Annotated in this window: 210 protein-coding genes, 9 tRNA genes, 3 rRNA genes and 2 pseudogenes (1 of these 224 cut by a window edge); 115 read left to right on the top strand and 109 right to left on the bottom strand. The window is 60.1% G+C overall.

Annotation, left to right across the window (positions count from 1 at the left end):
- Positions 1-62 precede the first annotated feature (62 nt).
- Complete coding sequence (locus CI807_RS09850; protein ID WP_371857992.1) at positions 63-926, top strand: alpha/beta hydrolase; 864 nt, start codon at positions 63-65, stop codon at positions 924-926.
- Here CI807_RS09850 and CI807_RS09855 read toward each other — a convergent pair.
- On the bottom strand, positions 871-2208 hold the full coding sequence (locus tag CI807_RS09855) for an MATE family efflux transporter (RefSeq protein WP_095014539.1): 1338 nt from the start codon (positions 2206-2208) through the stop codon (positions 871-873). The two genes, CI807_RS09850 and CI807_RS09855, sit on opposite strands and share 56 nt — an antisense overlap.
- A 179-nt stretch (positions 2209-2387) precedes the next feature.
- On the opposite strand from CI807_RS09855, the gene CI807_RS09860 reads away from it, so the two are divergent.
- Positions 2388-7286 carry an alpha-2-macroglobulin gene (locus tag CI807_RS09860; RefSeq protein ID WP_095014540.1) on the top strand — a complete coding sequence of 1633 codons (4899 nt, stop codon included), beginning with the start codon at positions 2388-2390 and terminating at the stop codon, positions 7284-7286.
- Between the two features lie 36 nt (positions 7287-7322).
- Here CI807_RS09860 and CI807_RS09865 read toward each other — a convergent pair whose 3' ends face one another.
- Positions 7323-7616, bottom strand: a complete 294-nt coding sequence (locus CI807_RS09865) for a hypothetical protein (RefSeq protein WP_016977007.1) — start codon at positions 7614-7616, stop codon at positions 7323-7325.
- Between the two features lie 90 nt (positions 7617-7706).
- Between CI807_RS09865 and pbpC the strand changes: the two genes are divergently transcribed.
- The 6 genes from pbpC to CI807_RS09895 all read left to right on the top strand — a co-directional run bounded on the left by pbpC (position 7707) and on the right by CI807_RS09895 (position 14420).
- Positions 7707-10037: a peptidoglycan glycosyltransferase PbpC gene (pbpC, locus tag CI807_RS09870; protein ID WP_095014541.1), complete on the top strand. Its 2331-nt coding sequence runs from the start codon at positions 7707-7709 to the stop codon at positions 10035-10037.
- 51 nt (positions 10038-10088) lie between these two features.
- Positions 10089-10397 (top strand): MazG-like family protein, encoded by a 309-nt coding sequence (locus CI807_RS09875; RefSeq protein WP_095014542.1) that lies wholly within the window; start codon positions 10089-10091, stop codon positions 10395-10397.
- Positions 10390-11139, top strand: a complete 750-nt coding sequence (locus CI807_RS09880; RefSeq protein WP_095014543.1) for a methyltransferase — start codon at positions 10390-10392, stop codon at positions 11137-11139. The genes CI807_RS09875 and CI807_RS09880 overlap by 8 nt, the downstream gene beginning before the upstream one ends.
- Before the next feature lie 24 nt (positions 11140-11163).
- On the top strand, positions 11164-11766 hold the full coding sequence (locus CI807_RS09885) for a DUF4136 domain-containing protein (RefSeq protein WP_095014544.1): 603 nt from the start codon (positions 11164-11166) through the stop codon (positions 11764-11766).
- 45 nt (positions 11767-11811) lie between these two features.
- On the top strand, positions 11812-12369 hold the full coding sequence (locus CI807_RS09890; RefSeq protein WP_095014545.1) for a DUF4136 domain-containing protein: 558 nt from the start codon (positions 11812-11814) through the stop codon (positions 12367-12369).
- Positions 12370-12473: 104 nt separating this feature from the next.
- Positions 12474-14420 carry a pilus assembly protein TadG-related protein gene (locus CI807_RS09895; RefSeq protein WP_095014546.1) on the top strand — a complete coding sequence of 649 codons (1947 nt, stop codon included), beginning with the start codon at positions 12474-12476 and terminating at the stop codon, positions 14418-14420.
- Here CI807_RS09895 and CI807_RS09900 read toward each other — a convergent pair.
- Both CI807_RS09900 and CI807_RS09905 read right to left on the bottom strand, forming a co-directional pair.
- Positions 14417-17134, bottom strand: coding sequence for an ATP-binding protein (locus CI807_RS09900; RefSeq protein WP_095014547.1), 2718 nt, complete (start codon positions 17132-17134; stop codon positions 14417-14419). The two genes, CI807_RS09895 and CI807_RS09900, sit on opposite strands and share 4 nt — an antisense overlap.
- The gene (locus CI807_RS09905) at positions 17131-17580 is read right to left on the bottom strand and encodes a TadE family protein (protein WP_095014548.1); all 450 of its coding nucleotides are present in this window, start codon (positions 17578-17580) and stop codon (positions 17131-17133) included. The genes CI807_RS09900 and CI807_RS09905 overlap by 4 nt, the downstream gene beginning before the upstream one ends.
- Before the next feature lie 72 nt (positions 17581-17652).
- Here CI807_RS09905 and CI807_RS09910 point away from each other — a divergent pair, with 72 nt between their 5' ends.
- The gene (locus CI807_RS09910) at positions 17653-18102 is read left to right on the top strand and encodes a prepilin peptidase (protein WP_095014549.1); all 450 of its coding nucleotides are present in this window, start codon (positions 17653-17655) and stop codon (positions 18100-18102) included.
- A gap of 126 nt (positions 18103-18228) precedes the next feature.
- Positions 18229-19017: a response regulator transcription factor gene (locus CI807_RS09915; protein ID WP_095014550.1), complete on the top strand. Its 789-nt coding sequence runs from the start codon at positions 18229-18231 to the stop codon at positions 19015-19017.
- A 12-nt stretch (positions 19018-19029) separates the two neighbouring features.
- Here the strand turns inward: CI807_RS09915 and CI807_RS09920 are convergent, their stop codons facing one another.
- The 8 genes from CI807_RS09920 to cpaB are packed head-to-tail and all read right to left on the bottom strand — an operon-like array spanning position 19030 to position 26448.
- A complete protein-coding gene (locus CI807_RS09920; protein ID WP_095014551.1) occupies positions 19030-19299 on the bottom strand; it encodes a DUF3613 domain-containing protein in 270 nt (89 codons plus the stop codon).
- A gap of 10 nt (positions 19300-19309) precedes the next feature.
- A complete protein-coding gene (locus CI807_RS09925; protein WP_095014552.1) occupies positions 19310-20017 on the bottom strand; it encodes a tetratricopeptide repeat protein in 708 nt (235 codons plus the stop codon).
- A 10-nt stretch (positions 20018-20027) separates the two neighbouring features.
- Positions 20028-20915: a type II secretion system F family protein gene (locus tag CI807_RS09930; RefSeq protein ID WP_095014553.1), complete on the bottom strand. Its 888-nt coding sequence runs from the start codon at positions 20913-20915 to the stop codon at positions 20028-20030.
- A 1-nt stretch (position 20916) separates the two neighbouring features.
- Entirely contained in the window at positions 20917-21798 is an 882-nt protein-coding gene (locus CI807_RS09935; protein ID WP_095014554.1) for a type II secretion system F family protein, read from the bottom strand.
- Between the two features lie 10 nt (positions 21799-21808).
- Positions 21809-23080 carry a CpaF family protein gene (locus tag CI807_RS09940; RefSeq protein ID WP_033897322.1) on the bottom strand — a complete coding sequence of 424 codons (1272 nt, stop codon included), beginning with the start codon at positions 23078-23080 and terminating at the stop codon, positions 21809-21811.
- Positions 23077-24270, bottom strand: coding sequence for a pilus assembly protein (locus CI807_RS09945; RefSeq protein ID WP_095014555.1), 1194 nt, complete (start codon positions 24268-24270; stop codon positions 23077-23079). The genes CI807_RS09940 and CI807_RS09945 overlap by 4 nt, the downstream gene beginning before the upstream one ends.
- Positions 24267-25484 carry a type II and III secretion system protein family protein gene (locus CI807_RS09950; protein ID WP_095014556.1) on the bottom strand — a complete coding sequence of 406 codons (1218 nt, stop codon included), beginning with the start codon at positions 25482-25484 and terminating at the stop codon, positions 24267-24269. The genes CI807_RS09945 and CI807_RS09950 overlap by 4 nt, the downstream gene beginning before the upstream one ends.
- Positions 25485-25503: 19 nt before the next feature.
- Positions 25504-26448, bottom strand: a complete 945-nt coding sequence (cpaB, locus tag CI807_RS09955; RefSeq protein ID WP_095014557.1) for a Flp pilus assembly protein CpaB — start codon at positions 26446-26448, stop codon at positions 25504-25506.
- A 331-nt stretch (positions 26449-26779) separates the two neighbouring features.
- Here cpaB and CI807_RS09960 point away from each other — a divergent pair, with 331 nt between their 5' ends.
- Positions 26780-26977, top strand: a complete 198-nt coding sequence (locus CI807_RS09960; protein ID WP_095014558.1) for a Flp family type IVb pilin — start codon at positions 26780-26782, stop codon at positions 26975-26977.
- A 47-nt stretch (positions 26978-27024) separates the two neighbouring features.
- Positions 27025-27423 carry a response regulator gene (locus tag CI807_RS09965; protein WP_016977027.1) on the top strand — a complete coding sequence of 133 codons (399 nt, stop codon included), beginning with the start codon at positions 27025-27027 and terminating at the stop codon, positions 27421-27423.
- 28 nt (positions 27424-27451) lie between these two features.
- Here the strand turns inward: CI807_RS09965 and CI807_RS09970 are convergent, their stop codons facing one another.
- The 4 genes from CI807_RS09970 to CI807_RS09985 all read right to left on the bottom strand — a co-directional run bounded on the left by CI807_RS09970 (position 27452) and on the right by CI807_RS09985 (position 33366).
- Complete coding sequence (locus CI807_RS09970) at positions 27452-29134, bottom strand: ShlB/FhaC/HecB family hemolysin secretion/activation protein (protein WP_095014559.1); 1683 nt, start codon at positions 29132-29134, stop codon at positions 27452-27454.
- Positions 29135-29307: 173 nt separating this feature from the next.
- Positions 29308-30870 carry a collagen-like triple helix repeat-containing protein gene (locus CI807_RS09975; protein ID WP_177409573.1) on the bottom strand — a complete coding sequence of 521 codons (1563 nt, stop codon included), beginning with the start codon at positions 30868-30870 and terminating at the stop codon, positions 29308-29310.
- Positions 30871-31171: 301 nt separating this feature from the next.
- The gene (locus CI807_RS09980) at positions 31172-32020 is read right to left on the bottom strand and encodes a MaoC/PaaZ C-terminal domain-containing protein (RefSeq protein ID WP_095014560.1); all 849 of its coding nucleotides are present in this window, start codon (positions 32018-32020) and stop codon (positions 31172-31174) included.
- 2 nt (positions 32021-32022) lie between these two features.
- Positions 32023-33366: a 3-oxoacyl-ACP reductase gene (locus tag CI807_RS09985; protein WP_095014561.1), complete on the bottom strand. Its 1344-nt coding sequence runs from the start codon at positions 33364-33366 to the stop codon at positions 32023-32025.
- A gap of 114 nt (positions 33367-33480) precedes the next feature.
- Between CI807_RS09985 and CI807_RS09990 the strand changes: the two genes are divergently transcribed.
- Positions 33481-34758 (top strand): acetyl-CoA C-acetyltransferase, encoded by a 1278-nt coding sequence (locus CI807_RS09990; RefSeq protein ID WP_095014562.1) that lies wholly within the window; start codon positions 33481-33483, stop codon positions 34756-34758.
- 124 nt (positions 34759-34882) lie between these two features.
- Complete coding sequence (locus tag CI807_RS09995; RefSeq protein WP_016977033.1) at positions 34883-35782, top strand: PA4780 family RIO1-like protein kinase; 900 nt, start codon at positions 34883-34885, stop codon at positions 35780-35782.
- A 146-nt stretch (positions 35783-35928) separates the two neighbouring features.
- Here the strand turns inward: CI807_RS09995 and cueR are convergent, their stop codons facing one another.
- The 3 genes from cueR to CI807_RS10010 all read right to left on the bottom strand — a co-directional run bounded on the left by cueR (position 35929) and on the right by CI807_RS10010 (position 38975).
- Positions 35929-36330, bottom strand: a complete 402-nt coding sequence (gene cueR, locus CI807_RS10000; protein WP_028615607.1) for a Cu(I)-responsive transcriptional regulator — start codon at positions 36328-36330, stop codon at positions 35929-35931.
- The gene (locus CI807_RS10005) at positions 36327-38528 is read right to left on the bottom strand and encodes a cation-translocating P-type ATPase (protein WP_095014563.1); all 2202 of its coding nucleotides are present in this window, start codon (positions 38526-38528) and stop codon (positions 36327-36329) included. Before CI807_RS10005 ends, cueR begins: the two co-directional genes overlap by 4 nt.
- A gap of 66 nt (positions 38529-38594) precedes the next feature.
- Positions 38595-38975, bottom strand: coding sequence for a hypothetical protein (locus CI807_RS10010; RefSeq protein WP_038845813.1), 381 nt, complete (start codon positions 38973-38975; stop codon positions 38595-38597).
- 147 nt (positions 38976-39122) lie between these two features.
- On the opposite strand from CI807_RS10010, the gene CI807_RS10015 reads away from it, so the two are divergent.
- Entirely contained in the window at positions 39123-39320 is a 198-nt protein-coding gene (locus tag CI807_RS10015) for a heavy-metal-associated domain-containing protein (RefSeq protein ID WP_016977037.1), read from the top strand.
- A gap of 85 nt (positions 39321-39405) precedes the next feature.
- Complete coding sequence (locus CI807_RS10020) at positions 39406-40599, top strand: multidrug effflux MFS transporter (RefSeq protein ID WP_016977038.1); 1194 nt, start codon at positions 39406-39408, stop codon at positions 40597-40599.
- An 8-nt stretch (positions 40600-40607) separates the two neighbouring features.
- On the opposite strand, the gene CI807_RS10025 is transcribed toward CI807_RS10020, so the two are convergent.
- From CI807_RS10025 to CI807_RS10035, 3 genes are all read right to left on the bottom strand, one after another.
- Entirely contained in the window at positions 40608-40790 is a 183-nt protein-coding gene (locus CI807_RS10025) for a hypothetical protein (RefSeq protein ID WP_016977039.1), read from the bottom strand.
- A 146-nt stretch (positions 40791-40936) separates the two neighbouring features.
- Positions 40937-41950, bottom strand: coding sequence for a zinc-binding alcohol dehydrogenase family protein (locus tag CI807_RS10030; RefSeq protein ID WP_095014564.1), 1014 nt, complete (start codon positions 41948-41950; stop codon positions 40937-40939).
- A 144-nt stretch (positions 41951-42094) separates the two neighbouring features.
- Positions 42095-42388, bottom strand: coding sequence for a putative quinol monooxygenase (locus CI807_RS10035; RefSeq protein ID WP_016977041.1), 294 nt, complete (start codon positions 42386-42388; stop codon positions 42095-42097).
- Positions 42389-42506: 118 nt separating this feature from the next.
- Between CI807_RS10035 and CI807_RS10040 the strand changes: the two genes are divergently transcribed.
- On the top strand, positions 42507-43433 hold the full coding sequence (locus CI807_RS10040) for a LysR family transcriptional regulator (protein ID WP_095014565.1): 927 nt from the start codon (positions 42507-42509) through the stop codon (positions 43431-43433).
- Between the two features lie 137 nt (positions 43434-43570).
- A complete protein-coding gene (locus CI807_RS10045; RefSeq protein ID WP_016977043.1) occupies positions 43571-44260 on the top strand; it encodes a helix-turn-helix transcriptional regulator in 690 nt (229 codons plus the stop codon).
- Between the two features lie 24 nt (positions 44261-44284).
- On the opposite strand, the gene CI807_RS10050 is transcribed toward CI807_RS10045, so the two are convergent.
- Complete coding sequence (locus CI807_RS10050) at positions 44285-45238, bottom strand: adenosine deaminase (RefSeq protein ID WP_012722045.1); 954 nt, start codon at positions 45236-45238, stop codon at positions 44285-44287.
- Between the two features lie 194 nt (positions 45239-45432).
- Between CI807_RS10050 and CI807_RS10055 the strand changes: the two genes are divergently transcribed.
- Entirely contained in the window at positions 45433-46524 is a 1092-nt protein-coding gene (locus tag CI807_RS10055; protein WP_071491557.1) for a calcium:proton antiporter, read from the top strand.
- On the opposite strand, the gene CI807_RS10060 is transcribed toward CI807_RS10055, so the two are convergent.
- From CI807_RS10060 to CI807_RS10085, 6 genes are all read right to left on the bottom strand, one after another.
- Positions 46525-47880 (bottom strand): 8-oxoguanine deaminase, encoded by a 1356-nt coding sequence (locus CI807_RS10060; protein WP_095014566.1) that lies wholly within the window; start codon positions 47878-47880, stop codon positions 46525-46527.
- Between the two features lie 210 nt (positions 47881-48090).
- Positions 48091-48777: an SDR family oxidoreductase gene (locus CI807_RS10065; RefSeq protein ID WP_016977047.1), complete on the bottom strand. Its 687-nt coding sequence runs from the start codon at positions 48775-48777 to the stop codon at positions 48091-48093.
- 35 nt (positions 48778-48812) lie between these two features.
- On the bottom strand, positions 48813-49394 hold the full coding sequence (locus tag CI807_RS10070) for a YigZ family protein (RefSeq protein ID WP_095014567.1): 582 nt from the start codon (positions 49392-49394) through the stop codon (positions 48813-48815).
- A 12-nt stretch (positions 49395-49406) separates the two neighbouring features.
- The gene (locus CI807_RS10075) at positions 49407-50066 is read right to left on the bottom strand and encodes a TetR/AcrR family transcriptional regulator (protein WP_016977049.1); all 660 of its coding nucleotides are present in this window, start codon (positions 50064-50066) and stop codon (positions 49407-49409) included.
- Positions 50067-50153: 87 nt separating this feature from the next.
- Positions 50154-51548: a uracil-xanthine permease family protein gene (locus CI807_RS10080; protein WP_095014568.1), complete on the bottom strand. Its 1395-nt coding sequence runs from the start codon at positions 51546-51548 to the stop codon at positions 50154-50156.
- Between the two features lie 80 nt (positions 51549-51628).
- A complete protein-coding gene (locus CI807_RS10085) occupies positions 51629-52549 on the bottom strand; it encodes a LysR family transcriptional regulator (RefSeq protein ID WP_016977051.1) in 921 nt (306 codons plus the stop codon).
- 125 nt (positions 52550-52674) lie between these two features.
- On the opposite strand from CI807_RS10085, the gene CI807_RS10090 reads away from it, so the two are divergent.
- The 10 genes from CI807_RS10090 to CI807_RS10140 all read left to right on the top strand — a co-directional run bounded on the left by CI807_RS10090 (position 52675) and on the right by CI807_RS10140 (position 65064).
- Positions 52675-54024: an aspartate aminotransferase family protein gene (locus tag CI807_RS10090; RefSeq protein ID WP_027607942.1), complete on the top strand. Its 1350-nt coding sequence runs from the start codon at positions 52675-52677 to the stop codon at positions 54022-54024.
- A gap of 39 nt (positions 54025-54063) precedes the next feature.
- Positions 54064-55560: a CoA-acylating methylmalonate-semialdehyde dehydrogenase gene (locus CI807_RS10095; protein ID WP_095014569.1), complete on the top strand. Its 1497-nt coding sequence runs from the start codon at positions 54064-54066 to the stop codon at positions 55558-55560.
- Between the two features lie 567 nt (positions 55561-56127).
- A 16S ribosomal RNA gene (locus CI807_RS10105) occupies positions 56128-57664 on the top strand.
- 83 nt (positions 57665-57747) lie between these two features.
- Positions 57748-57824, top strand: a tRNA-Ile gene (locus CI807_RS10110).
- Positions 57825-57854: 30 nt separating this feature from the next.
- Positions 57855-57930: transfer RNA gene (locus CI807_RS10115), tRNA-Ala, on the top strand.
- A 247-nt stretch (positions 57931-58177) separates the two neighbouring features.
- A 23S ribosomal RNA gene (locus CI807_RS10120) occupies positions 58178-61069 on the top strand.
- A 156-nt stretch (positions 61070-61225) separates the two neighbouring features.
- A 5S ribosomal RNA gene (rrf, locus tag CI807_RS10125) occupies positions 61226-61341 on the top strand.
- The 16S, 23S and 5S rRNA genes sit together here with 2 tRNA genes alongside, the layout of an rRNA operon.
- Before the next feature lie 157 nt (positions 61342-61498).
- Positions 61499-62158 (top strand): paraquat-inducible protein A, encoded by a 660-nt coding sequence (locus CI807_RS10130; RefSeq protein ID WP_095014570.1) that lies wholly within the window; start codon positions 61499-61501, stop codon positions 62156-62158.
- Positions 62145-62768 (top strand): paraquat-inducible protein A, encoded by a 624-nt coding sequence (locus tag CI807_RS10135; RefSeq protein ID WP_033898388.1) that lies wholly within the window; start codon positions 62145-62147, stop codon positions 62766-62768. Before CI807_RS10130 ends, CI807_RS10135 begins: the two co-directional genes overlap by 14 nt.
- Complete coding sequence (locus CI807_RS10140; protein WP_095014571.1) at positions 62761-65064, top strand: PqiB family protein; 2304 nt, start codon at positions 62761-62763, stop codon at positions 65062-65064. Before CI807_RS10135 ends, CI807_RS10140 begins: the two co-directional genes overlap by 8 nt.
- A 61-nt stretch (positions 65065-65125) precedes the next feature.
- Here the strand turns inward: CI807_RS10140 and mksF are convergent, their stop codons facing one another.
- From mksF to mksB, 3 genes are read right to left on the bottom strand one after another with little or no spacing between them, the layout of a single operon-like run.
- Complete coding sequence (gene mksF / locus CI807_RS10145) at positions 65126-67966, bottom strand: Mks condensin complex protein MksF (protein WP_095014572.1); 2841 nt, start codon at positions 67964-67966, stop codon at positions 65126-65128.
- Entirely contained in the window at positions 67963-68670 is a 708-nt protein-coding gene (gene mksE / locus CI807_RS10150) for an Mks condensin complex protein MksE (protein WP_095014573.1), read from the bottom strand. Before mksE ends, mksF begins: the two co-directional genes overlap by 4 nt.
- Positions 68660-69937, bottom strand: a complete 1278-nt coding sequence (gene mksB / locus CI807_RS10155; protein WP_095014574.1) for an Mks condensin complex protein MksB — start codon at positions 69935-69937, stop codon at positions 68660-68662. The genes mksE and mksB overlap by 11 nt, the downstream gene beginning before the upstream one ends.
- Before the next feature lie 187 nt (positions 69938-70124).
- Here mksB and CI807_RS10160 point away from each other — a divergent pair, with 187 nt between their 5' ends.
- Positions 70125-70871, top strand: coding sequence for an energy transducer TonB (locus tag CI807_RS10160; RefSeq protein ID WP_095014575.1), 747 nt, complete (start codon positions 70125-70127; stop codon positions 70869-70871).
- Positions 70864-71316, top strand: a complete 453-nt coding sequence (rimI, locus tag CI807_RS10165; RefSeq protein ID WP_095014576.1) for a ribosomal protein S18-alanine N-acetyltransferase — start codon at positions 70864-70866, stop codon at positions 71314-71316. Before CI807_RS10160 ends, rimI begins: the two co-directional genes overlap by 8 nt.
- A gap of 83 nt (positions 71317-71399) precedes the next feature.
- On the opposite strand, the gene CI807_RS10170 is transcribed toward rimI, so the two are convergent.
- A complete protein-coding gene (locus CI807_RS10170; RefSeq protein ID WP_095014577.1) occupies positions 71400-71702 on the bottom strand; it encodes a serine kinase/phosphatase in 303 nt (100 codons plus the stop codon).
- A 154-nt stretch (positions 71703-71856) separates the two neighbouring features.
- Here CI807_RS10170 and can point away from each other — a divergent pair, with 154 nt between their 5' ends.
- Positions 71857-72501, top strand: a complete 645-nt coding sequence (gene can / locus CI807_RS10175; protein WP_003188288.1) for a carbonate dehydratase — start codon at positions 71857-71859, stop codon at positions 72499-72501.
- Here can and CI807_RS10180 read toward each other — a convergent pair.
- The 4 genes from CI807_RS10180 to CI807_RS10195 form a co-directional block, all read right to left on the bottom strand.
- Positions 72498-73022, bottom strand: coding sequence for an SET domain-containing protein-lysine N-methyltransferase (locus CI807_RS10180; protein ID WP_095014578.1), 525 nt, complete (start codon positions 73020-73022; stop codon positions 72498-72500). The two genes, can and CI807_RS10180, sit on opposite strands and share 4 nt — an antisense overlap.
- 146 nt (positions 73023-73168) lie before the next feature.
- Complete coding sequence (locus tag CI807_RS10185; protein WP_095014579.1) at positions 73169-74338, bottom strand: hypothetical protein; 1170 nt, start codon at positions 74336-74338, stop codon at positions 73169-73171.
- A 122-nt stretch (positions 74339-74460) separates the two neighbouring features.
- Entirely contained in the window at positions 74461-76161 is a 1701-nt protein-coding gene (gene acpA, locus CI807_RS10190) for an acid phosphatase (protein ID WP_095014580.1), read from the bottom strand.
- An 82-nt stretch (positions 76162-76243) separates the two neighbouring features.
- Complete coding sequence (locus tag CI807_RS10195) at positions 76244-76564, bottom strand: hypothetical protein (RefSeq protein ID WP_028618690.1); 321 nt, start codon at positions 76562-76564, stop codon at positions 76244-76246.
- Between the two features lie 232 nt (positions 76565-76796).
- Here CI807_RS10195 and CI807_RS10200 point away from each other — a divergent pair, with 232 nt between their 5' ends.
- Entirely contained in the window at positions 76797-77087 is a 291-nt protein-coding gene (locus CI807_RS10200) for a nucleotidyltransferase family protein (protein ID WP_095014581.1), read from the top strand.
- 159 nt (positions 77088-77246) lie between these two features.
- Here the strand turns inward: CI807_RS10200 and CI807_RS10205 are convergent, their stop codons facing one another.
- On the bottom strand, positions 77247-78665 hold the full coding sequence (locus tag CI807_RS10205; RefSeq protein ID WP_095014582.1) for a short-chain fatty acid transporter: 1419 nt from the start codon (positions 78663-78665) through the stop codon (positions 77247-77249).
- Positions 78666-78850: 185 nt separating this feature from the next.
- Between CI807_RS10205 and CI807_RS10210 the strand changes: the two genes are divergently transcribed.
- The 3 genes from CI807_RS10210 (at position 78851) to CI807_RS10220 (ending at position 81857) form a co-directional block, all read left to right on the top strand.
- The gene (locus CI807_RS10210) at positions 78851-80155 is read left to right on the top strand and encodes an MFS transporter (protein WP_095014583.1); all 1305 of its coding nucleotides are present in this window, start codon (positions 78851-78853) and stop codon (positions 80153-80155) included.
- 71 nt (positions 80156-80226) lie between these two features.
- Complete coding sequence (locus tag CI807_RS10215; RefSeq protein ID WP_095014584.1) at positions 80227-81363, top strand: XRE family transcriptional regulator; 1137 nt, start codon at positions 80227-80229, stop codon at positions 81361-81363.
- The gene (locus CI807_RS10220) at positions 81360-81857 is read left to right on the top strand and encodes a DUF4411 family protein (RefSeq protein ID WP_095014585.1); all 498 of its coding nucleotides are present in this window, start codon (positions 81360-81362) and stop codon (positions 81855-81857) included. Before CI807_RS10215 ends, CI807_RS10220 begins: the two co-directional genes overlap by 4 nt.
- 40 nt (positions 81858-81897) lie before the next feature.
- Here the strand turns inward: CI807_RS10220 and CI807_RS10225 are convergent, their stop codons facing one another.
- On the bottom strand, positions 81898-83268 hold the full coding sequence (locus tag CI807_RS10225; protein ID WP_095014586.1) for a gluconate:H+ symporter: 1371 nt from the start codon (positions 83266-83268) through the stop codon (positions 81898-81900).
- Between the two features lie 293 nt (positions 83269-83561).
- On the opposite strand from CI807_RS10225, the gene CI807_RS10230 reads away from it, so the two are divergent.
- From CI807_RS10230 to CI807_RS10245, 4 genes are all read left to right on the top strand, one after another.
- On the top strand, positions 83562-84467 hold the full coding sequence (locus CI807_RS10230) for a cation diffusion facilitator family transporter (protein WP_095014587.1): 906 nt from the start codon (positions 83562-83564) through the stop codon (positions 84465-84467).
- 109 nt (positions 84468-84576) lie between these two features.
- The gene (locus CI807_RS10235) at positions 84577-85797 is read left to right on the top strand and encodes a TolC family protein (protein WP_095014588.1); all 1221 of its coding nucleotides are present in this window, start codon (positions 84577-84579) and stop codon (positions 85795-85797) included.
- A gap of 18 nt (positions 85798-85815) precedes the next feature.
- A complete protein-coding gene (locus CI807_RS10240; protein ID WP_095014589.1) occupies positions 85816-86919 on the top strand; it encodes an efflux RND transporter periplasmic adaptor subunit in 1104 nt (367 codons plus the stop codon).
- A gap of 18 nt (positions 86920-86937) precedes the next feature.
- Positions 86938-90075, top strand: coding sequence for a CusA/CzcA family heavy metal efflux RND transporter (locus tag CI807_RS10245; RefSeq protein ID WP_095014590.1), 3138 nt, complete (start codon positions 86938-86940; stop codon positions 90073-90075).
- Here the strand turns inward: CI807_RS10245 and CI807_RS10250 are convergent.
- From CI807_RS10250 to CI807_RS10260, 3 genes are all read right to left on the bottom strand, one after another.
- Positions 89999-91435 (bottom strand): heavy metal sensor histidine kinase, encoded by a 1437-nt coding sequence (locus CI807_RS10250; RefSeq protein ID WP_095014591.1) that lies wholly within the window; start codon positions 91433-91435, stop codon positions 89999-90001. The genes CI807_RS10245 and CI807_RS10250 overlap by 77 nt on opposite strands.
- Positions 91432-92106, bottom strand: a complete 675-nt coding sequence (locus tag CI807_RS10255; RefSeq protein WP_033898419.1) for a heavy metal response regulator transcription factor — start codon at positions 92104-92106, stop codon at positions 91432-91434. The genes CI807_RS10250 and CI807_RS10255 overlap by 4 nt, the downstream gene beginning before the upstream one ends.
- 345 nt (positions 92107-92451) lie before the next feature.
- Positions 92452-93771 carry an OprD family porin gene (locus CI807_RS10260; protein ID WP_095014592.1) on the bottom strand — a complete coding sequence of 440 codons (1320 nt, stop codon included), beginning with the start codon at positions 93769-93771 and terminating at the stop codon, positions 92452-92454.
- Positions 93772-93996: 225 nt separating this feature from the next.
- Between CI807_RS10260 and CI807_RS10265 the strand changes: the two genes are divergently transcribed.
- The 4 genes and pseudogenes from CI807_RS10265 to CI807_RS10275 all read left to right on the top strand — a co-directional run bounded on the left by CI807_RS10265 (position 93997) and on the right by CI807_RS10275 (position 96381).
- Positions 93997-94329 (top strand): DUF2790 domain-containing protein, encoded by a 333-nt coding sequence (locus CI807_RS10265; protein WP_095014593.1) that lies wholly within the window; start codon positions 93997-93999, stop codon positions 94327-94329.
- Positions 94330-94525: 196 nt separating this feature from the next.
- Positions 94526-95212, top strand: a pseudogene (locus CI807_RS32080) (PAS domain-containing protein); the annotation flags it as partial.
- Positions 95213-95320: 108 nt separating this feature from the next.
- Positions 95321-95752 (top strand): annotated as a pseudogene (locus CI807_RS32085) (methyl-accepting chemotaxis protein); the annotation flags it as partial.
- A gap of 53 nt (positions 95753-95805) precedes the next feature.
- Positions 95806-96381: a flavin reductase family protein gene (locus tag CI807_RS10275; protein ID WP_095014595.1), complete on the top strand. Its 576-nt coding sequence runs from the start codon at positions 95806-95808 to the stop codon at positions 96379-96381.
- Between the two features lie 3 nt (positions 96382-96384).
- Here the strand turns inward: CI807_RS10275 and CI807_RS10280 are convergent, their stop codons facing one another.
- Positions 96385-97269 (bottom strand): LysR family transcriptional regulator, encoded by an 885-nt coding sequence (locus CI807_RS10280; RefSeq protein WP_095014596.1) that lies wholly within the window; start codon positions 97267-97269, stop codon positions 96385-96387.
- Between the two features lie 122 nt (positions 97270-97391).
- Between CI807_RS10280 and CI807_RS10285 the strand changes: the two genes are divergently transcribed.
- On the top strand, positions 97392-98729 hold the full coding sequence (locus CI807_RS10285) for an MFS transporter (RefSeq protein WP_095014597.1): 1338 nt from the start codon (positions 97392-97394) through the stop codon (positions 98727-98729).
- Here the strand turns inward: CI807_RS10285 and CI807_RS10290 are convergent.
- Positions 98706-99527 (bottom strand): AraC family transcriptional regulator, encoded by an 822-nt coding sequence (locus tag CI807_RS10290; protein ID WP_095014598.1) that lies wholly within the window; start codon positions 99525-99527, stop codon positions 98706-98708. The two genes, CI807_RS10285 and CI807_RS10290, sit on opposite strands and share 24 nt — an antisense overlap.
- A 142-nt stretch (positions 99528-99669) precedes the next feature.
- On the opposite strand from CI807_RS10290, the gene CI807_RS10295 reads away from it, so the two are divergent.
- Positions 99670-100308: a LysE family transporter gene (locus CI807_RS10295; protein WP_095014599.1), complete on the top strand. Its 639-nt coding sequence runs from the start codon at positions 99670-99672 to the stop codon at positions 100306-100308.
- 44 nt (positions 100309-100352) lie between these two features.
- Positions 100353-101447 carry a D-alanine--D-alanine ligase gene (gene ddlA / locus CI807_RS10300; RefSeq protein ID WP_095014600.1) on the top strand — a complete coding sequence of 365 codons (1095 nt, stop codon included), beginning with the start codon at positions 100353-100355 and terminating at the stop codon, positions 101445-101447.
- Between the two features lie 26 nt (positions 101448-101473).
- Here ddlA and CI807_RS10305 read toward each other — a convergent pair whose 3' ends face one another.
- The 6 genes from CI807_RS10305 to CI807_RS10335 all read right to left on the bottom strand — a co-directional run bounded on the left by CI807_RS10305 (position 101474) and on the right by CI807_RS10335 (position 106674).
- Positions 101474-101788 carry a DNA-binding transcriptional regulator gene (locus tag CI807_RS10305; protein ID WP_095014601.1) on the bottom strand — a complete coding sequence of 105 codons (315 nt, stop codon included), beginning with the start codon at positions 101786-101788 and terminating at the stop codon, positions 101474-101476.
- Between the two features lie 471 nt (positions 101789-102259).
- Entirely contained in the window at positions 102260-102985 is a 726-nt protein-coding gene (gene pgeF, locus CI807_RS10315) for a peptidoglycan editing factor PgeF (RefSeq protein ID WP_095014603.1), read from the bottom strand.
- 26 nt (positions 102986-103011) lie between these two features.
- Positions 103012-104841, bottom strand: coding sequence for a gamma-glutamyltransferase (gene ggt, locus CI807_RS10320; RefSeq protein WP_095014604.1), 1830 nt, complete (start codon positions 104839-104841; stop codon positions 103012-103014).
- Between the two features lie 35 nt (positions 104842-104876).
- Positions 104877-105656, bottom strand: coding sequence for a PhzF family phenazine biosynthesis protein (locus CI807_RS10325; RefSeq protein WP_095014605.1), 780 nt, complete (start codon positions 105654-105656; stop codon positions 104877-104879).
- Positions 105657-105854: 198 nt separating this feature from the next.
- Positions 105855-105931: transfer RNA gene (locus tag CI807_RS10330), tRNA-Met, on the bottom strand.
- A 191-nt stretch (positions 105932-106122) separates the two neighbouring features.
- The gene (locus CI807_RS10335) at positions 106123-106674 is read right to left on the bottom strand and encodes an RNA polymerase sigma factor (RefSeq protein ID WP_095014606.1); all 552 of its coding nucleotides are present in this window, start codon (positions 106672-106674) and stop codon (positions 106123-106125) included.
- A gap of 260 nt (positions 106675-106934) precedes the next feature.
- On the opposite strand from CI807_RS10335, the gene sctW reads away from it, so the two are divergent.
- Genes sctW through sctU form a run of 11 tightly spaced genes read left to right on the top strand, consistent with a single transcriptional unit; the run spans position 106935 to position 117072 of the window.
- On the top strand, positions 106935-107999 hold the full coding sequence (gene sctW / locus CI807_RS10340) for a type III secretion system gatekeeper subunit SctW (RefSeq protein WP_095017530.1): 1065 nt from the start codon (positions 106935-106937) through the stop codon (positions 107997-107999).
- Entirely contained in the window at positions 107996-110089 is a 2094-nt protein-coding gene (gene sctV / locus CI807_RS10345) for a type III secretion system export apparatus subunit SctV (RefSeq protein WP_095014607.1), read from the top strand. The genes sctW and sctV overlap by 4 nt, the downstream gene beginning before the upstream one ends.
- Positions 110090-110123: 34 nt before the next feature.
- Positions 110124-111023: an FHA domain-containing protein gene (locus CI807_RS10350; RefSeq protein WP_095017531.1), complete on the top strand. Its 900-nt coding sequence runs from the start codon at positions 110124-110126 to the stop codon at positions 111021-111023.
- Positions 111020-112378, top strand: a complete 1359-nt coding sequence (locus CI807_RS10355; RefSeq protein ID WP_095014608.1) for a FliI/YscN family ATPase — start codon at positions 111020-111022, stop codon at positions 112376-112378. Before CI807_RS10350 ends, CI807_RS10355 begins: the two co-directional genes overlap by 4 nt.
- Positions 112365-112793: a YscO family type III secretion system apparatus protein gene (locus CI807_RS10360; protein WP_095014609.1), complete on the top strand. Its 429-nt coding sequence runs from the start codon at positions 112365-112367 to the stop codon at positions 112791-112793. Before CI807_RS10355 ends, CI807_RS10360 begins: the two co-directional genes overlap by 14 nt.
- Positions 112790-113248: a type III secretion system HrpP C-terminal domain-containing protein gene (locus tag CI807_RS10365; RefSeq protein ID WP_095014610.1), complete on the top strand. Its 459-nt coding sequence runs from the start codon at positions 112790-112792 to the stop codon at positions 113246-113248. The genes CI807_RS10360 and CI807_RS10365 overlap by 4 nt, the downstream gene beginning before the upstream one ends.
- The gene (locus CI807_RS10370; RefSeq protein ID WP_095014611.1) at positions 113245-114258 is read left to right on the top strand and encodes a FliM/FliN family flagellar motor switch protein; all 1014 of its coding nucleotides are present in this window, start codon (positions 113245-113247) and stop codon (positions 114256-114258) included. Before CI807_RS10365 ends, CI807_RS10370 begins: the two co-directional genes overlap by 4 nt.
- Positions 114255-114908: a type III secretion system export apparatus subunit SctR gene (gene sctR, locus CI807_RS10375; RefSeq protein WP_095014612.1), complete on the top strand. Its 654-nt coding sequence runs from the start codon at positions 114255-114257 to the stop codon at positions 114906-114908. The genes CI807_RS10370 and sctR overlap by 4 nt, the downstream gene beginning before the upstream one ends.
- A gap of 7 nt (positions 114909-114915) precedes the next feature.
- Positions 114916-115179, top strand: coding sequence for a type III secretion system export apparatus subunit SctS (gene sctS, locus CI807_RS10380; protein ID WP_016977094.1), 264 nt, complete (start codon positions 114916-114918; stop codon positions 115177-115179).
- Between the two features lie 10 nt (positions 115180-115189).
- Positions 115190-115978, top strand: coding sequence for a type III secretion system export apparatus subunit SctT (gene sctT / locus CI807_RS10385; RefSeq protein WP_016977093.1), 789 nt, complete (start codon positions 115190-115192; stop codon positions 115976-115978).
- On the top strand, positions 115975-117072 hold the full coding sequence (gene sctU, locus CI807_RS10390; protein ID WP_095014613.1) for a type III secretion system export apparatus subunit SctU: 1098 nt from the start codon (positions 115975-115977) through the stop codon (positions 117070-117072). The genes sctT and sctU overlap by 4 nt, the downstream gene beginning before the upstream one ends.
- Here sctU and CI807_RS10395 read toward each other — a convergent pair whose 3' ends face one another.
- From CI807_RS10395 to CI807_RS10485, 19 genes are all read right to left on the bottom strand, one after another.
- Entirely contained in the window at positions 117073-117438 is a 366-nt protein-coding gene (locus CI807_RS10395; protein WP_256578743.1) for a transcriptional regulator, read from the bottom strand.
- Entirely contained in the window at positions 117435-117638 is a 204-nt protein-coding gene (hrpT, locus tag CI807_RS10400) for an HrpT family type III secretion system protein (RefSeq protein WP_095014614.1), read from the bottom strand. Before hrpT ends, CI807_RS10395 begins: the two co-directional genes overlap by 4 nt.
- On the bottom strand, positions 117635-119773 hold the full coding sequence (gene sctC, locus CI807_RS10405) for a type III secretion system outer membrane ring subunit SctC (protein WP_095014615.1): 2139 nt from the start codon (positions 119771-119773) through the stop codon (positions 117635-117637). Before sctC ends, hrpT begins: the two co-directional genes overlap by 4 nt.
- 14 nt (positions 119774-119787) lie before the next feature.
- Positions 119788-120183, bottom strand: coding sequence for a type III secretion protein (locus CI807_RS10410; RefSeq protein WP_371857993.1), 396 nt, complete (start codon positions 120181-120183; stop codon positions 119788-119790).
- Positions 120183-120398, bottom strand: coding sequence for a hypothetical protein (locus tag CI807_RS10415; protein WP_016977087.1), 216 nt, complete (start codon positions 120396-120398; stop codon positions 120183-120185). Before CI807_RS10415 ends, CI807_RS10410 begins: the two co-directional genes overlap by 1 nt.
- Before the next feature lie 78 nt (positions 120399-120476).
- Positions 120477-121070, bottom strand: coding sequence for a type III secretion system stator protein SctL (gene sctL, locus CI807_RS10420; protein ID WP_095014616.1), 594 nt, complete (start codon positions 121068-121070; stop codon positions 120477-120479).
- 11 nt (positions 121071-121081) lie between these two features.
- Entirely contained in the window at positions 121082-121651 is a 570-nt protein-coding gene (locus tag CI807_RS31415; RefSeq protein ID WP_025999784.1) for a hypothetical protein, read from the bottom strand.
- Positions 121641-122441: a type III secretion system inner membrane ring lipoprotein SctJ gene (gene sctJ, locus CI807_RS10430; RefSeq protein ID WP_095014617.1), complete on the bottom strand. Its 801-nt coding sequence runs from the start codon at positions 122439-122441 to the stop codon at positions 121641-121643. Before sctJ ends, CI807_RS31415 begins: the two co-directional genes overlap by 11 nt.
- Before the next feature lie 5 nt (positions 122442-122446).
- Complete coding sequence (locus tag CI807_RS10435; protein ID WP_095014618.1) at positions 122447-122812, bottom strand: EscI/YscI/HrpB family type III secretion system inner rod protein; 366 nt, start codon at positions 122810-122812, stop codon at positions 122447-122449.
- A 114-nt stretch (positions 122813-122926) separates the two neighbouring features.
- Positions 122927-123127 carry a hypothetical protein gene (locus tag CI807_RS10440; protein WP_095014619.1) on the bottom strand — a complete coding sequence of 67 codons (201 nt, stop codon included), beginning with the start codon at positions 123125-123127 and terminating at the stop codon, positions 122927-122929.
- A gap of 262 nt (positions 123128-123389) precedes the next feature.
- Positions 123390-124313: a sigma 54-interacting transcriptional regulator gene (locus CI807_RS10445; protein ID WP_095014620.1), complete on the bottom strand. Its 924-nt coding sequence runs from the start codon at positions 124311-124313 to the stop codon at positions 123390-123392.
- A 311-nt stretch (positions 124314-124624) separates the two neighbouring features.
- Positions 124625-125725: a redox-regulated ATPase YchF gene (gene ychF, locus CI807_RS10450; RefSeq protein ID WP_095014621.1), complete on the bottom strand. Its 1101-nt coding sequence runs from the start codon at positions 125723-125725 to the stop codon at positions 124625-124627.
- Positions 125726-125746: 21 nt separating this feature from the next.
- Positions 125747-126331: an aminoacyl-tRNA hydrolase gene (gene pth, locus CI807_RS10455; protein WP_010213318.1), complete on the bottom strand. Its 585-nt coding sequence runs from the start codon at positions 126329-126331 to the stop codon at positions 125747-125749.
- 167 nt (positions 126332-126498) lie between these two features.
- A complete protein-coding gene (locus CI807_RS10460) occupies positions 126499-127095 on the bottom strand; it encodes a 50S ribosomal protein L25/general stress protein Ctc (protein ID WP_016977079.1) in 597 nt (198 codons plus the stop codon).
- A gap of 137 nt (positions 127096-127232) precedes the next feature.
- Positions 127233-128174 carry a ribose-phosphate pyrophosphokinase gene (locus CI807_RS10465; protein ID WP_003171603.1) on the bottom strand — a complete coding sequence of 314 codons (942 nt, stop codon included), beginning with the start codon at positions 128172-128174 and terminating at the stop codon, positions 127233-127235.
- A 45-nt stretch (positions 128175-128219) separates the two neighbouring features.
- Positions 128220-128294: transfer RNA gene (locus CI807_RS10470), tRNA-Gln, on the bottom strand.
- 36 nt (positions 128295-128330) lie between these two features.
- Complete coding sequence (gene ispE, locus CI807_RS10475; RefSeq protein ID WP_371858001.1) at positions 128331-129134, bottom strand: 4-(cytidine 5'-diphospho)-2-C-methyl-D-erythritol kinase; 804 nt, start codon at positions 129132-129134, stop codon at positions 128331-128333.
- Positions 129135-129183: 49 nt separating this feature from the next.
- The gene (lolB, locus tag CI807_RS10480) at positions 129184-129801 is read right to left on the bottom strand and encodes a lipoprotein insertase outer membrane protein LolB (protein ID WP_095014623.1); all 618 of its coding nucleotides are present in this window, start codon (positions 129799-129801) and stop codon (positions 129184-129186) included.
- A gap of 4 nt (positions 129802-129805) precedes the next feature.
- Positions 129806-131530, bottom strand: a complete 1725-nt coding sequence (locus CI807_RS10485; protein ID WP_095014624.1) for a tetratricopeptide repeat protein — start codon at positions 131528-131530, stop codon at positions 129806-129808.
- A 182-nt stretch (positions 131531-131712) separates the two neighbouring features.
- Here CI807_RS10485 and hemA point away from each other — a divergent pair, with 182 nt between their 5' ends.
- The 6 genes from hemA (at position 131713) to CI807_RS10515 (ending at position 137079) form a co-directional block, all read left to right on the top strand.
- Entirely contained in the window at positions 131713-133002 is a 1290-nt protein-coding gene (gene hemA / locus CI807_RS10490) for a glutamyl-tRNA reductase (protein ID WP_033896957.1), read from the top strand.
- Positions 132999-134081 carry a peptide chain release factor 1 gene (prfA, locus tag CI807_RS10495; protein WP_095014625.1) on the top strand — a complete coding sequence of 361 codons (1083 nt, stop codon included), beginning with the start codon at positions 132999-133001 and terminating at the stop codon, positions 134079-134081. The genes hemA and prfA overlap by 4 nt, the downstream gene beginning before the upstream one ends.
- Positions 134082-134912, top strand: a complete 831-nt coding sequence (prmC, locus tag CI807_RS10500) for a peptide chain release factor N(5)-glutamine methyltransferase (protein WP_095014626.1) — start codon at positions 134082-134084, stop codon at positions 134910-134912.
- A complete protein-coding gene (locus CI807_RS10505) occupies positions 134906-135661 on the top strand; it encodes a molybdopterin-synthase adenylyltransferase MoeB (protein ID WP_095014627.1) in 756 nt (251 codons plus the stop codon). The genes prmC and CI807_RS10505 overlap by 7 nt, the downstream gene beginning before the upstream one ends.
- On the top strand, positions 135654-136448 hold the full coding sequence (gene murI / locus CI807_RS10510; protein ID WP_095014628.1) for a glutamate racemase: 795 nt from the start codon (positions 135654-135656) through the stop codon (positions 136446-136448). The genes CI807_RS10505 and murI overlap by 8 nt, the downstream gene beginning before the upstream one ends.
- 112 nt (positions 136449-136560) lie before the next feature.
- Positions 136561-137079: an acyloxyacyl hydrolase gene (locus CI807_RS10515; protein WP_095014629.1), complete on the top strand. Its 519-nt coding sequence runs from the start codon at positions 136561-136563 to the stop codon at positions 137077-137079.
- A 110-nt stretch (positions 137080-137189) separates the two neighbouring features.
- Here CI807_RS10515 and CI807_RS10520 read toward each other — a convergent pair whose 3' ends face one another.
- The 12 genes from CI807_RS10520 to CI807_RS10575 all read right to left on the bottom strand — a co-directional run bounded on the left by CI807_RS10520 (position 137190) and on the right by CI807_RS10575 (position 147174).
- Positions 137190-137495 (bottom strand): YkgJ family cysteine cluster protein, encoded by a 306-nt coding sequence (locus tag CI807_RS10520; protein ID WP_095014630.1) that lies wholly within the window; start codon positions 137493-137495, stop codon positions 137190-137192.
- Positions 137496-137549: 54 nt separating this feature from the next.
- Entirely contained in the window at positions 137550-138029 is a 480-nt protein-coding gene (locus tag CI807_RS10525) for a DUF2878 domain-containing protein (RefSeq protein ID WP_095014631.1), read from the bottom strand.
- A complete protein-coding gene (locus tag CI807_RS10530; RefSeq protein ID WP_016977067.1) occupies positions 138022-139293 on the bottom strand; it encodes a cyclopropane-fatty-acyl-phospholipid synthase family protein in 1272 nt (423 codons plus the stop codon). Before CI807_RS10530 ends, CI807_RS10525 begins: the two co-directional genes overlap by 8 nt.
- Positions 139280-140089, bottom strand: coding sequence for a DUF1365 domain-containing protein (locus CI807_RS10535; protein ID WP_095014632.1), 810 nt, complete (start codon positions 140087-140089; stop codon positions 139280-139282). Before CI807_RS10535 ends, CI807_RS10530 begins: the two co-directional genes overlap by 14 nt.
- Positions 140086-141333, bottom strand: coding sequence for an NAD(P)/FAD-dependent oxidoreductase (locus CI807_RS10540; RefSeq protein ID WP_095014633.1), 1248 nt, complete (start codon positions 141331-141333; stop codon positions 140086-140088). Before CI807_RS10540 ends, CI807_RS10535 begins: the two co-directional genes overlap by 4 nt.
- Complete coding sequence (locus CI807_RS10545; RefSeq protein ID WP_095014634.1) at positions 141330-142112, bottom strand: SDR family oxidoreductase; 783 nt, start codon at positions 142110-142112, stop codon at positions 141330-141332. The genes CI807_RS10540 and CI807_RS10545 overlap by 4 nt, the downstream gene beginning before the upstream one ends.
- The gene (locus CI807_RS10550) at positions 142109-142531 is read right to left on the bottom strand and encodes a nuclear transport factor 2 family protein (RefSeq protein ID WP_095014635.1); all 423 of its coding nucleotides are present in this window, start codon (positions 142529-142531) and stop codon (positions 142109-142111) included. Before CI807_RS10550 ends, CI807_RS10545 begins: the two co-directional genes overlap by 4 nt.
- Positions 142524-143969 (bottom strand): deoxyribodipyrimidine photo-lyase, encoded by a 1446-nt coding sequence (gene phrB / locus CI807_RS10555; RefSeq protein WP_095014636.1) that lies wholly within the window; start codon positions 143967-143969, stop codon positions 142524-142526. The genes CI807_RS10550 and phrB overlap by 8 nt, the downstream gene beginning before the upstream one ends.
- Positions 143970-144899: a MerR family transcriptional regulator gene (locus CI807_RS10560; protein ID WP_095014637.1), complete on the bottom strand. Its 930-nt coding sequence runs from the start codon at positions 144897-144899 to the stop codon at positions 143970-143972.
- Between the two features lie 3 nt (positions 144900-144902).
- Positions 144903-145862, bottom strand: a complete 960-nt coding sequence (locus tag CI807_RS10565; protein WP_095014638.1) for a DUF523 and DUF1722 domain-containing protein — start codon at positions 145860-145862, stop codon at positions 144903-144905.
- 113 nt (positions 145863-145975) lie between these two features.
- On the bottom strand, positions 145976-146191 hold the full coding sequence (locus tag CI807_RS10570; protein ID WP_095014639.1) for a TIGR02450 family Trp-rich protein: 216 nt from the start codon (positions 146189-146191) through the stop codon (positions 145976-145978).
- Positions 146188-147174 carry an NAD(P)/FAD-dependent oxidoreductase gene (locus tag CI807_RS10575; RefSeq protein WP_095014640.1) on the bottom strand — a complete coding sequence of 329 codons (987 nt, stop codon included), beginning with the start codon at positions 147172-147174 and terminating at the stop codon, positions 146188-146190. Before CI807_RS10575 ends, CI807_RS10570 begins: the two co-directional genes overlap by 4 nt.
- Positions 147175-147371: 197 nt before the next feature.
- Between CI807_RS10575 and CI807_RS10580 the strand changes: the two genes are divergently transcribed.
- Positions 147372-148271 (top strand): TIGR01777 family oxidoreductase, encoded by a 900-nt coding sequence (locus tag CI807_RS10580; RefSeq protein WP_095014641.1) that lies wholly within the window; start codon positions 147372-147374, stop codon positions 148269-148271.
- Between the two features lie 14 nt (positions 148272-148285).
- Complete coding sequence (gene hemH / locus CI807_RS10585; RefSeq protein ID WP_095014642.1) at positions 148286-149308, top strand: ferrochelatase; 1023 nt, start codon at positions 148286-148288, stop codon at positions 149306-149308.
- Positions 149309-149411: 103 nt separating this feature from the next.
- On the opposite strand, the gene CI807_RS10590 is transcribed toward hemH, so the two are convergent.
- Positions 149412-151508, bottom strand: a complete 2097-nt coding sequence (locus CI807_RS10590; protein WP_095014643.1) for a TonB-dependent siderophore receptor — start codon at positions 151506-151508, stop codon at positions 149412-149414.
- Between the two features lie 112 nt (positions 151509-151620).
- The gene (algW, locus tag CI807_RS10595; protein ID WP_095014644.1) at positions 151621-152775 is read right to left on the bottom strand and encodes a Do family serine endopeptidase AlgW; all 1155 of its coding nucleotides are present in this window, start codon (positions 152773-152775) and stop codon (positions 151621-151623) included.
- 101 nt (positions 152776-152876) lie between these two features.
- Here algW and CI807_RS10600 point away from each other — a divergent pair, with 101 nt between their 5' ends.
- From CI807_RS10600 to cysN, 3 genes are all read left to right on the top strand, one after another.
- Complete coding sequence (locus tag CI807_RS10600; protein WP_095014645.1) at positions 152877-153635, top strand: Nif3-like dinuclear metal center hexameric protein; 759 nt, start codon at positions 152877-152879, stop codon at positions 153633-153635.
- Between the two features lie 136 nt (positions 153636-153771).
- A complete protein-coding gene (cysD, locus tag CI807_RS10605) occupies positions 153772-154689 on the top strand; it encodes a sulfate adenylyltransferase subunit CysD (RefSeq protein ID WP_005784641.1) in 918 nt (305 codons plus the stop codon).
- Between the two features lie 9 nt (positions 154690-154698).
- A complete protein-coding gene (gene cysN, locus CI807_RS10610) occupies positions 154699-156597 on the top strand; it encodes a sulfate adenylyltransferase subunit CysN (protein ID WP_078046804.1) in 1899 nt (632 codons plus the stop codon).
- Between the two features lie 171 nt (positions 156598-156768).
- Here cysN and CI807_RS10615 read toward each other — a convergent pair whose 3' ends face one another.
- From CI807_RS10615 to CI807_RS10625, 3 genes are all read right to left on the bottom strand, one after another.
- The gene (locus CI807_RS10615) at positions 156769-157662 is read right to left on the bottom strand and encodes an acyltransferase (RefSeq protein WP_095014646.1); all 894 of its coding nucleotides are present in this window, start codon (positions 157660-157662) and stop codon (positions 156769-156771) included.
- Positions 157663-159762 (bottom strand): phosphate acetyltransferase, encoded by a 2100-nt coding sequence (gene pta, locus CI807_RS10620; protein WP_033896986.1) that lies wholly within the window; start codon positions 159760-159762, stop codon positions 157663-157665.
- Between the two features lie 79 nt (positions 159763-159841).
- A complete protein-coding gene (locus CI807_RS10625) occupies positions 159842-160132 on the bottom strand; it encodes a DUF3565 domain-containing protein (protein ID WP_033896987.1) in 291 nt (96 codons plus the stop codon).
- Here CI807_RS10625 and CI807_RS10630 point away from each other — a divergent pair.
- Positions 160131-160616 carry a peptidylprolyl isomerase gene (locus tag CI807_RS10630; protein WP_016976314.1) on the top strand — a complete coding sequence of 162 codons (486 nt, stop codon included), beginning with the start codon at positions 160131-160133 and terminating at the stop codon, positions 160614-160616. The two genes, CI807_RS10625 and CI807_RS10630, sit on opposite strands and share 2 nt — an antisense overlap.
- Positions 160617-160881: 265 nt before the next feature.
- Here the strand turns inward: CI807_RS10630 and rpsT are convergent, their stop codons facing one another.
- Positions 160882-161160 (bottom strand): 30S ribosomal protein S20, encoded by a 279-nt coding sequence (gene rpsT / locus CI807_RS10640; protein ID WP_016976313.1) that lies wholly within the window; start codon positions 161158-161160, stop codon positions 160882-160884.
- Between the two features lie 253 nt (positions 161161-161413).
- Between rpsT and murJ the strand changes: the two genes are divergently transcribed.
- The 6 genes from murJ (at position 161414) to ispH (ending at position 168930) form a co-directional block, all read left to right on the top strand.
- On the top strand, positions 161414-162952 hold the full coding sequence (gene murJ, locus CI807_RS10650) for a murein biosynthesis integral membrane protein MurJ (protein WP_095014648.1): 1539 nt from the start codon (positions 161414-161416) through the stop codon (positions 162950-162952).
- 119 nt (positions 162953-163071) lie between these two features.
- Positions 163072-164010, top strand: coding sequence for a bifunctional riboflavin kinase/FAD synthetase (gene ribF, locus CI807_RS10655; RefSeq protein WP_010213269.1), 939 nt, complete (start codon positions 163072-163074; stop codon positions 164008-164010).
- Between the two features lie 14 nt (positions 164011-164024).
- Positions 164025-166856, top strand: coding sequence for an isoleucine--tRNA ligase (ileS, locus tag CI807_RS10660; protein WP_095014649.1), 2832 nt, complete (start codon positions 164025-164027; stop codon positions 166854-166856).
- Positions 166849-167358 carry a signal peptidase II gene (lspA, locus tag CI807_RS10665; protein ID WP_033896991.1) on the top strand — a complete coding sequence of 170 codons (510 nt, stop codon included), beginning with the start codon at positions 166849-166851 and terminating at the stop codon, positions 167356-167358. Before ileS ends, lspA begins: the two co-directional genes overlap by 8 nt.
- Positions 167359-167365: 7 nt before the next feature.
- Positions 167366-167803, top strand: coding sequence for an FKBP-type peptidyl-prolyl cis-trans isomerase (gene fkpB, locus CI807_RS10670; RefSeq protein ID WP_010213263.1), 438 nt, complete (start codon positions 167366-167368; stop codon positions 167801-167803).
- Between the two features lie 179 nt (positions 167804-167982).
- Positions 167983-168930, top strand: a complete 948-nt coding sequence (ispH, locus tag CI807_RS10675; RefSeq protein WP_095014650.1) for a 4-hydroxy-3-methylbut-2-enyl diphosphate reductase — start codon at positions 167983-167985, stop codon at positions 168928-168930.
- Here ispH and CI807_RS10680 read toward each other — a convergent pair.
- The gene (locus tag CI807_RS10680; protein WP_095014651.1) at positions 168884-169465 is read right to left on the bottom strand and encodes a GspH/FimT family pseudopilin; all 582 of its coding nucleotides are present in this window, start codon (positions 169463-169465) and stop codon (positions 168884-168886) included. The two genes, ispH and CI807_RS10680, sit on opposite strands and share 47 nt — an antisense overlap.
- A 192-nt stretch (positions 169466-169657) precedes the next feature.
- On the opposite strand from CI807_RS10680, the gene pilV reads away from it, so the two are divergent.
- The 5 genes from pilV to thiO all read left to right on the top strand — a co-directional run bounded on the left by pilV (position 169658) and on the right by thiO (position 172970).
- Positions 169658-170143: a type IV pilus modification protein PilV gene (pilV, locus tag CI807_RS10685; protein ID WP_095014652.1), complete on the top strand. Its 486-nt coding sequence runs from the start codon at positions 169658-169660 to the stop codon at positions 170141-170143.
- Complete coding sequence (locus CI807_RS10690) at positions 170140-170847, top strand: PilW family protein (RefSeq protein WP_095014653.1); 708 nt, start codon at positions 170140-170142, stop codon at positions 170845-170847. The genes pilV and CI807_RS10690 overlap by 4 nt, the downstream gene beginning before the upstream one ends.
- A 7-nt stretch (positions 170848-170854) precedes the next feature.
- A complete protein-coding gene (locus CI807_RS10695; protein WP_095014654.1) occupies positions 170855-171385 on the top strand; it encodes a PilX N-terminal domain-containing pilus assembly protein in 531 nt (176 codons plus the stop codon).
- Between the two features lie 11 nt (positions 171386-171396).
- A complete protein-coding gene (locus CI807_RS10700; RefSeq protein WP_095014655.1) occupies positions 171397-171798 on the top strand; it encodes a type IV pilin protein in 402 nt (133 codons plus the stop codon).
- Positions 171799-171860: 62 nt separating this feature from the next.
- Entirely contained in the window at positions 171861-172970 is a 1110-nt protein-coding gene (thiO, locus tag CI807_RS10705) for a glycine oxidase ThiO (protein WP_095014656.1), read from the top strand.
- Here the strand turns inward: thiO and CI807_RS10710 are convergent.
- Both CI807_RS10710 and CI807_RS10715 read right to left on the bottom strand, forming a co-directional pair.
- A complete protein-coding gene (locus tag CI807_RS10710; protein WP_033896999.1) occupies positions 172957-173190 on the bottom strand; it encodes a PP0621 family protein in 234 nt (77 codons plus the stop codon). The two genes, thiO and CI807_RS10710, sit on opposite strands and share 14 nt — an antisense overlap.
- Before the next feature lie 125 nt (positions 173191-173315).
- Positions 173316-174341: an outer membrane protein assembly factor BamD gene (locus CI807_RS10715; protein ID WP_061435280.1), complete on the bottom strand. Its 1026-nt coding sequence runs from the start codon at positions 174339-174341 to the stop codon at positions 173316-173318.
- Between the two features lie 149 nt (positions 174342-174490).
- On the opposite strand from CI807_RS10715, the gene rluD reads away from it, so the two are divergent.
- The 7 genes from rluD (at position 174491) to CI807_RS10750 (ending at position 179587) form a co-directional block, all read left to right on the top strand.
- Complete coding sequence (gene rluD, locus CI807_RS10720) at positions 174491-175453, top strand: 23S rRNA pseudouridine(1911/1915/1917) synthase RluD (RefSeq protein WP_016976299.1); 963 nt, start codon at positions 174491-174493, stop codon at positions 175451-175453.
- Positions 175450-176175: a peptidoglycan editing factor PgeF gene (gene pgeF / locus CI807_RS10725; protein WP_095014657.1), complete on the top strand. Its 726-nt coding sequence runs from the start codon at positions 175450-175452 to the stop codon at positions 176173-176175. Before rluD ends, pgeF (CI807_RS10725) begins: the two co-directional genes overlap by 4 nt.
- A gap of 131 nt (positions 176176-176306) precedes the next feature.
- Entirely contained in the window at positions 176307-178871 is a 2565-nt protein-coding gene (gene clpB, locus CI807_RS10730) for an ATP-dependent chaperone ClpB (protein WP_016976297.1), read from the top strand.
- Positions 178872-179172: 301 nt separating this feature from the next.
- Positions 179173-179248 (top strand) — tRNA-Asn (locus CI807_RS10735).
- A 10-nt stretch (positions 179249-179258) separates the two neighbouring features.
- A tRNA-Pro gene (locus CI807_RS10740) sits at positions 179259-179335 on the top strand.
- A gap of 5 nt (positions 179336-179340) precedes the next feature.
- Positions 179341-179416 (top strand) — tRNA-Lys (locus CI807_RS10745).
- Between the two features lie 94 nt (positions 179417-179510).
- Positions 179511-179587: transfer RNA gene (locus CI807_RS10750), tRNA-Pro, on the top strand.
- A gap of 167 nt (positions 179588-179754) precedes the next feature.
- On the opposite strand, the gene CI807_RS10755 is transcribed toward CI807_RS10750, so the two are convergent.
- The 4 genes from CI807_RS10755 to CI807_RS10770 form a co-directional block, all read right to left on the bottom strand.
- Positions 179755-181053 carry an NAD(P)/FAD-dependent oxidoreductase gene (locus tag CI807_RS10755; protein ID WP_016976296.1) on the bottom strand — a complete coding sequence of 433 codons (1299 nt, stop codon included), beginning with the start codon at positions 181051-181053 and terminating at the stop codon, positions 179755-179757.
- A gap of 60 nt (positions 181054-181113) precedes the next feature.
- Positions 181114-181287 carry a DUF3094 family protein gene (locus CI807_RS10760; RefSeq protein WP_016976295.1) on the bottom strand — a complete coding sequence of 58 codons (174 nt, stop codon included), beginning with the start codon at positions 181285-181287 and terminating at the stop codon, positions 181114-181116.
- Positions 181288-181341: 54 nt separating this feature from the next.
- Positions 181342-181971, bottom strand: a complete 630-nt coding sequence (locus CI807_RS10765; protein WP_010213242.1) for a DUF1780 domain-containing protein — start codon at positions 181969-181971, stop codon at positions 181342-181344.
- Between the two features lie 87 nt (positions 181972-182058).
- Positions 182059-182679, bottom strand: a complete 621-nt coding sequence (locus tag CI807_RS10770) for a DJ-1/PfpI family protein (RefSeq protein WP_095014658.1) — start codon at positions 182677-182679, stop codon at positions 182059-182061.
- A gap of 242 nt (positions 182680-182921) precedes the next feature.
- Between CI807_RS10770 and CI807_RS10775 the strand changes: the two genes are divergently transcribed.
- Positions 182922-184187: a hypothetical protein gene (locus CI807_RS10775; RefSeq protein ID WP_095014659.1), complete on the top strand. Its 1266-nt coding sequence runs from the start codon at positions 182922-182924 to the stop codon at positions 184185-184187.
- Positions 184188-184256: 69 nt separating this feature from the next.
- Here the strand turns inward: CI807_RS10775 and CI807_RS10780 are convergent, their stop codons facing one another.
- The gene (locus CI807_RS10780; protein ID WP_095014660.1) at positions 184257-185495 is read right to left on the bottom strand and encodes a RidA family protein; all 1239 of its coding nucleotides are present in this window, start codon (positions 185493-185495) and stop codon (positions 184257-184259) included.
- Between the two features lie 11 nt (positions 185496-185506).
- A complete protein-coding gene (locus CI807_RS10785; protein ID WP_095014661.1) occupies positions 185507-186832 on the bottom strand; it encodes an amidase in 1326 nt (441 codons plus the stop codon).
- A 111-nt stretch (positions 186833-186943) separates the two neighbouring features.
- Here CI807_RS10785 and CI807_RS10790 point away from each other — a divergent pair, with 111 nt between their 5' ends.
- The 5 genes from CI807_RS10790 (at position 186944) to CI807_RS10810 (ending at position 190764) form a co-directional block, all read left to right on the top strand.
- Positions 186944-187843: a LysR substrate-binding domain-containing protein gene (locus CI807_RS10790; protein ID WP_016976289.1), complete on the top strand. Its 900-nt coding sequence runs from the start codon at positions 186944-186946 to the stop codon at positions 187841-187843.
- A 123-nt stretch (positions 187844-187966) separates the two neighbouring features.
- Complete coding sequence (locus CI807_RS10795; protein ID WP_095014662.1) at positions 187967-188647, top strand: cyclase family protein; 681 nt, start codon at positions 187967-187969, stop codon at positions 188645-188647.
- 41 nt (positions 188648-188688) lie between these two features.
- Positions 188689-189597: a glutamate/aspartate ABC transporter substrate-binding protein gene (locus CI807_RS10800; RefSeq protein WP_095014663.1), complete on the top strand. Its 909-nt coding sequence runs from the start codon at positions 188689-188691 to the stop codon at positions 189595-189597.
- Between the two features lie 195 nt (positions 189598-189792).
- Positions 189793-190482: an energy-coupling factor ABC transporter permease gene (locus CI807_RS10805; RefSeq protein ID WP_016976286.1), complete on the top strand. Its 690-nt coding sequence runs from the start codon at positions 189793-189795 to the stop codon at positions 190480-190482.
- Between the two features lie 66 nt (positions 190483-190548).
- A complete protein-coding gene (locus CI807_RS10810) occupies positions 190549-190764 on the top strand; it encodes a hypothetical protein (RefSeq protein ID WP_003171680.1) in 216 nt (71 codons plus the stop codon).
- Here the strand turns inward: CI807_RS10810 and yacG are convergent.
- Genes yacG through CI807_RS10830 form a run of 4 tightly spaced genes read right to left on the bottom strand, consistent with a single transcriptional unit; the run spans position 190761 to position 193649 of the window.
- The gene (yacG, locus tag CI807_RS10815; RefSeq protein ID WP_003188437.1) at positions 190761-190961 is read right to left on the bottom strand and encodes a DNA gyrase inhibitor YacG; all 201 of its coding nucleotides are present in this window, start codon (positions 190959-190961) and stop codon (positions 190761-190763) included. The genes CI807_RS10810 and yacG overlap by 4 nt on opposite strands.
- Positions 190958-191581 (bottom strand): dephospho-CoA kinase, encoded by a 624-nt coding sequence (gene coaE / locus CI807_RS10820; protein WP_095014664.1) that lies wholly within the window; start codon positions 191579-191581, stop codon positions 190958-190960. Before coaE ends, yacG begins: the two co-directional genes overlap by 4 nt.
- Positions 191578-192444, bottom strand: a complete 867-nt coding sequence (locus CI807_RS10825; protein WP_095014665.1) for an A24 family peptidase — start codon at positions 192442-192444, stop codon at positions 191578-191580. The genes coaE and CI807_RS10825 overlap by 4 nt, the downstream gene beginning before the upstream one ends.
- The gene (locus tag CI807_RS10830) at positions 192441-193649 is read right to left on the bottom strand and encodes a type II secretion system F family protein (protein WP_095014666.1); all 1209 of its coding nucleotides are present in this window, start codon (positions 193647-193649) and stop codon (positions 192441-192443) included. The genes CI807_RS10825 and CI807_RS10830 overlap by 4 nt, the downstream gene beginning before the upstream one ends.
- Positions 193650-193851: 202 nt before the next feature.
- On the opposite strand from CI807_RS10830, the gene CI807_RS10835 reads away from it, so the two are divergent.
- From CI807_RS10835 to CI807_RS10850, 4 genes are all read left to right on the top strand, one after another.
- The gene (locus CI807_RS10835) at positions 193852-194265 is read left to right on the top strand and encodes a pilin (RefSeq protein WP_095017534.1); all 414 of its coding nucleotides are present in this window, start codon (positions 193852-193854) and stop codon (positions 194263-194265) included.
- Positions 194266-194300: 35 nt separating this feature from the next.
- A complete protein-coding gene (locus CI807_RS10840; protein WP_095014667.1) occupies positions 194301-195701 on the top strand; it encodes an O-antigen ligase in 1401 nt (466 codons plus the stop codon).
- Between the two features lie 48 nt (positions 195702-195749).
- Positions 195750-195822: transfer RNA gene (locus tag CI807_RS10845), tRNA-Thr, on the top strand.
- 145 nt (positions 195823-195967) lie between these two features.
- A complete protein-coding gene (locus tag CI807_RS10850; protein ID WP_095014668.1) occupies positions 195968-196273 on the top strand; it encodes a DUF6388 family protein in 306 nt (101 codons plus the stop codon).
- Between the two features lie 119 nt (positions 196274-196392).
- Here CI807_RS10850 and nadC read toward each other — a convergent pair whose 3' ends face one another.
- Complete coding sequence (gene nadC, locus CI807_RS10855) at positions 196393-197241, bottom strand: carboxylating nicotinate-nucleotide diphosphorylase (RefSeq protein ID WP_095014669.1); 849 nt, start codon at positions 197239-197241, stop codon at positions 196393-196395.
- A gap of 191 nt (positions 197242-197432) precedes the next feature.
- Here nadC and CI807_RS10860 point away from each other — a divergent pair, with 191 nt between their 5' ends.
- The 5 genes from CI807_RS10860 to CI807_RS10880 all read left to right on the top strand — a co-directional run bounded on the left by CI807_RS10860 (position 197433) and on the right by CI807_RS10880 (position 203716).
- Positions 197433-199556: a DUF1631 domain-containing protein gene (locus tag CI807_RS10860; protein ID WP_095014670.1), complete on the top strand. Its 2124-nt coding sequence runs from the start codon at positions 197433-197435 to the stop codon at positions 199554-199556.
- 61 nt (positions 199557-199617) lie between these two features.
- The gene (ampD, locus tag CI807_RS10865) at positions 199618-200181 is read left to right on the top strand and encodes a 1,6-anhydro-N-acetylmuramyl-L-alanine amidase AmpD (protein ID WP_095014671.1); all 564 of its coding nucleotides are present in this window, start codon (positions 199618-199620) and stop codon (positions 200179-200181) included.
- Positions 200178-201014, top strand: coding sequence for a regulatory signaling modulator protein AmpE (gene ampE, locus CI807_RS10870; RefSeq protein ID WP_095014672.1), 837 nt, complete (start codon positions 200178-200180; stop codon positions 201012-201014). The genes ampD and ampE overlap by 4 nt, the downstream gene beginning before the upstream one ends.
- A 1439-nt stretch (positions 201015-202453) precedes the next feature.
- Positions 202454-203158, top strand: coding sequence for a methyl-accepting chemotaxis protein (locus CI807_RS32090; RefSeq protein WP_371858002.1), 705 nt, complete (start codon positions 202454-202456; stop codon positions 203156-203158).
- Between the two features lie 126 nt (positions 203159-203284).
- On the top strand, positions 203285-203716 hold the full coding sequence (locus CI807_RS10880) for a hypothetical protein (protein WP_095014674.1): 432 nt from the start codon (positions 203285-203287) through the stop codon (positions 203714-203716).
- Here CI807_RS10880 and CI807_RS10885 read toward each other — a convergent pair.
- Positions 203663-204439 carry a TatD family hydrolase gene (locus CI807_RS10885; RefSeq protein WP_095014675.1) on the bottom strand — a complete coding sequence of 259 codons (777 nt, stop codon included), beginning with the start codon at positions 204437-204439 and terminating at the stop codon, positions 203663-203665. The two genes, CI807_RS10880 and CI807_RS10885, sit on opposite strands and share 54 nt — an antisense overlap.
- 2 nt (positions 204440-204441) lie before the next feature.
- Positions 204442-205437, bottom strand: a complete 996-nt coding sequence (gene cra, locus CI807_RS10890; RefSeq protein ID WP_095014676.1) for a catabolite repressor/activator — start codon at positions 205435-205437, stop codon at positions 204442-204444.
- A gap of 293 nt (positions 205438-205730) precedes the next feature.
- On the opposite strand from cra, the gene ptsP reads away from it, so the two are divergent.
- From ptsP to CI807_RS10905, 3 genes are read left to right on the top strand one after another with little or no spacing between them, the layout of a single operon-like run.
- Positions 205731-208589, top strand: coding sequence for a phosphoenolpyruvate--protein phosphotransferase (gene ptsP, locus CI807_RS10895; RefSeq protein ID WP_095014677.1), 2859 nt, complete (start codon positions 205731-205733; stop codon positions 208587-208589).
- A complete protein-coding gene (gene pfkB / locus CI807_RS10900; RefSeq protein WP_095014678.1) occupies positions 208590-209510 on the top strand; it encodes a 1-phosphofructokinase in 921 nt (306 codons plus the stop codon). It abuts the gene before it with no gap.
- An 11-nt stretch (positions 209511-209521) separates the two neighbouring features.
- A complete protein-coding gene (locus tag CI807_RS10905; protein WP_095014679.1) occupies positions 209522-211228 on the top strand; it encodes a PTS fructose-like transporter subunit IIB in 1707 nt (568 codons plus the stop codon).
- Positions 211229-211336: 108 nt separating this feature from the next.
- Here the strand turns inward: CI807_RS10905 and CI807_RS10910 are convergent, their stop codons facing one another.
- Entirely contained in the window at positions 211337-212278 is a 942-nt protein-coding gene (locus tag CI807_RS10910; RefSeq protein ID WP_016976268.1) for a LysR family transcriptional regulator, read from the bottom strand.
- A gap of 456 nt (positions 212279-212734) precedes the next feature.
- Between CI807_RS10910 and CI807_RS10915 the strand changes: the two genes are divergently transcribed.
- From CI807_RS10915 to CI807_RS10945, 7 genes are all read left to right on the top strand, one after another.
- A complete protein-coding gene (locus CI807_RS10915) occupies positions 212735-213697 on the top strand; it encodes a proline dehydrogenase family protein (RefSeq protein WP_095014680.1) in 963 nt (320 codons plus the stop codon).
- A 10-nt stretch (positions 213698-213707) separates the two neighbouring features.
- Complete coding sequence (locus tag CI807_RS10920) at positions 213708-214769, top strand: low specificity L-threonine aldolase (protein WP_095014681.1); 1062 nt, start codon at positions 213708-213710, stop codon at positions 214767-214769.
- Positions 214766-216070 (top strand): hypothetical protein, encoded by a 1305-nt coding sequence (locus CI807_RS10925; RefSeq protein WP_095014682.1) that lies wholly within the window; start codon positions 214766-214768, stop codon positions 216068-216070. The genes CI807_RS10920 and CI807_RS10925 overlap by 4 nt, the downstream gene beginning before the upstream one ends.
- Positions 216067-217284, top strand: coding sequence for an MFS transporter (locus CI807_RS10930; RefSeq protein WP_095014683.1), 1218 nt, complete (start codon positions 216067-216069; stop codon positions 217282-217284). The genes CI807_RS10925 and CI807_RS10930 overlap by 4 nt, the downstream gene beginning before the upstream one ends.
- Positions 217284-218399 carry an aminotransferase class V-fold PLP-dependent enzyme gene (locus CI807_RS10935; RefSeq protein WP_095014684.1) on the top strand — a complete coding sequence of 372 codons (1116 nt, stop codon included), beginning with the start codon at positions 217284-217286 and terminating at the stop codon, positions 218397-218399. Before CI807_RS10930 ends, CI807_RS10935 begins: the two co-directional genes overlap by 1 nt.
- 213 nt (positions 218400-218612) lie before the next feature.
- Entirely contained in the window at positions 218613-219599 is a 987-nt protein-coding gene (gntB, locus tag CI807_RS10940; protein WP_095014685.1) for a guanitoxin biosynthesis L-arginine gamma (S) hydroxylase, read from the top strand.
- Between the two features lie 90 nt (positions 219600-219689).
- A complete protein-coding gene (locus CI807_RS10945; protein ID WP_095014686.1) occupies positions 219690-221231 on the top strand; it encodes an alkaline phosphatase in 1542 nt (513 codons plus the stop codon).
- A gap of 52 nt (positions 221232-221283) precedes the next feature.
- Here CI807_RS10945 and CI807_RS10950 read toward each other — a convergent pair whose 3' ends face one another.
- Positions 221284-223809: a sulfite reductase flavoprotein subunit alpha gene (locus tag CI807_RS10950; protein ID WP_095014687.1), complete on the bottom strand. Its 2526-nt coding sequence runs from the start codon at positions 223807-223809 to the stop codon at positions 221284-221286.
- 136 nt (positions 223810-223945) lie between these two features.
- Positions 223946-226231 carry a TonB-dependent siderophore receptor gene (locus CI807_RS10955; protein ID WP_095014688.1) on the bottom strand — a complete coding sequence of 762 codons (2286 nt, stop codon included), beginning with the start codon at positions 226229-226231 and terminating at the stop codon, positions 223946-223948.
- 204 nt (positions 226232-226435) lie between these two features.
- Here CI807_RS10955 and CI807_RS10960 point away from each other — a divergent pair, with 204 nt between their 5' ends.
- Both CI807_RS10960 and CI807_RS10965 read left to right on the top strand, forming a co-directional pair.
- Entirely contained in the window at positions 226436-227116 is a 681-nt protein-coding gene (locus CI807_RS10960) for a Fe2+-dependent dioxygenase (RefSeq protein WP_010213205.1), read from the top strand.
- A 1-nt stretch (position 227117) separates the two neighbouring features.
- Entirely contained in the window at positions 227118-227867 is a 750-nt protein-coding gene (locus CI807_RS10965; RefSeq protein ID WP_095014689.1) for a tetratricopeptide repeat protein, read from the top strand.
- A 49-nt stretch (positions 227868-227916) separates the two neighbouring features.
- Here CI807_RS10965 and CI807_RS10970 read toward each other — a convergent pair whose 3' ends face one another.
- The 3 genes from CI807_RS10970 to CI807_RS10980 form a co-directional block, all read right to left on the bottom strand.
- Positions 227917-229080, bottom strand: a complete 1164-nt coding sequence (locus CI807_RS10970; protein WP_016976256.1) for a type III PLP-dependent enzyme — start codon at positions 229078-229080, stop codon at positions 227917-227919.
- Between the two features lie 445 nt (positions 229081-229525).
- Positions 229526-230683, bottom strand: coding sequence for a betaine/proline/choline family ABC transporter ATP-binding protein (locus tag CI807_RS10975; protein WP_003171711.1), 1158 nt, complete (start codon positions 230681-230683; stop codon positions 229526-229528).
- On the bottom strand, positions 230680-230686 hold the final stretch of the coding sequence (locus CI807_RS10980) for an ABC transporter permease (RefSeq protein ID WP_010213201.1). 647 nt of this gene lie beyond the right edge of the window; 7 of the gene's 654 nt are visible here — the last part of the coding sequence; the start codon falls outside the window, past its right edge; the stop codon is at positions 230680-230682. The genes CI807_RS10975 and CI807_RS10980 overlap by 4 nt, the downstream gene beginning before the upstream one ends.

A 230686-nucleotide genomic window follows, 5' to 3' on the forward strand; every position in this document is an offset into this window, starting at 1 on the left:
GTTTTTCGCGAGCAAGCTCGCTCCTACAGTGAGGTGCGTCAATGCTTAGGAAATGGTTTGTCATGGCATTCGCCGCATTGCTTGCGGCGTGCTCGCCCATCAAAGTGCTCAATGCACTCACTCCTTCCAACACCTTCACCAAAACTTCAGCCATCGCCTACGGCGATGATCCCCGGCAAAAGCTCGATATCTACCGACCTGTCCCTGCTATCTCCAACGCTCCAGTCGTGGTGTTTTTCTATGGCGGCAGCTGGAACAGCGGCTCCAGAGAGGACTACGGATTTGTCGGTGAAGCCCTCGCTTCACGCGGCATCGTCGTGGTGATCGCCGATTACCGCCTCTATCCTCAAGTGCGTTACCCCGCGTTTCTCCAGGACGGCGCCAACGCGGTGGCCTGGACCCATCAACACATCGCCGAATACGGCGCCGATCCACAACAGCTGTATCTGATGGGCCACAGCTCCGGCGCCTACAACGCCTCGATGCTGGCGCTGGATGCGCGGTGGCTTAACAACGTGGATTTGTCGCCGTCGATGCTCAAGGGCTGGATCGGTCTGGCCGGGCCCTATGATTTTCTGCCGATTGAAAATCCTGACGTGAAACCGGTGTTTTTCTTCCCCGACTCACCGCCGGACTCCCAGCCGATCAACCATGTCAGCCGTGGTGCACCGCCCAGTCTGCTGATTGCTTCGACGGACGACAAACTCGTCAACCCCAAGCGCAATACCGGCGGGCTGGCTGAGCAACTACGGGCGGCGGGTGTGCCCGTGGAGGAAGTCTATTTCGGTAAGACCAACCACCAAACACTGGTGGGGGCGATCGCCAAACCCTTGCGTTGGCTGGCACCGGTACTGGAGCGCGTCACAGCCTTTATCCAAGCCACTGGTCCTGCCGGTTCAAGCGCCAGGCAATCGCCCACAAAGTAAGGCTGCGCAGGGCCATGAACAGCAGGAAGGTTATCCACAGCCCGTGGTTACCCAAACCCTGCAACGCCCACGCGAAGGGCAGTGTCAGCAAGACCGTCAGCAGCATGCCATTGCGCATCTCCCGCGCGCGGGTGGCGCCGATGAACAAGCCGTCGAGCAAGTAACTCCACACCGCAATCAACGGCAGAACCGCCAGATAAGGCAGGTAGAGGTCGGCGGTTTCGCGCACGCTGGGGATGTCGGTCTGCATGGCGATAAACAGGTGGCCGGCGACGGTGAATAGCAGCGCAAAGCCAACGCTGGCGATCAATGACCAGCCGCCGGCCACCACCAATGAACGACGCAAGGCCTGGCGGTCATGGGCGCCGATGGCGTGGCCGCACAGGGCTTCGACGGCGTGAGCCAGTCCATCCAGCGCGTGGGCCGTCAGCAGCAGGCCGTTGAGCAGCAGTGCATTGGCCGCCACGGTGGCGTCGCCCAGTCGCGCGCCTTGCACCGTGATCATGAAAAACACCGATTGCAACGCGAGGCTGCGGATAAAAATGTCGCGGTTGACCGCCAGCAGCGGACGCCAGCTTTCCCACAGCTTCAGCGCCGCCCAGGCGATATGACCCGGGTAGGCGCGCAGGGCTTTTTGCGTCATGGCCAGGCCGAGCAAAGCGCCGGTCCATTCCGCCACGACGGACGCACGCGCCGAACCGACCACACCCCACTCCAGGCCGAGTACGAACCACAGGTTCAGGGCGATGTTGACCAGGTTGGTGGTCAGCAGGATCGCCAGCGGCGCCCGCGCATTTTGTGTGCCGAGAAACCAGCCGACCAATGCGTAGCTGGCCAATGCGGCGGGCAGGCCGAACAGGCGGGTATGGAAAAAATCCTGGGTCAGTTGATTGAGTTCGGGTGAAGGCTGCATCCACTCCAACGCCAGATGGCTCAGCGGAATGCCCACCGTGCCCAACAGCATCGCCAGGCCCAGTGCGAGCAACAGGCCTTGCAGCAGGATCTGCCGCAGCGCCGCCCCGTCATTGCGCCCGGCAGCCTGGGCGGCGAAACCGGTGGAGCCCATGCGCAGGAAACCCATGGCCCAGGCGAGGAAGGTGTACAGGCTGGCGCCGACCGCAACGGCACCCAGCTGGTGCGCGTGGGGCAGATGGCCGATGACCATGCTGTCCACCAGCGCCACCAACGGCACCGAGATATTCGACAGGATCATCGGCGCGGCCAGGGCCCAGACGCGGCGGTGGGTGGGGCGGTGGCGCCAGTCGGTGAGTAAGGTGGGCATGCAGGCTCCTTGGGGGAGCGGCATTGTAACTGGCTGCCCTTGGCTGTGGGATTTGGCTTGATCAAGGATGACCTCAGAACCAAACCACCCTCCGTCGGTCAATGTGACCAGCACCGCATCGGCCCCCTGCGGGCTGATATATAGTTCACCTCTCGGACCCCCTCACAAACGAGTGCCCCATGCTTAACAAAGGACTGTTCCTTGCTTGCGCGCTGGCCCTGCTGAGCGCCTGCGATTCCTCCGATAAACCGGCGGTACCGACCGCTCCCGCAGCAGCGACAGTGGCGCCCAAACCGGCCAAGGCCGCGGTGGATGTGGCGGCGATGAAACAGCGTTATGCCGGGCGTGAGTTAAGTGTGGTGGACGTGTCCGAAGTGCAGCTCGACGGCGCCAGCACGCTCTCTGTGAGCTTTTCCATTCCGTTGGATCCCGATCAAAAATTCGCCGACAAACTTCACCTGGTGGACAGCAAGTCCGGCAAGGTCGATGGCGCCTGGGAAATCTCCGACAACCTGATGGAGTTGCGCCTGCGCCACCTGGAGCCGCAGCGCAAACTGGTGCTGACAGTCGACGCCGGTGTGAAGGCGGTCAACGACAACACGCTCGCCGCCGAATACACAGCCCGTCTGGAAACTCGCGACCTGCAAGCCACCGTCGGCTTTGCCAGCCGTGGCACCTTGCTGCCGACACGCCTGGCCGAAGGCCTGCCGGTGATCGCGTTGAACGTCGACAAGATCGACGTCGAATTCTTCCGCATCAAACCCGAATCCCTGCCTACCTTCCTCGCGCAGTGGGGCCGCAACACCAGCCTGCAAAGCTATGAATCCCGCGAACTGCTGCCCTTGGCCGACTTGGTCTACGGCGGCCGCTTCGACCTGAACCCGGCGCGCAACACCCGCGAAACCCTGCTGCTGCCGATCGCCGGCCTCAAGCAACTGCAGCAGCCTGGCGTGTACCTGGCGGTGATGCGGGCTTCGGGTACCTACAACTATTCCCAGCCGGCCACGCTATTCACCCTGAGTGATATCGGCCTGTCGGTGCACCGTTACGCCAATCGCCTGGACGTGTTTACCCAGGCGCTGGAAGGCGGTAAGGCACTGGATGGTGTCGACCTTGAGGTGCTCGACGCCGAAGGCCGCGTGCTGGGCCAGGGCAAGACCGAGAAGGGTGGCCACGCCGAGTTGCCATTACCGAAAAAGGCCCAGGTGCTGCTCGCCAAGCAAGGTGAACAGACCAGTCTGCTGCGCCTCGACAGCGCCGCGTTGGACCTGGCCGAGTTCGACATCGGCGGCCAACCCTCCAACCCTTTGCAGTTCTTTGTGTTTGGCCCGCGCGACCTGTATCGCCCTGGCGAAACCGTGCTGCTCAACGCCCTGCTGCGGGACAAGGACGGCAATGCCGTCAAGCCGCAGCCGGTGAGCGTCGAAGTGCGTCGACCGGATGAGCAGGTCAGCCGCAAGTTCGTCTGGGACGCCGATGCCTCTGGCCTCTATCAATATCAACTGCAACTGGCCGGCGAAGCACCGACCGGGCGCTGGCAGTTGGTGTTCGACCTGGGCGATGGCAAGCCGCAGCTGTATGAATTCCTCGTCGAAGACTTCCTGCCCGAGCGCCTGGCGCTGGAACTCAAGGGCAGTGACACCCCGCTGAAGCCGGCGGATGACGCGGTGATTCAGGTCACCGGCCGTTACCTGTACGGCGCGCCCGCGTCGGGCAATCGCGTCAGCGGCCAAGTCTATGTGCGACCGTTGCGCGAAGCGGTCAAAGCGCTGCCGGGCTATCAGTTCGGCTCCGTCACCGAAGAAGAACTGAGCCAGGATTTCGAACTGGACGAAAGCGTACTCGACGCCAAGGGCCAGGAAGCACTGACCCTGGAAAGCAAATGGGCCGAGGCCAAGTCGCCGCTGCAACTGATCGTGCAGGCCAGCCTGCAAGAGTCGGGCGGACGGCCGATCACCCGGCGCCTGGTGCAGCCGATCTGGCCGGCCGAGCAATTGCCGGGCCTGCGCGGACTGTTTGACGGCAAGGAAACCAATGGCGACGGCCCGGCGGAATTCGAAGTGCTGCTGGCCAACCAGGACGGGCAGAAACTCGCCGCGCCCAACCTCAAGGTGCGCCTGGTGCGTGAGCGCCGCGACTACTACTGGAACTACTCCGAGAATGATGGCTGGAGCTATCACTTCAACGAGAAATTCCTCAACCTCGACGAACAGACCCTGAACATCAAGGCCGGCGATACCGCCAAGGTCAGCTTCCAGGTGGAGTGGGGCCCATACCGCGTCGAGGTCGAAGACCCGCAAACCGGCCTGGTCAGCAGCCTGCGTTTCTGGGCCGGCTATCAGGCTCAGGACAACACCGAAGGCGGCGCCGTACGGCCTGACCAGGTCAAGCTGGCGCTGGACAAGCCGGCCTATGGCGATGGCGATACGGCCAATGTGACCGTCACGCCGCCGGCGGCCGGTAAGGGCTACCTGTTGGTGGAGTCCGCGGATGGCCCGCTGTGGTGGCAGGAAATCGAGGTGCCGGCCGAAGGCAAAAGTTTTGCCGTGAAGCTCGACCCGAAATGGTCGCGCCATGACTTGTATGTCAGTGCCTTGGTGATCCGTCCCGGCGAGCGCAAAGCCAACATCACGCCTAAGCGTGCGGTGGGCCTGCTGCACCTGCCGCTGGATCGTACCCAGCGCAAACTCGGCGTGACCCTCAGCGCGCCGGAAAAAATGCGTCCCAAACAGCCGCTCACCGTAAAAATCGCCGCCAAGAATGCCGATGGCAGCGTGCCGAAACAGGTACATGTGCTGGTTGCAGCGGTAGACGTGGGCATCCTGAATATCACCGAATACCCGACGCCGGATCCGTATTCCAGCCTGTTCGGTCGCAAGGCCTACGGCGTGGACCAATTCGACATCTACGGCCAGTTGATCGAAGCCGGCCAGGGCCGATTGGCCAGCCTGGCATTTGGTGGTGATGCGGCGCTGGCCAAAGGCGGCAAGCGCCCGGACACCAGTGTGACCATCGTCGCCCTGCAAAGCGCGCCGGTGACGTTGAACGAGCAAGGCGAGGGCGAAGTCAGCGTCAATATTCCCGATTTCAATGGCGAACTGCGCCTGATGGCCCAAGCTTGGAGCGACGATCGCTACGGCATGGCCGAAGCCAAGACGGTGATTGCCGCGCCGCTGATTGCCGAGCTGTCGGCGCCGCGCTTCATGGCGGGTGGTGACCAGACCACGTTGGCGCTGGACCTGTCCAACCTGTCGGGCAAACCGCAGAAACTCGATGTGCAACTGGGTGCCGACGGGCAGTTGGAGCTGGTCAACAGCGGCGCGCAAACCGTCGAACTCAAGCAAGGCCAGCGCACCACCCTGCGTATCCCGGTGAAAGCCTGGGGCGGGTTGGGGCAGGGCAAGGTCAAGGTGACGGTGAATGGCCTGGATCTGCCGGGCGAGAACCTGCCGCCGTTCACGCGCGAGTGGACCCTGGGCGTGCGCCCGGCTTATCCGGCGCTGCTCAAGCACTATCGCGCGGTGCTGAAGGATCAACCGTGGAGCTTGCCGGCGGGGACGCTGGATCAGTTCGACGCCTCGGGGCGCCAGGCGCTGCTGAGCCTGTCGAGTCGACCGCCGCTGAACCTAGGCGCGCAGATCAGTGCCCTCAAGGCCTACCCTTACGGTTGTCTGGAACAAACCGCCAGCGGCCTGTATCCGTCGCTGTACGCCGATGATGCGCTGCTCAAGCGCCTGTCAATCAAAGGCGAGTCGGACAGCGAGCGCAAACGCAAGATCGAGTTGGGCATCGAGCGCCTGTTGGGCATGCAGCGCTACAACGGCAGCTTCGGGTTGTGGGGCGCGGATGGCGAAGAGGAATATTGGCTGACGGCTTACGTCACCGACTTCCTGCTGCGCGCTCGCGATCAGGGTTTCGCGGTGCCGCCTGAAGCCTTGAAAAAGGCCAGCGAGCGTCTGCTGCGCTACGTGCAGGAACGCAACCTGATCGACGTCGATTACAGCGACAATGCCGACCACACCCGCTTTGCCGTGCAGGCCTACGCGGGCATGGTTCTGGCGCGCAGTCAGCAGGCGCCGTTGGGCGCGTTGCGCAGCATCTTCGAACGCCGCAGCGATGCGCGCTCCGGTCTGCCGTTGGTTCAACTGGCTATCGCACTGCAGAAAATGGGCGACCAGCCGCGCGCGGACCAGGCGTTGCTCGCCGGGCTGGCGGCGCAGCGTAATGCCAATGAATGGCTGGCCGACTATGGCAGCCCGTTGCGCGACCAGGCGATGATCCTGGCGTTGCTGGAAGAGAACGACTTGGCCAAGGGCAAGCGTGAGGAGCGCTTGTTCACGCTGTCGGATCAATTGGCGGCCAGCCCGTACCTGTCGACCCAAGAGCGCAACTCGCTGTTCCTGGCCGGGCGCCTTGGGTTTGCCAAGCCTGATGCGAACTGGCAAGTGTCATTGACGGGCAGTGGCGGTGTGCAGGAACTGAACAATCAGCAGTCGACGCTGGAATTGGAGGGCAAGTGGCTGTCCAGTGATCTGACCTTGAGCAATCAGGGCGAGACGCCGGTGTACCAGCAACTGACGATTTCGGGTTATCCACAGGTGCCACCGGCACCGGGTGGCGACAACCTGAGCATCCGCCGCGAATACCTGGGCATGAACGGCCAGCCGTTGAACATGCGCAGCCTCAGCAGTGGCGATCTGGTGTTGGTGCATTTGGCGGTCAGCGCCAAGCAGCGGGTGCCGGATGCGTTGGTGGTGGACCTGCTGCCGGCCGGCCTGGAACTGGAGAACCAGAACCTGGCGCAAAGCGCCGCCAGCCTGGAAAACGCCAGCAGCCAAGTGAAGGAGTGGCGTGAGTCGATGCAGAACGCATCGCTCAAGCACCAGGAGTTCCGCGATGACCGCTACGTGGCGGCGATCAACCTGGAAGGCTCCGGCACCACGCACTTGCTGTACCTGGCGCGTGCCGTGACACCGGGCACTTACCGCGTGCCACCGCCGCAAGTGGAGTCGATGTACCGGCCGAACTGGCAGGCGGTGGGCGAGACGCCGGCGGATCTGGTGATCAAGGGGCGTTAATGTAAAACGGGGCCATGTTCGTCATGGCCCCGTTAGTTAATGCACAACCCAGCTCAGTAGCCACAGGCCCAACAGCAACCAGATAATCCCCATGATGATCGACGCCCGCATAAAGGCGCGCACCGCCGAGTACAACAGCATCAGGCCGATGATCAAGGTGATGATGCTGATGATCGAGGTGTCCATGCCCAAGGTGCGGGACAAGCCATCGATGAAGTTGCCGCCGGCATTGGTCAGTGCACCGAACAGGCCGCTGAGCCCGTCGACGATAAAACGGATGATGGAACCGAGCGCCTGGCCCAACCAACCGAAAAAGCTTTCTACCTGCATATGTGTGTCCTGATGAGAAGGTGGGCGTATCTGTGCCTTTGGTTGTTATTGCAACAGGCTAGTTCCCTACCAGCATAGAGGTTTGCCCGTTTGAGTTTGCGTTTAGTTGCCCGTTGTACTTTGGCCAGCCTGTTGTTGGTGGTGGCCTTGCTGTGGCTGGCCGACCGCATCTGGCCGCTCCCGTTGCCCAAGGATGACCTGGCGCGTGTGGTACTGGCCGAGGATGGCACGCCGTTGTGGCGGTTTGCCGATGCCAATGGCGTGTGGCGCTACCCGGTGAAAACCAGCGAAGTGTCGCCGTATTACCTGGACGCGCTGCTGACTTATGAGGACCGTTGGTTCTACCAGCATCCCGGCGTGAATCCGCTGGCGCTGGCGCGGGCGACCTGGCAGAACCTCACGGGCGCGCGGGTTGTGTCGGGCGGCAGCACCTTGTCGATGCAGGTGGCGCGGTTGCTCGATCCGCATTCACGCACCTTCCATGGCAAGTTGCGCCAGTTGTGGCGCACGGCGCAGTTGGAATGGCACCTGTCCAAGGCAGAAATCCTCAACCTCTACCTGAACCGCGCGCCGTTCGGGGGTACGTTGCAGGGCGTGGCGGCGGCCAGTTGGGCGTACCTGGGCAAATCCCCTGCGCAACTGACCCACGCCGAGGCCGCCTTGCTCGCCGTTCTGCCCCAGGCACCCAGCCGTTTGCGCCCGGATCGTCATCCTCAGCGCGCCCAGCAAGCCCGCGACAAAGTGCTGCGCCGTCTCGCTGAATTCCAGGTATGGCCACAATCGGCCGTCGATGAAGCCCTGGAAGAACCGTTGCTGCTCGCCCCACGCTTGGAGCCGAGCCTGGCGCCCTTACTCGCGCGTCGCCTGAACCGCCCCGACAGCCCGCCGCTGATCCGCACCACCCTGGACGCCTCGTTGCAACGTCGCCTTGAAGACCTGCTGCTGGGGTGGCGCGCGCGGCTGCCGGAACATACCTCCGCTGCCATCCTGGTGGTGGAAGAGGAGAGCATGGCGGTGCGCGCCTACCTCGGCTCGGTGGACATCAACGATGCCAAGCGCTTCGGCCATGTGGACATGATCAGCGCCTTGCGTTCGCCGGGCTCCACGTTGAAACCGTTTCTCTATGGCATGGCCCTGGATGACGGCCTGATCCACTCCGAATCCTTGTTGCAGGATGTGCCCCGGCGTTATGGCGATTACCGGCCGGGCAACTTCTCCATGGGCTTTACTGGCGCGGTACCGGCGAGTACGGCGTTGTCGAGTTCGCTCAACCTACCGGCGGTGCAATTGCTGGAAGCCTATGGGCCTAAACGCTTTGCCGCCGAAATGCGCATCGGCGGCGTGCCTTTGGCGCTGCCGGCGTTGGCCGAACCGAACCTGGCGCTGATCCTGGGCGGTGCAGGCAGTCGCCTCGAAGACCTGGTGAGTGGCTATAGCGCCTTCGCCCGGGACGGCAGGAGCGCCACTATTCGATTGCAGCCAGACGATACGCTCAGGGAACGGCCGTTACTGTCGCCAGGGGCCGCCTGGATTGTGCGGCGTATCCTCAGCGGCCAGGCGCGGCCCGACCGTGACCCGCGTGCCGAGTTGGTGCAACGCCCGGTGCTGGCCTGGAAGACTGGCACCAGCTACGGTTTTCGCGATGCCTGGGCCATTGGCGTGGGCCCGCGCTATCTGATCGGCGTGTGGATCGGCCGCCCGGACGGCACGCCGGTGCCGGGCCAGTTCGGGCTGGCCTCGGCAGCACCGTTGATGTTGCAGGTGCACGACGTGCTGACCAACCGCGACAGCCAGCGTGGTATCAGCGCCCCCGTTAAACCGGTACCGGCCAATGTCGGCGTGGCGGCGATCTGTTGGCCGCTGGGTCAGCCCATGAGCCGCAGTGACCCCAATTGCCGGCGCCAGCGTTTTGCCTGGACCCTGGATAACACCACGCCGCCAACCTTGCAGGCACTGGACCAGCCGTTGAGCGTGGGGTTGATGGAGAGCGTGTGGGTCAATGCCAAGGGCTTGCGGGTCGACGCCCATTGCCCCGGCGCCGAGCCGAAAAACATCGCTCTATGGCCCGCCCCCCTGGAACCCTGGCTGCCACGGGTCGAACGCCGCGAAGCACGCATCCCGGCGGCCGACCCCGATTGCCCGCCCCCGGCATTGGCCGCGTCGTCACCGTTGTCGATTGTTGGGGTACGCGAAGGCGACCAACTGCGCCTGCCCGCCGCCAGCCAACAGGCCCTGCGCCTGAAAATTTCCGCCTTGGGAGGGAGCGGGCGACGCTGGTGGTTCCTCAATGGTGCACCGCTGGGGGACAGCGCCAACCAGGACTTTATCAACGCCAGTTTCGAGCGCCTGGGCCGTTATCAGCTGAGTGTGCTGGATGAGGCGGGGCAGACGGCCAGGATCGAATTCAGTGTGGTGGATTAACTTGCCTTCCGGCGCTTTCGGCCCGAAGCTATCCACCTTCAGGAGTACCGCATGAACCTCGAACACCTCACCGAACGCCTGCACCGCATCCGCGATAACAACGACTGGAAGCAGTTCCACAGCCCGAAAAACCTGGCCATGGCCGCCAGCGTGGAAATGGCCGAGCTGGTGGAAATCTTCCAATGGCTGACCGAAGACCAGTCGCGCCAGCTGCCGGCCGACACACTCGCCCATGCCGGGCAGGAAGTCGGCGATATCGTGCTGTACCTGCTGTTGCTGTGCAGCGAGTTGGGCCTGGACATGAACGAGGTGGTGCGCGCCAAGTTGGCTGACAGCGAACGGCGGTTTGTCCATGAGTGATCGTCATTTCGACCAATTGGCCACGCGTTTCGCCGAGAAAATCTACGGCGGTGCCAAAGGCGCGATTCGCTTGGCGGTGCTCCAGGCCGACCTGGCCGAAGCCCTGCCGAAACGCCCGTTGCGCGTGCTGGATATCGGTGCGGGGCTGGGCCATATGTCGCTGTGGCTGGCCGAGCAGGGCCATGACGTCACCCTGGCCGAGCCCGCCGAGCCGATGCTGGAAGGCGCCCGTCAACGCTTTGCCGATGCCGGGCAGACCGCCACGTTTATCCATGCGCCCTGGCAAGACCTGCTCGGTCAACTTACCGAACCCTATGACCTGGTGTTGTGTCATGCCGTACTGGAATGGCTGGCCGAGCCCCATGCAATCTTGCCGGTTTTGCACCAACTCACGGTGCCTGGCGGCTGGTTGTCGTTGGCGTTCTACAACCGCGATGCGCTGATTTACCGCAACCTGCTCAAAGGCCACTTCCGCAAAATGCGCAAGAATGACATGGCCGGCGAAAAGCAGAGCCTGACGCCGCAACAACCCCTCGATCCCCGTGAGTTGGCGGCGCAACTCGAAGGCCTTTGGCAGGTCGAAAGCCAAAGCGGCGTGCGGGTGTTCCACGACTATATGCCGGTGGAATTCCAGGCCCGCGCCAATTTGCAGGACCTTTTGGAGATGGAACTCGCTCACCGTCGTCACCCAAGCTTTGCCGGACTTGGGCGTTATTTGCACTGGATCTGCCGTCCGGTTTAAGCGGCCCAGTCTGCGGAGGTCGAAATGCGTCGTCTCTGTTTGATCCTGTTGTCCCTGGGTTTGGGCGCGTGTTCCAGCCCGAACCCCTATGTGGCCGCTTCGGCGCCGATTCCTCCGGCGCCACCCCAGGCGGCCAATACCTTTGATGCCAGCGCCTACCCGGCGCCCGTGCGCGACTACGGCGCCTACCGCAATTGGGCCTGGCGCAACGGCCAGTTGCCGGCGGGCACGGCCTGGGCGGATTCGGCGCAGATTGCCGAAGCGGTCAGCGGCGCCCTCGACCAGCGCGGGCTGCGTCCATTGCATGACAATCGCCCGGCGGACCTGTTTGTCAGCGCCGATGTGCGCATGGAGAAGCGCCTCAAGCAGGTCCAGGATGACTACGGCTATGGTTATGGCGGCTACAACCGCTATGGCAATGGTTACGGCATGTACAACTCGGTGCCGATCGTGCGCACCTATGAGGTGCAGGTCGTGGTGGTTCGCGTCAATCTGTTCGATGCCCGCACCGGCCAGCCGGTGTGGAGTGCCAGTGCAGAAACCGGCAGCCAGGGAAGCCTCAGTGAGCGGGGAGATGCCTTGCGCCAGGCGGTGCAAAAGGCAATGACGGCGTATCCTCCCAGTTAACAGCTATTCTCATCTTTAGCGCGGGTCGCTCTTTGGAGATAAACCATGTTTCGTCGTATCGCTACGCTTGCTGTTGTAGTGCTGCTGGGCGGTTGCCAGACCAGCCAGGTCAACCACGATTTTGACGCCAGCCGGGACTTCGGTGCCTACCGCAGTTGGGCCTGGAAAGACCCGGCGCTGCAATATCGTCCGGATGATCCGCGCATCAAGAGCGACCTGACCGAGCAGCGCATCCGCCAGGCCGTGGGTGAACAACTCGACCAGCGCGGTCTGCGCCCAGCGGTGCCGGGCAGCAAGGCTGACCTGAACGTGCAGGCCTATCTCATCGTGGAGGACCGCCAGCAGCAAGTCACCACCAACTACGGAGGCGCCTGGGGCGGCCCATGGAACGGCTATTGGGGCGCGCCGATGTACAACGAAACGCGCAACATCACCTATAAAGTCGCCACCATCCAGATCGACCTGCTCGACGGCAAGGACGGCAAGTTGGTGTGGCGCGGCAGCGACGAACAGATGATGGCCACTTCGCCCAACCCCCAGGACCGTGACAAAGCCATCCGCACCACCGTCACCCGCGTCCTTTCCAGCTATCCACCGCACTAGAAATACCTTCCGCCAGTCGCCAATGTGGCGACTGGCCAGCGCGCACCTGAAGCCTTGTCTACACTCCAACCCAACAATGGAGAGTAAGCGCTAAGGAGTGCCTGATGTCTCCCCAACTTGGTTCACGGCAGCGTGGTGCGATTGGCTTGATGGCGGCAGGCACCTTGGCGGTGGCCATGGTGTTTATGCTGCTGGCGTTGGACAGCGGCCGTCTGTACTTGGAAAAACGCCGGTTGCAGTCCATCGCCGACACAGCGGCATTGGAAGCCGCTGGTCGTGGCGGCCTGTGCACGCCCACTAACACGGCCAATGATTACGCCAAGGAAAACGCCGCGCGCAACGGCTTCACCGTGGTCGCCGGCGACAACAGTCGGGGCCTGGCCGTGACCTGTGGCACCTTGCCCACCAATGCCAGCAATATCCGTGTGTTCGTCGCTGATGCGACCAAGAACGACGCCATACGCGTGGTCGCAACGCGCAGTGTCATGACCAGTCTCGCCAACGGCATCTGGAATATGTTCAGCGGCGCGCCGGTTGCCGCCCAGACGATATTGAGTGCCACCGCCGTGGCTGCGGCTGCGCCACCGGTGGCGCAACTGACCATTCGCAGCAGTCTGGCCTCCGTGAATTCGGCCAACTCCCCGTTGCTGAACCTGGTGATCGGCAATCTATTGGGCGGCAGCCTGTCCCTGACGGCCGCAGGCTGGAATGGCTTGCTGACGACGAACTTGAACCTGCTCAGCTATCTGGATCAGTTGGCGATTGATTTGACAATCAAGGCGGGCGACTACGACGCGCTGCTAAGCACCGCGGTCTCCGCCCGCCAGTTGCTCGACGCCGCCGTGACGATCCTGCAGAAAAACGGTGCGGTCGCCTCGGCGGTCATCAATGATTTGATTACAGTGAAAGCCATTGCTCCGAATACACAGCTTCTTAAGGTTGGCGATTTGCTGAAAGTCGCCACCGGGACGCCGGCGGCAGCTTTGAATACCAGTGTGCAGTTGTTTCAGTTACTGGAGACCGTGGCGCAGCTCTCCAGTAGCAAAAATGCGGTCAGTGCGGCAGCCCAAGTGAATATTCCGCTGGTAGGCACCGTCTCGATCCAGACCAAAGTCATCGAGCCACCGCAAATGTCGGCGATTGGCAATCCACTAAAGGCCAAGGCGGGGCTTTTGAATAACCCGCGAACGGATCAGATTTTTGTGCGGACGGCCCAGGTACGCACCTTGGTCACGATTGATGCGCCGATCATCAAGGTGGTGTCGGGGGTTACATCGATTCTGAGCGGGCTTGCGACGCCGGTATCCAAGGTGGTCGGTGGTTTGTTGAACTTGAATCTTCTGGATGTGGTGGCCGGTGTCGTGTGCTTAGTGGGGTGTAATGTCGCTGACGTGGATATCACCCAGACTTTGTCCATCTATATCGAGGCGGCCAGTGCGGAAAGCCACGTGACGGACTTCAGTTGCGCCACGCCGGCCACCAAGTCGTTGACGGTGCAGGCCACCACTTCACTCGCCACCCTGGGTGTGGGTTATGTTGATCCGGTGTCGGCATTTTCATCGTCTGCGGCAGTGAATGTGCAGCCGGTGAGGCTGATCGACTTTGGCCAACGCTTTTGCCTGCTGACGTTGGTGTGTGGTCCGCGCACCCCCGGTGTTGGCGGCGGTCTGAATCTGAGAGCGTTGTCCACCATAGCCGAGCAAACCAATACGTTGGTGTTTAATCCGGTGAATGACATCAACGCGGCAACGATCTACAAAAAACCACCCGGCACCGCCGATATCCTGTTTAGCCTGGGCAATACCCTGAACGGTCTGCAGGTCACCTACGTACCGCCCAGCGGCAGCACACCCAACCCGGCGAACGGCACCGTTACCAATGCGCTGGCGACCATCATCAGTTCGGTGGTCAGCCTTGTCCAAAACGTCCTGTCGCCGATACTCGACCCCATCGTCAACACGTTGCTCTCGGCGCTGGGCATCAGCTTGGGCAACGCCGAGGTCGGCGCCAACCTCAGTTGCCACATGGGGCGCGCCTACCTGGTGATCTAACTCACCGGCAATTCCACACAAAACCTCGCGCCGTGCTCGCCATTGGCGACGCGGAGGCGTCCGCCCATGTTTTCCACGATCCCGTAGCTCACCGACAAGCCCAACCCCGTGCCCACGCCGATGGGCTTGGTGGTGAAGAACGGCTCGAAAATCCGCTCCAGCAACCGTGGGTCAATGCCGCCACCGTTATCTTCAACCCAGATGCGCACATGCCGGCTGTCATGCTCGCAGTGCAGGGCGATCCACGGGCGGAGCCCGGGATCCTTTTCCCGCTTGCTCAACAGCGCATCACGGGCGTTGACCATCAGGTTGATCAGCACTTGCTCAAGCTGGTCGACATGCCCTTTGACCTGCACCGTGAAGTCCGCAGGTGTGATGCGCAGCTCCACGCCCTTGCCGCGCAGGCCTTCACCCAGCAGCGACAAGGTGCCTTCCACTGCCTGCGAAGGGTCGAAGGGCTGTTGTTCGATTTCCGAGCGGCGCCCGAACACGCGCATGTGGTCCACCACCCGCGCCGCGCGCTGTACCTGGGTGTCGATGCGCTGGAGTTTTTCGGTAAGGTAGTCGATCTGCGCGTCGCCGTTGCTCAGGCGCTTGAGCACATTGACGATGGCCATGCGCATCACGTTCAGCGGCTGGTTGATCTCATGGGCCAGGCCGGTGGCCATTTCGCCAAGGGTGGCCATCTTGGCACTTTGGGTCAGTTGCTGCTGGGAGCGGCGCACTTCGGTGTTGTCGCGGCCCACCGCTTGCACCTCCACCAGTGTGCCCTGTTCGTCGAACACGCCACGGTCCGACCACACCCACCAGGCATGTTCGCGGCCGGGCAATTCCAGGCTGATCTCGGCGGTGCTGACCGGGAATTCCGGGGTCAATTGTTCGATGCGTTGCACAAAGGCCTGGCGTTGTTCGTCCGACAGCCAGTGCCCCAGGTTCAGCCCGGGCAATTGCGCCGGCAGGCATTCCAGGTAGTTGGCCAGCGGTGTATTGCCAAAGGTCAGGGTCAGGTCAGGGCGATAACGACAGATCATCGCCGGAGAGTCTTCGACCAGGATGCGGTAGCGTTCTTCGCTCTGTTTGATCTGCTCGGCCGCCAGGGTCGCCTCGGTGACATCCAGCCATAAACCGACGGCTTCGACCGGCAGGCCGAGGTCGTCGCGCAACAGCTTGGCTTCGTCCAGCAGCCAATGGTAATGGCCCTGTTTATCCCGCAGACGGTAGCGGCTGCGTACGCTGCCTTCGCGCAGCAATTGGCGGCTGCGCTCGAAGTACAGCTCGCGGTCTTCGGGGTGGATCAGTGACGCCAGGTTGTCAGGGGTGCAGTCGGCCAGGGTCCAACCCAGCAGCGGCAGCAGGCTGTCGCTGAAGAACGCCGGGAGCAGGGCGCCGCTGACATAACGTTGCACATAGATCACCGCCGGTGAGCTGGCGATCAGGTTGTCCAGGCGCGCATGGGCGGCGGCGGCTTGCAGTTGCTGGTTCTTGATGTCGCTGATGTCGAGCATGAAGCCGATCCAGCGCCGGTTATCACCCACGCCCAACACCTGGCCCTGGACGCGATACCACAGCGGGTTGTGTTCGGCGTCGGTACGCTGCAGGCGCACGCTGGTCAGCAAGGGTTTGCCCAGGGCCTGCAGATCGTGCAGACGGCTGTTGAGCGCCTGGCGGTCGGCGGGATGGATCAGTTCAAGCCACTGGTCCAGCGGCTGGCGGGTCGGGCCGTCTTCCAGGCTGAGATTGTGCAGCAACTGCGGGGCCAACTGGATCTCCTGAGTGGCTGGCAGCAGTTCCCACCAGCCGGTGCCTAGCAGGCCTTGCAGGGCTTCCATGCGGTCAAGCTGTTGGTGGTTGCGTTGCTCGCGCAGGCGACTCAGCAGCGGGGCGGCGAGGGCGGCGGTGAGGTTCAACCAGTCCCGTTCGCTAGTGTGTTGCTGGCCGCTGTAGAACCCGCAGAGCAACCAAGCGGCGACGCCCTGGCTGTCACGATAAGGCACCAGGAATCCATCGGCACTCCCGAAAATGCTCTGCAGGCGCGGATTGTCACTGCGCTCCTGGGCCAGGCTCAACGGCGTATTGCCATTGGCACTGTCCAGGCTGATGCCCAAGGACTGGCCGGTCTGCCACAAGGCGGGCGCATCGTGGGCGGCGTAGTGGCTGTAGATCCGCCAACCCTGGTCTTCCTCATCGAGCAAGGCCATGGCCACGCAGGGGATTCGCCAGCGCTGGGCCAGGCTGCGCAGGTGCTCGTTGAACACCTCGGGCAGGCGGGTCAGGCTGCATACCCGCAGTTGTTCGCTCATCTGGCAGGCGAGTTGATGGTTCTGTTCGCGGTGCTGGGCCAGCTGCCTGTTGGCCAGCAAGTCGCTGACGTCCTGCAGGCGCAAGCTCCAGCCGTCGCCCTCGGGTTCGACCCAGCCACGGGTGTGCAGGATCTGGCCGCCGGCGCCTTGAAAGTCCAGATCCAGGCTCTGGCGTTGCCAGTCGGCGGGTTTGCCTTCGATGCTCAAGGCGCTGCTGGCGCATAACAGCTCGCGCAGCAACGGGCGCGGTTCATGTGGGGCGAGCAGTGAACGCAGGGTACCGTTGATGCCCAGCACGTGGCCATGAGCGTCCAGTTGCAGGTGCAGCCCTGGCGTGGGGGCGCCGGGCATGTCGAGTGTGAGCGCGCTGCTGCGGCCGAGCAGGCGCCCGAAGAGCTTGTCCCCCGAGGTCAAAGCTGCAGACTCGAACTGACCAACAGGTTGGCCGGCAGATTCGGCACGGTGCCGATGACCGGCAACACCAGTGCCGGGAACACCGAATAGAGGCGGCTGGTGGGGTATTTGATCGTGACTTTCAGCGTAGTGCCGGTTCCAGAGTAGGTGGCGGTGACCAGGTCATCGGTAAACTGGAAGCTGGGAGGGATCCATTGCAACTGTTTTAACGCGGTGGTTTTGGCGAGTGTGGTCACCTGGGTGGTATAAGTGGTGCCCGCGGCTATCGGGTCCACCGACATAGCCTGGCGCACGCCCTCCGCCGCCGCCTGGTTGAACGACTGCAACATCAGCAGCGGCAGGCTATAGCTGATCAACCCATAAAACACCGCAAAAAAGATCCCGAAGACCAGAGCGAACTCAATCGCGGCTGCACCTTTTTGCTTTCCAGGCAGGCCTGTTTTCATGACTGCGTCTACCCTGACGGCTACTACTTGATATCAGCATAGAATCATTCAGCGAAAAGGGATGTTTTTTACGTGATCCATAGCGTGGTGATACTGCTCTGGTTGGGGCTGTGTGCGTTGCAGGACATGCGTCAACGACAAATCGCCAACAGCTTGACCCTGGGGGCTGCGTTACTGGCGTTGATCTATCTGGTGTGGATGGGCACGACGTGGTTGGGGGCGCCCGCCAGCGACGGGGGGTGGGCCTTTGCCGTGGCACTGCTGCTGACCTTGCCGGGCTATGCTCTGGGCCGCTTTGGCGCGGGGGATGTGAAGCTGTTGGCCGCCCTGGCCCTGGCGAGCAATCTGGATGCCTTGTTGTGGTCGTTGATCGGTGCCGCCGTGTTCCAGGGCGCCTGGGTGCTTATCCATCAAAGGTTTAGCGCGTACCGAGAGGTACCTACACCGGGCGTGTCAACAAAGCAGCCTTTTGCCCCCTTTGTATTGACAGGATTTGTGTTGTACTGGTTTTGGATCCATTAGTCGCACAAGGCCTCTATCGCTATGTACATAGTCGGAAAGTAGGTCTACGTTTATTGAGTGGATGTATAGGATTCTTCGTCAAAAGGGATAGGTCAATCTTTTGGCTGGCCAGGCATGGAGTAACGCGTGAACAAGCTTACCTCGGCGGTAAAGGTGCTCGTGGTCGACGATCAATCGTTGATCGTGGAAGAGCTCTGCGAATTTCTTGAAAGCAGTGGTTATCGCTGCGTCCCTTGTGAGTCCAGCCGACACGCCTTGCAGCGCTTCAGCGAAGACGCCGAGATCGGCCTGGTGTTGTGCGACCTGCACATGCCGGACATGGACGGCATCGAGCTTGTAAAGGCCATGCAAAAGGTGGCGGGCAAGGCGCGGGCATTCGAGGCGATCATGCTCACTGGGCGCGCCGATAAACAGGACGTGATCAAGGCGCTGCGTGCAGGGATTTCGGACTACTACCAGAAGCCGATCAACCTCGACGAGTTGCTCGAAGGCCTGCAACGCCAGGAAGCGGCGCTGGAAGAGCGGCGCAAGGAGCTGCAACTGGGGCACCTGAACCAGAAGCTGCAATACCTTTCCGAATCCATCAATGACTTGTACCAGGACCTCGACAAAGTTCGCCGCAGCCCAGGTGCCGGCGTGGCGGATGAGGCCGACCTGGCCGCCGATGAAGCCGGGCCGGTGGAAATTCCGACCATCTTCAATCAGCTGTCACCGCGCCAGTTGGACGTTGCGCGCCTGGTGGGCAAGGGCCAGACCAACTACCAGATCGCCTGCGAATTGGGGATCACCGAGAACACGGTCAAGCTGTACGTGTCCCAAGTACTGCGCCTGACCCATATGCATAACCGTACCCAACTGGCACTGGCGTTGTCGCCGAGCAACTCGGCGATGCGCCAGCGGGTGACTGCCCATTGATACATCAGGGCATCACTGACTCTTGCCGCCTTTAGAGTCCCCGCTGGTGCCCGTTTCGAAGAAATCCGGAATCGCATGTTTGTAAGTCTCCAGCCAACGCTGCGAGGCCTGCTCTCGTTCCGCGGGCGTGGCCCTTTGTGGCGTCGGCGAAGCGGCTCGCCCGTTGATCTGCAAGGCCATCCAGTTTTCCGTTTCCGCCTGCTGCGGGGAGGATGGTCCCGGTTCGATGGCCATGGCGCCCAGCGGTAGCAGCGCCAGGCCGATCAGGTAATGTGCTTTCATCGATCACTCCTTACTTGAGGCTCACCGGCAGGGCATCGCGTGTAGCGACTTTGCGCGCGGCCGTCCGGGCACCCTTGAGTTTTTCCGCGCGGGCCTGGGCATCAGTGAACTGCTCACGGCTCAGGCCCAACTGGCTGACCACTTTGGCCGCTTGCCCCCAGTCGTCCTGATAGATCAACAGCGTTACCAGGTTGACGGCGGCCAACGGGTCGCCCTGCTTGAGTTCGATGGCGGTCATGAATTCAAAGCGGGCGTCTTCCACGCGCAATTGGTTGAGGTAGACCACGCCCAAGTCGTTGCGGATCTTTTCATCGGTGGGCGCCAGTTGCGCCGCCCGTTGCAGGTGGGCCATGGCCAGGGCGTTGTCGCCCTTGGCGACTGCCAATTGCCCTAGGCCGTGCTCGCCTTCGGCGGTCATGCAGGTGCCGAGCAGGCTGCGGTACAACGGTTCGGCTTCGCTGCGCCCGAGCAGGCGGTAAGTGCGGGCCTTGCGCTGACGCACCTGGGGCAAGGCGTCGGGCAGGCTCTGCAGGTTGGCCAGGCTGGCGTGCAGCTTGCCTTCATTGGCCAAATCATCGGACAGGTTGAGCGCCAGTTCCTGTTCCGAGCTTGGCTTGGTGCAACTGCCCGGTGAGGTCAACGCTGCCCAGGGTGATTGGCCATTGGTGGCGCACCCGCCGAGCATCAGCAGGGCCAAGCCGGCAATCAGTACTTTCATCCATGTCTCCTCAAAAGTTGGCCATCGCACGGGCGATGCCGATAAAGGCCGGGCCGCCGAGCACGATCAGCAACGCGGGGAACAGAAACACCATCATCACGACCGACATTTTTGCCGACATCTTCGAAATATATTCCTGCAGGCGGGTCAAGCGTCGGTCGTCGAGCAGTTGCTTGAGGGCCAGCAAGGACTTCATCGCGCCGCCGCCCTGCTGGATCAATTGTTGAAGGATGATGCAGGTGTCGGTGAACTCATCCACTTCCAATAACCGCGCGGTCTTGCCCAGTTCTTCGCCCAGCTCCAGACCGGAGTCGACCCGCGCCAGGATCAGGCGCAGTTCGTGCGTGAGGTGAGGGAGCAAGCGCTGCGCTTCGGTGCCCAGTACGCGCAATGACTGTTCAACCGCCATGCCCGACTCGAACAGGATGCGCAGCAGCGGAATGAAGGTCGAGACTTCCTTGGCGATGGTTTGCTGACGATGTTTGGCGACGGCGGCCAGCACGCGTTTGGGCAGCAGGTAGCCGATGCCCAGGCCAAACAGGGGCGCAATCCACGCGGGGTCCATTTCAGGGAAAAAAACCTGCTGGCCGATGACGGTCAGGCCCAGGAACACGATGGGCAAACCGATCTGAAAGGCCGCAAACAGCGAGCGTTGGCTGGCCTTGCGCCAACCGATACGGTTGAGCAGTATCTGGGTCTCGTTGTCCAGGCTGACCGAACGCTGGGCCAGGGTGCTGGCGCCGAGTTGACGCATGAGCGTGCCGAGCTTGGCATCGCCGCCCATGCGCCCTTGCAGGCGCTCAGCCACCCGGCGGCCACGTCGGCGATTCTCTAGCAATTGGCCCCCTAACAATACCAAGGCGGCGAGCAACAACAAGACACAGGCCAGTAGCGCCATCTCAGACACTCCTCAGCATGCGCCACATGAGCAAAGTGCCGCTGATGTCCATGGCCAGCGCGCTGAACAGCATGATGCGCCCCGTATCGTCGTTCCACATGGTCATCAGGTAATCGGGGTTGACCAGGATGAAATAACCCACGATCAGTATCGGCAGCCCGCCCAGCACATAGGCGGTCATGCGTGTTTCGCCCGTCATGGCCTTGAGTTGACGGGCGCCCTGTTCCCGTTCGCGGATCATTTTGATCAGGTTTTCCAGCAGCTCACTGGCGTTGCCGCCGTAGCGATGGTTGACCTTCAGGCCCAGGGCGAACAGGCGAAATTCGTCCTGTTCATAGAACTCGGCAAAGTCGCTGACGGAGTCTGGCAGGCTGACGCCCATGCGCACGTTACGTTGAACGCGGCCCATGGCTTCCTTGAGCGGATCCTCAGTGCTCTCGACACCGCCCAGTACTGCGTCGGCCAAGGTTCTGCCGGATTTGAGACTGCGCACGCTGTGGTCGAGCAATTGCGGCAGTTGCTCGACCATGCGTTGCACGCGACGTTGATAACACCAACTGATGTACACCCGCAGAAACAGCGGTGGTCCGATGATCATCGCGATCAAGCCCAACCCGTCGGCGAACAGCCAGCCCAGCAGTGCGCCGATCACCCAGCCGCTCAACCATAGGCCAAGGCGGTCCGTGGGTTTGCCCAGCCCGGCACGTTGAAACATCCGCTCAAGGCCCGTCCAACTGGTGTTGGTTTCCTGTACTTCGGGCTGACCGTCGCCGAGACGTTCCAGTACGCGGTCCGTCTGGGCCTTGCGCAGGCCGTGCTGAAATTGCCAGAACGACAGGCCGATCAGCAGCAGGCAGATAAGGAGCAACACAGGTCCGATCATCTGGCGCTCCCTAGGATTGCAAGGCCGATTCGCGGCGCAACTTGTCGCCGGCCGGGTTGATGGCTTCGCGCAGGAAACCAAAGCCGGTGCGCCGGTCCAGGCGGAACAGGGTGTTGGTGACATACACGTCTTCACGCACGCCGACCACTTCCACCACTTCGCTTACACAGCGGCGTCCATCGGGCATGCGTGTCAGTTGGATAATCACGTCCAGCGCGGCGCAGATCATCTGGCGCAGGGTTTTCTCCGCGACCACACGGCCGGTCAAGCCCACCAGGGTTTCCAGGCGCAGCAGCGCATCCTGGGCATTGTTGGCGTGCACGGTGCTCATGGAGCCGTCGTGGCCGGTGTTCATGGCGGTCATCACGTCGAGCACTTCCACGCCTCGGATCTCCCCGAGGATGATGCGGTCCGGGCGCATCCGCAGGGCGTTACGGATCAGGTCGCTGGAGCGCACTTCGCCATGGCCTTCGGCGTTGGGCGGGCGGGTTTCCAGGCGTACCACATGGGGGTGGCCCAGTTGCAGTTCGGCGACGTCTTCGATGGTCACCAGGCGTTCATGGGGGTTGATCAACTGGCTGAGAATGTTCAGCAGTGTGGTCTTGCCGGTGCCGGTGCCGCCACTGATCAGGATATTGCAGCGCTTGCCCACGGCTTCCTGGAAGAACTCGAAGATGCTTTGATCAATGGTTTGCATGGCGACCAGGTCGCTGCTCTTGAGCATGTCCTTGCGGAATTTTCGAATCGACAGGCACGGCCCGTCCAGGGCAATCGGCGGGATGATCGCGTTGACCCGGCTGCCGTCGGGCAGGCGCGCATCCACCATCGGCGAGGACTCATCCAGGCGTCGACCCAGCGGCGCAAGGATGCGTTGCATCACGCGCTCCACATGGTGGTCGTCGATGAAACGCAGGTCGCTCTGGTGCAACAAACCATCGCGTTCGATAAACACCCGGTGTGGCCCGTTGACCAGGATTTCCGTCACGGAGGGGTCACGCAGCAGCACTTCCAGCGGGCCGAAACCGGTGAGTTCGTCGACGATCTCTTCGGCCAGGCGCTCCATCTCATAACGCGAGATCGCCAGGCGCATGCGCGTGATGTATTCGGACACCTTGTCGATGACAAATTGCGCCAGGGACTGACGCGTGCCTTCGAGCAGGTTTTTGCCCGACTCCTCGATGGCGTCGATGATGTAGCGGTGCAGCACCAGCTTCAGGCCATCGTGATCGCTGTTGCCACCGGCAGTGCGGGCTGGGCCGCCAAACAGTTTTTCGCCGTTCATCGTCCCGACCCCAGGAAGCGTTCAAACCAGCGCATCGACGGCTTCGCCAGGCCCTCGGAGCGTTTTGCCAGGCGCTCGCCCAAGGTGCGCACGGCTTGGGTCAAAGATTCACGGGGGGCCAGGGCAAACAGGGTCTTGCCTTGGTTTTTCACATTCAGGCGCAGTTCGGCGCTCAGGGGCAGTACGGCGATGCACTCAAGGCCGAAGCTTTTTTCCAGGGCTTCGGTGTCAGGTGCGCAGGCTTTGATATAGCGGTCGACCACCAGCTTGGCGTGATCCAGTTTCATGCCTTTTTCGCGCCAACGATTGAGTATCGCCAGATTGCGGCGACAGTCCAGAACGCTCTGGTCGGTGCACCACAGTAGCTTGTCACAGTGGCTGACGAAGGTGCGCAGGGCTTCGCTGTCGGGTTGCCCGGTAATATTCACGACGATGTGCTGGAAATGTTGGCGCAGCGCGCTCAGCAACATGAACAGCTCGGCGGCACTGGTGAGTTTGAGCGGTTCGTCACCGGTGGCGTAGGCCAGGATGCGCAGCCCATCCAGGGCGGTGGTGAAGGCGCTGTTGATCAGGGTGGTATCGAGGCGGCGCAAATGTCGCAACGCATCACCGAAATTGAAGGTGCTTTCCAGGCCCAGCAAGGCCAGGCTGTCGCTGCGCGGCAGGCCCAGGTCGAGCAACAGGGTTTGTTGCCCGCTTTTCTGCACGACCAGCGCCAGATGGGTGGCCAGCATTGCCCCATCGGCATTGCTCTGGGTGCCAAACAGCACGGTCAGGCCTCCCAGTTGTGCATGGTTGGCGACGGTGGGCAGGCGTTTGCTCAGGCGCCGCACCAAGCCTGCCACTTCACTGGAGCGCGAGCCGTAGGCCACGAAATCGCGGGCCCCAGCGCGCATTGCATTGAGCACAAGCTGGTTGTCCATGCCATCGCCCAGGGCGACCACGGCGAGCATCGGCTTGGCTTCCAGGGCGCCTTCGATCAATGCGCTCTGGGCCACGACGTTTTCGCGGTCCAGGCCGACGAACACCAGGTTGGCGAAGGTCACATCCACCAGTGCCAACAGTTCATCCAGGCTGCCGGTGCCGGCGCTGACGACTTGGCCAAGCGGCGCCAGGGCGCCCTGTAGCCACTCCAGGTCAGTGGTGTTGCGGGTGATGGCGAGAAAGGTCTGGCTCAGGCTATCGCTCATTGTGAAAGTCCACTGCGACGGTCGAAGTTGCCGTTTTCCAGGAAGAACAGCCGGTACCAGTTCGGGTCGTAGCTGCGTAGTTTTTCGCCGGGCAAGGAGGGCAGTTGCGCGTTGGCCGCCAATGGCTGCACCAAGTGCGGTGTGACGATCATCAGCAGTTCTTTTTCTTCGCGGCTGATATTGGAGTCGCGGAAAAACGCCCCGAGGATCGGGATATCGCCCAGCCCTGGAAACTTGTTGATGGTGGAGCGGTTGTTGCTGCTGATCAGGCCGCTGATCACAAAGCTTTCACCATCGGCCAGGGACACGCTGGTGTCGGTACGGCGCACCGTCAGGGCCGGCACCTGGATGCCTTGTATCTGCACGGCGTTGCTGTAGTCCAGTTCGCTGACTTCCGGTGCAACCTTGAGGGAGATGCGGTTGCGGTCAATCACCGTCGGTGTCAGTGTCAGGCGAATGCCAAACTCCTTGTATTCGATGGAAATCGTGTCGCTGCCCGCACTGGGCACCGGGATCGGCACCTCGCCGCCAGCCAGGAACGATGCACTCTGGCCACTCATGGCCACCAGGCTGGGGCGTGCCAGGGTGTAGGCAAAACCACTGCGTTCCAGCGCGTTGATCATCGCTTTGACCCGCCCCCCACCGAAGCCGACGTTGAAGCTTTCAGCGTTTACCGGCAGCTTGAAAACACCTTCCGAAGGGGATAACAGGTTGGGGCTGCCGAAGAAAAAGTTAGCGCCTGTGCCCAACAGCCGGGTGCTGGCTTCCTTGAGCTTGGTACGGCTGACCTCGACAAAGCGAATATCGGTCTGCACCTGGCTGGGCAGCATGGGGTCTTCTGACGGCGACAGCGACTGGCTGGTCAGTGCCGACGTGGCCTTGCCCTTGACGAACACCATGCTCTGGCGCGGCGAACTCGCGCAGGCGGTCCACACCAACAGGCTGGTAGCGCCGGACGAGACGCCGGTCAGCAAAAAATTACGGTCGCCATTGACCCGTACATCGGCGATTTTCGGGTCGCCGATGGCCAGGCGCGTAATTGCCACTGGCGATTGCAGCTCTTGTTGCAGGCCTTCTCCCACCTCGACCACGGCGGGTAACTGACCCAGTGCACTGCAGTTACCCGGCGCTGCCAAGGCCAAGCCGACCGGCAGGCTCGACAGCATCAGGGCCCAGGTCAGTTGCGTGAACAGGGGTGCGTAGCGATGGCTCATTCAAGGCATCCTTGCTCGATCACGGAGTTTGTGGTGCCGCTTGGGCACCGCGAATCACTTCTATGCCACGGCGCACGCCAGGCCCAGCGGTGCTGGCTTGTACAACGCGTTTGGGCGGGCCGGTCAGGGCCAGTTGGGTGAATTGGTAAAGGTTGCGGTTGGCGCTTTCCAGTCTTTCTGATGCGTCGCTTTCGCCGGCCCAGTAGCGGCTGAGCAGTTGTTCGTCGGCGCTGCGTACGGCCAGGCGCAACACGCCGGCTTGCGTCGCGAGCATCAGGCGGCTTAACAGGGGTTCCGGCACGGCGAGTACCACTGTGCGCGCGCTCGCTCGGCGTTGGGCGGCTAGGGCGCGCTCTTCAGGCGTGGCTGGGGGCGGAACAGCGGGTTTGCCATCGTTGGCCAGGCCCAACTGATCTCCGACACTGAGCAGGCGCATGGCCGGAAGGACGATCTGCGCCGACTGCTCGACGTTGCCGGCATCCTGGCGCAGGAATAGCAGCACATCCACATAATCGCCGGGCGTCAATTGGCCTCCAGCGGCGTTCACCTCATCCACGGCCACGGCCATAGCGCGCTCGTTCGGGCGAATCATGCGCGCGAGCGGGCCGCCGCCACTGAAGCTTTCTTCGGTGAGCCAGGTGCCTGCGCCCAATGAACGCAGGGGGATGCGACCGATGGCTTGATCGAGCTGGGTCAGGCTCCCGGCGGGCGCGGTGCGCAGTTTTTCCAGGGTCAGGTCGGCGGCGGTCAGTGGTATGAACGCGGACACGTCATGCGTCAGCACCACCACCGGTTGGCGGGTCTGATCTTCCACGGCAGCGACGGTGTTATCAACGGAAACGACAGGTGCAGCAGGGGGGGCGACAGGCTCCGGTGCGCGGCTCAACACAAGCCCCCAGTACCCGGCGATCAAGGCCCCGATCAGCAACAAGCCGGCCAGGACCATGCTGATACGACTGTTCATGACGGCTCTCCCTTTCCCGTTGCACTGCACACCCGATTAATTCGAATGGGTTAATCCGCAACCTGGCTGTGATGAACATCTAACGATTTGGCTATTTGAAGGTAGCTCAGCTAGGACGAAATGCCATTACCCGTGGAAAAATTTATCTGAACTATAGATGCAGCCTTTTAGCGTACGGGTTTGTGGCGTCAACGTTACGACTAATACTTTATGATTAATCCGTTATTACAGTTGTGAGGCTGAGGTTTGTTGACAATGCTCTAGTGGCACGCCGCGATTATCTGGTACTAGAGCCGTTCCGGCTTCCAGTGGCGTTTTAGGGAGAAGTCTTATGTTCCTTGACCTGGTGTTGAAGCTTTATGTCCAAACCCAACTATTCTTCAGTCGCAAAGAAGGAGCCTCAGGCATTGAATACGCCATTGTCGTAGCGTTGGTAGCGCTCGTTATTGTGGGTGCCGGGACGGGGCTTGGAACTAAGGTAAAAACCATTTTCACCAACATGACCAGTAACATGCCGACCGGAACCTGATTTAATTGTGGTAGCCGTTATGATCATCCCTTCTTGAAGGTAATGCCATGAGCGCGTCTTCACGCCAGCAAATTCTATTGGTGGACGACGAAGAGGACGCCTTGATCGAACTCGCCGAATCCCTCGAAAACGAGGGATTTGTCTGTTTTACCGCCACCTCCGTCACCTTCGCCCTGCAAGAATTGACACTTCACCCCGACATCGCCTTGGTCATCACCGACCTGCGCATGCCCGAGGAAAGCGGTATCTCCTTGATCAAGCGCCTGCGCGAACACACCTCACGCTCACACCTGCCGGTGATTGTGATGTCCGGCCATGCCGAAATGGATGATGTGAGCGATATGCTGCGCCTGCAGGTACTGGACCTGTTTCGCAAGCCGATCTATCTGGTGCGGTTGATCGATACGTTGAACAATCTGTTTCCCCTTCCGAAAACCAGGCTTTAGGCGCCCCGGCAGCGCCTGCAGGCTAGGATCAGAGCTGATAACTGAAGCTCAACGTATACCGTGGCCGTCTATTGAAGCTGTCCAGCGCGATATCCGACATGGGCTTGGCCGCTTCCAGGGCGATGTTGTAGTACTTGTTGTCCCCGAAGCGCAGCCCGACTGCAGCCGATGACAGGTCGTTGCTTCTGACCGGCAGATCGTTGAACCAGGTCTTGGCGCGGTCGAACACGATGTAGGGCTGCAGAATCCTCACCCAGTCGCCGGCGCGGTTGTAGCTGTAGTTGACCTCATACGCCAGCCCCCAGCCCTTGTCACCGGAGCCCTGATCGTCAGGGTAGCCACGACCGAAGTTCTGCCCGCCGAACGTGGCGCGTTCGCTGTCCGGCAGGGTGTCATTGCTCCAGTAAAACGCTCCCGACAGGACGCCTTGCCAGTTATCGAAGAACTTGTCGCTTTGTACGCCGGACAGGCGCAGGCGGAAGAAATCCAGGTCGGGTTTGAGCCCTTCGAAGTCACTGTGGGTCCTGGCGCCCATGCCGTTGATGCCCTGATACAGGCCGGCGCTGAGGATACGTAGCTGGCGGGTGTCGGACTTGCGCCAGTCGCCCTCGAAGGCCAGGGCGCGCAGGTCGGTTTCAACGTCGAAACGCTGGGGGAAGCCCAACAGTTTGTAGCCTGTGGTCTGGTCCACTGCATAGAGGCGCGTGCCGAGGGTCAGCGACTCATTTGGTGAGGCAATCAGTGGGTGGCTAAGGCCGATGGAATAGCGATCGATGGATTGGTGCGGCTTGAGCTCGAAGCCACCGTCCAGTTGCAGGTTGGTTTTGGGATCGGCGCGGTAGCGTTCGGCGGCGAGCGCCAACTGGGTGCCTTCGGCATTGATGAACTGGCTGTAGCCCACGCGGTAGTAGTGCTCTTTATCCTCGCCAGGTGGGAACAGCCCGCTGATGTTGAGCTGCTCGCCCATTGAGGTCTGGGAGTTGCTGGTGCCGGTGAGCAAGGCCTGCAGTCCCCCGCGGCTGTCATCGGTCATGCTCATGCTGCTGGTGAAGGGCTTGCGGCTGGCGGTGATCTGCATGTGCGTGCCACCGTCGGTGGTGCTCGGCGGCGGTACTTGCGCTTGCAGTGTGACACCGGGGATACGGCCCATGAGCGTGGTGTAGCGCTCGAAGGTCTTGCGGGTCAGTGGGCGTTCGGCCTGGAGTTTATTGGCGAGCTTGTCGATGTAAGCCGAGACCGGGCCTATATCGCCACTTTGCTGGTAGTCCTTGATATAGCCTTCCACCAGAACCACGCGTACCAGGCCATTTTCGAAGCTCTGTGGGGGCAGGAATGCGTAGGACAACAGGTAGCCGTCCTGCTGGTAGCGACGGGTAACGCTACGGGTGGCTTCGATCAGTTGCGCCAGGTTGGTCTCATGACCAAACAACGGTTCGTAGGTCTTGGCGGTCTCGTCGAGCGGGTAGATCGTGCCGCCCTCGATCTGCAGCTTGCGAATCGTGACCTTGGTGTCCATCAGCAGCGGCTCGCCTTGAGTGGGCGGCGCCTCGGGCACCTGGGTTTGCGGCGTGACCGGTCGATAGGCGTCTGCGGGAAGGTTGGGCACTGGCAAGTTGCGGATGGTGTCGTTGCTGTTGAGGAAGCTGGGAAGGGTCTCGGCCTGGGCGTAGGCACTGAGGGTAAGCAATAACAATGGCGTCAACACGCGCATAGGACACTCCATGGTCAACTGCAGCAGCGTTTCGGGCCCGCCGGGTTCTGGGACTCGGTTCGGGTGGGGCATGTTCCAGGCCCCATAAAAAAGACGAGAGACTTATTGGGGTCTCTCGTCTCAACCAAGCGTAGGCGCTGTAGGGGAGGCCGTCTAATCGGCCAGGTGCATTTCTATTTGCCGGTCAGGCCGTTCAATAAACCGCCCAGGCCGCCGGCGGTATTTGCATTCGCGCTGCCACCCGCCGAGGCGTTGGCGCCTACGTTCAGTCCGCCAAGCAGACCGCCGCTGGTGCCGGTACCGCCTGTGACCAACCCACCGACCGAGCCTACGGTGTTGCCGACCGCACTGACGGTGCCGCCGAGGGCATTGGTGATCGGGTTGGCGTTGGCCGCCGTCAGGTTGGCACCGATACCGCTGACGGCGCCACCGACTTGAGTCACCAGGCCGTTGACCGGCGCGCCGATGCCCGTGGTGGTTCCGATGTTTTGCGTCAGGCTGGCGACACCGGAGGTCACTGGGTTAAGGGCCGCACCGACGTTGGTGGCCAAGCCGGCAACGGGCGATGTGGCGCCGGTATTGGCGATGCCATTGCCGCCAATGATCGTGCCGAGGGAGGCGACAGTGCCGCCCAGTGCGCCACCGGTCACACCGGCTGCGCTGACGGCGCCATTGGTGTTGCCAGCATTCAGGCCGTTACCGACGTTGGCGATCAGGCCACCCACCAACTCCGGCAGGCCGGATTTCGAGCCGCCGCCCGCTGGGGCGACATAGCCACCGGATTTATCGAGCACGCCACCGACGCCGGTCAATGCACCGCCCACGATGTTGGTGACCGGGTTGCCGCCCGCGCTGGCGACTTGGCCACCCAGGCCGGTCACTGTCGAGCCGACTTTGTCCAGCAGGCCATTGACCGGGTTGCCAAGGCCGGTGGCCTTGCCGAGGTTGCCCGTGGTGTTTTCCACCAGCGAGACCACCGGCACCAACACTTTACCGCCGACCGTGTTAGTGAGAGAACCCAGCGGCCCGGTGGTGCTGGCAGTGCTCAAGGTATCGCCAAGCATGGTGACGGCCTGGCCGACCTTATCGACCACGCCGCCGGCAGCACCGCCGACACCGCCGGTCAAGCCGCCCACCACCGGGATGCCGCCCAGTGTGGTCGACAGGGATTTACCGGTTGTCGAAAGGCCGTCGCCCAGGTCGGCAACGCCGTTACCGACCCCCGCCACGGTAATGCCGAGGGAGTTGCTGTTGGTGCCCAGAGAGCCCAGTCCGGCAGTGACGCCGGTACCAATGCTGGTGACGGCGTTGCCGGCAGCGGTGACGAGACCGCCAGCGGTAGTGCCAACGATGGGGATGGTGTTCAAGGTGTCGCCAAGGTCGCCGACCGCAGCGCCCACGTTACCGACAGTACCGCCCAGGGTGCCGGCAATCTGGCCAGTCACCAGGGGCGTGGTTGTCGAACCTGTGCCGCCACCGGTACCACCGCCTGTGCCACCGCCAGTTCCTCCGCCAGTTCCGCCACCTGTGCCACCACCGGTACCGCCGCCAGTACCACCACCGGTTCCACCATCACCACCACCAGTGCCACCGCCAGTTCCGGCACCCGCATCCGGTGAGGACGATGCCACGCTGGATTTATGCCCACCACCACCGCTGCTGCAGCCGCCGAGTGCCAGTGCTACGGCCAGGGCCAGCGCGGTACTTGCTTTCCAAAACACGACTTGAGTTTTCATGATTGAGTTCCTTGCACCTGTACAACCTTGGTTGTCTTCAAACACTCACTATTTCTAGGGATAGCGATATGTTTGTCCGTGTGGCTATAACAGCCCCGGCGGTGCGTTCGCTCAATGCTCTACTTGGTATTAACGATTTATATACGGCGCGGGTGTACCGTTTAAGTGACTAATACCAAGGATATAAGTCCAGGATGTATCAAGATATATATGTCTTTATAATCAATGGCTTGAATTAAAAAGCGGACGTGAAAAAGTCCGCTATTACTTAGGGTGTATATATACAATTAATCGGTTTATTTCAGGCGATCGGGTACCACTTGCCTACCATATGTTCAATATCGCCCGCGCCTTTCAACCACAACTCACCGCTGGAACCGGCGGCGCTGGCCAATAACGTCACTTCACCGGGCAGGCGCACGGGTTTTCTGAACTCGACGCTGATCTCGATATTGGCGGCGGGCAAGTGTTCGCCGAGGGCGGCGAGGGTGTGCGCCTTGTTCCACAGCCCGTGGGCGATGGCCTGGGGAAACCCGAACAGCTTGGCGGTGAGGGCGCTGAGGTGGATCGGGTTGTAGTCGCCGGAAACCCGCGCATAACGGCGGCCAATATCGGCGAGGGCTTTCCAGCGGGTCAGTTCGCTGACCTGGGTGGGGGAGGGCTGGGCGTCATCATCGGGTTCACCTTCCAGTTTCACGCCCCTGCACAGCATGCGGCTTTCGGCTTCCCACAGCAGGCCGAGGGAGTCCTCGGCGGTGGTGATCAGATCAAAGGTCGCGCCCTTGGGATGGGGCTTGAGGTTCTGCGTGTGGACAGCGATGGACAACTCACTCACACCCCCGAGCGGGCGATGAATGCGGATGCGGTTACTCAGGTGAATCAACCCCAGCAGCGGGAAGGGAAAACGATTGTCCGTGAGCAACTGCATCTGCAACCCGAACGCCAGGATATGCGGATAAGTCGCCGGCAGGATCGGGCTGTCGGCAAAACCGCAGACCTTGCGATACGCCGCTACCTGCTTGAGATCGATGCTTACCCGGCAGCGCAACCCCTGCTCGGGCAGCGTGTTACCGGTGATCTTGCGTTTGAGCGCCGCGCGCCAATACAACGGCGGCAGGAATGGCGTAGTGCCTAGCGTCTTCCATTGCATGCTTATGCTCCCAAGAGACTTTGCCCACACACCCGAAGTGTTTGCCCGCTGACCGCACCGGAACCTGATTGGCCGAGCCAGGCCACCGCCTCGGCGACATCCTGCGGCAGGCCGCCCTGGCCCAATGAACTCATGCGCCGTCCGGCTTCACGCAAGGCAAAAGGAATGTGTGCGGTCATCTGGGTTTCGATAAAACCGGGCGCCACGGCGTTGATACTGATGCCGCGCTCCTTGAGCAGCGGTGCCCACGCTTGTGCGAGGCCGATCAACCCGGCCTTGCTGGCGGCGTAGTTGGTCTGCCCACGGTTGCCGGCGATGCCGCTGATCGACGCCAGCAACACCACGCGGGCGTTGTCATGCAGGGTGCCGCTGTCAAGCAACGCCTTGGTCAACACTTGCGGCGCATTGAGGTTGACCGCCAGCACCGCGTCCCAGTATTCCGGGGTCATGTTGGCCAGGGTTTTGTCACGGGTGATCCCGGCGTTGTGCACCAGAATGTCGAGGCCATCGGGTAGCTGTTCGATCAATTGGCTGGCGGCATCTGCAGCGCAGATATCCAGCGCGACAGTGCGTGCCCCCAGGCGCGCGGCCAGGGCTTCGAGGTCGGCCTTGGCCTGGGGCACGTCGAGCAGGATCACCTCGGCGCCGTCGCGGGCCAGGGTCTCGGCGATGGAGGCACCGATGCCTCGGGCTGCGCCAGTGACCAGCGCTTTGCGCCCGGCCAGGGGCCGCGTCCAGTCCTCGACGGGTGTGGCGCAAGCTTCCAGGCGAATGACTTGCCCCGAGATATACGCGCTTTTGGGTGAGAGGAAGAAGCGCAGCACGCCTTCCAGTTGGTCTTCGGCACCGTCGCCCACATAAAGCAATTGCAGCACGCCGCCATTGCGCAGTTCCTTGGCCAGCGAGCGGCTGAAGCCTTCCAAGGCGCGCTGGGCGCTGGCGGCGAAGGGGTCGCTGAGGCTTTCCGGCGGGCGGCCGAGGATCACCAGGTGGGCGCTGTTATCCAGGTTTTTCAGCAGCGGCTGGAAAAATTCGCGCAGTTGCTTGAGTTGATCGGTGTGCTGCAAGTCGCTGGCGTCGAACACCACGGCCTTGAGCTTGGGACCGTGGCCGGGGATCCAGGTCGATGTCTCGGCACCGTAGGTATAAATCGCGTCGGTGAGCTTGTGGGCAAACGCCTGTACGTTGCTCGCCAGAGCGCCGCCGCCTAGCAACAACGCACCTTCCACCGGACGCAGACGCCCAGCTTGCCAGCGTTCCAGGCGTACCGGTGACGGCAGGCCAATGGCGGCGACCAGGCGATGGCCGAGGCTTGAGTTGGCGAAGTCGATATAACGGTCAGACATGGAACGCTCTCCGAAGGCTGGGGTTCAAAGGGTTGACCACCCCGGGGCGGCAGTCGTTCGATTGAGCCTAGGCTAGGCTGAATGATTCCACCCACAACCTTCAGGGAGCTTTCCATGACTCAATTGCGCCGTGTGGCGATCATCGGCGGTAACCGCATTCCTTTCGCTCGCTCCAATGGCCCTTACGCCACGGCGAGTAACCAGGCCATGCTGACCGCCGCCCTGGAAGGCCTGATCGAACGCTACAACCTGCACGGCCAACGCATGGGGGAGGTGGCCGCTGGCGCCGTGCTCAAACATTCCCGCGACTTCAACCTCACCCGTGAATGCGTGCTGGGCTCGCGCCTGTCGCCGCAAACCCCGGCCTATGACATCCAGCAGGCGTGCGGCACCGGTCTGGAAGCGGCGTTGCTGGTGGCCAACAAGATCGCCCTGGGTCAGATTGAATGCGGGATTGCTGGCGGGGTGGACACTACCTCCGATGCACCGATCGGGGTGAATGAGGGCCTGCGTAAGATCCTGTTGCAAGCCAACCGCAGCAAATCCGTGGCGGATAAATTAAAAGTCCTGTTACAACTTCGTCCCCATCACCTCAAGCCAGAGCTACCGCGCAACGGTGAACCCCGCACCGGTTTGTCCATGGGCCAGCACTGCGAATTGATGGCGCAGACCTGGCAAATTCCCCGCGCCGAGCAGGACCAGCTCGCCCTGGAAAGCCACCAGAAAATGGCCGCCGCCTACGCCGAAGGCTGGCATAACGATTTGCTCACCCCGTTTCTGGGCCTGACCCGCGACAACAACCTGCGGCCCGACCTGACGCTGGAAAAACTCGCGACCCTTAAGCCCGCCTTCGAACGCAGCGAAAAAGGCACGCTCACCGCCGGCAACTCCACGCCGCTCACCGATGGCGCCTCGCTGGTGCTATTGGGGAGTGAAGCCTGGGCTAAGGAGCGCGGCTTGCCGATCCTGGCGTATTTGCGCGATGGCGAGGCGGCGGCGGTGGATTTCGTCAACGGCGCCGAAGGCCTGCTGATGGCGCCGGTTTACGCGGTACCGCGCTTGCTGGCGAGGAATGGTCTGACGCTGCAGGACTTCGATTACTACGAGATCCACGAAGCCTTCGCTGCCCAAGTGTTGTGCACGCTCAAGGCCTGGGAAGATGCGGACTACTGCAAGACACGCCTGGGGCTCGACGCACCCTTGGGCGCCATCGACCGTAGCCGGCTCAATGTGAAAGGCAGCTCCCTGGCCGCTGGGCACCCGTTTGCCGCCACGGGAGGGCGTATCGTCGCCAATCTGGCCAAGTTGCTGGATGCGGCGGGCAAGGGCCGAGGGCTGATTTCCATCTGTGCGGCAGGTGGGCAGGGGGTTACGGCAATCATTGAGCGCTGAAACTGGCCTATTGGTTGCATTCTTAAGTGATCAACGGTCGGTAGCCCCTCCCACCGGCGAGCTGATTGCCGTATAACGAGTGCCATACGCGTATTTGGTAATAAAGGACCCACAATAAAAGCTGATGAAGACTCCTAAACGCATTGAACCCCTGATCGAAGACGGTCTGGTCGACGAAGTGCTGCGCCCACTCATGAGTGGTAAAGAAGCAGCTGTTTATGTGGTGCGCTGCGGCAATGAATTGCGTTGCGCCAAGGTTTACAAGGAGGCGAACAAACGAAGTTTTCGTCAAGCGTCCGAATACCAGGAGGGCCGTAAGGTCCGTAACAGCCGGCAGGCCCGGGCCATGGCCAAGGGCTCCAAGTTCGGCAAGAAAGAAACCGAAGACGCTTGGCAGAACGCCGAAGTGGCGGCGTTGTTCCGCCTGGCCGGTGCGGGCGTTCGCGTGCCCCAGCCGTTCGACTTCCTCGAAGGCGTACTGCTGATGGAACTGGTGGCCGACGAGTACGGCGATGCGGCACCGCGTCTGAACGACGTCACGCTGGAACCGGACCAGGCGCGCGAATACCACGCTTTCCTGATTTCCCAGATCGTGCTGATGCTGTGTACCGGCCTGGTGCACGGTGACCTGTCCGAGTTCAACGTGCTGCTTACGCCAACTGGCCCGGTCATCATCGACCTGCCCCAGGCGGTGGATGCGGCGGGCAACAACCACGCCTTCAGCATGCTGGAGCGGGACGTGGGCAACATGGCTTCCTACTTCGGGCGCTTTGCCCCGGAGTTGAAGAAGACCAAGTATGCCAAGGAAATGTGGGCGCTGTACGAAGCCGGCACCCTGCACCCGGCCAGTGTATTGACCGGCGAGTTCGACGAGCCGGAAGAGCTGGCGGATGTCGGCGGTGTGATCCGCGAGATCGAAGCGGCGCGGTTGGATGAAGAGCGTCGCCAGGCGATTCGCGCGGCGGATGATGCGCCACCAAGCAAGGTGCCGGACGAGCCACCGCCACCGCCTTGGATGCAATGATTCTTGGGTAGATGAAGATCAAAACTGTGGGAGCGGGCTTGCTCGCGAAAGCGGAGTGTCAGTCGGTGCATGAGCTGACTGATCCACCGCCTTCGCGAGCAAGCCCGCTCCCACATTTGGTTTTGCATGTATTCAGATAGATTCCATCAGGCACAGCAACTGCCCGACGCCAATTCCTTGAGGATTGGGCAATCCGGCCGATGATCGCCCTGGCAGTGTTCCACCAGGTCCTGCAAGGTATCGCGCAGCTGTCCCAGCTCAAGAATCTTCTGGTTCAGCTCATCGATATGCTGGCGTGCCAACGCCTTTACATCGGCGCTGGCCCGTTGCCGGTCCTGCCACAGGGTCAGCAGCTTGCCGACCTCTTCCAATGAAAATCCCAGATCCCGCGAACGTTTGATAAACGCCAGGGTGTGCAAGTCATCCTGGCCGTACACGCGATAGCCACTGTCGGTGCGATGCGCGGCTTTGAGCAGGCCGATGGATTCGTAGTAGCGAATCATCTTGGCACTTAACCCGCTCTGGCGTGCGGCTTGGCCGATGTTCATGGGCGCTGATCCTCCAAGTCCTTGGGCTTCCAAGTCTTCAACAGTAACGCATTACTCACCACGCTGACGCTGGACAAGGCCATCGCCGCGCCCGCCAGCACCGGGTTGAGCAGGCCGAACGCCGCCAGGGGAATGCCGATCAGGTTATACACAAAGGCCCAGAACAGGTTCTGACGGATTTTTGCGTAGGTCTTGCGGCTGATCTCCAGCGCCGCCGGTACCAGGCGCGGATCGCCGCGCATCAGGGTGATGCCGGCGGCGTGCATGGCCACGTCGGTGCCGCCGCCCATGGCGATGCCGATATCGGCGGCGGCCAGGGCCGGGGCGTCGTTGATGCCGTCGCCGACCATTGCGACAACCCCGGTTTTTTTCAGCTCGGCGACGGTGGCGGCTTTGTCGGCGGGCAGCACTTCGGCGTGCACGTCGTCGATGCCCAACGCCTCGGCCACCACGCGGGCACTGCCGCGATTATCGCCGGTGAGCAGGTGGCTGCTGATGTGCTGGGCCTTGAGTTGCTCCACGGCCTCCAGCGCACCGGGCTTGAGGGTGTCGCCAAACGCGAACAGCCCAAGCACGCGGGGTTGGGCGCCTTGCTCAATCAGCCAGGACAGGGTGCGGCCTTCTGCCTCCCAAGCCTTGGCGGAGTCGGCCAGATGGCCCGCGTTCAAGCCGCTTTCTTCCAGCAAGCGACGATTGCCCAGAGCCAGTGGCAGGCCGTCCAGCGTGCCGGCGATGCCGCGTCCGGTCAGGGATTGGCTGGCCGTTACGTCAGCCACCTTCAGCCCTTTTTCATCACAGGCATCCAGCACGGTTTTGGCCAACGGGTGTTCACTGCCACGTTGCAACGCTCCGGCTTGTTGCAGCAGCAGGGCTTCGTTGCCATCCACGGCTGCCAGGTGCGCAATCTTCGGCGCGCCGGAGGTGAGGGTGCCGGTCTTGTCGAAGACCACCGCGCTCACTTCATGAGCGCGTTCCAGGGCTTCGGCATCCTTGATCAAAATGCCGTGGCGCGCGGCGACGCCGGTGCCGGCCATGATCGCGGTCGGTGTGGCCAGGCCCAGGGCGCAAGGGCAGGCGATCACCAAGACCGCGACGGCATTGATGATTGCAGTTTCCAGGGGCGCGCCATACAGCCACCAGCCCACCAACGTCACCAACGCCAGCACCAGCACGGCCGGGACAAACACTTGGCTGACTTTATCCACCAGTTTCTGGATCGGTGCCTTGGCGGCCTGGGCGTCTTCCACCAGGCGGATGATCCGCGCCAACACGCTTTCAGCACCGAGGGCCAGGGTGCGCACCAGCAGCCGGCCTTCGCCGTTGATGGCGCCGCCGGTAACCTTATCGCCGGGTTGTTTTGGTACGGGCAGGCTTTCGCCACTGATCAGGGCTTCGTCGGCATGGCTCTGGCCTTCGACCACCTCACCGTCCACCGGGAAGCGTTCGCCGGGTTTTACCAGCACTAGATCATCGAGTTTCAGGGCATTGATGGCGACGTCTTCTTCACGACCCTCAATCACCCGGATCGCCCGCTCCGGACGCAAGGCTTCCAGGGCGCGGATAGCGCTGGCGGTCTGGCGCTTGGCGCGGCTCTCCAGGTATTTACCGAGCAGCACCAAGGCGATTACCACCGCCGAGGCTTCGAAGTACAGGTGCGGCGCCATGCCAGGGTGCGCGGTGAGCCATTCATAAATACTCAAGCCATAACCGGCGCTGGTGCCGATGGCGACCAGCAGGTCCATATTGCCAGCACCGGCCCGCACGGCTTTCCAGGCGGCGATATAAAAGCGTGCGCCAAAGATGAATTGCACGGGAGTGGCCAAGGCGAACTGTGCCCAGGCCGGCAGCATCCAGTGCAGGCCGAACGGTTCCACCAACATCGGCAGCACCAATGGCAATGCCAGCAGGACCGCCAGCACCAGCGACCAACGTTCGCGGTGCTGGCGCTGGGCTTGGTCCGCGTCGGTGGCCGTTTCGCTCTGGGGCAGGCTGGCGGTGTAGCCGGCTTTGTCGACGGCGGCGATCAACACGGCGGGGTCCATCTGGTCGAGTACTTCGATATGGGCGCGCTCATTGGCCAGGTTGACGCTGACGCGTTGCACCCCCGGCACCTTGCCCAGCGCGCGCTCGACCCGGCCGGCACAGCTGGCGCAGGTCATGCCGCTGATGGGCAGGTCAAAGGTGGTGGATCCATTCATGGGGCAGTCCTCCAAGAGAAGTTGCCCCTAGGATCAACCTTGACCTGCGGGGAAGGTCAAGCGCCTTTAATATTCCAATTTGGCAGCTTTCAGATACATCCCATCCGGGCCCTGGGCAATGCGCAGTTTGCGCACATCACCCGCCTTGAGCGTGATGTTCTGCGCTGGCGGCGCCAACATCCCCGGCAGGCAGCCAGGGGATTGGCCCGGCAGCAGCTTCAGGCGCAAAGACAGATTGCCCGCCGGCAAGTTGAACGACGTAGCCTGTTCCTGGAACAGCCTACCCGCGAGCTGGTCATTCAGGTACAGGCCGATTTCGCAGTTGGTCGGCACTTCCAGGCGTTCCCGGGAAATGATCAGCACCGCATAGTCTTCTGCGGCGAAGGCCTGAGGCACGGCGGCCGACAAGCTCATCAGGCCCGCAAGGGCAAAAAACGACCAGCGCATGGCGAATGCTCCGTGGTGTGAATCAAAGTTGGGTGAAGCTTGGCCTTTGAAGCGGCCAAATACCAGCCCGGCAGAAATTTCCGGAACTTGACCTTGCCATCGTGGCAAGGTCGAGACTGGGTCCAACCTCATCAAAGGAGTCATGTCATGCAAGTATTCAGCGTTGAAGGAATGACCTGCGGCCATTGCGTTCGAGCGGTGACCCAGGCCGTGCAGAGCCAGGATCCGGCGGCCAGTGTGAAAGTCGACTTGGCCGCGAAGGAAGTGGGCGTCGAAAGCCGCTTGTCTGCCGAGCAAGTGATCGAGGCGATCACCGAAGAGGGCTACAGCGCCAAGCTTGCCTGATACGGGTAAATAGTTAGCGAGCTATCGTGTTCAACGCACCCAAGCGCGGCTAGACTATCGGGCTGCCGTCTCACTTGGGTGCCCGATGAACCTCCGCATAATCCTGATTCTGGGTGCCTTGAGCGCCTTTGCGCCGCTGGCGATCGATTTTTACCTGCCCGGCTTCCCGGCCATGGCCAAGGCCTTCGCCACGGATGAAAAACACATCCAGCTGACCCTGGCGGTGTATTTCGGCGGCCTGGCCATCGGCCAACTGATCTATGGCCCACTGGCCGACCGCTTTGGTCGACGAGGCCCGCTGCTCAGTGGTGTCACCCTGTTTACCCTGGCGTCCTTTGCTTGTGCCTTTGCGCCGTCGCTGGAATGGCTGATCGGCGCGCGTTTTGTGCAGGCGCTGGGTGGCTGCGCCGGCATGGTGATTTCCCGCGCGGTGGTCAGTGACAAATGCGACGCGGTCGGCTCGGCCAAAGTGTTTTCCCAGTTGATGCTGGTCACCGGCCTGGCGCCGATCCTTGCACCGCTGGCCGGTGGACTGATGGTGGGAATATGGGGCTGGCAGTCGATTTTCCTCGCCCTGTCGATCTTCAGCGTGATGGCGGCCATCGCCGTGGCCGTTGGGCTGCCGGAAACCTTCCCGGCCCATCAGCCGCGCCAGCCGTTGTCCGGGTCGCTGCGCCGCTATGCGGCGTTGTTGTCGGACCGGGTTTACCTGGGCTATGCGCTCACCGGCGGCATCTCGATCGCCGGAATGTTTGCCTACATCGCCGGTTCACCTTTCGTCTTCATCCAGCTCTACGGCGTGCCCGCCGAGCATTACGGCTGGCTGTTCGGCTCCAACGCCGCGGGCTTTATCCTGGTGGCGCAGTTGAATGCACGATTGCTGTCCAAGCGTGGCCCGGCGTTCCTGTTGTCGCGCAGTGTGTGGGTTTATCTGCTGGCAGCGTTGAGCTTGCTCGGTATCGCGGCATTGCGCACCGATGCGCTGTGGCCATTACTGGTGCCGCTGTTTATCTGCATTGCCAGCTTGGGCTGCATTTTGCCGAATACCTCGGCCTGTGCCATGAGCGGGCAGGGTGCACGGGCCGGTAGCGCTTCGGCGTTGCTGGGGTGTATTCAGTTTGGCGTTGCGGCGGGGGCGGCGTCGTTGGTCGGGGTTTTGCACGATGGCACGGCGATGCCGATGGCGATGGTCATCAGCTTGTGCGGTGTGTTGGCGGTGACGATCGCAATGTCGACCCAGCGCCTGCAACGCAAACGGGCCTTGCAGGCGCAGGTCTGAACAGCGGATCAGCCAGCGGCGGAGCGTTGCTGGCTGCTTGGAAAACGGTGGGGCGCCTGGATACGGGCTTGCAGGGTATCGGCAAAGGCGCGGGCCTCGGCTTCGGTGCGGAATGTGAAGGCGTCCTGGTCGAGACGGACCTGCCATTTATTGCCTGCGGATTTTGCTAACGCTTTTATCAGGATTTTCATTGCTGACTTCCTCACGTAAAAGAATCGTGGCAAAGGCGGCCAATATAAACCCGAATACGCTCACAAATATGACAAAGGTCAACTGTCTGACTAGCGGTGTCGTCCATTACTCACATGAATAATGGACGACCCTGACAGCTATTTTTTCAGAAACCTTCCAGCACGATCTTGCCCTTGGCCTTTCCGCTTTCCAGCAGCGCATGGGCACGCCGCAGGTTCGCGGCATTGATCACACCGAAGTGTTCACCCACCGTGGTTTTCAAGGTGCCGGCATCGATCAGTTCGGCCACGCGATTGAGCAGGTTGTGCTGTTCGATCATGTCCGGCGTCTCGAACATCGAGCGGGTGTACATGAACTCCCAGTGCAGCGACAGGCTCTTGCGCTTGAGCTTGCTGACGTCCAGCGCCTTGGGGTCGTCAATCAGCGCCAGCTTGCCTTGCGGTTGCAGGGCTTCGACCAACTGGTCCAGATGGTGATCGGTCTGGGTCAGGCTGGCGACGTGGGTCACCTGCGGGTGGCCGGCAGCTTTCAGTGCTTCGCTGAGCGGTTGGCTGTGGTCGATCACCAGGTCGGCGCCGAGGGCTTTGGTCCACGCTTGGGTTTCCGGGCGTGAGGCGGTGCCGATTACTTTCAAGGCGGTAAGTTGGCTGGCCAGTTGAGTCAGGATCGACCCCACGCCACCGGCGGCACCGACGATCAACAGGCTCTGGCCTTCCTCCTGATGACCTTCGCGCACTTGCAGGCGTTCGAACAGCAATTCCCAGGCGGTGATGGCGGTCAGCGGCAACGCGGCGGCTTCGGCAAAACCCAGGCTCTTCGGCATATGCCCGACGATGCGCTCATCCACCGTGTGCAATTCGCTGTTGCCGCCCGGACGCACCAGGGAACCCGCGTAAAACACCTTGTCTCCGACCTTGAACAGTGTCACGTCGCTGCCGACGGCCTTGACCACACCGGCCACGTCCCAGCCCAGTACCTTGGCGGCGCCATTTTCCGGGGCGACGTTCTGGCGCACCTTGGTGTCTACCGGGTTGACCGAGATGGCTTTGACTTCCACCAACACGTCACGCGGGCCTGCGACAGGTGCGGGCAGTTCGATGTCTTGCAGGGCGTTTGGATCGTTGATCGGCAGTGAGGCGTAGTAGGCAATGGCTTTCATGATGGCTCCAGAAAACACGGGTAATCGACTGTAGGAGCGAGCTTGCTCGCGAAAGACTCAAGGGCGCCGCGTTAAACCAGGCATGCAGCGTTTTCGTTGACGATTTTCGCGAGCAATCTCGCTCCTACAGAAAAATGGTGGGGATCAGGCGAGAAATTTCAGGCGCTTGAGCTCGAAGTGTTCAAGCACATCCGCGGCCTTGGCGCGAAAGCTCTGGATATGCGCGCTCTGGTCGTGGTCGGCCAGCGCCGCGTCGTCGCTCCAGCGTTCGAGCATGTAGAAGGTTTCGGGGTGTTGCAGATCCTGGTGCAAATCGTACTGCTCGCAACCGGCTTCCAGGCGCGTGGGTTCCAACAGGCCGCGCAGCAAGGTTTCCAGGGTGGCCTGTTGGCCGGGTTTGGCGATCAGCGTGGCAATGACGTTAAAGGCGGTGGACATATTCAACTCCAGACACGTGATGAACGGGATGCACAGATGATTGGCTATTTCCCGCGCAGATAAAACCCGCTAAAACTGCAGTCTGTTTCAACAAAACTTTGATAATGAGCGGAAGGGCATGCTGCGTTTTGATGATTTGCAGTTGTTTGTGCGTGCGGCAGACCTGGGTAGCTTGTCCGCAGCAGCCAGGGTAATGGACCTGTCGCCTGCGGTGGCGAGTGCGGCGCTCAAGCGCATCGAACAGCAACTGGGCACACGCTTGCTGGCGCGTTCCACTCGCAGCCTGCGCCTGACCGCCGAAGGCGAGGGTTTCCTGGAATATGCCCGGGCGGCCTTAAGCTCGCTGGATGAAGGGCGACGCTTATTGGCCAGCGGCCAGGACCATGTCAGTGGTGTGCTGCAGTTGTCGGCCCCGTCGGATTTCGGGCGCAATCAGCTGTTGCCGTGGTTGGATGAATTCCAGCGTGACTACCCGCAACTCACCGTGCGGTTGTTGCTGGGCGATCGGATTGCCGATCTGTTCCGCCAGCCGGTGGATATAGCCCTGCGCTATGGTGAGCCTGAAGACTCCAGCCTGATTGCGCTGCCCATCGCCCCGGACAATGTGCGTGTGCTGTGTGCGTCTCCCAGCTATCTCGCACGGTATGGCGAGCCTCGGCACCTGGAGCAGTTGGCCCAGCACAATTGCCTGCTGTACATGCTCGGCAGCCGGGTCCACGACCACTGGAGCTTTCACGATGGTAAACGCGAAATCAGCCTGACCGTCACCGGCGACCGCTTCAGTGACGATGCCGATGTGGTCCGGCGCTGGGCGGTGGCGGGGGTGGGCATTGCCTACAAGTCCTGGCTGGATGTGAATACCGACGTACTGGCCGGGCGCTTGCGCCTTATCCTGCCGGAGCTGCGCGGTGAGCGTACACCGCTCAATCTGCTGTGCGCGCACCGCGCGCAATTGAGCAAACCCATCAACCTGTTGCGGGAAATGCTCGTGTCTCGCTGTGCGACATTGACCGCCCAATTGCCAGAGCGATCCGGCACAACATAACGGACTCCATCAAAGTCGGAAATTTCACTCAGATCCTGTCCCTCTCTACGCTGTCAGACGCCATGGAACCGGTGGTTTGCGCCCCTATACTTTGGTGCCTACCTCAGCAGAAAAATAAATCGACAGGGAGTGAAAAGATGGAAGCTGCACCTTGCATCAGTCAGATCGCCAGCTTGCTCGCCGAGCCCAAACGTACTGCCATGCTGTGGGCCTTGATGGATGGCTCGGCCAAGTCACCCGTCGAGTTGGCGGCGCTTGCCGGGTTGTCACCGACATCCGCCAACGCGCATCTGGCGCGACTGACGGCAAGTGGTGTGCTGCAAGTGGAAGCCAGGCGCGGCAAGCGTTTGTTCCGTGTCGCGGCGCCTGATGTCAGTGCCGCCATTGACGCCTTGGCCAGGACCACCATGGCGTGCGCCGCACGCCGGGCGCCGGAGTCTCTGCCGCCGGCGTTGGTCGCTCCAGCGCTGTTACGCCATGCGCGGTTGTGCCATGGCCACCTCGGTGGGGAATTGGGCGCTCAGTTGTACCAGCATCTGCTGGAGGCGGGTTGGATAGAACGCTATGAGCAGCGTGCCGATATCACGGTCAAGGGCGCACAGCGCCTGGCAAGCCTTGGGATTTTTACCCAAGCCCTGGCGTCGCCGCTGGTGTGTAATTGTTTCGACTGGAGCCAGCACCAACCTCATTTGGGGGGGGCGTTGGGTGCGGGGTTGTTGCAACTCTTTCTGCAGTCGAACTGGATCAGCGTGATCAATGAGTCCCAGGCGTTACGGGTCAACGCCGTAGGGCATAGGGAAATCACTCGATTGGCCAGGTCTGCCTGACCTGGCCAATTGTTCTTTACACCGTTATGGCTTTACAAGCCGCGCATCCAAGCTGTTCTGCGCCAGGCGTTTGGCCTGGTCCTGGGTCATGCCCAGCGAGGTGTACAGCGCGTGGAAGTTTTCGGTGACATAACCGCCGAAGTAGGCCGGGTCATCCGAGTTCACCGTCACCTTCACGCCACGCTCAAGCATGTCGAGGATGTTGTGCTGGGCCATGTCATCGAACACGCACAGCTTGGTGTTGGACAACGGGCACACGGTCAGAGGGATCTGCTCGTCGATGATGCGCTGCATCAGGCGCTCGTCTTCGATGGCGCGCACGCCATGGTCGATACGCTGGATCTTCAGCAGGTCAATGGCTTCCCAGATGTACTCGGGCGGGCCTTCTTCGCCGGCGTGGGCCACGGTGAGGAAACCTTCGTGGCGGGCACGGTCGAACACGCGCTGGAACTTGCTCGGTGGGTGACCCATTTCCGAGCTGTCCAGGCCCACGGCCACGAACGCGTCGCGGAATGGCAGAGCTTGGTCCAGGGTTTTCTCGGCTTCAGCTTCGCTCAGGTGGCGCAGGAAGCTGAGGATCAAGCCGCTGGTGATACCCAGTTGTTGCTCGCCATCTTTCAATGCGGCGGCGATGCCGTTGAGCACTACTTCGAACGGGATGCCACGGTCGGTGTGGGTCTGCGGATCGAAGAAGGGTTCGGTGTGAATCACGTTCTGCTCTTTGCAACGCAGCAGGTAGGCCCAGGTCAGGTCGTAGAAATCCTGGGAGGTGCGCAGCACATCGGCGCCTTTGTAATACAGGTCGAGAAACTCTTGCAGGTTGTTGAAGGCATAAGCCTTGCGCAGGGTTTCGACGTCGTTCCACGGCAGCGCAATCTTGTTGCGCTCGGCCAGGGCAAACAGCAGCTCAGGCTCCAGCGAGCCTTCCAGGTGCAGGTGCAGTTCAGCCTTGGGCAGGGCGTTGAGCCAATCGTACATTTTCTAAATTCTCATCAGGTGCAATGGCGGCATTCTACAGGCCATGGCCGAAATAATCGGCAAAACCTGACCAGCAGGATCGTTTTCGTTGCATTCGCGCAAGGGCCGCGTGAACTAAGGTGTAACGAAACGTTAGCGGCGTGACGCAGTCTGTACCCCATCAATGACTGATTTGCCGCACTAAAAGGCCCGGAATGCTCACATCCCTCAAGCAAGAAAAATTCATGCTGCTGGCGCTGATTGCTGCCATCGCCGCCTACCCGCTGGAGCACTGGATGCTGCACAGCGGGCAGATCACGGCGTTGCTCGCCGGTGTGGTGCTGATCGGCTTTATCGTGGTGGCGTCGATGCGCGTGGCCCACCATGCCGAGCAACTGGCGGAAAAGGTCGGCGACCCCTACGGCACCATGATCCTCACCCTCGCCGCCGTGCTGGTGGAAGTGGTGATCCTGGCGATCATGATGAGCAACGAGCCTTCGCCCACCCTGGTACGGGACACCATCTATTCGGCGGTGATGCTCGATATCAACGGCATCCTCGGCCTGGCTGCGTTGATGGGCGGCATCAAGCATGGCGAACAGTCCTACAACGATGATTCGGCCCGCACCTACAGCGTGATGATCCTCACCGCCATGGGCGTGTCGATGGTGGTGCCGGAATTCATCCCCGAAGCCGACTGGAAAATCTACTCGGCCTTCACCATTGGCGCGATGGTGGTGTTGTACACCCTGTTCCTGCGCATGCAGGTGGGGCCGCACAGCTATTTCTTCAGCTACAGCTACCCGGAAAAACGCCGCAAGAAACTGCCGGAAGAACAGGAGGCACCGCCGGTCAACCTGGCGTTTTCCATCGGCACCCTGGTATTTGGGGTGATTGTGATCGGCGCATTGGCCGAGGTGATGTCCAAGACGCTGGATCTAGGCTTGGAGGGTACGGGAGCGCCGCCGGTGATTACGGCGATTGTGGTCGCGGCGATTTCAGCGGCGCCGGAAATCCTGACGGCGTTGCGTGCCGCGTTGGCCAACCGCATGCAGTCGGTGGTCAACATTGCGTTGGGTGCTTCGCTGTCGACGGTGATCTTGACGGTGCCGGTGATGGAGGCGATGGCGCTCTATACCGGCCAACCGTTCCAGATGGCGATGACGCCGGTACAAACGGTGATGGTGTTTATCACGCTGATCGTCAGCGCGATCAACCTCAACGATGGCGAAACCAACGCCATCGAAGGGATGACCCATTTTGTGCTGTTTGCGACCTTTATCATGTTGTCGTTGCTGGGGTTGTAATCAGCCAGCGATCAACTGCCGCGCGGCCTGGCTGTGATCGGCGATCAAGCCTTTTAGGTCCAGGCCTTCGACCTGGCCGTCGATCACGCGCCATTTGCCTGCAATCATCACCCGGTCCGCACGGTCGGCGCCGCACAACAGCAGCGCCGAGATCGGATCGTGGCTGCCGGAGAAGCGCAGCTCATCGAGCTTGAACAGCGCCAGATCAGCCTGTTTTCCGACAGCCAATTCACCGATATCCGTACGGCCCAGCAACTGCGCCGAGCCTTTGGTTGCCCAGCCCAGCACGCCTTCCGGGGTGATCTTTTCCGCGCCGTAACGCAGGCGCTGGATGTACAAAGCCTGGCGCGCTTCAAGGATCATGTTCGACGCATCGTTGGACGCGGAACCGTCCACACCCAGTCCGATAGGCGCGCCGGCCGCGAGCAGGTCCAGGGTCGGGCAGATGCCGGACGCCAGGCGCATGTTCGAGCTTGGGCAATGGCAGATGCCGGTGCCTGCAGCGCCCAGGCGCGCAATTTCATCCGGGTTGAAGTGAATGCCATGCGCCAGCCAGGTACGTGGGCCGAGCCAGCCGACGCTGTCGAGGTAGTCCACGGTGCGCAGGCCGAAGCGCTGCAGGCAGAAGTCTTCTTCGTCGAGGGTTTCGGCCAGGTGGGTGTGCAGGCGCACATCGAGGCGGTTGGCCAGTTCGGCGCTGGCTTCCATGATTTCCGGGGTGACGGAAAACGGCGAGCAGGGTGCCAGGGCGATCTGGATTTGCGCGCCGTCACCACGCTCATGGTATTCGTGGATCAGACGCTGACTGTCTTCAAGGATGACTTGGCCCTGCTGCACTGTCTGCTGCGGTGGCAGGCCGCCGTCGGCCTCACCCAAACTCATGGAACCACGGGTGAGCATGGCGCGCATGCCCAACTCGCGGACGCTTTCCACTTGTACGTCGATGGCGTTTTCCAGGCCGTCGGGGAACAAGTAGTGGTGGTCCGCCGCTGTGGTGCAGCCCGAGAGCAGTAATTCGGCCAATGCGACTTTGCTGGCGAGGGCGAGTTTTTCCGGGGTGAGCCGCGCCCACACCGGATACAAGGTTTTCAACCAGGGAAACAACGGCTGATTGACCACCGGCGCCCAGGCGCGAGTCAGGGTTTGATAGAAATGATGGTGGGTATTGATCAGCCCCGGCAGGACTACATGCTCACGCGCATCGAACACTTCGGTGCAGGGCTGCGCAGGCGCTTGTCCGTGGGCCAGCACTTCGGTGATCACACCGTCTTGCAGCACCAGGCCGCCACGGGCGTCGAGGCCATTGGCGGTGAAAATCGCGAGGGGGTTTTTTAACCAGATACGGGTCGCAGGCATTGGCCGGCTCCTCTGAATGATGGGTTCAGGTTTGCCAGCTCAGTGTTGCCCTGTCTGCTGATCCAGGGTCGCCGGTGAGGGCGAGGTGATGAGTCTACCTCTGTAGGAGCGAGCTTGCTCGCGAAAAACGTCAACAATAACGCGAGCTTTCTGGATTAACGCGGTGCCTTGGCGTTTTTCGCGGGCAAGCCCGCTCCCACAGGGGCTAATTTACCAGGCGATGGTGTCGCCTTTGTAATCGATGAAGTGATGGCCGCCTTTGCCGGTGTAGGCGTTCACCTGGTCCACCAGGCCGCGCACGCTGGTGTCGACGTCAATGTGCGCGTTTTCGCCGCCCATGTCGGTCTTCACCCAGCCCGGGTGCAGTGACAGCACGGTCAACTTGTGGTCGCCCAATTGGGTGATGAAGCTGTTGGTCATGGAGTTGAGTGCCGCCTTGCTGGCTTTGTACAACGCCAGGTCGGAGCCGTCGGGGATGGTCACGCTGCCCAGTACCGAACTCATGAACGCCAATACGCCGCTGTCCTTGCGGATCTGCCCGACAAAACGCTGGGCCAGGTTGATCGGCGCCACGGCGTTGGTGAAGAACAGTTGGCCGACCTCTGCCAGCGTGGCGTGGCCCGGCTCCTGGTTGGCAGGGCCTTTGACGCCGGCGTTGACGAACAACAGATCGAAGGTCCGTTCCTTCAGGCGTTGGCTCAGGGCGATCACGGCTTGCTGGTCGTCCATGTCAAGTTTTTCGATCTGTACCGGGCCTACGGCTTTCAGGGCATCGGCCTTGCTCGGATCACGCACGGTGGCGGTCACGTCCCAACCGTCCTGCAACAGTTGCTTGACCAGGCCAAGGCCCAGCCCGCGCGAGGCGCCGATGATCAATGCGGTTTTTGGCGTAGACATGAAAAGCTTCCTTTAAGAGTCGCGGTTCAGGGTGTTCAACGTTGTAGCAGGATACGCCCACGGCTAAGGTCGGCGAGTTGAATTTGCAGGGTATCGATATGGGCTTCGCCCAAGGCGAGTTGTAGCTCGACGCCGTTGGCGGTGAAAGATTCTTCTACTACCAGTCCGCCCAGTTCGGCGACGCGCAGTTTCACCAGGTTCAATTCCGAGAAACCGCATGCGCAGCTCAACGGCACGCGGCTGATGAGCTCAATGCGTTCGGCGGTTTGCAGGCATTTGTTCGCGCCGCCGCCATACGCGCGGGCGAGGCCACCGGTGCCCAACTGGATGCCGCCGTACCAGCGGATGACCAGCACCGCGACCTGATCGAAACCTTGTGCTTCGATGGCCGCCAGGATCGGTCGGCCAGCGGTACCACCGGGTTCGCCATCATCATTGCTGCGGTATTGATCCGCGAGCTTCCAGGCCCAGCAGTTGTGCGTGGCGTTCAAGTCGCTGTGCTGCGCGAAAAACGCCTGGGCGTCTTGCGGGCTGGTGATGGGGGCGGCGAGGGTGATAAAGCGGCTTTTGCGGATTTCTTCGTGAAACTCGCAAAGACCGGTAAGCGTGAAAGGCATAAGTCGCTTCGTTTATAGGGCGGGCTTGACGCCACAGCCTTTGAGAATGATGTGGATCAGGTTGGTGCCGGCGTCTTCCATGTCTTGCTTGGTCAGCTTGGTTCGACCAGTGACGCGACAGATCTGGGTGGCGAAGTCGGCATAGTGCTGGGTGCTGCCCCACAGCAGGAAAATCAGGTGCACCGGGTCGATCGGGTCCATCTTGCCAGCGTCAATCCAGGCCTGGAACACCGCCGCACGGCCACTGAACCAGGCGCGGTAGTCCTGGCTGAAATATTCGGTCAGGCATTCACCGCCGCTGATGATTTCCATCGCGAAAATCCGCGAGGCCTGGGGTTGACGGCGCGAAAATTCCATCTTGGTGCGAATGTAGCGAGTGAGGGCGACGGCCGGGTCATCTTCGGCGGTCAGCGTGTTGAAGGTGCTGTCCCACAGTTCGAGGATGTTGCTGAGCACCGCAATGTACAGGCCCAGTTTATTGGTGAAGTAGTAATGCAAGTTGGCCTTGGGCAACCCGGCACTGGCAGCAATGGTGTTCATGCTGGTGCCTTTGTAGCCATGGCGTGCGAACTCATCTTCAGCAGCCTGGAGAATCGCTTGTTCGTTCTTTTGCCGAATGCGGCTGGCGGGCTTACCGGCGTGGTTGCTGTGGGCAGGAACTTCGAGGCTCATGGAGGTTTCCGTGCTGATCGATAGAGACGACGTGTGCACAGATAACCCACCCTCAAGCCTCAGACAAGTCCTGATGCAATAAAACCGTCAAAGCGGTTCCAGTGTGTCGCTTTCCGAAACGTGGTTTGCGGCAGCCTCGTTTGCTTTGGCTTCGGGCAATAACAGGCACAGCAAAATGGCGGTCAACCCGCCGCTGGTGATGGCGGAGTCGAACAGGTTTTGTACCAGCGTCGGCATCAGGTGCAACAGGTTCGGTTGCGCGGCGATGCCCAGGCCGACGCCAAACGAGGTGGCGATGATCAGCATGCTGCGTCGGTCCAGCGGTGCTTGGGCGAGGATGCGCACGCCGGCGGCGGCCACACTGCCGAACATCACCAGGGTGGCGCCGCCCAATACCGGTTTGGGGATTTGTTGCAGTACCGCGCCAATCAATGGAAACAAGCCGAGGCAAAACAGCACCACGCCGATGTATAGGCCGACGTAACGGCTGGCCACGCCGGTAAGTTGGATCACGCCGTTGTTCTGCGCAAAGGTAGTGTTGGGGAAAGCGCTGAACGTGGCGGCGATCATGCAGCTCACGCCATCGCCGAGTACGCCACCTTTAAGCCGGCTTATATAGGAAGGGCCGCTGATGGGCTGGCGGGCGATCATGCAGTTGGCGGTGAGGTCGCCGACGGTTTCGATGCTGCTGATCAGATAAATCAGCGCAATGGGCAGGAAAGCACTCCAGTCGAAGTTGAAACCGAAGCGAAACGGAATGGGTAAGCTGACCAGAGGGAGTTCGGGCAGAGCTTGAGGCACGAGTTTGCCGCTGAACCAGGCGGCGAGACTGCCGAGGGCCAAGCCGATGATGATGGCCGAGAGGCGTACCCAAGGTGTGTTGGAGCGGTTGAGCAGAATGATCGTCAAAACAACGAACACGCCCAGTGCCAGGTTGGCGGGTGCGCCGAAGTCAGGGGCGTTGAAGCCGCCGCCGAGGTCAGTGATACCGACCTTGATCAAGCTGATGCCGATCAGGGTGATGACAATCCCAGTCACCAGAGGCGTGATGACTCGGCGCAGTTGTCCGATAAACCGACTCAGCACAATCTGCACCACAGCGCCGAAAAAGCACACGCCGAAGATCATCGCCATGATGTCTTCCGGGCTGCCGCCGCGTTGTTTCACCAAGAATCCGGCTGATAGCACTGCACCGAGGAAGGCAAAGCTGGTGCCTTGCAGGCAGATCATCCCGGCGCCGATTCCAAATGGTCTACGCGCCTGAATGAAGGTGCCTACGCCGGAGACCATCAACGCCATGCTGATCAGGTAGGGCAAATGGGCAGTGAGACCCAGGGTGGAGCCGATGATCAGCGGCGGGGTGATGATGCCGACAAACGCAGCGAGCACATGTTGCAGTGCGGCGAGAAAAGCCGGGGCGGGTTTTGGGCGGTCGTTGAGGCCGTAGATCAGGTCGCTGCTGTTGGACGCTTCTGGTGGCATGGCGGGCAAACTCAAGGTCTATGTCCTTGGGTTATTGCAAAAAGCTGTCCAACTGCTCAGCTTTTAGCTGCGAGGCCGAGTTAGCGGGTTGCCGCGAGACTTTCCAGGAAACTTTCCAGCACCAAATGGGGGCGTCGACCCTTGCGCGTGACCGATGCGAGGCTTAAATCGTAAAAACGTGTAGTCGGTTTCAGCGCACGCAGTCGGCCTTGTTGTACCCACAGGCTGGCGTAATGGTCGGGCAGGTAGCCGATATAGCGGCCGGTGAGAATCAGGAAGGCCATGCCTTCGCGGTCCGAAGCGCTCGCGGTGCAGTTGAGCGCCTGGTAATGGGCCTGAATCTCGGCTGGCAGGCGGAAGGTCGGGGCGATCGCGTCTTGGGCATCGATGCGTGCGTCGTCCAACTGCTTGTTGTCGGCGTAAAACAGCGGGTGACCCACCGCGCAGTAGAGCAGTGAACGCTCACTGTACAACGGCTGGTATTCCAACCCCGACAGCGCGCTGGCCTGAGGCACCACGCCCACGTGCAGGCGACCATCGAGTACGCCTTGCTCGACTTCGTTGGGGGCGATCATGCGGATCTGGATCTGTACATCCGGGCCGCGCTCCTTCAACTGGGCAAGCGCGTGGGTGATGCGCATGTGGGGCAAGGTGACGAGGTTGTCGGTGAGGCCGATGATCAACTCGCCGCGCAAGTGCTGGTGCAAGCCGTTGACCTCGGTGCGAAAGCTTTCCAGGGCACTTAATAATTGCAGGGCGGATTGGTAGACCTCACGCCCCTCTTCAGTCAGCGAGAAACCGGCGCGGCCGCGTTGGCACAGTCTTAATCCGAGGCGTTGTTCGAGATCGCTCATTTGCTGGCTGATCGCCGAGCGCCCGATGCCCAGCACGGTTTCCGCTGCTGAGAAGCCACCGCATTCGACCACGCTGCGAAAGATGCGCAACAGGCGGATATCGAAGTCGCTGACTTGGGCCAGGGGATCGGGTCGACGGCTGCTCATAGTTTAGTGAAGGCCTGACTGAAGGTTAGAAGAGTTGAATTTCACCGACTTTATCGCCGTGGCAATTTAGCTGCAACAACGCTTTTCAATCCCGACGCTGCCTTTTGCCCTGCGAGGTTTTGCTGATGAACATGCCCGAAAACGCCCCATCGTCCCTGGCCAGCCAATTGAAGCTGGACGCGCACTGGATGCCTTACACCGCCAACCGTAACTTCCAGCGTGACCCGCGCCTGATCGTGGCGGCCGAAGGTAGCTGGTTGACCGATGACAAGGGACGCAAGGTGTACGACTCATTGTCGGGCCTGTGGACCTGTGGTGCCGGGCATACCCGTAAGGAAATTCAGGAGGCGGTGGCCAAGCAATTGGGCACTCTGGACTATTCGCCAGGCTTCCAATACGGTCATCCGTTGTCCTTCCAACTGGCGGAAAAGATCACTGACCTGACCCCTGGCAACCTGAACCACGTGTTCTTCACCGACTCCGGCTCCGAGTGCGCCGATACGGCGGTGAAGATGGTGCGTGCCTACTGGCGCCTGAAAGGCCAGGCGACCAAGACCAAGATGATTGGCCGCGCTCGCGGTTATCACGGGGTGAACATCGCCGGCACCAGCCTGGGCGGCGTTAACGGCAACCGTAAGATGTTTGGTCAGGCGATGATGGACGTTGACCATCTGCCGCACACCTTGCTGGCGAGCAATGCTTTTTCCCGTGGCATGCCGGAGCAGGGCGGTATCGCGCTGGCCGATGAGCTGCTCAAGCTGATCGAGCTGCATGACGCATCGAACATCGCCGCTGTCTTTGTCGAGCCAATGGCAGGTTCTGCGGGCGTGCTGGTGCCGCCTCAGGGTTACCTCAAGCGTCTGCGTGAGATTTGCGATCAACACAACATCCTGCTGGTGTTTGACGAAGTGATCACCGGCTTTGGCCGTACCGGTTCGATGTTCGGCGCCGACAGCTTCGGCGTGACCCCGGACCTGATGTGCATCGCCAAGCAAGTCACCAACGGCGCGATCCCGATGGGCGCGGTGATTGCCAGTAGCGAGATCTATCAGACCTTCATGAACCAGGCGACGCCTGAGTACGCGGTGGAATTCCCCCACGGCTACACCTACTCGGCGCACCCGGTCGCTTGCGCGGCTGGCTTGGCGGCATTGGACCTGTTGCAGAAGGAAAACCTGGTGCAGAGCGTCGCCGAAGTCGCACCGCACTTTGAGAATGCGCTGCATGGCCTGAAGGGCAGCAAGAACGTGATCGACATCCGCAACTACGGCCTGGCCGGCGCGATCCAGATCGCCCCGCGTGACGGCGATGCGATCGTGCGTCCATTCGAGGCCGGTATGGCTTTGTGGAAAGCCGGCTTCTACGTGCGCTTTGGCGGTGACACCTTGCAGTTCGGGCCAACCTTCAACAGCAAGCCGCAGGACCTGGATCGCCTGTTCGATGCGGTCGGCGAAGTGCTGAACAAGATCGACTGATTTCTCCTTCTATATAGAACAACTTTTCAGGAGCCCTGCATGAGCCTTATCCAGCATTTGATCAACGGTGAGTTGGTCAACGACAGCGGTCGCAGTGCCGACGTGTACAACCCGTCCACCGGCCAGGTGATCCACCAAGTGCCGTTGGCCAGTCGTGAAACCATTCAACAGGCAATCGACTCGGCCAAGGCGGCGTTCCCGGCCTGGCGTAATACGCCAGCGGCCAAGCGTGCCCAGGTGATGTTTCGTTTCAAGCAATTGCTGGAGCAGAACGAAGCGCGTATCTCGCAGTTGATCAGCGAAGAGCATGGCAAGACCTTGGAAGATGCCGCGGGTGAACTGAAGCGCGGGATTGAAAACGTCGAATACGCGTGCTCTGCGCCGGAAATTCTGAAGGGCGAGTACAGCCGTAACGTAGGACCGAATATTGATGCGTGGTCGGATTTCCAACCACTGGGCGTAGTCGCTGGCATTACACCGTTCAACTTCCCGGCGATGGTGCCTTTGTGGATGTATCCGCTGGCGATTGTCTGCGGTAACTGCTTCATCCTGAAACCATCGGAGCGTGATCCGAGCTCGACGCTGTTGATCGCACAACTGCTGCAGGAAGCCGGCCTGCCCAAAGGCGTGTTGAGCGTGGTACATGGCGACAAGGGCGCAGTGGATGCGCTGATTGAAGCGCCGGAAGTGAAAGCGTTGAGCTTCGTGGGTTCGACGCCGATTGCCGAGTACATCTATTCCGAAGCGACCAAGCGTGGCAAGCGCGTGCAGGCACTGGGTGGTGCGAAGAACCATGCGGTGTTGATGCCGGATGCGGATTTGGATAACGCAGTCAGCGCGCTGATGGGCGCTGCTTATGGTTCTTGCGGCGAGCGCTGCATGGCCATCTCGGTAGCCGTGTGCGTGGGTGACCAAGTGGCGGACGCGTTGATTGCCAAGCTGGTGCCTCAGGTCAAGGCGCTGAAGATCGGCGCGGGCACGTCCTGCGGCCTGGATATGGGGCCGCTGGTGACAGGACAGGCCCGTGACAAAGTCAGTGGCTATATAGAGGACGGTGTGGCAGCGGGTGCCAAGTTGGTGGTTGATGGTCGTGGCTTGAGTGTTGCCGGGCATGAAGAGGGTTTCTTCCTTGGTGGCAGCCTGTTCGACCGTGTGACGCCAGAGATGCGCATCTATAAGGAAGAGATCTTTGGGCCAGTGCTGTGCGTGGTTCGGGTGAATAGCCTGGAAGCGGCGATGCAGCTGATTAACGATCACGAATACGGCAACGGCACCTGTATCTTTACCCGTGATGGTGAAGCGGCGCGTCTGTTCTGTGACGAGATTGAAGTGGGCATGGTCGGCGTGAACGTTCCTCTTCCGGTACCGGTGGCGTATCACAGCTTTGGTGGTTGGAAGCGTTCTCTGTTTGGTGACCTGCATGCGTATGGGCCGGATGGGGTGCGTTTCTATACCCGTCGCAAAGCGATTACCCAGCGCTGGCCACAGCGCGCCAGCCATGAAGCGTCGCAGTTTGCGTTCCCTAGCTTGTCTTAAGGCAAGCTGAAAGCCGGCCCCTTGGGGCCGGCTTTCGCGTTTTTGGGGCTTTTCTGACTTATATGACAGAAATATGAAGAAAGGCATTGACGGCAGATTCCAGATGTCTATAATTCGCCCCACTTCCGGCGCAGTCGAAACGGAAAACTCCTTGGTAAACAATGAGTTATGTAAGTTTCGGCAGCAGGTTGCTTCAGTTCATCGAAGTCAAAAGGAAGTTGAAAAAGAGGTGTTGACAGCAGCGTGTAACGCTGTAGAATTCGCCTCCCGCTGACGAGAGATCGGAAGCGCAAGTGGTTGAAGTTGTTGAAGAAATCTTCGAAAGCTTCTGAAAATAATCACTTGACAGCAAATGAGGCTGCTGTAGAATGCGCGCCTCGGTTGAGACGAAAGATCTTAACCAACCGCTCTTTAACAACTGAATCAAGCAATTCGTGTGGGTGCTTGTGGAGTCAGACTGATAGTCAACAAGATTATCAGCATCACAAGTTACTCCGCGAGAAATCAAAGATGTAACCAACGATTGCTGAGCCAAGTTTAGGGTTTCTTAAAAACCCAAAGATGTTTGAACTGAAGAGTTTGATCATGGCTCAGATTGAACGCTGGCGGCAGGCCTAACACATGCAAGTCGAGCGGTAGAGAGAAGCTTGCTTCTCTTGAGAGCGGCGGACGGGTGAGTAATGCCTAGGAATCTGCCTGGTAGTGGGGGATAACGTTCGGAAACGAACGCTAATACCGCATACGTCCTACGGGAGAAAGCAGGGGACCTTCGGGCCTTGCGCTATCAGATGAGCCTAGGTCGGATTAGCTAGTTGGTGAGGTAATGGCTCACCAAGGCGACGATCCGTAACTGGTCTGAGAGGATGATCAGTCACACTGGAACTGAGACACGGTCCAGACTCCTACGGGAGGCAGCAGTGGGGAATATTGGACAATGGGCGAAAGCCTGATCCAGCCATGCCGCGTGTGTGAAGAAGGTCTTCGGATTGTAAAGCACTTTAAGTTGGGAGGAAGGGCATTAACCTAATACGTTAGTGTTTTGACGTTACCGACAGAATAAGCACCGGCTAACTCTGTGCCAGCAGCCGCGGTAATACAGAGGGTGCAAGCGTTAATCGGAATTACTGGGCGTAAAGCGCGCGTAGGTGGTTTGTTAAGTTGGATGTGAAATCCCCGGGCTCAACCTGGGAACTGCATTCAAAACTGACTGACTAGAGTATGGTAGAGGGTGGTGGAATTTCCTGTGTAGCGGTGAAATGCGTAGATATAGGAAGGAACACCAGTGGCGAAGGCGACCACCTGGACTAATACTGACACTGAGGTGCGAAAGCGTGGGGAGCAAACAGGATTAGATACCCTGGTAGTCCACGCCGTAAACGATGTCAACTAGCCGTTGGAAGCCTTGAGCTTTTAGTGGCGCAGCTAACGCATTAAGTTGACCGCCTGGGGAGTACGGCCGCAAGGTTAAAACTCAAATGAATTGACGGGGGCCCGCACAAGCGGTGGAGCATGTGGTTTAATTCGAAGCAACGCGAAGAACCTTACCAGGCCTTGACATCCAATGAACTTTCTAGAGATAGATTGGTGCCTTCGGGAACATTGAGACAGGTGCTGCATGGCTGTCGTCAGCTCGTGTCGTGAGATGTTGGGTTAAGTCCCGTAACGAGCGCAACCCTTGTCCTTAGTTACCAGCACGTCATGGTGGGCACTCTAAGGAGACTGCCGGTGACAAACCGGAGGAAGGTGGGGATGACGTCAAGTCATCATGGCCCTTACGGCCTGGGCTACACACGTGCTACAATGGTCGGTACAGAGGGTTGCCAAGCCGCGAGGTGGAGCTAATCCCATAAAACCGATCGTAGTCCGGATCGCAGTCTGCAACTCGACTGCGTGAAGTCGGAATCGCTAGTAATCGCGAATCAGAATGTCGCGGTGAATACGTTCCCGGGCCTTGTACACACCGCCCGTCACACCATGGGAGTGGGTTGCACCAGAAGTAGCTAGTCTAACCTTCGGGAGGACGGTTACCACGGTGTGATTCATGACTGGGGTGAAGTCGTAACAAGGTAGCCGTAGGGGAACCTGCGGCTGGATCACCTCCTTAATCGACGACATCAGCTGCTCCATAAGTTCCCACACGAATTGCTTGATTCATTGAAGAAGACGATAAAGAAGCAGCCCGAAATTGGGTCTGTAGCTCAGTTGGTTAGAGCGCACCCCTGATAAGGGTGAGGTCGGCAGTTCGAATCTGCCCAGACCCACCAATTTTGTGTGGGAAACGCCTGTAGAAATATGGGGCCATAGCTCAGCTGGGAGAGCGCCTGCCTTGCACGCAGGAGGTCAACGGTTCGATCCCGTTTGGCTCCACCACTACTGCTTCTGCGTTATGAAAGCTTAGAAATGAGCATTCCATCAGTGTGATGGTGAATGTTGATTTCTAGTCTTTGATTAGATCGTTCTTTAAAAATTTGGGTATGTGATAGAAAGATAGACTGAACGTTACTTTCACTGGTAACGGATCAGGCTAAGGTAAAATTTGTGAGTTCTCTTAATTGAGAAATTCGAATTTTCGGCGAATGTCGTCTTCACAGTATAACCAGATTGCTTGGGGTTATATGGTCAAGTGAAGAAGCGCATACGGTGGATGCCTTGGCAGTCAGAGGCGATGAAAGACGTGGTAGCCTGCGAAAAGCTTCGGGGAGTCGGCAAACAGACTTTGATCCGGAGATGTCTGAATGGGGGAACCCAGCCATCATAAGATGGTTATCTTGTACTGAATACATAGGTGCAAGAGGCGAACCAGGGGAACTGAAACATCTAAGTACCCTGAGGAAAAGAAATCAACCGAGATTCCCTTAGTAGTGGCGAGCGAACGGGGACTAGCCCTTAAGTGGCTTTGAGATTAGCGGAACGCTCTGGAAAGTGCGGCCATAGTGGGTGATAGCCCTGTACGCGAAAATCTCTTAGTCATGAAATCGAGTAGGACGGAGCACGAGAAACTTTGTCTGAATATGGGGGGACCATCCTCCAAGGCTAAATACTACTGACTGACCGATAGTGAACTAGTACCGTGAGGGAAAGGCGAAAAGAACCCCGGAGAGGGGAGTGAAATAGATCCTGAAACCGTATGCGTACAAGCAGTGGGAGCCCACTTTGTTGGGTGACTGCGTACCTTTTGTATAATGGGTCAGCGACTTATTTTCAGTGGCGAGCTTAACCGAATAGGGGAGGCGTAGCGAAAGCGAGTCTTAATAGGGCGTCTAGTCGCTGGGAATAGACCCGAAACCGGGCGATCTATCCATGGGCAGGTTGAAGGTTGGGTAACACTAACTGGAGGACCGAACCGACTACCGTTGAAAAGTTAGCGGATGACCTGTGGATCGGAGTGAAAGGCTAATCAAGCTCGGAGATAGCTGGTTCTCCTCGAAAGCTATTTAGGTAGCGCCTCATGTATCACTGTAGGGGGTAGAGCACTGTTTCGGCTAGGGGGTCATCCCGACTTACCAAACCGATGCAAACTCCGAATACCTACAAGTGCCGAGCATGGGAGACACACGGCGGGTGCTAACGTCCGTCGTGAAAAGGGAAACAACCCAGACCGTCAGCTAAGGTCCCAAAGTTATGGTTAAGTGGGAAACGATGTGGGAAGGCTTAGACAGCTAGGAGGTTGGCTTAGAAGCAGCCACCCTTTAAAGAAAGCGTAATAGCTCACTAGTCGAGTCGGCCTGCGCGGAAGATGTAACGGGGCTCAAACCATACACCGAAGCTACGGGTATCACGTAAGTGATGCGGTAGAGGAGCGTTCTGTAAGCCTGTGAAGGTGAGTTGAGAAGCTTGCTGGAGGTATCAGAAGTGCGAATGCTGACATGAGTAACGACAATGGGTGTGAAAAACACCCACGCCGAAAGACCAAGGTTTCCTGCGCAACGTTAATCGACGCAGGGTTAGTCGGTCCCTAAGGCGAGGCTGAAAAGCGTAGTCGATGGAAAACAGGTTAATATTCCTGTACTTCTGGTTATTGCGATGGAGGGACGGAGAAGGCTAGGCCAGCTTGGCGTTGGTTGTCCAAGTTTAAGGTGGTAGGCTGGAATCTTAGGTAAATCCGGGATTCTAAGGCCGAGAGCTGATGACGAGTTAACTTTTAGTTAACGAAGTGGTTGATGCCATGCTTCCAAGAAAAGCTTCTAAGCTTCAGGTAACCAGGAACCGTACCCCAAACCGACACAGGTGGTTGGGTAGAGAATACCAAGGCGCTTGAGAGAACTCGGGTGAAGGAACTAGGCAAAATGGCACCGTAACTTCGGGAGAAGGTGCGCCGGTGAGGGTGAAGGACTTGCTCCGTAAGCTCATGCCGGTCGAAGATACCAGGCCGCTGCGACTGTTTATTAAAAACACAGCACTCTGCAAACACGAAAGTGGACGTATAGGGTGTGACGCCTGCCCGGTGCCGGAAGGTTAATTGATGGGGTTAGCTAACGCGAAGCTCTTGATCGAAGCCCCGGTAAACGGCGGCCGTAACTATAACGGTCCTAAGGTAGCGAAATTCCTTGTCGGGTAAGTTCCGACCTGCACGAATGGCGTAACGATGGCGGCGCTGTCTCCACCCGAGACTCAGTGAAATTGAAATCGCTGTGAAGATGCAGTGTATCCGCGGCTAGACGGAAAGACCCCGTGAACCTTTACTATAGCTTTGCACTGGACTTTGAATTTGCTTGTGTAGGATAGGTGGGAGGCTTTGAAGCGTGGACGCCAGTCTGCGTGGAGCCATCCTTGAAATACCACCCTGGCAACTTTGAGGTTCTAACTCAGGTCCGTTATCCGGATCGAGGACAGTGTATGGTGGGTAGTTTGACTGGGGCGGTCTCCTCCTAAAGAGTAACGGAGGAGTACGAAGGTGCGCTCAGACCGGTCGGAAATCGGTCGTAGAGTATAAAGGCAAAAGCGCGCTTGACTGCGAGACAGACACGTCGAGCAGGTACGAAAGTAGGTCTTAGTGATCCGGTGGTTCTGTATGGAAGGGCCATCGCTCAACGGATAAAAGGTACTCCGGGGATAACAGGCTGATACCGCCCAAGAGTTCATATCGACGGCGGTGTTTGGCACCTCGATGTCGGCTCATCACATCCTGGGGCTGAAGCCGGTCCCAAGGGTATGGCTGTTCGCCATTTAAAGTGGTACGCGAGCTGGGTTTAGAACGTCGTGAGACAGTTCGGTCCCTATCTGCCGTGGACGTTTGAGATTTGAGAGGGGCTGCTCCTAGTACGAGAGGACCGGAGTGGACGAACCTCTGGTGTTCCGGTTGTCACGCCAGTGGCATTGCCGGGTAGCTATGTTCGGAATAGATAACCGCTGAAAGCATCTAAGCGGGAAACTAGCCTCAAGATGAGATCTCACTGGAACCTTGAGTTCCCTGAAGGGCCGTCGAAGACTACGACGTTGATAGGTTGGGTGTGTAAGCGCTGTGAGGCGTTGAGCTAACCAATACTAATTGCCCGTGAGGCTTGACCATATAACACCCAAGCAATTTGACTACTCGAAAGAGCATCAGATTGCGGTGTGTGAAGACGAAAATGAACCGAAAGTTCGACGCTCACAAAACACCGAAAGCTGTCACATACCCAATTTGCTGAAGCGAGGCATACGCCACGACTCAGTACCCGAATTTCTTGACGACCATAGAGCATTGGAACCACCTGATCCCATCCCGAACTCAGCAGTGAAACGATGCATCGCCGATGGTAGTGTGGGGTTTCCCCATGTGAGAGTAGGTCATCGTCAAGATTAAATTCCAGAACCCCAATTGCGAAAGCAGTTGGGGTTTTGTTTTGGGCGGTCGAAAAGTTCAGCACCGCAAATCCCCCGACAAATTTGCACAGTTATTTCTGAACCAGACCACTAGAATAGGCACCTAACCTTTTTTAGAGTCTGAGCCCTACCTATGCCCGATCCGGTTGATGCCCTTGAGGTGTCGGATTTACCACTGGACGACCTGGTGGCATGCCATGAGTGCGATTTACTGATGCGCAAACCAGTGCTCGCCCTCGGCGAAAAAGCCCAATGCCCGCGTTGCGGTTACGAGCTGTACGCTCACCGCCATAACGTCGTTGAGCGAAGCCTTGCCTTGGTGCTGGCGGCGTTGCTGTTGTACATCCCCGCGAACTTTCTGCCGATCATGCAGCTCAATCTACTTGGGCAGTCCTCCGAAGACACCGTCTGGAGCGGCGTCGTCGCCCTGTTCGATACCGGCATGCAAGGCGTCGCCGCTGTCGTCTTCCTGTGCAGCATGGGTATTCCCTTGCTCAAGCTGCTCTGCCAGTTGGCAGTGTTGCTCAGCATCCGATGGAGCATCGGCCGCAGTTATGGACTGCTGTTGTACCGCATCTACCATCACATGAAAGACTGGGGGATGTTGGAGGTCTATCTGATGGGCGTCCTGGTAGCGATCGTTAAACTCGCCGATATGGCCGCCATCACGGTAGGTCTCGGTCTTGTCTGCTTTGTCAGCTTGTTAATGGTTCAGGTGTTGCTTGAGGTGGTGATGTCGCCCCACCAGATCTGGCAAGCGTTGTCAGGAGAGGATGAACATGCGGGCGATTGATGCAGGCATTCTGATTTGTACCGAATGCCACGAGTTGAACAAACAAGACGCCGACAGCGACGAGCAAATTTGCACGCGTTGTGGTGCGCTGATCCATGCTCGTCGCCCCAACAGCCTTGCCCGCACATGGGCGCTGCTGATTACGGCGGCCATCTTGTACATTCCCGCCAACCTGTTGCCGATCATGACTATCAACTCCCTTGGTCAGGGCGATCCCAGTACCATCATGGCGGGTGTGATCCAACTGGTGCAGCACGGCATGTTCCCCATCGCCGCTGTGGTGTTCATTGCCAGTATCCTGGTGCCCACGTTCAAGCTGGTCGGCATAGGTCTGCTACTGTTCTCGGTGCAGCGTCGCCAACCGCTGTCCGCGCAACAACGCATTGTGATGTACCGCTTTATCGAATTCATTGGCCGCTGGTCCATGCTGGATATCTTCGTGATCGCCATCCTGGTGGCGGTTGTAAACTTTGGGCGCCTTGCCAGTGTCGAGGCCAATCTCGGCGCGGCAGCGTTCGCCAGTGTGGTGATCTTGACGATGCTTGCCGCAGTAACTTTCGATCCCCGACTGATTTGGGATAACACGGAGTCGGACGACGACCATGAGTGATTTGCCTAAAGCTAAAACCCGCCCAGCCTCCAACTGGTCGGCCATTTGGGTGCTGCCCCTGATTGCCCTGATCATCGGTGGCTGGCTGGGGTGGCGTGCCTATTCCCAACAGGGCATCGATATCCAGGTGCGCTTTGAAAGCGGTGAAGGCATCCAGGTCAACAAGACCGAAGTGGTCTACAAAGGCATGCCGGTGGGTAAGGTCAAGGCGCTGGCCTTGGATGACGAAGGTAACAATCGCGGGGTGATCGCCACCATCGAGATGAACAAGGACGTCGACCAGTACCTCAAGACCAACACGCGTTTCTGGCTGGTCAAACCGAGCGTCACCCTCGCCGGTATCACCGGCCTGGAAACCCTGGTGTCAGGTAACTACATCGCCGCGAGCCCTGGCGACGGGGAACCCACACGCAAATTCAAGGCGCTCTCCGAAGAGCCGCCTTTGTCCGATGCCAAGCCCGGCCTGCACCTGACCGTCAAGGCCGACCGCCTTGGCTCACTCAACCGTGGCAGTCCGGTGTTCTACAAACAGATCCAGGTCGGCCAAGTCAAAAGCTACCTGCTCTCCGAAGACCAGAGCACGGTCGAGATCAAGGTCTACATCGAACCCACCTACGCCAGCCTGGTGCGTAAACACACACGTTTCTGGAACGCCAGCGGCATCAGCATCGACGCCAACCTGTCCGGTGTGAAAGTCCGTAGCGAATCGCTCTCCAGTATCGTCGCCGGCGGTATCGCCTTCGCCACGCCGGAGAATCGCAAGGACAGTCCGCCCACCGATCCGAGCCTGCCCTTCCGTTTGTATGAAGATTTCGATGCGGCCGCTGCCGGCATCAGGGTCAAGGTCAAGCTCACCGACTTCGAAGGCCTGCAGGCGGGGCGCACCCCTGTCATGTACAAAGGCATCCAGGTCGGCAGCCTGAAAACCCTGAAGATCAACCCAGACCTTTCCAGTGCCAACGCAGAACTGACGCTCGATCCCCTGGCCGAAGATTACCTGGTACAGGACACTCAATTCTGGGTCGTCAAACCTTCCATATCCTTGGCAGGTATCACCGGGCTTGAGGCCTTGGTCAAGGGTAACTACATCGCCATTCGCCCAGGCGACAAAGGCACCCCTCCACAAAGGGAGTACGTGGCCCGCGCCAAGGCACCACCATTGGACCTGCGCTCGCCAGGTCTGCACATGGTGCTGTTCACCGACAACCTCGGCTCCTTGGATGTCGGCAGCCCGATCCTTTACAAGCAGGTCAAGGTCGGCTCGGTGCAGAGCTACCAGTTCTCGCGCAAGAACAAGCAACTGGTGATCGGCGTCCACATCGAGAAGGAATACGAAAACCTGGTCAACGGATCGACGCGCTTCTGGAACGCCAGCGGCGTCACCCTGACCGGTGGCCTCACCGGCGGCATCCAGGTCAAGAGTGAATCCCTGGCCAGCCTGATGGCCGGCGGCATCGCGTTCGAAACCCCGGAACCAAACGTACCGCTGAAAAAGCGCATCCCGCGTTTCCGTCTGTTTGCAGACCGCGAAGCCGCCAACCAGCACGGCACCCTGGTGACCATCAAGGTCGACCGCGCCGACGGCATGCGTCCAGGTACTCCGGTACGTTTCAAAGGCCTGGATGTGGGCAAGATTGAAAGTGTCGACCTCAGTGCCGACATGCAATCGGTGCTGCTCAGCGCACGCATCACTCAAGTAGCAGACCGCATCGCACGCGTCGGCAGCCAGTTCTGGGTGGTCAAGCCTGAGCTGGGTCTGATGAAAACCTCCAACCTGGAAACCCTGGTCACTGGGCAATACATCGAAGTGCAGCCAGCGGCAAAAAATGCCGGCCCACAAAAGAGTTTTGTCGCGCTGGATCAACCCCCAGAAGCTGTGCATCAGGAAGCTGGTTTGAGTCTGACCCTCAGCGCCGCACGCCGCGGTTCGCTGAAGGAAGGTGTACCGGTCACCTATCGCGAAGTCACCGTGGGCAAAGTGACCGGCTACGAATTGGGCCAGACCGCAGACCGTGTGCTGATCCATATCCTGATCGAGCCTAAATATGCGCCACTGGTACGAGGCGGTAGCCGCTTCTGGAATACCAGTGGGTTTGGCCTCGACTTCGGTCTATTCAAAGGCGCTACTGTGCGAACTGAATCCTTGGAGACGTTGGTTGCCGGTGGCATCGCCTTCGCGACACCGGACGGCGAGCGCATGGGCAATGCCGCCAGGCCACAACAAACCTTCCCGCTGTTCGACAAGTTTGAAGATGAGTGGCTGACCTGGGCGCCTAAAATACCACTCGGTAAATAAGCGCTCACAAAAAAGGCCGCGATCCAGAAGATCGCGGCCTTTTGCATTTCAGCGAAACAAATCAGACCTCATCCAGCTCCGGCTCATCCGCCTGCACATTCACTGTCGCCTTCACCACATCGTGGCGACGGATGTACTTCCAGTCCGCCTCATCGATATAGATCCCGTTCGGGCCACTGCCACCTTCCAGGTCGATCGCCACCTGCGCCGACACCTGCGGCTTCACACTCGCCAAAATCGGCACAAAACCCAGCTGCAAACTGGTCTCCAGCAACGCCGCCTGGTTCTTCTCATCGATGTCCGCCGCCTCATCGAGGTAGTACGGCAAGCGCACGCGTCCGGCCTGGTCACGGTCCATCAAGTGCAGCAACAAATACATGTTGGTCAGCGCCTTGATGGTCATGGTGGTGCCGTTGGACGCCGCGCCATCGATGTCGGTATGGATTACCGGCTGGCCATGCACCTTGGTGATCTCGAACGCCAGCTCGAACAAGTCCTTGAGGCCCAACTGGTTATGATTGGCGGCCACCAGGCGTGCCAGGTATTCCTTGGCTTCTTCGTTCTTGTTGTCCTGCTCGGCGCTCTGGCTCAGGTCAAACACCGACAGTGTTTCGCCTTCTTCATACTGACCGGCACTGTGGATGATCTGGTCAATATGCTTGAGCGCTTCCTTGTTCGGCGCCAGCACGATGCGGAAGCTTTGCAGGTTGGACACCTGGCGCTTGTTGATCTCGCGGTTGAACAGCGCCAGTTGGTGTTCAAGGCTGTCGTAGTCGCTGCGGATATTGCGCAGGGTCCGCGCAATATCGGTGACCGCCGCACGGCGTGCCTTGCCCAGCGTCAGGGCTTCATCGGTACGGTGTGCATAAGCGTTGATCAGCAACTGCAGGCGACGCTCGACATCATCCTCGCTGTCGAACTTGGCCACGCCCTTGAGGCGCACCTGCGCATACAACGCTTCGATCTGGCCATCAGCGCGCAGCAACCCTTGCCAACTGTCCTGATAGTCATTGAGCAACGGCAGCAGGTTGTCCATGGAGTCATCGACCGGGTCCATGAACGGTGTACCGAACGGCAAGTCAGCCGGCAGCAGCTGACGACGGCGCAACGCGTCATCCAGCGTGCGCTGCTTGGCTTCCATATCGCCGATCTGACGGCCCACCAGTTGCAGCTTGGCCGACAGTTGCTGGACGCGTTCAGTGAAGGCATCACTGGAGCGTTTCAACTCATCCTGCGCCGCTTCCATCTGCACCAGGTTTTCCAGCTTCTCGCCTTCTTCTGCGCTCAGGGTTTGGGCGCGGCGGAAGTCTTCCAGGGCCTTTTGCGCATCCAGCACCTGCTGGTACAACGCTTCGGTCTGAGTCTTGCTCGCCGCGCGGTCAGAGGCTACGGCTTGCTGGGTTTTCAGTTGCTTGAGTTCTTTCTCCAGACGCTCTTTCTGGTCGCGCAACGCCGCGCGGTCTGCAAGTGCCTGCAACGCTGGCGGTTCAATGTGGGAGATGTCGATGGACAGCCCCGGCACTTCAAAGCGCTCGCCCTTGAAGCCATCGAGGATCTGCTCCAGGGATTTGACCCACTGGCCATCCTCGTCCAGGGTGATGCCGTGCTCGCCCAACGGCAGGCTGAACAACGAACTGTTGAACAGGCGCATCAGACGCTCGACGTCCTGCTGTGAGAATTCCTCCCGCAGCTTGGCGTAGCTGTTGTTGTCGGCGTGATCGAGCTGCTGCTTGACCGACTTCAAGCGCTTTTCCAAGTCACGCAGCCGCTCGTCCAGGTCCTCGGCGCTGAACTGCCGGGACTGCGCCAAGGCACCCGCCAATTCATCGTGCGCATCCTTGGCCGCCAGCAACTGCTGCTCCAGTACTTTCACGTCATCCACCAGGGCAAAGCGATGCTTGAGCACCGACAGCTCGCCCAGCCAACGCTGGATCCCGCTGATCTCACGCTCCAGGCGCATCAGCTCCTGCGTGCCGCCACGCTGGTCGTTCTGCAGCGCGTCCTGTTCATTGCGGTAGTGCTCGGCCTGGATGGTCAGCTCTTCCTTGCGCGCACTGGCATAGTCCGACCAGGTGCCCAGCAACGAATCGAGCAACGGCGACAGGCGATGCAACTTGCCGCGCAACACGTCGCGCTGGCGAACGCCATTGGACAGCGCCTCGACCAGCGGCCCGGCGGCGACCAGCGAGTTGTAGTCCTGCTCCATGCGTCGTACATCGCGGAAGGCTTCTTCGCACGCAGCGATGTAATCCACACTGCCGGAGCGCAGGCTGTGTTCAAACGCATCGAGGAACAATTGCTTGAGTTTGGCCGCGGTGATTTCGCGCATGTGCAGCAGGTTGATAAATAGCGCGCGGAAGGTCTTCAGGCTCTGCTCGCTGGTGGAACGCAGCGGAATCAGGGTCAGGTCCAATGGGATCGACGTGTGGCCGCCCACCAGCAAACGGCGCAGTTCATCCGGCTTGAGTTCGTAGGCTTTCAAACCTTCGCGCTCAAGGTTGGTGAACAGTTCTTTCTGGCGCAGGCAGGTGTCGTTTTTCTGGTAGTGGGCCAGGTCCAGCTTGCCCGCATAAGCAAAGAACTGGTGACCGAAACCGCCGCCCGGGCCACGCCCGACCACGCCGATGACATGCGGGCCGTGGGGCAGGGAAACTTCCACCAGGATGTAGCTGGTGTCGGTGGCAAAGTAGAAGCGCCGCGATTGTTCCAGGGTGTACTTGCCGAAACTCATGTCCGACATGCGCGCCAGGATCGGGAACTGCAAGGCGTTGATCGAGGCGGATTTACCCAGGTTGTTCGCGCCATACACCGACAGCGGTTCTTCCAGCGGGAACAAACCCAGGCTGTAACCGGCGGTGTTCAATAGGGCGAAGCGGCGGATGCCGTAGCGTTCCTTACTCATGCGTCGGTCTCCTGTTCTTCGGCAATGGCGCGGGTCAGGGCGTCTTCTTCGCTTTCGTCGGCAAAGTCACTCAAGTCCAGCGGGTCATCGGTTTTCAGCAATTTCTCATCGCTGTCTTCATCGATGATCACCGGCGCCGGCAGTGGCAGCACGCTGTGCACGCTGGCCGCGAGATCACGGTCTTGCTGCACCGACAGGCACACATCAAGGAAACGGTGCATGGGCGGCAGGAAGCGATAGATGCCGTTGTCTTCGCTGGCAAAACCCAGCTGGGTCATGCGGCGCATGATTTTCTCTTCGAGCTCTTCCTGGGTCTGCACTTCGGCCTGGATAAACAGGTCGCGGTACTTCTCCAGCAGCGACGGCAGTTCATCGCGGCCCAGGCTGCCACCATCAAGCACGGCAATCGGGTCGCGGCCCTGGTCGGCCAGGTGCTCGACGATGATGAAGGTGAACAATGCCAGGCGCTGGGCAGTCTTGTTCACCTGCGCGGCGGCCACGGCGGTGTCCGGCACGAAGTAGTAGAAACCCCGCGTATCGCAGACCAGTTCAAAGCCCAGGGCCTTGAACAACGTGCGGTACTGGTCCTGGAAGTTCGACAGTTGCGCGTACAGCTCCGGGTCGCGGCGGCTGACGTGGTAACCCTTGAACAGCTCGCGAAAGATCGGCGCCAGTTGGGACAGTTCGGATAGATCAAGATGCATGGGGTGTACTCGCAGAGTGCTCGGCGGCGTCGGATCCGGCCGGGAGCAGGGCGAAGGAGCGCAGGCTGACCTGGTGCTCGGTTGTGTGGTAGTCGCGGCGTTCCAGGCGTTCGCGCTTGAAGCGTTTCTCGCGGGACAGGCGCGAGAACCAGTACAGCAATTCGTCGGTGGCGCCTTCCGGCTCCTGCTCCAGCAGCCAGGTCATCAGGTCCGGCATCGGCAGCGCGTCTTCGCAGCGTTCGAGCATCTCCTTGACCGTGCGCGGCGCGCGTTGGGCTTCGCCTTTGTAGGATTTGTGCGCCTTCGGAAACTTCGCCGGTTTCGGCTCAAAGTTCGCCAGGGCGTACACATAAGCTTCCACCTGGCTGGCACTGCCGAGGAAGGTGCTTTGCGGTCGGGTAAACATCGGCATCGCCGCTTGCGGCACCGCGTCCAGCCCTTTACGGCGGATGGCCGACAGGGCCAGCGCCGCGCCACGGGTCACGGCGTTGTGCCGGCGCGCTTCTTCACGCAGCGGTAGCAGCAGTTCGCGGGCATGACGCAAGGTCAGCTGGGCGCTGGTCTGCATTTCGAGGATGCGCGCGTGGGTGCGCAGCAGCATGTCGTCATCCACCAGGTGGCCGAGGCGCTGTTGCTCGGTGAGCATGCGCAGCAGCACATTTTCCACCTTGCGCACGCCTTGTTCGAAGGCGCCGTCGGCGTTCACCAGTTGGATCATCGGTTCGACGTATTCGTCCCAGGTTGCCAGGACTTCGGCGTAACGCTGGCGCAACGGGATCTGCCGGTCGCTGGTCTTGGCCCGGTCGGCCACGGCGGCCAGGGCTTGTTCGTCGTTGGCGAGTTTTTTCAGCACGTCCCGCACGCGCATGTCGAGCAGGCGCAGTTGGCGGGCGAGGTCGTGGCCATCACGGATGTCGAAGGCGTCCTGGATGTAGCCTGCCAGGCGCTCGAGGTGGCGCAGGTAGGCTTCGATTTCCAGGCACAGGCCAAGCCGGTGCTCCTTGCGAAGATAAGCCAGGAAGTCGTGGATCTGTGCGTTGAGCTCGAAACGGTTCGGGCTCTTGGCGACAGGCACCAGGATGTCCAGGCGAATCCACACGTCCAGCAGGCTGGTAATGTCCTGTGGCGTGCTGTCCAGTTGTTGGGCCGCCAATTGCGCGCGCAACTCGCCAAGGCTCAAGGTGCCTTGGTCGAAGTGTTCGCACAGTGGCTCAAGCAGGGCCCAGTGTTCGGCGAGGGCGCGCAAGACGCGCTTGGGTTCGATCATCGGAATGGCCGGCTGGTTGGCGATTAAAAGTCGCGATTGTACTGCATCGGACGCGGGATTTATCCACAGCCGGTCAGTGCGCAGTGGGCGATTGTTGCCGAACAGCGGTAGAATCCCCGCTCTTTAGTTATCCACAAGTGGCCGAGCTGTGCTTATCGAGTCCCGACGTCGCGCTTACTTGACCGCCATGCAGGTGGTCAACTGGCTGCCCCGCACCGAACTGCCGTTTGCCGCACCGTCGCGGCCGGAGCTGTTGCAGGCGCTTGAGCCCTATGAGGCGTTCGAGTCGTCCGGCGAGGAGGCGGCTGCGCCGGTGGCGGTGGTCAAGCCTGCGCCTGAAGTGCGCCCGGTCGTCGAACGGGCGAAGGTCGAGGTGCCGCGTCCGTCACCGGTGACCAAGGCGGCCAAAGTCGTGGAAGAGGCAGCCCCGGTGGTCAAGGCCCCGGTGGTGCCGCCGCCGCGTTTCGCCCTGCAATTGCTGCGGGCCGGACGCTGCCTGCTGCTGGTCGAGTTGCCGACCGGCGAACGCTTCCAGACCCGCGACCCCGCCTACATGCTGCTCAAGGACATGCTGCGCGCCGCCGGCCTGCCCGACAGCCCGCAAATCGTCGGCGACCCGGTGCGCTGGCCGCTGTTGGTGCGCGGCAACATGGACCAGGGCCCGGAAGCGGCTCGGGATTTTGTGCAAGGTTTTTTGTCGGCGCGCCTGGAAGACGAACCCTGCGTGTGCCTGTGGCTGATCGGCCTGCCCGCCGTGCGCTTTGCCGGTGAGGCCAATGCCGAAGCCTGGTACCGCGAACTGCAGGTCGAAGGACTGGGCTCGGTGTGGGCCCTGCCGGGCCTGGAATTATTAATGGAAGAGCCACAGCGTAAGGCTGATGTCTGGCAAGCCATGCGCCGGCTGATGGCGCGCTGGAAAACAACCGATGAGTGAGGCTTTATCCTTCCGCCCGATGACCGAGGCTGACCTCGACGCCGTGCTGAAAATCGAATACGCGGCGTTCAGCCACCCCTGGACCCGTGGGATCTTTCTCGATGGGCTGGGCAAATACCAGATCTGGTTGATGTTTGAAGGTGAGCAGCAAGTAGGACATGGTGTGGTGCAGATCATCCTCGACGAGGCCCACCTGCTGAACATTACCGTCAAACCGGAAAACCAGGGACGCGGCCTTGGCCTGGCGCTGCTGGAGCACCTGATGACCCGCGCCTACGCTGCCAGTGCGCGTGAGTGCTTCCTGGAAGTGCGCGACAGCAACACCGGCGCGTTCCGCCTGTATGAGCGTTATGGCTTCAACGAAATCGGCCGTCGGCGGGATTATTACCCCGCCGTGGGGGGCCGCGAAGATGCGGTCGTCATGGCATGCACCTTGGTCGACTGACGCGCCCCTCTGTAGGAGCCCGGCTTGCTGGCGATAGCGTCCTCAAGATCGCCATCGCCGGCAAGCTGGGCTCCTACAAACGCTCAGGGTTTACCGTTTATCGGGTCGACATCGGCCAGTTCGGCCTCATCCAGGCCATTGCCGCCGCCAATCTCATCTTCGTCCACGATACTCAGGTCATAATCCGCCGGATTGTCTTCACCTTCCTCCCTGGCATCCCGCGCGCCATCCTCCCGGATCAACGTTTCCGGGGTTAAATCATCACCGCTCTGCGCCGAGGGCTCATCCTGGTCAAAATCCAGCTCGCGCATCGAGCCCATGCGGTCTTCATTGTCATCAATGGGTTCAGGCTGCGTAGCGCCGTAGGGACGTCGTGATTCAGTCATGGCCAATCCTCATACTGTGGGGCTTATAGTGTGTGGACAGGCAGCGTGGCCCAAAGATTCAAGCTAATTCACGCTTGTTATTCACCGGCAGGGCGTGACCTGGACGTGGGGTTGTCAGTCACAAAACTGCGCATCATTCCTGAGGCTTTCCCTGATGAACGAACTACAAGACCTGCTTGATAACAATGAACGCTGGGCGGACGCGATCAAACAGGAAGATCCCGAATTCTTCGCCAAGCTCGCCCGCCAGCAAACCCCGGAATACCTGTGGATCGGCTGTTCCGACGCCCGCGTACCGGCCAATGAGATCGTCGGCATGCTGCCGGGTGACTTGTTCGTGCACCGCAACGTGGCCAACGTGGTGCTGCACACCGACCTCAATTGCCTGTCGGTGATCCAGTACGCGGTGGACGTGCTCAAGGTTAAACACATCCTGGTCACCGGCCACTATGGCTGCGGCGGCGTGCGCGCCTCGATGCAGGACCGCCAATTCGGCCTGATCGACGGCTGGCTGCGCACCATTCGCGACCTCTATTACGAAAACCGTGACGTGCTGGCCCAGTTGCCGACCGAAGAAGAGCGCGTCGACCGTATGTGCGAGCTGAACGTGATCCAGCAAGTGGCCAACGTCGGCCATACCAGCATTGTGCAAAACGCCTGGCACCGTGGGCAGAGCCTGTCGATCCATGGCTGCATCTACGGCATCAAGGATGGTCGCTGGAAGAGCTTGAACACCACGATCAGTGGTTTCGAGCAATTGCCGCCGCAGTATCGCCTGCGCCCGTTGGGTGAAGCCTAAGGGCTGCCGGGGCTACGCTTCTGTTCCAGGAAGCGCAGCCCCTCTGTGTTGATTTGTTGCTTCCCGCCTTTAATCCAGCCTCTGCAATGGGGAGCGCCGCAACGGCAGGGAAATTGGCAGTGCAAGCTGTCGAAGGTCAACGTGAAGTCGAGTGTGATCCAGCTGCCGGCGGTGATAGCTGCCACTGTCCAAAGCTCCAGGTAGTCAGTGTCGGCGCACGTGTTTGGAGCGCACGAGTGACGGATCAGGCCCATGAACCATCGGTCATACAGGTAGATGCGTGAAGAAATCTGGAACGCATGTTGACCTAGTTCACTCAGTGCATAGCCGGAAAACTTGGCAATACAGGTTCGACTGTCGAAATTGACGCGAGCCTTGACGCCTACGGTCTCACCCTCTCGATTGCGAACCACTTGGAATTCACGGCTTGAGGGGTAACCGCGTGCAAAGGATAGGTTCGCGAAAGGGTAAAGACAGTCACTCACAGCGGTTTTAGCCTTATCCTTGGCCTGAGTTTTCATGACTCTCCTGGTTTAGGCTGCATCGACTGGGTTGTGGTGCCTGACTACCCGTCTTGCAGCTAATGGACGCCGCTCAAGACTCGCTGAAGAGGGAGCCGATTTCTACTGTCAATGTTGACAGTAGAAATCGGTTTTTTTTGTGCGAATTACAACGCCGGGGCTGCAATGGCTGGGGTGGGAGCGGCATTCTTGAGTTGTTTCAACTGCGTCTTGATGGCGGGCGTGGCGCATTTCGCGTTTGCATCCTCCGGGGACAAGTTGCGCACCGAGGTGTAGAACAACTCACAGGTCTGCTCCTTGCGTGTGACTTGCCACGTATTCATGCACGCCTTGAGCAACACGTTCGGATCACTCGCGGGTTTCTGACCCATTCCGGCCTGCCAGCAGGCGGCGCTCAGATCCTGGCCCATTACCTTCAAGCCGGCTTCGTCGGCTTTCTGTTCGTTGCCGTCATAGGTGTCGGGGCTCGCGGCATACCAGATGTAACTCGGGTGGTTGGCGCCCAGCACTGACACGCTCTTGCCTGCCGTCGGGCTGATCTGCGCCAGGCCCAGTACTCCCACGGTCTGGCCGTATTGCTGCTTGATCCAGTTTCGCACTGGTGCGCCAAACGCCACCATCGGCAATGCGCCTTTGGCGGGCAGGCTCAGTTCCTGGACCATGCGTGTCTGGTAGTCGGTGAAGTAGCTGTAGACGGTTTCCAGGTCCTTGCCCGCGTTGGAGGGCGCGGCGATGGGGGCGATATCGATGATGGTCTGGTAAGCCGGCGTTTCAGTGGCCGGGATGCCATTGTCGGTGAGCAGGGTGGCCCAGCGGTCGGTGGTGGCCGACTCCAGATAGTCCTGAGCCTGGGTCAGCGAGTAATCCGGCGGGAAGTGCAGCAGTTCGATACTCTTGCGGTTTTCCAGGGCCATGCCCAGCGGCAGGAACAAATACCAGTTGTAGGCCCACTTGCCGTCAGTGTTGAGTTTGTTGGCGCCTTGGTAGGCCAGGTCGGCGGTATTGAGCAAGGTGGTCAGGGGTTGACCGTAACTGTCAGGCACACCGCTGAAGGTCGCTGAGACCTGCCCGTCATGGGTCTTGACGCTGACTTTTGCGCGGCTGTAGCCGTCCCGTTGCAGGCTCTGATTCAAATAGTGCTCGGCAGTCTGCTCCAGCGTCCATGGTCGAAAGCAGATCACACTGCAATTGTTGGGGAAGGCGAACAGTTGGGTCACGCGTTGCGTACTCCCCAATGGCACCTCAATGTCGGCCTGTACGACCGCACTCGCCATCAGTGCGGCCAGGGTGAAGGACAACCTGGTCGGTTTAAACATTGTTGTTTCCTTGTCAGCGAAAGCCCGTCTGCGCGGGGTGAAAGCCCACCTCCACACAGTAGCGGTTGACCAGGAAAACCGCGTGTTAAATCGCCAGGCGTGTCGCTATTGGATAAGAAAACCTACAGGCTGAACTGCAATGCGTTGCTCAAGTCGCCCATTGGCTTCTGGCCGCGGGCGATCATTGCGTCATCCCGCTGCTTAAGGCCATCCAGGGTCTCTAGCTGGAATACGCGGGTGATCAAGCGCAGGATCGACGCCGTGTCGTACACCGTATGGTCCACCGTGCCTTTGCGCGCGAACGGCGATACCACAATCGCCGGAATCCGCGTGCCAGGGCCCCAACGGTCGCCCTTGGGCGGTGCCACGTGGTCCCACCAGCCGCCGTTTTCATCGACGGTGACCACCACCACCATGTTTTTCCACTGCGGGCTCTCTTGCAGCACCTTCAAGGCACGGGCGATATGGCGGTCGCCCGAAGCCACGTCGGCGTAGCCAGCATGCATATTCAGGTTGCCCTGGGGCTTGTAGAAGGTCACAGCGGGCAGTTTGCCGGCTTGGGCGTCGGCGAAGAACGTGTTGGTGCTGGACTCATCGCCCAAACCGCCATCGCGCAGGCGCTTGTCACGCTCGGCGCGATTTTCCGGGCCTTGCTGCTTGAAGTAGTTGAATGGTTGGTGGTGATACTGGAAGTTCGGGATCTTCGGGATACCGCCCGAATCCTTGAACTGGTCCAAGGTGGCTTGCCACGCGCCGGCATACCAGGCCCAGTCGACATTCTTTTTCGATAGCTTGTCGCCGATGTGTTCGTGGGTTTGCGGCACCAGCACGTTGGGCAGGTCGGGTTTGGAGTAGTCCGGGTTTTCCGGGTCGCGGATCCAGGTCGGCCAGTAGGGCGGCGCCAGGGTGTTCACGCCGTAACCGTCGGGGGTTAACGCGCTGGGGCCGAACTGCGGCGGGCCGGTCATGGCGCTGGCGGGGGACTTGTCCAGCGGCTTGAGGCGCGGGTCGGTGGGATCATCGCTTTGCAGCGTGGCGATCTGCGCCTTGGCCACCGATTGCGCGGCATTCGGGTAAAACGGCGCGGTGGCGCTGATCAGGTACTGGTGGTTGAGGAACGAGCCGCCAAACGCGCCCTGGAAGAAGTTGTCGCAGAGCACAAACTCCTTGGCCACGTCCCACAGGCGCAGGGAATAACGGCTCTGGGCGTAATGGCCCATCACCAGGCCACCCGAGTCGGCCCAGGCGACAAAATTGTCGTTTTTACCGCCGTTGATCTGCATCTGGTTCTGATAGAACACGTGCCACAAGTCGCGGGTGACCAGGCTCAGGGGCAGGTCTTCGGCGTTCGGGCCCTTGAGGGCGAAGGGCGCGTTGGGCAGTTTTTCCTGGAATTGCACTTCGCTGGGGTAGGTCACCCCGTCCACCGTTTGCGGCCCGACTTGCAGCACGCCACCCCAGGCCGGTGGCAGGGTGGTCAGCGGGCTGCCGTCGCGGTCGCGTTGTTGGGTATCGGCGGCGGACAGCGCCGACAGCGGCTTCTCCACACCAGGGAAATCTGCAAACAGGTTATTGAAGCTGCGGTTCTCGGCATAGATCACCACCACGGTTTTCACCTGATCGTGCAGTGCCTTGTCCAACTCTTGCGACGTGAGCGGACGTTCCACCGGTTTGCCCGGCGCTTCGCTGGTGTTGCCGCAGGCACTTAACGTCGCGCCGACCCCCAACACCGCTGCGCCTCCCAGGAAACGCCGGCGGCTGGTGTCGACAGGCGGTTGGGCTGCGGAGTCGGGGGAAGGGCGGTCTTCGTGCTCGTCACTCATTGCGGGGGAGTCCTTGGCGAAATGTTGCAAGATATTTCGCAGGACGGTAGCAATGCAATGTGACGGAACAAAGACAGTGATTTCACAGCAGACGCAGTGCCAGTTGGCTGCCGGCGCGCAAGTACTCCACTTGGGCCGTCACCGCATCCTTGACGATGGCCTCGCCCGTGTCGGTCAGCTTGGCCTTCTTTGCATCGATGACACTGGTCTGCAACAACTGCATCGCCACGTCGATCGATTTCTGGAACGCGGTGATGTTGTTATGCAGGCCGAACTCCTTGATCACGGCGGCCATGCGGCGGTCGGCGTCGTCGCGCAATGTTCGGTATTCAGGAACCGAAACCTTGTCGTCCTTGTAGATATCAGTGATCAGTTCTTCCAGTGATTTGGAGAGGGGCGTCATCGGATTTTCCTTGGTTTCAGGTGAGGAGAAAGCCGAGACAGGTTAATCAAAGGGATTGGCGGGAGGAGTCAGGAAGGGCCATCCATCTGAGTGAGATAAGACCACGCGTTTGGTCAGAGAGTTGGCTTCTATCTTGTCGATTGTATTCAGGGCCAGGTGTTTTATATGCATGTGTCTACCGGCCACCTGCACTGCTGGACTGGTTAGATACTGGCTGCCATTGAGGTGAACCGTGAAACCTTCAACCGCCCTTGACCAACAGCGAGCCGCCGTCAGAGAGGTGGTAGGACGCTTTCGCATCTCAAACCCAAGAGTATTCGGGTCTGTGTTGCTGGGGACCGACCAAGAGGGCAGTGATCTGGATTTGTTGGTCGATGCTCCGCCGGGAACGACCCTTTTTGATCTTGGCGGGCTGCAGGTCGAGCTTGAGGATCTGCTTGGGGTCAATGTGGAGTTGCTGACGCCTGCTGATTTGCCGTTGAAGTTTCGCGCGAAAGTGTTGGCAGAGGCGCGGGCGATATGACAATGAATCGTCTGGAAGACAGACGTACACAGCAAGCCGTAATTATGAGCTTGATCATCATTGGTGAGGCGTAGACGAAAGTCATGGACCAGTGTCCGGATTTTGCGACAGCTCACGGCATGAAGCACCCGTTGCAACAACAGGTGCTTCATCCGTTGATCAGGGCATGACCGGCGGCAAATACTTCAACGTCGTTCCCAACGCCCACAGCAAGAACAGCACCAGCGGTGTGTGCACCAGCAACTGCACGAACGAAAACCCAATCAAATCCCGCGCCTTCAACCCCAGCACGCCCAGCAACGGCAGCATATAGAACGGGTTGATCAGGTTCGGCAGCGCCTCGGCGGCGTTGTAGATCTGCACCGCCCAGCCCAGGTGGTATTGCAAGTCATTGGCGACTTGCATCACGTAGGGCGCTTCGATAATCCACTTGCCGCCGCCCGACGGAATGAAGAAACCGAGCACCGCCGAGTACACGCCCATCAGCAGCGCGTAGGTGTCGTGGGAGGCGATGGACGTGAAGAAGGTCGAGATGTGGTGTGCCAGAGTCTGGCCGTCACCGCCTTTCACGACGGTCATCAGCGCGGCAATCGAACCGTACAGCGGGAATTGGATCAGCACGCCGGTGGTGGTCGGCACTGCACGGGCCACCGCATCGAGGAAGCTGCGCGGGCGCCAGTGCAGCAGGGCGCCGGCCATGATGAACAGGAAATTGTAGGTGTTCAGCCCCGAGATCGCGCTGATCGCCGGCTTGGTCGAAAACTCATGGAACAGCCAACCTGCCGCCAGCAACGCCAGCAGGATAGTCAGCAACGGGCTGTGCTCCAGCCACTCTCCGGGGCGAGTCGGTGCTTGTATCTTGGGCAAGTTGAACGCCGGGTCGACGCCACAGGCCTTGGCATCACGCGCGCTGTTCGGGCCGGGGGCGGTGGCGTAGGCGATGATCAGCGAGACCACGATCAATGCCAGCAGCAGCACGCCGGATTGCCACAGGAATATGGTGTCGGTGAACGGGATCACGCCGGTGATCGACAGGATCGACGGCGGCAGGCTGGCCGGGTTGGCCTGCAACTGCGCGGCGGACGACGACAGCCCCAATGCCCACACGGCGCCCAGCCCCAGATACGCCGCAGCACCGGCTGCGCGGTAATCCATCTTCAAATCCGTACGACGCGCCAACGCCCGTACCAGCAAGCCGCCGAATACCAGGGACAGGCCCCAGTTCAGCAAGGAAGCGACCATCGAGATCAACGCTACCCAGGCCACGGCGGAGCGGCCGTTCTTGGGGATTCGCGCCAGGCGATCGATCAGTTTCACCGCGGGCGGCGAGCTGGCCACCACATAACCGCCGATCACCACAAAGGCCATCTGCATGGTGAAGGGGATCAGGCTCCAGAACCCGTCACCGAACGCTTTGGCGGCTTCGGTTGGCGCTGCGCCCATGCCCAGCGTCGCCACGGCGACGATGATCACGGCAAGTGCCGCAAACACCCAGGAGTCGGGAAACCAGCGTTCGGCGAAATTGGAGCAGCGCAGGGCAAATCGGGCATAGCGGCTTTCTTCGATAGCGTCGGCCACGAGTCTTTCCTCTTATAGTTATTAGGGTGCAGGCAGTTTTCCGGCATGTTCCGCTACGTCCATTGATATGGGAATGCAGTTATCTTCATCGATCAATGAGGAAAACAAATATATCTGCCGCGATTGCCATCATTGGGCTCAGCTCATAACCTGCACGCCATTTTGTTTGTCTGCCGAGCCTCTACATGACTGCCACCTTTCCTACACAGGCGCAGCGTTTTTCCCGCTCCGACTACAAAACCCTGGGCCTGGCCGCCCTGGGCGGTGCCCTGGAAATCTACGACTTCATCATCTTCGTGTTTTTCGCGCTGACCTTGAGCCAACTGTTCTTCCCGCCCGAAATGCCCGAGTGGCTGCGCCTTCTGCAAAGTTTCGGCATTTTCGTCACCGGCTACCTGGCGCGCCCGCTGGGCGGCATCCTGATGGCGCACTTCGCCGATCACCTTGGACGCAAGCGCGTGTTCAGCCTGAGCATCCTGATGATGGCGTTGCCCTGCCTGCTGATCGGCATCATGCCGACCTACGCGCAAATCGGCTATTTCGCACCGCTGATCCTGCTGGCGCTGCGCGTGCTGCAGGGTGCTGCGGTGGGCGGTGAAGTGCCCAGTGCCTGGACCTTCGTCGCCGAACACGCGCCGCCCCACCATCGTGGTTACGCGCTGGGCTTTCTGCAAGCCGGCCTGACCTTCGGCTACCTGCTCGGTGCGCTGACGGCGACCCTGCTGGCGCAAGTCTTCACCCCGGCCGAAATCCTCGACTACGCCTGGCGCTTTCCCTTCCTGCTCGGCGGCGTATTTGGCGTGATTGGCGTGTGGTTGCGTCGCTGGCTCAGTGAAACCCCGGTGTTCCTCGAAATGCAGGCGCGCCGCCAGGCCGCCGCCGAACTGCCATTGCGCACCGTGTTGCGTGACCACCGCGCCGTGCTGCTGCCGGCAATGATCCTCACCTGTGTGCTCACCTCCGCCGTGGTGGTGTTGGTGGTCATCACCCCGACCATGATGCAGAAAACCTTCGGCATGAGCCCCAGCCACACCTTCGCCTTGAGCGCTCTGGGCATCGTATTCCTCAATATCGGTTGTGTGCTGGCCGGCTTGCTGGTCGACCGCATCGGCGCCTGGCGCGCGGTGCTGGTCTACAGCCTGTTGCTGCCGGTGGGTATTGCGGTCCTGTATGCCAGCCTGATCAGCGGCGGTATCTGGCTGGGCGCGGCGTACGCCGTGGCGGGCTTGAGCTGTGGCGTGGTGGGCGCGGTGCCGTCGGTGATGGTCGGCCTGTTTCCGGCGCAGGTGCGGGTGTCGGGGATTTCCTTCACCTACAACATTGCCTACGCGCTATGGGCGAGTACCACGCCGTTGTTGCTGATTGCGCTGATGCCGACCAGTCCGTGGATCTGCGTGGGGTATTGCATGGTGATGGGGGCGGTGGGGGTAGTGAGCGTGGCGCTGTTCGGCAAGCGCCACAGCTTGGCTGCTGTTACAAAAGGGGCCTAAAGGCTATCAATTGACGGGTTGGGTAGTCACTCCTATAGTCACGACCATTCTTGATGAGCACATCTACTGCCATGACCCAGACCGCCTTTATCAACCCTGCAATCCTGTCTTGGTCTCGACAGCGGGCGGGGCTGTCTGAGGCACAAGTTGCTAAAGGTCTTACGGTCAAATTGGAAAGAGTAAAGGCATGGGAAGGTGGCGAAAGTCTTCCATCCTTTACCCAGGCGCAAAAGTGGGCTGCTGTTGTGCACATCCCTTTTGGCTTCCTCTTTCTCAAGACTCCACCGCAGGAGCGCCTTCCTCTCCCGGACCTGCGTACTGTGGGTGGCGTTTTTCCAGACAAACCCAGCTTGAACCTGCTGGACACAGTGCGAGACGTGCTGCGTAAACAAGACTGGTACTTGGAGTACCTACAGGATCACGAACGCTCTCCGCTGCCCTTCGTGGGAAGTTTCGACAGCCGTTCGCCTATCGAGGATGTGGTAACAGATATTCGTCGCGTACTCGGTGTGACGGATGACTTTGCGCGTATGACTTATGAAGACTATTTCAAGGCTTTGGTGAGTGGCGCCGAGGAGGCCGGCATTCTTGTCATGCGCAGCGGTGTTGCCTTGGGAAATACCCACCGCAAACTTGATGTCAGCGAGTTTCGAGGATTTGCGATCAGCAACGCTTTAGCCCCCGTGGTTTTCATCAACAGTGCGGACGCACCCACGGCACGCCTTTTTACCTTGATGCATGAGCTGGCGCATATCTGGATTGGAAGCACGGGGGTATCTGATGGCAGCAGCCACAGTGCGCGTCAGGAAGAAGCTTTTTGCAATTCGGTAGCGGGGGAGTTTCTGGCACCGGAGCTCTTCTTTCGAGCGCAATGGGATTCGAATGTGCACTGGGAGCAAAACCTTGCGCCGCTGGCCGGGCGCTTTCGGGTCAGCACGCTGGTGATTGCACGTCGTGCCCGTGATCTCAGCTACATCAGCAGTGACCAATACGGCGCTTATTACCGTCGGATCTTGCAGGAATATCGAGATAAAGGCGGTAATGGAGGAGATTACTATCGCACCGCAGCTATTCGAAACAGTACCCGGTTGAGCAAGGCCGTCCTGGCAGAAGCGCAGAGCGGCCGAATTCTGCTACGAGACGCAGGAAAACTGCTGGGTGTGCAGCCTGCCAAGTTGAAAACTTATGGGATGAAGCTATCGGCATGAAGCATCTACTGGATTCGAATACGCTGATTGAGGCCAAAAATCGCTATTACGGAATGTCGATTTGCCCAGGATATTGGGCGTGGATTCTTCAACAGCATCAGGCTCTGGAAATTGCCAGTATCGTGCCGGTAAGGGATGAATTAGCCAGAGGCAATGATGATTTGACCCAGTGGGTTAAAGGCAACGCGCAGCTGTTCGAGGACTCCAGCGATGAGCCGACTCAAACCGCATTTGGGCAGATCGTCGCAAAGATTGCGCAGCAGATGCCTGCAATGAAAGCCGGGGCGTTTGAAGAGTTTCTCGAGGGCGCAGATCCCTGGTTGATTGCCAAGGCAATGACCACGGGCGCAGTGGTCGTCACGCATGAAGTCTACAACCCGGACATCAAGCGTAAATTCACGATTCCCAATGTGTGTTCTCTGTTTGGCGTGCCTTACATGAATACATTTGAGTTGCTCGGCAAGCTCGATGCTCGTTTTGTTCTGCATCACTGATTAAGTGAGGGGAAGGATACTTCCCCTCGACGTGGCAATTTCAAGTCAAGAAATGCCAGAGCAGCAGCGTACCGATCAAGCCGACGACTGAAACAATGGTCTGCAACACCGACCACACCCAGATCGTCTGCTTCAATTGCAAGCCAAAGTATTCACGCACCATCCAGAACCCGGCGTCGTTGACGTGGCAGAAGAACACCGAGCCGGCGCCGATCGCCAGGGCTACCAGTGAACTTTGCGTCGCCGCCAGCCCGGCCATCATCGGCGCGAGGATGCCTGCGGTCGTCGTGGTAGCCACCGTGGCCGAGCCGGTGGCTTGGCGCAGCGCAACCGCAATCAACCACGCGAGCAACAGATACGGCATGTGCGCGCCTTCGGCGACCTTGCTGATGGTCTGGCTCACGCCTGCGTCCAACAGCGTTTGCTTGAGGCCACCCCCCGCGCCAATGGTCAGCAGCAACACGGCGATGGGCGCGAGCGCCTTGCGCAGGGTGTTGCCGACCTCGGCGCGCGGCATGCCGGCGGCCCAGCCCAGGCAGATCACGGCGGCGATCACGGCCAGGCCGAGGGCGATCAGCGGTTCGCCGAGGAATTTCAGGGTCAGGCCGACAGTGCTTTCAGCCGGCAGTGCGACCTTGGCCAAGGTGCTGCCCAACATCAGAATCACCGGCAACAGAATAATCAGCAACGACACCGCAAAGCTCGGCTGGCGCGGCGCCTTGGGCGGTGCGCTGAACAGTGCGCCGATGTCGGCAGGCTCATCTACATGCAGGCGCTTGGAAAGCCAGTTACCGTAGATCGGGCCCGCCAGGATCACTGCCGGCACCGCCAGGCAGAAGCCCAGCAACATGGTCAGGCCCAGGTCGGCGTGCAACGCGCCCACCGCAATCAATGGCCCCGGATGCGGTGGCATCAGGGCGTGCAACGTGGTCATACCCGCGAGCGCCGGGATAGCGATTTTCAGCAATGGCTGGTTCGAACGCTTGGCCATCACAAAGATGATCGGCACCATCATCACCAGGCCTACTTCAAAGAACAGCGGCAAGCCGATCACCATGGCCACCAGCGCCATCACCCAGGGCAATGACTTGCCCTTGCCCAACCCGAGCAAGGTGGTGGCGATGCGGTCGGCTGCACCGGATTCAGCCATCAGCGCGCCGAGCATCGAGCCCAGGGCGATGATGATCCCGGCTTCACCGAGGATCGCACCGGCACCTTTACTGAACGCCTTGGCCACTTCTTCCGGCGGCAGGCCGGCGCCGACACCGGCGATAAACGTACCGATCAGGATCGAGAGGAACGGCGGTAATTTGGTCGCACTGATCAGCACGATGATGCTGGCGATGGCCAGCAGTACACAGAACATAAGGCGGGTGTCGTGAACCATCCACGCGGCAGTCGATAACTCCAAAACGGGACTCCTTATCGAACAGGTTGGGAAAATTGTTTCTTTTTGTTTCCTGTTCGAAAAGCATACCTGATAGAACCGTTGCAGAGCGCTCGTGTGCGATTTTGGTGCGCCAAACAATAACGGCGATCTGGCGCGTAGATGACAACTTTGCAACGCATGCCAATGTTTTTGCGCCAGGGCTCTATCTTTGTAGGAGTCGGCTTGCCGGCGATGGCGTTCGTAAGATCGACGCCTAGGGTCAACATCACTATCGCCGGCAAGCCGGCTCCTACAACAGATCAGGAGCACTCCCCATGAGCGCAGGACACAACCACGCCCAAGTACGCGCCGGCCACGAGCGCAAGTTATGGATCGCCCTGAGCCTGACCGGTAGCTTCATGATTGCCGAAGTGATCGGTGCCTTCGTCACTGGCAGCCTGGCGCTGTTATCCGATGCCGCGCACATGATGACCGACGCCCTGGCCCTGGCGATTTCCCTGGTGGCTATCCAGATTGCGAAGCGCCCGGCCGACCGCAAGCGCACCTTCGGCTATGCGCGGTTCGAGATTCTGGCCGCTGCGTTCAATGCGTTGCTGTTGTTCGCCGTGGCGTTCTACATCCTGTATGAGGCGTACCAACGGTTACAGGCGCCCGCTGAAATCCAGTCCACCGGCATGCTGGTGATTGCGGTGCTGGGGCTGATCGTCAACCTGATCTCCATGCGCCTGCTCAGTGCGGCCAGCGGCGAGAGCCTCAACGTCAAGGGCGCTTACCTGGAAGTGTGGAGTGACATGCTCGGTTCCATCGGCGTGATCATCGCGGCGGTGTTGATCATGTTCACCGGCTGGGGCTGGGTTGACTCTCTGGTGGCGGCAGCCATCGGTTTCTGGGTGTTGCCGCGCACCTGGACGCTGCTCAAGGAAAGCATGAACGTGCTGCTGCAAGGCGTGCCGGACGGCGTTGATATCGACCAGGTTGAGCAGGGCATTCGCAGCGTGCCAGGCGTCAAGGACGTGCATGACTTGCATATCTGGGCCCTGACCAGCGGCAAAAATGTGTTGAGTACTCACCTGGTCACCGATGCGGCCCAGGGCTCCGAGCAACAGATCCTCAGCCGAGTGACGGCATTACTGCATGAACAATTCGATATTTCCCACGCCACTATTCAGGTCGAGGGGGAAGGCTTCCAACATGACGAGCATGACGAAGTGCATGCCTGATCCTGGCTAACGGATTTGTAATGTTCTGCCCACCGCCCTGATAAGTACCGAACGCTACATTGCCCCCGCTGGGAAACCTCAGCGACTTCATGGGCGTGGAACTTTCGTTATGGCACTTTCGGTTAGAACACTGTTGGGGGCGGCGGCTTTGTGGGCGGCCGCAAGCGTTGCCCAGGCACAGACCCTCACCCTCGACACGGCCCTGCAAACCGCCTTCGCCAACAACCCGGACCTGGCGGCCGCGCAATGGGAGATCGACATTGCCCAGGGGGGGCGTCAGCAAGCGGGGTTGATCCCCAACCCGGTGGCCTCCTGGGATGTGGAGGACACTCGCCGTGACTCCCGCACTACCAGCATCAAGATCAGCCAGGCGCTGGAACTGGGCGGCAAACGGGGGGCGCGCATTGACGTCGCCACGCGAGCCCTGGACGCCGCCGCGCTGAATCTGGAACAGCGTCGCAACACCCTGCGCGCCGAAGTCATCGATAACTACTACGGCGCTCTGCGCGCCCAGGAACGCCTCGACCTGGCGCAGCGTTCCATGGTCGTGGCCGAACGTGGCTTGGTCGTCGCCAACGGTCGGGTGACAGCAGGCAAAGCCTCGCCGGTGGAGGCCACAAGAGCCCAAGTGCAAGTATCGGAGATTCGCCTGGAACTTGACCGCGCGCAAATTGGCCTCACCGATGCCTACCGTCGCCTGGCCGCTAGCACGGGCAGCGCCGCGCCGAACTTCCAGGCTGTCGCCACACAAAACCTGTCCGCACCGACCGTGCCGTCAGCCACCCAACTGCTGGCGCGCCTTGAGCAGACCGCCGAGTTGCGCCTGGCCGAACTGAGCATCCTGCAAAACGAAGCCAGCGTTGGCCTGGAAAAAGCCCAGCGCATTCCCGATCTCGACGTGTCCATCGGCAGTCAGTACGACGCCAGCGTGCGTGAGCGGGTGAACCTGGTGGGAGTGTCGATGCCGATCCCGTTGTTCAACCGCAACCAGGGCAACGTTCTCGCCGCCACTCGTCGTGCCGACCAGGCCCGCGATCTGCGTAACGCCACCGAGCTGCGCCTGCGCACCGAAACCCGCCAGGCCCTCGACCTGTGGCAGTCCGCGAATACCGAGGTGCGCGCGTTCAATCAGCAGATCCTGCCCGCCGCGCAAAGTGCGGTGGACAGCGCCACCCGTGGCTTCGAGATGGGCAAGTTCAGTTTCCTCGACGTGCTGGATGCCCAGCGCACTCTGATCGCGGCGCGCACCCAATACCTCACCGCCACCGCCCAGGCCAACGACGCCTGGGTGCGCATCGAACGGATTTACGGCGACCTCGCCCGCTTTTGATTTCCTTTGGAGTCCTCTATGAACAACAGACACGGCGTGGCAATCGCCGTCGCCTTGAGCCTGATGCTGTCCGGTTTTGCGAAGGCCGATGAAGAAGGCGAACTTGAACTCACCGAACAGCAGATCCAGGCAGCCGGCATTCAAATCGCCGAGGCTCAACCGCGATCGGTCAGCACCTTGCTGGTGCTGCCGGGCGAGGTGCGTTTCGACGAAGACCGTACCTCCCACATCGTCCCGCGCACGGCGGGCGTGGTGGAGTCGGTGAAGGTCAACCTCGGTCAATCGGTGAAGAAAGGTGAGCTGTTGGCAGTGATCTCCAGCCAGCAGATTTCCGATCAGCGCAGCGAGTTGGCGGCCAGCGAGCGACGGGTCGAGCTGGCGCGCACCACGTTTCAGCGTGAACGCCAACTGTGGCAGGACAAAATCTCCGCCGAGCAGGATTACCTGCTGGCGCGCCAAACCCTGCAAGAAGCCGAAATCGCCCTGAACAATGCGCGACAAAAGATGACCGCCCTCAGTGGCAGTGCTGTGCTGGTCGGTGGCAATCGTTATGAATTGCGTGCGCCGTTCGCCGGCGTGGTGGTGGAAAAACACCTGGGTGTCGGTGAAGTCGTGAGTGAGACGACTAACGCCTTCATCCTCTCGGACCTGTCCCAGGTGTGGGTCACGTTCGGTGTGTTTCCCAAGGACTTGAACAAGGTCCGGGTCGGCAAACCGGTCAAGGTCAGCTCCACCGAAATGGGCACTGAAGTGCAGGGTACGGTGGCGTATGTCGGCAATTTGCTCGGTGAGCAAACCCGCACCGCGACGGTGCGCATCAGTGTGCCCAACCCTGACGACGCCTGGCGTCCTGGTCTGTTTGTCAGCGTGCAACTGGCCGCCGACACGTTCCAGGCCAAGGTCACCGTCCCTCAGGAGGCGATCCAGACCGTCGAGGACAAGCCCTCGGTATTTGTGCGCACCGAGCACGGTTTTGTCACCCGTCACCTTGAGCTGGGCGCGAGTGAAAACGGCTACGTCGAAGTGCGCCAGGGCCTCGACGCCGGTGCGCAGGTGGCCACCGTTGGCAGCTTCATTCTCAAGTCCGAACTGGGCAAAGGCTCGGCCGAACACGCCCATTGATTCCGCGAGTGATTTCTCATGTTTGAGCGCCTTATCCAATTTGCCATCGAGCAGCGCATCATCGTGCTGCTGGCGGTGCTGTTGATGGCCGGTGTCGGCATCGCCAGCTATCAGAAACTGCCCATCGACGCGGTGCCCGACATCACCAACGTGCAGGTGCAGATCAACTCGGCGGCAGCCGGGTATTCACCGTTGGAGACCGAGCAGCGCATCACCTTTCCCATCGAAACCGCCATGGCCGGCTTGCCCGGTTTGCAGCAGACGCGATCGCTGTCGCGTTCCGGCTTGTCCCAGGTGACGGTGATCTTCAAGGACGGCACCGACCTGTTCTTCGCCCGCCAATTGGTCAACGAGCGCCTGCAAGTCGCCCGCGAGCGATTACCCACGGGCATCGAGACGGCGATGGGGCCGATTTCCACGGGGCTTGGAGAAATTTTCCTATGGACCGTCGAGGCCAAGGATGGCGCGCTCAAGGACGACGGCACGCCTTACACCCCGACTGATCTGCGGGTCATCCAGGACTGGATCATCAAGCCGCAACTGCGCAACGTGCCAGGCGTGGCCGAGATCAACACCATCGGCGGCTTCGCCAAGGAATATCAGATCGCGCCCGATCCCAAGCGCCTGGCCGCCTACAACCTGACCTTGAATGACCTGGTCACGGCGCTGGAACGCAATAACGCCAACGTCGGCGCCGGCTATATCGAGCGCAGCGGCGAGCAACTGTTGATCCGTGCACCGGGGCAATTGGCGTCCATCGATGACATTGCCAACATCGTCATCACCAGTTCGGACGGCACGCCGATTCGCGTGCGCAATGTGGCCCAGGTCGAGATCGGCCGAGAGCTGCGTACCGGCGCCGCCACCGAAAATGGCCGCGAAGTGGTGCTCGGCACGGTGTTTATGTTGATCGGCGAAAACAGCCGCAGCGTCTCCCAGGCCGTGGCGAAAAAACTCGAAGAGATCAACCGTTCGCTGCCCGAAGGCGTGGTTGCCGTCACCGTCTACGACCGTACCAACCTGGTCGAAAAAGCCATCGCCACCGTGAAGAAGAATCTCTTCGAGGGTGCGCTGCTGGTGGTGGCAGTGCTGTTCCTCTTCCTCGGTAATATCCGCGCTGCGCTGATCACTGCGATGGTGATTCCCCTGGCGATGCTGTTCACCTTTACCGGGATGTTCACCAACAAAGTCAGCGCCAACCTGATGAGCCTCGGCGCGCTGGACTTCGGCATCATCGTCGACGGCGCGGTGGTGATCGTCGAGAACGCCATTCGCCGTTTGGCTCACGCACAGCAGCGTCACGGGCGACTGTTGACGCGCAGCGAGCGCCTGCACGAAGTGTTCGCCGCCGCCAAGGAAGCAAGGCGAGCGCTGATCTTCGGGCAACTGATCATTATGGTGGTGTACCTGCCGATCTTCGCCCTCACTGGCGTGGCCGGGAAGATGTTCCACCCCATGGCGTTTACCGTGGTGATCGCCCTGTTGGGCGCGATGATTCTGTCGGTGACCTTTGTACCGGCGGCGATTGCGCTGTTCGTCACCGGCAAGGTCAAGGAAGAAGAAAACATCGTCATGCGCAGCGCGCGTCGGGTCTATGCACCGGTGCTCGACTGGGTGATGACGCGCCGTCCGCTGGTGTTCGGCCTGGCCGTGTTGACCATCGTTGTCTCGGGTGTAGTCGCCAGCCGCATGGGTAGCGAATTTATCCCCAGCCTCAGCGAAGGCGACTTTGCCCAGCAGGCCCTGCGCGTGCCCGGCACCAGCCTGACGCAATCGGTGCAGATGCAGCAGCAACTGGAAAAAACCTTGATGGCCCAGGTGCCGGAAATCGAGCGGGTATTCGCGCGCACCGGCACTGCGGAGATCGCTTCGGATCCGATGCCACCGAACATTTCCGACAGCTACGTGATGCTTAAACCCAGGGACCAATGGCCGGATCCCAAGAAGTCCCGCGAAACCCTGATCGCTGATATCCAGCGCGCCAGTGCGATTGTGCCGGGCAGTGCGTACGAGTTGTCGCAGCCGATCCAGTTGCGTTTCAACGAGTTGATTTCCGGCGTGCGCAGTGATGTGGCGGTGAAGGTGTTCGGCGATGACATGGACGTGCTCAACAAGACTGCCGGGGAAATTGCCGAGACGCTGAAAAAGCTCAAGGGCGCCTCGGAAGTCAAGGTTGAGCAAACCGCCGGCCTGCCGGTGCTGACCATCAATATCGACCGCGACAAGGCCGCGCGATTTGGCCTGAATGTGGGCGATGTGCAGGACACCATTGCCGTCGCTGTCGGTGGGCGCCGGGCCGGTACGTTGTACGAAGGTGACCGGCGTTTCGACCTGGTGGTGCGCTTATCCGACGCGCTGCGTACGGACATCGACGGGCTGCCGCGGCTGTTGATTCCGGTGCCGAGTAACGCGGCGGGTCAGTTGGGGTTCATCGCCTTGTCCCAGGTGGCGAGCCTGGACCTGGTGCTCGGCCCGAACCAGGTCAGCCGTGAGAACGGCAAGCGCCTGGTGATCGTCAGCGCCAACGTACGTGGGCGGGATATTGGCTCGTTTGTGGAAGAGGCCGAGGCGGCGATTCTCGCCCAGGTGAAGGTGCCGGCGGGCTACTGGACGACCTGGGGTGGCCAGTTCGAACAGTTGAAGGAAGCCTCCGAGCGCTTGCGCATCGTGGTGCCGGTGGCGCTGCTGCTGGTGTTCGGGCTGTTGTTCATGATGTTCAACAACCTCAAGGACGGCCTGTTGGTGTTCACCGGCATTCCGTTCGCCTTGACCGGTGGGATCATGGCGCTGTGGCTGCGGGATATTCCGTTGTCGATCTCGGCGGGGGTAGGCTTTATTGCTTTGTCCGGCGTGGCGGTGTTGAACGGCCTGGTGATGATCGCGTTCATTCGCAATCTGCGCGAAGAAGGGCGTTCATTGTCGATGGCGATCAACGAGGGGGCGCTGACCCGGTTGCGCCCTGTGTTGATGACGGCGTTGGTGGCGTCTCTCGGGTTTATCCCCATGGCGCTCGCCACCGGCACCGGCGCTGAGGTGCAGCGGCCGTTGGCGACGGTGGTGATCGGCGGGATTATTTCCTCTACGTTGCTGACCTTGCTGGTGCTGCCAGCGTTGTATCAGTGGGCGCATCGCAAGGAAGAGGAAACACCAGGCTGAACCGTGTAAACCGGCCCGGCTGGCTGCTGACGTCGGCGTGCCCCTGATGCAGGCGCATGATCGACTGCACAATCGCCAGCCCAAGGCCGGTGCCGCCTTCAGCGCGGGCGCGGCTGTTGTCGGCGCGGTAGAAACGTTCGAACAGGTGGGGCAGGTGATGGGCTTCGATACCACGCCCCGGGTTGCCCACCGACAGCGAAACGCTCTGGTCATAGCTTTCCACCAGCAGCAAAACACTGGAAGCCTCGGGGGTATGGCGAATGGCATTGGACAGCAGGTTGGAAATGGCGCGCTGGATCATCAGGCGATCCCCCATCACCCAGGCGTCGCCGCGCAGGCTCAGGGTGATGTGTTTGTCCTCGGCGCTGAGGGCGAACAGCTCCATCACCCGCTGTGCTTCCTGTGCCAGTGACACCGGGGCAAACCCGGCACGCGCGGCGGGGTGGCTGACCTGGGCGAGGAACAGCATGTCCGAGACAATCCGTGACAGGCGCTCCATTTCCTCGGTGCAGGATTCCAGGCCGGCCTTGTATTCCTCCGAGGGTCGCTCGCGGGACAGGGTCACCTGGGCCTTGCCCATCAGGTTGGTCAGGGGCGCGCGCAGCTCGTGGGCCAGGTCATCGGAGAACTGCGACAGTTGCTGCACCCCGGCGTCGAGGCGATGCAGCATAACGTTGATGCCCTCGGCCAATTCGCCCAGCTCCTTGGGCAGGTTGTCCAGGGACAGGCGATGGGTCAGGTCCTGGGTCGTGACCTTGGCCGCCACGCGGCTGAACTGTTGTAACGGCGCGAGCCCGCGCTGCACCAGCCACCAGGCGCCCATGCCGATCAGGATCAACAGCATCGGCAGGGCGATCACCGTGGAGCGCAGGTAGGCACTGAGCAACGCCTCATCATCGGAACGGTCCAGCGACAGCAGCACGCGGACATACTCGCCACCTTGCAAGGGCATCAGTCGCGTCGCACTGAGGATGCGATTGCCCTGGCCGTCGACCCAGTTCAAATAGGCCAGGTTTTTGCCGGTGGGCACGTCGAGTAGCAGTGGCTGTTGGGGCTTGGCGCCGACGCTGAGCAGTACCGGTGCGTCGGGCCGTGCGCCGAGGATGGTCAGGTAGATGTTGTCGTGGCCCATCACCAGGTCCAGCAGTGAATGAGGACGGTTGGTGATGCGGTGTTCATCGAGGCCCTGGTTGAGGGTATGGGCCAGTTGCTCCATTTTGTTTTCCAGGCCCTTGCGTGCCAGCTTGTCCAGTTCGTGGGTCAGGGCCAGGTACGCCAGGCTCGCCAGCAGCACCACCAACCCGGCGCCCATCAGGCTGACTGTCAGCCCCAGGCGCATCGACAGGCTGCTGGTCTTCATGGGCGCGCCTCCAGCACATAGCCCACGCCGCGAATGGTATGGATCAACTTCACCTCGCTCTGGTCATCGACCTTGCCGCGCAGACGGCTGATGGAGACTTCCACCACATTGGTGTCGCAGTCGAAGTTCATGTCCCAGACCAGCGAGATGATTTGCGTACGGGTCATCACTTCGCCGGCCTGGCGCATCAGTACGTGCAGCAGGGCGAATTCCTTGGTAGTCAGGTCAATCCGACGGTTGCCGCGATAGGCACGGTGTCGGCGGGGGTCCAGTTCCAGGTCCGAGACACGCAGCACGTCTGGCAGCGGGATGTGCTCGCTGCGCCGCAACAAAGTGCGCACGCGGGCCAGCAGCTCGGGAAATTCGAAGGGCTTGACCAGGTAATCATCGGCGCCCATGTCCAGGCCCTTGATCTTGTCGGCCAGCCGGCCGCGCGCGGTCAGCATCATCACGCGCTGGTTACCGTCACGGCGCAGTTGCTCCAGCACTTCCCAACCGTCGGTGTTGGGCAAGTTGACGTCGAGGATCACCAATTCATAGCTGTGTTGCCGGGCCAGGTGCAGGCCATCAACGCCGCTGGCGGCGCAATCGACCACATAACCGCTTTCGGTCAGGCCTTGCTGCAGGTAGTCGGCGGTTTTTTGTTCGTCCTCAACCACAAGGATACGCATGGGGGTTTACCTTCAAAGAATACGAAAAGGGGCATGGCCTCATGGAGAGGCTGAGTGATCTGTAGGAAAATTCTGAAGCGTGAAGTAGCTTTAGGGTCAAGCCAGCTTAGACAGGTGCGACGATTCGTCACTCAAGTCTGCACACAAAAAAAACGCCCCAACCGGGGCGTAAAAATTCATCTCTGTTCCAAAGGAGCTACACAAAAGCCGCAGAGATGAGGTGTGTTCGATGTGCAGTGTAAAAAGTGCAACTTAACGAGAAGGTGAGGCCGATATTACAGTTCTGACAGACTTCAACTTGTGAACAGATGTAGTGCATCGGCAAGTGAATGTAATGGGCCTCCCTTAAAGCACTGCAATGGGATACTCGACAATCAAGCGGACTTCTTCCAGATCCGACTCAAATGCACTAGAGCGCACCGTCGCCTGGCGCAGTCGCAGCGATAAGTCCTTCAGACTGCCGCCTTGCACCACATACTTGGCCTCGATATCCCGTTCCCAGCGGCGTTGGTCGGTGAGCGGGTTGCCGGACGCATCACGACGCATGTACACCGCGTTGGCGTTGCTGTAGTCAGCGCCGGTGCCTTTGCCGTAGCGGGTCATGAACGACAGGCCGGGAATGCCGAACGCCTGCATGTCCAGGTCGTAGCGCACCATCCACGAACGCTCCTTGGGCGAGTTGAAGTCGCTGTACTGGATCGAGTTGTTGAGGAAAATCGAGTCCGACTGGCGCAGGTAATCGAAGTCGTCATCGCCATTGTTGCGCTGGTGCGAGACGGCCAGGCTGTGGGCGCCGACCTTTACCCCGAGCCTGGCACTCCAGATGTTGTTGTCGAATTCACCCAGCAGCTTTTTACCTTCGTCCACGGCCTTGTAGTAGTTGAAATCGCCGAACAGCGAGACGTCTTCGCCCAGCGGATAACTGCCCGCGGTGCCGAAGTAGTACTGATCCCAGGCGTCCTTCAAGCGGCTGCTGTAGAGGCTGACGCTAAGGTTTTTGCTGACGGTGTAGTCGCCGCCGAAATAGCCGATCCAGGGCGAGTCGACCGGGCCCGCGTAGAAGGTGGCAAAGCCCTTGTCCATGCCGCTTTGCGTCGGCTGGCTCATGCCGCTCAAGCGCCCGCCCTGCAAATTCAGGCCCTCAAGGCTGGTGTTTTGCGCGGTGACGCCACGAAAGCTTTCCGGCAAGACACGTGAATCACCGTACGCCACGACCGGCGTCAGCGGGAATACATCGCCGGCTTTGATCACGGTGTCCAGTACGCGTAGTTTCGCGGCGCCGCCAAATTTACTGTAGTTGTCTTCCGGGTGGTTGTTGCTGTCCACCGGCAGCACGCCGAACGAGCCTTTGCCACCGCTGCGACCGGTGCCCGAATCCAGCTTCACGCCGACCATGGCGAATGCGTCCAGGCCGAACCCCACGGTGCCCTGGGTAAAACCGGATTCGAATCGGCCAATCAATCCCTGCGCCCAGGCTTCTGAATAGCCGTTGCCGGTGGGGCTGGACTGGCCCTTGCGATCATCGCGATTGAAGTAAAAATTACGTGCCAGCACGTTAACGCTGCTGCCTTCGATAAAGCCCTCGGGCGGCTCCTGCGCAGCCACGGCGGTCAAGGGCAAGGCGGCGCACAGTGAAAGGGGAAGGCTGTAGTGACGGATACGCATGGTTCGCTCCTGGGTACTGGCAGTGTTCAGCTTCTTATGGGAGTGGGCGTTCTTATTGATCTGGCCCGGGCTGATAGTTGCAAACCGTGGATAACGAAGAAGTGGCGTGAACATTACAATTCTGGAAGCTCACGGTTATCTAACAAATAAGTAATGTTCTGGTGAAGATTGCGTCAGGGTCCGTTGGTTAGTCTCGGTACTGAACTTTCAATCGAGGAACTAACCATGAATCTTTATAAAATCGCGTTGGGCGTGTTAACGGCAGTTTTGTCTTTTGGTGCCTTGGCCGAGGGCGGGGGGGATCGTACGTTCGCACTGATGATGGAGCGCAATGAGAAAGCCATGGCCGACTATGCCGCCAAAAAGGGTAAGCCAGCGCCCGAGGTCCAGGTGTATCGCTATGGCCTGGAGCTGGACATTGCCAAGGTGGTCAACGTCACGCCACCGATCCGCTCGTGCAACCCGGTGCCGTCGCGCATGACCTATGAAGACTCCAGCGGCAAGCTCAATACCCTTGAGTATCAAGTGATGGGCGTGTGCCGAAACAATGGCAGCTGATGGATCCAAAAATATAGTTGGGAATGGGGCTAAAGCCCTCTTCAGAAAACGCCGGCAACGCCGATGCAGGTCAGATCCATCTCCCTCATTTGATCATCGGTGCCCCATGTTCAACACCCGTTTGAAGCAGGAGCTGGCGGCTCTTCGCGAAGAATTGTCCAGCTTGAATCAGGTCAAGGAGAGCCTGGAAAGTGAAATGCTGTGCCTGACGCTGGACGCCGAAGGCCGGGTGGAATGGGCCAATGCCAACTTCCTGCAGGAACTGGTCTACCAGAGTGGCCAACTGATCGGACGGCCGATCGAAGATCTGGTGCCGGCCCATGTGCGCAAGGATGAGTTCCAGCTGCGCTTCAAGAACGCTCTGGTGCGCGGCGAACATTTCGCCGGCACCGTGCGCCTGGTGCGCGGCAATGGCCAAGAAGTGTGGTTGCGCTCGATTGTGCAGCCAGTGCGCAGTTCCGATGGGCGCATCAAGCATTTCTCGATTTATTCCAGTGACCTCACACGCACCATTGAAGCTTCCCGCGAGCATGAAAACCTGATCACCGCGCTGGTACGTTCCACCGCGGTGATCGAGTTCGACCTCGGTGGCCACGTGCTCACCGCGAACGACCGTTTCCTCGGCGGCATGGGTTACAGCCTGGCGCAGATCCAGGGCAAACATCACCGCATGTTCTGCGAGCCGGAGGAATACAACAGCACTGAGTACCAGGACTTCTGGAAACGCTTGAACGCCGGTGAGTTTGTCGCGGCGCGCTTCAAGCGTGTCGACAGTCATGGCCGTGTGGTGTGGCTGGAGGCGACGTACAACCCGGTGCTGGACGCCACCGACCGGCTGTATAAAGTGGTCAAGTTCGCCACGGTGATCACCGACCAGGTCAACCAGGAACAGGCGGTGGCCGAGGCGGCAAACATTGCCTACAGCACGTCGCTGCAAACCGATAACAGCGCCCAGCGTGGGACCACCGTGGTGACCCAAGCGGTGGATGTGATGCGCGACCTGGCCAAGCACATGCAACAGGCTGGCGAGGGCATCGAGGCGCTGAACGCTCAATCCCAGGTGATCGGGACAATCGTCAAGACCATCAGCGGCATTGCCGAGCAGACCAACTTGCTGGCGCTCAACGCGGCCATTGAGGCGGCGCGAGCAGGCGAGCAGGGGCGTGGTTTTGCGGTAGTGGCCGATGAAGTGCGGCAGCTGGCCTCGCGTACCAGCAAGGCGACTGAGGAGATTGTCGGCGTGGTGCGTCAGAACCAGGACATGGCGCGCGATGCTGTGAGCCTGATGACTGAGGGTCGCCTGCAAGCCGAGCAAGGCCTGGCCCTGGCGGCCGAGGCGGGCACGGTGATCGTGGAGATCCAGGACGGCGCGCAAAAGGTGGTCAGTGCGGTAGGACAGTTCGCCAACCAACTGTCGAGTTGAGCCTGAGGCTTCAGGTATCGTAGGCGCTTTCTTGCATGAAGAGCCGACCGTCCATGAGCCCTACCCACCGTCGCCCCGTTCCGCTGTCCAAGGCCTACCGTTTGCTCAACCATGGCCCGACCGTGCTGGTGAGCGCCGCGCACAATGGCCAGCGCAATATCATGGCCGCTGCCTGGGCCATGCCGCTGGATTTTGAACCGCCGAAGGTCGCTGTGGTGCTGGACAAGTCCACTTGGACCCGTCAACTGCTCGAAAGCGCCGGCACCTTTGTACTGCAGGTGCCTTGCGCGGCCCAGGCCGATCTTGTGCAAACCGTGGGCAACACGACCGGCGCCGACACGGATAAATTTGCCGCCTACGGCTTGCACACGTTCAAGGGTGAACACACCGAAGCGCCGTTGCTGGAAGGTTGCGTGGCCTGGCTGGAGTGCCGCCTGTTACCCGAGCCCCATAACCAGCAGACCTATGATCTGTTCCTCGGTGAAGTGGTGGCGGCCTATGCCGATGAGCGCGTATTCAGCGACGGTCGTTGGCACTTCGAAGGCCATGATGAACTGCGCACTTTGCACCATGTGGCGGGCGGGCATTTCCTTACCATCGGCCAGCCGATTGATGGGCGTCAGCTCTAAGCCTTACCAGCGTGCGTTTGCCAGTGCTTCGGCAAACGCCATCAGCTTCGGTGAGTACTGCCGGGACGGCGGGTAGACCAGCGAGATCGCCCGACTGCGCCCGGCGACGTGTTCTAGTACCGGAACCAGGCGCCCGGCCGCGAGGTCGTCGCGCACGGCAAAATCCATCACCTGGGCGATGCCAAAACCGCCCACGGCGCCGTCAACCAGGGCATCGCCGATGTCAAAGATCAGCCGCCCTTCGACGCTTACATCCTGCACCTTGCCGTCGATCATGAACTGCCAGTCCACCAGGCGACCGCTGCGCAAATTACGTACGGTGAGGCAGTTGTGGTGCTTGAGGTCATCGACGCAGTGCGGTGTGCCGAAACGTGCGAGATAACCGGGTGCGGCGACCGTGACCCAACGCAGTGGCGGCAGGGCGCGGGCGATCAGGCGTTGGTCCTGGATCTCGCCGGTACGCAGCAACGCATCGAAGCCTTCATCGACGATATCCACCAGGCGGTCGGTCATCACCGCCTCGATACGCAACTCGGGGTAACGCAAGGTCAATTCGCCGATCACTGGCATCACCACTTTGCGCCCGAACAGTGACGGCGTGCTGATCTTCAACAGACCGGACGGGTTGCTGCGCCGGTCGAGCAGCAGTTTTTCGGCTTCGGCCAACTCCGCCAGCAACGGTGCACTGCGCTCGTACAACATCTGCCCATCGGGGGTGAGGCTGACGCTGCGTGTGTTGCGTTGCAACAGGCGAACCCCCAGCTCGCTTTCCAGGCGCGAAATGGCGCGGGACAGACCGGACTGGGTCAGCCCCAGGTCACCGGCGGCACGGGTGAAACTGCGGGTTTCGGCCACGCGGACCAGCAGTCGAACAGCGTTCAGATCCATGATTAAAGTCATTACTGAAAGAGTGATAGCGGTATTTATCATCGATCCGGCATGAAAGAAACTGATGTCCTCTTATTTTCGGACAGGACGCTGTGATGTCTCCTTCTCGACCCTCAGGCTGGATGTTGACGTTGCTGGCCACCGCGCAACTGATCATCGCGCTGGATGCCACCATTGTGTTCGTTGCCTTGCCGCAGATCGGCATGCACCTGGATTTTTCCGCCCAACAACTGCAGTGGGTGGTCAGTGCCTACAGCGTGGCATTTGGCGGGTTCCTGCTGCTGGGTGGCAGGGCCACCGATTTGCTCGGCAAACGGCGTTTGTACCGGGTGGGGCAGTCGCTCTACGCCCTGGCCTCCCTGGCGGCGGTGCTGGGTGGCAGCGCGATATTGCTGGTACTGGCGCGGGCGGTGCAGGGTGTGGGCGGCGCGATGCTGTTCCCGGCCACGCTCGCGCTGATCAACACTCACTACCCCGAAGGGCCGGCGCGCAACCGTGCGTTTGCCGTGTGGAGTGCGGCGTCGGCGGCGGGGCTGGCGTTGGGCGCGTTGCTGGGCGGCGTGCTGACCCAGTTGTGGGGGTGGGAAGCGGTATTTCTGGTGAACGTGCCGCTGGCGGGCGGCTGTGCGTGGGCGGCGCGGCACTGGATCCCCGCTGATGCTGCGCCCGCGCGCGGGCGTAACTTTGATATCAGTGGCGCGCTGACCGTGACCGTCGGCGGTACCTTGCTGGTGTTCTCGTTGGTACAAGGCCCGGAATGGGGCTGGACGGCCCCGTCCACCCTCGGCTGCCTGGGCATGGCATTGGTACTGCTCGGGCTGTTCGCCTGGATCGAGCATCGAGGCCGCGACCCGCTGATGCCACTGCGCCTGCTTGCTTACCGCGAACTGCGCATGGCCATGGTGCTGACGGCGGTGTTCATGAGCAGTTTTGGCGTGCAGTACTACTTCCTCGCGGTGTATTACCAGCAGGTCTACGGCTACAGCGTATTGCAGACGGGGCTGGCGTTCTTGCCGGCGACGTTGGTGTGTACGTTCGGTATCTGGTTGGCGGAGCGCTCGCTGGTTCGGTTGGGGTTGCGCAACACCTTGGTCTGCGGGCAACTGGCGGGGGCGGTGGGCATTGCGCTGGTGGTATGGGCGCTGCCGACCGGCGTGGGGTTTTGGTCGTTGCTGCCGGGGATTTTCATCCTGAGTGTCGGGCAAGGCATGACCTGGACCGCGATGTGGGTAGCGGCGGGCCTGGGTATCCGGCCAGGGGAGCAGGGCGTGGCGGCGGGGATGGCGTCCACCAGCCAGCAGATCGGCGGCGCGTTGGGATTGGCGGTGCTGGTGTCGGTGGCGAGTGCGGGTGGAATCGAGCTGGCGTTGTGGTGGAGCGCGGCGATCGCCCTGGCAGGTGCGGTGTTGGCGCTGCGTCTCAAGCAACCGGCCGGGCTATCTGCTCTGGAAACGGTCTGACATTTTTACCCAGCGCGACGGTGGCATGCCGTACGTGCTACGAAATTGCCGGGTCATATGGCTCTGGTCGGTAAACCCTGCGGTCATCGCCGCGTCGACCAGCGATTGGCCCTGGGCCAACAGGCTGCGCACCAGGTCCAATCGACGCATGGTCAGGTAGCGGTAGGGGCTCGTGCCGAACAGCAAGCGAAAATCCCGCGATAAGGCCCAGCGGTCACGGCCGGCATGGTCGGCCATTTCATCCAGGGTTATGCTGCGGCCCAAGGCGCTGTGGATAAATTCCCGCGCACGCTCGGCGGCTACATAGTCGAAGGTCTTGCGGCTGACGATCCCGCCCGAGACGTTGCTCAAGGCATGGGCCAGGTCGAACAGGGCGTCCTGTTCCTGCAACGGGTCGATGGGGTTATCCAGGTTCTGCAGCAACACTTCGCTGGCGCGGAACAGCCGTGGGTCGGTGGATAGGCCGTTGGGGATAAACGGCAACGGCTTGCCGCCGAGAATCTGCTGGATCAGCGCCGGCTCGACGTAAATCATCCGGTACTTGAAGCCTTCATCGCTGCCGGCGTGACCATCGTGGGTCTCATCGGGGTGCAGCACCATGGTGGTGCCGGGCAGGCTGTGGATCATGGTGCCGCGGTAGTGAAAGCTTTGCACGCCGGTCAGCGTACGCCCGATGGCGTAGGTGTCATGGCGATGAGGGTCGAAGGCGAAGCCGGCAAAATACGCCTCGATACGGTCCAGGCCACTGGCATGGGGGGCGCGGTGCAGCCAGTCGAGGGTGGCGGTGGGTTTGCCCATGGTGGCTTGTCACGAAAAATAGAGATGGAAACACGTTAACCCAGTCTGCATCCCTTGTCTGCGGGGGTCTTGTACGATTGTGCAGGGCGAAGACGAGGCCTATGATCGCCGTTCGTGCCTTGCGCTGATGGAGCTGCCTCCCATGGATTTCTTCAACCCCGCCTACGTGGCGCCCCTGGTTTCGCTGGCCCTGCTGTGGACGGTGGCAGTGGTGACGCCCGGTCCCAACTTTTTCAACACGGCGCAATTGGCCGCCAGCTGTTCGCGCCGCCATGGCGTGGTGGCGTCGGCGGGTGTCGCCACAGGCACCATCATGTGGGGGCTGGCGGGTGGCCTGGGCATCAAGTCGCTGTTTACTGCCGCACCGATGCTGTACCTGGCGTTCAAGATCATTGGCGGGTGCTACCTGATCTACCTCGGGCTGAAACTCTTCAAGCGCTCAGCGCCGGCCATGGGCCAGAACACGCTGCCGGACGAGGCGCGGCGCTCGCTGTTTTCCGCCTGGCGGCTGGGGTTGCTGGGTAACTTGTCGAACCCCAAGGCGGCGCTGTTTGTGGCAACCATCTTCGCGTCCACCATGCCACCGTCTCCCTCGCCGATGCTGCTGACCCTGGCGGTCATCACCATGGCCACCTTGTCGTTCAGCTGGTATTCCTGCGTGGCCTTGGTGTTTTCCAGTGAACGTATGGCCAATCTCTACAGCCGCTCGCGCAAGTGGCTCGACCGCTTTGCCGGGGGCTGCTACGTGCTGTTCGGTGCACATCTGGTAGCGAATCGCTGACCGCCCGTGGTAAGAAGCCTTACTTTCAACAGTGAGGCCGGGTCATGAGCAAGGTGCGGGTAGGTATTATTTTTGGTGGTCGGTCGGCCGAGCACGAAGTGTCGTTGCAATCGGCGCGTAACATTGTTGACGCGCTGGACCGCTCCCGTTTCGAGCCGGTGTTGATCGGTATCGACAAGGCTGGCCACTGGCACCTCAATGACACATCGAACTTCCTGCTCAACCAGGAAAACCCGGCCCTGATCGCCCTTAACCAGTCCAACCGCGAGCTGGCGGTGGTGCCCGGCAAGGCCAACCAGCAACTGGTGGAGACCTCGGGCACAGGCCTGCTGGAACATGTCGATGTGATTTTCCCCATCGTCCACGGCACTCTCGGCGAAGACGGTTGCCTGCAAGGCCTGTTGCGCATGGCGGACCTGCCTTTTGTCGGTTCCGACGTACTCGGCTCGGCAGTGTGCATGGACAAGGACATCAGCAAACGCCTGCTGCGCGATGCTGGTATCGCCGTTACCCCGTTCATCACCCTGACCCGTAGCAATGCTGCGCGCACTTCGTTTGAAACGGCGGTGACCAAACTCGGCCTGCCGATGTTCGTCAAACCTGCCAACCAAGGTTCGTCCGTGGGCGTGAGTAAAGTCTGCGACGAAGCCGAGTATTACGCAGCCGTCGAACTGGCACTGGGTTTTGATGAAAAGGTGTTGGTTGAATCCGCCGTAAAAGGCCGTGAAATCGAATGCGCCGTGCTGGGCAACGAAAACCCCATCGCCAGCGGTTGTGGCGAAATCGTGGTGAGCAGCGGTTTCTATTCCTACGACAGCAAATACATCGACGACCAGGCCGCCCAGGTGGTGGTGCCGGCCGACATCAGCCAAGAAGCCAGTGAGCGTATTCGCGGGCTGGCCATTGAGGCGTTCGAGGTGCTGGGTTGTTCCGGTCTGGCACGGGTCGACGTGTTCCTCACCGACGAGGGTGAAGTGCTGATCAACGAAATCAACTCACTGCCCGGCTTCACCCGCATCAGCATGTACCCCAAGTTGTGGCAGGCGGCGGGGATGAGCTACAGCGAACTGGTGAGCCGGCTGATCGAGTTGGCGTTGGAGCGGCACGCGGGGCGCAAGGCGCTCAAGATCAGCCGCTAGTCACTGCCCAGGACTTGGTAACGCTATCAGGCGTTACTGAGGACTTCCCGAAAAACGTCCGGTCTGATCGTTGCAATATGCAGCAGCGATCGAGCCGCGCCAGAAGGGGATCGGCGCCCTTGCTCCCACTCTTGGAGGGTTCTTACCGAAACCCCCAAAAGCTCAGCAAACTTGGGTTGCGACAACCCTGTCTTACTTCTTGCTTCGGCTGCTTGAGTGACCTCTACCTGGTGTACTGCACCGTAGCGCCCCGCTTTGACATCCTGAACAGCCGCCAGTAATTCTTCGCCGATATTGCGCTTGGCGTCGCGTTCCTTTAGCTGTTTCTCAGTGAGTGGCATGGTTCATTTCCTTCGCGATTTTGTACAGGGTATGCGCTGGAATGCTCTCGGTTGCACCCTTGCCATAAATCAGTAGCGCAACCAGAGCTCCACAAGCCAGCTGTGTGGTGTAGATGATCCTAACTGAGCCACTTTTACCTCGGCCATCCAGGCTCCAGCGCACTTTTCGGCACCCACCTGAGCCTGGTACAACGCTACCTGCTTCAGGATGGCTGGCTAGAAAAGCCATGAAAATGCCTCTTTCCTCTTCGGTCCAATAGTCAGGCCACAACCTGCTGAACAACGGAGATTCTATGATCGTTAACACGCGAAATTCTACGTCCTTGACGTAGCCTCTGGCAAGAAAGGACGGGCCAGAAAATCGCAGGAGAAAAGGAGAGACTCAAGAGACCTTTTATCGCAAAACGTGACACCCACTTTATGCAATGATCGTATGAGTAGGTTCTAAGAAAGTGGGTTGTAGGCTTTCTCTCACGGCTCCGTGCGAGCAATCCACGAATAAATCAGTGTCTTCACTTCCTCCGGGTGATGCGTCCTTCGGCGGTAGCTGGCAAAGGTGGGGGAGGTGCAGTAAGTGCACACCTCACTCACCTCGATCTGCTCCCGCCGGATGCCGGCGGCTTGCAGCAACATCACCCCATATCCACTCAAATCAAACCACGCACTTCCCTCTTGCCGGGCGTGGGGTGGTGCGATCTCAGGCGGTAGCAACGGCGCTGGTTGCGCGGTGCTCCACGGCGCCTGCCCGGTTGACCACACATGCCCTTGGGCAGCTTGAAACTGCGCGACAAACCCTTTGCTTACCTCATAGCAGCACGGTTTGATCGACGGCCCGATCGCCACCCGCAACTGGTCGACCGCAATCCCTTCATCGGTAAAGCGCTTGATGGCATTGGCGATGATCCCGCTTTGCAGCCCCTTCCATCCTCCATGCACCGCAGCGACCTTTTCGCCGCCCTGCGAGGCAATGAGAAGGGGCAGGCAGTCGGCGGTAATCACCGCAATGGGATGATGCTCACCCGTGCACACCCCGTCCGCTTCAACGGTATTGGGCACCTGGTCGGCTTGCCACTCGATCACCGAAGGGCTATGCACCTGCTTGCAGATGAACACCTCTGCCGGGCGCAGCGGATCATTGATCGAACAAAAGCCGTGGTCGACGCCAGGAATGGCGCCGAGATTATCTGCCTGCTGCACGAACGCGTTCTCCGTTGATTGAATAGTCAGTCGCCAACCGCTTCGCCTTCGCGCCGAGGGTCGGCGCCGCCGCTCAGCGACACCTTGCCCTGGGCATCACGTGTGCGGACGATGGCCTGGATGCCGCTGGTCATATCGATCTCGCTCAGCGCATGGCCCTTGTCCTTGAGCGCCTGTTTCAGCGCAGGGCTGAACAGACCGGCTTCCAGCTCGGTCGCGCCATTGCGGCTGCCAAAGTTAGGCAGGCTGATGGCGGCTTGCGGGTCGAGTTTCCAGTCGAGCATCGCCACCAGAGACTTGCTCACGTACTCGATGATTTGCGAGCCACCGGGTGAGCCGACCGTGGCCAGTAACTCGCCGCTATTGCGGTCGAACACCAGGGTTGGCGCCATGGCCGAACGCGGACGTTTGCCCGGCTCGACGCGGTTGGCCACGGGCTGGCCGTTTTCCTCGGGGATAAACGAGAAATCGGTCATCTGGTTGTTGAGCAAGAAGCCCTGCACCATCAAATGGGAGCCAAACGCCGCTTCCACCGTGGTGGTCATCGACACAGCGCCGCCCTGGTCATCCACCGCCACCACTTGCGACGTAGAAATGCGCAACGGCGAGCGGTCCGGCGCGTAGACCACCTGGATACCTGCAGGTACACCCGGCTTGGCGGTGCCCATGCTGCGCTCGCCGATCAAGGCGGCGCGCTTGGCTAGATACTCCGGTGCGACAAGGCCCGCCACCGGCACCGGAACGAAGTCTGCGTCGGCAACATAGAGCGCGCGATCGGCAAACGCTAAACGCCCGGCTTCGGCCAGCAGGTGCACGGCTTCGGGTGTGGGCTCAAGGCCTGCAGGCGACGGACTTTTCACTGGGAGCATGGGGGCGATGGCCTGGGCCGGATTGCGAGCCTCCAGCGCCTGCAAGGTGCCGAGGATTTGTGCGATGGCGACTCCGCCCGATGAAGGCGGCGGCATGCCACAGACTTTCCACTGCTTGTAATCGGTGCACAGCGGCGTTCGCTCCTTGGCGGTGTAGCCCTTGAGGTCCGCCTGGGACAGGCTGCCCGCGTTGCGATGACCCTGCACCTTGCTCGTGATTTCATCAGCAATCGGCCCTTGGTACAGTGCATTCGGCCCTTCCTTGGCGATGCGTTTGAACACGTTGGCCAGTGCCGGGTTTTTCAACAGTGTCCCGGTGGCTTTCGGTGTGCCATCGGCGTTCAGAAAGTACGCTGCCATGTCCGGCGATTGCGCGATATAGCGGTCGGCTGCGATCAGGCTGTGCAGGCGTGGAGAAATGGCGAAGCCCTGTTCCGCCAACCGGATCGCCGGCTCGAACAGCTCGGCCCATGGCAGGTGGCCGGTCTTCGTGTGTGCCATCTCAAGTGCACGCAATACCCCAGGCGTGCCGACTGAGCGTCCGCCAATCTGCGCCTCTGGAAACGCCATCGGCTTACCATCGGTCTTCAGGAACAACCGCTCCGTCGCCCCGGTCGGTGCGGTTTCGCGGCCGTCATAGGCGTGCACCGTTTTCCCGTCCCACAGCATGATAAACGCGCCGCCGCCGATTCCGGAGGACTGCGGCTCCACCAGCGTCAACACCGCCTGCATCGCAATCGCCGCATCGATCGCCGAACCACCCTTGCGCAGCATCTCTCGCCCGGCCTCTGCGGCCAGAGGGTTGGCGGCCGCTGCCATATGGCGCGTGGCTTGTTGGGTGGTGAGGTCGGTGCGATAGCCTGAGCCCAGCTCTGGTGCCGGTGGCTGTTCGTTGACAGAGGTGTTGCATGCAGCCAGTGCAAGGGCTGCGGCAATCACCGACAGTTGACGGTGGGAAATCGAAAACACGCGCTGAACTCCGTTCATTTTGAGAATGATCTGTTGTCCTTGGGTACTGCTTTTTACAGGTAAATCGTGCCTTGCAGGTACAACACCGCATGGCCGGAAATGATCACGCGGTCACCTTTGAGTTCGCAACGCAGTTGGCCGCGGCGTGCGCCGCCTTGTTCGGCGGTCAGTTGGGACTTGCCCAGGCGTTCGGCCCAGAACGGCGCCAATGAGGTGTGGGCTGAGCCTGTCACTGGGTCTTCATTCACGCCGACGTTGGGTCCGAACCAGCGCGAAATAAAGTCAAATCGCGCGCTTTTGGCCGTCACTGCGATCCCGCGTTTGGGCAGGCCCTTGAGGCGGGCGAAATCTGGCTTCAGCGCAGCAACCTGTGCTTCGTCCGCCAGCAGCACGATGTAGTCATCAGTGCTGAATACGTCGGCCTGCTCAATGCCCAGTGCGCTCAACATTCCACTCGGTGGTTCGCAGGGTTGAGGTTGCTTGGCCGGGAAGTCCATCGCCAGCTCATCGCCGTTGCGGGTTACCCGAAGTTCGCCGCTACGTGTCGCAAAGCGCAACACTTCAGGTGCATCCGCCAGTTGGTGAATCAGCACCCACGCCGCCGCAAGTGTGGCGTGGCCGCACAGGTCCACTTCGACCTCTGGGGTAAACCAGCGCAATTCGTAGAAATCGCCGCGAGGCACGAAGTAGGCGGTTTCGGAGAGGTTGTTTTCGGCGGCGATGTTCTGCAATTGCTCATCACTGAGCCACTCGGTGAGCGGGCAGACCGCCGCCGGATTGCCGCCGAAAGGGGCCTGGCTGAACGCGTCGACTTGGTAAATGTCCAGTTTCACCGGGGAGCACTCCGTGAATAGAAGGGAGGCTGGACACTAACAGTGGGTCAGGGGAGCGTCAAAATACAGATCGCGCCTTTTTTCGAGCGCAATTGCACTGCCTCCTGCCACATCAACGCAATGGCTTGGGCCAACGACCGGCACTTTTCTGAAGGCATAAAAAAACGGCCTACCTTTCGGTAAGCCGTTTTTAGTACTTGGTGGCTACACAGGGACTTGAACCCCGGACCCCAGCATTATGAATGCTATGCTCTAACCAACTGAGCTATGTAGCCAAGTGGCGCGCATTATTCGCGCAGAACGAGATTGCGTCAAGCATTTATTTTGAATTTTTATCTACGCTTTCAACTGTTTAAGCGAAACCGCCGGCTCGGGCGACGAGTGGCTCGCGATTCACCTTGTCGCGCATGAGAAAAGTCTGATCGAGTTGGGCAGATATCCCTGCCGCCCAACGCGTAGTGTGACGTTATTGGCGCTGGGGGTTGTGAGTGGCGCGCTTGAGGTGCTCACGTGCCCGTGACAAGCGAGAGCGAACAGTGCCAATAGGAATGTCCAGCACGTCGGCCGTGTCTTGGTAACTGCCGTCGGTTTCCAGCGACGCGTACAGCGTCTTGCGCATCTCCATCGGCAGGTGGTCGATGGCACTCAAGGTTTTTTCCAGGCGCTGGTTGATTTCAAATTCCCAATCCAGGTCGTGATTGTTTTCCTGACCATGCCACAACGACTCATCGAATTCGCAATGTACAGGCTTGGCATACAGGCGCCTGAAATGGTTGCGTATAAGGTTTTGCGCGATACCGCACATCCAGGTGCTGAGCGTGGCATTGCCGCTGAAGCGATCGCGGTTGCGCCAGGCTTCCAGGTATGTCAATTGAAGAAGATCATCCGCATCTTCCGGGTTGAGCACGCGCTTGTGTATGAAACGGCGTAGTTTTTTTTGCTGGTCATCGGTCAGGTGGAGCATGAATTGAGGCGAGCTGCCAACAAGGTGCGCTAAAGCTTCAATAGGGATATTCATGATTTTTTCCTTAGGGGAGACGCAGTCGACGAATCTCGTCGGGAACCCCATAGCACTGCGTGTGCCAATCGGAAAAAACACATAACCTACTGTTTTTTATCAATTAATTTTTTTAATTCATTTTTTTTTGAGCAACTGTTTGCGCTGCGCAAAGATTGCGCATGCAAGTCTTTTCAAATTGAACTTGGATCGGCGTTTGATGGAACCGAATGGGCAGCTTGTTCCACATAGGGAAACACTCTTCCTGTGCGGGCCTGTCCATGAAAGTCGAATCCAGCAACGATGTACAAGGGGTCCAGCGCCTGGACCAACCCGTTGTCAATACTGTTGACGTGCCTTCACCCACGAAGGGCGTCGATCACCTTGGGCACTTGTTCAGCGAGGAGGTGGCGGTCAATACCCAAAGGCTGAGTGAGCGGAAGATGGGCGTCCGCGTGCCTGCGACCGAGCAGCTTGTGCAGCTTTATGATCAGTTGGGTCACCCGGCACAGGCGACATTGGCATCCGTGTCGCGTCGAATCAGGCTGCAACTGTTGCAGAAACCTTCGCTGGAGAAATTACTGGACCTTACAGGTGGGGACCCGGCGCGCGCGTTCGTGGTGCTCAAACATGTGGTGGCCCAAGCCGATAATGAAGTCCGTCCGTCCGAGGCAACCCTCGCGCGTGATGCCATTGCCAGGCTGGAGGTGCGCTTCAAAGGTGAGATTCAGGCTGGCTTGAACATCGCCGTGGCGCTACAGGCAGCCTGCGTTGATCCGAACGAACGCCAGGCATTGCGGGCGCTCTACTACACCAGCGTAGTCACCCGCCAATCTCTGGCGACGATGATGCAAGCCCTGCTGGGGGTTTACGGCGGCGAGGGGTTCAGTACCGGGCTCGGTATCATGCGTAAAGCCTTGGCGGACGACATTGCGGCGATGGTGTCGTCGATGCCCACGCCTCTGCTGCGTACCTTGTTGCTGGGGCTGCAAAGCTGCGGCCAGTTGAGCGCCGTGTTGACGGGGTGCCGGTCGCTGGTCCAGCGCCTGAATATCGAACAGGACGCGGTGACCTTGCTGCAACGAATGTTAGCGTACGCCGGCAATGGCATCACGGTTGAAGAATTGCTTCAACTCGGGGATGAGCTGGGAGGGGGGGCGACGGATCGACAGGTGATATCCCTCAATGCCCTTTACCCTTTGCTTCAGCAGTTGCCCATGGCGTTGTGGCCTGATAGCCGAGCGCGTCAGGACACGCTACTGGCGCTCTTGGCGGTGATCGGCGAGCTGGACCGTTCCATGCGCGGCCAGGCGGGTATCACCGGCAGGTCGAGGGCCCTGGTGTGACCGCGCTGTCGGCCATCAATAGTGTATTGCTCAAAGTGGCACAGCGCGCTGAAGTGCTTGGCGCCGTTGTGGTTTTGGCTATCGTTTTCATTTTTATCGTGCCGTTGCCCACTTGGCTGGTGGATATTCTCATCGCCCTCAACATCTGTATCTCATGCTTGTTGATCGTGCTGGCGCTGTACTTGCCTGGGCCGCTGGCGTTCTCATCGTTCCCCTCGATTCTGTTGTTGACCACGATGTTTCGTCTTGCGCTGTCGATCGCGACCACACGTCTGATCCTGTTGGAACAGGACGCCGGTGACATCGTCGAGGCCTTCGGAAATTTCGTGGTCGGTGGCAACCTGGCGGTGGGGATGGTGATCTTCCTGATCCTGACGCTGGTCAACTTCCTGGTGATCACCAAGGGCTCGGAGCGGGTGGCTGAAGTGGCAGCGCGCTTCAGCCTGGACGCGATGCCGGGCAAACAGATGTCCATTGACAGTGACCTGCGTGCGGGTCTGATTGACGGCGCTCAAGCGCGAGACAAGCGGGAGCAGTTGTCCCGGGAAAGCCAGTTGTTCGGGGCCATGGACGGGGCCATGAAGTTCGTCAAGGGCGACGCCATCGCCGGTTTGATCATCGTCGTGGTCAACCTCTTGGGTGGTTTTTCCACGGGTATGTTCCAGCACGGCTTGAGTGCGGGCGAGTCGATGGCGCTGTACTCCGTATTGACCATCGGCGATGGCCTGATTGCGCAGATCCCGGCGTTGCTGATCTCCCTCACCGCCGGCATGATCATCACCCGCGTGGCGCCCGACGGGAAAAAGGGCATCTCCAACATGGGCGCCGAAATTGCCCGGCAAATGACTAGCGAGCCCAAGAGTTGGATCATTGCTTCGGTGGGGATGCTCGCGTTCGCAATCGTGCCGGGCATGCCGACCGGGGTGTTTATCCTGATCTCGCTGATCACCGGCTCCCTGGGTTACTACCTTGTGCGGCAGCGTCGGTTGCAAGATCAGCCAGCGCCCGAAGCGGCACAAGCCGTCCGTCCCGAAGAAAATGGCCGAGAGGACTTACGCGGATTTGATCCGTCAAGGCCCTATCTTTTGCAGTTCTCCCCGGTACTGCGAGGCACGCCGGAGGTCGCTGATCTTATTCACGCGATCCGCCAGGCCCGAAATGCGCTGGTCGCCAACATAGGCCTGACGTTGCCGCCATTCGAAGTCGAGCTTGACGACTCACTGGACGATGACGAAATGCGTTTCTGTGTCCATGAAGTGCCGATGGTAAAAGCGTCGGTTGTGCGTTTAGTGGCGGTGGAACGCAACGCGCTGACAACTGAACCCGAGAACGCGAAACTGGGTCTGGCCGAGCGCGATGAGCAGCATTGGGTCTGGCTGGAACCGAATGATCCTTTGCTCGATGATCCGCAACTGGAACACTTCACAGCGGCGAGTCTGATCGTTGAACGGATGCGGCAAGCCATGATGCTCAGTGGGCCTCAGTTTTTGGGGGTCCAGGAGAGCAAGTCGATCCTCAGTTGGCTGGAACATAGCCAGCCGGAGTTGGTGCAGGAGCTTCAGCGGATCATGCCACTGTCGCGTTTTTCGGCGGTGTTGCAACGCTTGGCCAGCGAGGGCGTGCCGTTGCGAGCGGTGCGGCTGATTGTCGAGTCGTTGATCGAGTACGGCCAGCATGAGCGTGAGCCGGAAGCGCTGGCCGACTATGCACGCATAGCCCTCAAGGCACAGATCTACTACCAATATAGCGAGGCCGACGGCCTGCACGCCTGGTTGTTGTCCCCGCAGACTGAAAGCACTCTACGTGAAGCACTTCGCCAGACTCAGACGGGAGTGTTCTTTGCACTCGGCGACGATGACAGCGCGGCGTTGATCAATCTGCTCAATCAGGCCTTTTCCGCACGACCAAAACTCAAGAGTGTGCTTTTGGTTGCGCAGGATTTGCGCAGTCCGCTGCGTACGTTGTTGTTGGAAGAGTTCAATCATGTGCCGGTGATGTCTTTTGCCGAGTTGGGTAGCGCCTCCAAGGTCAAGGTCTTGGGACGCTTTGATCTGGGCCAGGAGGAACTGATGCGTGGTGCGGCGGCATGAGAACTCGGTTACGTACAACGCGGAGGGCCGGGTGATGTTCGAGTTACGGGTGCTTGATGGATTGCATCAGGGTGCGGCGCTGCCTTTGTTCGGGCAGCAGTGGAGCATTGGTGCACATGCCGAGGCTGACTTGGTACTGAGCGATCCGGGCATTGCTGAGCGGCATGCACACCTTCGGCTCATCGACTCGAATTGGTCGGTGCAGTCCGAAGCAGGGTTGTTGCGGGATGCCATGGGGCAGGTGTCGGCACAGATCGCGAGTCTGGCGCCGAACGTAACGTTTTCTGTGGGAACGGTGCGTCTGTGTGTCTCCTTGGCCGAGGAAAGCTGGCCCCAGGCGCCGGTTCACTCGGCCGTGACGGTGCTGCAGTCGAGTGAGCCGGCGCGAACAATCAAGTTATCGTCCATTTCGCCTTCGCAGCAAAAACGCCTGATTTCTCTGGTGCTGGCGGTAACGGTCATTTTCCTGATAGTGGGAATGGCGTCCACGGGAGAGCCTGAGGCCCAAGCTTCCTTGAAACCCCCTGTGGTTCAGAAACAAGAGCTGGCCTCCCCGTTTGAAGTGCGCCAACAGCTATTGAAGATGCTCAACGAGCGTGAGTTGAACCAACGCGTCAGCCTGCAGGTGATCAATGGGCAAGTCACACTCGGTGGGGACGTTTCACCGGATGATGTTGAGCTGGTGGCACGCATGCTCAGTCGTTTTGGTGAGCAGTTTGACAGCTCGGTCCCAGTGATCAGCCGTGTGCGTGTGAGTGATGGGGTATTGCCGTTCAAGATTTTGCAGATCGTCGGCGGTCCCAATGGCCACGTAGTTCTTGAGGAGGGCAGCCGACTTTTTGTAGGCGATGAGGTAGACGGGCTGCGGCTTGTTCTGATTGATAACAGCAAAGTGGTTTTCAAGGGTACGCAGCGGTATGAGGTGCGCTGGTGAGCGCTGATCTGCGTGAGCGTCTTGACGCCTGGCAGCAGCGTCAGACCGAGTCGCTGGCCACCTTTGCGCCGGTGACGATGCGTGGGCGTATCCAGCGCGTGAGCGGAATGTTGCTGCAATGCCGGCTGCCCCAGGCGCGTATCGGTGACCTGTGCCAGGTAGAGAAAAATCCTGGCGACTATATGTTGGCCGAAATCATCGGTTTCGATCAGCAGGATGCCGTGCTCAGTGCCTTGGGCAACCTGGAAGGTGTACGGGTGGGCGCCAGCGTGGAGCGCCTGGGAGTATCGCACCGGGTACAGGTCAGCGATACGTTGCTGGGCCAGGTGCTGGATGGTTTCGGTCGGCCGATCACCGGGGAAGGCCCCAGTGCATTTGTCGAGGCTGATCTGCCGGACACAAGTGCCGTCTTGTGCGAAGCACCTTTGCCCACCGACAGGCCGCGAATACACCGGGCGCTGGCCACCGGCGTACGGTCGATCGATGGTCTGCTGACGCTCGGCGAGGGCCAGCGTGTCGGCCTGTTCGCTGGAGCCGGTTGCGGCAAGACCACGCTGTTGGCCGAGATTGCCCGTAACGTTGAGTGCGATGTGATTGTGTTTGGCCTGATCGGTGAGCGCGGGCGGGAACTTCGTGAGTTTCTCGACCATGAGTTGGATGAACAGCTACGCGCCAAAGCAGTACTGGTGTGCGCTACCTCCGACCGGTCGAGCATGGAGCGCGCCCGTGCGGCGTTCACCGCCACGGCATTGGCAGAGGGGTTTCGGCGCAAGGGGAAGCGGGTCTTGCTGCTGATTGACTCCCTTACCCGTTTCGCCAGGGCCCAACGCGAAATCGGCCTGGCTGCCGGCGAGCCTTTGGGGCGCGGAGGCTTGCCTCCCTCGGTCTACAGCCTGCTGCCGCGGTTGGTGGAGCGCGCGGGGTTGACCCGTAAGGGCGTGATTACAGCGATCTATACGGTACTGATCGAGCAGGACTCCATGAGTGATCCCGTGGCCGATGAGGTTCGTTCGTTGCTCGACGGTCATATCGTGCTGTCGCGCAAATTAGCCGAACGTGGGCACTACCCCGCAGTGGATGTGCTGGCAAGCCTTTCACGGATCCTGAGCAATGTTGCAGAGCCTGCAGACATCCAGGCGGGCACGGCGCTGCGACGTTTGCTGTCGGCGTATCAGCAGATCGAGCTGATGCTCAAGTTGGGGGAGTACCAGCCCGGTAGCGATGCCCTGACGGACTTGGCGGTAGACAGCCGTCAGGAGGTTGACGGTTTTCTGCGTCAGGACCTGCGTGAGCCATCACCTCTTGAGGAGACGCTGGCACAACTCAAGGAGCTGACCGCCCATGTCCCTTTCTGATACGCCGCAGGGTGAAGTTGAAACCCTGCGACGCTTGCGCAGGCATCGCGCAGACAGGGCCGAACGAGCCCTGCGCGAGGCGAAGCGGGCCCAGCAAATGCTGCTCGCAAAGATCCAGCAAGCCCAGGACGCGCTTGAAGAGACTCAGCAGGAGGAGGCCCGGCAAAGTGCCCAGTTGCTCAATCAGCATCAGGGCCAGGTGTTGACCCTCAAGGCGCTTAAGTCCTGGGGAGCGCAGGAGCGCTCCCTGTCGGCCAGCACCCGGCGAGACATGGGCCAGTTGGAAGCATTGCGCGATCAACGGAGCGCACAGGAAAGTCGGGTTGGCAGCGCGCAGAAGGAGGTCACTCAGTGTCTGCGGCAGGTGGAAAAACTTCGGGAGTTATCCCTATTACTGGCGCAGGAGTCGATATGACCCAGATTGTTGATAAGGCCACCGAACATACGCGTGTACGCGAGTCTCGAGACGATCGTGAAGCGGGCGGCATCGGGGGTGTGCCATGGGAATACAGGCAGTTGTTTGCGCGGTTGTTTATCGATGACGGTGGAGATCATGGGGCAAGGGCTACCATGTCGGGCACGAAGGAAATATCGGGAGTCGCCATGATCACGGCGCTCACCGAGCAACTGGTGCCCCGTGTGATGGCGGGTTCGCAATGGCCTCTGCAGGCAGTGTTGTACTTGCCTCGGCTGGGACGGATCAACGCCAGTGTGCGCCGGGAGCAGAACGCTTGGGGGATTGAGCTGGACGCGGAACAAGACACTACAGCGCGCTGGCTCAGTGGCGTTCGCCAGGCGTGTGAACTTCAACTGGCGGGGGCACTGGGGCAGCCGGTCAGTCTACGGCTGCCCCATGTCGGTAACGCATGATGGTACCGACACTGACATTGCCTTTAGTCAACGGAAACACGGTCAGTGCGCGCGCTCGATTGGGGCGCGGTCTCTGCCTGGCGTTTCAGGTTGCCGGGCAAGGCGGTGCGTTGAACATCGAGCCTGGACGCGCTCCGGCAGGTGGCGAGACGCTGTGTTTTGAAACAGTGCGTGGCGTATTGGCGTTGGCTGAGGCCGGACCACTGCTCAGTCTGCTTGGCGAATGTCCGGTGACACTGGCAAAAGCCGGCAATGACCCACAATCGTGGTTCTGGGCGCTGTTCCAGCAACATTTGAGCCCACAGGTGAGAGCGCTGTTGGGTTACGTGCGCCTAGTGCAGACCGAGCGTCCCAGGGGGGTTGGCTGCCGGCTCACTGTGACCCTGGGTGCGTCTCGGGTCGTAGGCTACATGTGGCTGACACCCGAAAGTTTCCTGGCATTGTGCGATGCCGCGCCCTGGCGTACCACTGCCGCCCCCCTGCCGGCGGCGTTTCAACTGGCAATTGCCGTGACGCTGGGGCACACGTCGTTATCGATCGTGCAGGCGCGCAGCCTGCGAGTCGGTGATGTGCTGGTGCTGGACCACGCTTTTTTTTCAGCTCAGGGCAGCGGCTATGTACAGGTCGGGCGGCAGCGGCTGCGTGGGTGCATTGACGATGATACCGGGCAGTTATGCCTGACTCTTACTTCTATCGAGGACACGCCTGTGGACGAGAATTTTGCAGTCCCCCATTACTCAGGCCATGAGGAAGACGAGCAGGTGATGGACGTGTTCGGCCATGAGCCGTTCGACGAATTGAGCATGGCATTGAACGTACGCTGCGGAACGCTGAACCTGACCTTGGGCGAGTTGCGAAACCTTGCGCCTGGTTCGGTGCTGGGGGTCACAGGCTACGCCCCGGGAACGGCCGGACTGTTCTATGGGGACCGACCTATTGGCCAGGGGCAGTTGGTGGAAGTCGACGGACGCCTGGGCCTGCAATTGTCCCGCGTGACATTCGGTCGATGACCTTGCAGGGGCTGGATCCCCTTATTCTGGCGGTGTTTCTTGGGGCTTTGTCGCTGCTGCCCCTGCTGTTGATCATCTGCACATCTTTCTTGAAGATCGTCATTGTGCTGATGATCACTCGCAACGCCATTGGCGTGCAGCAAGTCCCACCGAGCATGGCCATCAACGGCATTGCACTGGCGGCAACGCTGTTCATCATGGCGCCAGTGGGATACGAAATCGCCGAGAGCGTCAAGGCTTCACCCCTGGACATGAGTAACGTGCATGCGTTCCTGCAGACTGGCAATGAGGCAATCCAGCCGTTGCGTGCCTTCATGCTGCGCAACGTCGACGCGGATGTACTCACGCACCTGCTGGAAAACACCGCGCGTCTGTGGCCTGCGCAAATGGCGCAGGAGGTCCGGCGCGAAGACTTGATTCTGCTGATCCCTGCTTTCGTACTGTCCCAACTGCAGGCTGGATTTGAGATCGGTTTTCTGATCTACATTCCTTTCATCGTGATCGACCTGATTGTCTCCAACCTGCTGCTGGCGCTGGGCATGCAAATGGTCTCGCCGATGACCATTTCGTTGCCACTCAAACTGCTTCTGTTTGTGCTGGTATCCGGTTGGTCTCGGCTGCTCGACAGCCTGTTCCTTTCCTATCTCTGAGTGGCGTATGGAACCGATCGTGTTGTTCAAGCAAGGCATGCTGCTGGTGGTAGTGCTATCAGCACCCCCGTTGATCGTGGCGGTGGTAGTGGGCGTATTGACGTCTCTGGTGCAGGCGTTGATGCAGGTACAGGATCAAACGCTGCCGTTCGGTATCAAGCTGGTGGCGGTGGGCATCACATTGATTATGACCGGCCGCTGGATTGGCGTTGAGTTGATCCAACTGATCAATCTGACCTTCGACATGATCGGTCGCTCGGCCCTGAACTGAGGTTTCGTCTGTGCTGCTATACCTCGATTTTCTTCCAAGTTTGCTGATCGGGATGGCGCGTATCTACCCGTGTTGCATTCTGGTAGCGGCGTTTTGTTTTCAGCATATACGCGGCATGCTCAGGCACGTTCTTGTAATGGTGATGGCGCTGATGCCCGCGCCGGGTATTCATGCGATGTTGGAAGGTAGCGATATCTCCGCACTGATGCTCGGCGCCCTGGTGCTGAAGGAAGTGGCCCTTGGATTGCTGCTGGGCGTATTGCTCTCCATGCCATTCTGGCTGTTTGAATCGGTGGGGGCATTGCTGGACAACCAGCGCGGTGCATTGGCAGGCGGGCAACTCAACCCTTCGCTGGGACCGGATGCGACGCCGATCGGTCATTTGTTCAAGCAATTGGCGATCTTTCTGCTGATGGTCACCCTGGGGCTTGGCGCGTTGACTCAGGTGATCTGGGACAGCTATCTGATCTGGCCTCCCACCGTGTGGTTTCCGCTTCCGACGGCCAATGGCATGGGCGTGTTCGTCGGGCTGCTTGGCGATACCTTCACGCACATGATGCTCTACGCCGCGCCCTTTATCGCTGTGCTCCTGTTGCTGGAATTCGGCATTGCATTGCTTGGCGTCTACAGCCAGCAATTGCAGGTGAGTTCACTGGCTCCGCCGGTCAAGAGCCTGGCCGGCATTGGTATCCTGCTGTTGTATTTTGCGCTGCTGCAAGACTTGATCGTCGGACGCATGAGCCAGCTTGGCGACCTCAAAAGCTCGTTGGGAATCCTGTTCAAGGTCGGGATGCCATGAGTGATTCAGGCGAAAAAAAGCATCCGGCGTCCGCAAAAAAACTGCGTGACCAACGCAAGAAGGGTCAGGTCGCCCAGAGTCAGGATATCGCCAAATTGCTGGTACTGACGGCCATCAGCGAAATCGCCTTGTTTACTGCCGAGACCAGCCTGCAACGCTTCCAGCAATTGTTGTTATTGCCGATGTCTCGCCTCACACAGCCTTTTGTACGGGCACTGGAAGAAGTGCTGTTCGAGGCAATGGTGGTGTTTTTTTCATTCGCCTTGTTGATGGCTGGGGTGGCGATTCTCTCGAAGCTGATCAGCAGTTGGATGCAGTTTGGGATGCTCTTCGCCCCGGAGGCGCTGAAGCTGGACTTCAATCGTCTTAACCCGGTCAGCCAACTCAAGCAGATGTTCTCTGCCCAGCAACTGATGAACCTGTTCATGAGCATTGTGAAGGCGTTCCTTATCGGCTTGATTGTGTACGTGGCGGTCTGGCCCTCATTGGACACGCTGATCAATCTGGCCAACAGCGATCTGCAAAGTTACATCGTTGCGTTGATCGCGCTGTTCCGTCACCTGCTGCATCTCTGCCTAGGCATGCTGCTGGTGCTGGCATTGATCGACCTGGCAATGGTCAAGCACTTCTTCGCCAAGCGCATGCGTATGACCCAGGTGGAGGTGGTCAAAGAGTACAAGGACATGGAAGGTGACCCGCACGTCAAGGGTCAGCGCCGCGCATTGGCACAACAGCTGGCCCAGGAAGAGCCGAAGGTCAAGCTGCCCAAGTTGGAAGAGGCCGATATGCTGGTGGTCAACCCCACCCACTTTGCTGTCGCGTTGTATTACCGTCCCGGCAAGACGCCGATCCCGATGTTGGTCAGCAAGGGTACGGACGCGCAGGCTCGTCAATTGATCGCGCGAGCAAAATCCTCCGAGGTGCCGGTGATTCAATGCGTGTGGCTGGCCCGAACGCTCTATACCGCGAAACTGGGCGCAAGCATTCCTCGCGAGACCTTGCAGGCCGTGGCGCTTATCTACCGCACCTTGCGTGAGCTGGATGACGTAGCCAAACGTGAGACGCTGGAGTTGCCAGAGCTTGAGCGGCGTTGATCATCGGCTGCGGCGTGAGTCCAGGGCTTCGAGGTTGACCAGTGACAGCATCCGGCTGAGGATCGTGTCGACAGCGCCGTTCGTTGCCGGTAGCGCGTGCCAGATGACCAGGGCATCCTGAGGGTCGAGGTAAATAAAACAACCACCGAATGCCAATGGTTGCTCATAGCGTCGCTCCAGCGCCCGCCGCACCTGCCCGGCTTGTACCGCCTCCCGAGCCACGTGTAATGCCAGTCCCGGAAGCTTGCCCGCGTGCTGTGCACATGCCTTGACCCCCACGGCGAGCGTCAGGTGAGCGGCAGTGCCACTCACCAGGTTGCGCAGAAATACCTCGCGTTGATCGTCCGGCATTCCCATCGGGCTCATCGTTCCAGCGACACCGTCTGGTAGTCCGCCCGTTCCCCGGCGGGGCCCGGTTCGGCACGCATCTGCGACGGCCACCAGATCACCATCTTGTCCTTGGACGACTGCGGGCGCGAGCAGGAGTCGCCTTTGCAAGTAGGGGTGCAGCCTGCGACGAGCAGCGTTGCGCCGAGTAAGGTGGAAAACACTAAGTGCCGTTTCATGGCTTGTCCTTCTGAGCAGAGTTGATCAAGGAGGGGCGTGGCACGCTGAGGTGTTCGTCTTTCACCACTGGGCGCATGGCGATAAACACCTCGGCTTCTTCACCCGGCTTGAGCCAGGCGCGTGGCCACACGCTGACGGCCAGTGTTTGCGAATTACTGCACTCTTTTTCGTCGATACGTACATTGCGCTTGAACTGGTTGCGCAGCACCACGACCGCCACGTTGTATTCGGGGCCGGCGTACCATTGGCTGCGTTCGTTGTTCAGCGCCAGCAGGTCGCGTGTGCTGCACAAGGTGCTCAAACCCACAGGCATCGGCGCCACCTTGAAAGCCTTGGGAACCTCTCCGCTCACCAGGTGCGCCAGTGTGCTGATGATGTCGCTGCGCTTGATCACTGGCTGGTGCGGCGCATAGCGTCGGGCCAGCGGAGTGAGCGCAGCTTGCAATTCGACCTGATCGGCCTGGGGCAGGTAGCGTGACGGGTCGGCCTGGTCGCCGATCACGCGCGGGGTAAGAATGAACAGTCGTTCACGCCGATTGTTCTGCCGTTCGGTCGAGGAAAAAAGAGCCTTGCCCAACAACGGAATATCGCCGAGCAAGGGCACCTTGTTTTGCTTGTCAGTACTTTCGGTGACATGGAAGCCGCCGACGACCAACGAACGCTTTTCGGCCATCACGGCCTGGGTACTGACCTTTCCTCGGCGTACGTCGAAATTATTGGAATTTGCGTTGGAGTCTTCGAAATTTCCATCCTCAATATCTATCGCCAGATGGATCTGGTGACCGCCCCGGCTGGTGATGACCCGGGGAACAACCTGGAAGCTGGTACCCACGGTGATTGGCAGGATCGTTGCGACCTGGCGCCCGGGTGTCAGGTATTGCGTACGGTTGAAGTCGATGACGGCAGGCTGGTTTTCCAAGGTCAGTACGGATGGGTTGGAGACCATGGTTGCCAGTCCTTTGGCTTCAAGTGCACGGATATCTGCGTAGAACCGCTCGCGGTTCTCAATGGACAGTTGTGAGGACGTGCCAGGTGCCAGGTTGGTGCCTCCACCGCGAAATCGGCTGTTCTGAAAACCCCAGTTCACCCCGAACTCACGCAACTGTGTGCGCTCGATATCAAGAATGATCGCGTCGATTTCCACCAATTTGCGCGCGACATCAAGTTGGGTGATGAGCTCGCGGTACATGGCTTGGCGCTCTGGCAAGTCGTAGATCAGCACCGCGTTATTGCGCACGTCGGCTTCGACGCGAATTCTGCTGGTAGGGACGGATGCGCGCGGTGTGAGTACTGGACCGGCGTCCTGCCCACCGCCCGTAGCGTTCGCACCGATTATCTGTCCTAACAAAGGGTTGTTCAGCCTGGGAATAGTTGGCGCGAGCGGGGAGGGCTGTGATGCCGGGCGCTGGCTCAGCCCCGAGAGTGTCGAGGACGACCGTGGCTCCAGCAACCCGCGCAGAACGCTGGCAACCCCCGGTATTGTGAGCTTCTCGCCGCGGTAATCTACGTGGTTGTCTGCGGCGTTGGCGAACTTCAGCGGGTAACTCAATATGCTTTGTTTTTCATCCGGTGAGCGGCGCTGACTGCTGAACTGTTTGATCTGTTCGATGTAGCGTTGAGGGCCAGAGACAAGTACGACACCATCTTCCGACAACTCTCCCCAGCCAAACCGGCTGTCGAGCAGGCCTATGTCGGTGAGCGCCTGCTTGAGGTCGGCAATGGTCTCTGAGGAAACTTCCAGCCGCGCCGATTCTTGCAGGTCCAGAGTGCTGATATAAAGCGTATTGTTGTACAAGTACCACTGGAAGCGGTGTTCTACTCCCAGCCTGTCGAGCATCGACTGCGGAGTATTGGCGCGTATCTTGCCATTGACGTTGCCCTCCAGCAGTCCTTCGATTTGCAGGCGCGTACCGAAGGTCTGGGCGAAGTCTTCAAGCACTTCCCGCAGCGGTTTGTGCTCGGCCTCGTAGGCGTATGCAGTGTTTTTCCATTCAGAAGGAATGGCCGCAAGAGCGCTTGGTACAGGTATCAGCAGCCAAGGCAGCGCTAACAGGCAGCGCCACCCAGCTCGTTTTGACAATGTGTCGGGCGAATCAAAGCGCAAGCAAGTGTGCTTGTAGGGCTTGGTGTGCATAGGGCGTTCTCTGATTAGTAAGACATCGAGCGTAGTGAGGTGGGTGTGAGCTGTTTGACGTGCCGTGTAAGGCGCACTGCAGTGGAACGCCATGTGTCACGCTGGTTGAGCAGCGCTTGGAGGCAATTGAGCAGGTTCGTGTGGTCACACGTTCCCTGGAGGCTTTGAATCAACCAGAGCGCGCCCGTATCAGGTTTCAGCGCCAATGCACCTTGGAAATGATTCAGGCTGACAGCACTCAGGCGCATCCAGCCGGACAAGGCGGCGTTAGTGCATGGCGTCGCCGTCAGTTGGGCCTCCAGCAGCACGGCTCCCCCCTGGCGCTTCAACATGATTTCGTCGTCGCCTTCGAACAAGGTGATCTGCTCTTTGTGGCTGCTCAACCAGTCTTTGACTAGCGCTTTCATCATTACTGGAAGCTCTCGAAGACACTTTTGAGCAGCATGTGATTGACACGGTTATGCTCGAGATAGGCCATTTGAGTGGTTGCCTTACTCATCGCCAACTCGAAGAACTCTGCATCCGATCCATTTTCGGCAACGTCTGCAGAGTGTTGTTGATAACGTTTGTGTGCCGCGTCGCTGTTTCTCAATAATTGGCCAGAAAGACCGTTAAAGAAGTCCATGGTTTCTCCTTCATGCATCGTGAATTGGCGTTGATGAATGGGGTCTTGTTATGAAGCGTTCGTGTAAAGGGTGGGCGGCTAAACGTTTAGCCAATACTCTTTGTTGTTAGTGAAGAAACTCTCGAGCATTGCGTTCCAGTTGATGCGAAAGTCACCTTCGTCAGTTTTCAATACGAGTGTCTGATGGGGAACCGCCTCATCGGCGTGGAGCTTCCAGATTGAGACGTGATGATTGACCAGGCACTGCTTCATCTCTTCAAGATCATGGGGGTGGCACAGCAGTGTGGCGTCGGCTACCTGGACTTGGCTGGCGAGCAATTGTTTGCAAAGAGCCGCCAGTCTATGGTGAGGCACTGTCTCGTCCAGCAGGCAGCGAATTGCCTGGTGGGTGATTGAGGTTGCATAGTGCTCCAGGCTTTCGCACATCGCTTGACGGTCGTGATCCCACCGTTTGAGTAGGGTGTCTGCCCGCTGCCATATCTCTAGTGAGGCTTTTTCCAACAGCGCTTCGCACTCTTTTTCTGCCTTCTGTATCAACTCCTCGACCTGAGTATTGGCGCGGATCAAGAGCTGGTTGGCCTGCTCCCAGTCGGCGAGTTCTTCGCGCGGGATTAGCCGGAGTGACAAAGCCGCAGGACCTTTGTGCAGCTCAATAGTGCGTCGACATAGCATCTTTGAATTCCTTACCCACTCGAGTCAGGCGGTACGTTATCGTTGGCCATTGTCGTGATTCGCCAGACAACGGCTTGCCAGAGCGTATTCAATTGACTGTTTACACTCGGGATCGAACCCTTGCTCTCTACTTCCCGCACGCGTTCGCGGGGGAAGCGCAAGCGGAGTCGTTGCCACGTAGCTGCGTCCACCCAGCTATGGAGCAGTTGTAACGGGTCGGTATCGGATGCCAGCATCGCGGGGGGAAGTGTCTTGGATAAACGCAAACACCAAAGATGATGACTTTCGCTCAACGTCGAGGCGGCTTGCGGGTGAAAAGTATTGTGTATCAGGATCAGCGCCAAACCGAGTTGCTCCTTCGTGGCCAAGGCCAGGCGAAGAACGGTGAGGTTAGGCATAGGTGGCAAACAGGCAGCAACGCCCAAGAGGTTATGAGGTGCCAACCACCCGCTGCGATAAAGCGTATCCATTGCGGGATATTCGTCGCCTCTCCAGTCATCGTGGGCGTAACTCCAGGGAGACGCCCACCATTGACTCCAGGCCAGATGTTCACCCGTTGGTTGATCAGACTCAGGCGTCATGGGCTGGACCTATCGATGGGGTCGCTAGAGGCGTGCCTTCTCTAAGCCGTTGGCGCCGAGTGTGCAATGCCACTCCCCCAGCCAAGGCTGCGACCAGGCCGAGCAGAAAAACGGTCACGCTGGTTCGCCAGAATCCAAGGTCCTCGGCGGACACCAGAAACGGGCCGAAGTACACCAGGCGTTGCTGCTCCTGGTAGGTCGTGGCCGGCACGAATATCACGGTCAGCTTTTGTGGGTTGTCCACTGCGGCAGTCATGCCCGGGATGCTGCTCGCCACCATTCGGCGCACCCGTGCGCGGATATTGTCGGGGTCAAGGCGTGGATCATGTTTGATAAATACTGACGCAGAGGCCGGTTGGACAGGCTCCCCGGGTGCGATGCGTTCCGGCAGCACGACGTGCACGCGGGCGACGATCACTCCGTCAATATTGGACAAGGTGGCCTCAAGCTCCTGCGACAAGGCATAGATGTAGCGTGCCCGTTCTTCCAGGGGAGTGGAGATCACACCTTCCTTGCGAAACGTGTCGCCCAGGGTGGTCCGAGCGACTTTTGGCAGACCCGCGGCTTCCAGTGTACGTACGGCACGCCCGATATCGGTTGCATTGACCGCCACCACCACACCATCTTTCGCCGGGACTTTCTGCGCACGAATATGTTTGTCCGCCAACTCCGCGATGACCTCATTGGCCTCTTGCTCGGAAAGCTGGCGATGGAGTTCGACCCGCTCGCTGCAACCGCTCAACATAAGGGTCGCGGTCAGAAGGAGTGCGATAGGCAGGAAGGTATTCATGGCCACTACTGCAGATTACTGATTTTGTCGATGGATTGAGTTGCCTTGGCGAGGCTTTTGACGAGCAATTGAGAGGTCAGGACCACGTTGGATAATTCGCGTGGGTATTGTCTGAAGTCGTCGGGATCGGCACCCTTGTTTGTAGATTTGAGTGCTCGTACCAAGCGACTTTCCTTGGACTTCAGTTGCTGAGCGGCCTCTGTCAGCATCATGGGTGAATGAGGGGCCGAGCTGACGCCGTTTGGCTTTGGCTGCTCTAACATTGAAGAGAAAAAGCCTGCATCCGTGTTGGATGTCGATTCATCCTGCGTTGCTGTGTTGCTTTGGAGCACACGGTGTTGTGCTGAAAAGTCATATTCTTTTATCTGCATATAGGGCCTTCGATGCTTGGCAGGGAAACAGCGCTCGAGTGGATGCCGACGTCGAGAGTTGCTATTCAGCGACTGGAGCGCCTCCCCGATAAATGGGCCGGAGAGGCACTTGTGTTATCGGACTTCTTTAGCTGCGGCGTATTTGTTGGTGATTTGCTTTGCTTTCAAGCTCAGTTCAAAGCCCTCCCGGGCAATGGCTTCTGCCTTGCCGAGCAGTTCTTCGTTGCTCTTACCTCCGCCACTCCCGCCGGTTTGAGATTCTGCCGAAACGTTTGAGGTGATGTTGTTACCGATACCGCCAATTCCACCTATCATAATGAAACTCCAGTTTTTTTTCGTTCGAACGTAGATGTGTATGCCATGGGTGAAGTTGGAAATTTTCTGCAACTAAACTTGGCTATGTTTATGTGGTGGGTGGTGGAAAAGCGTTCCGCATGTGTCCGGGTTGTTCGTTTCTAAATGTTAAATTTCGAGTTGTGCGGTTTGTAATGATGTTCTGATGGCTACCTGTTTATGAGTGTTGAGGTGTTTTGCCTACTCATAAGGTTGTAGGTGGCAGGTTGTAGAAACGCTAGGTTCAAGGAATAGATATATTCAGTTGTTTCATTCGGTAATACAGTGTCCGCTTGGCGACCCGTAGTGCCAGCGCAGCACTGTCAACGCAATGGTCATGGCGATACAGAGACTCTTCGATCAACGCTTTTTCGATGTGTTGCAAGCGTGTCTTCAGGCTGATTCCACTCATCTGTTGGTCATCCGCAGCGTTTGATAGCGGAGCCAGGCCCAATACGAAACGCTTGGCGGTCGAACGCAGTTCACGCACGTTACCGGGCCATGTATGGCACAAAAGCTGTTGTAACAAACCCTCAGGCGGGCAGGGGGCAGGACAATTGAAGTGATCGGCTTCCTGGCGGATCATTTCAAGGAATAATGGGACGATGCGCTCGCGTCGATCACGCAACGCGGGAAGCTGGATGTTAACGACATTCAATCTAAAGTACAGATCACGTCTGAAGGCCCCTTGCTCTACCATTTTATGCAACGCATGCTGTGCTGATGCGATGACTCGCATGTCTACCGGGATGAAACGGGTCGAGCCCAAGCGCTCCACTCCGCGAGACTCAAGCACCCGAAGCAGTTTGGCTTGCAGGACCAGTGGCATACTGTCGATCTCGTCGAGATAGAGAGTACCCAAGTGGGCGGCTTCGACAAAACCGGCCCGCGATTGCATGGCGCCGGTAAAAGCGCCGCTGTTGACGCCGAACAACTGGCTTTCTGCAAGGCTCTCCGGGATGGCGGCGCAGTTGACAGCAACAAAATTACCCCGTCGTCCCGACAGACGATGAACCCTTTGGGCCAAAGTATCCTTGCCCGTGCCGGTTTCTCCCAGTAATAAAATGTCAATATTGAGCGGCGCAGTTCTGGCAAGTGTATTTTCAGTGTCTTGGCCTTCGATGAATGAAGTATCCATTTCAGTTTCCCTGTGGCAGATGGCCGACATCGAATGAGTACTCATTGTTATTATTACACTAATAAGTAAAGTGTAGGCAAGGGCTGGTAAATAGCGATTAAGTTATAAAAAATCTCAGCTGAAATTAAAGTGGTTTTCTTCCGGTGATGTGTAGGAAAAGTTAAATTGTTTTCCTGGATTACGTTGTCGTTATGTTATGTGTTGTTATTTGGGTTTTGGATGTAGGAGTAATCAATATCGATCTGCGATTTTGATGTAAGCGTTTTTTGACTTAATGACACCCACAAAAAAGCCGATGCAGTGCATCGGCTTTTTTTGTTGGTAGAAACCGCGTGAAATACTTACACGTTGAAGCGGAAATGCATCACATCGCCGTCTTTCACGATGTATTCCTTGCCTTCCAGGCGCCACTTACCGGCTTCCTTGGCGCCCGCTTCACCCTTGAACTGGATGAAGTCGTTGTAGGCGATCACTTCGGCGCGAATAAAGCCTTTTTCGAAGTCGGTGTGGATCACGCCAGCGGCCTGTGGCGCGGTAGCACCGACCTTGACGGTCCAGGCGCGGACTTCTTCAACGCCGGCGGTGAAGTAGGTCTGCAGGTTGAGCATTTCGTAGCCGGCGCGGATTACGCGGTTCAGGCCAGGCTCTTCCAGGCCCAGGGCCTCAAGGAACATGTCTTTTTCTTCGCCGTCATCCAGTTCGGCGATTTCCGCTTCGATCTTGTTGCACACCGGCACCACGATCGCGCCTTCTTCTTCGGCGATGGCCTTGACCACGTCCAGCAGCGGGTTGTTTTCGAAGCCGTCTTCAGCGACGTTGGCGATGTACATCACAGGCTTGGTGGTCAGCAGGTGGAAGCCTTTGATCACGGCCTTTTCGTCAACGCCCATGTTCTTCATCAGGCTGCGTGCGGGCTTGCCTTCGGTGAAGTGAGCAATCAACTGCTCCAGCAGGCCTTTCTGGACCACGGCGTCCTTGTCACCACCTTTGGCGTTGCGCGCGACTTTCTGCAGTTGTTTCTCGCAGCTGTCGAGGTCGGCGAAGATCAGTTCCAGGTCGATGATCTCGATGTCGCGTTTCGGGTCGACACTGTTGGAGACGTGAATCACGTTCTCGTCTTCAAAGCAGCGGACCACATGGGCGATGGCATCGGTTTCACGGATGTTGGCCAGGAACTTGTTGCCCAGGCCTTCACCTTTCGACGCGCCGGCGACCAGGCCCGCGATGTCGACGAATTCCATGGTGGTCGGCAAGATGCGTTTTGGATTGACGATGGCCGCCAGGGCGTCCAGGCGTGGATCCGGCATCGGCACGATACCGCTGTTGGGCTCGATGGTGCAGAAGGGGAAGTTCTCCGCTGCAATACCGGACTTGGTCAAGGCGTTGAACAGGGTGGATTTGCCGACGTTGGGCAGGCCGACGATGCCGCAATTGAATCCCATGGTGTTTCCCCTCGGTAAGAGTCAGGCCTTCTGGCTGTGCAGGTTTTTCATCGCGCGGTTCCATTCACCGGCGAAGATATCCGGCAGCACGCCGAGGGCAAAGTCGATGCTGGCATCGAGTTTTTCCTGTTCGGCGCGTGGCGCACGACCCAGGACGAAATTTGAAACCATACTGGCAACGCCTGGGTGGCCAATGCCGAGCCGCAGACGGTAGAAATTATTCTGATTGCCCAACTGCGCAATGATGTCGCGCAGGCCATTGTGCCCACCATGCCCGCCGCCGAGCTTGAGCTTGGCAACACCGGGTGGCAGGTCCAGTTCGTCATGGGCCACCAGGATTTCCTCGGGTTTGATCCGGAAGAACCCCGCAAGCGCCGCGACAGCCTGGCCGCTGCGGTTCATGTAGGTGGTGGGAATCAGCAGACGAACATCCTGACCCTGATGCGAGAAGCGCCCGGTCAGGCCAAAATACTTGCGATCGGCCACCAGGTTCACACCTTGGGCGTGGGCGATGCGCTCAACAAAAAGGGCCCCCGCGTTATGCCGGGTCTGTTCGTATTCGGCGCCTGGATTTCCCAGGCCAACGATCAGTTTAATGGCAGTCACGACAGGGGCCCTTCCTTTGGAGTTGTGGATAACATCGCCGCAACCGGTGTGCGGCGAAAGTGGACGACAGAAGCTATTTACTCAAGAGTAAACGCCGCGTTATCGCCCGCTTTCTCGCTACGTTCCGGTCCGCGATGTTTCCTCAAGCTCCGGCAATACAGAGTGAATTACTCTGCAGCGCCTTCTTCAGCTTCTGGAGCAACACGTGGAGCGTGAACGTTGGCAACCGCTTTGTCATCACCGTGAGCCAGTGCAACAAACTCAACGCCTTTAGGGGCTTTGAGGTCGGACAGGTGGATGATCGCGCCAACTTCAGCAGCCGACAGGTCGACTTCGATGAACTCAGGCAGGTCTTTCGGCAGGCAGGTCACTTCGATTTCGTTCACAACGTGAGAAATCTCGCCGCCTTTCTTGATCGGTGCTTCTTCACCGATGAAGTGCACAGGCACGATAGCGGTCAGTTTCTGGCCGGCTACAACGCGAACGAAGTCAGCGTGCATGATGAACTGCTTGGACGGGTGACGCTGCATCGCTTTAACGATGACGTTCTGCTTGGTGCCGTCGACGTTCAGCTCGATAACGTGGCTGTAGGCAGCTTCGTTTTCGAACAGCTTGGCGATTTCCTTGGCCAGGATGGTCACGGATTCAGCAGCTTTGTTACCACCGTATACAACGGCTGGGATGTTGGCGGCGTGACGCAGGCGGCGGCTCGCACCTTTCCCCAGGTCAGTACGCGCTTGAGCGTTCAGAGTAAAGTCAGTCATTTTGTATCTCCAAAATAGCCATCATCGAGGGGCGTTTGCGACCAGCGCCGTACTCGACATGGGCAAAAAAGCCCCGCCCCAACAGAATGTCGGGGCGGGGCGCTTTTCGTCAGTGAGATGTGCCGAAGGTTTGACCCTTAGCGGAACATCGCGCTGATCGATTCTTCATTGCTGATGCGGCGGACCGCCTCGGCAACGACCGGTGCGATATCCAGTTGACGGATACGCGCACAGGCTTGAGCGGCGGCGGACAACGGGATGGTGTTTGTCACCACCAGTTCGTCCAACACGGAATTCTCGATGTTCTCGATCGCTCGGCCCGACAGCACAGGGTGTGTGCAGTAGGCGAAGACTTTAGCCGCACCGTGCTCTTTCAAGGCTTTCGCCGCGTGGCACAGGGTGCCGGCGGTGTCGACCATGTCATCAACCAGAATACAGGTACGCCCTTCGACATCACCGATGATATGCATCACTTCAGAGTGATTGGCTTTCTCACGGCGTTTGTCGATGATCCCGAGGTCCACGCCCAGGGATTTGGCAACAGCCCGTGCACGCACGACGCCACCAATGTCCGGGGACACGATCATCAGGTTTTCAAAGCGCTGGTCTTCGATGTCATCCACCAGAACTGGGGAGCCGTAGATGTTATCTACCGGAATATCGAAGAACCCCTGGATTTGGTCAGCGTGCAGGTCAACCGTGAGAACACGGTCGATACCTACCACGGTCAGCATGTCAGCGACGACTTTCGCGCTGATAGCCACACGTGCGGAACGCGGACGGCGATCCTGACGGGCATAACCAAAGTAAGGGATTACAGCTGTGATTCGAGTCGCTGAGGAGCGGCGGAAGGCATCAGCCATCACGACGAGTTCCATCAGGTTATCGTTGGTCGGAGCGCAAGTCGGCTGAATAATGAAGACGTCTTTACCGCGAACGTTTTCATTGATCTCGGCTGTAATTTCACCGTCGGAAAATTTACCGACAGAGATGTCACCGAGAGGGATATGCAGCTGACGTACGACACGCCGAGCCAGATCGGGGTTAGCATTCCCCGTAAAGACCATCATCTTGGACACGCGCAGTACCTAGAGGCTGAGGGTAACCTGGATGAGTATAGAAAATGGCAGGGGCGGCTGGATTCGAACCAACGCATGGCAGGATCAAAACCTGCTGCCTTACCGCTTGGCGACGCCCCTGTATCTGTTGCAACGAGTGCCTAACACTCGGTTCCTTTAGAGCAGACTTTGCAGCTTGCGATGCAACATCGAAACGTTGCTTCCCTTTGCTACAAACCCTGTAAGGGTCTCTGTAAGAAGGGCCGAGACTTTATCAGCTTCAGCTTTGCTTGGGAAGCCCCCAAACACACAACTTCCAGTTCCGGTTAATTTTGCTTCGGTAAATTTACCTAACAAATTCAAAGCGTTACGTACCTCTGGATAACGCCTTGCTACAACCGGTAAGCAGTCATTTCGACTGTTTCCCTTGGGAACGGGGCGCACTTTAATGGGAGAAGAGTTACGTGTCAACAACGGATCTGAAAAAATTTCTGCTGTACTTACAGATACTTGCGGCACAAGCACGACATACCAAGGCTCTTCGGGGTATTCCGGGCTGAGTTTCTCCCCCACGCCCTCGGCGAAAGCCGCATGCCCACGCACGAAAACCGGCACGTCGGCGCCCAGTGTCAGGCCCAGCGCGGCCAGGCGATCATCGTCCCAACCCAGTTGCCACAAGCGATTCAGGCCCAGCAATGTGGTCGCGGCATTTGAGCTGCCGCCGCCGATACCACCGCCCATGGGCAAGATTTTATCGATCCAGATATCGATGCCTAGCCGGCATCCGGATTGTTCCTGAAGTTTTTTTGCCGCCTTCACGATCAGGTTGCTGTCGTGAGGCACGCCTTCGAATTCGGTATGCAGCTTGATCACGCCATCGTCGCGCACGGCGAAGGTCAGTTCATCGCCGTAGTCGAGAAATTGAAACAGCGTCTGCAGTTCGTGGTAGCCATCTTCACGGCGACCGAGGATGTGCAGCATCAGATTGAGTTTGGCCGGGGAGGGCAGGGTCAGTGTTTGTACAGTCACGTTATTGCCCCAGTTTGCGCGGTTGCCAGTCCTTGATCACCAGCGTGACGTCAAGGTCGGGGCCGTGCAGCTTGATGCGCTCAGGCAGCGAATAACCGCTTTGCTCTACGTAACTCAAATACTCGACCTGCCAGCCATCCTGTTCCAACGTGGCCAGGCGGCTGTCGCCATTGAGGCTCAGACGACTCTTGCTGTCGGGGGCGGGAAGGCCGCGTACCCACCAGACCAGATGAGACACCGGCAGCTTCCAGCCAATCTGCTCTTCCAGCAGCGCTTCCGGCGAGGTCGCTGCATAACGCCCCTGATTGGCCACTTCGAGGCTGACTTGCCCCGGGCGACCGGTCAGGCGTGCCGCGCCACGGCCCAGCGGGCCGGACAGGCGGATATCGTAGTAATCCTGGCGTTGCAGCCAGAACAAGGTGCCGCTGCCGGAATCTTTCGGCGCGCGAACCCCGACTTTGCCTTCGATTTGCCAGCCGTCGATGCTGCTGAGCTGATCTTTATGCTGCTTCCATTGCGCCGGGTTGCCCTGGCCTTCAACGGATTCGCGGCTACCTATGCCCGCGCAACCGGCGAGCAGGGCGATGAAGCTGAAAATAACAACGTGGCGCAAGAACATAAGCTTAAAGGGTCTCGGATCCGGTCAGGCGCTTGATGGTGCCGCGCAGGATGGGGCTTTCGGGTTGTTCCTTAAGGAATTTTTCCCAGATCTGGCGTGCTTCGCGCTGTTTGCCATTGGCCCACAGCACTTCGCCCAGGTGAGCGGCGACTTCCTGGTCGGGGAAGCGCTCCAGCGCCTGGCGCAGCAAGCGTTCCGCTTCGTCCAGGTTGCCCAGGCGGTAATTCACCCAGCCCAGGCTGTCGAGTACGGCCGGGTCTTCCGGGTTGAGCTTGTGGGCTTGTTCGATCAACACCTTGGCTTCGTCATAACGCGTGGTGCGGTCGGACAAGGTGTAACCCAAGGCGTTGAGGGCCATGGCGTTATCGGGGTCGCGCTTGATGATCAGGCGCAGGTCTTTTTCCATTTGCGCCAGGTCATTGCGTTTTTCCGCCTGCATGGCGCGGGTATACAGCAGGTTCAAATCGTCGGGGAATTGCAACAAGGCTTGTTGCAGCAGTTTCCAGGCACGTTCACCCTGATTGTTGGCCGACAAGGTCTCAGCCTGGATCAGGTACAGCTGGATTGCATAGTCCGGCTCGGCGTCGCGCGCAGCGGCCAGGCGTTTTTCCGCCTCGTCGGTGCGACCGTTGCTCATCAGGATATCGGCCTGGCGCAACTGGGCCGGCAGGTAGTCATTGCCTGGGCCGACCTGGGCGTATTCGAGCAGGGCGGCCTGCGGGTCGTTGCGCTCCTCGGCGATACGGCCAAGGTTCAGGTGCGCCGAATCCACATGGCTTTCGCGCTGGATCAGCTCTTCCAGGTAACCCTTGGCCTCATCCCAGGCCTTGGCTTCCAGGCACACCAGTGCCAGGGAGTAGCGCAATTCGTCATCGTCCGGGTATTGCTGGACCAGGCTGGCGAACTGCACTTTGGCGTCCTCCATGCGATCTTGCTCGACCAGCATGCGCGCGTAGGTCAGGCGCAGGCGCTTGTCTTCCGGATACTTCTTGATGCTTTTTTCCAGCAGCGGAATCGCTTCCTTGCCGCGATTGAGGTTCTGCAGCAGGCGCGCGCGCAGCAGGATCGGGGCGATTTCGCCTTCTTCGGGCGGATTCTGCTCGAGCAGCTTCAGCGCTGCATCGGCTTCGTCATCCTGTTGCAGCAGCAAGGCCTTGCCGAAAATCAGTTGGCTGTTCTTCGGGTGTTTTTGCAGCAGGCGGTCGAAGCTCTTCATTAAACCATTGCGCGTGTCCTGGTCAGTGTCGGCCGCCGACAACGCGAGAAAGTCGAAATGGGTGTCACCCTTGCCCTGCAGGACCTTTTCCATATAGACCATGGAGTCGTCATAGCGCCCGGCGCGTGCCAACTGTACGGCTGCCGCCCGCTGGGCTTCCAGGTCGTCCGGTGCGTTCTTCGCCCAGATCAGCGAAGAGTCCAGCGCAGCCTGGTCGGCGCCCAGGTACTCGGCGATGCGGAACGCGCGCTCGGATATCCCCGGATCCTGGGTGTTGATGGCCTGGGTCACGTAGTTGTCCAACGCAATGTCGAAACGATTGCGCTGGCCGGCGAGTTCCGCGGTCAGCAGGCTGTACACCGTTTCTTCACTGAACGAGGAGTAAACCTTGGGCTTTTCAGGGGCGGGGGTGCTGTCTTCCACCGGCGGCGTACCGTCCGGCGACACGGGTGCCATGGCCTGGCAGCCGCTGAGGAAGACAAAAGCAAGGAGCAACGCGGAAGATCTATTCATATAGGAAGAGGACGACTAACCTGCGGTCGGATCATCATGACACAAGCCTTCGGCCAAACATAACCGAGTCTCAATGGGGGCCTTTATAGACACAAGGCATTAGGACAATAGCTTACGGTGGTTGTTCTGAATCTTTCGAAGTAGGACAATTGTCGGCTCCCCGACATCATCAGCGATATTGAATGGCCTTCCTCGCACTCGGTATTAACCACAAGACTGCCTCCGTAGACGTGCGCGAGCGCGTGGCGTTCACGCCAGAGCAGTTGGTTGAGGCCCTGCAGCAGCTCTGCCGGCTCACCGACAGTCGCGAAGCTGCGATCCTTTCGACCTGCAATCGCAGCGAGCTTTATATAGAGCAGGAACATCTTTCAGCGGATGTCGTACTGCGCTGGCTTGCCGATTACCACCATTTGGACCTCGACGACCTGCGCGCGAGCGCTTACGTGCACGAAGAGGATGCGGCAGTTCGTCACATGATGCGTGTGGCGTCCGGTCTCGATTCGCTGGTGTTGGGCGAACCGCAAATCCTCGGTCAGATGAAATCCGCCTACGCCGTGGCGCGTGAGGCCGGCACCGTCGGCCCGCTGCTGGGCCGGCTGTTCCAGGCGACGTTCAATTCCGCCAAGCAAGTGCGCACCGATACGGCCATCGGCGAAAACCCGGTGTCCGTGGCGTTTGCTGCCGTCAGCCTGGCCAAGCAGATTTTCAGTGACTTGCAACGCAGCCAAGCCTTGTTGATCGGCGCCGGCGAGACCATCACGCTGGTCGCCCGCCACCTGCATGACCTGGGCGTGAAGCGCATTGTTGTCGCCAACCGTACCCTGGAGCGGGCGAGCATCCTCGCCGAGCAGTTCGGTGCGCATGCCGTGTTGCTGGCGGATATCCCGGCCGAACTGGTGCGCAGCGATATCGTCATCAGCTCCACCGCCAGCCAGTTGCCGATCCTGGGCAAGGGCGCGGTCGAGAGCGCATTGAAGCTGCGCAAACACAAGCCGATCTTTATGGTGGATATCGCCGTTCCCCGGGATATCGAACCCGAAGTCGGCGAGTTGGACGACGTTTACCTCTATAGCGTCGACGATCTGCACGAAGTGGTCGCCGAAAACCTCAAGAGCCGCCAGGGCGCTGCCCAGGCGGCCGAAGAGATGGTCAGCACCGGTGCCGAAGATTTCATGGTGCGCCTGCGTGAATTGGCGGCGGTGGATGTGCTCAAGGCGTATCGTCAGCAGGGCGAACGCCTGCGCGACGAGGAGTTGATCAAGGCCCAGCGCTTGCTGGCCAACGGCAGCAGTGCCGAAGAAGTGTTGATGCAACTGGCGCGTGGTCTTACCAACAAGTTGCTCCACGCGCCCAGCGTACAATTGAAAAAGCTTACCGCCGAAGGCCGCCTCGATGCGCTGGCCATGGCCCAGGAACTCTTTGCCCTCGGTGAGGGCGCGTCAGATAGCTCTTCGGATAAAAAACCGCAATGAAAGCGTCACTGCTCAATAAACTGGACGTGCTCCAGGACCGTTTCGAAGAACTGACCGCCCTGCTCGGCGATGGCGAAGTCATCTCTGATCAGGCCAAATTCCGTACGTATTCCAAGGAATACGCGGAAGTTGAGCCGATTGTGACCACCTATGGGCAGTGGCTTAAAACCCAGGCCGACCTTGAAGGCGCCCAGGCGCTGCTCAAGGATAGCGACCCGGACATGCGTGAAATGGCCGTGGAAGAAGTCCGCGAAGCCAAGGAAAAGCTGGCTGCGCTGGAAGGCGACCTGCAACGCATGCTGCTGCCGAAGGACCCGAACGACGGGCGCAACGTGTTCCTCGAAATCCGTGCCGGCACTGGCGGCGACGAAGCGGCGATCTTCTCCGGCGACCTGTTCCGCATGTATTCGCGGTATGCCGAGCGTCGCGGTTGGCGCGTAGAAATCCTGTCCGAGAACGAAGGCGAGCACGGCGGCTATAAAGAAGTCATCGCGCGGGTTGAAGGCGATAACGTCTACGGCAAGCTCAAGTTCGAGTCCGGTGCGCACCGTGTACAACGCGTGCCGGCGACCGAGTCCCAGGGTCGTATCCATACCTCGGCGTGCACCGTGGCCGTGCTGCCCGAGCCGGACGAGCAGGAAGCCATCGAGATCAACCCGGCCGACTTGCGCGTCGACACCTACCGCTCGTCGGGCGCTGGCGGTCAGCACGTCAACAAGACCGACTCCGCCATCCGCATCACTCACTTGCCGTCGGGCATCGTGGTGGAGTGCCAGGAAGAGCGTTCCCAGCACAAGAACCGTGCGCGGGCCATGTCCTGGCTGTCGGCCAAGCTCAACGACCAGCAGACCAGCGCCGCCGCCAACGCGATTGCCAGCGAGCGCAAACTGTTGGTCGGCTCGGGCGACCGCTCCGAGCGCATCCGCACCTACAACTTTGCCCAGGGCCGGGTCACCGACCACCGGGTCAACCTCACGCTTTACTCCCTGGACGAGATTCTTGCCGGTGGCGTAGACGCCGTGATCGAGCCGTTGCTCGCCGAATACCAGGCGGATCAACTCGCGGCGATAGGTGAATAAATGACCATCATCGCCAGCCTGCTGCGCGCCGCTGACCTTCCGGATTCGCCCACCGCGCGTCTGGATGCCGAATTGTTGCTGGCGGCGGCCCTGGGCAAGTCGCGCAGCTACTTGCACACCTGGCCCGAGAAAATCGTCACCAGTGAAGATGCGCTGACTTTTGCCGGCTACCTGCAACGTCGTCGTGGCGGTGAGCCGGTGGCGTATATCCTCGGCCAGCAGGGTTTCTGGAAGCTGGACCTGGAGGTCGCGCCCCACACGCTGATCCCGCGTCCGGACACTGAATTGCTGGTGGAAGCTGCCTTGGAATTGTTACCGGCCACGCCCGCCACGGTCCTCGACCTGGGCACCGGCAGCGGCGCCATCGCCCTGGCCCTGGCCAGCGAGCGCCCGGCCTGGCACGTCACCGCCGTCGACCGTGTGCTGGAAGCGGTGGCCTTGGCCGAGCGCAATCGTCAAAGGCTGCACCTCAATAACGCGACGGTGCTGAACAGCCATTGGTTCAGCGCGCTGCAAGGTCATACCTATGACCTGATCATCAGTAATCCGCCGTACATTGCCGCCAACGATCCGCACCTGGTGGCGGGCGATGTGCGCTTTGAGCCAGCCAGTGCATTGGTGGCTGGCCATGACGGGCTGGACGACTTGCGCTTGATCATCAAAGAAGCCCCCTCTCACCTGAATGCGGGTGGTCGGCTGCTGTTGGAGCATGGCTACGACCAGGCTCCGGCTGTGCGCGACTTGCTGGTGAGTGCAGGCTTTGAAGACGTGCACAGCCGCATCGACCTCGGCGGCCACGAGCGCATCACCCTGGGACGCCGGCCGTGCTGACCGATCAGGAGCTGTTGCGCTATAGCCGACAGATTCTGTTGCAGCATGTCGACATCGACGGCCAATTGCGCCTGAAACATGGCCGTGCCTTGATCGTCGGTCTCGGTGGCCTGGGCGCGCCCGTTGCGCTGTACCTGGCGGCGGCGGGCGTGGGCGAACTGCATCTGGCGGACTTCGACACTGTCGACCTGACCAACCTGCAACGCCAGATCATCCATGACACCGACAGTGTCGGGCAGACAAAGGTCGACTCGGCCCTGCGCCGCCTGGCCGCCATCAACCCCGAGATCAAACTGATCGCCCATCGCTGCGCGCTGGATGCCGACACACTGGCAGCAGCGGTCGAAGCGGTGGACGTGGTGCTTGATTGCAGCGACAACTTCTCCACCCGCGAAGCGGTCAACGCGGCTTGCGTCGCGGCCGGCAAACCTTTGGTCAGCGGTGCGGCGATTCGCCTTGAAGGGCAACTGTCGGTGTTCGACCCGCGCCGTGAAGAGAGCCCGTGCTACCACTGTTTATACGGGCACGGCAGCGACACCGAACTCACCTGCAGCGAAGCCGGCGTGGTCGGCCCGCTGGTAGGGCTGGTCGGCAGCCTGCAAGCCCTGGAAGCATTGAAACTGCTGGCCGGTTTCGGTGAGCCGCTGGTGGGCCGCCTGTTGCTGATCGATGCCTTGACCACACGCTTTCGCGAGTTGCGCGTCAAACGTGACCCCGGTTGCAGCGTGTGCGGGACGCAACATGGATAAGGGCGCACCGATCGGTGTGTTCGACTCCGGTATCGGCGGATTGACCGTGTTGGAGGAAATCCAGCAACTGCTGCCCCACGAATCACTGCTGTACGTGGCCGATTGCGGGCACATCCCCTACGGCGAGAAAAGCCCGGCATTTATTCTTGAACGCTCGCGGCGGGTGGCGGCGTTTTTCCGGGAGCAGGGCGCCAAGGCGTTCGTGATTGCCTGTAATACCGCCACCGTCGCCGCTGTCGCCGATCTGCGCCTGGATTTTCCTGATTGGCCGTTGGTGGGCATGGAGCCAGCCGTCAAGCCCGCAGCCGCCGCTACTCGCAGTGGCGTCGTCGGGGTGCTTGCCACCACCGGCACGCTGCAAAGCGCCAAGTTCGCCGCCTTGCTCGACCGCTTCGCCACGGATGTGAAGGTTATCACCCAGCCGTGCCCTGGCCTGGTCGAGCTGATAGAAAGCGGTGACCTGACCAGCACAGCCCTGCGCCAATTGCTGCAGGGATATATCGAACCGCTGCTCAGTGCCGGTTGCGACACCATCATCCTCGGCTGCACCCACTATCCCTTCCTCAAGCCACTCCTGGCACAGATGCTGCCCCCCAGCATCATTCTCATCGACACCGGCGCCGCCGTCGCTCGTCAGCTCAAGCGTTTGCTGGGCGAGCGCGACCTGCTGGCGGCCGGCAATCCTGAACCCGCGCAGTTCTGGACCAGTGGCGATGTGTATCACCTAAGAAATATCCTACCGACACTATGGAAATATCCGGGCGTTGTGCGAAGCTTCGCTTCGTGAAAAATTCGTGAAATACCGGCGTTATAAGCTGGAACTTCTGACTACGCGCCAGCTTCTATAGCGAGATTGCCTGTAAAAAATCCTATAACTTCGTTTGGAAAGGATGTTTCTTATGAAGCGCTTGTTCTGTTTGGCCGCGATTGCGGCCGCTGTAGTGGGGCACTCTGTTTCGGCACAGGCCGCTGGCCTGGAGCTCGGTGTGGGGAGCACCAGCGATTCGACCATGACTTACCGGCTGGGGCTGACCTCGGACTGGGACAAAAGCTGGTGGCAGAGCGATACCGGTCGATTGACCGGCTACTGGAGCGGCGCCTACACCTATTGGGACGGTGACAAGCGCTCCAGCGTCAGCAGCCTGTCGTTCTCGCCGGTGTTTGTGTATGAGTTTGCCGGGGAGAAGGTCAAGCCGTACATCGAAGCCGGGATTGGCGTGGCGGTGTTCTCGCGCACCAAAGTGGAAGACAACAACATCGGCCAGGCCTTCCAGTTCGAAGACCGTCTAGGGGTCGGCCTGCGCTTCGCGGGTGGGCATGAAGTGGGTATTCGTGCCACGCATTATTCCAACGCGGGCATCAGCAGCAATAACGATGGGGTCGAGAGTTACTCGGTGCACTACACCCTACCGCTCTAAACACACACCTAACTGTAGGAGCCGGCTTGCCGGCGATAGCGGCCTTGAGACTTATAGTGCTCTCAAGGATCTCATCGCCGGCAAGCCGGCTCCTACAGGATGTAATTCAATCAGCGGTAGGCCGTGGCAATCCCCTGGCGCTCTTCCAAACACTCCGGCGCCCCCATCTCGAACTCCCGGCAGATCAGCGGCCGTCGCTCGTAGATCGTGCACATCATCGAGTCCCGATCCAGCGCCGCGCACCAGCCGTCGTCCAGGCGCAGCATCACTTCGCCGCCCCAGTCATCGGTGTCGATATAGCGCTCCGGCACGCCGGTGTCGGTGATCAGCATGACTTCCAGTTGGCAGCAGCAAGCCGCGCAGGTCGAGCAGGTGACCGAGGGTTCGGTGATTTGGGTGTGGGGGATGTTAGTCATAGGCGCGCAGTGTAAGGCAAGCGGGTGACGCAGGTGTGAAACGACTGACAGACGTCAGCGCGCCAGCCGATGCAACCCTACAAACACCACGGCCCACAGCAGCGTCAGTAAGGCCATCGTGGGTGTGAGGCCGAAACCGAACTGCACGCCAGCCAATTGGCTACCGGCATAGTAAGAGAGCGGGCCGCCCACTGCGCCGAGTAGAGCCGCACGCCACCAGGGACGCGCGCTCCAGGCCAGGCAATGGCGCAACGTGGTCGCCAGCAACGCCCATAACAGGATCAGCCACAAAGGAATCAGCGGGCCCGGTTCATTGAAATGAAACACACCCAGCGTGCGCAGTGCCGTATCCAGCAGTGTGCCCACTACCGTTACGCGGAGGATCAGCCTGCCGTCTTCAGCCCATGAACTTATCCACAGCAGATGAATGGCGAGTACGGCCAGCCCTACCAGTAGCCACACGCTGTCACCGCCGAGTACGCAAGCAAACCAACCGCACTGAAACAGCACGGCGTTGGCCAGCGTCTTAAGCACTGAAGCGTCCGAGTAGCGGCGGGTTGATCGCGGACGGCTTGGCCAGCAGCAATTGCGCGGTGCCGATGGTGCGTTCCATAAAACCACCTTCGCAGTAGCACAGGTAAAACTCCCACAGCCGCAGGAAGTATTCGTCGTAGCCCAACTCAGCAAGGCGGCCGTGGGCGCGGCGAAAGTTTTCATGCCACAGGCGCAAGGTCCGCGCGTAATGCAGGCCGAAGTCTTCCATGTGCAACAGGTTCATATCGGTGTCGCGGCTGACGACCTGTAGCATCTTTTGCACACAGGGCAGGGCGCCGCCCGGGAAGATGTAGCGCTGGATAAAGTCGACGTTGGTTTTCGCCTGTTCGTAGCGCTGATCGCGAATGGTGATGGCTTGCAGCAGCATCAAGCCGTCGCTCTTGAGCAGGTGCGCGCACTGTTTAAAGTAGGTTGGCAGAAAGCGATGGCCCACCGCCTCGATCATTTCGATCGACACCAGCTTGTCGTACTGGCCGGTGAGGTCGCGGTAGTCCTGCAACAGCAGCGTGACCTGATCTTGCAAGCCCAAGGCGGCGATGCGTTTTTCGGTGTAGGCGAACTGCTCCTTGGACAAGGTCGTGGTGGTGACTTTGCAGCCATAATGCTGCGCGGCGTACAGCGCCATGCTGCCCCAGCCGGTGCCGATTTCCAGCAGGTGATCGCTGGGCTTGAGCGCCAACTTCTGGCAGATGCGTTCCAGTTTGTTCAGTTGCGCCTGTTCCAAAGTGTCGTCGGCGGTCAGGAATTGCGCCGCCGAGTACATCATGGTCGGGTCGAGGAACTCTTCGAACAGGTCATTGCCCAGGTCGTAGTGGGCGGCGATGTTTTTCTGCGAACCCTTGCGTGTATTGCGATTGAGCCAGTGCAGGCCCTGGGTGAAGGGACGGGCCAGGCGAGCGAGGCCGCCTTCCATTGCGTCGAGCACATCGAGGTTGCTGACCATCACGCGCACCACCGCCGTGAGGTCCGGGCTGCTCCAGTAACCGTGGATAAATGCCTCGCCGGCACCGATGGAACCGTTGGCCGCCACCAGGCCCCACACGGCCGAATCGAGGATCTGGATTTCGCCCAGCAGGTGCGCTTCGCGTGCGCCGAAGACTTGCCGCTCGCCGTCTTCGATCACCACCAACTGACCATGGCGCAATTGGCTGAGTTGACGCAGCACGGCCTTGCGCAGCAGCGCGGCGGTCATGCCGTTGACGTTCAGGCGATGGGTCTTGACCGATAAGCTAGGGGATTTCATGGCGGCGATCCTTGGTGTACCCGACTGCAGTGCGAGAGGCGCCATCGGCGGCCCGGTGGGAAAAAATCGGTGTGCGTTTGAGCAACAGGCGCAAGGCCTGCCAATAGATCGCGAGACACGTCTTGGCGGTCATCCACGGAAAGCGCCATAGGTAGCGGTGCAGGCTGGCGCGGCTGAGCGTCTCTTTTTGCAGGCTCAAGGTGGCGTCGAAGACTTTCAATTCGCCCTGCCAGTCGGCCATGTGCACGCCGAGTTTGGCGGCGGGCGGGCTGAAGCTCATGCGGTATTCCAAGTCGCGCGGCAAGAACGGCGACACATGGAAGGCCTTGGCCACGGCGAAATGCTGGTGTTCATCCGCGCCCAAAGCCTGGGCCGGCAGCACGTAGTGATAACGCTCGCGCCACGGGGTGTTGGTCACTTCACACAGGATCGCGGCCAGACGTCCGTCGGCCTCGAAGCAGTAGAAGAAACTCACGGGGTTAAAAGCCAGGCCCCAACTGCGGGCCTGGGTCAGTAGGCAGATAACGCCCCGGGGTGTACGCCCCAGTGCCTTGCCGACTTCCTGGCGCACGGCATCGCTCAAGCTGATGCCGGTGCGCGTCAATTCACGCAGATAGTCCTGCTGGCGAAAACCGAAGGGCGCCAGGCGGCTACGCCCGGCCAGGGGCGAAAGGCCAAGCACTTCGTGTTCTTCGCTCAAATCCAGGTACAGCAAGCCGATGCGGTAGCGAAAGGCATGGGCCTTGGGCGCAAACCGGCGATGGGCAATCCAGCCGCTGTACAGGGCGCTGTTCACAGGGTTTCCCCAAAGGCTTGGGCCACGTGTAGCGCGCTGACCACGCCGTCTTCGTGAAAACCATTGGCCCAGTACGCGCCGCAATAAAAGGTATTGCGCACGCCGGATATTTCTTCCCGACGCCCTTGAGCTGCCACCGCCGCCAGGCTGTATTGCGGGTGGGCGTAGGTGTAGCGGGCAAGCACCTTCAGCGGGTTGATCATTGGCGTCTGGTTGAGGCTGACGCAAAAGGTGGTGGCGCTGTCGATGCCTTGCAGGATGTTCATGTCATAGGTGACTGCCGCCTGCTTCTGCGCAGTGCCGCTGAGCCGGTAGTTCCAGCTGGCCCAGGCCAGTTTGCGATCGGGCAGCAGGCGGGTGTCAGTGTGCAGCACCACGTCGTTGTCGGCGTAGGGCAGGGCACTCAGGATGTCTTGTTCGGCCTGGCTCGGGTCGGCCAATAACGCCAGGGCCTGGTCGCTGTGGCAGGCGAAGACCACGCGATCGAATGCCTCACTGCCGGCCAGGCTGTGGATAACCACGCCGTCGTCGCTGCGCTCGACGTTATGCACAGGGCAATTGAGGCGGATCTGTTCACGAAAGCTGCGGGTCAGCGGTTCGATGTAGCGGCTGGACCCCCCCTCGATCACGCACCATTGTGGGCGGTTGTTCACCGACAGCAAACCGTGGTTCTTGAAGAAACGCACGAAGAACTGCAAGGGGAAACCCAGCATGTCGGCCAGCGACATCGACCAGATCGCCGCGCCCATCGGTACGATGTAATGGCGGATAAACCGCTCGCCGTAACCGTTGGCGTCGAGGTAGTCGCCCAGCGTCATCTCGGCGCTGATGCGCTGTTCCTGCAGGTCTAGCGGCGCCTGTCGATTGAAACGCAAGATGTCACGCAGCATGCCCCAGAACCCCGGCGACAAAATATTGCGACGCTGGGCAAACAAGCTGTTGAGGTTATTGCCGTTGTATTCGAGCCGAGTGTGCTCGTCGCACACCGAAAAGCTCATCTCGGTAGGTTTAAACGTCACCCCGATCTGCCCCAGCAGGCGGATGAAGTTAGGGTAGGTCCAGTCGTTGAATACGATGAAGCCCGTATCCACCGCATAGCTTTTACCCTCGACAGTCACGTTGACCGTGTGGGTATGCCCGCCGATGCGGTCGCCCGCTTCGAACAGCGTGATCTCATGCTGGCGGCTGAGCAGGTAGGCACTGGTCAGCCCTGCGATGCCGCTGCCGATGATGGCGATCTTCACAGGTCGTCCTTCTTCGGCGGCGGGCTGCGCAACATGCGTTTGCCGATGGCCAGTTGCGCGCGGTTCGGCAGTTTCGACAGTGGCCAGAGAGCGGCGATGAACAACGCGGGAAAGGCAATCTCAAGCGGACGCTTTTCCAGTTTATTGAAGATATGTTTGGCGGCTTTGTCCGCCGGCCAACTGAGTGGCATCGGGAAATCATTGCGTTCGGTCAACGGCGTGTCGACAAAACCCGGACTGATCACCGTGACGTCGATGTTTTCCGTCGACAGGCTGATGCGCAAGGATTCGAACAGGTAGCGCAGGCCGGCCTTCGACGCGCCGTAGGCTTCGGCGCGGGGCATCGGCAGGTAGGTCACGGCGCTGGCGACACCCACCAAGTGCGGCGTTTGCCCGGCGCGTAACAACGGAAGGGCGGCTTCGATGCAATAACTGCTGGCCAGCAGGTTGGTGCGCACGACGTGCTCGATGATTGACGAATCAAACTGCCGCGCGTCCACGTACTCACAGGTGCCGGCATTGAGGATCACGGTGTCCAGCGAACCCCAGACCACCCCGATATGTTCGCCGATCTCGCGCACGGTCTGGCTGTTGGTCAGGTCGCCCGCCACCACCAGCACCTGGCCGGGATACCGTTGCGCGAGCGCCTCCAGAGGCCCTTTGGTGCGGGAACTCAGCGCTACATGGGCGCCGCTGTTGAGCAACTCCACGGCCAGCGCGGCTCCGATGCCACTGCTGGCGCCGGTCAGCCAATAACGGCGGGGCACTGTGCTGCTCATCCCATTCTCCTTTTCAGCCAACTGATCACGCTGCCCAGCACGGGCAAATGTTCGTACAGCAGGGCACCGGCATCGAAGTAATCCCGATGGCGGTACACCTTGTCACGCCACATCAGGTGCGAACAGCCTTCCACACGGATGACGTTGCCGCCCGCGAGGCGTGGGTGGCAGAAACTCATTTTCCAGCGCAGGTAACCTTCGCCTTCGGCCACCTGGTCGAAGCCGTGGAAGTCGAAGCGCAGTTGGCTGACATTGCTGTACAGCTCTGCGAAGTAACGGTGCATGGCGGGCAGTCCGTGGACTTCGTGCAGCGGATCGGCAAAGGCGATGTCCGGGCTGTACAGGCTGTCGAGCAAATGCAGGTTGTGTTTGTCCAGCGTGGCAAAGGCCTGGGCGAAGCGGCGCAGGAAGTCACTCATGTTCGCCCCCGACAGCTTGGCGCGAAGGCAGGCTGCGGAAGGCGGCCAGGGCGCGTTCGCGGGACTTCTTCAGGTCGACAATTGAGCGCGGGTAGTCGGCCACGCCAGACAAACCACCGACGGCTTCGGGGTTGTGCACTTCTTTCTTATTCAGTGCGGCCAACTCCGGCAGCCAGTGCTTGATGAAAATGCCCTCGTTGTCGAACTTCTCCGACTGGCTCAACGGGCTGAAAATCCGGAAGTACGGCGCCGAGTCGGTGCCGGTGGATGAGCTCCACTGCCAGCCACCGTTATTGGCGGCGAGGTCGCCATCGATCAGGTGGCGCATGAAGAAACGCTCACCTTCGCGCCAGTCGATCAGCAGGTTCTTGGTCAGGAACATCGCCACCACCATGCGCAGGCGGTTGTGCATCCAGCCGGTTTCCAGCAGTTGGCGCATGGCCGCGTCGATGATCGGCAGGCCGGTGCGCGCTTCCTGCCAGGCAGCGAGGTCCTTGGGCGCATTGCGCCAAGCCACGGCTTCGGTTTCGGGGCGGAACGCACGATGGCGCGACACACGTGGATAACCCACCAGGATATGTTTGTAGAACTCGCGCCACAGCAGTTCGTTGATCCAGGTGATGGCGCCCATATCCCCGCTTTCAAACTCGCCGCCGTTGGTTTGCAGCGCGGCATGCAGGCACTGGCGAGGCGAAACCACGCCCGCCGCAAGGTAGGCGGAGAGCTGGCTGGTACCGGGCTTGGCGGGGAAGTCGCGCTCGTCCTTGTAATAGCTGATTTGTTGATCGGCAAAGGCGTCGAGGCGACGTCGTGCTTCGTCTTCACCGGCAGGCCAGAGGGCGCGCAGTGCTTCGCTGGGTGGTTCGAAACCATCGACCGTGTTCGGGACGGGATCGCTTTTGAACTTGATCGGTGCCTGGGCTTTCGGTGCTGCGACCGTGCGCGGCAGAGCGCTGTGCAGGCGGGTGTAGCAGACCTTGCGGAACTGGCTGAACACCTGGAAGTACGTGCCGGTCTTGGTCAATACGCTGCCGGGCTGGAAGAACAATTGGTCGAGGTAGCTGTGGAAGGTCACGCCTCCAGCTTCCAAGGCCTTGGACACGGCGGCGTCCCGGCGACTTTCGTGGATGCCGTATTCCTCGTTGACGTGGACTGACTCCACCGACAGTTCGCGGCACAGTTTGCTCAATACGTCGGGCGCCTGATCCCAGGCGGCCGCAGTGCGAATCAGCAGGGGAATGTTCAGCGCGCCCAGCGTCTTGCTCAGCTCTTGAAGGTTGCGCAGCCAGAAGTCCACTTTGCACGGCGCATCGTCATGGTCCAGCCATTGCTGCGGCGTGATCAGGTACACGGCCGCCAGCGGGCCTCGCTGGCTCGCGGCGGCCAGGGCAGTGTTGTCGTGTAGGCGCAGGTCGGTGCGCAGCCAGATCAAATGCATTTAAACGAGTCCACGCTGGATCAGTAGCTGGTGGGCCGACAACAGGTCTTCGGCGACGAACAAATCAGGAATGTCTTGGGTTAATACGGTCAACTCGGCCTGATGGATGCATACCGTTGGTCCGACTATCAATTTTGGGCAACTGACGCCACTCAAAAGTTTTGCGAAAGCCGACAGGTGGAGCGCCTTGCTCGAATACAGCAGCACTGCGCGCGGTTGCAGGTGTTCCACTGCCAGGGCCAGTTCACCAGCGGGCAGCGGCCAGTCAAATACTTCCACCGGGCAGTCGGCACTGCTGGCGAGCCAGGCGCTAAGCCACAGGTGCGGCTCCAGGGGCAGGTCGGACTGGTTGACCAACAGCAACGGCGCGCCATGCAGCTGACGGTTGTTGTGATAGATGCGCGCACCAAACTTGCTGCGCAGCCAGGACAGGAAAAACACCCGCTCCATCTGCGCACCGAACTGGCCTTGCCAACGTTGTTCCAGCTCCTGCAGCAGTGGCAACAACAGTTGCTCGCACAGGGTGCGCGGCGGGTACAGCGCCATGGCTTGGTTGAAGGCGTCATCCACCCGGCGTTCGGCCAATTCGCTGATGGCTTGCACCAGGGTCTGGCGCAGGGTGTGCCATTCGTTTTCAACGACATCGGGAACAGTGAGCGCTGAGTCGATCAGGCCTTTGACCTGACTCACCGGCACGCCGCGATTGAGCCAGGTGAGGATGGTGTGGATACGTTGTACATGTTCGGCGCTGAACAACCGATGACCTTTGGGCGTGCGTTGGGGCACGATCAGGCCATAACGGCGTTCCCACGCGCGCAGGGTCACGGCGTTGACGCCGGTCTGGCGCGCCACTTCGCGGATCGGCAGCCAGCCGGCTTCGAGGGCTTGGGCGATGTCTTCGCCGGGTTCGTCTTGCAGGGCAGCTTTCATGGTCTAGATCGCATTTCGCAGGCTGAGGTTTTCCGGGTGCGGTTGCAGGTAGGCCTGCTGCGCGATGTAGCGGTCCGGGTGTTGGCGAAAGTGGTGCTTGAGCAGGGTGAGCGGTACCACCAGCGGCACAATGCCTTGGCGGTACTGGCCGATGACGGTCTGCATTTCCTGCTTGTCGTCGGCACTGATGACTTGTTTGAGGTAACCGCTGATGTGTTGCAACACGTTGGTATGGGTGCCACGGGTGGCGCATTGGCTCAGGCCGGTCATCAGGTCGCTGAAGTAACAGGCGGCCAGTTCATCGAGGTGGGTCTCTTTGGTCATGCTGCCCAGCAGGTGCCCGAGGCTTTTGTAGTGCGCCGGGCTGTGGGCCATCAACAGGTATTTATAGCGTGAATGAAAGGCCAGCAGCCGGTGGCGGGTCAGGCCTTCGGTCAGCAGCAGCTGCCAATCGGCGTAGACGAAGACGCGGGTCAGGAAGTTTTCCCGCAGCACCGGGTCATTCAATCGACCGTCTTCTTCCACCGGCAGATTGGGGTGACGCGCACAAAACGCCTGGGCGTAGATACCACGCCCGCCGCCGTCGACCGGGGTGCCGTTGTCGCGGTACACCTTGACCCGTTCCAGGCCGCACGACGGCGACTTTTGCATGAAGATGTAGCCGCACAGGTCGGTGTGTTCCGACGCCATCTGCTGCCCGTAATCGTCCAGCGGCTGGGTGACGTTCAGTTCGTGGTGCACCGTGCCAACGGCTTGCGGATGGGCCGGGTCGCCCACCAGGCGGATCGGTTCGCGGGGAATGCCCAGGCCAATAGCGACCTCGGGGCACAGCGGCACAAAGTCGAAATAGTCGGCGAGGGTCTGGCTGCACAGCAGGGATTGTTTATGGCCGCCGTTGAAGCGCACGTTCTCGCCCAATAGGCAGGCGCTGATGGCGATCTTCGGTTTGGTGGTGCTGGACATAAGCGAACCTCTGCAAGATTCCTGTACAAGATTCAAATCTTGTACAACTAAATCTCATCATAGGTTCGGTGCTGTACAAGTCAAATTATTTGTACAAGTTTTTTGCAGGGCACTTATTTCCAGCCGATTTTCCAGGCGCCATCGTTTTGCAGGGTTTGCCAGGCGCAGCGTTCGGCGCGACGGGTCATGACGGCTTGCAGCTCGATTTCCAGCACCACGCCCTCTTCATCCCGAAACAGTTCGGTGACCAAAAAGTGTTTCTCTTTATTGTGAGGACGAGCTGCTGTCCACTTCGACAGCAGCAATTTTGCGGGATTGATGCGGTTCATTGCAGGTGTTCGATCAAGCGTCGCGCGGCTTCCTGGCCACTGAGCCATGCACCTTCGACCCGGCCCGATAGGCACCAGTCGCCACACACATACAGGCCCAGGTCGGCATCGGCCAGCACGCCGAATTCGTGGCTGCTGGACGGTCGCGCATAGAGCCAGCGGTGCGCCAGGCTGAACGACGGCGCGGGCATGGCGCTGTGCAGCAGTTCGGCGAAGGCGCCGTGCAGGTGCTCGATCACCGCTTCCTTGGGCAGGTCCAGGTGGGCCTTGCTCCACGTGCTGGTGGCGTGCAGTACCCAGGTGTCGAGGTGGGTGTCACGCCCCGGTTTGCTGCGGTTGCGCGCCAGCCAATCGAGGGGGCTGTCTTGCACGAAACAGCCCTCCATCGGTGTATCCAGCGGCTTGTCGAACGCCAGGGCGATGGCCCAGGTTGGGTCCATCTTCACGCCGGCGGCTGCACTGGCCAACTTGGGCGCTGCAGCCAGCAAGGCAGTTGCCTGTGGCGCTGGGGTGGCGATGATCACGTGGCTGAACGGGCCGTGGCTTTCGCCGTCGGCGTCCAGCAGGTTCCAGTGTTGTTTGCCTTGAAACACCTCGGTGATGCGGCACCCGAACTCCACCGGCAGGTCGTCGAGCAGGGCGCGGGTGATCGCGCTCATGCGCGGCGTGCCGACCCAGCGGATCTGTTCATCGGGGGAGGGCGTGAGTTGGCCGGACTTGAAGTTGTACAGTTGGGGTTTCCATTGCTCGGCCCAGCCATTGCTTTGCCAGCGTTGCACTTCGTTGACGAAGCGCCGGTCGCGGGCGGTGAAGTATTGCGCGCCCATGTCCAGGGAGCCGGCATCGCTGCGCTTGCTGGACATGCGGCCACCACTGCCGCGGCTTTTATCGAAGAGTTGTACAACGTGCCCCGCGTCTCGTAACGCTCGGGCGGCGGAGAGACCGGCGATGCCGGTGCCGATGATCGCGATGGGAACAGTCATGGGGGGCCTCGTTTTACCGTTGGGTACAGACTACGCCGACACCAATAGCTGTACAATATTGTTTTTTGGTATAAGTTTTGGCTTACCTGTTCTTACGGCGTGACCTATGGTTAAAGCAGAGGCTTAATCCAACGTCACGCCCGCTGCTTATAAAATAGACTAGCGATGGGCGGCGAACGTTACATGAGGAACATCCCATGCACATTTTGCTGACCGGCGGTACCGGGTTGATCGGCCGCCAACTCTGCCACCACTGGCTTGCGCAGGGTCATCGGCTGACGGTGTGGAGCCGTCATCCGGAACAGGTTGCAAAGCGGTGCGGTGCTCAAGTAGCCGGTGTCGAACGCCTGCAACAGGTTATCGGCCCGGTGGATGCGGTCATTAACCTGGCCGGTGCGCCGATTGCTGACCGCCCGTGGACCCACAAGCGCAAGGCGCTGTTGTGGAGCAGCCGCATCAGTCTTACAGAAACTTTGCTGGCGTGGCTTGAGGGCTTGGAACAAAAACCAGCGGTGTTGATTTCCGGTTCGGCGGTGGGCTGGTACGGCGACGGCGGCGAGCGCGAATTGACCGAAGCCAGCGGCCCGGTGCAGGACGATTTCCCCAGCCAGCTGTGCATTGCCTGGGAAGAAACCGCGCAGCGCGCCGAAGCCTTGGGCATCCGCGTTGTGTTGGTGCGCACCGGTTTGGTGTTGTCGGCCGAGGGCGGCTTTTTGTCGCGGCTGTTGCTGCCATTCAAACTGGCGCTGGGCGGGCCGATCGGCAATGGTCGGCAGTGGATGCCGTGGGTGCATATCAAGGATCAAATCGCCCTGATTGATTTTCTTCTGCACAAGCCTGATGCCAGTGGTCCCTATAATGCCTGCGCGCCACACCCGGTGCGCAATCGCGAGTTTGCGAAAACCCTGGGCCAGGTATTGCACCGCCCGGCGTTCATGCCGATGCCGGCCTTTGCATTGAAGGTGGGCCTGGGCGAGTTGTCCGGCCTGTTGCTGGGCGGGCAGAAGGCGGTGCCCGAACGCTTGCTGGCTGCTGGTTTCACTTTCCAGTTCACTGAGTTGCGTGCGGCCTTGGATGACTTGTCCAGCCGCCTCTAGAGATAGGATGTTGCATGACGGATCACGCGTTGTTACTGGTCAACCTGGGCTCGCCAAAATCCACCTCGGTGGCCGATGTGCGCAGCTACCTCAATCAGTTCCTGATGGACCCTTATGTGATCGACCTGCCGTGGCCAGTGCGGCGCTTGCTGGTGTCGCTGATCCTGATCAAGCGCCCCGAGCAGTCGGCCCATGCCTACGCATCCATCTGGTGGGACGAAGGCTCGCCGTTGGTGGTGCTGAGCCGCCGTTTACAGCATCAGATGACTACGCAGTGGACCCAAGGCCCGGTGGAGTTGGCGATGCGCTATGGCGAGCCGTCCATTGAAAGCGTGTTGACGCGCCTCGCCGCCCAGGGCATTCGCAAAGTGACCTTGGCGCCGTTGTATCCGCAGTTTGCCGACAGCACCGTGACCACGGTGGTGGAAGAAGCGCGGCGTGTGCTGCGCGAGAAAAAACTCGACCTGCAATTTGCCACCCTGCAACCCTTCTACGATCAACCCGAATACCTCGATGCCCTGGTGGCCAGTGCCAAGCCGCACTTGCAGCAGGACTACGATCATTTGCTGTTCAGCTTCCACGGGTTGCCTGAGCGCCATCTGCAAAAACTCAACCCTGGGCATACCTTCGACGGCGCCACCGATTGCTGCGTGAACGCATCCCCTGAAGTGCGTGCCACCTGTTATCGCGGGCAGTGCTTCAGCGTGGCGCGCGACTTTGCCGCGCGCATGGGTCTGCCGGAGGATAAATGGTCGGTGGCCTTCCAGTCGCGGCTGGGTCGAGCCAAGTGGATCGAGCCCTACACCGAAGCGCGCCTGGAAACCCTGGCCCAGCAAGGCGTGAAAAAGCTGCTGGTGATGTGCCCGGCGTTCGTTGCCGACTGCATCGAGACGCTGGAGGAAATCGGCGATCGCGGGCTGGAGCAGTTCCGCGAGGCCGGAGGCGAGGAATTGGTGCTGGTGCCGTGTCTGAATGATGACCCGCAGTGGGCGAAGGCACTGACCACCCTTTGCGAACGGGCACCGCAATCATTGTAGGAGCGAGCTTGCTCGCGAAGGACGTCAACGATAACGCACGCTTCTGAGTTAACGCGGCGCTCTCAGGGTCTTCGTGAGCAAGCTCGCTCCTACAGGCAGGCGTTTAGAGGTTTAGGGTCAAGCTGAGGGTGAGATTGCGCGGCTCACCCGGATTGATCCAATAGTTGCTGTAGGACCGCTCGTAGTACTTCTCATCAAACAGGTTGTTGAGGTTCAAGCCCACCGTGACATTCTCCGTAGCCTTGTAATGGGCCAGCAGATCGACGGTGTGGTAGGCCGGCAACTCGAAATTCGTGCCGGCCTCCCCTGAACGATCGCCCACATAGGTGAACGCCGCGCCCAAGTCTGAGCCGCGCAATGCGCCATCCTGGAACTCATAAACCCCCAACAGACTGCCGCTGCGCTTGGCCACGCCAAGGATGCGGCTGCCGGCCGGAATGGCTTTATCGCCTTTGGTGACTTCGGCGTCGATGTAGGCAAACGCACCAATCACCCGTACGGCATCGGTCACTTGCCCGGTCAGTTGCAGGTCAAAACCCTGGCTGCGCGCCTTGCCCACGGCGCGATTGAGGTTGGTGGCCGGGTCCAGGGTCAGTACGTTTTCCTTTTCGATATGGAAGGCGGCGAGGGTGGCGCTGAGGCGGTCGTCGAACAGCTCGCTCTTGATCCCCACTTCATAGCCCACCCCTTCTTCGGGCTTGAAGGACTTGTTGTTGGCGTCCAGGCCGCTGTTGGGCTTGAACGATGTGGAGGCGTTGGCGAACACCCCCACCTGCGGTGTGAGCTGATACAGCAGGCCGGCGCGTTGGGTAAAGGCGTCGTGGGTCTGCTGGCTCTTGGCATGGTTGCGCGTGAAGTCGTCGATGCTCTGCTCGAAATGCTCGAAGCGCGCACCGACCATACCGCGCAGGCGGTCAGTGAAGATGATCTGGTCCTGCAGGTTCAGCGCGTGGCTTTTGGTCTGTTCGAAGAAGTCGGTACCCGAGCGCGTGCCGTTGGGTTTGGGCTGGCCGTAGACCGGGCGGTAGATATCGATGGCGTACGGGCTGCCGGCAATAGCGGTGACGCGCTCCTTCTTGCGGTAATCCTCGTATTCAGTGCCGACCAGCAATTCGTGCTGCCAACTGCCAATGTCGAACAGGCCGCGCAGTTCCAACTGGGTAATGCTGTCGTGCCAACCCGTCGAGCGTTCGCGGTAGCGGCGGTTGACGGTGTGGCCGTCGGCGTTCAGTGCGCGGTTTTCCGAGGCGTCGCCCCACAGGCTGCCTTGCTTGTAGTGGCTGGCCAGACGCAGTTTCCAGGCGTCGTTGAGGTGGTGTTCGAGGGTCGCCTGAATGCGGTTGTTGTGGTTATCGATATCGCCGTCGTTGGGTTCACCGAGAAAGGTGGAGCGGGATACGCCGGGGGCGTCGACAATGCCACGGTCGAAGGTGGAGCTGTGGCGCACGAATTCGCTTTCCACCAGCAGGCTGGTGTCCGGGTCCAATTGCCAACTGAACGAAGGCGCGACGAATACCCGCTTGCTCTGCACGTGGTCGCGGAAGCTGTGGTTGTCTTCCACCGCCAGGTTGACCCGCGTCAGTACCTTGCCTTCGCTGTCCAGCGGGGTGTTGACGTCCAAGGCGGTGCGATAGCGGTCCCAACTGCCGGCGCTGGTTTGCAGGGTGGTGAAGGCTTCAGGCTGGGGCTTCTTGGTCACGATGTTCACGGTGCCGCCAGGATCGCCACGGCCATACAGGCTGGCGGCGGGCCCTTTGAGCACTTCGATGCGCTCGATGTTCGCCGCGTCCGGTGTGCTCGGGTAGCCACGGTTGGCGCTGAAGCCGTCCTGATAGAACTCCGACGTGGTAAAGCCGCGTACGCTGTATTCGTAGAGGGTCAGGCCGCCAAAATTGTTCTGCTTGGACACGCCGCCGGCAAATTCCAGGGCGCGTTCCACGTTGGTGCTGCCCAGGTCTTTGAGCACCGTGGCAGGAATTATGCTGATGGATTGCGGGATGTCACGAATCGCGGTGTCGGTCTTTGTCGCGCTGGCCGAACGGGTGGCGCGGTAGCCTTTGACGGGCCCGGTGCTGGACTCATAGACGTCGGTGGTGACGCTGATGGCGTCGAGTTCCAGGGTGTTTTCTTCGGCGTAGGCGGGGTCGAGCAGCAAACCCAAGGCCAGGCCAGCCAAGGGGGCGATTCTTCGAGACGGCATGATAGAGCGTTCCAATAGCGATATTGAAACAATATAACATGACCAATGAGAATGAATTGCTTTGAAATATAAGCTTACAGGTGCCCGCGTACGAGCACCTGTGGGTGACGGGTTATTCCTCCTCCTTGACCGGTGCAGGCGGCGGACGCAGCCCGATTTCCGCCAGCAACTTGATCTCTTTGCCGTTGCGCATCACTTGGATCGCCACCTTGTCGGTCGGCTTGATCCGCGCCACCTGGTTCATCGACTTACGGCCATCACCCGCCGGTTCGCCATTGATGCTGAGGATCACATCGCCCAGTTGCAGGCCGGCTTTCTGCGCCGGGCCGTCGCGGAAGATCCCGGCGACCACGATGCCTGGGCGTCCGGTCAAGCCAAACGACTCGGCCAGTTCCTTGCTCAACGGTTGTACTTCAATCCCCAGCCAGCCACGGATTACCTGGCCGTGCTCGATGATCGATTTCATCACTTCCATCGCCAGCTTCACCGGGATCGCAAAACCGATGCCCTGTGAGCCGCCGGACTTGGAGAAAATCGCCGTGTTGATACCGGTCAGGTTGCCATTGGCATCCACCAGCGCACCGCCGGAGTTACCCGGGTTGATGGCGGCATCGGTCTGGATGAAGTCTTCGTAGCTGTTCAGGCCCAACTGATTACGCCCGGTGGCACTGATGATGCCCATGGTCACGGTCTGGCCCACACCGAACGGGTTGCCGATGGCCAGCGCCACATCGCCGACACGCAAGCCATCGGAACGGCCAAGGGTGATGGACGGCAGGCTTTTCAGGTCGATCTTCAGTACCGCGAGGTCGGTTTCCGGGTCGCTGCCCACCACGCGGGCCAGGGTTTCGCGTCCGTCACGCAGGGCCACCACAATCTGGTCGGCGCCGGTGGTCACGTGGTTGTTGGTGAGGATGTAGCCTTCGGGGCTCATGATCACGCCCGAACCCAAGCTGGATTCCATGCGCCGCTGCTTGGGCCCGTTGTCGCCGAAGTAGCGGCGGAACTGCGGGTCTTCAAACAGCGGGTGCGCCGGTTTGTTGATGACCTTGGTCGTATACAGGTTGACCACCGCCGGGGCGGCGATGGTGACCGCGTCGGCATAAGTCACCGGGCCTTGCACCACCGCGCTGGTCTGCGGTGCCTGTTGCAGGTTCACATCCAGGCTGGGCAGGCCCACCAGCTCGGGGTAACGCTGAATGATCAGCATCGCGATCAGCACGCCAGCCAACAATGGCCATCCAAAAAAACGCAGCGCCTTGAGCATCAAGTAAGTCCTGACAGGTTGCAGGGGGCGAGAGAGCGCCCATAATGTCGCGCATTATACGAGGCTGTGACGCCTGCGAACGGGATATTTAGGAGTCTTTTATGGCCGTCCCCCTTACCACCCTCGTCGAGGAAGCGGACCGCTACCTCGGCAGCGCCAAAATTGCCGATTATTGCCCCAACGGCCTGCAGGTCGAAGGTCGCCCGCAAGTGATGCGCATCGTCAGCGGCGTGACCGCAAGCCAGGCCCTGCTGGACGCGGCCGTCGAAGCCCAGGCCGATCTGATCCTGGTGCACCACGGCTATTTCTGGAAAGGCGAAAACCCCTGTATCACTGGCATGAAACAGCGTCGCCTCAAGACGCTGCTCAAGCACGACATCAGCCTGCTGGCCTACCACCTGCCGCTGGACCTGCACCCCGACGTCGGCAACAACGTGCAACTTGCCCGTCAACTCGACATCACCGTCGAAGGCGCGCTGGACCCGAGCAACCCCAAGATCGTCGGCCTGGTCGGCTCCCTCGCCGAGCCCCTGTCGCCCCGTGATTTCGCGCGCCGCGTGCAGGAAGTCATGGGCCGCGAACCGCTGCTGATCGAAGGCAGCGAGATGATCCGCCGTGTCGGCTGGTGCACCGGCGGTGGCCAGGGCTACATCGACCAGGCGATTGCCGCCGGCGTCGACCTGTACCTGAGCGGCGAAGCCTCCGAGCAAACCTTCCACAGCGCCCGCGAAAACGACATCAGCTTCATTGCCGCCGGCCACCACGCCACCGAGCGCTATGGGGTGCAGGCCCTGGGCGATTACCTGGCGCGGCGCTTTGCCTTGGAGCATTTGTTCATCGATTGCCCCAACCCGATTTGAGGGCCAAACCTGGGGGCATATTCATATACCGTTTCGATCTAGCTGGCTCCCTGAATAGAAGCAGGTGCTGTGCTAGCATGCCCCGCTCGAACACGGCCCGCTGGCCGTCCATAAGATCGTTTTTCCGTGAGTAACCATGGTCGACAAACTGACGCATCTGAAACAGCTGGAGGCGGAAAGCATCCACATCATCCGCGAGGTCGCCGCCGAGTTCGACAACCCGGTGATGCTCTACTCGATCGGTAAAGACTCCGCCGTGATGCTGCACCTGGCACGCAAGGCCTTCTTCCCGGGCAAGCTGCCGTTCCCGGTGATGCACGTCGACACCCGCTGGAAATTCCAGGAGATGTACAAGTTCCGCGACAAGATGGTCGAGGAGCTGGGCCTGGACTTGATCACCCACGTGAACCCGGACGGCGTGGCGCAGGGCATCAACCCCTTCACCCACGGCAGCGCCAAGCACACCGACATCATGAAGACCGAAGGCCTCAAGCAGGCGTTGGACAAGCATGGTTTCGACGCCGCCTTCGGCGGTGCCCGTCGCGATGAAGAGAAATCCCGCGCCAAAGAGCGCGTGTACTCGTTCCGCGACAGCAAACACCGCTGGGACCCGAAAAACCAGCGTCCCGAGCTGTGGAACGTCTACAACGGCAACGTCAACAAGGGTGAGTCCATCCGCGTGTTCCCGCTGTCCAACTGGACCGAGCTGGACATCTGGCAGTACATCTACCTGGAAGGCATCCCGATCGTGCCGCTGTACTTCGCCGCCGAGCGTGAAGTGATCGAGAAGAACGGCACGTTGATCATGATCGACGACGACCGCATCCTCGAACACTTGTCTGACGAAGACAAAGCCCGAATCGTCAAAAAGAAAGTACGTTTCCGTACCCTTGGCTGCTACCCGTTGACGGGCGCGGTGGAGTCCGAAGCCGAGACGCTGACGGACATCATTCAGGAAATGCTCCTGACGCGAACTTCCGAGCGCCAGGGCCGTGTCATCGACCACGATGGTGCAGGCTCGATGGAAGATAAAAAACGTCAAGGCTATTTCTAAGGGGCTGTCATGTCGCATCAATCTGATTTGATCAGCGAGGACATCCTCGCCTACCTGGGCCAGCATGAGCGCAAGGAAATGTTGCGCTTCCTGACCTGCGGCAACGTCGACGACGGCAAGAGCACCCTGATCGGGCGCCTGCTGCACGACTCCAAGATGATCTACGAAGATCACCTGGAAGCCATCACCCGCGATTCGAAGAAGTCCGGCACCACCGGCGATGATATCGACCTGGCACTGCTGGTCGACGGCCTGCAGGCTGAGCGTGAGCAAGGCATCACCATCGACGTTGCCTACCGCTACTTCTCCACCGCCAAGCGCAAATTCATCATCGCCGACACCCCCGGCCATGAGCAGTACACCCGCAACATGGCCACCGGTGCCTCCACGTGTGACTTGGCGATCATCCTGATTGACGCGCGTTATGGCGTGCAGACCCAGACCCGTCGCCACAGCTTTATCGCCTCGTTGCTGGGCATCAAGCACATCGTGGTGGCCGTCAACAAGATGGACATCAATGGCTTCGACCAGAGCGTATTCGAGCAGATCAAGGCCGATTACCTGAAGTTCGCCGACGGTATCGCCTTCAAGCCGAGCACCCTGGCGTTCGTACCGATGTCGGCGCTCAAGGGCGACAACGTGGTGAACAAGAGCGAGCGTTCGCCTTGGTACACCGGGCAGTCGTTGATGGAGATCCTCGAAACCGTCGAGATCGCCAACGACCGAAACTACACCGACCTGCGTTTCCCGGTGCAGTACGTCAACCGTCCGAACCTGAACTTCCGCGGTTTCGCTGGCACCCTGGCCAGCGGCATCGTGCACAAAGGCGACGAAGTCGTGGTGCTGCCGTCGGGCAAGAGCAGCCGCGTCAAATCCATCGTCACCTTTGAAGGTGAGTTGGAACACGCCGGCCCAGGCCAGGCCGTGACCCTGACCATGGAAGACGAGATCGACATCTCCCGTGGCGACCTGTTGGTACATGCCGACAACGTGCCGCAGGTAACCGACGCCTTCGACGCCATGCTGGTGTGGATGGCCGAAGAACCGATGCTGCCGGGCAAGAAATACGACATCAAGCGCGCCACCAGCTACGTGCCGGGTTCCATCACCAGCATCGTGCATCGCGTGGACGTGAACACCCTGGCCGAAGGTCCGGCGAGTTCGCTGCAACTGAACGAGATCGGCCGGGTCAAAGTCAGCCTCGACGCTGCCATCGCCCTGGACGGTTACGACAGCAACCGCACCACTGGCGCGTTCATTGTCATTGATCGTTTGACCAACGGCACCGTGGCGGCGGGCATGATCATCGCGCCGCCGGTCACCCACGGCAGCTCGGCGCAACACGGCAAGTTGGCTCATGTGGCCACTGAAGAGCGCGCACTGCGCTTTGGCCAACAACCGGCCACCGTGCTGTTCAGCGGCCTGTCGGGTGCTGGCAAGAGCACCTTGGCCTACGCGGTTGAGCGCAAGCTGTTCGATATGGGCCGTGCGGTGTTTGTGCTGGATGGCCAGAACCTGCGTCACGACTTGAACAAGGGCTTGCCGCAGGATCGGGCCGGCCGTACCGAGAACTGGCGTCGTGCCGCCCATGTGGCGCGTCAGTTCAACGAAGCCGGCCTGCTGACCCTGGCCGCGTTCGTGGCCCCGGATGCCGAAGGCCGCGAACAGGCCAAGGCGCTGATCGGCGCTGATCGTCTGCTGACGGTGTACGTGCAAGCGTCGCCGCTGGTGTGCGCCGAGCGTGATCCGCAGGGCCTGTACGCGGCGGGTGGGGATAACATCCCTGGCGAGTCCTTCCCGTATGACGTGCCGTTGAATGCCGACCTGGTAATCGACACCCAGGCCTTGTCGTTGGAAGAAAGCGTCAAGCAAGTGCTGGAGCTGTTGCGTCAGCGCGGCGCGATCTAACCCTCGCGGCCACAAAAAAGCCCGCCATCGATCACTCGGTGGCGGGCTTTTTTAGGCGGCGAATTCCTGTAGGAGCGAGCTTGCTCGCGAAAAGCCTGAGAGCGCCGCATGCATCCAGAATGCCCGCGTTATCGTTGACGTTCTTCGCGAGCAAGCTCGCTCCTACAGTCCTTAGGCCGGAAAATCAGTGTGCAACTTATCTAGCAGCGCATCCTTGTCTTCCCACAGCTTATTGATCCAACCCTGAAACGCTGTCCGGTATTCCCCATCCTGCTCATAATTCTTGCCAATGAACTCGGCTGGGATCTGCACCTCTTCGAACTGCACGACTACATCCTGCACATTCCCGCACAGCAAATCCCAGTACCCAGGACGCCCAGCCGGATAGTGAATGGTCACGTTCACCAGTGACTTCAACTGCTCACCCATGGCATCCAGCACAAACGCAATCCCGCCAGCCTTGGGCTTGAGCAGGTAGCGAAATGGCGACTTCTGCTGCGCATGCTTGCCCGGGGTAAACCGGGTGCCTTCGGCAAAGTTGAAAATGCCCACCGGGTTGTCGCGGAATTTCGCACAGGTCTTGCGGGTGGTTTCCAGGTCCTTGCCTTTCTTTTCCGGGTGTTTTTCCAGGTAGGCCTTGGTGTAGCGCTTCATGAACGGAAAGCCCAGGGCCCACCATGCCAGGCCAATCACCGGCACCCAGATCAGCTCCTGCTTCAGGAAGAACTTCAGCGGACGAATCCGGCGGTTCAGCACGTATTGCAGCACCATGATGTCGACCCAGCTCTGGTGGTTGCTGGTCACCAGGTATGAGTGCTGATAGTCCAGACCTTCCAGGCCGGTGAGGTGCCAGCGCGTGCGCCGCACCAGGTTCATCCAGCCCTTGTTGTTGGTGACCCAGGCCTCATGGGTGTGGTTCATCAGCCATTCGCTGAAACGCTTGGCAAACGGCAATGCCTTGAATAGCGCGACGATGAACAGGAATGAACACAACAGGATCGTGTTCACTGCCAACAACAACGAAGCGATCACCCCGCGCACGGCGGCAGGTAGAAAATCCAGCATTTAGATATCCATAGGTCGGTTGGCGGCTTGGATCGCGGTGAGCGCGATGGTGTACACGATATCGTCTACCTGGGCGCCGCGCGGCAGGTCGTTGACCGGTTTGCGCAGGCCTTGCAGCATCGGCCCCAGGCTCACGCAGTCAGCGCTGCGCTGCACGGCCTTGTGGGTGGTGTTGCCGGTGTTGAGGTCGGGAAACACGAACACCGTGGCCTTGCCGGCGACCTGGCTGTTGGGCGCCAGTTGCCGCGCGACGTTTTCGTTGGCGGCGGCGTCGTATTGCAACGGGCCGTCGATCAGTAGCGAACTTTGCTGCTCGTGGGCAAGCAGGGTGGCTTCGCGGACTTTTTCCACTTCCTCGCCGCTGGCCGAATCGCCGCTGGAGTAGCTGATCATCGCCACGCGCGGGGTGATGCCGAATGCCGCCGCCGAGTCGGCACTCTGCAAGGCAATTTCCGCCAATTCGGCGGCGCTTGGGTGCGGATTCATCACGCAGTCGCCGTACACCAGCACCTGTTCAGGGAACAGCATGAAGAACACCGACGACACCAGCGTGCAGCCCGGCGCCGTTTTGATCAGCTGCAGGGCAGGGCGGATGGTGTTGGCGGTGGAGTGGATGACGCCGGAGACCAGGCCATCCACTTCATCCAGCGCGAGCATCATGGTGGCGATCACCACGGTGTCTTCCAACTGCTGCTCGGCCATCGGCGCGTTGAGGCTCTTGCTCTTGCGCAGCGCCACCATCGGCTCGACATAGCGTTGGCGAATCAGGTCCGGGTCGAGGATCTCCAGGCCTTCGGGCAACTCGATGCCTTGGGCGCGGGCGACCGCTTCCACGTCCGCCGGCTTGGCCAGCAACACGCAGCGGGCAATGCCTCGCGCCTGGCAGATGGCGGCGGCTTGCACGGTCAGTGGCTCGCTGCCTTCGGGCAATACAATGCGCTTGTTGGCGGCTTGGGCGCGCTGGATCAACTGGTAGCGGAACACCGCTGGCGACAGGCGCATCTCCCGTGGTGTACCGCAACGTTGGTGCAGCCAGCGCGCATCCAGATGGCTGGCGACGAAATCGGTGATGATCTCCGCGCGTTCGCGGTCATCAATCGGGATTTCCTTGTTGAGGCTGTTGAGCTGGTTCGCCGTGTCGTAGGAACCGGTGCTCACCGACAACACCGGCAGCCCGGCCTGGAATGCGCCACGGCACAATTCCATGATGCGCGGGTCGGGCAGGGTGTCGCTGGTCAGCAACAGGCCGGCCAGGGGCACGCCGTTGATCGCGGCGAGGCTGACGGCGAGGATGATGTCGTCGCGGTCGCCGGGTGTCACCACCAGTACGCCGGGCTTGAGCAGCTCCACGGTGTTACGCATGGTACGGGCGCAGATGATGATTTTGGTCATGCGCCGGGTTTCGTAGTCGCCGGCGTTGAGGATCTGTGCGCCCATCAGGTCGGCCACGTCACGGGTGCGTGGGGCGTTGAGTTCAGGCTGGTAGGGAATGCAGCCGAGCAGGCGGAAATCGCCGCTGCGCAACAGGGGCGAATGCTCTTTGAGGCGCGCCGCGAAGGCTTCCATGCTTTCGTCGGTGCGCACCTTGTTGAGGATCACGCCGAGGACTTTCGGGTCTTTGGGGCCGCCGAACAGTTGCGCCTGCAATTCCACACGGCCCGAGAGTTCGGTGAGCACTTCGTTTTCCGGGGCCGAGACCAGGATCACTTCCGCATCCAGGCTCTTGGCCAGGTGCAGGTTGACCCGCGCCGCATAGCTGGCGCTGCGGGTTGGCACCATGCCTTCGACGATCAGCACGTCCTTGCCCACGGCGGCTTGCTGGTACAGCGTGATGATTTCTTCGAGCAGCTCATCGAGTTGGCCGTCGCCGAGCATGCGCTCTACGTGGGCCAGGCCCAGCGGCTGTGGCGGCTTGAGGCCGTGGGTACGCGCCACCAGCTCGGTGGAGCGCTCGGGGCCGGTATCGCCGGGGTGCGGCTGGGCAATCGGCTTGAAGAACCCGACTTTCAGCCCGGCCCGCTCAAGGGTACGCACCAGCCCCAGGCTGATGGAGGTCAGACCCACACCAAAATCGGTGGGCGCGATAAAAAAAGTCTGCATGCGAATTCTCTGAAGGTGCATGGCTTCGGTGAGGTTCTATGGTTGAACGTCTACCGGGAATCAGGCGCCAAGGTTATCGTTATTCGTGTGCTTGCGCACACCAGCCGCAGGCAAAGGGCTGGCCTATTTTTTCAAGGCGTTGCGCGGGGTCGAGTACCCAGGCGCGGGACTGCCAGGGTGGCTGGTGACGCAGGTGTTGGGTGTGGCCGCAAGAGAGCTCGGCGACCCAGTGTTGATCGTCGTCCTGGTGGAACCCAATGATGAAGGATGCCGTTGATCGGTCCCGTCTGTCCGGGTTCTGTTCGCTTTCGGGCAAATCCTTGTTTAGACTTGTCCGTTCTTCATTCTTATGCAAAAGGTCTCGCCCCATGACGATCGCCGCTAACAAGGCTGTCTCCATCGACTATACCCTGACCAACGACGCTGGTGAGGTCATCGACAGCTCCGCCGGCGGCGCGCCGCTGGTCTACCTGCAAGGCGCAGGTAACATCATCCCAGGCCTGGAAAAGGCCCTGGAAGGTAAGAACGTCGGTGATGAACTGACTGTTGCCGTAGAACCTGAAGATGCCTACGGCGAGTACTCGGCCGAACTGGTCAGCACCCTGAGCCGCAGCATGTTCGAAGGCGTTGACGAGCTGGAAGTGGGCATGCAGTTCCACGCTTCCGCGCCGGACGGCCAAATGCAGATCGTGACTATCCGTGACCTGGACGGCGACGACGTGACTGTCGACGGCAACCACCCTCTGGCTGGCCAGCGCCTGAACTTCCAAGTGAAGATCGTTGCTATCCGCGACGCTTCCCAGGAAGAAGTGGCCCACGGCCACGTCCACGGTGAAGGTGGTCACCAGCACTGATTGATGTATTGATCAGTTGCTAGCAAAAACGCCCCGACTGGTTCGGGGCGTTTTTTTTGCCTGCCGATAATCCTTGTAGGAGCGAGCTTGCTCGCGAAAATCGTTAACGATGACGCGGGCATGCGGAATGTACGCGGCGCTCTCTGGTTTTTCGCGAGCAAGCTCGCTCCTACAGTGTGGGCACAAACAAAAATGCCCCGGACCTTTCGGTACGGGGCATTTCTTAACTGTTTCACAACCTGGGTTGCGATGCAGTTGTTACCACTTAGGCTGCAGCAGCGACGCTCAGAGCCTTGATGTGGCCATTCAGACGGCTCTTATGACGAGCGGCCTTGTTCTTGTGGATGATGCCTTTATCGGCCATGCGGTCGATAACTGGCACAGCCAGAACGTAAGCTGCTTGAGCTTTTTCAGCGTCTTTGGTGTCGATGGCTTTAACTACATTCTTGATGTAGGTACGAACCATGGAACGCAGGCTGGCGTTGTGGCTGCGACGCTTCTCAGCCTGTTTTGCACGTTTTTTGGCGGAAGGTGTGTTGGCCACCGTCGAGCTCCTCGAAAGACTTTTTAGGAAATAGCAAACAAAATAGGCCGCGAATCATGCCGATGACTTGATGTGTTGTCAAGGGCGGCTGATGCGAACTGCTGAGTGGTCGATCTGAAGAGGCGGGTGATTTATTTCCGGCGCTTGACCTGTAAACTCGCGAGCTTTGGCTCTGTGCTGTTGCAGGCGCGCAGTATCGCATAAGTAGGCGCTTTGTTCGCCTGCTCTTTATCTAAAGGCGCAAACTCTTTCAATGAATCTGCTCAAATCGTTGGCCGCCGTCAGCTCTATCACGATGATCTCCCGGGTTCTGGGGTTTGTACGCGACACGCTGCTGGCGCGCATTTTCGGCGCCAGCATGGCCACGGATGCCTTCTTTATTGCCTTTAAACTGCCCAACCTGCTGCGGCGGATCTTCGCCGAAGGCGCGTTTTCCCAGGCCTTCGTGCCGATCCTGGCCGAATACAAGACCCAGCAGGGCGAAGAAGCCACCCGCACCTTTATTGCTTACGTTTCGGGCCTGTTGACCCTGGTGTTGGTGCTGGTGACCGTGCTCGGCATGCTCGCCGCGCCCTGGGTGATCTGGGCCACGGCGCCCGGTTTTGCCAATACCCCGGAAAAATTCGCGCTGACCAGCGACCTGTTGCGCGTGACCTTTCCTTATATATTGCTCATCTCCCTGTCATCACTGGCCGGTGCGATCCTCAATACCTGGAACCGTTTCTCGGTGCCGGCCTTTGTGCCGACCCTGCTGAACGTCAGCATGATCATCTTCGCGCTGTTCCTTACGCCCTACTTTGATCCACCGGTGATGGCCCTGGGCTGGGCGGTACTGGCCGGCGGCCTGGCGCAATTGCTCTACCAACTGCCGCACCTGAAAAAGATTGGCATGCTTGTCTTGCCGCGCCTGAACCTCAAGGACACCGGCGTATGGCGCGTGATGCGCAATATGCTGCCAGCGATCCTCGGTGTGTCGGTCAGCCAGATTTCCCTGATCATCAATACCGCGTTCGCCTCGCTGCTGGTCTCAGGCTCGGTGTCGTGGATGTACTACGCCGACCGCCTGATGGAATTGCCGTCCGGCGTGCTGGGCGTGGCGCTGGGCACGATTCTGCTGCCAACCCTGGCGCGCACTTACGCCAGCAAGGATCGCCAGGAGTATTCGCGCATCCTCGATTGGGGGTTGCGCCTGTGCTTTGTGCTGGTGCTGCCATGTGCGCTGGCGCTGGGGATCCTGGCCGAACCGTTGACCGTGTCGCTGTTTCAATACGGTCAGTTCGATGCCCATGACGCCTTGATGACCCAGCACGCGCTGGTCGCCTATTCCGTCGGGCTGCTCGGCATCATCGTGATCAAAGTGCTGGCTCCCGGCTTCTATGCCCAGCAAAACATCCGTACGCCGGTGAAAATCGCGATTTTCACGCTGATCGTCACGCAACTGCTCAACCTGGTGTTTATCGGACCGCTGGCCCACGCCGGCCTGGCGCTGGCGATCAGTGCCGGTGCGTGCATCAACGCCGGGCTGTTGTTTTACCAATTGCGTAAGCAGCAGATGTTCCAGCCGCAGCCAGGCTGGGGCCTGTTTGCCCTCAAGTTGCTGGTGGCGGTGGCCATGATGTCGGCCGTGCTGCTGGGCCTGATGCACTTCATGCCGGCATGGGATGAAGGCCATATGCTGGAGCGCTTCATGCGTCTTGGCGTGCTGGTCGTCGCGGGCGTGGTGGTGTACTTCGGGATGTTGCTGCTGCAAGGCTTCCGCCTGCGGGATTTCAATCGCAAGTCCCTGGGTTAGAGAGTTTGCCGCGATAAAACGGTTGTTTTATCGATTCGATCCATTTGGCCTGTGCTGTTGCCTGTCGTCCGGGGCCGGGTGTGGTTATAATCGACCACTTTATGAGCAAGAAGCGCGTTATGCAGCTGGTTCGAGGTCTCCACAACCTGCGCCCCGAGCATCGGGGCTGCGTCGCCACTATTGGCAACTTTGACGGTGTTCACCGTGGCCACCAGGCTATCCTGGCTCGGCTGCGCGAACGCGCGGTCGAGTTGGGCGTGCCCAGCTGCGTGGTGATTTTCGAGCCACAGCCGCGGGAATACTTCACCCCCGAGACCGCGCCAGCCCGCCTGGCCCGCTTGCGGGACAAGCTGCAATTGCTGGCTGAAGAGGGCGTGGACCGTGTCCTCTGCCTGGCCTTCAACCAGCGTTTGCAAAGCCTGAGCGCCGCCGAGTTCGTCGACCGTATCCTGGTTGATGGCCTGGGCGTGCAGCATTTGGAGGTCGGTGACGACTTCCGCTTTGGTTGCGACCGCGTCGGGGATTTCGATTTCCTGCAGCATGCGGGCGTCAACCAGGGGTTTACCGTCGAAGCCGCACAAACCGTCGAACTGGACGGCCTGCGCGTGAGCAGTACCCAGGTGCGTAACGCGCTGGCTGCTGCCGACTTCGCCTTGGCCGAGCGGTTGCTCGGCCGCCCGTTCCGCATTGCCGGACGGGTCCTGCACGGCCAGAAGCTGGCGCGCCAATTGGGCACGCCAACCGCCAACGTGCAACTCAAGCGCCGTCGTGTGCCGCTGACCGGGGTTTACCTGGTGAGCGTCGACATCGACGGCCAATCGTGGCCCGGAGTCGCCAACATAGGCGTCAGGCCCACGGTTGCAGGTGATGGCAAGGCCCACCTGGAAGTACATCTGCTGGATTTTGCCGGTGATCTGTATGACCGGCGTTTGACGGTGGTTTTCCACCAGAAGCTGCGTGAAGAGCAGCGTTTCGCCTCCCTTGAGGCGTTGAAAACGGCGATCAATGCGGATGTCGCCGCCGCCCGTGCACTAGCCGCACCTAGCGCCCATCGCTAACCGAAGAGCCTTAAATGACCGACTATAAAGCCACGCTAAACCTTCCGGACACCGCCTTCCCAATGAAGGCCGGCCTGCCACAGCGCGAACCGCAGATCCTGCAGCGCTGGGACAGTATTGGCCTGTACGGAAAGTTGCGCGAAATTGGCAAGGATCGTCCGAAATTCGTCCTGCACGACGGCCCTCCTTATGCCAACGGCACGATTCACATCGGTCATGCGCTGAACAAGATTCTCAAGGACATGATCCTGCGCTCGAAGACCCTGTCGGGCTTCGACGCGCCGTACGTGCCGGGTTGGGACTGCCACGGCCTGCCGATCGAACACAAAGTCGAAGTGACCTACGGCAAGAACCTGGGCGCGGATAAAACCCGCGAACTGTGCCGTGCCTACGCCACCGAGCAGATCGAGGGGCAGAAGTCCGAATTCATCCGACTGGGCGTGCTGGGCGAGTGGGACAACCCCTACAAGACCATGAACTTCAAGAACGAGGCCGGGGAAATCCGTGCCTTGGCCGAAATCGTCAAGGGCGGTTTCGTGTTCAAGGGCCTCAAGCCCGTGAACTGGTGCTTCGACTGTGGTTCGGCCCTGGCTGAAGCGGAAGTCGAGTACGAAGACAAGAAGTCCTCGACCATCGACGTGGCCTTCCCGATCGCCGACGACGCCAAGCTGGCCGAGGCCTTTGGCCTGTCTTCGCTGGCCAAGCCAGCCGCCATCGTGATCTGGACCACCACCCCGTGGACCATTCCGGCCAACCAGGCGCTGAACGTGCACCCGGAGTTCACCTACGCCCTGGTGGACGTCGGTGATCGCCTGCTGGTGCTGGCCGAGGAAATGGTCGAGTCGTGCCTGGCCCGCTACGAGCTGCAAGGTTCGGTGATCGCCACCACCACCGGCTCCGCGCTGGAACTGATCAACTTCCGCCACCCGTTCTATGACCGCCTGTCGCCGGTGTACCTGGCTGACTACGTTGAGCTGGGTTCGGGCACCGGTATCGTTCACTGCTCGCCTGCCTATGGCGTAGACGACTTTGTGATCTGCAAGAAGTACGGCCTGGTCAACGACGACATCATCAACCCGGTGCAAAGCAACGGCGTCTATGTGCCTTCGCTGGAGTTCTTCGGCGGCCAGTTCATCTTCAAGGCCGATCAGCCGATCATCGAAAAGCTGCGTGAAGTCGGTGCGCTGATGCAAACAGCCACCATCCAGCACAGCTACATGCACTGCTGGCGCCACAAGACCCCGCTGATCTACCGCGCCACTGCGCAGTGGTTCATCGGCATGGACAAAGAGCCGACCAGCGGCGACACGCTGCGTGTCCGCTCGCTCAAAGCCATCGAAGACACCCAGTTCGTCCCGGCCTGGGGCCAGGCACGCCTGCACTCGATGATCGCCAACCGTCCGGACTGGTGCATCTCCCGCCAGCGTAACTGGGGCGTGCCGATCCCGTTCTTCCTGAACAAGGAAAGCGGCGAGCTGCACCCACGTACCGTCGAACTGATGGAAGAAGTGGCCCAGCGCGTTGAACAGGAAGGCATCGAAGCCTGGTTCAAGCTGGACGCCGCCGAACTGCTGGGCGACGAAGCGCCGCAGTACGACAAGATCAGCGACACCCTCGACGTGTGGTTCGACTCGGGTACTACCCACTGGCACGTGCTGCGCGGCTCGCACCCGATGGGTCACGAAACCGGCCCGCGTGCCGACCTGTACCTGGAAGGCTCCGACCAACACCGTGGCTGGTTCCACTCGTCGTTGCTGACCGGTTGCGCCATCGACAACCACGCGCCGTACCGCGAACTGCTGACTCACGGTTTTACCGTCGACGAGACGGGCCGCAAAATGTCCAAGTCGCTGAAGAACGTGATCGAGCCGAAAAAGATCAACGACACCCTGGGCGCCGACATCATGCGTCTGTGGGTAGCGTCGACCGACTATTCGGGAGAAATCGCCGTATCGGACCAGATCCTGGCCCGTAGCGCCGATGCCTACCGCCGCATCCGAAATACCGCACGCTTCCTGCTGTCGAACCTGACCGGTTTCAACCCGGCCACCGACATCCTGGCGGCCGAGGACATGCTCGCCCTCGACCGCTGGGCCGTGGACCGCACCCTGTTGCTGCAGCGCGAGCTGCAGGAAAACTACGGCGAATACCGCTTCTGGAACGTGTACTCGAAGATCCACAACTTCTGCGTACAGGAGCTGGGTGGTTTCTACCTCGACATCATCAAGGACCGCCAGTACACCACCGGCGCCAACAGCAAGGCGCGCCGTTCGGCGCAGACCGCGCTGTTCCACATCTCCGAAGCGCTGGTGCGCTGGATCGCGCCGATCCTGGCCTTCACCGCCGACGAACTGTGGGAATACCTGCCGGGCGAGCGCAACGAGTCCGTGATGCTCAACACCTGGTACGAAGGCCTGACCGAACTGCCGGCCGACTTCGAACTGGGCCGCGAGTACTGGGAAGGCGTGATGGCCGTGAAGGTTGCGGTGAACAAGGAGCTGGAAGTGCAACGCGCGGCCAAGGCCGTCGGTGGCAACCTGCAAGCCGAAGTCACCCTGTTTGCCGAAGAAGGCCTGACCGCCGACCTGGCCAAGCTGAGCAACGAACTGCGCTTCGTGCTGATCACCTCTACCGCGAGCCTGGCGCCATTCGCCCAGGCCCCGGCGGACGCGGTCGCCACCGAAGTGCCGGGCCTCAAGCTCAAAGTGGTCAAATCGGCCTTCCCTAAGTGCGCCCGTTGCTGGCACTGCCGTGAAGACGTCGGCGTGAACCCTGAGCATCCGGAAATCTGTGGTCGCTGCGTCGACAACATCTCGGGTGCTGGTGAGGTTCGCCACTATGCCTGATGCCAGCCGTTTCGGACGTCTGGGCTGGCTCGTATTGAGTCTGCTGGTCCTGGTCATCGACCAGGTCAGCAAGGCTCATTTCGAGGGCTCCCTGCAGATGTTCCAGCAGATTGTGGTGATCCCGGATTACTTCAGCTGGACCCTGGCCTACAACACCGGCGCCGCTTTCAGCTTTTTGGCTGATGGCGGCGGCTGGCAGCGCTGGCTGTTCGCCCTGATCGCCGTGGTGGTCAGTGCGGTGCTGGTGGTGTGGCTCAAGCGTCTTGGCCGTGATGACACCTGGCTGGCAATCGCCTTGGCGCTGGTACTGGGCGGTGCGCTGGGCAACCTTTATGACCGCATTGCCCTCGGCCATGTGATCGACTTTATCCTGGTGCATTGGCAGAACCGCTGGTACTTCCCGGCGTTCAACTTTGCCGACAGCGCCATCACCGTCGGTGCAATCATGCTGGCGTTGGACATGTTCAAAAGTAAGAAAACCGGAGAGACCGTCAATGACTGATCAGGTATTGGCTGAGCAACGCATCGGCCAGAACACGGAAGTCACCTTGCATTTCGCACTGCGCCTGGAGAATGGCGATACGGTCGACAGCACGTTCGACAAAGCCCCGGCCACCTTCAAGGTCGGCGATGGCAACCTGCTGCCGGGTTTCGAAGCGGCCCTGTTCGGCTTCAAGGCCGGCGACAAGCGCACCCTGCAGATCCTGCCGGAAAACGCCTTTGGCCAGCCCAACCCGCAAAACGTGCAGATCATCCCGCGTTCGCAGTTCCAGGACATGGACCTGTCGGAAGGCCTGCTGGTGATCTTCAACGATGCGGCGAATACCGAATTGCCCGGTGTGGTGAAAACCTTCGATGACGCGCAAGTGACCATCGACTTCAATCACCCGTTGGCCGGTAAAACCTTGACCTTTGATGTTGAAATCATCGACGTTAAAGCGCTCTGATCAACGACGCGGTTAAAAGTGTGGGAGCGGGCTTGCTCGCGAATGCTGAGTGTCAGTCAACAGATTTATTTACTGACCCACCGCATTCGCGAGCAAGCCCGCTCCCACCTTTGATCTCTATTGTCAGGTGGGTTAGCGTCAAGCTTGAACCCAAATAGCTGCAAGACACGAGGCACAGCATGCAAATCAAACTCGCCAACCCCCGTGGCTTCTGCGCCGGCGTGGACCGGGCGATCGAAATCGTCAACCGCGCCCTGGAAGTCTTCGGGCCGCCGATTTACGTGCGCCATGAAGTCGTCCACAACAAATTCGTGGTCGAAGACCTGCGCGCACGTGGCGCCATCTTTGTCGAAGAACTGGACCAGGTGCCGGACGACGTCATTGTCATCTTCAGCGCCCACGGTGTTTCCCAGGCTGTGCGTACCGAAGCGGCAGGCCGTGGCCTCAAAGTCTTTGATGCCACCTGCCCGCTGGTGACCAAGGTGCATATCGAAGTCGCTCGCTACAGCCGTGACGGTCGAGAGTGCATCCTGATCGGCCATGCCGGTCACCCGGAAGTCGAAGGCACCATGGGCCAGTACGATGCCAGCAATGGCGGGGCGATTTACCTGGTGGAAGACGAAAAAGACGTCGCCAGCCTGCAGGTGCAAAACCCCGAGCGCCTGGCATTCGTGACCCAGACCACCTTGTCCATGGACGACACCAGCCGCGTGATCGACGCGCTACGCAGTCGCTTCCCGGCCATTGGTGGCCCGCGCAAGGACGACATTTGCTACGCCACTCAAAACCGGCAGGACGCGGTCAAGCAACTGGCCGACGAATGCGACGTGGTTCTGGTTGTCGGCAGCCCTAACAGCTCCAACTCCAACCGCCTGCGCGAGTTGGCTGAACGCATGGCAACCCCGGCGTACCTGATCGATGGCGCCGAAGACATGCAGCGCAGCTGGTTCGATGGCGTCGAGCGTATCGGTATCACGGCGGGTGCATCGGCCCCGGAAGTGCTGGTGCGCGGCGTTATCCAGCAGTTGCATGCCTGGGGCGCCACTGGTGCCGATGAGCTGGCTGGCCGTGAAGAGAACATCACCTTCTCCATGCCCAAGGAGCTGCGGGTTCGCTCGCTGCTCTGAGTACCTGTGTGCCGGAGTAGCTCCGGCACAACGCCTGCTCGGCACGCTCGCTGCGCAGGCTGATGCGCCCGCTGGGCGCCAGTACGACCTGATACAGGCTCTGCGCCTGCTCCGTGGCGCATACGTGCACGGTGCCAGCGCGAAAACCTCCTCCTGAAAACACCGGTTCGCCCAATCCGCTGAAGCGCACCTGGCTCTTGACCGGCCCATTGCCAACTATTGGCACACGACCGTTATCCTGATGCTCCTGCAGCACGGGGTTGTCGTCATCCAGGTAGCCGCGCCCGCTTATATCCACAATGACCCGCCAGCCCTGGCTCCAGTCGTCTTCCCGCGCATGAATGACTACCGGCTGGTTACGGGCGATGGCTTCAGTGCGCGCGTAGCGCAGGCCTGCGGTCAAGGATTGCGCCGCACTGTGTCGCTGTTGTGATTCCAGCAATCCCCTGAAATTCGGAGTTGCCAGGCTGGCCAGTATGCCGCTCACGATCAGCCCGAGCAGCAGCTCGATCAGGGTAAAACCTTGTTGGCGCATGTATCGTCCGTCCTTGGATTCAGTTGACGTCTTAGGTATAGCCCGCAGTGCGTTGCGTCGAATGATGGCCTTCATGTCCAAAGTATTTCCCTTTGTTCCGGGAGCTGCGCGAGCGAAAAACCGACGCTAGTCTTGGGCCGCACAGCAGGTTTTTCCTGCTTTTTTCGGACCTCGACACGGATGACGACGGTAATGCTTGCTTGCCCCAACAGCGGTTTCCCCCGGGATTTTTCTAGGCACCAAATTGGCATGACGCTGATCGAGGTGCTGGTTGCGGTGCTGATCCTCGCCATTGGCCTGCTGGGCGCGGCTGTGATCCAGCTCAATGCGCTCAAGTACACAGACAGTTCCAGGATGACCAGCCAGGCGAGTTTCATTGCCTACGACATGCTTGACCGAATCCGCGCCAATTCCGCTGTCGACTACTCCTGGGGGCGGGCCGAGCGTGCCCCGGTCAGCGGCGCGTCTGCCAGCGTGCGCGATCTGGACCTGCATGACTTCGAGGCCAATATCCTCGGCTTCGCCGGGGCGAGTGCCAAAGGCTCGGTGTCGGTCAGTGCGGGTGAGGTGACGGTCAGCATCAGTTGGGACGACAGCCGGGGCACAAACAAACCGGGTGCCCGGGAAACATTTACCCTGACCAGCCGCATCAGCGATGAATCGAGGGGCGCGCAATGAGGCGTCTTGTTCGGGGATTCAGCCTGGTGGAATTGCTGCTGGCGTTGGCCGCGGGCTTGGTATTGATGGTTGGGGCCACCCAGGTGCTGATCAGTTCCAAAGTGACCCACGCCAGCCAGCAGGCCGCCATGTTTCTGCAGGATGACGCACGGTTCGTGCTGGGCAAGCTGATCCAGGATATTCGCCAGGCGGGCATGTTTGGCTGCCTGTCCACGGCATTTATCGACAATGCGCCGCCGTTCTTTGATCAGCCTGTCAGTTGGAGCGCTGGGGCGGGTGCAAAGTCGCTGACGCTAGTCACCGCAGATGTCGGTAACGAGAGTGGCAAGCCTGACTGGACCGTATTGTCCGATTGCACGGGCACCGCCCAGGCATACGCAGGTAGTTCTCCCGCGCCTGTCCCCGGACAAATCCGCTTTGCGCTGCGCCAGATCACCTACACCTTCGAAGCCGGCCAATTGAAAGTCAGCACGCCTGCGGCCCCGGCCAAGGCAGTGCTGGTGGATAACGTGCAGGCTTTCGATATCAGCTTTGGCGTGGCTGCCAAACCTTCGTCGACGGAGGTGGCGCGTTACGAGGCGAGCCCGGCGGACCTTGCCTTGATACGCAGTGTGCGCATCCTGATGACGCTGCAAGACCCCGCCGGACGCGTGAAGGATCAAACCTACAGCGTCGTGGCGGCGCTGCGAAACCGTCTGGGGTAGGGCAGCCATGACGTCTACAGAACCTATTCGTCTGCGGCAGGCTGGCATGGTGCTGCTGGTCAGCCTGGTGTTGTTGCTGCTGTTGTCGCTGATCGGTCTGTCGTCGATGCAAGGTGCGGTCAGCCAGCAAAAAGTCAGCGGTAGTCTTTGGCACCGCAATCAGTCGCTACAAACTGCGGAAAGTGGCTTGCGACGTGGGGAATCGGTCGTGCAGCGGGCATTTGCGATGCTGCCGCCGTGCCGGTCGATTGTCACCTGTGCGCCGCCGGCTGCCGCCTATTCGGTGGTTGGGGCTGGGGTGGACCCTGTTTCGGGTGTCACTTGGGTTGCACTGAGCGGAAGTCTATACGGCATTCAATCCCTCGGACCTGCGGTGGGGCTGGCGCATGTACCACCACAAGCCGTGGCCGACGCGTATCGAGTGACGGCTGTCGGGTTAAGCGGCCAATTGCGCACGGTGTTGGAGAGCGTCTATGCGCATGTAGAAGAGGAGGGTGGCTCGCGTTTTCGGCGGGTGGCTTGGCGGCAACTTCAATAAGGAGCGTTGAAATGGGCATGGACAGCCAGGGCTTTACCCTGATCGAGTTACTGATCGCCGTGGTGATCATTGCGGTGCTGGCCGGGATTGCTTATCCCGGCTACACCGGCCATATGAAAAAGGTCTATCGCGCTGAAATCGCCGTGTTATTGACTGACCAGGCTCAGCATCTGGAGCGGTTTTATACGAGGAGCGGCACTTTTATTGATGCAAGCGGCGTCAGCGAGGGCAATGATCGCTATAGAATCACCGCAGCATTGAACTCTCAGGATTTCCAGCTGGTGGCTACGCCTCGCGTCGGCTCGGTGATGACTGGCGACCTTTGCGGCGACTTCACCCTGGCCAGCACCGGTGCGCGGACCAATCCGGGTGCGGCACCTGAAATGTCGCGCAAGCTGTGCTGGGGGCAATGATGAGAGTGCTGGATGACTGGGCGCCAAGTGCGCGTGTTCCTATTTATCGGCTGGATCAAATGATGGCAGAGCAACAGCAGGTAGTGATTGTCGGTGGCGGGGTCATCGGCTTGTTGACGGCGTTCAACCTGGCGACCCAAGGGCAAGCCGTGGTGCTGCTGGAGCGCGCGGGGTTGGGACAGGAGTCCTCCTGGGCGGGTGGTGGCATTGTCTCGCCGCTGTATCCGTGGCGCTACAGCCCGGCTGTCACTGCACTCGCGCATTGGTCCCAGGACTTTTATCCACAGCTGGCGCAGCGCCTGTTCGCCCAGACGGGGGTTGATCCGGAGGTGCATACCACCGGCCTGTACTGGCTGGACCTGGGCGACGAAGCCGAAGCCCTGGCCTGGGCTGCGCGAGAAGGTCGCCCCTTGAGCAAAGTGGATGTCTCGGCTGCCCATGATGCCGTTCCGGTGCTGGGCGGCGGGTACTCCAGCGCGGTCTACATGGCTGACGTCGCCAATGTGCGCAACCCGCGCCTGGTCAAATCCCTCAAGTCGGCACTGCTGGCGTTGCCCGGCGTGACCCTTCATGAGCAGTGCGAAGTGACCGGATTTGTTCTGGATGCGGGCAATGTCGTGGGTGTGAATACAGCTGATGGGCCGATCTTTGGCGATCACGTCGTGCTGGCGGCCGGTGCGTGGAGCGGTGAACTGCTGGGTACTTTGGGCCTGTCGCTGCCGGTCGAGCCGGTCAAAGGCCAGATGATCCTGTACAAATGCGCCTCGGACTTCCTGTCGAGCATGGTCCTGGCCAGGGGGCGTTATGCGATCCCCCGGCGTGACGGGCACATCTTGATTGGCAGTACCCTGGAGCATGAAGGCTTCGACAAGACCCCTACCGAGACGGCGCTGCAAAGCCTCAAGGCATCAGCAGTAGAGTTGATTCCCGCCTTGGCGGACGCCGAGGTGGTTGGGCACTGGGCCGGATTGCGCCCTGGTTCACCGGAAGGCATCCCCTATATTGGCCAAGTGCCGGGCCTCAAAGGCTTGTGGCTCAACTGCGGCCATTACCGCAATGGCCTGGTGCTTGCGCCGGCATCTTGCCAGTTATTTACCGACCTGCTGCTGGCGCGTACGCCGATAATCGACCCCGCGCCTTATGCGCCCGAAGGTCGGATCAACGCTGGATAGACTTCGGTCCTTGTTCCAGATGCGCTTGGGTGCAATACCATTCCTGGCGTGAGCTCAAGGCGCGATCCTGTGGCAGGTGCACGCCGCAGTGGGCGCAGCGCACCATCAGGGCGGCGTCAGGTTCGCTTGCGCGATGCTGCTTGGCGGCCGGGCTTTTGAACTTGCGCCAGAACCATACTGCGGCGGCAATGACGGCAATCCAGAACAATAGACGAAGCATGATGGGCAGTTTCTCGACAAGGAATGCGCCAGTTTAGCCAAGGACGTGCCAGGCGCACAGCGCAATAAATATCACCCACAAAAAAGGAGCCTCGAAAGGCTCCTTCTTGATGACGCCGGATGCAATCAGTCGAACACACCGAAGGTCATGTAGCTGAACCACGAACGATCCTGGTTGTTGCCCAGGGCCTCAGGCTCTTCTTCTTTGATCACGTCGCCGTTCTCGTCATGCGGCTTGAGCTCCGAAGGAATGGCATCCTTGGCGTCCTGGTACTGCTTGATCACGTCCTGGTTGGCGCGGGTTTCGCCCGGCGGCAGCGGTGGACGGGACTCGATCAGGCCCAGGGTGTACTTGCTCAGCCACGAACGGTTGTCGGCTTCGGCAACCTGAGGCACGAACTGGCCGTCTTTCAGGCTTGGGTGATCCGGGTAGTTGAGCTTCAGGGTTTCCAGGCTGGTGCTGGCCAGTTCGTCCAGGTGTAGACGCTGGTAAGCCTCGGTCATCACGGCCAGGCCGTCACCCACGGAAGGGGTTTCCTGGAAGTTTTCTACCACATAACGACCACGGTTGGCGGCGGCTACGTAGGCCTGACGGGTCAGGTAGTAGTGCGCCACGTGGATCTCGTAGGAGGCCAGCAGGTTGCGCAGGTAGATCATGCGCTGCTTGGCGTCCGGCGCGTAGCGGCTGTTGGGGTAGCGGCTGGTCAGCTGGGCGAACTCGTTGTAGGAGTCGCGGGCAGCGCCCGGGTCACGCTTGGTCATGTCCAGCGGCAGGAAGCGCGCCAGCAGGCCGACGTCCTGGTCGAACGAGGTCAGGCCCTTCATGTAGTAGGCGTAGTCGACGTTCGGGTGCTGCGGATGCAGGCGGATGAAACGCTCGGCGGCGGACTTGGCAGCTTCCGGCTCGGCGTTCTTGTAGTTGGCGTAGATCAGCTCGAGCTGGGCCTGGTCGGCGTAGCGCCCGAACGGATAGCGCGACTCCAGTGCCTTCAGCTTCGCTGTGGCGCTGGTGAAGCTATTATTGTCCAAGTCTTTCTGAGCCAGTTGGTACAACTCGACTTCGCTCAGGTTTTCGTCGACGACTTCCTTTGTTGACGAGCAAGCAGCAGTCATGGCGAGGATGGCGATCAGCAGCAGGTGTTTCACTTGCATGGCGGCTTGCGTCCCTATGACGGCCGCTGTCTTGGGCGGGGCCGTCCTGTTATGATGAGCGCCCCGTTGAAAGCCTCGGGGCAAAAGACGCCGTATTTAACCACAAGCGCGCAGCCGAAACCAAAGGCTGTGCCACGCCTAGTCTGAGCATGTCCGATAAAATTGAACTTCGCGCAGAGGTGCCGTCCGAATTGGGCGGCCAACGCCTCGATCAAGTCGCCGCACAATTATTCGCTGAGCACTCGCGCTCGCGCCTTTCCGCCTGGATCAAAGACGGCCGCCTGACTGTGGATGGAGCGGTTATCCGCCCGCGAGACATAGTCCATGGCGGTGCGATTCTTGAGCTGACTGCCGAGCAGGAAGCCCAGGGAGAATGGGTCGCCCAGGACATCGAGCTGGATATCGTCTATGAAGACGACGACATCCTGGTCATCAACAAACCCGCAGGCCTGGTGGTTCACCCGGCGGCCGGGCACGCTGATGGCACCTTGCTCAATGCCTTGTTGCACCACGTGCCGGACATCATCAATGTCCCGCGCTGCGGCATCGTGCACCGTCTGGACAAGGACACCACCGGCTTGATGGTGGTGGCCAAGACCATTCAGGCGCAGACGCAGTTGGTCACACAATTGCAAAGCCGCAGCGTCAGCCGGATCTACGAATGCATCGTGATCGGCGTGGTGGTGGCAGGTGGCAAGATCAACGCTCCCATCGGTCGCCACGGCCAGCAGCGCCAGCGTATGGCGGTGATGGAAGGCGGCAAGCAGGCCGTCAGCCACTACCGTGTGCTGGAGCGTTTCCGTTCCCACACCCACGTGCGGGTCAAGCTGGAAACCGGCCGTACCCACCAGATTCGCGTACACATGGCGCACATCAACTTCCCGTTGGTCGGCGATCCGGCCTACGGTGGTCGCTTCCGTATTCCGCCTGCGGCCAGCCAGACCATGGTTGAATCGTTGAAAACCTTCCCGCGCCAGGCACTGCATGCGCGCTTTCTGGAACTGGACCATCCGACGAGCGGTAAGCGGATGAGCTGGGAGTCGCCGCTGCCGGACGATCTGGTCTGGCTGCTGTCGCTGCTCAAGCAGGATCGCGAGGCGTTTATCGGATGAGTGACTGGCTGATTCCTGACTGGCCTGCGCCGGCTCAGGTGAAAGCCTGCGTCACCACCCGTGCGGGCGGCGTCAGTCTGACGCCGTTCGACAGCCTCAACCTGGGCGATCACGTCGAGGACAGCCTGGAGGCCGTCCTTGAGAATCGCCGTCGTCTTAGTGATGCCTTCACTATTCAGCCGGCTTGGCTGCGTCAGGTTCATGGTGTGACTGTGGTCGAAGCCGACCCAAATCGCACCGCCGAAGCGGATGGCAGTTGGACCAGTACCCCTGGCATTGCCTGCACCGCCATGACCGCCGATTGCCTGCCTGCGTTGTTCTGCAACCGCGCCGGCACCCGTGTGGCGGCGGCCCATGCCGGTTGGCGTGGCCTGGCGGCGGGCGTGCTGGAATCGGCCTTTGAAAGCCTGGATACCGATCCGGGTGAAGTGCTGGTCTGGCTTGGCCCTGCGATTGGCCCGCAAGCCTTTGAAGTCGGCCCGGAAGTGCGTGAAGCCTTCATGCAGCAATCGCCGATCACCGCTGAAGCCTTCGTGTCCAGCCGTAATCCCGGCAAGTTCATGGCCGACATCTATAAGCTGGCCCGTTTGCGCCTGGCCGCACGTGGCGTCACTGCTGTTTATGGTGGCGGGTTCTGCACCGTGACCAACCCGCGCTTCTTTTCTTACCGCCGTAGCCCACGCACCGGTCGGTTTGCCTCCCTTATCTGGCTGGAACGCTAGACTCCTCTGATCTGCGTCAACTGCCTGTCGCTTGAAACTTACAGAATCCACCCCATCTATAAGGGTATCTGGCAGGTTTCTTCATTCAGGAATGTTTTATAGCTCCGGCCTGCTCAAAAGGAAGGTGACTAATGCGTATAGATCGTTTAACCAGCAAATTGCAGTTGGCGTTATCTGACTCTCAATCCCTGGCGGTGGGCCTCGACCACCCAGCCATCGAGCCTGCACACTTGATGCAGGCGCTCCTGGAACAGCAAGGTGGTTCTATCAAGCCCTTGCTGATGCAGGTGGGCTTCGACGTCAACAGCCTGCGCAAGGAGTTGAGCAAAGAGCTCGACCAACTGCCGAAAATCCAAAACCCGACTGGCGACGTGAACATGTCCCAGGACTTGGCGCGCCTGCTGAACCAGGCAGACCGTCTGGCCCAGCAGAAGGGTGACCAGTTCATCTCCAGCGAACTGGTGCTGCTCGCCGCCATGGACGAGAACAGCAAGCTCGGCAAGTTGTTGCTGGGCCAGGGCGTGAGCAAGAAAGCCCTGGAAAACGCCATCAACAACCTGCGCGGCGGCGACGCGGTGAACGACCCCAACCATGAGGAGTCGCGCCAGGCCCTGGATAAATACACCGTCGACCTGACCAAGCGCGCCGAAGAAGGCAAGCTTGACCCGGTGATCGGCCGTGACGATGAAATCCGTCGCACCATCCAGGTCCTGCAACGTCGCACCAAGAACAACCCGGTGCTGATCGGCGAGCCTGGCGTGGGTAAAACCGCGATTGCCGAGGGCCTGGCACAGCGCATCATCAATGGTGAAGTGCCGGACGGCCTCAAAGGCAAGCGCCTGCTGTCCCTGGACATGGGGTCGCTGATTGCCGGTGCCAAGTTTCGTGGCGAGTTCGAAGAGCGCCTGAAATCCCTGCTTAATGAACTGTCGAAGCAGGAAGGTCAGATCATTCTGTTTATCGACGAACTGCACACCATGGTCGGCGCCGGTAAAGGCGAAGGTTCCATGGATGCGGGCAACATGCTCAAGCCAGCGTTGGCGCGGGGCGAGTTGCATTGTGTCGGTGCCACGACGCTCAACGAATATCGCCAGTACATTGAAAAGGACGCGGCCCTTGAGCGCCGCTTCCAGAAAGTGCTGGTGGAAGAACCGAGCGAAGAAGACACCATCGCGATCCTGCGTGGCCTGAAAGAGCGTTATGAGGTCCACCATAAGGTGGCGATCACTGACGGTGCGATCATTGCGGCGGCGAAATTGAGCCATCGCTATATCACTGATCGTCAGTTGCCTGACAAGGCCATCGACTTGATCGACGAAGCGGCCAGCCGCATCCGCATGGAGATCGACTCCAAGCCGGAAGTGCTCGACCGTCTGGATCGGCGCCTGATTCAACTGAAAGTTGAGTCCCAGGCCCTGAAGAAAGAAGAAGACGACGCGGCGAAGAAACGCCTGGAAAAACTTCAGGAAGAAATCGTCCGTCTGGAACGCGAGTATTCGGACCTGGAAGAAATCTGGACCTCGGAAAAAGCCGAAGTGCAAGGTTCTGCGCAGATCCAGCAAAAGATCGAGCAGTCCCGCCAGGAGCTGGAAGCCGCGCGCCGTAAAGGCGACCTGAACCGCATGGCCGAGTTGCAATACGGGGTGATCCCGGACCTGGAGCGCAGCCTGCAGATGGTCGACCAGCACGGCAAGCCTGAGAACCAGTTGCTGCGCAGCAAGGTGACCGAGGAAGAAATCGCCGAAGTCGTCTCGAAGTGGACCGGCATTCCGGTTTCGAAAATGCTCGAAGGCGAGCGCGACAAGCTGCTGAAGATGGAAAGCCTGTTGCACCAACGTGTGATTGGCCAGGAAGAGGCCGTGGTCGCGGTGTCCAACGCGGTACGGCGTTCGCGGGCCGGGTTGTCCGACCCGAACCGTCCGAGCGGCTCGTTCATGTTCCTCGGCCCGACCGGTGTGGGTAAGACCGAACTGTGCAAGGCCTTGGCCGAGTTCCTCTTTGATACTGAAGAGGCCATGGTGCGGATCGATATGTCCGAATTCATGGAGAAACACTCGGTGGCTCGCTTGATCGGTGCACCACCAGGCTATGTGGGCTACGAAGAGGGCGGTTACCTGACCGAAGCCGTGCGGCGCAAGCCTTACTCGGTGATCCTGCTGGATGAGGTCGAGAAGGCGCATCCGGACGTGTTCAACATCCTGTTGCAAGTGCTGGAAGATGGCCGCCTGACGGACAGCCACGGGCGTACCGTGGACTTCCGCAACACGGTGATCGTGATGACCTCCAACCTGGGCTCGGCACAGATCCAGGAGTTGGTGGGTGATCGTGAAGGCCAGCGCGCGGCCGTGATGGATGCGTTGACCAGCCACTTCCGTCCGGAGTTCATCAACCGGGTCGACGAAGTGGTGATCTTCGAGCCTCTGGCACGGGATCAGATCGCGGGCATCACTGAGATCCAGTTGAGTCGCCTGCGTGGCCGCCTGGCAGAGCGCGAGCTGGACCTGGTGTTGAGCAGCGAGGCGTTGGACAAGCTGATCGCAGTCGGTTACGACCCGGTGTATGGCGCACGGCCTCTGAAACGTGCGATCCAGCGCTGGATCGAGAACCCGCTGGCCCAGCTGATCCTGTCCGGCAGCTTCATGCCGGGCACCAGCGTCGAGGCAACGGTGGAAAACGACGAAATTGTCTTCCACTGATCCCCGTCTGTTGGGTAATAAGAGAAGGCCCCGCATTGCGGGGCCTTTTTTTTTCGATAGGGCGTTGAACTGTAAGGCAAAGGCTTGTAAAGTGCGCCCCGCAGCAACGTCAGCCCACGGGTTTCTTCTCCCCAAGAAGAAATCAGAAACAAGCGCAAATCATTGTCTTAAAAGCAATTTAAAGGGTTGACAGGGGTTTTTAAGATTGTAGAATAGCGCGCCTCAGAGACATGAACGTAGCGATACGGACAAGTCGAAGAGAAGGTAGTAAGCAACAACGTAGTACTTTGAAATATGTAGTTCCGTGATAGCTCAGTCGGTAGAGCAAATGACTGTTAATCATTGGGTCCCAGGTTCGAGTCCTGGTCACGGAGCCAATTTCAATATCGGGGTATAGCGCAGTCCGGTAGCGCGCCTGCTTTGGGAGCAGGATGTCGGGAGTTCGAATCCCCCTACCCCGACCATATTTGGGTCGTTAGCTCAGTTGGTAGAGCAGTTGGCTTTTAACCAATTGGTCGTAGGTTCGAATCCCACACGACCCACCATTTTTGAGACCAGCTAATGCTGGAATCGAATCTTAAGATCAGAGGCCAAAAGCGCTGATCGAAGAAGGCGACTGAAAGGTCGCCTTTTTTTTACCGGGGTATAGCGCAGTCCGGTAGCGCGCCTGCTTTGGGAGCAGGATGTCAGGAGTTCGAATCCCCTTACCCCGACCATATTAAAAATCCTCGTATCGAAAGATACGGGGATTTTTTTTGCCCGAAATTCAAAGGCGCACTACAAACCCTGTAGGAGCCGGCTTGCCGGCGATAGCGTCAGTGAGATATTGGTGATCTCAAGGCCTCCATCGCCGGCAAGCCGGGCTCCTACAGAGGGGGCGTTGTCAGTGAAGTTTGAGCCGTGGCTCGGTGCCACGCCCAATCTTGCTCCCCAGCATCAGCATCGCTGTACGGAAGAACCCATACAGCGCCATCTGGTGCATGCGGTACAGCGACACGTAGAACATCCGCGCCAACCAGCCTTCGAGCATCACACTGCCGGTGAGGTTGCCCATCAAGTTACCCACCGCCGAGAAGCGCGACAGCGAGATCAGTGAGCCGTAGTCGGTGTACTTGTAGCTTGGCAGGTCCTTGCCTTCGATACGCAGCTTCAGCGACTTGGCCAGCAGCGATGCTTGCTGGTGAGCGGCCTGGGCCCGTGGCGGTACATTGCGATCGGTGCCCGGTTGCGGGCAGGCGGCGCAGTCGCCAAAGGCAAAGATGTTTTCGTCGCGGGTGGTTTGCAGCGTCGGCAACACTTGCAGTTGGTTGATGCGGTTGGTTTCCAGGCCATCGATGTCCTTGAGGAAACCTGGCGCGCGAATGCCGGCGGCCCATACCTTGAGGCTGGCGGGGATCACCTGGCCACTGCTGGTGATCAACGCGTCGGCCGTCACTTCGCTGACCGCCGAGTTGGTCAGCACGGTCACCCCAAGCTTCTCCAGGGTTTTATGCACAGGCCCGCCGATACGCTCCGGCAGGGCAGGCAGCACCCGTGGGCCGGCTTCGATCAGGGTGATGTGCATGTTTTCCGGCTTGATACGGTCCAGGCCGTAGGCGGCCAGCTCATGCGCGGCGTTGTGCAGTTCGGCGGCTAGCTCGACCCCGGTGGCCCCCGCGCCGACGATGGCAACGCTGATCTTTTCCACCACATCCGTCTGCCCGGCATGGGCGCGCAGGTAGTGGTTGAGCAGTTGCTGGTGGAAGCGCTCGGCCTGCTTGCGGGTGTCGAGGAACAGGCAGTGTTGCGCCGCGCCTTCGGTACCGAAGTCATTGGTGGTGCTGCCAACGGCAATCACCAGGCTGTCATAGCCCAGCACGCGCGCGGGCACCAGCTCACGACCTTCTTCGTCGAGGGTGGCGGCCAGCTGGATTTTCTTCTGTTCACGATCCAACCCGCTCATGCGCCCCAACTGGAACTCGAAGTGGTTCCATTTGGCCTGGGCGACATAGTTGAGTTCGTCTTCCGAGGAATTCAGCGAACCGGCCGCCACTTCGTGCAGCAAGGGTTTCCAGATGTGGGTCAGGTTGGCGTCTACCAGCGTGATGCTGGCGGTGCCGCGCTTGCCCAGAGTCTTACCCAGGCGGGTAGCCAACTCCAGGCCGCCGGCGCCGCCGCCGACGATAATAATACGATGGGTCATGGGGATATCTCGCAAGGCTAAAAGAAATCGGAGCAGTTACCCCCGCGAGCGCCAGGCAGCTCATAGCGTCAGGTAACTCAAAAGTCGGCTCAGCAAGCCCAGGCCGATCACCACAACAAGCACCACACCCAGGAGCAGCCATGGCCGGAAAGGCTTGCGCTCGACTCGGTTTTGGGAGAGTTGCAGGTACTCTTCGACATGCTGTTGGTCATCGGGGTTCAGGCGGCTGGTCATAAAGGCCTCGTCAGGTAGACGTTGCAAAAGGGCGCCACGTTACAGTCCGGGGGATCAGAGGCTGATGCCCACATCGAATACTATGCTGCGGCCCAGGTTGTTGCGCAAGAAATCCGGTGCGTCCGGGTGCGCGAACAGCACCCGCGCAAACGTCGGACCCACCAGCGACAACGAGCGCCAGCCCTGGCGCAGGTATTCGGTTGGCGGCGGAAAATGACTGTTGAGGTCGAGTACTTCGCGCTTGAGGCTGGTGAAGGCGACGATATCCAACTCCCCCAGGTCCATCCCGCGTTCTTTATAGTTATGCGCCTTCTTGCGCAGTGTAGGTGCCAGGCGCAATAAAAACTCGTGGGCCGGAATGCGCCGCGGCTTGGCTTCGCGCCGCACCAATTGGCTCAGGGAGAAGGCGCTGCGCCGACGCAGCAACTCGTCGCGCCATTCGTCGTTCAGGCGGCGGCCCTCATCCAGTACGAAAAACACCTCGAAGCTGGCATCGCGAAACAGTACGTCCGGCGGTTCTTGCCCGGCGGCATGAAACTCTTCGGCTCGGTAGGGCACGTTCAGGCCTTGCAGCAGGCGCTGGCAGACCCAACGCTCACGCTCCCATTTGCGGGCATTGGACAGGAACGCGTTGGCTTGTTCGGCCGCGACGGTGAGTAGGCGCAGGTAGTCTGAGTCATCCATACCCAGCAGCTTAGCGCCCAAATGTGATCTTTATAAATAGACCCTGGCGTGCACCCGCTTTTTTCATTGAATAAAAACGGGCCTTGTTCAGGGGTTGGGCACGTTCGTCGCTCGTATTTGTGCGGTGACGGCGCGCTCAATCACCGCCCAGAACGCGTCGTCACCCACGGGCGCCACTTCAGCAAAAATCTGCTTGGCATCCGCCACGCCGATGCAGCGGAACAGAATCCAGGCCGTCATGTACAGCGAGGCCAGGCAACCGCCCGCCGTGGCGACATTGCCGTGGACCACCAATGGCCGTTGTTGCAACACCACGCCCGCTGCCTGCATCTCCCGCACTGCGAACGGGGTCGTGGTCGCGGTCCGGCCCTGCAGTAGACCGAGTCTCTCCAGGATCAGCGCGCCGGAGCATTGCGCGCCGATCAGCTGGCGCTGTGGGTCCAGCTTCAAGTCGTCGAGGAACTCGGGGTCGTTGAGGCGCACGCGAGAGCCTTCACCTCCCAGGATGATCACGACATCGGAGTGGGCCACGCTGGTCAGGCGCTCGTCAGTCTTGACCAGCATGCCCAGGGTCGAGCGATGGGTTGAACCCATGCCCACCACCTGGACTTTCCAGTCATGACGTTTTACGCGGCTGAGAATGTCCCACGGCAGGACAAGGTCGATGTCCGAGAAGTCGTCAAATACCACGATGGACAATAAGGTCACGCGCTTGCTCCAGGCCGGTCAACGGGACGACGGATCACGGCCGCCGTTATGAACAGTCTAGAAGCGCGCCGGGTGGGCCTCCAATCAGTTGTTGGCATACGGGCATGCCGTTCTGGTATGGGCTCAAGGCATACCCGTTTCACATAGGTGCGTAGCAGGTTTCCATTGGATTGGTATTGGTGGGCGATTCTAGACTGGCTTGGGGTAACCCCCGCCCGATCAACTACCGATGAATAGCTGCCATGACCGACACTCACAATCCCTATCCCTGCCTTCGCGTGGGTAACGACAACCAGCATTACTTCTTTGGCTATTACAACAAGTCCAACTGGGACATCACCAACCGCTACGTGCTCGCCTTGCAGGTGCCTTGGGCCGACCAACCGATCAGTCCTGAACTGGTCGCAGGTGTTGGGTATTTCGACACGCAGGAAGGTGACCGTTTTGTGCGTCTGGCCCACACCACCGCCTGGAACTGGCAGATGGGCGCGCAACTGCAATGGCTCAACAACGCGCCCGGCAAAACCGTGATCTACAACGTGCGCAGCGAGTTGCCAGGCCTGCGCTACCCGGGGTTCGCCAGCGAGGTCCGCGATATCGTCACCGGCGCCAGCCGTGTCTTGCCGCTACCGGTGTACGTGGTAGCCCCCAACAGCGAGTGGGCGCTGTGCGTCAATTATCGGCGGCTGTGGGTGACGCACCAGACCATCGGGTATGCCGACTACTCGCCGGTCGAGGCGCTGGAAAAGTTCCCGGCCAACGACGGCATTTACCGTATGAACCTGGCTAATGGGGATGCCGAATTGGTGGTCAGCTACCGGGACTTGCGTGAGTTTCACCCACGCGAGTCGATGGCCAATGCGTTGCACTGGGTCAGCCATATCGAGGTCAACCCGGCGTCCAGCCGGGTCCTGTTCCTGCACCGCTGGACCGAGCGCGTGGCAGACGAGACGTGCTTTTTACATCGGTTGATCACGATGAATCCGGACGGCTCCGATCTGCGCTTGCTGGAGTGCTCGGACCACCCGTTGCCGCAGTTGGCGGAGGATTTCGACCCCACGGCGGTGGGCACTTTTGACTATGAAAAATCCGAATACCAGATTTCCCATCCGCTGTGGCAGGACGACCGTCACATCATTGTCTGGGGCCCGCATGCGGGGCAGATTCACTACCACCTTTACACCGACGAGCCCGGGGGTGAGGTGAGGGTGATCGGTGAGGGCGTGCTGACGGAAAACGGCCATATGAGCTTTTCGCCGGTCAACCCGCGCTGGTTGTTGAGCGACACCTACCCGGATGCCGTAACCCATGAGCGCTACCTGTTCATCTATGACATGCACACTGGGCAGCGCCGCAACCTTGGGCAGTTCTACACCAGCCCCGACCTGAGCAAAGAGAATCGTTGCGACCTGCACCCGCGCTGGCGGCACGACGGGCAACAGGTGTGTATCGATTCGATCCACCTGGGCGAACGTCGCATTTACATCATCGATACGCCGCTGCCATAAGCAGCCCTGCAGAACGAAAAACCCCTCCTGCGTGCCGGCGCAGAAGGGGTTGCAGGTTCATCCGGTGCATCATGCCGTCAGGGCGATGACCTCAATCGCAATCCGTGCGCCTTCTACCGGCAGCGGCGACGCCTTGACCACTGATCGGGCAGGCGGCGTCTGGAAATGCTTGCGCCACACGGCGTCAAACAGGGCGAAGTCGCTGAGGTCGGTGAGAAACACCTGTGCCTTGGCGATGTGTGCCAAGTCGCTGCCCACTTCGCGCAGGGCGGCATCAAGACGTTGCAGTACCCATTCGGTTTGCAGGCTGATGGCCGATGAGTAATACGGATAAGCCTCGTGCACTACGCATTCGGCCGGCAACTCGCCGGTATCGAAGCCTGGATAGATCCCGGCGGAAAACACCAGTTCGCCACAGCCTACGGCTTCGGGGCCATGGGGGCCGCGGTGCACCGGCAAGCGAAGGTCGGTGCCGGTGTAGGCCGTGAGGTCGATCTCGATGATGGTGCCGGTCACCAGCAATGAGCCGATTCCGGTCACCGCCAGCGACGGCGTACCCAGCGCGGCATCGCGCCAGGCGGGAAGAAACTGCTCTTGCTCGCGGGTATTGAGCAGCAACGACTGGGCCTTGACCACATCGGTAGGTTCGGCGCCGGCGGCGGCCAGTGAGCGCACCATGTTGTTCAGGGTGTAGGTGGTCTGTTTGGCCAGGTCCACCTGGTGCCCCGCGCCGGCTGCTTCTGCCGGCACGCCGGCGACCGCGTCGTGAGCGAGTTGGCCGGAGGTGAAGACAAAGTCGCCGGCACGAATGGCCTCGACTTTTTTCGTCAAGGGGCGCGGCGCGTCGGACTTGGCCGGCTGCGGCGTGATTCCACTGTCGCTGGCAACGGCAATCAGCGAGATTTCCAGCAAGGCACCAGGGATCAGCAGGCCATCGGCACCCACGGTGGTGCGGGTCGGCGGGTTGGGGAAGTAGCGTTTCCAGACCCGGTCAAAGCCTGGGAACTGTGCGCTGTCCAGCAGGAATACGTGGGCCTTGATGACGCGGTCCAGTGTGCTGCCGGCTTGTTCCAGGGTTTGCGCCAGGGAACGCAAAATGTATTCGGTCTGGCGCTCGGACGGGCAGCCGAAATGCGGAAACTGTTGGTCGGCCTGGGCTTCGGGGGCGATCGCGCTGACCCAGTCCGTTGCCAGTTTGGCCGAGGTGAAGATAAACGCGCCGGCGCGTACGGCCTCGCTTTGCCAGATCGGCGCCGGGTTCTGTGCGCTGCGGGTGTGCACGAGTGAGGACTTGCGTGGAAGGCTCATTATTGAAGCTCCTAGGGTGTCAGGGGGGTGGGTTTGAACGGTTTCACGGTGTTTTCAATCCAGTGCGCGGCCTCCAGCAAGCGGCGGTCACCCAGGCGTGGGCCGATCAGTTGGACCGCCAGGGGCAACCCCGAAGGGCCGAAGGCAACGGGCAGCGACAGGCACGGCAGGCCCAGCAGTGACCAGCTCAGGTTGAACGTGGCATCACCGGTAGACGCAAGACCTCGGGGCGCTTCCCCCGGTGTGGCGAAGGTCAGCAAGACGTCGAATCGCGTCATCAACGTGTCGAATCGTGAGGACAACTCCAGGCGGCCGGCTTGGGCGTGCTGGTAGTGTTGTTCGTCGACGTGTTGGCCGCGCTCGATTTCCTGATGCAGCACCGACCCCAACTGAGCGGCGCTGCTACTGTGCTGTTCCGGCACCAGGGAACGCCCCATCTCGTAGCGTGAGATGCAGCGATGCCAATCCAGCGAATGCTCAAAGCCTGGCTGCGGCGGCACACAGCGCACCGACGCGCCGGCCTTGCAGCAACGGGCGGCTACATGGTCGATGGCCTGGATGGCGGCGTGTGAGGCCTGACCGGCGAAGGGGCCGAGAAACACGCCGATACGTGGCGCATTGCCGTGATCGGGCAGCGGTTGGGAAGCACGTGCGCCGCGCAGGGCATCAAAAAACAGGGCGACATCGGCAACACAGGTGGCCAGGGCGCCGACCGTGTCCAGCGACCAGGCGTAGCCTTTGGTGCCGGCGGGCGAGATGGCGCCAAGCCCGGGCTTGAAACCGACCACGCCACAAAAAGCGGCGGGGCGGATAATCGACCCGCCCGTCTGCGTCCCCGTCGCCAGCAGCACCTGGCCATCGGCCACGGCTGCCGCCGAACCTGACGATGAGCCGCCGGGTGTGTGCTCAAGGTTATGCGGGTTGGTGGTGGCGCAGGGGCGGGTTGCACCGAATTCCACAGTGGCGGTCTTGCCGAGGATCACCGCGCCGGCCGTCCGGGCCAGCGCCACACAGGCGGCGTCCATCACGGGGCGATGTCCTGCATAAGCAGGCGAGCCATAGGACGTGGGCAGGGTGGCCGTATCGGACAAGTCTTTCACGCCGATCGGTATGCCGTGCAGCAAGCCTTTGCAAGGCGCGCGATCGAGTTGGCGAGCCTGGGCCAGGGCTTCATCTATGCCCAGATAGGCCCAGGCGTGCAATTCATGTTCGCGAGCGCAGGCGCGCTCGAGGCTGGCACGCACCAACTGTTCGGCCGTCCAGCGGCCGGATTCGATACCGCGCACGCATTCAAGGACGCTGGGGGGAAATGCTTGGGGGGGAGATAAGGTTTTCATGGGCAAAGTTTAGGAATGGCCCGTTCATACCCACAAATGACATATGTCTACCAGTCTATGTGCTTGTGGTATATGTTGAGTGCACACTTCCCGACCTTTGCCGGACTTGCCATGAGCCGCCCACTCAATTCCCGACAGATCGAAACCTTTCGCGCCGTGATGCTCAGCGGCACCACGACAGCCGCCGCCGAGATCCTGCACACCACTCAGCCGGCGGTCAGCCGCACCCTGGCGCAGATGCAGGCGGCCAGCGGCCTCAAGCTGTTCGAGACCCAGCGCGGTCGTCTGTTGCCAACTCCTGAGGCGCGCGAGCTGTTCGACTCGGTGCAGCGTCATTTCCTGGGGCTCGACAAGGTTGAGCAAACCATTGCCTCGCTCAAGCATTCGGGCGTCGGCCTGCTGCGCATTGCCTGTACGCCGGTGCTGGGCCTGGCGGTGGTGCCTGCGGTGATGCAGGGTTTCAAGCAGGACTATCCCGGTGTGCACGTGACCTTGCACACCATTGGCACCCAACACATGCGCGACGGTTTGCTCAGCGGCATCTATGACCTGGCGCTGTCCACCAGTGATATCCGTACCACGGGCCTGGAGCCCGTGCTCATCGACCAGGGCTGGTCGGTGTGCGTGATGCACAAGCAACATCCCCTGGCTGAAAAGGCCAGCGTGCATGTCCATGACCTGCAGCACTATCCCTTGCTCGTGCACCATGGCGACGATGCGCAGCACCAGCTATTGCAGCAGGTGATGGCCAGGCACGGGGTCACGCCACCCTCGACCCTTGAAACCAATTACTCGGCGACCATCTGCACTCTCGCGGGCAATGGTGTCGGCATCGGGGTGGTGAGTACCTATGCCGCATCGATCTTTGCCGGCCTGGTGCATGCGGTGCCCTTTCATCCCAGTATCGTCGTGCAGACCCATATGGCGTACGCGCCTCATGTCGCGCCGTCCAAACTGGCGGTGGATTTTGCTGCGCGATTGCAGGCGCATTTCAAGGCAATAAAAGGCTGAGTGTGGGTATACCCAATCGGCATGGCGGCTTGGGTAATTGTCATTAGTCGGTGGGGGTGAGCGGTTCTATGCTTGAGTCAACGCCGGTTCATCCCTGAACCCTCAACGCCTGGGAACCCGCCAATGATCATCGACCTTTCACACGAGTTTCACGATCGAATGCCCGGTGTGCGCTTCAGCAACCAGGCGGGCGAAACCGTGGAGCTTACGGCGCACGTCAAGCCGTTCATGACCCACCACGATTCCACCCACCACTACCAAGGCAAGGCGTCGTTCGAGATCACCGACGTGGCGTTCCAGACCTCGGTGGGTACCAAGATGGACGCCCCGCGGCACCGCTTTGAAGGGGCTGAAGACATTGCTGCACTGGCGCTGGAGCGTATGATCCTCGACGCCGTGGTGATTGATGCCCGCCATGCCAGCCCTGGACAGGCGCTGGGGTGGGCCGACCTGAGCGTTCCGCCTCAGCTCAAGGGCAAGGCTGTGCTGGTGAACTTCGGTTGGGACCGTCACTGGGGCACTGAGGTGTACCGCCAGCATCCGTTCCTGGCCCGTGAAGTGCTCAGTGGTTTGCGTCAGGCCGGTATCGCGCTGTTTGGCGTGGACTGCTCGAACGCTGACTCCACTCTAGACCCGGAACGTCCCGCCCACACCTGGTTTCTGAAGGACGGCATCCTGATCGTCGAAAACCTCAAGGGGCTGGACCGTCTTCATGGCCACGCCTGCCGATTCTTCTCCATTCCTCTGAAGGCCCGTGACGCCGCTGCGTTTCCGGTCAGGGCATTCGCCGAAATTCACCCGTAACACCCACGCTCCTTACAACAATAAAACCAAGGAATCTCATCGTGCGCACATTTCTCTGCCTGACGGCGGCTACGGTTTCGCTCGGCCTTTTTTCCACCCCGGCCTCTGCCGAGCCGCTGACCGGAACCTTGAAAAAGATCAAGGACAACGGTTACATCACCTTAGCCATTCGTGATGCGGCCATTCCCTTTTCCTACTACATCGACGCCAGTGGCGTACCGGTGGGTTACTCACACGACCTGCAATTGCAGATCGTCGACGCCCTCAAGCGCGAGTTGCAGTTGCCCGACCTCAAGGTGCGCTACAACCTGGTGACCTCGCAAACCCGTATCCCGCTGATCCAGAACGGCACCGCCGATCTGGAATGCGGGTCGACCACCAATAACGTTGAGCGCCAGCAGCAAGTGGACTTCTCGGTGGGTATCTTTGAGGTCGGCACACGCCTGCTCACTCGCACACGGTCCGGCATCAAGGACTTTGACGATCTCAGGGAAAAGAATGTCGTGACCACCGCCGGCAGTACGTCGGAGCGTTTGCTGAAGAAAATGAATGCCGAGCGCAGCATGCTGATGAACGTGATTTCGGCCAAGGACCATGGCGAGTCGTTCCAGATGCTCGAGTCCGGCAGGGCGGTTGCCTTCATGATCGACGACGCCGTGCTTGCCGGGGAAGTGGTCAAGGCGCGCGAGCCGGCAGAGTGGCACATCGTCGGTACGCCTCAGTCTTACGAAATCTACGGCTGCATGCTGCGCAAGAACGACACGCCGTTCAAAACCGTGGTGGACAACGCCCTGATACAGACCTTCGCATCAGGTCGGATCAATGACATCTACAACAAGTGGTTCCTGCAACCCATCCCTCCGAAAAACATCAACCTCGGGTTGCCGATGAGCGACGCGCTGAAAAAACTGTATGCACAGCCAACGGACAAGGCGACGGAACAACGCTAGCGCCACGCGCTGGGCCCTTTTCAGGGCGCCGCCGTGGCCGCTCATGTTCGCTGAAGGTCGGTGTAGACTGCCTACTCGACCGTCAGCCGAGCATGAGGAGTGTGTTGTGAGGTTTTTTACGGCGCGAACGTTGATTGCAGCGCACAAGTACCGCTCGGCGGCTGAACTGCTTCAGGCCCTGGCGCGGGTGAAACCGTGATCAGCGCAGCCGTGCTGGCGCCGCAAACCCTTGGTTTCGGCTGGTTGTTCTATGTGCCGGTGGTGCTGTGGGCGATCCTGCGCTCGCCCTGGGTCGAGTTGTTTGCCGACCGCCGCCGCCAGCACTTGCTGTTCGGCACGGTGTTCGCGTTGTTCATGCTGTGGCTGGTACGGCGGGACTTTGATACCGGCGTGTCGTACCACTTCATCGGCATGACCGCCGTGACCCTGTTGCTGGATTGGCCTTTGGCAATTGTCGGTGGCTTTGCCGCCCAGTTGGGCCTGATGATGTTAGGGCGCCAAGACCTCGCCGCCCTTGGCGTCAATGGCCTGTTGCTGATCGTGCTGCCAGTGCTGGTCACTGAAGCCTGCGCGCTGCTGGTCGAGCGAGCACAGCCGCGTAATCCCTTTGTGTATATCTTCTGTTCCGGGTTCTTTGCCGCCGCATTATCGGCATTGCTCTGCCTGCTGTTGGGGCTGGGACTGCTGTGGTTCGACGGCCGCTTCGCCATGCCGGAATGGCTGGAGGATTTCGTCGGCTACCTATGGCTGATCATCTTCCCCGAGGCTTTTATCAACGGCATGGTCATCAGCGCCCTGGTGGTGTTTTGCCCGGAATGGCTGGAGACCTTCAACCGCACGCGCTACCTCTCGGCGCCCTGGAAGGATGACGATTCGCCGCGTTGATCCAGATCAAATCTCGCACACGCAGCCAGGCCCATGCTCTGCAAAATTTTTCCAGGAGCACGGATCATGAGTGTGTACGAGTGGGCACGGCAGGAGTTGCGCAGAAGCCAGGATGCGGCACAGGAAATCGGTTTTGACCCAGGCCTGACCCTGCGCGCCATGCTCAGCGCAGTAGTGCAGCAGAGCAAGGGTGTACGCAGTTTTGAAGACCTGGCCGACGAGCTGCAATACCTTGCAGAAAACCTCGACGACCAGCAGGAATACGCCTTTATGCGCCCTTAGTGGCGCGGCGGCAGGTCTTCGGAAAACAGCTCGTCTTCGGCATCCGGGGCCACGGGGATCTTGTGTTCCTCAGCGGCCCAGGCGCCCAGGTCAATGAGTTTGCAGCGGTCCGAGCAGAACGGCCGGTTGAGGTTGGTCGCTTTCCATTCCACGGGTGCGCCGCAGGTTGGGCAGTCGACGGTCAAGGGTTGGCTCATGATCGGCCTCCACGCAAAGTAAGGTAAAAGTGGTGCAGTCGCTCGACCTCGCTGTGCAGCCAGGCAAGGTCCTGGTCATTGACCAGTACGTCATCGGCATGTTTCAGGCGGTCTTCACGGCTGGACTGCGCCTTGAGAATCGCCTGCACCTGCTGTTCGTTGATGCCGTCGCGCTGCAGGGTACGCTGAATCTGCAGCGATTGCGGCACGTCGATCACCAGGATGCGCTGGGTCATGCTGTACTGGCCGGACTCGATCAGCAGTGGCGACACCAGAATCGCGTAAGGTGACGTCGCGCGCGCCAGGTGGCTGCGGATCTCTTCGCCAATCAACGGGTGCAGCAGGGCTTCGAGCCAGCGGCGTTCTTCGGGGACTTCAAAGATCAGCTTGCGCAATGCGGCGCGGTCCAACTGGCCGTCAGGTTGCAGCACGCCGGCACCAAAATGCTCAGCGATGCGCGCCAATGCCGGGCGGCCAGGCTCGACCACCCAGCGGGCAGCGTGGTCGGCGTCCACCAGGTCGATACCCAGGTCGATAAAGTGCTGCGCCGCCGCGCTTTTGCCGCTGCCGATACCGCCGGTAAGGCCGAGAATCCAGGGTGTTGCAACAGAAGTGGTCATTTGAAACCGACAGACTGCAAATAGAAGTCGGTTATTTGACCACCCCAGAGCAATGCAATCCAGCCGGCAATCGCCAGATACGGACCAAACGGCATCGGTGCCGACGCTTGGACCTTGCGCAGGCGCATCAGGATCAAGCCAACGAACACACCGACCAACGACGACATCAACAGCGTCATCGGCAGGATCTGCCAGCCGCCCCAGGCACCGAGCAGTGCGAGTAACTTGAAATCGCCGTGGCCCATACCGTCCTTGCCGGTAACCAGCTTGAACAGCCAGAACACGCTCCACAAACTCATGTACCCGATCACCGCGCCCCACAGGGCGTCAGGCAATGTCGTCAGCAGGCCGAACCCGTTGACGATCAGCCCCAGCCACAGCAGCGGCATCACCAGCACATCCGGTAACAGTTGATGGTCGGCGTCGATCAGGCTCATCGCCAACAAACCCCAGCTCAACACCAGCACTGCCCCAGCTTGCCAACCAAAGCCGAAATGCCATGCCACCCAGGCCGAGATCAGTCCACACGTCAGTTCAGTGAGCGGATAGCGAGGGCTGATTGCCCCTTTGCAATGGGCGCAACGACCGCGCAGAAACAAGTAGCTGAGCAGTGGGATATTTTCCCACGGGCGTATCGGATGGTCGCAGTGCGGGCAGCAGGAATTGGGGTGCATCAGGTTGTAGGTCGGCGCTGCGGGATCAGCGGGTAGACCGAGCACTTCATGGGCCTGGGCGCGCCATTCCCGTTCGAGCATTTTTGGCAGGCGCCATACCAGCACGTTAAGGAAACTGCCGATGATCAGCCCCAGTACACCCGCCATCACGACAAAAGCCCATGGATGCTCAACCAGTAGCAGGCTCAAAACGCGCTCCCCAGCTGGAAGACCGGCAAGTACATGGCGATTACCAGCGCACCGACAATGCTCCCCAGGATCACCATGATCAGCGGCTCCATCAGGCTGGTGAGGTTGTCGACCAGGTTGTCCACGTCAGCCTCGTAATGGTTGGCGACCTTTTCCAGCATGCGGTCCAGGGTGCCTGACTCCTCGCCGATGGCTGTCATCTGGATTGCCATACGCGGAAACAGGCCGCTGGCGAGCATGGATTGATTCAATGCCATGCCGGTGGATACGTCGTGTCGCATATGCTCGATTGCCTGTTTGAACGGCCCTGAACTGACTGCTCCGGCCACTGAATCCAGTGCCTGAACCAATGGAACGCCCGCGGCAAAGGTCGTGGACAGTGTGCGGGCGTAGCGCGCCACGGCCGATTTTGTCAGCAGTTTGCCTGCGAGTGGGGTTTTCAACAAACCGGCGTCCAGCCAGAGCCGAAAGGCAGGGACGGCGCGATAGGCGTGGCGCAAGCCCATGCCTCCCGCGAGAACGCCAAGCGCTACGATCCACCAGGCCTTCTGCATGAATTCTGACAGGGCGATCACCTGCAAGGTAAAACCGGGCAGCGTGCCGTCGACGCCGGCAAACAGGTTCTGGAACTGCGGTACGACGTGGATCAGCAGCACGCCGGTGACAAGGCTGGCCACCAACAATACGGCGATCGGATAGGTCATGGCCTTTTTGATCCTGACCCTTAGCTGCTCACTCTTTTCCCGGTGGATCGCCACGCGCTCCAGCAGGGTTTCCAGTGCGCCGGCCTGTTCGCCGGCGGCCACCAGGTTGCAGAAGAGCTCATCGAAACAGTGCGGCTTTTTGCGCAAGGCGTCTGCCAGGCTGGAGCCTGAGGCAATCGCTTGTTTCAGTCCTTGCACCAGCTCACGCACAGCGCGGTTGTCGAAGCCTTCGCCGATGATGTCGAAGGCTTGCAGCAGGGGAATCCCGGCCTTCAGCAGCGTCGCCAGTTGGCGAGTGAACAGGGTGATATCCGTCGATTTGATCGACGGTTTGAGTCCCAGCAGAATGGGGGCTTTCCTGCGCACGTGTCCTGGGCTGATGCCCTGTTGGCGCAACTGGGCCCTGACCCACGCAAGATTATGCCCCGTGGTTTGCCCGCACACCCTGCGTCCTTTGCGATTGATGCCTTCCCAGGCGTACAGCGTTAAAGCGTCGTCCATGTCACCGTTCCGCACAGAGGCCGTCGAAGATTTATAGCTTAGTCAGGTGACGGATTCGGGCTGGCAGGTGCAGCAGGATAAAATGTCAGAATGTGCGACTTGTACGCGATTGAGCGCCTGCGCATGAGTACACTGGCGCCGCTGCACAACACGGGGCGCAGGACGCGCCTTGTCATGAGTTCTATCCTGGAGAGTGAATGTGATACGTCAAAAAGGTTTTACCCTGATCGAGTTGTTGATCGTCGTGGCAATCATCGGCATTTTGGCCACCATCGGCCTGCCCATGTACACCACCCACCAGGCCAAGGCCAAACTCACCGCCGGCCTGGCTGAAATCACTGCGTTGAAGCCTGGGTATGAAGACACCCTCAACCAGGGCACGGTCCCTACGCTGGCATTGATCGGTGGCACCAGCCCGACGGCCAACTGCAAGATTGACGTGGCTGGGGACGTTGCCACGGGCGCGGGCTCCATCAGTTGCGAAATACTTGATGCGCCGGCACCGGTGCTGGGCAAGACCATCAGCCTGACGCGCAATGCCACCACCGGTTGGAAATGCACCACCACCGCTGACGCAAAATATGTCGCCAGAGGCTGCGGCGCCGACGGCGCTTAACTGCTAAACCCTCCACAGGGACGTTGAGGTGGCCGATGGCGTTATCCGTAGAGCAGCGTGGCAATATTTTCCTGGTGGCAGTGATGTGCCTGCTGGTTGTCGGGATTTGTGCTCCCTTCAGCGGGCATGATCTGCAGCGGGTGATGCAGATCGCCATCGGCGCTTGCGCGGTGCTGTATGGGGTGTCGATCGCTCGCGTTGAACGGCTGGTGGACCGGCCCACAGCCCTGGGCCTGACGCTGATCATTGGATTGGGCCTGGTGTCGTCAATGCGGGCACACCAGCCGCTGTGGGCTCTTTCCGAAGTGGCATCGTTCGTCAGCTGCGGCGCGATTGCGGTGGCCTTCGCCTTGGCGCGTCGCCAGGGCGGTCAGTTTTTGGACCGCGCCTTGATCCTGTTCGTGGTGCTGCTGTGCCTGATCAAATCGATTCAATACACCTACGCGGGGGCCCTGGCGCTCATCGGCGCAGAGCGGGTGCTTGACCCTGACTTGCTGCTGTCCGGCTTTTCCAACAAGCGTTTCTACGGCCAGTTCCAGACATTCACCTTGCCGCTGCTGGCGCTTCCCTTGTTGACCCCGACGCTTTCCCGCTCAGTCAAGGCTGCGGTGTTCGCGCTGCTGTGCGCGTGGTGGCTGATCGCGATTGGGGGCGGCACGCGTGGTACTTGGCTTGGTATAGGCACGGCGGGCGTGGTGCTAGCGGTACTGGGGCCATGGGGCCGGCGCTGGCTAGCTTGGCAATTGGCCGCAATGCTGGGGGGGCTGTTGTTGTATTGGCTGGTGTTCAAGGTGTTGGCGGATTACCAGGGGATCGAAATCGCCAATGCCGCCAGCGATCGCCTCACAACCACGTTGTCGGGACGCGGTCCGATTTGGTGGCAGGCCTGGCATATGCTCGTCGAGCGTCCTTGGCTGGGGTTCGGGCCGATGCATTTCGCGGATATCGCCAACAGTATTGCCGCTCACCCTCATCAGGCGATCCTGCAATGGGCTAGTGAGTGGGGCGTGCCATCGGCGTTGTGCGTCGCCGTGTTGGCCTGGCGCGCAGGCTGGGCCACAGTCGGTGTACTGCGTGAGCGTGCGCTGAGCGCGGAGCCTGCGGACCTGTTGCGACTCTGCCTGTTTGCGGCCTTGGTCGGTGCGTTGGTGCAGTCCATGGTCGACGGCGTGATCGTGATGCCCAACTCCCAGGTCTGGCTGGCGTTGGTAGTGGGCTGGCTGATGGCGTTGCATGTCTGGCGAACCCCGCAAACCGGCCAATTGCCATTGGCCTGGGGCGCTTGGAAGGTCTTGGGGCTGCTGGCCGTTGGTCTGTTGATTGTTATCGCCGTGCGTGACGTGCCTCACATCGCGCGAGCCCAGCAACAGTACCTGGACAGCCATGCCAACATGCTGCAACCACGCTTTTGGGCTCAGGGCGTGATTGCCCGCTGACGGCGGCAAGTTGCCGGACTCCCGATGCGGTGCTAGCTTTAGCCCACCGCCCGTGTAGCTCAGCCGGTAGAGCAGCGCACTCGTAACGCGAAGGTCGCAGGTTCGATTCCTGTCTCGGGCAAAAAGGCAACATCGGCAGCACTGTTTTCAGTTGATCCCAGAATGGTTCTGAAGGCCAGACGAGCTGGCATTTGCGCCCGCTCTTTTGTATCTGCGCAACCTTGATGACCCAGATGCATCCCCATTCCTCGATCTAAGAGAACGACATGACCACGACTGAAATGACCCAGGAAGCTCGGCACGAAGAAGCACTCAAAAAATACCTTGAGGACACGCCGCAGCTTAAAGAAGAGATCAAGGACCTGAGCGCCGATGATCAGCGCGACCAGATCCAGTGGGCATTCGAGGACGAGGCCGAGAGCCAGGGCTACCAGCCTTGGGAGCTGACCCTCAAGTACACCTCGACACCGGAAGAGTTTGAAGCGGCACGACTGGCCTTGCACAAAGAGGCGGCCGAGGTGCTCGGTGTCGAATGGGAAGAGTATTGCGAGATGAATGACTTGGTGGTTTAGAAGCTGTCTGTAGGAGCGAGCTTGCTCGCGAAAAACTCAAGGGCGCCGCGTGCCGTCAGCGTTCACGCGTTATCGTTAACGTTTTTCGCGAGCAAGCTCGCTCCTACAATTAAGGCCCTTCAGATACTAAGGCGCATCGACAAATCCACCGCCTTCACATCCTTGGTCATCGCACCAATCGAGATGTAATCCACCCCGGTCTCAGCGATGGGCAGCAGGGTGCTTTCATTGATCCCGCCACTGGCCTCCAGTTTCGCCTTGCCGCCATTCAGGCGCACGGCTTCACGCATATCGTCCAGGCTCAGCTCATCGAGCATGATGATATCCGCGCCCGCCGCCAGGGCTTCGCGCAGCTCATCCAGGCTTTCCACTTCGATTTCCACTGGCTTGCCGGGCGCGATCTTGTGGGCGGCGGTGATCGCCTGAGCAATGCCGCCACAGGCCGCGATATGGTTTTCCTTGATCAGGAACGCGTCATACAAACCGATACGGTGGTTGTGGCAGCCGCCGCAGGTCACGGCGTACTTCTGCGCCAGGCGCAGCCCCGGCAAGGTTTTGCGGGTGTCCAGCAGCTTGACCTGGGTACTGGCGACAAAATCCGCCAGGGATTGCGCGCGTGTGGCGACTCCGGACAGCAACTGCAGGAAGTTCAGCGCGCAGCGTTCACCGCTGAGCAGCGAGCGTGCCGGGCCTTCAAGGTGGAACAGCACCTGGTTGGGGTTGACGCGCTCACCGTCGGCCACTTGCCAATGCACGGCGACCCGTGGGTCCAGCTGGCGGAACACCGCATCCACCCAGGCCGTACCGGCGATGACCGCGGCGTCACGGGTAATGATGGTCGCCGTGGCCAGCCGTTCGGCCGGGATCAACTGTGCAGTGATGTCGCCGCTGCCGATATCTTCCAGCAGTGCGCGGCGCACGTTGGCTTCGATTTCGGCGGTGAGGTCGGCAAGACGGAGATTCGGCATAACAGGCTCCACAGACAAAGTGCCCCGATTATAGGGGCAGTGCGCGCTCGAACCCAGGCTCACCACTCATTTACCGAGCAAAGGCAGAGTTTGCTGGCGCAACCCCCCTCATTTGCCAGATAATCTCGCGCCTTGCAATTGGCGTCATAGCTTTGACGTTCAGACCAATACCGCCGTTTCAGGAGGCCAGGATGCACAATGACGGAAAGGTGGTGCCCTTCAACAAGGCGCCCGCCACGCCATCGCCGCTCGCCCGACTGCCGGTGGTGTTGCTGCAGGTCCGCGACAAGGCAGCACAACAGTTGCAGCAGGGGCTGCAGGATTTGTTCGATAACGCCGACGACACCTTGTTCGAAATGGCCGACAAGGCGCGCAACAACCTCGACCACCATATTTTCTTCGAGGCCATGCGCGACCTGCGCCTCAAGCGCAAGAATTTCGAGCGTGTGTTCATGGAGCGCCTGTTTGAAGCCTTCGCCAGCCTGGGTCAGGCAGGGCGCGGGGAATTGCAGTTGGTGCCGGTGGTTTCCTACGACGCAGCACCGGGCTCATCCAAGGATGACCTGGAAAAAGCCGTTGCACTTGAGGCCATGCTGGGTCGGGTGCGGCACCGTGATGGCTTGGCCTTGGCGCAACTCACGGCTCGCTTGAGCGCGTTGCTCGGCAATCGCCTGGATGATCGTGAAAACCCACTGGGGCCTGCACTGCTGTGTGAGTTCTTCCTGCGGGCGGGGCGCAGCCTGGGCGTGGAGATTCGCGTCAAACTGATCATGCTCAAGTTGTTTGAAAAGTACGTGCTCAGTGACGCCGACCAACTGTACGGCGAAGCCAATCAATTGCTGGTCGCGACCGGTGTGTTGCCGGAGCTCAAAGCCGTACCGTCGCGGCGGCTTGAGGCGCCTGAGTCCCGCAAACTGCCGCGCGAAGAAACCTTGCCGCCTGTCGACGAAAATGGCCAGGAAGCCTTCGCCGCGCTCCAGCCGTTGCTCGCCGCGGTACGCGGTAGCGTGGCGCCGACCCTTGAAGCCAGCGCCGAACCCTTGCCCATTGCCACCCGTGACCTGCTGCGCTTGCTCTCCCATTTGCAGCAGTACGTGCCGGAGCCTGAGGTCGAGGATGATTTCGACCTGCGCAACCAGCTTGAGCAGTTGCTCACTCGCGTCAGCGTCAAGAGTGGCAAGTCGCGGGTGGTGGAGGAGGCGGACGAAGATGTGATCAACCTGATCGCGCTGCTGTTCGAATTCATCCTCAACGACCGCGCCGTGCCCGATGCCTTCAAGGCCTTGATCGGCCGTCTGCAGATCCCGATGCTGAAGGTGGCGGTGCTGGACAAGAGCCTCTTCAGTCGTGCCAGCCACCCGGCGCGACGCCTGCTCAATGAAGTCGCGGCCGCCGCCGTGGGCGGCAGCCAGCGCGACCACTTGTACCTGCGCATCGAGCAGGTGGTGCAGCGTTTACTCAATGAATTTGTCGAAGACCCGGCGATTTTCTGCCAATTGCTCGCCGAGTTCAGTGCATTCACTGCCGATGAGCGGCGGCGCAGCGATTTGCTTGAACAACACACCCGCGATGCCGAAGCCGGGCGCGTGCGCACCGAAGCGGCCCGTCAGCGCGTGGCCGATGTGCTGAACAAGCGGTTGTTGGGCAAGACCCTGCCGCGCCCGGTTGTGCAGTTCCTGCAACAGGCCTGGAGCCAGGTACTGTTGCTGGCCAGCCTCAAGCATGGCGAGCAGTCGGTGCAATGGCAGGCGGGGCTGCGCACCATGGACGAACTGATCTGGAGCGTCGGCCTGCAACAAGACACCGAAGCCGGGCGCCATTTGCTGGAGCAACTGCCAGGCTTGCTCAAGGCCTTGCGCGACGGATTGACCAGCGCCGCGTTCGACCCCTTCAGCACCCGCGAGTTTTTTGTGCGTTTGCAGGCCTTGCATGTCCAGGCACCTGAAGGTGTCGACGAGTGGATCGAAGTGCACGAACCCTTTGTGCTGACCTCGGCGTCACCTGACCCGGTCCGCGATCTGCCGGACAACGACCCCGACCGGATCAAGGCTCACCAACTCAAGATCGGTGGCTGGGTGGTGTTCGAGGAAGACGCGACCACTACGCTGCGCTGTCGGTTGACGGCAATCATGGCGCCGGCCGACACCTACATCTTCACCAGCCGCACGGGGCTCAAGGTGTTGGAGAAAAGCGCGGGCCAATTGGCATTGGCGTTCAAGCAGGGCACGCTGCACGCCTTGGACGGCGGCCCCTTGTTCGAGCGTGCCTTGACGGCCGTCGTGGGCAAGCTGCGACAACTCAATCGCGGCAAGTGATCGCAACCTGAGGGTCGAACGCGGCATACTGATCACACGTTGTCTCGTTCAAGGAACCTGTATGCAGTTGGACCCCACCAGCGGTTGGTGCAAGGGCATCCGTCATTGCCCTTCGCCCAACTTCAATGAGCGCCCCGCCGGCGAGATCTCACTGTTGGTGGTGCATAACATCAGCCTGCCACCGGCGCAGTTCGCCACCGGCAAAGTGCAGGAATTCTTCCAGAACCGCCTGGATGTCACGGAACATCCCTACTTTGAAGGGATCGCTGACCTACGGGTGTCTGCGCATTTTCTGATTGAACGTGATGGTGCGGTGACGCAGTTTGTGTCCTGTCTTGATCGCGCCTGGCATGCCGGGATCTCGCAATTCGAGGGGCGGGACACGTGCAATGACTTTTCCTTGGGGGTGGAGCTTGAAGGCACGGATGACCAGCCATTCACTGACGCCCAATATGCGTCATTGAGCGACCTGACCCGCCAGTTACTGGCGGCTTACCCCGACATTACGCCCCAGCGTATCTGTGGTCACAGCGATATCGCCCCGGGTCGCAAGACCGATCCCGGCCCGGCTTTTGATTGGACGCGCTTTCGCAGCGCCCTGCAGGATGGAGGACACGCACGATGAGTTTCCTGGTGTTGGTGCTGGCCGTATGGATCGAGAAGTTCTCGGCCCTGCGCCAGCGGTTGCAGCGTGATGGCGGTTGGCTGCGTGAACTGGCCAAGCTGGAATCGAGCCCGCGCATGGGCAAGCAGCCCTGGCTGATCCTGGCATTGCTGGTGTTGCTGCCGGTGGCATTGTTGGCGTTGCTGCTGCTGGTGTTGGAGCCCGTGGCTTACGGGCTGTTGGCACTGCCGGTGCACCTGCTGGTGGTGATCTACAGCCTGGGCCGTGGTGATCTGCTTGCCGGGCTCGGCCCCTTTCGCGATGCCTGGCGACGTGGCGACCTGCAAGCCGCCGAGCATGTGGCCGAGCGTGACCTGAACCTGAGCGCCGACAGTGGCGAACAACTGCTCGAACGCGTCCAGGGCCATCTGTTGTGGCAGGCCTACCAGAGCTTTTTTGCGGTGATTTTCTGGTATTTCCTGTTGGGTCCGGTGGCTGCGCTGGCTTATCGCCTGCTCGCACTGGCCAGTGACCACAGCAAGAACCCTTTGGTGGCTGAGCGGGCCGGGCAACTGCGCCACGCCTTTGACTGGCTGCCGGTGCGTCTGCTGGCGGCCAGCTTTGCCCTGGTGGGCAACTTCGTCGCCGTTGGCCGTGTGATGCTGCATGAACTGCTGAGTTGGGACATCAGCGCTGCCCAGTTGGTGGAGAAAGTCGGCCTGGTCGCCGCCGAAATCCCGCCACCGGCGGTCGGTCCCGACGGCATCAACAGCCTGGACCGACTCTGGGAACTGCTGCTGCGCGCAGCGGTGCTGTGGTATGCCGGGTTTGCCATCTGGACGGTATTGCCCTGACGGCTGATCTCATTAACCTTAAGTTACAAAGCTCCCTTTCAAATTGAGCTATACAGATGCTGGCTAACTGCCGCCCTGCGCCTCAATAAAAATAAAAGAAAGGGAGTTCACCTGTGAAGAGCTTGCTCTATCCCGCCGTCGCGCTGATGAATCGCCTGAGCTTTGGCATGAAGTTCAGCTTGATTAGCGTGTTGTTCCTGCTGCCGATGCTGGCGACCAACTATTACCTGGTGCGTGACTCGTGGCGTGAATTCCAGGGCACCCGCGTCGAACTGCAAAGCCTCGACTTGCTTGGCAGCAGTCTGGCGCTACGCCGCGACCTGGAAACCCTTAACAACCAGGTGCAGATCAACGCCACGCTGGGCCAGTCCGGCAAGGCGGGCGACCTTGAGGGCAAGATCAGCGCCTTGGAACACAGCGTGTTGAGTCGCCTGCAAAGCCTCAACGCCATGACGACCGAGCCCGAGCAAATTGCCGCGTTTGACGCCAAGCGCGACGAGTTGATCACCGCCTTCAAGGCCCAGCAACAGGAAACCTCGTTGCTGAGCAAAAGTGCGTTGATCGGAAAATTGCTCAACAAGGCCCAGATGCTCAGCCAGATCATCGCCAGCCAATCCGGCTTAAGCCGCGACTCCCAAAGCGATCTGCGCCAACTCAGTGAGCTGATCACCAGCGTGACCCCGCAAGTCACCCAGACCCTGGGCGAAGGCCGGGCGATGGGCGCCTATTCTCTGGGTCAGGGCTTTCTCAATTCGTCGTCCAGCACACGCTTTGACGAACTGTTGCAGCAACTGGAAAAACTCCAGGCCGAGTATGGCTTGAAATTGCAGGACGCCCTGGGCTCCAGCAAAGCCGCGCATACGGCCCTCGACAGCCTGGCCAAGGCCAGCAGCGCCAGCCTCAAGCAAGGCAGCGAGTTGTTTGAAGAACAGGTAGTGATGGCCGAAACCCTCGACGCATCCTGGCAGGATTTCTACGACGGTGTCAGCCGGTTGATGGCCCAGACCTACCAGTTGGATGACGCCACGTTGACCTTTCTCGGACAGCAGTTGGAACAACGTCTGGCACAGAACCGCACACACATGGTGGTACTGGTCTCGGCCCTGAGCGCGGTGTTCCTGTTGATTTTCTATTTGTATGCAGGCTTCTACGCCTCCACGCGCACCACGCTGAGGCGCCTGGGCGCGATGATGGATAAGGTGGCGGCCGGGGACATGACCGTCACTTTTGTTGCGCATAGCCGTGATGAGCTGGGTGACCTGGGCCAGGTGTTCAACGGCACCGTGGCGAAGATCCATGACTTGATCGAGCGCGTCGGGCATACCGTCAGTCAAGTCGAGCTGCAGGCCGGACAGGTGGAGACGGTGTCGGCCCAGAGTAATCAGGCCGTATCCGGGCAGCGTACCCAGATCGAACAGGTGGCGACCGCGATGAACCGGATGTCGTCTACTGCGCAGGAAGTTGCGCGCAGCGCGGCGGCGGCAGTGAGCAGTGCCCATAGCGTCAACGATGAAACCGTCAGCGGCCGTGGCCTGGTGCAGTCGCAGCAGGGCAGCATTGCGCGGCTCGCCACGGAGATCGATCAGTCGGTGCGGGTGATCAACCAACTGGCCACCGACAGCCAGTCCATCAGCAGCGTGTTGGAAGTGATCAAGAGCATTGCCGAACAAACCAACCTTCTAGCACTCAACGCGGCTATCGAAGCCGCGCGTGCTGGCGAGCAAGGGCGAGGGTTTGCGGTGGTGGCCGATGAGGTGCGCACCCTGGCACGACGCACCCAGCATTCCACCGAAGAAATCGAACAGATGATCAGCCGCTTGCACAGTGGTGTGGCGGCTGCCGTGAAGGCCATGGGCAGCAGCCATGAAATGGCCAGTGGCACCGTGGGGCAGTCGGAAAAGGTCCAGCAGGCCCTGGAAAACATCCTCGGTGCCGTCGGCATGATCGTCGATCAGAACCAGCAGATCGCCGCCGCTGTGGAGCAACAAACCGCCGTCGCCCACGATATCGACCAGAACATTGTTGAAATCAATCGGGCTGGCGAGCATGCGGCTGAGGGCACGCATCAGACCGAAGCGGCGAGTCGACAGCTGTCGCTGCAGGTGATTGAGCTGAAACAATTGATCGGCGCGTTTCGGGTGTGAGAGCCAGGCGTAGGATTTATCGCCTTGTGGTGTGGCGCTTGTCCTGATTTTGCTGCGTCTCTTTTCTGGAGTCGTGAATCGGTGAAAATTGTTTCACTCGATTTCAAGTCCAGGGGAGGCACAGCGATGACCGCTGCGATCGGCATCAAAGGGCACTGCGCCCATTGTGATATCACCTTTAACCTCAAGCCTTGGCAACTGAATGCCATCGCCATCGAAGAGCCGTTCGATTGCCCTTACTGCCAGTGGATCTTGCAGTTGAACTGCCCTCGGCAGTTGCGCCAGTTCAGGTCCTTGGACCAGTGGGCGTTGGTGCGCCCGAGCATGGCGGTGTTGACCTGCACGGTGCTGATCGTGGCGCTGGTGGTGGAGTGGGTGGGGCTGATCAGTGTGATCGGCCAATTCAACATCTCGTTGGTGGTGCTGCTGGTGCATTTCCTGGTGTTGCGATACGCCCGTTACCGCCAGCGCATCACCTTGAATCTGCAATTGGTCACACCCGCGCTACCAGTTGAACAACTCGCGCGCATTGCGTGTGCTCGCCTCAGCCAGCAATAAAGCGTTGGTACCCATGCGCTCGGCGAGCGCGGTGCAGATAGACGGCAGGTGTTCGGGGCTGTTGCGTTGGCCGGGATACATGGCGGGCGCCATATCCGGTGAGTCGGTTTCCAATACCACCGCATCTAACGGCAGGTGGGCCAGCACCTTGTGCATGCGCAGGGCCTGAGGCCAGGTGGCGGCGCCGCCCAAGCCCAGTTTGAAGCCGAGCTTGATGTATTCGCGGGCTTCTTCGCGGCTGCCGGCAAATGCATGGATGATGCCGCCACGGGGCAGGCGAATGCGCTTGAGGGTGGCGATCACGGCCGCGTGGCTGCGACGCACGTGCAGCAGTGCTGGTAGTTGGAAGTCCACCGCCAGTTTCAGTTGCGCTTCAAACAGGCTTTGCTGGCGTTCGCGGTCCAGTTGTTCGAGGAAGTAATCCAGGCCGATTTCGCCGACAGCGCACAGTTGTCGGTGGCCGTGCAGGCGAGCCAGCCAGTCGCCCAGTTCCGTCAGGTCGGCGGGGCGGTGGTCATCGAGGTACACCGGATGCAGGCCAAAGGCAGCGAACAAGCCTTCATCCGCTTGCACCAGGTCCCACAAACGCTGCCAATTCTGCTGATACACGCCCAACACCACCATGCGTTGCACGCCCAAGGCTCGGCTGTGGGCGAGGACTGCCCGGCGATCACTGTCGAAGTCCGGAAAGTCCAAGTGGGTGTGGGTGTCGATCAACTCCACGCTCAGGCCTCGCGAATACGCTGCTTGAACGTCCGGCCGATGGCATGCACGCCGGGTTGGTATTGTTCTTCTTCAACCGCGGCCAGGGCCAGGCGCAAGGCGGTCTCGGCAATCAGTTGATGTTGCTGGGCCATGGCGTTGACCGGCAGCGGCAGGAAATCCAGCAACTGGGTATCACCAAAGGTGCCCAGGCGCAGCGGCCGTGATTTGAGCGGGAAGTCATGCAGGGCGTCGAACACGCCTTGCAGCAGCACGTAGGACGTGGTCACCAGCGCGTCAGGCAAATGCCCCAATTGCTGTAGAAGTTGCTCCATCAACTGTCGGCCGCAATCGCGGCTGAAGGCTTCACCGTGTTCGACGATCACCTCGCCGGTGAAACCTTCGAGTGCCTCGCGGAAGCCGGCGGCACGTTCCTGGCTGATGCTCAGCTCGGGCCGTGCGCCGATCAGCACGATCTGCTTGGGCAGCGGCTGCAACAGGCTGCTGGTCAATTGCTGGCACGCCTGGCGGTCGTCGCTGACCACCGAGCAGAATTGATCCGCGCCCATCACCCGGTCGATGGCAATCACCGGCAAACCCTTGGCCTGCAGTTCGCGGTAACTGTCATCGCTGGCCGGCAAGCAACTGGCGACAAACAGCGCATCACAGCGCCGGGCACGGAACAGTTGCAACAGTTGGCGTTCGCTGTCGGCGTCATCGTCGGAGCTGGCGATCAGCAGTTGATAGCCGCGCGCCCGCGCGCCTTGTTCCAGCAGCTTGGCGATGCGCGCATAACTGGGGTTTTCCAGGTCGGGCAGGATAAAGCCCAAGGTGCGCGTGTGCCGACTGCGCAGCCCGGCGGCCTGCGGGTTGGGGGTAAAGCCATGGGCTTCGACCACGGCACGCACCCGTTCGACGGTGGCACTGCTGATGCGTTGCTGTTCAGCCTTGCCATTGATGACGTAGCTGGCGGTGGTCACGGACACACCGGCGAGACGGGCGATATCACTGAGTTTCAAACCGGGATTTCCTTGTTTTCTGGAGCTTGCCCCGACATTTTCTCCAATCGTAACCGATTCCTGTACACGACCAATGTCCTGGCTCAAGCGCCGAGTGGTTCTTCAAGGATGCGCAATTAACGCGTAGTCTTCCATAAGATCTAGATTAAACGTTTCAGCCAGCGTATTTTTACGACGTTCGCGACGGAGTGGCTACTGCCAATTGACTGCTCAGTCAGTAATTCCTGAACACCCTTTACACTGTTTGTTTAAAACAATACCTAGTGCGCCACCGCACTAACTAGGAGAACGGCATGCTTGAGCTCACTGTAGAGCAGATTTCCATGGGCCAGGTGGCCGTGGATAAATCTGCTGCCTTGCACCTGCTCGCTGAAAAACTGGTGGCCGACGGCCTGGTCGCCGAGGGTTACCTCAGCGGTTTGCAAGCCCGTGAAGCCCAAGGCTCGACCTTCCTTGGCCAAGGTATCGCTATCCCTCACGGCACCCCCGAAACCCGTGACCAGGTGTTCTCCACTGGTGTGCGCCTGCTGCAGTTCCCCGAAGGCGTGGACTGGGGCGACGGCCAGATCGTGTACCTGGCCATCGGCATCGCTGCCAAATCCGACGAACATCTGCGTCTGTTGCAACTGCTCACCCGCGCCCTCGGCGAAACCGACCTGGGCCAGGCCCTGCGCCGTGCCGGCAGCGCTGAAGCGCTGTTGAAACTGCTGCAAGGTGCGCCGCAGGAACTGGCGCTGGACGCGCAGATGATCAGCCTGGGGGTGTCTGCCGACGATTTCGAAGAGCTGGTATGGCGCGGCGCACGCCTGTTGCGTCAGGCCGATTGTGTGAGCAATGGTTTCGCCGCGGTGTTGCAGCAGGTGGATGCGCTGCCCCTCGGCGATGGCCTGTGGTGGTTGCACAGCGAGCAGACCGTCAAGCGCCCAGGGCTGGCGTTTGTCACCCCGGACAAACCCATGCGTTACCTCGGCCAGCCGCTCAACGGCCTGTTCTGCCTGGCCAGCCTGGGCGAAGCCCATCAGACGTTGCTCGAGCGCCTATGTGCCTTGCTGATCGAAGGCCGCGGCCAGGAACTCGGCCGCGCCACCAGCAGCCGCGCCGTGCTTGAAGTGCTCGGCGGTGAATTGCCTCCAGATTGGCCCACTGCGCGCATCACCCTGGCCAACGCCCACGGCCTGCATGCGCGCCCAGCGAAGATCCTTGCGCAGTTGGCGAAAAGTTTCGAAGGCGACCTCCGCGTGCGCGTCGTCGATGGTCCAATTGGCGCCGTGTCGGTGAAAAGCCTGAGCAAACTGCTGAGCCTCGGTGCGCGTCGCGGCCAGGTGCTGGAGTTTGTCGCCGAACCGAGCATTGCCGGCGACGCACTGCCCGCACTGTTGGCGGCGGTGGAAGAAGGCCTGGGTGAAGAGGTCGAGCCGCTGCCGACCGCGAGCGTCCAGCCTGAAGTCGTCGATATCGAGCCGGTGCTCAGCGCGCCCCTGGCCGGCAGCCAGATCCAGGCCATCGCCGCCGCGCCGGGCATTGCCATCGGCCCTGCGCATATCCAGGTTCAGCAGGTCTTCGATTACCCCTTGCGCGGCGAATCTTCCGCCATCGAGCGCCAGCGCCTGCACAGCGCCTTGGGTGATGTGCGTCGTGATATCCAAGGCCTGATCGAACGCAGCCCGTCCAAGGCGATCCGCGAGATTTTCATCACCCACCAGGAAATGCTCGACGACCCGGAACTCACCGACGAAGTCGACACCCGCCTCAAGCAAGGCGAAAGCGCTGAAGCGGCGTGGATGAGTGTGATCGAGGCGGCCGCCAAGCAGCAGGAGTCGTTGCAGGATGCTTTGCTCGCCGAACGTGCCGCCGACCTGCGTGACATTGGTCGCCGCGTGCTTGCGCAACTCTGTGGCGTCGAAACCGCCCAGGAGCCGAGCGAGCCTTACATTCTGGTGATGGACGAAGTCGGTCCGTCCGATGTGGCCCGGCTGGACCCGGCGCGCGTCGCCGGCATCCTCACCGCCCGTGGCGGCGCGACGGCCCACAGCGCCATTGTTGCCCGTGCGCTGGGTATTCCGGCGTTGGTGGGTGCCGGCGCGTCGGTGTTGCTGCTGGCCGCCGGTACGCCGTTGTTGCTGGATGGTCAGCGCGGCCGCCTGCATGTGGACGCCGACGCCGCTACCCTGCAGCGCGCAACGGTCGAGCGCGATACCCGCGAACAACGCCTGCAGGCCGCCTCGGCGCAGCGCCATGAACCGGCCCTGACCCGTGAGGGGCACGCCGTGGAAGTGTTCGCCAACATCGGCGAAAGCGCCGGGGTTGCCAGCGCGGTGGAGCAGGGCGCCGAAGGCATTGGCTTGCTGCGCACCGAACTGATTTTCATGGCCCACCCGCAAGCGCCGGACGAGGCCACCCAGGAAGCCGAATACCGCCGCGTCCTCGATGGCCTCGCCGGTCGTCCGCTGGTGGTGCGCACCCTCGATGTGGGGGGTGACAAACCGCTGCCGTACTGGCCGATCGCCCAAGAGGAAAACCCATTCCTTGGTGTGCGCGGCATTCGTCTGACCTTGCAGCGCCCGCAGATCATGGAAGCGCAACTGCGGGCGCTGCTGCGCTCGGCGGACAATCGCCCGCTGCGCATCATGTTCCCCATGGTCGGCAGTGTTGACGAATGGCGTGCCGCCCGCGACATGACCGAGCGCCTGCGCCTGGAAATCCCGGTGGCGGACCTGCAACTGGGGATCATGATCGAAGTGCCGTCGGCGGCATTGCTCGCGCCGGTCCTGGCCAAGGAAGTGGACTTCTTCAGCGTCGGCACTAACGACCTGACCCAGTACACCCTGGCCATCGACCGTGGCCACCCGACCCTGTCCGCCCAGGCCGATGGCCTGCACCCGGCGGTGTTGCAACTGATCGACATCACCGTGCGCGCCGCCCATGCCCATGGCAAATGGGTCGGCGTGTGCGGCGAGCTGGCGGCGGACCCGTTGGCGGTGCCAGTGCTGATCGGCCTGGGTGTCGATGAGCTGAGCGTGTCGGCCCGCAGCATTCCCGAAGTGAAGGCGCGCGTGCGCGAATTCAGTCTTAGCGAGGCCCAGGGCCTGGCGCAACAAGCACTGGCGGTGGGCTCGCCCGCCGAAGTGCGAGCCCTAGTGGAGGCCGTGTAGATGGCAAGGATTCTGACCCTGACGCTGAACCCGGCGTTGGACCTGACGGTACGCCTGGCGCGCCTGGAGCCGGGTGAAGTCAACCGCAGCGAAACCCTGCTGACCCATGCCGCCGGCAAGGGCGTGAACGTGGCGCAGGTGCTGGCCGACCTGGGCCATCAGGTGAGCGTGGGCGGGTTTCTCGGTGAAGAAAACCCCCAAGCGTTCGACGCGTTGATCGCCCGCCGTGGATTTGGCAATGCATTCATTCGCGTACCGGGTGAAACACGCAGCAATATCAAGATTGCCGAGCAGGATGGCCGGGTCACTGACATCAATGCGCCTGGGCCGCTGGTGAGTGAAGCGGCGCAAGAAGAACTGCTCAAGATGATCGCGATGATCGGTCCGGAATTCGATGCGGTGGTAGTGGCTGGCAGCCTGCCGCGCGGCGTCAGCCCGCAGTGGTTTCAGAAAATGCTCGAACAACTGAAAAACCTTGGCTTGAAAGTCGCCCTGGACACCAGCGGCGACGCATTGCGCGCCGGGTTGAAAGCTGGCCCGTGGCTGGTCAAACCCAATACGGAAGAACTGGCCGACGCCCTGGGTAATGCCCCGGATGCCATCAGCCAACTGCATCAACAAGGTGTGGAACACGTGGTGGTTTCCGACGGCGCTGCGGGCGTGAGCTGGTACAGCCCGGGCACATTGCTGCACGCCACGCCGCCCAAGGTCGCGGTCGCCAGCACTGTTGGCGCTGGTGACTCGCTGTTGGCCGGGATGCTCCACGGTCTGCTCAGTGGCGATACGCCCGAGCAAACCCTGCGCCGAGCCACGGCAATTGCCGCGATGGCGGTGACGCAGATCGGTTTCGGCATCAGCGACCACGCGCAGCTGGCGCACCTCGAAAGCGGCGTGCACGTGCGCGCGCTGACAGAACAATAAGAGGGTTTGTGATGAAGTTAGCCATTGTTACCGCCTGCCCGAACGGCATGGTCACCAGTGTGCTGTGCGCCCGCTTGTTGGACGCCGCCGCGCAGCGCCAAGGCTGGAGCACCAGCGTTGAAGTGGTGGATGTGCAGCGCCCGGAACGCCAGTTGTCCCAGGCCACGATCGACGACGCCGAATGGGTGTTGTTGGTCAGCAGCACCGCGGTGGATATGCAGCGGTTTGTCGGCAAGCGCGTGTTCCAGAGCACGCCGGCCCAGGCGCTGGCGGATGTCGACGCCGTGTTGCGTCGCGGCGCAGAAGAGGCGCAGGTGTATGTCGCTTCGCCGCAGGCGGCCAAGAATGCACCCCGTATCGTCGCCATTACGGCCTGCCCGACTGGGGTTGCCCATACCTTCATGGCCGCCGAAGCCTTGCAGCAGACCGCCAAGCGGCTGGGCTACGACTTGCAGGTCGAGACCCAAGGCTCGGTCGGTGCACGGACGCCCTTGAGCCCGCAGGCCATTGCCGACGCCGATGTGGTGTTGTTGGCGGCGGATATCGAAGTCGCCACCGAGCGCTTTGCCGGCAAGAAGATCTACCGCTGCGGCACTGGCATTGCCCTCAAGCAGTCCGAAGCCACCCTTAATAAGGCGCTGGCTGAAGGTGCGGTGGAAAGCGCCGCCAGCGGTGCGGTGGCCAAGAAAGAAAAGACCGGCGTGTACAAACACCTGTTGACCGGTGTGTCGTTCATGTTGCCGATGGTGGTGGCGGGCGGGCTATTGATCGCCTTGTCATTCGTGTTCGGCATCCATGCCTTTGAACAGGAAGGCACCTTGGCGGCTGCACTGAAAACCGTGGGTGACCGCGCCTTCATGTTGATGGTGCCGTTGCTGGCGGGCTACATCGCCTACTCGATTGCCGACCGGCCCGGCATCGCGCCCGGCATGATTGGCGGCTTATTGGCCGGGACGCTGGGCGCGGGCTTTATCGGCGGCATCTTCGCCGGTTTCCTGGCCGGCTATTGTGTCAAGCTGATCACGCGTGCGGTGAAGTTGCCGCAGAGCCTGGAGGCGCTCAAGCCGATCCTGATCATCCCATTGCTGGCGAGCCTGTTTACCGGCCTGGCGATGATCTACCTGGTGGGGCCGCCGGTCGCGCGCCTGCTTACGGGGCTGACCGACTTCCTCAGCACCATGGGCACCACCAACGCGGTGCTGTTGGGGATTCTGTTGGGCGGCATGATGTGTGTCGACCTGGGTGGGCCGATCAACAAGGCGGCGTATGCGTTTTCCGTCGGCTTGCTGGCGGCCTCCAGTGGCGCGCCGATGGCTGCCACCATGGCCGCCGGCATGGTGCCACCGATTGGCATGGGCATCGCCACGTTCCTGGCTCGTCGCAAATTCGCCCAGACTGAGCGCGAGGCCGGCAAAGCGGCGATGATCCTCGGCATGTGCTTTATCTCGGAAGGCGCGATTCCGTTTGCCGCCAAGGACCCGTTGCGCGTCATCCCGGCCAGCATTGCCGGTGGTGCGTTGACCGGCGCGCTGTCGATGTACTTCGGCTGCAAACTGGCGGCGCCCCACGGCGGCCTGTTTGTGCTGGTCATTCCGAATGCGATGAACCATGCATTGCTGTATTTGCTGGCGATTGTTGCCGGCAGCCTGTTGACGGGGTTGGTCTACGCGCTGATCAAGCGCCCGGAAGCCGTCGAACTGGCGGTCGCGCCGACCTGATCGCTTGTATCAGCAGTGGGGGCACGGCACTGTGGCAGTGCCCGGGTGGTCGCGGTTGTACATCGGCATGCAAAGGCGGCCTTGGGGTCGCTTGGTTTCTCAAGGGGGTCATGTTCGTCTAAGCCCCCCTAAGATGCCGCCTGCTGGCGTCAGGCTTGCCGTCAACGCGTCCAGCAAGGCACTGACCTTTGGCAGCGTTTGGCGGCTTTTGACCCAGGCAAGATTGATCGGAATGCCCTCGGTTGCCAGGTGGGGCAACACTTCTACCAAGGTTCCGTCTTCCAACTGCTGATTAATCAGCCACGATGGCAATTGTGCGATACCACTGCCCGCCAATACCGCCATCAACAAGCCTTCGCCATTACCGATCACCAACCGGGCAGCCACCGGTTGGCGTTTGATGGCGCCCGGATGCTCGCCTGCGAAACTCCACGGGGTGATATTGCCATCCACCCAGCCATAGGCGATGCAGTGGTGATGCTCCAGATCCTGCTCCGTGAGCGGCGTGCCGTGCTTGGCCAAATAGCTCGGCGATGCGCAGAAGGTATGCCACTCACTGGCCAGGTAACGATGCGCCACTCTTTCGGGCCAGACATCCGCGCCGCCGATGCGCACCACCACGTCCACGCCTTCCTGGAATGGGTCGATCAACCCGTCGGAGAACGTGATATGCGGTATCAGCAGCGGGTGATCCTGCATGAACCGCAGGAGCGTCGGGAGCACTTGTGCGCGGCCGAACGCGCCTGGAAGGTCGATTCGAATCCGTCCACGCGGCTCGATATTGTCGACTTGCAGTGACAACTCTGCCTCTTCAAGGTCTGCGAGCACACCGGTGCAGGTCCGATAGAACGCGATCCCGGCATCGGTCAACGAAAGGCGTCGGGTCGTGCGTTGAAAAAGCCGCGTGCCCAATCGGCTCTCCAGCCGGGCGACACTTTTACTGATGGCGGAGCCTGTCAAATTCATTTTCTCGGCAGCGGCCTTGAAGCTGCCGGTCTCCGAGACGCAGACGAACACATCAATCCCTTTCAAGCGCTCTGAGGAAAACATACGACCCCTGTATCCATGAATTTAGTTCCACCTATCTGGTAAAAAAGATCATAAATCAGAACGTGGCACGGCGGTAAGCTAGACGCACGAATACCTGTCAGTGATTCGCTACTCGCAATGTCATAAAAATGGCCTATTGATCGACGAGGCAAGGATGCTGGTCACTTTTAAAATAAATCTGACGACGATAAGTGCTCTTTTCCGGCACTTCGTATATCGACCCTGTTATGGGCAATCGCTGCATCTCCTGTTTATGGAACGGCGTTGCTTTTAGTCTCCGAGCATTCTCATGCAGGCGGAATAGGGCAAAAAACACCCTTCAGGTTATGAGTGGCATTTCCTTGTCCTGGGCACTATTGCGCGCGTGAAATGGGTCGCCGAGTTTTTAATAAAACACCTGTGCTGTTTTATAGATGAGTTGTGGTTGCACAAACTATTGTCTGCAAGGAGGAAGAAATGCTTTCCAAGGAAGTTTATACACTGGCCTGTGCAGGGTTGAAAAAGTTGGCACTCAACCAGGCCTGTCGCGATGCGTTTGATAAAAATTCATTGTTTTTCAAATTGTTCGAACACGCTGCCCATCGTTACATTGTCGCGTCGGATGCGCAGGCATTGAGCGGTAAGCTGCAGGCGCTAGCGGCAAAAGGCTACCAACTGGGTGTTGAATATGTGGGTGAAGAAAATCATGACCCAGAGGTTGTACAAGACTTTGTCAACGAGTACCTGAGCGCCATTAAAACGTTTGCCCGCGCTGGTTTAAAACCACAGTTGGGGTTTGATTTAAGTGCGGTGGGGCTGCTTGTTTCCCAGGAAACCGCTTATCACAACGCAGCCACTATCCTGTCGGCGGCGGCGGAGCACGATATCCCCGTCATGATCAGCATGGAGCACTCTTCGGCCGTTGATAAGATTCTGGAAGTGTACGCCGAACTTGCCCCCGCCCATCACAATGTCGGTATTACCGTGCAAGCGCACTTGCATAGAACTGTCGAAGACTTGCCGCGCATCATCAGCTATGGACGTAAAGTCAGATTGGTCAAAGGGGTTTACAACGAGGTACCCGACATTGCGCTGCCTCGTGGTGAGGAACTGGATAAACGCTACCTGTCGTTACTTGATGACTTGCTGGCCGCCAACGTGGCTGTGAGTTGTGCAACGCAAGACCCCAACTTGATCAAGCGTCTTTTCGACGGTGGTTATCAATTGAGGATCGAGGAGCTGGAGATGCTCCACGGCGTACAACCGGACGTGTTGCGTAGTGCCAAAGAGGCGGGCCTGACCTGCCGGATTGCCGCAGTTTACGGCGATAGCTGGTACCTGCATTTCCTGCACCGCCTGGCGGAGTCGCCGGACAACGTCCTTGAGGCACTTGCCGACTTCTACGACCCCTCGCGTATCACGTTCGGCGCTGGTTACTAAAGGAGCAGTCATGTTTATCGATCTCAGAAGCGATACGGTCACCAAGCCAACGGAAGGCATGCGCAAGGCTATCTACCAGGCGGAAGTCGGGGATGAATGCTTCGGCGAAGACCCGAGTGTGCGGGCTCTGGAAGCGTTCTGTGCCAATTACTTTCAGAAGGAAGCGGCGCTCTTCACCACGGGTGGCACGCTGAGCAATCAGTTGGCTATCAAGTCCCTCACCCAGCCCGGTGATGAGATTTTTCTGGATGCTTCCTACCACATCAACTATTACGAGGCCGCTGCTACATCGGCGTTTTCCGGCGTCAACTTCTCATTGTCGTCCCACGAGAACGGGTTGTTTGACGTCAGTGACCTGGAAAAGCTGTATGCCTCGCGTTGCCGCTGGAACCAGAACTACGCGTTGCCACGCGTGGTGGTGGTTGAAAACACCCTCGGGTGCAAAGGCGGTGCGATCTTTCCGCTGGCACAGATGAACGAAGTCTTCGGTTATGCCAAGACTATCGACGCCTATCGTTACCTGGATGGTGCTCGCATCCTCCACGCCTCTATCGCGTCAGGCATTGATGTGACCTCCTACACGGAAAACGCCGACCTCATGTCCATGTGTCTGTCCAAGGCGCTGGGCGCACCTGTGGGCTCGATCATGGTGGGCTCCAAAGAGCTGATCCAGCGCGCCAGGAAATACCGTAAATGGTTTGGCGGCGATCTTCATCAGGCCGGCATGATGGCCGCCGCCGGGCTCTATGCGATGCACAACAATATCGAGCGCTTGGCCGAAGATCACGAGCACGCGGCCCTGCTGCACCGCCTGCTCAGCGATATCGATGAGACGCCTGCGCACTACAAGGGAACCAATATGGTGACCCTGGATGTTTCATCGCTGGGTATGACGCCGATGCAGTTCGGTACTCACCTGAGCCAACAAGGTGTCGCCGGCTTGCCTTATAACGCACGGGAAATGCGCTTTATGCCGCATATCAATATCAGTCGCGCCGACATCCTCAAGGCAGCGGGGATAATCAAAGCCACCGTGCGTGAATTGAGTTCAACGCGGGAGGCCGTCAAATGATCTACAAGAAAAATATCGTCGTGGTTGTCGATGCCTATTCGATTGGCAGTTTGATCGCGCCTGCGTTCATGTCACGTGGCTATGAATGTGTGCACGTGCGTTCGACCGCTGACGTGAACGCGTTTTATGAGACCTGGTTCCGCACCGGGGATTTCATCAACGACCTGCTTTATCGTTCGGATGCAGAGTTGCAGGAAGCACTGTCCGACTATTGCGTGCAGTTTGTCTTGGCCGGTTGTGAGTTCGGCGTGGAGTTGGCGGCCCATCTGGCTGCGCTGTTCAACGTCCCGCGCCATAACAATCCTGACCACGCAGTGCGCTGGCGCGACAAGTACCAGATGCACGAGGCGTTGTCCCGGGCGGGTGTACGATCGATCAAGCACTTCAAGTCAGATGCGTTGCCGGGCATTCTGGACTGGGTCAAGGAAAACCACATGCTGCCGGTGGTAGTGAAGCCGGTTAAAAGCGCCGGTTCCGACAATATCCACATTTGCACTGACGCCAGCCAGATTGAACACGCCTTCGACGTCATAAAGTCCAGTCGCAATATTTTTCTGGAAAGCAATGAAGAGATCCTGGTGCAGCAATACCTGGATAACTCGGACTTCAACTCGGAGTTGCTGCTCAGCAAGTCCAAAGACGTCGACATCGAATACTGCGTGAATACCGTGAGTGTCGATGGCCTGCACTACGTCAGCGAAATTATCCGTGTTTACCGTACTCGTATCGGTGCCTCGCCGGTGCATGACTACAACCAGCTGATGTGCCCGGTGGAGAATGCCGACGTCTACAGTCGACTATCGGGTTACATATTCTCTGTACTCGATGCGCTGGGCATCCGGCAAGGCGTCGGGCATAGCGAATTGATGATCGTCAATGACGAGCCGGTGTTGCTGGAGACGGCTGCGCGCATGCCGGGCGGTATCGATCTTTCGGCCTATACCCGAGCCTTGGGGCATAACCAGTTGAGCCTGTGGATCGACTCGTTGATTAACCCTCAGGCTTTTCTCGATTACCGCCAACGGCCGCGGAAAAAGCTCTACTTTCATTCCAGCTGTGTGTTTCTGATCTCGCGGCATGCGGGGCCAATCAAGCGTTCGCCGGACATCACGGCGTGGAAGACAATCCCCGGCGTGCACAGCATAAAAATCCAGGATGACGGTGTACTCAAACCGACCATTTCCCTGGAAAACAGCCCCGGTCATGTATTCATCCTCGACAGCGACCGCACGAACATTCAGCACAGTATTGAATTGCTGCGTGAGCACGAGCCAAGCGTCTACAGGGAAATGCTGACATGAAGCACGTCTCGGAGGGACTGGTAGCCCAGAGTCAAGCCAGAGTCTATGACAGAACGGTGATCCTGCTGCTGTCGGCGACCTTTATCCTGACCGTCGCCAGGGCGCTGGCGTTGCCCTATCTGGTTATTTACTTCTCCGAGGCGTTTGGTCTGGGCGTTGCGGATATCGGTCTTGCGGTCGGCGGTGCATTGATCGTCAGTTCAGTCCTGGGGGTCTATGGCGGGTTCCTGGTGGACAGGTTCTCCAACTACCGGGTCATGCTCGTCGCTGCGACGGTGTTCTCCCTCGCGTTCGCGGTGGCATTCCAGGTCACCAGCCTGGTGCCGTTCATCATCGCGATTGTGGTGGTGAACCTGGCCTATGCCGTGGTCGACATCGCAGTTAAATCCGGCATAGGTTTTCTGGTGGCACCGGACAAGCGCGGCGGGGTGTTCTCACTGAAGTACACCCTGACCAACGTCGGCTATGCCATCGGACCTTTTCTGGGTGTGATGTTTGCCAAAGTCAGTCCCGGAATGCCGTTTGCCGTGGCCGCGTTGATCGGGGCGGTCTTTGTCCTGTTGTATGGGCTGGTGGGTGGACGAATTCCTCGTCCAACGGGCAGTGCGAGTGACGGTAGCGGAACGAGCTTTGCCAACGTGCTGGTGCATTTGGTCAAGAACTATCGGTTGGTGTGTTTCACGATCGGCGGCATTCTCAGCGCCATTGTGTTCGGGCAGTTCACCGCCTACTTGTCGCAATACCTGATCGTGACGAGCGACCCACAAAATGCGTATCAGATTATCAATTACCTGGTCACCACCAACGCCTGTGTGGTGATCGGTCTTCAATACCTGATCGGCTCGCGGATCAACCAGCACAACCTGTTTCGCATGTTAATGCTGGGAATGCTGTTCTTTGTGGTAGGGCTGATGGGGTTCGCCTATGCACAGATACCGGTTATTTGGGTACTTGCGATGATCGTTTTTACCGTGGGTGAAATCATCATTATTCCGGCGGAATACCTGTTTATTGATTACATAGCACCGGAGGATATGCGCGGCGTTTACTACGGCGCACAGAACTTGTCGAACCTGGGGGCCGCCCTCGGCCCGGTATTGTGTGGGATAGCGTTATCGCTTTATGCGCCCCAGGCGATGTTCTATGTCTTGTCCATGTGTATCGTGGTGGCGAGCGGTTTCTATTTTATGGGCTCACGAAATAGGGCTGATTGATGATTCACTTTAATACTGCAGGGGCCGGTCGTGTTTCCGCTGAAACGTTGCATGTGATGCAGGTTTATTTGCAAGAGGAACATGAACTCGGTGCCTATGAAACCGAACTGTCCTACGCCGCAACCCTGGACGGCGAAGTGTATGAAAATATCGCACGGTTACTTGGCACGACTGCACGCAATATTGCACTTTTCGATGGCGCTACCAAGGCGTGGGTGACGGCGTTGAACGCGCTGCCTTGGTCCAAGGGGGCGCGTGTCGTGGTCACGCCCTATGAATACGCCGGCAACCTGATCGCATTGTCTGAGTTGCAGCGCCGCTACGGCGTGGTGGTTGACGTAATGCCGCTGCTGGCAAATGGTGACCTGGACCTGCAATGGCTGGCACAGCATATGAGCGCGCAAGTCATGCTGGTCTCGGTCGTGCATGTGCCGTCGTGCTGCGGCATCGTGAACGATGTTGAAGCGGTGGGTAATATCTTGCGTGATTACCCGTGCTTTTACTTCGTTGATGCTTGTCAATCGGCAGGCATGCTGCCCCTGGATGTGCAGGCTATCGGTGCCGATGTGTTGACCGCCGCCGGTAGGAAGTTTCTTTGCGGGCCCAGAGGCACGGGGTTTGCCTACCTGTCCGAGGATTTTATGGCGGCTGCGCAACCGCGCTTCACTGACCTGAGCAGGGCCAGCGTTGACGTGCGCGGGGTGGTGAGCCTGGGGGCTGATGATGCGCGGCGTTTTGAGTATGCCGAGCGTAACAATGCGGCAGTGGTTGGGTTGAACCAGGCGATCAAAGACCGTCTTTCCGTGGCCTACAACGTTGAGCGTGGGACCTACCGGTTTCTTTATCAACAGTTGGCCCAAACGGCGCATATCAGCGTCATCGCTCCAGGTACACAACAAGCGGGGATCATTGCCTTTACCCACGCTAATTATTCGGCAACTGAACTTGTCGATTACATGCGTGCGCAGGGCGTGAATGGCTGGCCGGGTTATGCCTCTCACACGCCTTACTACATGTTGGGGCAAGGGCATGATCGCTTTGTGCGGCTATCGATTAATAATAAAAATAGCCTTGAAGATGTGCAGGTGTTCATGGAGTTGCTGGCGAAACTGTAATATCCATATTATATAAATAACAGGGTGGTGTGGCGGCGATACTCGCCGAGCATTGTCTGTGCTTCTATCGGTTGGCCAAGACAGGTGCAAACTATTAAGTTGCTCCGGCGGTTGAGTGTGGGTGATCAAGCGCTCGTCGCGTGGCCCGTTTTTATAATGTTGCGTATCAGGTAAATTACACTGGGCGCCTCGAACTGAGGAAAAGGAATTCTGATGGGTAATATAAATAAGTTCAATCCTGCCAATGAAGTGAAGCAACGACTGCGTGCACTTTACAAAAAGGATAACTGGCACTGGATGTTGGCGGTGTTGGCCGACGTGGCCGTTATCTCACTGGCGGTGTTTTTTGCGGATCGCTACAACTACCTCTACCCACTGGCACTCCTGTTTATAGGCTCCCGGCAACGGGCCTTGGCCTCGCTGCTGCACGAAGCCGCGCACATGACGCTGACCCAAAGCAAAAAACTCAATAAAGTCATCGGCGAATATTTGCTCGGCTACCCGATCTTCCAGAATTATGAGGCTTACCGACGCTCCCATGTGCAGCTTCACCATCACAATCTCGGTGACCCCCATAAAGACCCGGACCACCGCTATTACATCGAATCGGGCCTGTATAAAGCGACCGACCGCTTCGACTTTCTGATCGGGCATTTGCTCAAGAGCCTGACACTGGCCAACACCTATCGTTACTTCCTCTACCTGGTCAAGAATCGGGCTGGGGATATCCTGGCCAACCCGTCACAAGGCTTGAAATTGCTGGCTGTTCACACGGTACTGCTGCTGGTTTTCAGCTACTTCATCGGTCCGTGGGCCTATGTAGTGTTTTGGCTGGTGCCGTATTTCACGGTGTTCCAGGTGATTGGCTGGTTATCCGAAGTCTCTGAGCATTTCGGGATGTTTGGCCTCTACCACGAAGAAGTGCAGCTCACCCGCAATCGCTTCCCCACGCTGCTTGAGCGTTCGATCATCGGGATGCATGGCGATAACTACCACCTGACCCACCACTTGTTTGCCGGTATCCCGTTCTGGAACTTGAAGAAAGCGCATCAGGTGTTGATGGACGATGAGCGTTACGCCGCTGCCAACCAAGGTTGCGGTGGGATTTTCACGGCGAAGGGCGATGCCAAATCCAGTATTGATCAAATATTCGAGGCTTATCGCAGCGGAAAGATCAGCGCTGTGGCCGTCCCTCAGTGATGCGTGGATAACGCATTATCGGCTGGGCTGTCATAGTCGCTTCATCCGGCCATGTTTAAGTTCCTCTTTTGATATTCAGAGGGCATGTGCATGAGCCACTTCGATCTCGGCCGCCGCCGCGTGATGCAAGCCGTCGGCGCCGGCCTGTTGCTGCCGGGCCTGGCCCCGGCGGTGATCGCCTCGGTCAAGGACCGGCCACAACTCACCGACGGCGTGCAGTCCGGCGACCTGCTCGGTGATCGCGCCATGATCTGGAGCCGCAGCGACCGCCCGGCCCGCATGGTGGTGGAGTGGGACACCCGCAGTGTCTTCAGCAACCCGCGCAAATTCATCTCACCCCTGGCCGACAACCGCACCGACTTTACCGCCCGTGTTGAACTCACCGGGCTGCCCGCCGACCAGGCGATCTTCTACCGTGTGCACTTCGAAGACGCCCAGACCGGCGTTGCCAGCGAACCCTGGTTCGGCCACCTGCGCAGCGTGCCGCAACAGCGCCGCGACATTCGTTTTGTGTGGAGTGGCGACACCGTCGGCCAGGGCTTCGGCATCAACCCGGACATCGGCGGCATGCGCATCTATGAAGCCATGCGCCTGCGCTTGCCGGACTTCTTTATCCACAGCGGCGACACCATCTACGCCGACGGCCCGGTGCCGGCCCAACTGACGGTCGAAGACGGGCGCATCTGGCGCAACATCACCACTGAAGCCAAGAGCAAGGTTGCCGAAACCCTGGATGAGTATCGCGGCAATTACCGCTACAACCTGATGGATGAAAACGTCCGTCGTTTCAACGCCGAAGTGCCGCAGATCTGGCAGTGGGACGACCATGAAGTGGTGAACAACTGGTCGCCAAGCAAGCAGTTGGATGAGCGTTACCAGATCAAGGACATCAACACCTTGGTCGGCCGCGCGCGCCAGGCCTGGCTGGAATATTCACCGATGCGTCGGCAGAGCGCCGACGGCGGCGGGCGGATTTATCGCAAGCTCAGTTATGGTCCGCTGCTGGATGTGTTCGTGCTGGACATGCGCAGCTATCGCGGGCCCAACGATGACAACCTGGGCGGTGAAAAACCCTTCCTCGGTCGTGAGCAATTGGACTGGCTCAAGCGTGAGCTCAAAGGTTCGCAGGCGCAGTGGAAAGTCATCGCGGCTGACATGCCGATTGGCCTGGGTGTACCCGATGGTGAAGTGAGTCCCGGCGTGCCGCGTTGGGAAGCGATTGCCAATAATGACCCGGGCGCACCGCAAGGGCGTGAGCTGGAAATTGCCGAGCTGCTGGGCTTTTTAAGGGCGCAGAAGGTGCGCAACCACGTGTGGCTGACGGCGGATGTGCATTACTGCGCGGCACACCACTATCACCCGGATCGTGCGGCGTTCCAGGATTTCGAGCCGTTCTGGGAGTTTGTAGCCGGGCCGTTGAATGCCGGGAGTTTCGGGCCTAATCCGTTGGATAAAACCTTTGGGCCTGAGGTGGTGTTCGAGAAAGCGCCGCCGGCGCAGAACACCTCGCCGTTTGCGGGTTTTCAGTTTTTTGGTGAGGTGAATATTGATGGGCAGACGGCGGAGTTGACTGTGGTTTTGCGGGACCTGGATGGCGTCTCGGTGTTCGAACAAAAGCTACAACCCGCCTAAACCCCTTTACTGTAGGAGCCGGCAAGCCGGCTCCTACAGTAAAGGGGGGAGGTCAGTAGACGTCGCGGCGATAGCGGCCTTGCTCGATCAATCGCTCTACGGCCTCGCTGCCGAGTAGGTCCACCAACGCCTGATCCACCCCTGCCGCCATTCCCTGCAGACTCCCGCACACATAAATCGCCGCGCCGTCGCTGAGCCACTTACGCAGCACTTCGGCCGATTCACGCAGGCGATCCTGCACGTAGATTTTTTCCTCCTGGTCACGGGAAAACGCCAGGTCCAGCAGCGCCAGATCCCCACTGGCCAGCCAGCCTTGCAATTCGTCCTGACAGAGGAAGTCATGCTTGATATTGCGTTCACCGAACAGCAGCCAGTTGCGCTGCTGGCCATCGGCAACGCGCGCCTTGAGCAAGCTGCGCAGGCCGGCCAGGCCGGTGCCGTTGCCCAGCAGGATCAGTGGCACGGGTACGTCTGGTAGATGGAAACCACTGTTGCGACGCAGGCGCAGGCTGATGCTGGAACCGAGGGCGGCATGTTCGGTGAGCCAGCCTGACCCCAGGCCCAGGCTGCTGTCGGGGTGGCGTTCCTGGCGCACGATCAATTCGAGTACGCCATCGCTGGCAATCGAGGCGATGGAGTATTCGCGCATGCCCAGCGGTACCAGCGCGTCCACCAGCGCCTGGGCATGCAGGCCGACCAGGTGGGCGCGATGCGTCGGCAATTGGCGAGTGGCCAAGGCTTGATTGAGGGTGTGCGCCATGCCGTCGATCAGCACGCCGTCACTGCCGGCCAGGCCCAGGCCTTCGAGGAAGTGCTCGATGGCCCAGGGGCAGTTGCGCGGCAGTACTTCCACCAGGTCGCCGGCCTGCCAGCTTTGTGGCGAAGGCGAGGTGAGGCCGAGTAAATAAACATCCGAGCCTGCGCTGTCGCGGTTGAGCAGGGAGCGTTGGCTCAGCGTCCAGTTTTCGTATTGGGCGGTCGGCCAAGCGGCCGCCGGGGCGTGGCCGGTGAGCTGGCCGAGTTGTTGTTGCCAGTGCAGCAGGGCGGCGGTGTCACCGCTGTCGACTTCCACGGGGGCAAACAGCGCGTTGCCGCCCTGATTGGTCAGCCAGAAATGCAGGCGCCGCGCGAAGCCGCAGAAGTGTTCGTACTGACGATCACCCAGGGCCAGGACCGAGTAGTTCAAACCCTTCAGGGACAGGTCTTGGCCGAGCACACTGCGCTCGAAACCGCGAGCACTGTCGGGTGCTTCACCATCGCCGAAGGTGCTGACCACGAACAGCGCATTTTCCGACTGGCGCAGGTCATCCTGGCTGACGCTGCCCAGGGACTGCACCTTCACCGGCAAACCAGCCGCCTGCAATTGGCCTGCTGTTTGCCAGGCAAGCTGCTCGGCAAAACCGCTCTGGCTGGCGAAACCGATCAGCCAAGCCGGGGCATCGCTGGCGTTGGCCGTGAGGCCTTTACGCGCGTCACGCACCTGGCGTTTTTTGCGACGACGGTCCAGGTACAACAGCCAACCGGTGATAAAAAACAGCGGCATCAGCACCGAGCTGAGCGTGAGGATGATCCTTCCTGCCAGGCCGAAGTAGCTGCCGGTGTGCAGCGCGTAGACGCTGGTCAGCAGTTGCGAGCCGAAGGTCTTGCTGGCGTAGCGGTCATGGGATTTCACCTCGCCGGTCGCCGGGTCCAGGTTGATCTGGTTCAGTGCGCGGTCATGGGGCGAATCGTCCAGCAGGTAGTAGACGGTGGCCGGTTGCCCGGCGACGGCCGGCATGCGGATGTTGTAAGCACTCAAGCCTGGGCCGGCGTTGCTGTAGATGCTGCTCCAGATCGCATCGTAATTGGCTGCGGGCGCCGGGCCTTCGGGGGCTGGGCCGCGTTTGCGCACCCGTTCATTCTGTGGGGCGTCGGACAGCAGCTTGGTCAGGCCTTGGCTGTACCAGTCGTAAGACCAATACAGCCCGGTCAGTGCCGACAGCAAATAAGCCAACAGACACCAAGTGCCGAACACCGAGTGCAGATCCCAATTGAAGGCACGGCCCTTTTTGCGCCAGTCCAAGGTCAGCCAGGCGCGCCAGCTCGCCACCTGGCGCGGCCAGCGCAGGTACAAACCGGACAGGCAGAAGAACACCAGGACCAGCGTGCACGCGCCGGTGATGTTGCGCCCGGTATCGCCCATCACCAGGAAACGGTGGAATTGCAGCAGGAAGCCAAAGACCTCCTGACCCACCACGTCGCCCATGTAGTCGCCGGTGTAAGGATCGAAATAGCGCAACTGGCCGCGGCGTTCACCGGGCGGCGGCGTGAAGAACACACGGGCGGCGTTGCCGCTCTCGCTCTCAACGAACAGCATGGCCACGATCTTGCCTTCGGTGGCTTCCAGCTTGCGCACCAGCTCGGCGGGCGGCAATACGCCAGCTTCGCGTTTTTCCACGGTCAGTACGCTGGGGTTGAGCGCCCGCAGTATTTCATCCTGAAACGAGACCGCAGCCCCGGTGATCCCCATCAAGGCCAGCACCAGCCCGGCGGTAATGCCGAAGAACCAGTGCAACTGGAATAGGGTTTTCTTCAACACGTCTGACCGCCTCGTCTATCCGGATATGTAGGGCACGGCGCGCATTATGCCGTGGCTTGTCGAGAAACATTCTGTTTGACACGCAAAAGCCCCGCGCATCCGATGCGTGGGGCTATTTGCTGCGTGGTGTGGCTGCTTAGAAGTGGAAGTTGGTGGTCAACAGCGCCGTGCGACCGGCCGCCTGGTTGGCGAAGTGCGTCGAGAAGGCTTTGTCGTAATACAGCTTGTCCGTCAGGTTTTGCACGTTCAATTGCAGGTCCACGTTCTTGGTCAGCTTGTAACTGGCCATGGCGTCGTAGCGGGTGTAGGACGGTACATAAACGGTGTTGCCCGCATCGCCATAAACCTGGTCGACGTAGAACGCGCCGCCACCGATGGTGAGCTTGGACGTGACGTCGTAGGTGGTCCACAGGCTGAAGGTGTTCTTCGGCGTGTTGGGCATTTGGTTGCCTTTGCTCGACCCCGAGCTGACCACACCGTTGCGACCGTTCAGGCCGGATTTGACCAACTCGCTGTCGAGGTAGCTGTAGCCGGCGAACACTTGCCATTGGTCGGTGATCTTGCCGCTGGCGGACAGTTCCAGGCCGTCGACTTGGGACTCACCGGCGTTCTGATAGGTCAGGGCATCGACCAGGATGCGCGTGTTTTTCTTCTCGGTACGGAACACCGCAGCGGTCAGGGATAGGCGATCGTGGAACAGGTCCCACTTGGTGCCCAGCTCGTAGTTGACGGTTTCTTCCGGCTGCAGGTCGCTGGTGGCGGCACCGGCTGACAGTGGGTTGCCGTCCGCCCCTTCACCGACCAGGCCGCCGGCTGGCGTCGCCGATGTGGCATAGGACGCATAGATGCTGGCGTTTTCGACCGGCTTCCAGACCAGGCCGGCCTGCCAGTTGAAGAATTGGCTGTCTTCCTTGATTTTGCTGCGGCCGGTTGCGGAGTCGGTGTTGGCAACGGTGTCGAAGGTGTCATAGCGCAGGCCGACGTTCAGCAACCATTTCGGGTCCAGCTCAATGGTGTCGAACACATAGGCGCCACGGCTGGTGGCCTTGGTGGCGGTGCCGTAATAGTTGCGCGCGATGCTGCCGGTCCAGGCGTCATCCGGGTTCGGGTTGCTCAGGGAGGTGCACTGACCGCCCAGGCTGCCTTTGGCCACGGTGCAGATCGGGTTGGCGTTGGGGCTGATGGTGTAGCTGCTGACTCGGGTTTCTTCACCGGTGAATTCCAGTCCGGTGGAGTAGCTGTGCTTGAAGCCCAGGGCCTGGAAGCTGCCGAACAGGTCGGTCTGGTTGGTCGTAGTGGTTGTGGTCGAGACCCGGCTGTTGGCGCGACGCCATACGGTGCCGAACCGGTTGACGTTGAACTTGCTGTCGTCCGGTTGCGTGAGGATGTAATCCTGCCCGGTGCTGCCGTGACGCAGGGTGTTTTTCAGCGTCATGTTGTCGTTCAGGTCGTGCTCGATGGAGAACGTGCTGATATCGGCGCGGGTCTTGCGGAAGTCGCGATCCTTGAGGCCGTAGAAGTTGTTGCTGTCGCCGCCGTCGTTGGGCTTGTCATGCACGTGGGCCGTCGCGGTCGACGAGCCGTAGCCGTAGGGAATCCCCGAGTCCGGCAGGTCGTTGCTTTCCAGGTGGTAGTAGCTGAGGTTGACGCGGGTCGGGGTACCCAGGCCAAACGTCAGCGACGGGGCGACACCCCAGCGGTCGTAATTCACCGCATCGCGACCGGCCACGTTCTGTTCGTGGCTCATCAGGTTCAGGCGGAACGCGGCGCTGTCGTCGAGGAACTGACGGTTCACGTCGACTACGTAGCGGCGGGTCTGATCGGAACCGTAGGTGAAGCCGCCGTTGGTGAAGTCCCGCGCTTGCGGGGTCTTGCTCACCAGGTTGAGGCTGCCACCGGCCGAACCACGACCGCCGAACGAAGAGTTCGGGCCTTTGCTGACTTCGATCGACTCGATGTCAAAGATCTCGCGGCTCTGGCCGCCCGTGTCGCGCACGCCGTCCAGGTAGGTGTCGCCCTGGGCGTCAAAACCACGGATGAACGGACGGTCGCCCTGAGGGTTACCGCCTTCACCCGCGCCGAACGTAATACCTGGCACGGTGCGCAAGGCATCCTGCAACGAGGTGGCGGCGGTGTCCTTGAGCACTTGTTGCGGCACCACGGTGACCGAGCGCGGCGTGTCGACCAGCGGCGCGGTGTATTTCTGCGACGAGGCTTTTTCGACCTGGTAGGAGGTGTTGTCCTGTTCTTCGCCAGTAATGCTGGTGGCGCCGAGGGAGATGCTGTTGCGCTGGCCTTTTTGTTCAGTGTCTTCGGCAGCCTGCGCCAGATGGGCGACAGAGCTGGCGCTGAGGGCAACGCCGATGGCCGAAGCCAGCATGCGTGGTGAACTGGCAGGTATTTTTGTAGTGGTGCGCGACATGACGTGTCCTTTCCCCAAGGATGTGAGGCCGCGGAATATAGTGTTAACAAGTATTTCTATCAATTGCGATACATTGCTAATTGCACTGAATTTACATTCTTTACACTTTTTGCTTACGGTTTTGGCGAACTCATTCGTCATGGCGTTTTACAGGGCGGATAAGAATCAATACCATTGGCGCCTCTCTGAATTCAGGTATTGCCCATGCTGCTGCACATCCCCGGCCTGTTCTCTCGTGAGGAAGTGCAGCGCATCCGCCAGGCTTTGGAAAACGCCGACTGGGCCGACGGTAAAATCACCGCCGGGCACCAGTCCGCCAAGGCCAAGCACAACCTGCAATTGCCCGAAGGCCACCCGCTCGCCAAGGAAATCGGCGCGGCGATGCTGGAGCGTTTGTGGCAGAACCCGTTGTTTATGTCGGCGGCGTTACCGCACAAGGTCTTTCCGCCGTTGCTCAACTGCTACACCGCTGGCGGCAGCTTCGATTTTCACATCGACAACGCCGTGCGCCAGCCCAAAGGCAGCCATGAGCGGGTGCGCACTGATCTTTCGTCCACTTTGTTTTTCAGCGACCCCGACGAATACGACGGCGGCGAACTGGAGATCCAGGACACCTTCGGCCTGCAGCGCGTGAAATTGCCCGCCGGGGACATGGTGCTGTACCCCGGTTCCAGCCTGCATAAAGTCAACGCCGTGACCCGTGGCGCGCGCTACGCCTCGTTCTTCTGGACCCAGAGCCTGGTGCGCGAAGACAGCCAGCGCACCCTGCTGTTCGAAATGGACGGTGCGATCCAGCAATTGAGCGCCGACGTGCCCGACCACCCCGCGCTGATCCAGCTCACCGGCACCTACCACAACCTGTTGCGCCGCTGGGTCGAGGTCTGACATGGGCTTCTTGTTGCGTCGTGAAGAAGTGCTCAACGTCGAGCAACTGCAAAGCATGCTCGATGATTCCCCCGTGCGCGCCGCCCAGGCGATCCTGGTGGCGGCGAAGGAAGGTGTGGTCGATGCCCAGGCGCTGCTCGGGCAGATCCTGCTGGAAGGGCGTGGCATTGCCCGCGATGAAGCGCTGGCATTGCGCTGGTTCCAGATTGCGGCGAAGGGCGGGCATTTGATGGCGCGCAATATGGCCGGGCGGTGTTTGGAGCATGGCTGGGGTTGTGCGGCGGATGAAGCGGCAGCGGCGCGAGAGTACCGTTTGGCCGCCGAAGCCGGTTTGGATTGGGCGCAATACAACTACGCCAATCTGCTGGCCACCGGGCGCGGTGTTACCGAAGACCAGCAACAAGCGCTGAGCCTATACCGCCAGGCGGCGGAACAGGGCCATGCCAAGTCGATGAACCTCTTGGGCCGTTATCTGGAAGACGGTCAATGCTGCCCAAGAGATTTGGATGCCGCCGTGGATTGGTATCGACGCTCCGCCGAAGCCGGAGATTTTCGCGGGCAGTTCAGCTATGCGGCGGTGTTGGCTGACAGAGGTCAAATCGAAGCGGCGCTGGAGTGGTTGCGAGAGGCGTTGGCGGGCGGGAATCTGAAGTTTTTGCGCACGGCGCACCAGGCGCTCTCAGCGGCGAGTGACCCGCAAATCAGAGCAATGGCAGATGCCTACCGTGAGCGCGCAGGCGGCCTTTCTTAGGGCGTAAAAAAACCCATGACTTGTCATGGGTTTTTTAGGTGCAGCCGTTTTACACGTAGAAGGATTTCAGTGGCGGAAAGCCATTGAACTCAACCGCGCTGTAGCTGGTGGTGTAGGCACCGGTCGACAACCAGTACAGACGATCACCAATCGCCAGGTTCAGCGGCAGGCCGTACTTGTAGTTTTCGTACATGATATCGGCGCTGTCGCAGGTGGGACCTGCGATGACCACTTCTTCCATCTCGCCTTTTTTCTCGGTCCAGATCGGGAACTTGATGGCTTCGTCCATGGTTTCGATCAGGCCGGAGAACTTGCCCACATCGGTGTACACCCAACGCTCGACGGCGGTGCGGGATTTACGCGCCACCAGCACCACTTCGCTGACCAGGATGCCGGCGTTGGCGATCAACGAACGGCCTGGCTCCAGGATGATTTCCGGCAGGTCGTCACCGAAATCTTCCTTGAGGAAACGGATGATTTCTTCGGCGTAGGTTTCTAGGCTATTGGTGCGGGTGATGTAGTTGGCCGGGAAGCCGCCACCCATGTTGATCAGCTTGAGGTGGATGCCGTCTTCTTCCTTCAGGCGCTCGAAGATCACTTTGACCTTGGCGATCGCCGCGTCCCACACGCTGATGTCGCGCTGTTGCGAACCCACGTGGAACGAGATGCCGTATGGCACCAGGCCCAGGTCACGGGCGAGGATCAGCAGGTCCATGGCCATGTCGGTCTGGCAGCCGAATTTACGCGACAAAGGCCAGTCAGCGGTGGTCGAGCCTTCGGTGAGAATACGTACATACACTTTCGAACCCGGTGCGGCCTTGGCGATGTTGCGCAGGTCGGCTTCGGAGTCGGTAGAGAACAGACGCACGCCCTTCTCATAGAAGTAGCGGATGTCCTTGGATTTCTTGATGGTGTTGCCGTAGCTGATACGGTCGGCGCTGACGCCACGGCCCAGCACTTTGTCCAGCTCATAGATCGAGGCGATGTCGAAGCTCGAACCTTTATCCTTGAGCAGGTCGATGATCTCGACGGCCGGGTTGGCCTTGACCGCGTAATAGACCTTGGCGAATTCGAAACCGGCGCGCAGGTCATCGTAGGCCTGGCTGATCATCGCGGTGTCGATCACCACGAACGGGGTTTCTTGCTTGTCGGCGAACGCCTTCATTTTGTCAAAAGTGGCGCGCGCGAAATAATCTTCGACGTTGATCGACATGCTGGGAACTCCTAAGGGCAAACTAGATTGATCAATGGGTGCAAATGAACGTCCTCCGTATCCCCACTTTGGTTCGCCTACTTCCCAAGGCATGTCGCCGAAAGCAAAAAGGCCATGGGAATAACCGCTTCCCTTGGCCTTGCTGTCTCGTCGTCAGTACTTGAGCCGGATGGATCGTTTCCAGCATGGACGTTCGGCGCGAACTTTAGGGCGTGAGGGGCTTGAGATCAACTAAAAATGTCGCGTTTTTGCACGCGTTCGTCGCGCGAACCCGTGCAGCTACTTATGTAACCGACAGGTGTGACGGAATGATGTTCCCCGGATGGGGCAAATCAGCGGGAATTGTGGAGTCTTCATCGCCGGCAAGCCGGCTCCTACAGGGATCGGCGTCGTTGATGGCGACGCGTACAAATGTAGGAGCTGGCTTGCCGGCGATAGCGGTCTATCAGGCCAACGCTGTCTCGGCTGGCGAAACAATACTGGTCTTGCCCCCACGCGACTTACCAGAACTCAGGTACTCGGCAATCGACTCCTGCGTCACCTCACCCAAGAACACCCGCTCCGCATCCATCACCGGCAACCACGACCGGTTGAACTCGTACATGCGTGACAGCAGGATGCGCAGATGCTCGTCATACGCCGCCGTGGCGTTGAACTCGCGCAGGTACTGGCCGCAGGTGCCGGTCTGACGGTGCAGGTCGCGACGTCTTACATAACCCAGCGCCTTGTTCTCGGCACAGGTGACCACCACGTAACGGCGGTCATGCTCGTCCATCAATTCCAGTGCATCGGCCACCGGCGTTTCCGGGCTCACCGACGGGGCGTTATCCGCCGCATCTTCGGCCTTCACCAGCAACAAGCGCTTGAGGGTGCTGTCCTGGCCCACGAAGTTGCTGACGAATTCGTCGGCCGGGTGCGCCAGCAGCGTGTCCGGATGGTCGATCTGCAACAGCTTGCCGGCGCGGAAAATCGCGATCTTGTCGCCCAGCTTGATCGCTTCGTCGATGTCGTGGCTGACCATGATCACCGTCTTGTTCAGCGCACGCTGCATCTCGAAGAACTCGTTCTGGATCATCTCGCGGTTGATCGGGTCGACTGCGCCGAACGGTTCATCCATCAGCAGCAACGGCGCGTCGGCCGCCAGGGCTCGGATTACACCGATCCGCTGTTGCTGGCCACCCGACAATTCACGCGGATAGCGATGCAAATACTGCTTGGGTTCCAGCTTGATCATGCTCATCAATTCGCGGGCGCGGTCGTGGCATTTCTGCTTGTCCCAGCCGAGCAGCTTGGGCACCACCACGATGTTTTCCTCGATGGTCATGTTGGGGAACAGACCGATCTGCTGGATCACATAACCGATATTGCGACGCAGGGTCACTTCGTCGAGGTCGGTGGTGTCTTCGCCATTGATCAGGATCTTGCCCGAGGTGGGCTTGATCAGACGGTTGATCATCTTCAGCGTGGTGCTTTTGCCGCAACCGGAGGGGCCGAGGAACACGCAAATCTCGCCTTCATTGACGGTCAGGCTTACATCGTTCACGGCCGTGACAGTCTTGCCGTTGCTTTGGAAGGTCTTGGACAGGTTTTGAAGTTCGATCATTTG

Source organism: Pseudomonas sp. NS1(2017), from assembly GCF_002269425.1.
Lineage (GTDB): Bacteria > Pseudomonadota > Gammaproteobacteria > Pseudomonadales > Pseudomonadaceae > Aquipseudomonas > Aquipseudomonas reactans.

Bases quoted from the DNA above. Each gene is read 5' to 3' on its own strand.
- CI807_RS10910 (WP_016976268.1), bottom strand. From the start codon at position 212,278: ATGTTTTCCTCAGAGCGCTTGAAAGGGATTGATGTGTTCGTCTGCGTC.
- CI807_RS10285 (WP_095014597.1), top strand. From the start codon at position 97,392: ATGTTGACGTTGCTGGCCACCGCGCAACTGATCATCGCGCTGGATGCC.
- algW (WP_095014644.1), bottom strand. From the start codon at position 152,775: ATGCTCAAGGCGCTGCGTTTTTTTGGATGGCCATTGTTGGCTGGCGTG.
- CI807_RS10755 (WP_016976296.1), bottom strand. From the start codon at position 181,053: ATGACCCATCGTATTATTATCGTCGGCGGCGGCGCCGGCGGCCTGGAG.
- CI807_RS10795 (WP_095014662.1), top strand. From the start codon at position 187,967: ATGATCATCGACCTTTCACACGAGTTTCACGATCGAATGCCCGGTGTG.
- CI807_RS10230 (WP_095014587.1), top strand. From the start codon at position 83,562: ATGAGCGCAGGACACAACCACGCCCAAGTACGCGCCGGCCACGAGCGC.
- CI807_RS09930 (WP_095014553.1), bottom strand. From the start codon at position 20,915: ATGGCGCTACTGGCCTGTGTCTTGTTGTTGCTCGCCGCCTTGGTATTG.
- CI807_RS10955 (WP_095014688.1), bottom strand. From the start codon at position 226,231: ATGTCGCGCACCACTACAAAAATACCTGCCAGTTCACCACGCATGCTG.
- CI807_RS10060 (WP_095014566.1), bottom strand. From the start codon at position 47,880: ATGCCTGCGACCCGTATCTGGTTAAAAAACCCCCTCGCGATTTTCACC.
- ptsP (WP_095014677.1), top strand. From the start codon at position 205,731: ATGCTTGAGCTCACTGTAGAGCAGATTTCCATGGGCCAGGTGGCCGTG.
- CI807_RS09850 (WP_371857992.1), top strand. From the start codon at position 63: ATGGCATTCGCCGCATTGCTTGCGGCGTGCTCGCCCATCAAAGTGCTC.
- hrpT (WP_095014614.1), bottom strand. From the start codon at position 117,638: ATGAAACGGCACTTAGTGTTTTCCACCTTACTCGGCGCAACGCTGCTC.
- CI807_RS10020 (WP_016977038.1), top strand. From the start codon at position 39,406: ATGAACCTCCGCATAATCCTGATTCTGGGTGCCTTGAGCGCCTTTGCG.
- CI807_RS10460 (WP_016977079.1), bottom strand. From the start codon at position 127,095: ATGACTGACTTTACTCTGAACGCTCAAGCGCGTACTGACCTGGGGAAA.
- CI807_RS10600 (WP_095014645.1), top strand. From the start codon at position 152,877: ATGGCCGTCCCCCTTACCACCCTCGTCGAGGAAGCGGACCGCTACCTC.
- CI807_RS10850 (WP_095014668.1), top strand. From the start codon at position 195,968: ATGACCACGACTGAAATGACCCAGGAAGCTCGGCACGAAGAAGCACTC.
- CI807_RS10160 (WP_095014575.1), top strand. From the start codon at position 70,125: ATGCAGGTGGTCAACTGGCTGCCCCGCACCGAACTGCCGTTTGCCGCA.
- CI807_RS10085 (WP_016977051.1), bottom strand. From the start codon at position 52,549: ATGAGCAGCCGTCGACCCGATCCCCTGGCCCAAGTCAGCGACTTCGAT.
- CI807_RS10960 (WP_010213205.1), top strand. From the start codon at position 226,436: ATGCTGCTGCACATCCCCGGCCTGTTCTCTCGTGAGGAAGTGCAGCGC.
- CI807_RS10365 (WP_095014610.1), top strand. From the start codon at position 112,790: ATGACCCAGATTGTTGATAAGGCCACCGAACATACGCGTGTACGCGAG.
- CI807_RS10370 (WP_095014611.1), top strand. From the start codon at position 113,245: ATGATGGTACCGACACTGACATTGCCTTTAGTCAACGGAAACACGGTC.
- can (WP_003188288.1), top strand. From the start codon at position 71,857: ATGAACGAACTACAAGACCTGCTTGATAACAATGAACGCTGGGCGGAC.
- CI807_RS10335 (WP_095014606.1), bottom strand. From the start codon at position 106,674: ATGAATATCCCTATTGAAGCTTTAGCGCACCTTGTTGGCAGCTCGCCT.
- sctC (WP_095014615.1), bottom strand. From the start codon at position 119,773: ATGCACACCAAGCCCTACAAGCACACTTGCTTGCGCTTTGATTCGCCC.
- ychF (WP_095014621.1), bottom strand. From the start codon at position 125,725: ATGGGATTCAATTGCGGCATCGTCGGCCTGCCCAACGTCGGCAAATCC.
- ggt (WP_095014604.1), bottom strand. From the start codon at position 104,841: ATGAACGGAGTTCAGCGCGTGTTTTCGATTTCCCACCGTCAACTGTCG.
- CI807_RS10235 (WP_095014588.1), top strand. From the start codon at position 84,577: ATGGCACTTTCGGTTAGAACACTGTTGGGGGCGGCGGCTTTGTGGGCG.
- CI807_RS09920 (WP_095014551.1), bottom strand. From the start codon at position 19,299: ATGAAAGCACATTACCTGATCGGCCTGGCGCTGCTACCGCTGGGCGCC.
- CI807_RS10185 (WP_095014579.1), bottom strand. From the start codon at position 74,338: ATGTTTAAACCGACCAGGTTGTCCTTCACCCTGGCCGCACTGATGGCG.
- CI807_RS10570 (WP_095014639.1), bottom strand. From the start codon at position 146,191: ATGAACCGCATCAATCCCGCAAAATTGCTGCTGTCGAAGTGGACAGCA.
- CI807_RS31415 (WP_025999784.1), bottom strand. From the start codon at position 121,651: ATGACGCCTGAGTCTGATCAACCAACGGGTGAACATCTGGCCTGGAGT.
- CI807_RS09875 (WP_095014542.1), top strand. From the start codon at position 10,089: ATGAACCTCGAACACCTCACCGAACGCCTGCACCGCATCCGCGATAAC.
- sctS (WP_016977094.1), top strand. From the start codon at position 114,916: ATGGAACCGATCGTGTTGTTCAAGCAAGGCATGCTGCTGGTGGTAGTG.
- CI807_RS10240 (WP_095014589.1), top strand. From the start codon at position 85,816: ATGAACAACAGACACGGCGTGGCAATCGCCGTCGCCTTGAGCCTGATG.
- CI807_RS10680 (WP_095014651.1), bottom strand. From the start codon at position 169,465: ATGCGCCAACAAGGTTTTACCCTGATCGAGCTGCTGCTCGGGCTGATC.
- CI807_RS10440 (WP_095014619.1), bottom strand. From the start codon at position 123,127: ATGATAGGTGGAATTGGCGGTATCGGTAACAACATCACCTCAAACGTT.
- cysN (WP_078046804.1), top strand. From the start codon at position 154,699: ATGTCGCATCAATCTGATTTGATCAGCGAGGACATCCTCGCCTACCTG.
- yacG (WP_003188437.1), bottom strand. From the start codon at position 190,961: ATGAGCCAACCCTTGACCGTCGACTGCCCAACCTGCGGCGCACCCGTG.
- CI807_RS10395 (WP_256578743.1), bottom strand. From the start codon at position 117,438: ATGAGCCCGATGGGAATGCCGGACGATCAACGCGAGGTATTTCTGCGC.
- CI807_RS10215 (WP_095014584.1), top strand. From the start codon at position 80,227: ATGACCCAGACCGCCTTTATCAACCCTGCAATCCTGTCTTGGTCTCGA.
- murI (WP_095014628.1), top strand. From the start codon at position 135,654: ATGGATAAGGGCGCACCGATCGGTGTGTTCGACTCCGGTATCGGCGGA.
- CI807_RS09885 (WP_095014544.1), top strand. From the start codon at position 11,164: ATGCGTCGTCTCTGTTTGATCCTGTTGTCCCTGGGTTTGGGCGCGTGT.
- CI807_RS09995 (WP_016977033.1), top strand. From the start codon at position 34,883: ATGAAGACTCCTAAACGCATTGAACCCCTGATCGAAGACGGTCTGGTC.
- CI807_RS10080 (WP_095014568.1), bottom strand. From the start codon at position 51,548: ATGCCACCAGAAGCGTCCAACAGCAGCGACCTGATCTACGGCCTCAAC.
- CI807_RS10545 (WP_095014634.1), bottom strand. From the start codon at position 142,112: ATGAGCAGCACAGTGCCCCGCCGTTATTGGCTGACCGGCGCCAGCAGT.
- CI807_RS10075 (WP_016977049.1), bottom strand. From the start codon at position 50,066: ATGAGCCTCGAAGTTCCTGCCCACAGCAACCACGCCGGTAAGCCCGCC.
- CI807_RS10520 (WP_095014630.1), bottom strand. From the start codon at position 137,495: ATGACTAACATCCCCCACACCCAAATCACCGAACCCTCGGTCACCTGC.
- CI807_RS10625 (WP_033896987.1), bottom strand. From the start codon at position 160,132: ATGGGGCGAGACCTTTTGCATAAGAATGAAGAACGGACAAGTCTAAAC.
- CI807_RS09985 (WP_095014561.1), bottom strand. From the start codon at position 33,366: ATGTCTGACCGTTATATCGACTTCGCCAACTCAAGCCTCGGCCATCGC.
- pfkB (WP_095014678.1), top strand. From the start codon at position 208,590: ATGGCAAGGATTCTGACCCTGACGCTGAACCCGGCGTTGGACCTGACG.
- CI807_RS10965 (WP_095014689.1), top strand. From the start codon at position 227,118: ATGGGCTTCTTGTTGCGTCGTGAAGAAGTGCTCAACGTCGAGCAACTG.
- CI807_RS10415 (WP_016977087.1), bottom strand. From the start codon at position 120,398: ATGGACTTCTTTAACGGTCTTTCTGGCCAATTATTGAGAAACAGCGAC.
- CI807_RS10945 (WP_095014686.1), top strand. From the start codon at position 219,690: ATGAGCCACTTCGATCTCGGCCGCCGCCGCGTGATGCAAGCCGTCGGC.
- sctJ (WP_095014617.1), bottom strand. From the start codon at position 122,441: ATGAATACCTTCCTGCCTATCGCACTCCTTCTGACCGCGACCCTTATG.
- CI807_RS10925 (WP_095014682.1), top strand. From the start codon at position 214,766: ATGATCTACAAGAAAAATATCGTCGTGGTTGTCGATGCCTATTCGATT.
- CI807_RS09965 (WP_016977027.1), top strand. From the start codon at position 27,025: ATGAGCGCGTCTTCACGCCAGCAAATTCTATTGGTGGACGACGAAGAG.
- CI807_RS10575 (WP_095014640.1), bottom strand. From the start codon at position 147,174: ATGACTGTTCCCATCGCGATCATCGGCACCGGCATCGCCGGTCTCTCC.
- CI807_RS09970 (WP_095014559.1), bottom strand. From the start codon at position 29,134: ATGCGCGTGTTGACGCCATTGTTATTGCTTACCCTCAGTGCCTACGCC.
- CI807_RS10715 (WP_061435280.1), bottom strand. From the start codon at position 174,341: ATGCAAGTGAAACACCTGCTGCTGATCGCCATCCTCGCCATGACTGCT.
- CI807_RS10780 (WP_095014660.1), bottom strand. From the start codon at position 185,495: ATGAGCCTTCCACGCAAGTCCTCACTCGTGCACACCCGCAGCGCACAG.
- CI807_RS10220 (WP_095014585.1), top strand. From the start codon at position 81,360: ATGAAGCATCTACTGGATTCGAATACGCTGATTGAGGCCAAAAATCGC.
- rluD (WP_016976299.1), top strand. From the start codon at position 174,491: ATGTCCGATAAAATTGAACTTCGCGCAGAGGTGCCGTCCGAATTGGGC.
- CI807_RS10710 (WP_033896999.1), bottom strand. From the start codon at position 173,190: ATGCTTCGTCTATTGTTCTGGATTGCCGTCATTGCCGCCGCAGTATGG.
- CI807_RS10040 (WP_095014565.1), top strand. From the start codon at position 42,507: ATGCTGCGTTTTGATGATTTGCAGTTGTTTGTGCGTGCGGCAGACCTG.
- ispE (WP_371858001.1), bottom strand. From the start codon at position 129,134: ATGCTGCACATCCTCGGTCGCCGTGAAGATGGCTACCACGAACTGCAG.
- nadC (WP_095014669.1), bottom strand. From the start codon at position 197,241: ATGCCGAATCTCCGTCTTGCCGACCTCACCGCCGAAATCGAAGCCAAC.
- CI807_RS09960 (WP_095014558.1), top strand. From the start codon at position 26,780: ATGTTCCTTGACCTGGTGTTGAAGCTTTATGTCCAAACCCAACTATTC.
- CI807_RS10070 (WP_095014567.1), bottom strand. From the start codon at position 49,394: ATGCCTTTCACGCTTACCGGTCTTTGCGAGTTTCACGAAGAAATCCGC.
- CI807_RS09950 (WP_095014556.1), bottom strand. From the start codon at position 25,484: ATGAGCCATCGCTACGCACCCCTGTTCACGCAACTGACCTGGGCCCTG.
- CI807_RS10180 (WP_095014578.1), bottom strand. From the start codon at position 73,022: ATGAAAACTCAGGCCAAGGATAAGGCTAAAACCGCTGTGAGTGACTGT.
- CI807_RS10055 (WP_071491557.1), top strand. From the start codon at position 45,433: ATGCTCACATCCCTCAAGCAAGAAAAATTCATGCTGCTGGCGCTGATT.
- CI807_RS10760 (WP_016976295.1), bottom strand. From the start codon at position 181,287: ATGACCAGCCGCCTGAACCCCGATGACCAACAGCATGTCGAAGAGTAC.
- lspA (WP_033896991.1), top strand. From the start codon at position 166,849: ATGCCTGATGCCAGCCGTTTCGGACGTCTGGGCTGGCTCGTATTGAGT.
- CI807_RS10920 (WP_095014681.1), top strand. From the start codon at position 213,708: ATGTTTATCGATCTCAGAAGCGATACGGTCACCAAGCCAACGGAAGGC.
- CI807_RS10550 (WP_095014635.1), bottom strand. From the start codon at position 142,531: ATGAGTGACTTCCTGCGCCGCTTCGCCCAGGCCTTTGCCACGCTGGAC.
- phrB (WP_095014636.1), bottom strand. From the start codon at position 143,969: ATGCATTTGATCTGGCTGCGCACCGACCTGCGCCTACACGACAACACT.
- mksB (WP_095014574.1), bottom strand. From the start codon at position 69,937: ATGATCGAACCCAAGCGCGTCTTGCGCGCCCTCGCCGAACACTGGGCC.
- CI807_RS10590 (WP_095014643.1), bottom strand. From the start codon at position 151,508: ATGCCGTCTCGAAGAATCGCCCCCTTGGCTGGCCTGGCCTTGGGTTTG.
- CI807_RS10790 (WP_016976289.1), top strand. From the start codon at position 186,944: ATGAGCCGCCCACTCAATTCCCGACAGATCGAAACCTTTCGCGCCGTG.
- CI807_RS10905 (WP_095014679.1), top strand. From the start codon at position 209,522: ATGAAGTTAGCCATTGTTACCGCCTGCCCGAACGGCATGGTCACCAGT.
- murJ (WP_095014648.1), top strand. From the start codon at position 161,414: ATGAATCTGCTCAAATCGTTGGCCGCCGTCAGCTCTATCACGATGATC.
- gntB (WP_095014685.1), top strand. From the start codon at position 218,613: ATGGGTAATATAAATAAGTTCAATCCTGCCAATGAAGTGAAGCAACGA.
- CI807_RS10880 (WP_095014674.1), top strand. From the start codon at position 203,285: ATGACCGCTGCGATCGGCATCAAAGGGCACTGCGCCCATTGTGATATC.
- CI807_RS10975 (WP_003171711.1), bottom strand. From the start codon at position 230,683: ATGATCGAACTTCAAAACCTGTCCAAGACCTTCCAAAGCAACGGCAAG.
- CI807_RS09860 (WP_095014540.1), top strand. From the start codon at position 2,388: ATGCTTAACAAAGGACTGTTCCTTGCTTGCGCGCTGGCCCTGCTGAGC.
- CI807_RS10560 (WP_095014637.1), bottom strand. From the start codon at position 144,899: ATGAAAGCTGCCCTGCAAGACGAACCCGGCGAAGACATCGCCCAAGCC.
- CI807_RS10030 (WP_095014564.1), bottom strand. From the start codon at position 41,950: ATGAAAGCCATTGCCTACTACGCCTCACTGCCGATCAACGATCCAAAC.
- sctW (WP_095017530.1), top strand. From the start codon at position 106,935: ATGAAAGTCGAATCCAGCAACGATGTACAAGGGGTCCAGCGCCTGGAC.
- CI807_RS10065 (WP_016977047.1), bottom strand. From the start codon at position 48,777: ATGTCTACGCCAAAAACCGCATTGATCATCGGCGCCTCGCGCGGGCTG.
- CI807_RS10170 (WP_095014577.1), bottom strand. From the start codon at position 71,702: ATGACTGAATCACGACGTCCCTACGGCGCTACGCAGCCTGAACCCATT.
- CI807_RS10840 (WP_095014667.1), top strand. From the start codon at position 194,301: ATGGCGTTATCCGTAGAGCAGCGTGGCAATATTTTCCTGGTGGCAGTG.
- CI807_RS10305 (WP_095014601.1), bottom strand. From the start codon at position 101,788: ATGCCACTCACTGAGAAACAGCTAAAGGAACGCGACGCCAAGCGCAAT.
- CI807_RS10045 (WP_016977043.1), top strand. From the start codon at position 43,571: ATGGAAGCTGCACCTTGCATCAGTCAGATCGCCAGCTTGCTCGCCGAG.
- CI807_RS32090 (WP_371858002.1), top strand. From the start codon at position 202,454: ATGTCGTCTACTGCGCAGGAAGTTGCGCGCAGCGCGGCGGCGGCAGTG.
- CI807_RS10485 (WP_095014624.1), bottom strand. From the start codon at position 131,530: ATGAATAGATCTTCCGCGTTGCTCCTTGCTTTTGTCTTCCTCAGCGGC.
- CI807_RS10695 (WP_095014654.1), top strand. From the start codon at position 170,855: ATGACGTCTACAGAACCTATTCGTCTGCGGCAGGCTGGCATGGTGCTG.
- hemA (WP_033896957.1), top strand. From the start codon at position 131,713: ATGGCCTTCCTCGCACTCGGTATTAACCACAAGACTGCCTCCGTAGAC.
- CI807_RS10025 (WP_016977039.1), bottom strand. From the start codon at position 40,790: ATGAAAATCCTGATAAAAGCGTTAGCAAAATCCGCAGGCAATAAATGG.
- prmC (WP_095014626.1), top strand. From the start codon at position 134,082: ATGACCATCATCGCCAGCCTGCTGCGCGCCGCTGACCTTCCGGATTCG.
- CI807_RS10970 (WP_016976256.1), bottom strand. From the start codon at position 229,080: ATGTCGATCAACGTCGAAGATTATTTCGCGCGCGCCACTTTTGACAAA.
- CI807_RS10295 (WP_095014599.1), top strand. From the start codon at position 99,670: ATGGATTTCTTCAACCCCGCCTACGTGGCGCCCCTGGTTTCGCTGGCC.
- CI807_RS10015 (WP_016977037.1), top strand. From the start codon at position 39,123: ATGCAAGTATTCAGCGTTGAAGGAATGACCTGCGGCCATTGCGTTCGA.
- CI807_RS10860 (WP_095014670.1), top strand. From the start codon at position 197,433: ATGCACAATGACGGAAAGGTGGTGCCCTTCAACAAGGCGCCCGCCACG.
- CI807_RS10785 (WP_095014661.1), bottom strand. From the start codon at position 186,832: ATGAAAACCTTATCTCCCCCCCAAGCATTTCCCCCCAGCGTCCTTGAA.
- prfA (WP_095014625.1), top strand. From the start codon at position 132,999: ATGAAAGCGTCACTGCTCAATAAACTGGACGTGCTCCAGGACCGTTTC.
- acpA (WP_095014580.1), bottom strand. From the start codon at position 76,161: ATGAGTGACGAGCACGAAGACCGCCCTTCCCCCGACTCCGCAGCCCAA.
- CI807_RS10130 (WP_095014570.1), top strand. From the start codon at position 61,499: ATGCCCGATCCGGTTGATGCCCTTGAGGTGTCGGATTTACCACTGGAC.
- cysD (WP_005784641.1), top strand. From the start codon at position 153,772: ATGGTCGACAAACTGACGCATCTGAAACAGCTGGAGGCGGAAAGCATC.
- CI807_RS10580 (WP_095014641.1), top strand. From the start codon at position 147,372: ATGCACATTTTGCTGACCGGCGGTACCGGGTTGATCGGCCGCCAACTC.
- CI807_RS10135 (WP_033898388.1), top strand. From the start codon at position 62,145: ATGCGGGCGATTGATGCAGGCATTCTGATTTGTACCGAATGCCACGAG.
- ispH (WP_095014650.1), top strand. From the start codon at position 167,983: ATGCAAATCAAACTCGCCAACCCCCGTGGCTTCTGCGCCGGCGTGGAC.
- CI807_RS09990 (WP_095014562.1), top strand. From the start codon at position 33,481: ATGACTCAATTGCGCCGTGTGGCGATCATCGGCGGTAACCGCATTCCT.
- ampE (WP_095014672.1), top strand. From the start codon at position 200,178: ATGAGTTTCCTGGTGTTGGTGCTGGCCGTATGGATCGAGAAGTTCTCG.
- CI807_RS10690 (WP_095014653.1), top strand. From the start codon at position 170,140: ATGAGGCGTCTTGTTCGGGGATTCAGCCTGGTGGAATTGCTGCTGGCG.
- CI807_RS10930 (WP_095014683.1), top strand. From the start codon at position 216,067: ATGAAGCACGTCTCGGAGGGACTGGTAGCCCAGAGTCAAGCCAGAGTC.
- CI807_RS10195 (WP_028618690.1), bottom strand. From the start codon at position 76,564: ATGACGCCCCTCTCCAAATCACTGGAAGAACTGATCACTGATATCTAC.
- cueR (WP_028615607.1), bottom strand. From the start codon at position 36,330: ATGAACATCGGCCAAGCCGCACGCCAGAGCGGGTTAAGTGCCAAGATG.
- CI807_RS10830 (WP_095014666.1), bottom strand. From the start codon at position 193,649: ATGGACGACGCTTTAACGCTGTACGCCTGGGAAGGCATCAATCGCAAA.
- CI807_RS10210 (WP_095014583.1), top strand. From the start codon at position 78,851: ATGACTGCCACCTTTCCTACACAGGCGCAGCGTTTTTCCCGCTCCGAC.
- clpB (WP_016976297.1), top strand. From the start codon at position 176,307: ATGCGTATAGATCGTTTAACCAGCAAATTGCAGTTGGCGTTATCTGAC.
- CI807_RS10250 (WP_095014591.1), bottom strand. From the start codon at position 91,435: ATGAAGACCAGCAGCCTGTCGATGCGCCTGGGGCTGACAGTCAGCCTG.
- CI807_RS10360 (WP_095014609.1), top strand. From the start codon at position 112,365: ATGTCCCTTTCTGATACGCCGCAGGGTGAAGTTGAAACCCTGCGACGC.
- lolB (WP_095014623.1), bottom strand. From the start codon at position 129,801: ATGTTCTTGCGCCACGTTGTTATTTTCAGCTTCATCGCCCTGCTCGCC.
- CI807_RS10700 (WP_095014655.1), top strand. From the start codon at position 171,397: ATGGGCATGGACAGCCAGGGCTTTACCCTGATCGAGTTACTGATCGCC.
- CI807_RS10265 (WP_095014593.1), top strand. From the start codon at position 93,997: ATGAATCTTTATAAAATCGCGTTGGGCGTGTTAACGGCAGTTTTGTCT.
- CI807_RS09945 (WP_095014555.1), bottom strand. From the start codon at position 24,270: ATGAGCGATAGCCTGAGCCAGACCTTTCTCGCCATCACCCGCAACACC.
- CI807_RS09890 (WP_095014545.1), top strand. From the start codon at position 11,812: ATGTTTCGTCGTATCGCTACGCTTGCTGTTGTAGTGCTGCTGGGCGGT.
- sctR (WP_095014612.1), top strand. From the start codon at position 114,255: ATGACCTTGCAGGGGCTGGATCCCCTTATTCTGGCGGTGTTTCTTGGG.
- CI807_RS09855 (WP_095014539.1), bottom strand. From the start codon at position 2,208: ATGCCCACCTTACTCACCGACTGGCGCCACCGCCCCACCCACCGCCGC.
- CI807_RS10765 (WP_010213242.1), bottom strand. From the start codon at position 181,971: ATGGATGACTCAGACTACCTGCGCCTACTCACCGTCGCGGCCGAACAA.
- ampD (WP_095014671.1), top strand. From the start codon at position 199,618: ATGCAGTTGGACCCCACCAGCGGTTGGTGCAAGGGCATCCGTCATTGC.
- hemH (WP_095014642.1), top strand. From the start codon at position 148,286: ATGACGGATCACGCGTTGTTACTGGTCAACCTGGGCTCGCCAAAATCC.
- CI807_RS09865 (WP_016977007.1), bottom strand. From the start codon at position 7,616: ATGCAGGTAGAAAGCTTTTTCGGTTGGTTGGGCCAGGCGCTCGGTTCC.
- CI807_RS09935 (WP_095014554.1), bottom strand. From the start codon at position 21,798: ATGATCGGACCTGTGTTGCTCCTTATCTGCCTGCTGCTGATCGGCCTG.
- CI807_RS09880 (WP_095014543.1), top strand. From the start codon at position 10,390: ATGAGTGATCGTCATTTCGACCAATTGGCCACGCGTTTCGCCGAGAAA.
- CI807_RS10255 (WP_033898419.1), bottom strand. From the start codon at position 92,106: ATGCGTATCCTTGTGGTTGAGGACGAACAAAAAACCGCCGACTACCTG.
- CI807_RS10275 (WP_095014595.1), top strand. From the start codon at position 95,806: ATGAGCCCTACCCACCGTCGCCCCGTTCCGCTGTCCAAGGCCTACCGT.
- pgeF (WP_095014657.1), top strand. From the start codon at position 175,450: ATGAGTGACTGGCTGATTCCTGACTGGCCTGCGCCGGCTCAGGTGAAA.
- CI807_RS09905 (WP_095014548.1), bottom strand. From the start codon at position 17,580: ATGAAAACAGGCCTGCCTGGAAAGCAAAAAGGTGCAGCCGCGATTGAG.
- CI807_RS10410 (WP_371857993.1), bottom strand. From the start codon at position 120,183: ATGATGAAAGCGCTAGTCAAAGACTGGTTGAGCAGCCACAAAGAGCAG.
- ddlA (WP_095014600.1), top strand. From the start codon at position 100,353: ATGAGCAAGGTGCGGGTAGGTATTATTTTTGGTGGTCGGTCGGCCGAG.
- CI807_RS10515 (WP_095014629.1), top strand. From the start codon at position 136,561: ATGAAGCGCTTGTTCTGTTTGGCCGCGATTGCGGCCGCTGTAGTGGGG.
- CI807_RS10035 (WP_016977041.1), bottom strand. From the start codon at position 42,388: ATGTCCACCGCCTTTAACGTCATTGCCACGCTGATCGCCAAACCCGGC.
- rimI (WP_095014576.1), top strand. From the start codon at position 70,864: ATGAGTGAGGCTTTATCCTTCCGCCCGATGACCGAGGCTGACCTCGAC.
- CI807_RS10565 (WP_095014638.1), bottom strand. From the start codon at position 145,862: ATGTCCAGCACCACCAAACCGAAGATCGCCATCAGCGCCTGCCTATTG.
- sctL (WP_095014616.1), bottom strand. From the start codon at position 121,070: ATGCTATGTCGACGCACTATTGAGCTGCACAAAGGTCCTGCGGCTTTG.
- ileS (WP_095014649.1), top strand. From the start codon at position 164,025: ATGACCGACTATAAAGCCACGCTAAACCTTCCGGACACCGCCTTCCCA.
- sctU (WP_095014613.1), top strand. From the start codon at position 115,975: ATGAGTGATTCAGGCGAAAAAAAGCATCCGGCGTCCGCAAAAAAACTG.
- CI807_RS10090 (WP_027607942.1), top strand. From the start codon at position 52,675: ATGAACATGCCCGAAAACGCCCCATCGTCCCTGGCCAGCCAATTGAAG.
- ribF (WP_010213269.1), top strand. From the start codon at position 163,072: ATGCAGCTGGTTCGAGGTCTCCACAACCTGCGCCCCGAGCATCGGGGC.
- CI807_RS10630 (WP_016976314.1), top strand. From the start codon at position 160,131: ATGACGATCGCCGCTAACAAGGCTGTCTCCATCGACTATACCCTGACC.
- CI807_RS10280 (WP_095014596.1), bottom strand. From the start codon at position 97,269: ATGGATCTGAACGCTGTTCGACTGCTGGTCCGCGTGGCCGAAACCCGC.
- CI807_RS10050 (WP_012722045.1), bottom strand. From the start codon at position 45,238: ATGTACGATTGGCTCAACGCCCTGCCCAAGGCTGAACTGCACCTGCAC.
- CI807_RS10915 (WP_095014680.1), top strand. From the start codon at position 212,735: ATGCTTTCCAAGGAAGTTTATACACTGGCCTGTGCAGGGTTGAAAAAG.
- CI807_RS10435 (WP_095014618.1), bottom strand. From the start codon at position 122,812: ATGCAGATAAAAGAATATGACTTTTCAGCACAACACCGTGTGCTCCAA.
- mksE (WP_095014573.1), bottom strand. From the start codon at position 68,670: ATGCATCTTGATCTATCCGAACTGTCCCAACTGGCGCCGATCTTTCGC.
- CI807_RS09895 (WP_095014546.1), top strand. From the start codon at position 12,474: ATGTCTCCCCAACTTGGTTCACGGCAGCGTGGTGCGATTGGCTTGATG.
- CI807_RS10260 (WP_095014592.1), bottom strand. From the start codon at position 93,771: ATGCGTATCCGTCACTACAGCCTTCCCCTTTCACTGTGCGCCGCCTTG.
- coaE (WP_095014664.1), bottom strand. From the start codon at position 191,581: ATGACCACTTCTGTTGCAACACCCTGGATTCTCGGCCTTACCGGCGGT.
- CI807_RS10615 (WP_095014646.1), bottom strand. From the start codon at position 157,662: ATGCTGGATTTTCTACCTGCCGCCGTGCGCGGGGTGATCGCTTCGTTG.
- CI807_RS10775 (WP_095014659.1), top strand. From the start codon at position 182,922: ATGACCGACACTCACAATCCCTATCCCTGCCTTCGCGTGGGTAACGAC.
- CI807_RS09980 (WP_095014560.1), bottom strand. From the start codon at position 32,020: ATGCAATGGAAGACGCTAGGCACTACGCCATTCCTGCCGCCGTTGTAT.
- CI807_RS09925 (WP_095014552.1), bottom strand. From the start codon at position 20,017: ATGAAAGTACTGATTGCCGGCTTGGCCCTGCTGATGCTCGGCGGGTGC.
- CI807_RS10935 (WP_095014684.1), top strand. From the start codon at position 217,284: ATGATTCACTTTAATACTGCAGGGGCCGGTCGTGTTTCCGCTGAAACG.
- CI807_RS10010 (WP_038845813.1), bottom strand. From the start codon at position 38,975: ATGCGCTGGTCGTTTTTTGCCCTTGCGGGCCTGATGAGCTTGTCGGCC.
- CI807_RS10445 (WP_095014620.1), bottom strand. From the start codon at position 124,313: ATGTCGGCCATCTGCCACAGGGAAACTGAAATGGATACTTCATTCATC.
- CI807_RS10245 (WP_095014590.1), top strand. From the start codon at position 86,938: ATGTTTGAGCGCCTTATCCAATTTGCCATCGAGCAGCGCATCATCGTG.
- CI807_RS10140 (WP_095014571.1), top strand. From the start codon at position 62,761: ATGAGTGATTTGCCTAAAGCTAAAACCCGCCCAGCCTCCAACTGGTCG.
- pilV (WP_095014652.1), top strand. From the start codon at position 169,658: ATGCTTGCTTGCCCCAACAGCGGTTTCCCCCGGGATTTTTCTAGGCAC.
- CI807_RS09940 (WP_033897322.1), bottom strand. From the start codon at position 23,080: ATGAACGGCGAAAAACTGTTTGGCGGCCCAGCCCGCACTGCCGGTGGC.
- CI807_RS10095 (WP_095014569.1), top strand. From the start codon at position 54,064: ATGAGCCTTATCCAGCATTTGATCAACGGTGAGTTGGTCAACGACAGC.
- CI807_RS10005 (WP_095014563.1), bottom strand. From the start codon at position 38,528: ATGAATGGATCCACCACCTTTGACCTGCCCATCAGCGGCATGACCTGC.
- pta (WP_033896986.1), bottom strand. From the start codon at position 159,762: ATGCAGACTTTTTTTATCGCGCCCACCGATTTTGGTGTGGGTCTGACC.
- cpaB (WP_095014557.1), bottom strand. From the start codon at position 26,448: ATGAACAGTCGTATCAGCATGGTCCTGGCCGGCTTGTTGCTGATCGGG.
- CI807_RS10810 (WP_003171680.1), top strand. From the start codon at position 190,549: ATGAGTGTGTACGAGTGGGCACGGCAGGAGTTGCGCAGAAGCCAGGAT.
- mksF (WP_095014572.1), bottom strand. From the start codon at position 67,966: ATGAGTAAGGAACGCTACGGCATCCGCCGCTTCGCCCTATTGAACACC.
- CI807_RS10290 (WP_095014598.1), bottom strand. From the start codon at position 99,527: ATGGGCAAACCCACCGCCACCCTCGACTGGCTGCACCGCGCCCCCCAT.
- CI807_RS09975 (WP_177409573.1), bottom strand. From the start codon at position 30,870: ATGAAAACTCAAGTCGTGTTTTGGAAAGCAAGTACCGCGCTGGCCCTG.
- CI807_RS10530 (WP_016977067.1), bottom strand. From the start codon at position 139,293: ATGAAATCCCCTAGCTTATCGGTCAAGACCCATCGCCTGAACGTCAAC.
- thiO (WP_095014656.1), top strand. From the start codon at position 171,861: ATGGCAGAGCAACAGCAGGTAGTGATTGTCGGTGGCGGGGTCATCGGC.
- CI807_RS10350 (WP_095017531.1), top strand. From the start codon at position 110,124: ATGTTCGAGTTACGGGTGCTTGATGGATTGCATCAGGGTGCGGCGCTG.